Origin of the sequence: Mesorhizobium sp. B4-1-3 (assembly GCF_006439355.1) — a bacterium.
Taxonomy (GTDB): Bacteria; Pseudomonadota; Alphaproteobacteria; order Rhizobiales; family Rhizobiaceae; genus Mesorhizobium.
This window is the reverse complement of the sequence record NZ_VFTG01000003.1, coordinates 1-226,312: the sequence shown is the minus strand read 5'-3', so window position 1 is coordinate 226,312 and position 226,312 is coordinate 1. Positions and strand designations below refer to the sequence as shown.

At 63.9% G+C, this 226,312-nt stretch carries 212 protein-coding genes, 5 tRNA genes, 3 pseudogenes and 1 riboswitch (1 of these 221 cut by a window edge); of the genes and pseudogenes, 123 read left to right on the top strand and 97 right to left on the bottom strand.

All coding sequences use genetic code 11. The features are described 5' to 3' along the window. A protein-coding gene (locus tag FJW06_RS05930) for a hybrid sensor histidine kinase/response regulator (protein ID WP_140749856.1) crosses the window boundary here: on the bottom strand, window positions 1-1,120 show its 5' portion. The gene continues 215 nt to the left of window position 1, outside the view; the window shows 1,120 of its 1,335 coding nt (coding positions 1-1,120); it begins with the start codon at window positions 1,118-1,120; its stop codon lies beyond the left edge, outside the window. A 5-nt stretch (window positions 1,121-1,125) separates the two neighbouring features. Next, window positions 1,126-2,310, bottom strand: coding sequence for an FIST signal transduction protein (locus FJW06_RS05925; RefSeq protein WP_140749358.1), 1,185 nt, complete (start codon window positions 2,308-2,310; stop codon window positions 1,126-1,128). A 264-nt stretch (window positions 2,311-2,574) separates the two neighbouring features. On the opposite strand from FJW06_RS05925, the gene FJW06_RS05920 reads away from it, so the two are divergent. The 4 genes from FJW06_RS05920 (at window position 2,575) to FJW06_RS05905 (ending at window position 7,568) form a co-directional block, all read left to right on the top strand. Then, complete coding sequence (locus FJW06_RS05920) at window positions 2,575-3,075, top strand: (2Fe-2S)-binding protein (protein ID WP_140749355.1); 501 nt, start codon at window positions 2,575-2,577, stop codon at window positions 3,073-3,075. Window positions 3,076-3,184: 109 nt separating this feature from the next. After that, window positions 3,185-5,533: a xanthine dehydrogenase family protein molybdopterin-binding subunit gene (locus FJW06_RS05915; RefSeq protein ID WP_140749352.1), complete on the top strand. Its 2,349-nt coding sequence runs from the start codon at window positions 3,185-3,187 to the stop codon at window positions 5,531-5,533. Between the two features lie 12 nt (window positions 5,534-5,545). Next, entirely contained in the window at window positions 5,546-6,343 is a 798-nt protein-coding gene (locus FJW06_RS05910) for a xanthine dehydrogenase family protein subunit M (protein WP_140749349.1), read from the top strand. A 202-nt stretch (window positions 6,344-6,545) separates the two neighbouring features. Continuing rightward, window positions 6,546-7,568 carry an acyltransferase gene (locus tag FJW06_RS05905; protein WP_140749346.1) on the top strand — a complete coding sequence of 341 codons (1,023 nt, stop codon included), beginning with the start codon at window positions 6,546-6,548 and terminating at the stop codon, window positions 7,566-7,568. On the opposite strand, the gene FJW06_RS30450 is transcribed toward FJW06_RS05905, so the two are convergent. From FJW06_RS30450 to FJW06_RS05890, 4 genes are all read right to left on the bottom strand, one after another. After that, a complete protein-coding gene (locus tag FJW06_RS30450; RefSeq protein WP_246674538.1) occupies window positions 7,569-7,796 on the bottom strand; it encodes a hypothetical protein in 228 nt (75 codons plus the stop codon). Window positions 7,797-7,843: 47 nt separating this feature from the next. Beyond that, a complete protein-coding gene (locus FJW06_RS30770; RefSeq protein ID WP_281404877.1) occupies window positions 7,844-7,978 on the bottom strand; it encodes a hypothetical protein in 135 nt (44 codons plus the stop codon). 142 nt (window positions 7,979-8,120) lie between these two features. Then, a complete protein-coding gene (locus FJW06_RS05895; protein ID WP_140749343.1) occupies window positions 8,121-8,627 on the bottom strand; it encodes a GNAT family N-acetyltransferase in 507 nt (168 codons plus the stop codon). Next, on the bottom strand, window positions 8,627-9,379 hold the full coding sequence (locus FJW06_RS05890) for a copper homeostasis protein CutC (protein ID WP_246674537.1): 753 nt from the start codon (window positions 9,377-9,379) through the stop codon (window positions 8,627-8,629). Before FJW06_RS05890 ends, FJW06_RS05895 begins: the two co-directional genes overlap by 1 nt. A gap of 196 nt (window positions 9,380-9,575) precedes the next feature. On the opposite strand from FJW06_RS05890, the gene FJW06_RS05885 reads away from it, so the two are divergent. Continuing rightward, window positions 9,576-10,031, top strand: coding sequence for a carboxymuconolactone decarboxylase family protein (locus FJW06_RS05885; protein ID WP_140749337.1), 456 nt, complete (start codon window positions 9,576-9,578; stop codon window positions 10,029-10,031). 41 nt (window positions 10,032-10,072) lie between these two features. Here the strand turns inward: FJW06_RS05885 and FJW06_RS05880 are convergent, their stop codons facing one another. The 10 genes from FJW06_RS05880 to FJW06_RS05835 form a co-directional block, all read right to left on the bottom strand. Further along, on the bottom strand, window positions 10,073-10,504 hold the full coding sequence (locus FJW06_RS05880; protein ID WP_140749334.1) for a cupin domain-containing protein: 432 nt from the start codon (window positions 10,502-10,504) through the stop codon (window positions 10,073-10,075). A gap of 225 nt (window positions 10,505-10,729) precedes the next feature. Further along, window positions 10,730-11,011: a hypothetical protein gene (locus FJW06_RS05875; protein WP_140749331.1), complete on the bottom strand. Its 282-nt coding sequence runs from the start codon at window positions 11,009-11,011 to the stop codon at window positions 10,730-10,732. 148 nt (window positions 11,012-11,159) lie between these two features. Then, window positions 11,160-12,776, bottom strand: a complete 1,617-nt coding sequence (locus tag FJW06_RS05870; protein WP_140749328.1) for a DHA2 family efflux MFS transporter permease subunit — start codon at window positions 12,774-12,776, stop codon at window positions 11,160-11,162. Further along, window positions 12,773-13,867, bottom strand: coding sequence for an HlyD family secretion protein (locus tag FJW06_RS05865; protein WP_246674536.1), 1,095 nt, complete (start codon window positions 13,865-13,867; stop codon window positions 12,773-12,775). The genes FJW06_RS05870 and FJW06_RS05865 overlap by 4 nt, the downstream gene beginning before the upstream one ends. A gap of 213 nt (window positions 13,868-14,080) precedes the next feature. Then, entirely contained in the window at window positions 14,081-14,854 is a 774-nt protein-coding gene (locus FJW06_RS05860; protein ID WP_140749325.1) for a glucose 1-dehydrogenase, read from the bottom strand. A gap of 3 nt (window positions 14,855-14,857) precedes the next feature. Further along, window positions 14,858-16,192, bottom strand: coding sequence for a dihydroorotase family protein (locus FJW06_RS05855; protein ID WP_140749322.1), 1,335 nt, complete (start codon window positions 16,190-16,192; stop codon window positions 14,858-14,860). Window positions 16,193-16,195: 3 nt separating this feature from the next. Further along, entirely contained in the window at window positions 16,196-17,128 is a 933-nt protein-coding gene (locus FJW06_RS05850; RefSeq protein WP_140749319.1) for a polysaccharide deacetylase family protein, read from the bottom strand. Between the two features lie 31 nt (window positions 17,129-17,159). After that, window positions 17,160-18,182, bottom strand: coding sequence for an NAD(P)-dependent oxidoreductase (locus FJW06_RS05845; protein ID WP_140749316.1), 1,023 nt, complete (start codon window positions 18,180-18,182; stop codon window positions 17,160-17,162). Window positions 18,183-18,212: 30 nt separating this feature from the next. Beyond that, a complete protein-coding gene (locus FJW06_RS05840) occupies window positions 18,213-18,977 on the bottom strand; it encodes an SDR family oxidoreductase (protein ID WP_140749313.1) in 765 nt (254 codons plus the stop codon). Further along, entirely contained in the window at window positions 18,977-20,224 is a 1,248-nt protein-coding gene (locus tag FJW06_RS05835; protein WP_140749310.1) for an MFS transporter, read from the bottom strand. The genes FJW06_RS05840 and FJW06_RS05835 overlap by 1 nt, the downstream gene beginning before the upstream one ends. 234 nt (window positions 20,225-20,458) lie before the next feature. On the opposite strand from FJW06_RS05835, the gene FJW06_RS05830 reads away from it, so the two are divergent. The 7 genes from FJW06_RS05830 to FJW06_RS05800 are packed head-to-tail and all read left to right on the top strand — an operon-like array spanning window position 20,459 to window position 27,590. Continuing rightward, window positions 20,459-20,809, top strand: a complete 351-nt coding sequence (locus FJW06_RS05830; protein ID WP_041007422.1) for a RidA family protein — start codon at window positions 20,459-20,461, stop codon at window positions 20,807-20,809. Window positions 20,810-20,849: 40 nt separating this feature from the next. Then, window positions 20,850-22,280 carry a dihydropyrimidinase gene (hydA, locus tag FJW06_RS05825; RefSeq protein WP_140749307.1) on the top strand — a complete coding sequence of 477 codons (1,431 nt, stop codon included), beginning with the start codon at window positions 20,850-20,852 and terminating at the stop codon, window positions 22,278-22,280. Then, entirely contained in the window at window positions 22,265-23,179 is a 915-nt protein-coding gene (locus FJW06_RS05820) for a nitrilase-related carbon-nitrogen hydrolase (protein WP_140749304.1), read from the top strand. Before hydA ends, FJW06_RS05820 begins: the two co-directional genes overlap by 16 nt. Before the next feature lie 7 nt (window positions 23,180-23,186). After that, window positions 23,187-24,494: a Coenzyme F420 hydrogenase/dehydrogenase, beta subunit C-terminal domain gene (locus FJW06_RS05815; protein WP_140749301.1), complete on the top strand. Its 1,308-nt coding sequence runs from the start codon at window positions 23,187-23,189 to the stop codon at window positions 24,492-24,494. After that, a complete protein-coding gene (locus FJW06_RS05810) occupies window positions 24,491-25,651 on the top strand; it encodes an FAD-binding oxidoreductase (RefSeq protein WP_140749298.1) in 1,161 nt (386 codons plus the stop codon). Before FJW06_RS05815 ends, FJW06_RS05810 begins: the two co-directional genes overlap by 4 nt. Further along, window positions 25,648-26,928 (top strand): Zn-dependent hydrolase, encoded by a 1,281-nt coding sequence (locus tag FJW06_RS05805; protein ID WP_140749295.1) that lies wholly within the window; start codon window positions 25,648-25,650, stop codon window positions 26,926-26,928. Before FJW06_RS05810 ends, FJW06_RS05805 begins: the two co-directional genes overlap by 4 nt. Then, window positions 26,925-27,590 (top strand): isochorismatase family cysteine hydrolase, encoded by a 666-nt coding sequence (locus FJW06_RS05800; RefSeq protein ID WP_140749292.1) that lies wholly within the window; start codon window positions 26,925-26,927, stop codon window positions 27,588-27,590. Before FJW06_RS05805 ends, FJW06_RS05800 begins: the two co-directional genes overlap by 4 nt. Here the strand turns inward: FJW06_RS05800 and FJW06_RS05795 are convergent. The 9 genes from FJW06_RS05795 to FJW06_RS05755 all read right to left on the bottom strand — a co-directional run bounded on the left by FJW06_RS05795 (window position 27,575) and on the right by FJW06_RS05755 (window position 38,930). Further along, window positions 27,575-29,065, bottom strand: coding sequence for a D-aminoacylase (locus tag FJW06_RS05795; protein ID WP_140749289.1), 1,491 nt, complete (start codon window positions 29,063-29,065; stop codon window positions 27,575-27,577). The two genes, FJW06_RS05800 and FJW06_RS05795, sit on opposite strands and share 16 nt — an antisense overlap. Window positions 29,066-29,077: 12 nt before the next feature. Next, window positions 29,078-30,619, bottom strand: coding sequence for a trimethylamine methyltransferase family protein (locus FJW06_RS05790; RefSeq protein ID WP_140749286.1), 1,542 nt, complete (start codon window positions 30,617-30,619; stop codon window positions 29,078-29,080). Window positions 30,620-30,689: 70 nt separating this feature from the next. Next, a complete protein-coding gene (locus FJW06_RS05785) occupies window positions 30,690-31,658 on the bottom strand; it encodes a D-2-hydroxyacid dehydrogenase (protein WP_140749283.1) in 969 nt (322 codons plus the stop codon). 7 nt (window positions 31,659-31,665) lie between these two features. After that, complete coding sequence (locus FJW06_RS05780) at window positions 31,666-32,574, bottom strand: dihydrodipicolinate synthase family protein (RefSeq protein WP_140749280.1); 909 nt, start codon at window positions 32,572-32,574, stop codon at window positions 31,666-31,668. Beyond that, window positions 32,571-33,158, bottom strand: coding sequence for a hypothetical protein (locus FJW06_RS05775; protein ID WP_140749277.1), 588 nt, complete (start codon window positions 33,156-33,158; stop codon window positions 32,571-32,573). The genes FJW06_RS05780 and FJW06_RS05775 overlap by 4 nt, the downstream gene beginning before the upstream one ends. After that, on the bottom strand, window positions 33,159-36,017 hold the full coding sequence (locus tag FJW06_RS05770) for a 2Fe-2S iron-sulfur cluster-binding protein (protein WP_140749274.1): 2,859 nt from the start codon (window positions 36,015-36,017) through the stop codon (window positions 33,159-33,161). Then, window positions 36,014-36,280 carry a sarcosine oxidase subunit delta gene (locus FJW06_RS05765; RefSeq protein WP_140749271.1) on the bottom strand — a complete coding sequence of 89 codons (267 nt, stop codon included), beginning with the start codon at window positions 36,278-36,280 and terminating at the stop codon, window positions 36,014-36,016. Before FJW06_RS05765 ends, FJW06_RS05770 begins: the two co-directional genes overlap by 4 nt. A gap of 3 nt (window positions 36,281-36,283) precedes the next feature. Then, window positions 36,284-37,525, bottom strand: coding sequence for an FAD-dependent oxidoreductase (locus tag FJW06_RS05760; protein ID WP_140749268.1), 1,242 nt, complete (start codon window positions 37,523-37,525; stop codon window positions 36,284-36,286). A gap of 7 nt (window positions 37,526-37,532) precedes the next feature. Then, window positions 37,533-38,930, bottom strand: a complete 1,398-nt coding sequence (locus FJW06_RS05755; protein ID WP_246674535.1) for an MmgE/PrpD family protein — start codon at window positions 38,928-38,930, stop codon at window positions 37,533-37,535. A gap of 170 nt (window positions 38,931-39,100) precedes the next feature. Here FJW06_RS05755 and FJW06_RS05750 point away from each other — a divergent pair, with 170 nt between their 5' ends. The 4 genes from FJW06_RS05750 (at window position 39,101) to FJW06_RS05735 (ending at window position 45,369) form a co-directional block, all read left to right on the top strand. Continuing rightward, window positions 39,101-39,994 (top strand): LysR substrate-binding domain-containing protein, encoded by an 894-nt coding sequence (locus tag FJW06_RS05750; RefSeq protein ID WP_140749265.1) that lies wholly within the window; start codon window positions 39,101-39,103, stop codon window positions 39,992-39,994. Between the two features lie 177 nt (window positions 39,995-40,171). Continuing rightward, entirely contained in the window at window positions 40,172-41,827 is a 1,656-nt protein-coding gene (locus FJW06_RS05745) for an ABC transporter substrate-binding protein (RefSeq protein WP_140749262.1), read from the top strand. Window positions 41,828-41,972: 145 nt separating this feature from the next. Continuing rightward, complete coding sequence (locus tag FJW06_RS05740; protein ID WP_140749259.1) at window positions 41,973-44,390, top strand: FAD-dependent oxidoreductase; 2,418 nt, start codon at window positions 41,973-41,975, stop codon at window positions 44,388-44,390. A 76-nt stretch (window positions 44,391-44,466) separates the two neighbouring features. Beyond that, a complete protein-coding gene (locus FJW06_RS05735; RefSeq protein WP_181178157.1) occupies window positions 44,467-45,369 on the top strand; it encodes an SMP-30/gluconolactonase/LRE family protein in 903 nt (300 codons plus the stop codon). A gap of 58 nt (window positions 45,370-45,427) precedes the next feature. Here the strand turns inward: FJW06_RS05735 and FJW06_RS05730 are convergent, their stop codons facing one another. Together FJW06_RS05730 and FJW06_RS05725 are read right to left on the bottom strand one after the other, a co-directional pair. Further along, entirely contained in the window at window positions 45,428-46,345 is a 918-nt protein-coding gene (locus FJW06_RS05730; RefSeq protein WP_140749253.1) for an allantoinase PuuE, read from the bottom strand. 25 nt (window positions 46,346-46,370) lie between these two features. Further along, window positions 46,371-47,447: a histidinol-phosphate transaminase gene (locus FJW06_RS05725; RefSeq protein WP_246674534.1), complete on the bottom strand. Its 1,077-nt coding sequence runs from the start codon at window positions 47,445-47,447 to the stop codon at window positions 46,371-46,373. A gap of 1,282 nt (window positions 47,448-48,729) precedes the next feature. Here FJW06_RS05725 and FJW06_RS30040 point away from each other — a divergent pair. Continuing rightward, on the top strand, window positions 48,730-48,897 hold the full coding sequence (locus FJW06_RS30040) for a hypothetical protein (RefSeq protein WP_181178172.1): 168 nt from the start codon (window positions 48,730-48,732) through the stop codon (window positions 48,895-48,897). Window positions 48,898-49,129: 232 nt separating this feature from the next. On the opposite strand, the gene FJW06_RS05710 is transcribed toward FJW06_RS30040, so the two are convergent. Then, window positions 49,130-49,204: transfer RNA gene (locus FJW06_RS05710), tRNA-Asn, on the bottom strand. Window positions 49,205-49,411: 207 nt separating this feature from the next. On the opposite strand from FJW06_RS05710, the gene FJW06_RS05705 reads away from it, so the two are divergent. The 9 genes from FJW06_RS05705 to FJW06_RS05665 all read left to right on the top strand — a co-directional run bounded on the left by FJW06_RS05705 (window position 49,412) and on the right by FJW06_RS05665 (window position 60,791). Beyond that, the gene (locus FJW06_RS05705) at window positions 49,412-49,672 is read left to right on the top strand and encodes a hypothetical protein (RefSeq protein ID WP_140749844.1); all 261 of its coding nucleotides are present in this window, start codon (window positions 49,412-49,414) and stop codon (window positions 49,670-49,672) included. A 164-nt stretch (window positions 49,673-49,836) separates the two neighbouring features. Then, window positions 49,837-49,910, top strand: a tRNA-Cys gene (locus FJW06_RS05700). Between the two features lie 93 nt (window positions 49,911-50,003). Continuing rightward, on the top strand, window positions 50,004-50,678 hold the full coding sequence (locus FJW06_RS05695; protein ID WP_140749244.1) for a protein-L-isoaspartate O-methyltransferase: 675 nt from the start codon (window positions 50,004-50,006) through the stop codon (window positions 50,676-50,678). 184 nt (window positions 50,679-50,862) lie between these two features. Beyond that, on the top strand, window positions 50,863-52,242 hold the full coding sequence (locus FJW06_RS05690) for a TolC family outer membrane protein (RefSeq protein WP_140749241.1): 1,380 nt from the start codon (window positions 50,863-50,865) through the stop codon (window positions 52,240-52,242). 281 nt (window positions 52,243-52,523) lie between these two features. Further along, the gene (locus tag FJW06_RS05685; protein ID WP_140749238.1) at window positions 52,524-53,369 is read left to right on the top strand and encodes a PopZ family protein; all 846 of its coding nucleotides are present in this window, start codon (window positions 52,524-52,526) and stop codon (window positions 53,367-53,369) included. A 205-nt stretch (window positions 53,370-53,574) separates the two neighbouring features. Next, window positions 53,575-56,358, top strand: a complete 2,784-nt coding sequence (locus FJW06_RS05680) for a valine--tRNA ligase (RefSeq protein ID WP_140749235.1) — start codon at window positions 53,575-53,577, stop codon at window positions 56,356-56,358. A gap of 361 nt (window positions 56,359-56,719) precedes the next feature. Continuing rightward, the gene (locus tag FJW06_RS05675) at window positions 56,720-57,964 is read left to right on the top strand and encodes an OmpP1/FadL family transporter (protein WP_140749232.1); all 1,245 of its coding nucleotides are present in this window, start codon (window positions 56,720-56,722) and stop codon (window positions 57,962-57,964) included. 288 nt (window positions 57,965-58,252) lie between these two features. After that, a complete protein-coding gene (gene ilvD, locus FJW06_RS05670) occupies window positions 58,253-59,977 on the top strand; it encodes a dihydroxy-acid dehydratase (RefSeq protein WP_140749841.1) in 1,725 nt (574 codons plus the stop codon). Further along, window positions 59,964-60,791 carry a tetratricopeptide repeat protein gene (locus FJW06_RS05665; RefSeq protein WP_041004130.1) on the top strand — a complete coding sequence of 276 codons (828 nt, stop codon included), beginning with the start codon at window positions 59,964-59,966 and terminating at the stop codon, window positions 60,789-60,791. The genes ilvD and FJW06_RS05665 overlap by 14 nt, the downstream gene beginning before the upstream one ends. A gap of 143 nt (window positions 60,792-60,934) precedes the next feature. Here FJW06_RS05665 and FJW06_RS05660 read toward each other — a convergent pair whose 3' ends face one another. The 3 genes from FJW06_RS05660 to erpA all read right to left on the bottom strand — a co-directional run bounded on the left by FJW06_RS05660 (window position 60,935) and on the right by erpA (window position 62,582). After that, complete coding sequence (locus FJW06_RS05660; protein WP_140749229.1) at window positions 60,935-61,216, bottom strand: hypothetical protein; 282 nt, start codon at window positions 61,214-61,216, stop codon at window positions 60,935-60,937. A gap of 63 nt (window positions 61,217-61,279) precedes the next feature. After that, window positions 61,280-62,074, bottom strand: a complete 795-nt coding sequence (gene xth / locus FJW06_RS05655; protein ID WP_140749226.1) for an exodeoxyribonuclease III — start codon at window positions 62,072-62,074, stop codon at window positions 61,280-61,282. A 160-nt stretch (window positions 62,075-62,234) separates the two neighbouring features. After that, window positions 62,235-62,582: an iron-sulfur cluster insertion protein ErpA gene (gene erpA, locus FJW06_RS05650; RefSeq protein ID WP_140749223.1), complete on the bottom strand. Its 348-nt coding sequence runs from the start codon at window positions 62,580-62,582 to the stop codon at window positions 62,235-62,237. Between the two features lie 70 nt (window positions 62,583-62,652). Here erpA and FJW06_RS05645 point away from each other — a divergent pair, with 70 nt between their 5' ends. The 13 genes from FJW06_RS05645 (at window position 62,653) to FJW06_RS05585 (ending at window position 78,574) form a co-directional block, all read left to right on the top strand. Then, entirely contained in the window at window positions 62,653-63,882 is a 1,230-nt protein-coding gene (locus FJW06_RS05645; protein ID WP_140749220.1) for a deoxyguanosinetriphosphate triphosphohydrolase, read from the top strand. Window positions 63,883-63,943: 61 nt separating this feature from the next. Beyond that, on the top strand, window positions 63,944-65,701 hold the full coding sequence (gene argS / locus FJW06_RS05640) for an arginine--tRNA ligase (protein ID WP_140749218.1): 1,758 nt from the start codon (window positions 63,944-63,946) through the stop codon (window positions 65,699-65,701). A 103-nt stretch (window positions 65,702-65,804) separates the two neighbouring features. Further along, window positions 65,805-69,242 carry an SPOR domain-containing protein gene (locus tag FJW06_RS05635; RefSeq protein WP_140749216.1) on the top strand — a complete coding sequence of 1,146 codons (3,438 nt, stop codon included), beginning with the start codon at window positions 65,805-65,807 and terminating at the stop codon, window positions 69,240-69,242. A 135-nt stretch (window positions 69,243-69,377) separates the two neighbouring features. Then, complete coding sequence (nagZ, locus tag FJW06_RS05630; RefSeq protein WP_140749213.1) at window positions 69,378-70,397, top strand: beta-N-acetylhexosaminidase; 1,020 nt, start codon at window positions 69,378-69,380, stop codon at window positions 70,395-70,397. A 63-nt stretch (window positions 70,398-70,460) separates the two neighbouring features. Beyond that, a complete protein-coding gene (locus FJW06_RS05625; RefSeq protein ID WP_140749838.1) occupies window positions 70,461-71,261 on the top strand; it encodes a ScpA family protein in 801 nt (266 codons plus the stop codon). Next, the gene (gene scpB / locus FJW06_RS05620) at window positions 71,258-72,013 is read left to right on the top strand and encodes an SMC-Scp complex subunit ScpB (RefSeq protein WP_140749210.1); all 756 of its coding nucleotides are present in this window, start codon (window positions 71,258-71,260) and stop codon (window positions 72,011-72,013) included. The genes FJW06_RS05625 and scpB overlap by 4 nt, the downstream gene beginning before the upstream one ends. A 179-nt stretch (window positions 72,014-72,192) precedes the next feature. Then, the gene (locus tag FJW06_RS05615) at window positions 72,193-72,411 is read left to right on the top strand and encodes a twin-arginine translocase TatA/TatE family subunit (protein ID WP_040981649.1); all 219 of its coding nucleotides are present in this window, start codon (window positions 72,193-72,195) and stop codon (window positions 72,409-72,411) included. An 83-nt stretch (window positions 72,412-72,494) separates the two neighbouring features. After that, window positions 72,495-73,217, top strand: coding sequence for a Sec-independent protein translocase protein TatB (tatB, locus tag FJW06_RS05610; protein WP_140749207.1), 723 nt, complete (start codon window positions 72,495-72,497; stop codon window positions 73,215-73,217). Continuing rightward, complete coding sequence (tatC, locus tag FJW06_RS05605; protein WP_140749204.1) at window positions 73,214-74,074, top strand: twin-arginine translocase subunit TatC; 861 nt, start codon at window positions 73,214-73,216, stop codon at window positions 74,072-74,074. Before tatB ends, tatC begins: the two co-directional genes overlap by 4 nt. A 104-nt stretch (window positions 74,075-74,178) precedes the next feature. Beyond that, window positions 74,179-75,483, top strand: a complete 1,305-nt coding sequence (gene serS, locus FJW06_RS05600) for a serine--tRNA ligase (protein ID WP_140749201.1) — start codon at window positions 74,179-74,181, stop codon at window positions 75,481-75,483. Window positions 75,484-75,487: 4 nt separating this feature from the next. Beyond that, entirely contained in the window at window positions 75,488-76,246 is a 759-nt protein-coding gene (gene surE, locus FJW06_RS05595; protein ID WP_140749198.1) for a 5'/3'-nucleotidase SurE, read from the top strand. 12 nt (window positions 76,247-76,258) lie between these two features. Then, on the top strand, window positions 76,259-76,912 hold the full coding sequence (locus FJW06_RS05590; protein ID WP_140749195.1) for a protein-L-isoaspartate(D-aspartate) O-methyltransferase: 654 nt from the start codon (window positions 76,259-76,261) through the stop codon (window positions 76,910-76,912). Window positions 76,913-77,050: 138 nt separating this feature from the next. Beyond that, the gene (locus FJW06_RS05585) at window positions 77,051-78,574 is read left to right on the top strand and encodes a peptidoglycan DD-metalloendopeptidase family protein (RefSeq protein WP_140749192.1); all 1,524 of its coding nucleotides are present in this window, start codon (window positions 77,051-77,053) and stop codon (window positions 78,572-78,574) included. A 117-nt stretch (window positions 78,575-78,691) separates the two neighbouring features. Here the strand turns inward: FJW06_RS05585 and FJW06_RS05580 are convergent, their stop codons facing one another. Continuing rightward, window positions 78,692-79,582, bottom strand: coding sequence for an NAD-dependent epimerase/dehydratase family protein (locus FJW06_RS05580; RefSeq protein WP_140749835.1), 891 nt, complete (start codon window positions 79,580-79,582; stop codon window positions 78,692-78,694). A 40-nt stretch (window positions 79,583-79,622) separates the two neighbouring features. Between FJW06_RS05580 and FJW06_RS05575 the strand changes: the two genes are divergently transcribed. Then, on the top strand, window positions 79,623-80,453 hold the full coding sequence (locus tag FJW06_RS05575; protein ID WP_246674533.1) for an AraC family transcriptional regulator: 831 nt from the start codon (window positions 79,623-79,625) through the stop codon (window positions 80,451-80,453). Window positions 80,454-80,456: 3 nt separating this feature from the next. Here FJW06_RS05575 and FJW06_RS05570 read toward each other — a convergent pair whose 3' ends face one another. Next, complete coding sequence (locus FJW06_RS05570) at window positions 80,457-81,329, bottom strand: ATP-binding protein (RefSeq protein ID WP_140749189.1); 873 nt, start codon at window positions 81,327-81,329, stop codon at window positions 80,457-80,459. A gap of 266 nt (window positions 81,330-81,595) precedes the next feature. Here FJW06_RS05570 and yajC point away from each other — a divergent pair, with 266 nt between their 5' ends. The 6 genes from yajC to FJW06_RS05540 all read left to right on the top strand — a co-directional run bounded on the left by yajC (window position 81,596) and on the right by FJW06_RS05540 (window position 87,374). After that, window positions 81,596-81,934, top strand: coding sequence for a preprotein translocase subunit YajC (gene yajC, locus FJW06_RS05565; RefSeq protein ID WP_140749186.1), 339 nt, complete (start codon window positions 81,596-81,598; stop codon window positions 81,932-81,934). 54 nt (window positions 81,935-81,988) lie between these two features. Further along, complete coding sequence (gene secDF, locus FJW06_RS05560; protein ID WP_140749183.1) at window positions 81,989-84,538, top strand: protein translocase subunit SecDF; 2,550 nt, start codon at window positions 81,989-81,991, stop codon at window positions 84,536-84,538. A 125-nt stretch (window positions 84,539-84,663) separates the two neighbouring features. After that, window positions 84,664-85,053 carry an Mth938-like domain-containing protein gene (locus tag FJW06_RS05555; protein ID WP_140749180.1) on the top strand — a complete coding sequence of 130 codons (390 nt, stop codon included), beginning with the start codon at window positions 84,664-84,666 and terminating at the stop codon, window positions 85,051-85,053. After that, a complete protein-coding gene (locus FJW06_RS05550) occupies window positions 85,054-85,917 on the top strand; it encodes a phytoene/squalene synthase family protein (RefSeq protein WP_246674532.1) in 864 nt (287 codons plus the stop codon). It abuts the gene before it with no gap. Window positions 85,918-85,998: 81 nt separating this feature from the next. Beyond that, window positions 85,999-86,424: a hypothetical protein gene (locus tag FJW06_RS05545; protein ID WP_140749177.1), complete on the top strand. Its 426-nt coding sequence runs from the start codon at window positions 85,999-86,001 to the stop codon at window positions 86,422-86,424. Further along, on the top strand, window positions 86,424-87,374 hold the full coding sequence (locus FJW06_RS05540) for a sterol desaturase family protein (protein ID WP_181178156.1): 951 nt from the start codon (window positions 86,424-86,426) through the stop codon (window positions 87,372-87,374). Before FJW06_RS05545 ends, FJW06_RS05540 begins: the two co-directional genes overlap by 1 nt. Here FJW06_RS05540 and trmFO read toward each other — a convergent pair whose 3' ends face one another. The 3 genes from trmFO to FJW06_RS05525 form a co-directional block, all read right to left on the bottom strand. Further along, complete coding sequence (gene trmFO / locus FJW06_RS05535) at window positions 87,375-88,784, bottom strand: methylenetetrahydrofolate--tRNA-(uracil(54)-C(5))-methyltransferase (FADH(2)-oxidizing) TrmFO (protein WP_140749171.1); 1,410 nt, start codon at window positions 88,782-88,784, stop codon at window positions 87,375-87,377. It lies immediately after the preceding gene. A gap of 444 nt (window positions 88,785-89,228) precedes the next feature. After that, window positions 89,229-89,369 (bottom strand): DUF1127 domain-containing protein, encoded by a 141-nt coding sequence (locus tag FJW06_RS05530; RefSeq protein WP_140749168.1) that lies wholly within the window; start codon window positions 89,367-89,369, stop codon window positions 89,229-89,231. A gap of 49 nt (window positions 89,370-89,418) precedes the next feature. Further along, window positions 89,419-89,559, bottom strand: a complete 141-nt coding sequence (locus tag FJW06_RS05525; RefSeq protein WP_071031999.1) for a DUF1127 domain-containing protein — start codon at window positions 89,557-89,559, stop codon at window positions 89,419-89,421. Window positions 89,560-89,794: 235 nt separating this feature from the next. Here FJW06_RS05525 and FJW06_RS05520 point away from each other — a divergent pair, with 235 nt between their 5' ends. Both FJW06_RS05520 and FJW06_RS05515 read left to right on the top strand, forming a co-directional pair. Then, the gene (locus FJW06_RS05520) at window positions 89,795-90,913 is read left to right on the top strand and encodes a DUF2157 domain-containing protein (protein ID WP_140749165.1); all 1,119 of its coding nucleotides are present in this window, start codon (window positions 89,795-89,797) and stop codon (window positions 90,911-90,913) included. Then, window positions 90,910-91,491 (top strand): GDYXXLXY domain-containing protein, encoded by a 582-nt coding sequence (locus FJW06_RS05515; protein ID WP_140749162.1) that lies wholly within the window; start codon window positions 90,910-90,912, stop codon window positions 91,489-91,491. Before FJW06_RS05520 ends, FJW06_RS05515 begins: the two co-directional genes overlap by 4 nt. Window positions 91,492-91,534: 43 nt before the next feature. Here the strand turns inward: FJW06_RS05515 and FJW06_RS05510 are convergent. After that, a tRNA-Leu gene (locus tag FJW06_RS05510) sits at window positions 91,535-91,619 on the bottom strand. Between the two features lie 342 nt (window positions 91,620-91,961). On the opposite strand from FJW06_RS05510, the gene tig reads away from it, so the two are divergent. Together tig and FJW06_RS05500 are read left to right on the top strand one after the other, a co-directional pair. Further along, complete coding sequence (gene tig, locus FJW06_RS05505; protein ID WP_140749159.1) at window positions 91,962-93,458, top strand: trigger factor; 1,497 nt, start codon at window positions 91,962-91,964, stop codon at window positions 93,456-93,458. 296 nt (window positions 93,459-93,754) lie between these two features. Continuing rightward, window positions 93,755-94,267 (top strand): hypothetical protein, encoded by a 513-nt coding sequence (locus FJW06_RS05500; RefSeq protein ID WP_140749156.1) that lies wholly within the window; start codon window positions 93,755-93,757, stop codon window positions 94,265-94,267. Window positions 94,268-94,456: 189 nt separating this feature from the next. Here FJW06_RS05500 and radC read toward each other — a convergent pair whose 3' ends face one another. Further along, complete coding sequence (gene radC, locus FJW06_RS05495) at window positions 94,457-95,218, bottom strand: DNA repair protein RadC (RefSeq protein WP_140749153.1); 762 nt, start codon at window positions 95,216-95,218, stop codon at window positions 94,457-94,459. A 33-nt stretch (window positions 95,219-95,251) separates the two neighbouring features. Next, window positions 95,252-96,079, bottom strand: coding sequence for a type I methionyl aminopeptidase (map, locus tag FJW06_RS05490; protein WP_140749150.1), 828 nt, complete (start codon window positions 96,077-96,079; stop codon window positions 95,252-95,254). 198 nt (window positions 96,080-96,277) lie between these two features. Between map and FJW06_RS05485 the strand changes: the two genes are divergently transcribed. From FJW06_RS05485 to FJW06_RS05470, 4 genes are all read left to right on the top strand, one after another. After that, window positions 96,278-96,646, top strand: coding sequence for a hypothetical protein (locus FJW06_RS05485; RefSeq protein WP_140749147.1), 369 nt, complete (start codon window positions 96,278-96,280; stop codon window positions 96,644-96,646). A 108-nt stretch (window positions 96,647-96,754) separates the two neighbouring features. Then, complete coding sequence (locus tag FJW06_RS05480) at window positions 96,755-96,991, top strand: hypothetical protein (protein WP_140749144.1); 237 nt, start codon at window positions 96,755-96,757, stop codon at window positions 96,989-96,991. 145 nt (window positions 96,992-97,136) lie between these two features. Further along, window positions 97,137-98,111, top strand: coding sequence for an ABC transporter substrate-binding protein (locus tag FJW06_RS05475; RefSeq protein ID WP_140749141.1), 975 nt, complete (start codon window positions 97,137-97,139; stop codon window positions 98,109-98,111). A 159-nt stretch (window positions 98,112-98,270) separates the two neighbouring features. Beyond that, window positions 98,271-99,872, top strand: coding sequence for an iron ABC transporter permease (locus FJW06_RS05470; RefSeq protein WP_246674551.1), 1,602 nt, complete (start codon window positions 98,271-98,273; stop codon window positions 99,870-99,872). 57 nt (window positions 99,873-99,929) lie between these two features. Here the strand turns inward: FJW06_RS05470 and FJW06_RS05465 are convergent, their stop codons facing one another. Beyond that, window positions 99,930-100,973 (bottom strand): ABC transporter ATP-binding protein, encoded by a 1,044-nt coding sequence (locus FJW06_RS05465; RefSeq protein ID WP_140749135.1) that lies wholly within the window; start codon window positions 100,971-100,973, stop codon window positions 99,930-99,932. A 216-nt stretch (window positions 100,974-101,189) separates the two neighbouring features. On the opposite strand from FJW06_RS05465, the gene FJW06_RS05460 reads away from it, so the two are divergent. Then, window positions 101,190-101,495: a DUF982 domain-containing protein gene (locus FJW06_RS05460; RefSeq protein ID WP_140749132.1), complete on the top strand. Its 306-nt coding sequence runs from the start codon at window positions 101,190-101,192 to the stop codon at window positions 101,493-101,495. 16 nt (window positions 101,496-101,511) lie between these two features. Here FJW06_RS05460 and FJW06_RS05455 read toward each other — a convergent pair whose 3' ends face one another. The 4 genes from FJW06_RS05455 to FJW06_RS05440 all read right to left on the bottom strand — a co-directional run bounded on the left by FJW06_RS05455 (window position 101,512) and on the right by FJW06_RS05440 (window position 108,223). Beyond that, the gene (locus tag FJW06_RS05455; RefSeq protein ID WP_140749129.1) at window positions 101,512-102,198 is read right to left on the bottom strand and encodes an aspartyl/asparaginyl beta-hydroxylase domain-containing protein; all 687 of its coding nucleotides are present in this window, start codon (window positions 102,196-102,198) and stop codon (window positions 101,512-101,514) included. A 272-nt stretch (window positions 102,199-102,470) separates the two neighbouring features. Next, window positions 102,471-105,614 carry an efflux RND transporter permease subunit gene (locus FJW06_RS05450; RefSeq protein WP_140749126.1) on the bottom strand — a complete coding sequence of 1,048 codons (3,144 nt, stop codon included), beginning with the start codon at window positions 105,612-105,614 and terminating at the stop codon, window positions 102,471-102,473. 3 nt (window positions 105,615-105,617) lie between these two features. Beyond that, window positions 105,618-106,898, bottom strand: coding sequence for an efflux RND transporter periplasmic adaptor subunit (locus FJW06_RS05445; RefSeq protein WP_140749123.1), 1,281 nt, complete (start codon window positions 106,896-106,898; stop codon window positions 105,618-105,620). A 647-nt stretch (window positions 106,899-107,545) separates the two neighbouring features. Next, complete coding sequence (locus FJW06_RS05440; RefSeq protein ID WP_140749120.1) at window positions 107,546-108,223, bottom strand: hypothetical protein; 678 nt, start codon at window positions 108,221-108,223, stop codon at window positions 107,546-107,548. Window positions 108,224-108,435: 212 nt separating this feature from the next. Between FJW06_RS05440 and FJW06_RS05435 the strand changes: the two genes are divergently transcribed. The 5 genes from FJW06_RS05435 to FJW06_RS05415 all read left to right on the top strand — a co-directional run bounded on the left by FJW06_RS05435 (window position 108,436) and on the right by FJW06_RS05415 (window position 113,253). After that, on the top strand, window positions 108,436-109,161 hold the full coding sequence (locus tag FJW06_RS05435) for a response regulator (protein ID WP_140749117.1): 726 nt from the start codon (window positions 108,436-108,438) through the stop codon (window positions 109,159-109,161). Beyond that, window positions 109,158-110,402, top strand: coding sequence for an ATP-binding protein (locus FJW06_RS05430; RefSeq protein ID WP_140749114.1), 1,245 nt, complete (start codon window positions 109,158-109,160; stop codon window positions 110,400-110,402). The genes FJW06_RS05435 and FJW06_RS05430 overlap by 4 nt, the downstream gene beginning before the upstream one ends. Before the next feature lie 1,928 nt (window positions 110,403-112,330). Then, a complete protein-coding gene (locus tag FJW06_RS30445; RefSeq protein WP_246674552.1) occupies window positions 112,331-112,675 on the top strand; it encodes a hypothetical protein in 345 nt (114 codons plus the stop codon). Beyond that, complete coding sequence (locus FJW06_RS30440; RefSeq protein ID WP_246674550.1) at window positions 112,575-112,820, top strand: ATP-binding protein; 246 nt, start codon at window positions 112,575-112,577, stop codon at window positions 112,818-112,820. The genes FJW06_RS30445 and FJW06_RS30440 overlap by 101 nt, the downstream gene beginning before the upstream one ends. A 139-nt stretch (window positions 112,821-112,959) precedes the next feature. Next, the gene (locus FJW06_RS05415; RefSeq protein WP_140749111.1) at window positions 112,960-113,253 is read left to right on the top strand and encodes a hypothetical protein; all 294 of its coding nucleotides are present in this window, start codon (window positions 112,960-112,962) and stop codon (window positions 113,251-113,253) included. 104 nt (window positions 113,254-113,357) lie between these two features. On the opposite strand, the gene FJW06_RS05410 is transcribed toward FJW06_RS05415, so the two are convergent. Beyond that, window positions 113,358-113,603, bottom strand: a complete 246-nt coding sequence (locus FJW06_RS05410; protein ID WP_140749108.1) for a hypothetical protein — start codon at window positions 113,601-113,603, stop codon at window positions 113,358-113,360. A 205-nt stretch (window positions 113,604-113,808) separates the two neighbouring features. Here FJW06_RS05410 and FJW06_RS05405 point away from each other — a divergent pair, with 205 nt between their 5' ends. Continuing rightward, a complete protein-coding gene (locus FJW06_RS05405; protein ID WP_140749105.1) occupies window positions 113,809-114,288 on the top strand; it encodes a hypothetical protein in 480 nt (159 codons plus the stop codon). A gap of 200 nt (window positions 114,289-114,488) precedes the next feature. Here FJW06_RS05405 and FJW06_RS05400 read toward each other — a convergent pair whose 3' ends face one another. The 3 genes from FJW06_RS05400 to FJW06_RS05390 all read right to left on the bottom strand — a co-directional run bounded on the left by FJW06_RS05400 (window position 114,489) and on the right by FJW06_RS05390 (window position 115,798). Then, window positions 114,489-114,884, bottom strand: a complete 396-nt coding sequence (locus FJW06_RS05400) for a hypothetical protein (protein ID WP_140749102.1) — start codon at window positions 114,882-114,884, stop codon at window positions 114,489-114,491. A 10-nt stretch (window positions 114,885-114,894) separates the two neighbouring features. Further along, complete coding sequence (locus FJW06_RS05395; RefSeq protein WP_140749099.1) at window positions 114,895-115,449, bottom strand: Panacea domain-containing protein; 555 nt, start codon at window positions 115,447-115,449, stop codon at window positions 114,895-114,897. 94 nt (window positions 115,450-115,543) lie between these two features. Continuing rightward, the gene (locus tag FJW06_RS05390) at window positions 115,544-115,798 is read right to left on the bottom strand and encodes a helix-turn-helix domain-containing protein (RefSeq protein WP_140749096.1); all 255 of its coding nucleotides are present in this window, start codon (window positions 115,796-115,798) and stop codon (window positions 115,544-115,546) included. A 79-nt stretch (window positions 115,799-115,877) separates the two neighbouring features. Here FJW06_RS05390 and FJW06_RS05385 point away from each other — a divergent pair, with 79 nt between their 5' ends. From FJW06_RS05385 to FJW06_RS05375, 3 genes are read left to right on the top strand one after another with little or no spacing between them, the layout of a single operon-like run. Next, window positions 115,878-116,300: a hypothetical protein gene (locus tag FJW06_RS05385; protein ID WP_140749093.1), complete on the top strand. Its 423-nt coding sequence runs from the start codon at window positions 115,878-115,880 to the stop codon at window positions 116,298-116,300. Then, window positions 116,300-116,638, top strand: a complete 339-nt coding sequence (locus FJW06_RS05380) for a hypothetical protein (protein ID WP_140749090.1) — start codon at window positions 116,300-116,302, stop codon at window positions 116,636-116,638. Before FJW06_RS05385 ends, FJW06_RS05380 begins: the two co-directional genes overlap by 1 nt. Beyond that, a complete protein-coding gene (locus FJW06_RS05375; RefSeq protein WP_140749087.1) occupies window positions 116,635-116,832 on the top strand; it encodes a hypothetical protein in 198 nt (65 codons plus the stop codon). Before FJW06_RS05380 ends, FJW06_RS05375 begins: the two co-directional genes overlap by 4 nt. Before the next feature lie 35 nt (window positions 116,833-116,867). On the opposite strand, the gene FJW06_RS05370 is transcribed toward FJW06_RS05375, so the two are convergent. The 4 genes from FJW06_RS05370 to phaC all read right to left on the bottom strand — a co-directional run bounded on the left by FJW06_RS05370 (window position 116,868) and on the right by phaC (window position 121,654). Then, complete coding sequence (locus FJW06_RS05370; RefSeq protein WP_140749084.1) at window positions 116,868-117,695, bottom strand: hypothetical protein; 828 nt, start codon at window positions 117,693-117,695, stop codon at window positions 116,868-116,870. 99 nt (window positions 117,696-117,794) lie between these two features. Then, window positions 117,795-117,869: transfer RNA gene (locus tag FJW06_RS05365), tRNA-Glu, on the bottom strand. Between the two features lie 450 nt (window positions 117,870-118,319). Further along, the gene (locus FJW06_RS05360; RefSeq protein ID WP_246674549.1) at window positions 118,320-119,492 is read right to left on the bottom strand and encodes a YcbK family protein; all 1,173 of its coding nucleotides are present in this window, start codon (window positions 119,490-119,492) and stop codon (window positions 118,320-118,322) included. Between the two features lie 326 nt (window positions 119,493-119,818). After that, entirely contained in the window at window positions 119,819-121,654 is a 1,836-nt protein-coding gene (gene phaC / locus FJW06_RS05355; RefSeq protein ID WP_140749078.1) for a class I poly(R)-hydroxyalkanoic acid synthase, read from the bottom strand. Between the two features lie 97 nt (window positions 121,655-121,751). Between phaC and FJW06_RS05350 the strand changes: the two genes are divergently transcribed. From FJW06_RS05350 to recJ, 5 genes are all read left to right on the top strand, one after another. After that, a complete protein-coding gene (locus tag FJW06_RS05350) occupies window positions 121,752-122,159 on the top strand; it encodes a hypothetical protein (RefSeq protein ID WP_181178155.1) in 408 nt (135 codons plus the stop codon). Window positions 122,160-122,206: 47 nt separating this feature from the next. Next, on the top strand, window positions 122,207-123,424 hold the full coding sequence (locus FJW06_RS05345) for an LL-diaminopimelate aminotransferase (RefSeq protein WP_140749075.1): 1,218 nt from the start codon (window positions 122,207-122,209) through the stop codon (window positions 123,422-123,424). 41 nt (window positions 123,425-123,465) lie between these two features. Continuing rightward, the gene (locus FJW06_RS05340; protein WP_140749072.1) at window positions 123,466-124,779 is read left to right on the top strand and encodes a homoserine dehydrogenase; all 1,314 of its coding nucleotides are present in this window, start codon (window positions 123,466-123,468) and stop codon (window positions 124,777-124,779) included. Between the two features lie 185 nt (window positions 124,780-124,964). Next, complete coding sequence (gene glpX / locus FJW06_RS05335) at window positions 124,965-125,948, top strand: class II fructose-bisphosphatase (protein WP_140749069.1); 984 nt, start codon at window positions 124,965-124,967, stop codon at window positions 125,946-125,948. A 136-nt stretch (window positions 125,949-126,084) separates the two neighbouring features. After that, complete coding sequence (recJ, locus tag FJW06_RS05330) at window positions 126,085-127,869, top strand: single-stranded-DNA-specific exonuclease RecJ (RefSeq protein ID WP_140749066.1); 1,785 nt, start codon at window positions 126,085-126,087, stop codon at window positions 127,867-127,869. A gap of 162 nt (window positions 127,870-128,031) precedes the next feature. Here the strand turns inward: recJ and FJW06_RS05325 are convergent, their stop codons facing one another. The 3 genes from FJW06_RS05325 to folE form a co-directional block, all read right to left on the bottom strand. Further along, window positions 128,032-128,997 (bottom strand): patatin family protein, encoded by a 966-nt coding sequence (locus FJW06_RS05325; RefSeq protein WP_140749827.1) that lies wholly within the window; start codon window positions 128,995-128,997, stop codon window positions 128,032-128,034. Between the two features lie 84 nt (window positions 128,998-129,081). Beyond that, window positions 129,082-129,540, bottom strand: coding sequence for a phosphoribosyl-AMP cyclohydrolase (gene hisI / locus FJW06_RS05320; protein ID WP_140749824.1), 459 nt, complete (start codon window positions 129,538-129,540; stop codon window positions 129,082-129,084). A gap of 116 nt (window positions 129,541-129,656) precedes the next feature. Next, window positions 129,657-130,289 carry a GTP cyclohydrolase I FolE gene (gene folE / locus FJW06_RS05315; protein WP_112127589.1) on the bottom strand — a complete coding sequence of 211 codons (633 nt, stop codon included), beginning with the start codon at window positions 130,287-130,289 and terminating at the stop codon, window positions 129,657-129,659. Window positions 130,290-130,525: 236 nt separating this feature from the next. Between folE and FJW06_RS05310 the strand changes: the two genes are divergently transcribed. From FJW06_RS05310 to FJW06_RS05280, 6 genes are all read left to right on the top strand, one after another. Beyond that, window positions 130,526-130,972 carry an iron-sulfur cluster assembly scaffold protein gene (locus tag FJW06_RS05310; RefSeq protein WP_140749063.1) on the top strand — a complete coding sequence of 149 codons (447 nt, stop codon included), beginning with the start codon at window positions 130,526-130,528 and terminating at the stop codon, window positions 130,970-130,972. Between the two features lie 270 nt (window positions 130,973-131,242). Beyond that, complete coding sequence (yidD, locus tag FJW06_RS05300) at window positions 131,243-131,617, top strand: membrane protein insertion efficiency factor YidD (protein ID WP_140749060.1); 375 nt, start codon at window positions 131,243-131,245, stop codon at window positions 131,615-131,617. A 145-nt stretch (window positions 131,618-131,762) separates the two neighbouring features. Beyond that, entirely contained in the window at window positions 131,763-132,575 is an 813-nt protein-coding gene (gene blaOXA, locus FJW06_RS05295) for a class D beta-lactamase (RefSeq protein ID WP_140749057.1), read from the top strand. A 165-nt stretch (window positions 132,576-132,740) separates the two neighbouring features. Beyond that, a complete protein-coding gene (gene thrS, locus FJW06_RS05290) occupies window positions 132,741-134,717 on the top strand; it encodes a threonine--tRNA ligase (RefSeq protein WP_140749054.1) in 1,977 nt (658 codons plus the stop codon). 82 nt (window positions 134,718-134,799) lie between these two features. Then, window positions 134,800-135,741 (top strand): GNAT family N-acetyltransferase, encoded by a 942-nt coding sequence (locus tag FJW06_RS05285; RefSeq protein WP_140749051.1) that lies wholly within the window; start codon window positions 134,800-134,802, stop codon window positions 135,739-135,741. 92 nt (window positions 135,742-135,833) lie between these two features. Next, a protein-coding gene (locus tag FJW06_RS05280; protein WP_140749048.1) for an IS5 family transposase occupies window positions 135,834-136,594 on the top strand; the annotation gives its coding sequence in 2 pieces (ribosomal slippage) (window positions 135,834-136,161 and window positions 136,161-136,594; 762 coding nt in all). Window positions 136,595-136,715: 121 nt separating this feature from the next. On the opposite strand, the gene FJW06_RS05275 is transcribed toward FJW06_RS05280, so the two are convergent. Then, window positions 136,716-137,537: a transporter substrate-binding domain-containing protein gene (locus FJW06_RS05275; protein WP_140749821.1), complete on the bottom strand. Its 822-nt coding sequence runs from the start codon at window positions 137,535-137,537 to the stop codon at window positions 136,716-136,718. 279 nt (window positions 137,538-137,816) lie between these two features. Here FJW06_RS05275 and FJW06_RS05270 point away from each other — a divergent pair, with 279 nt between their 5' ends. The 3 genes from FJW06_RS05270 (at window position 137,817) to FJW06_RS05260 (ending at window position 140,045) form a co-directional block, all read left to right on the top strand. Continuing rightward, window positions 137,817-138,548 (top strand): LuxR family transcriptional regulator, encoded by a 732-nt coding sequence (locus FJW06_RS05270; protein WP_140749045.1) that lies wholly within the window; start codon window positions 137,817-137,819, stop codon window positions 138,546-138,548. A gap of 97 nt (window positions 138,549-138,645) precedes the next feature. Beyond that, complete coding sequence (locus FJW06_RS05265; RefSeq protein WP_140749042.1) at window positions 138,646-139,284, top strand: GNAT family N-acetyltransferase; 639 nt, start codon at window positions 138,646-138,648, stop codon at window positions 139,282-139,284. Window positions 139,285-139,295: 11 nt separating this feature from the next. After that, window positions 139,296-140,045, top strand: coding sequence for an enoyl-CoA hydratase-related protein (locus FJW06_RS05260; protein ID WP_140749040.1), 750 nt, complete (start codon window positions 139,296-139,298; stop codon window positions 140,043-140,045). A gap of 71 nt (window positions 140,046-140,116) precedes the next feature. On the opposite strand, the gene ppk2 is transcribed toward FJW06_RS05260, so the two are convergent. Next, window positions 140,117-141,022 carry a polyphosphate kinase 2 gene (ppk2, locus tag FJW06_RS05255; protein ID WP_140749037.1) on the bottom strand — a complete coding sequence of 302 codons (906 nt, stop codon included), beginning with the start codon at window positions 141,020-141,022 and terminating at the stop codon, window positions 140,117-140,119. Between the two features lie 198 nt (window positions 141,023-141,220). On the opposite strand from ppk2, the gene FJW06_RS05250 reads away from it, so the two are divergent. From FJW06_RS05250 to FJW06_RS05240, 3 genes are all read left to right on the top strand, one after another. Beyond that, window positions 141,221-142,486 carry an ATP-binding protein gene (locus FJW06_RS05250; RefSeq protein ID WP_140749034.1) on the top strand — a complete coding sequence of 422 codons (1,266 nt, stop codon included), beginning with the start codon at window positions 141,221-141,223 and terminating at the stop codon, window positions 142,484-142,486. A gap of 108 nt (window positions 142,487-142,594) precedes the next feature. Then, entirely contained in the window at window positions 142,595-143,317 is a 723-nt protein-coding gene (gene phoU, locus FJW06_RS05245) for a phosphate signaling complex protein PhoU (protein WP_140749031.1), read from the top strand. Between the two features lie 85 nt (window positions 143,318-143,402). Beyond that, a complete protein-coding gene (locus tag FJW06_RS05240) occupies window positions 143,403-144,407 on the top strand; it encodes a magnesium and cobalt transport protein CorA (RefSeq protein WP_140749028.1) in 1,005 nt (334 codons plus the stop codon). 109 nt (window positions 144,408-144,516) lie between these two features. On the opposite strand, the gene FJW06_RS05235 is transcribed toward FJW06_RS05240, so the two are convergent. After that, on the bottom strand, window positions 144,517-145,035 hold the full coding sequence (locus FJW06_RS05235; RefSeq protein WP_140749025.1) for a GcrA family cell cycle regulator: 519 nt from the start codon (window positions 145,033-145,035) through the stop codon (window positions 144,517-144,519). A gap of 358 nt (window positions 145,036-145,393) precedes the next feature. Here FJW06_RS05235 and FJW06_RS05230 point away from each other — a divergent pair, with 358 nt between their 5' ends. The 3 genes from FJW06_RS05230 to FJW06_RS05220 all read left to right on the top strand — a co-directional run bounded on the left by FJW06_RS05230 (window position 145,394) and on the right by FJW06_RS05220 (window position 148,676). Further along, the gene (locus FJW06_RS05230; protein ID WP_140749022.1) at window positions 145,394-146,593 is read left to right on the top strand and encodes an aspartate aminotransferase family protein; all 1,200 of its coding nucleotides are present in this window, start codon (window positions 145,394-145,396) and stop codon (window positions 146,591-146,593) included. A 16-nt stretch (window positions 146,594-146,609) separates the two neighbouring features. Then, window positions 146,610-147,521 (top strand): ornithine carbamoyltransferase, encoded by a 912-nt coding sequence (argF, locus tag FJW06_RS05225; protein WP_140749019.1) that lies wholly within the window; start codon window positions 146,610-146,612, stop codon window positions 147,519-147,521. Between the two features lie 123 nt (window positions 147,522-147,644). Then, a complete protein-coding gene (locus FJW06_RS05220) occupies window positions 147,645-148,676 on the top strand; it encodes an Hsp33 family molecular chaperone (protein WP_140749016.1) in 1,032 nt (343 codons plus the stop codon). A 189-nt stretch (window positions 148,677-148,865) separates the two neighbouring features. Here the strand turns inward: FJW06_RS05220 and apaG are convergent, their stop codons facing one another. Beyond that, the gene (apaG, locus tag FJW06_RS05215; RefSeq protein ID WP_140749013.1) at window positions 148,866-149,258 is read right to left on the bottom strand and encodes a Co2+/Mg2+ efflux protein ApaG; all 393 of its coding nucleotides are present in this window, start codon (window positions 149,256-149,258) and stop codon (window positions 148,866-148,868) included. Window positions 149,259-149,532: 274 nt separating this feature from the next. Between apaG and FJW06_RS05210 the strand changes: the two genes are divergently transcribed. Further along, window positions 149,533-150,675 carry a ceramide glucosyltransferase gene (locus tag FJW06_RS05210; protein WP_140749010.1) on the top strand — a complete coding sequence of 381 codons (1,143 nt, stop codon included), beginning with the start codon at window positions 149,533-149,535 and terminating at the stop codon, window positions 150,673-150,675. A gap of 26 nt (window positions 150,676-150,701) precedes the next feature. On the opposite strand, the gene FJW06_RS05205 is transcribed toward FJW06_RS05210, so the two are convergent. Next, window positions 150,702-151,892: an O-succinylhomoserine sulfhydrylase gene (locus tag FJW06_RS05205; protein WP_140749007.1), complete on the bottom strand. Its 1,191-nt coding sequence runs from the start codon at window positions 151,890-151,892 to the stop codon at window positions 150,702-150,704. A 56-nt stretch (window positions 151,893-151,948) separates the two neighbouring features. Further along, a riboswitch (SAM riboswitch) is annotated at window positions 151,949-152,026 on the bottom strand. Window positions 152,027-152,144: 118 nt separating this feature from the next. Here FJW06_RS05205 and FJW06_RS05200 point away from each other — a divergent pair. After that, window positions 152,145-153,239 carry a 2'-deoxycytidine 5'-triphosphate deaminase gene (locus FJW06_RS05200; protein WP_140749004.1) on the top strand — a complete coding sequence of 365 codons (1,095 nt, stop codon included), beginning with the start codon at window positions 152,145-152,147 and terminating at the stop codon, window positions 153,237-153,239. A gap of 251 nt (window positions 153,240-153,490) precedes the next feature. Here the strand turns inward: FJW06_RS05200 and araD1 are convergent, their stop codons facing one another. The 4 genes from araD1 to chvE form a co-directional block, all read right to left on the bottom strand. Beyond that, window positions 153,491-154,486, bottom strand: a complete 996-nt coding sequence (gene araD1 / locus FJW06_RS05195) for an AraD1 family protein (protein ID WP_140749001.1) — start codon at window positions 154,484-154,486, stop codon at window positions 153,491-153,493. Between the two features lie 260 nt (window positions 154,487-154,746). Next, window positions 154,747-156,039, bottom strand: a complete 1,293-nt coding sequence (gene mmsB, locus FJW06_RS05190) for a multiple monosaccharide ABC transporter permease (RefSeq protein ID WP_140748998.1) — start codon at window positions 156,037-156,039, stop codon at window positions 154,747-154,749. Then, window positions 156,036-157,571 (bottom strand): multiple monosaccharide ABC transporter ATP-binding protein, encoded by a 1,536-nt coding sequence (mmsA, locus tag FJW06_RS05185; protein WP_140748995.1) that lies wholly within the window; start codon window positions 157,569-157,571, stop codon window positions 156,036-156,038. The genes mmsB and mmsA overlap by 4 nt, the downstream gene beginning before the upstream one ends. Before the next feature lie 179 nt (window positions 157,572-157,750). Continuing rightward, a complete protein-coding gene (gene chvE / locus FJW06_RS05180) occupies window positions 157,751-158,821 on the bottom strand; it encodes a multiple monosaccharide ABC transporter substrate-binding protein (RefSeq protein WP_140748992.1) in 1,071 nt (356 codons plus the stop codon). A 293-nt stretch (window positions 158,822-159,114) separates the two neighbouring features. Between chvE and FJW06_RS05175 the strand changes: the two genes are divergently transcribed. The 5 genes from FJW06_RS05175 to FJW06_RS05155 all read left to right on the top strand — a co-directional run bounded on the left by FJW06_RS05175 (window position 159,115) and on the right by FJW06_RS05155 (window position 163,167). Next, window positions 159,115-160,104: a LysR family transcriptional regulator gene (locus tag FJW06_RS05175; protein ID WP_140748989.1), complete on the top strand. Its 990-nt coding sequence runs from the start codon at window positions 159,115-159,117 to the stop codon at window positions 160,102-160,104. A 105-nt stretch (window positions 160,105-160,209) separates the two neighbouring features. Then, a complete protein-coding gene (locus tag FJW06_RS05170; protein WP_140748986.1) occupies window positions 160,210-160,566 on the top strand; it encodes a protamine-2 (modular protein) in 357 nt (118 codons plus the stop codon). 342 nt (window positions 160,567-160,908) lie between these two features. Beyond that, complete coding sequence (locus tag FJW06_RS05165; protein WP_246674531.1) at window positions 160,909-161,748, top strand: quinoprotein relay system zinc metallohydrolase 2; 840 nt, start codon at window positions 160,909-160,911, stop codon at window positions 161,746-161,748. Between the two features lie 18 nt (window positions 161,749-161,766). Then, the gene (locus FJW06_RS05160; RefSeq protein ID WP_140748983.1) at window positions 161,767-162,582 is read left to right on the top strand and encodes a quinoprotein dehydrogenase-associated SoxYZ-like carrier; all 816 of its coding nucleotides are present in this window, start codon (window positions 161,767-161,769) and stop codon (window positions 162,580-162,582) included. A gap of 39 nt (window positions 162,583-162,621) precedes the next feature. After that, complete coding sequence (locus FJW06_RS05155; protein WP_246674548.1) at window positions 162,622-163,167, top strand: rhodanese-like domain-containing protein; 546 nt, start codon at window positions 162,622-162,624, stop codon at window positions 163,165-163,167. 25 nt (window positions 163,168-163,192) lie between these two features. Here FJW06_RS05155 and FJW06_RS05150 read toward each other — a convergent pair. After that, window positions 163,193-163,266, bottom strand: a tRNA-Gly gene (locus FJW06_RS05150). A 142-nt stretch (window positions 163,267-163,408) separates the two neighbouring features. Between FJW06_RS05150 and FJW06_RS05145 the strand changes: the two genes are divergently transcribed. Further along, window positions 163,409-163,672 carry a DUF6460 domain-containing protein gene (locus FJW06_RS05145; RefSeq protein ID WP_140748977.1) on the top strand — a complete coding sequence of 88 codons (264 nt, stop codon included), beginning with the start codon at window positions 163,409-163,411 and terminating at the stop codon, window positions 163,670-163,672. A 111-nt stretch (window positions 163,673-163,783) separates the two neighbouring features. Here FJW06_RS05145 and FJW06_RS05140 read toward each other — a convergent pair. After that, window positions 163,784-164,597, bottom strand: a pseudogene (locus FJW06_RS05140) (histone deacetylase). 84 nt (window positions 164,598-164,681) lie between these two features. Here FJW06_RS05140 and FJW06_RS05135 point away from each other — a divergent pair. Further along, entirely contained in the window at window positions 164,682-165,152 is a 471-nt protein-coding gene (locus FJW06_RS05135; RefSeq protein WP_140748974.1) for a hypothetical protein, read from the top strand. An 18-nt stretch (window positions 165,153-165,170) separates the two neighbouring features. Here the strand turns inward: FJW06_RS05135 and FJW06_RS05130 are convergent, their stop codons facing one another. Next, entirely contained in the window at window positions 165,171-165,389 is a 219-nt protein-coding gene (locus FJW06_RS05130) for a hypothetical protein (protein ID WP_140748971.1), read from the bottom strand. A 409-nt stretch (window positions 165,390-165,798) separates the two neighbouring features. Between FJW06_RS05130 and FJW06_RS05125 the strand changes: the two genes are divergently transcribed. Further along, window positions 165,799-166,599 (top strand): hypothetical protein, encoded by an 801-nt coding sequence (locus FJW06_RS05125; RefSeq protein ID WP_140748968.1) that lies wholly within the window; start codon window positions 165,799-165,801, stop codon window positions 166,597-166,599. Here the strand turns inward: FJW06_RS05125 and FJW06_RS05120 are convergent. Beyond that, entirely contained in the window at window positions 166,596-167,468 is an 873-nt protein-coding gene (locus tag FJW06_RS05120; RefSeq protein WP_140749815.1) for a transposase, read from the bottom strand. The two genes, FJW06_RS05125 and FJW06_RS05120, sit on opposite strands and share 4 nt — an antisense overlap. A 96-nt stretch (window positions 167,469-167,564) precedes the next feature. Here FJW06_RS05120 and FJW06_RS05115 point away from each other — a divergent pair, with 96 nt between their 5' ends. From FJW06_RS05115 to FJW06_RS05095, 5 genes are all read left to right on the top strand, one after another. Then, window positions 167,565-167,804, top strand: a complete 240-nt coding sequence (locus FJW06_RS05115; protein WP_246674530.1) for a DUF6471 domain-containing protein — start codon at window positions 167,565-167,567, stop codon at window positions 167,802-167,804. Next, a complete protein-coding gene (locus tag FJW06_RS05110; protein ID WP_140748965.1) occupies window positions 167,801-168,307 on the top strand; it encodes a DUF1643 domain-containing protein in 507 nt (168 codons plus the stop codon). Before FJW06_RS05115 ends, FJW06_RS05110 begins: the two co-directional genes overlap by 4 nt. 107 nt (window positions 168,308-168,414) lie before the next feature. Beyond that, entirely contained in the window at window positions 168,415-168,912 is a 498-nt protein-coding gene (locus FJW06_RS05105; RefSeq protein WP_140748962.1) for a hypothetical protein, read from the top strand. Continuing rightward, window positions 168,884-169,684, top strand: coding sequence for a deoxycytidine triphosphate deaminase (locus FJW06_RS05100; protein ID WP_181178154.1), 801 nt, complete (start codon window positions 168,884-168,886; stop codon window positions 169,682-169,684). The genes FJW06_RS05105 and FJW06_RS05100 overlap by 29 nt, the downstream gene beginning before the upstream one ends. A 259-nt stretch (window positions 169,685-169,943) precedes the next feature. Then, complete coding sequence (locus FJW06_RS05095) at window positions 169,944-171,278, top strand: MATE family efflux transporter (RefSeq protein WP_181178153.1); 1,335 nt, start codon at window positions 169,944-169,946, stop codon at window positions 171,276-171,278. On the opposite strand, the gene FJW06_RS05090 is transcribed toward FJW06_RS05095, so the two are convergent. Both FJW06_RS05090 and FJW06_RS05085 read right to left on the bottom strand, forming a co-directional pair. Further along, window positions 171,271-172,344 (bottom strand): quinone-dependent dihydroorotate dehydrogenase, encoded by a 1,074-nt coding sequence (locus tag FJW06_RS05090; RefSeq protein WP_140748956.1) that lies wholly within the window; start codon window positions 172,342-172,344, stop codon window positions 171,271-171,273. The two genes, FJW06_RS05095 and FJW06_RS05090, sit on opposite strands and share 8 nt — an antisense overlap. Continuing rightward, entirely contained in the window at window positions 172,341-172,688 is a 348-nt protein-coding gene (locus tag FJW06_RS05085; protein WP_181178152.1) for a DUF952 domain-containing protein, read from the bottom strand. Before FJW06_RS05085 ends, FJW06_RS05090 begins: the two co-directional genes overlap by 4 nt. A 101-nt stretch (window positions 172,689-172,789) precedes the next feature. On the opposite strand from FJW06_RS05085, the gene FJW06_RS05080 reads away from it, so the two are divergent. Both FJW06_RS05080 and FJW06_RS05075 read left to right on the top strand, forming a co-directional pair. Continuing rightward, complete coding sequence (locus FJW06_RS05080; RefSeq protein ID WP_140748950.1) at window positions 172,790-173,221, top strand: hypothetical protein; 432 nt, start codon at window positions 172,790-172,792, stop codon at window positions 173,219-173,221. A 187-nt stretch (window positions 173,222-173,408) separates the two neighbouring features. Continuing rightward, window positions 173,409-174,068: a response regulator transcription factor gene (locus tag FJW06_RS05075; RefSeq protein WP_140749806.1), complete on the top strand. Its 660-nt coding sequence runs from the start codon at window positions 173,409-173,411 to the stop codon at window positions 174,066-174,068. On the opposite strand, the gene FJW06_RS05070 is transcribed toward FJW06_RS05075, so the two are convergent. Continuing rightward, a complete protein-coding gene (locus FJW06_RS05070; protein WP_140748947.1) occupies window positions 174,069-177,554 on the bottom strand; it encodes a PAS-domain containing protein in 3,486 nt (1,161 codons plus the stop codon). Between the two features lie 305 nt (window positions 177,555-177,859). On the opposite strand from FJW06_RS05070, the gene mscL reads away from it, so the two are divergent. Then, entirely contained in the window at window positions 177,860-178,282 is a 423-nt protein-coding gene (gene mscL / locus FJW06_RS05065) for a large conductance mechanosensitive channel protein MscL (RefSeq protein ID WP_140749803.1), read from the top strand. 101 nt (window positions 178,283-178,383) lie between these two features. Beyond that, entirely contained in the window at window positions 178,384-179,550 is a 1,167-nt protein-coding gene (locus FJW06_RS05060) for a pyridoxal phosphate-dependent aminotransferase (RefSeq protein ID WP_140748944.1), read from the top strand. 69 nt (window positions 179,551-179,619) lie between these two features. Here the strand turns inward: FJW06_RS05060 and hemA are convergent, their stop codons facing one another. Beyond that, complete coding sequence (gene hemA / locus FJW06_RS05055) at window positions 179,620-180,897, bottom strand: 5-aminolevulinate synthase (RefSeq protein ID WP_140748941.1); 1,278 nt, start codon at window positions 180,895-180,897, stop codon at window positions 179,620-179,622. Window positions 180,898-181,228: 331 nt separating this feature from the next. On the opposite strand from hemA, the gene galE reads away from it, so the two are divergent. Continuing rightward, the gene (gene galE / locus FJW06_RS05050; RefSeq protein ID WP_140749800.1) at window positions 181,229-182,224 is read left to right on the top strand and encodes a UDP-glucose 4-epimerase GalE; all 996 of its coding nucleotides are present in this window, start codon (window positions 181,229-181,231) and stop codon (window positions 182,222-182,224) included. Between the two features lie 162 nt (window positions 182,225-182,386). Next, complete coding sequence (locus FJW06_RS05045) at window positions 182,387-183,643, top strand: D-amino acid dehydrogenase (RefSeq protein WP_140748938.1); 1,257 nt, start codon at window positions 182,387-182,389, stop codon at window positions 183,641-183,643. Window positions 183,644-183,678: 35 nt separating this feature from the next. On the opposite strand, the gene FJW06_RS05040 is transcribed toward FJW06_RS05045, so the two are convergent. The 7 genes from FJW06_RS05040 to FJW06_RS05010 all read right to left on the bottom strand — a co-directional run bounded on the left by FJW06_RS05040 (window position 183,679) and on the right by FJW06_RS05010 (window position 190,824). After that, complete coding sequence (locus FJW06_RS05040; RefSeq protein ID WP_140748935.1) at window positions 183,679-185,037, bottom strand: FGGY-family carbohydrate kinase; 1,359 nt, start codon at window positions 185,035-185,037, stop codon at window positions 183,679-183,681. Next, the gene (rhaM, locus tag FJW06_RS05035; protein ID WP_181178151.1) at window positions 185,034-185,348 is read right to left on the bottom strand and encodes an L-rhamnose mutarotase; all 315 of its coding nucleotides are present in this window, start codon (window positions 185,346-185,348) and stop codon (window positions 185,034-185,036) included. The genes FJW06_RS05040 and rhaM overlap by 4 nt, the downstream gene beginning before the upstream one ends. After that, on the bottom strand, window positions 185,348-186,349 hold the full coding sequence (locus FJW06_RS05030) for an ABC transporter permease (RefSeq protein WP_140748929.1): 1,002 nt from the start codon (window positions 186,347-186,349) through the stop codon (window positions 185,348-185,350). The genes rhaM and FJW06_RS05030 overlap by 1 nt, the downstream gene beginning before the upstream one ends. Beyond that, complete coding sequence (locus FJW06_RS05025; RefSeq protein WP_140748926.1) at window positions 186,346-187,323, bottom strand: ABC transporter permease; 978 nt, start codon at window positions 187,321-187,323, stop codon at window positions 186,346-186,348. The genes FJW06_RS05030 and FJW06_RS05025 overlap by 4 nt, the downstream gene beginning before the upstream one ends. Then, window positions 187,320-188,855, bottom strand: coding sequence for a sugar ABC transporter ATP-binding protein (locus FJW06_RS05020; RefSeq protein WP_181178165.1), 1,536 nt, complete (start codon window positions 188,853-188,855; stop codon window positions 187,320-187,322). Before FJW06_RS05020 ends, FJW06_RS05025 begins: the two co-directional genes overlap by 4 nt. A gap of 108 nt (window positions 188,856-188,963) precedes the next feature. Further along, window positions 188,964-189,959 (bottom strand): rhamnose ABC transporter substrate-binding protein, encoded by a 996-nt coding sequence (gene rhaS / locus FJW06_RS05015; protein ID WP_140748920.1) that lies wholly within the window; start codon window positions 189,957-189,959, stop codon window positions 188,964-188,966. Between the two features lie 55 nt (window positions 189,960-190,014). Continuing rightward, window positions 190,015-190,824, bottom strand: a complete 810-nt coding sequence (locus FJW06_RS05010) for a DeoR/GlpR family DNA-binding transcription regulator (RefSeq protein ID WP_128259638.1) — start codon at window positions 190,822-190,824, stop codon at window positions 190,015-190,017. A gap of 189 nt (window positions 190,825-191,013) precedes the next feature. On the opposite strand from FJW06_RS05010, the gene FJW06_RS05005 reads away from it, so the two are divergent. The 3 genes from FJW06_RS05005 (at window position 191,014) to ggt (ending at window position 196,341) form a co-directional block, all read left to right on the top strand. After that, window positions 191,014-193,116: a bifunctional rhamnulose-1-phosphate aldolase/short-chain dehydrogenase gene (locus tag FJW06_RS05005; protein WP_140748917.1), complete on the top strand. Its 2,103-nt coding sequence runs from the start codon at window positions 191,014-191,016 to the stop codon at window positions 193,114-193,116. A 93-nt stretch (window positions 193,117-193,209) separates the two neighbouring features. Continuing rightward, window positions 193,210-194,502 (top strand): L-rhamnose catabolism isomerase, encoded by a 1,293-nt coding sequence (gene rhaI, locus FJW06_RS05000; protein WP_140748914.1) that lies wholly within the window; start codon window positions 193,210-193,212, stop codon window positions 194,500-194,502. A gap of 99 nt (window positions 194,503-194,601) precedes the next feature. After that, window positions 194,602-196,341: a gamma-glutamyltransferase gene (ggt, locus tag FJW06_RS04995; protein WP_140748911.1), complete on the top strand. Its 1,740-nt coding sequence runs from the start codon at window positions 194,602-194,604 to the stop codon at window positions 196,339-196,341. Window positions 196,342-196,345: 4 nt separating this feature from the next. Here ggt and FJW06_RS04990 read toward each other — a convergent pair whose 3' ends face one another. Continuing rightward, window positions 196,346-196,693 carry a hypothetical protein gene (locus tag FJW06_RS04990; protein ID WP_224608676.1) on the bottom strand — a complete coding sequence of 116 codons (348 nt, stop codon included), beginning with the start codon at window positions 196,691-196,693 and terminating at the stop codon, window positions 196,346-196,348. Window positions 196,694-196,906: 213 nt separating this feature from the next. After that, window positions 196,907-197,196: pseudogene (locus FJW06_RS04985) on the bottom strand (Fis family transcriptional regulator); the annotation flags it as partial. On the opposite strand from FJW06_RS04985, the pseudogene FJW06_RS04980 reads away from it, so the two are divergent. Continuing rightward, window positions 197,195-197,803, top strand: a pseudogene (locus FJW06_RS04980) (cation:dicarboxylase symporter family transporter); the annotation flags it as partial. The pseudogenes FJW06_RS04985 and FJW06_RS04980 overlap by 2 nt on opposite strands. Window positions 197,804-197,942: 139 nt before the next feature. Then, complete coding sequence (locus FJW06_RS04975) at window positions 197,943-198,524, top strand: histidine phosphatase family protein (protein WP_140748908.1); 582 nt, start codon at window positions 197,943-197,945, stop codon at window positions 198,522-198,524. A gap of 163 nt (window positions 198,525-198,687) precedes the next feature. Here FJW06_RS04975 and FJW06_RS04970 read toward each other — a convergent pair whose 3' ends face one another. The 3 genes from FJW06_RS04970 to FJW06_RS04960 form a co-directional block, all read right to left on the bottom strand. Continuing rightward, window positions 198,688-199,431, bottom strand: coding sequence for a pseudouridine synthase (locus FJW06_RS04970; RefSeq protein WP_140748905.1), 744 nt, complete (start codon window positions 199,429-199,431; stop codon window positions 198,688-198,690). A 97-nt stretch (window positions 199,432-199,528) separates the two neighbouring features. Continuing rightward, window positions 199,529-200,011, bottom strand: a complete 483-nt coding sequence (locus FJW06_RS04965; RefSeq protein WP_181178150.1) for a hypothetical protein — start codon at window positions 200,009-200,011, stop codon at window positions 199,529-199,531. Between the two features lie 122 nt (window positions 200,012-200,133). Beyond that, window positions 200,134-200,574: a hypothetical protein gene (locus tag FJW06_RS04960; RefSeq protein WP_140749794.1), complete on the bottom strand. Its 441-nt coding sequence runs from the start codon at window positions 200,572-200,574 to the stop codon at window positions 200,134-200,136. Between the two features lie 224 nt (window positions 200,575-200,798). On the opposite strand from FJW06_RS04960, the gene FJW06_RS04955 reads away from it, so the two are divergent. Beyond that, entirely contained in the window at window positions 200,799-201,308 is a 510-nt protein-coding gene (locus FJW06_RS04955) for a hypothetical protein (protein ID WP_140748902.1), read from the top strand. Between the two features lie 233 nt (window positions 201,309-201,541). After that, window positions 201,542-202,561 (top strand): NAD-dependent epimerase, encoded by a 1,020-nt coding sequence (locus tag FJW06_RS04950; RefSeq protein WP_246674529.1) that lies wholly within the window; start codon window positions 201,542-201,544, stop codon window positions 202,559-202,561. Window positions 202,562-202,589: 28 nt separating this feature from the next. Here the strand turns inward: FJW06_RS04950 and FJW06_RS04945 are convergent, their stop codons facing one another. After that, window positions 202,590-203,900 (bottom strand): MFS transporter, encoded by a 1,311-nt coding sequence (locus tag FJW06_RS04945; protein ID WP_140748896.1) that lies wholly within the window; start codon window positions 203,898-203,900, stop codon window positions 202,590-202,592. 211 nt (window positions 203,901-204,111) lie between these two features. Between FJW06_RS04945 and cyoA the strand changes: the two genes are divergently transcribed. The 7 genes from cyoA to FJW06_RS04910 are packed head-to-tail and all read left to right on the top strand — an operon-like array spanning window position 204,112 to window position 210,997. Continuing rightward, a complete protein-coding gene (cyoA, locus tag FJW06_RS04940; protein ID WP_140748893.1) occupies window positions 204,112-205,293 on the top strand; it encodes a ubiquinol oxidase subunit II in 1,182 nt (393 codons plus the stop codon). Window positions 205,294-205,303: 10 nt separating this feature from the next. Beyond that, a complete protein-coding gene (gene cyoB, locus FJW06_RS04935; RefSeq protein WP_140748888.1) occupies window positions 205,304-207,310 on the top strand; it encodes a cytochrome o ubiquinol oxidase subunit I in 2,007 nt (668 codons plus the stop codon). A gap of 2 nt (window positions 207,311-207,312) precedes the next feature. Further along, entirely contained in the window at window positions 207,313-207,939 is a 627-nt protein-coding gene (gene cyoC / locus FJW06_RS04930; protein WP_140749791.1) for a cytochrome o ubiquinol oxidase subunit III, read from the top strand. Further along, entirely contained in the window at window positions 207,936-208,310 is a 375-nt protein-coding gene (cyoD, locus tag FJW06_RS04925) for a cytochrome o ubiquinol oxidase subunit IV (protein WP_140748885.1), read from the top strand. The genes cyoC and cyoD overlap by 4 nt, the downstream gene beginning before the upstream one ends. A 5-nt stretch (window positions 208,311-208,315) precedes the next feature. Beyond that, the gene (locus FJW06_RS04920) at window positions 208,316-209,125 is read left to right on the top strand and encodes an SURF1 family protein (RefSeq protein WP_246674547.1); all 810 of its coding nucleotides are present in this window, start codon (window positions 208,316-208,318) and stop codon (window positions 209,123-209,125) included. Then, on the top strand, window positions 209,122-210,474 hold the full coding sequence (locus FJW06_RS04915) for an ATP-binding protein (protein ID WP_140748879.1): 1,353 nt from the start codon (window positions 209,122-209,124) through the stop codon (window positions 210,472-210,474). The genes FJW06_RS04920 and FJW06_RS04915 overlap by 4 nt, the downstream gene beginning before the upstream one ends. Then, window positions 210,464-210,997, top strand: a complete 534-nt coding sequence (locus FJW06_RS04910) for a response regulator transcription factor (protein WP_181178149.1) — start codon at window positions 210,464-210,466, stop codon at window positions 210,995-210,997. Before FJW06_RS04915 ends, FJW06_RS04910 begins: the two co-directional genes overlap by 11 nt. 15 nt (window positions 210,998-211,012) lie before the next feature. Here the strand turns inward: FJW06_RS04910 and doeB are convergent, their stop codons facing one another. The 10 genes from doeB to FJW06_RS04860 form a co-directional block, all read right to left on the bottom strand. Continuing rightward, on the bottom strand, window positions 211,013-212,017 hold the full coding sequence (gene doeB, locus FJW06_RS04905; protein ID WP_140748873.1) for a N(2)-acetyl-L-2,4-diaminobutanoate deacetylase DoeB: 1,005 nt from the start codon (window positions 212,015-212,017) through the stop codon (window positions 211,013-211,015). Window positions 212,018-212,020: 3 nt separating this feature from the next. Next, window positions 212,021-213,199 carry an ectoine hydrolase DoeA gene (gene doeA / locus FJW06_RS04900; protein WP_140748870.1) on the bottom strand — a complete coding sequence of 393 codons (1,179 nt, stop codon included), beginning with the start codon at window positions 213,197-213,199 and terminating at the stop codon, window positions 212,021-212,023. Window positions 213,200-213,237: 38 nt separating this feature from the next. Beyond that, entirely contained in the window at window positions 213,238-214,230 is a 993-nt protein-coding gene (locus tag FJW06_RS04895) for a cyclodeaminase (RefSeq protein ID WP_140748867.1), read from the bottom strand. Next, entirely contained in the window at window positions 214,227-215,210 is a 984-nt protein-coding gene (gene eutB, locus FJW06_RS04890; RefSeq protein ID WP_140748864.1) for a hydroxyectoine utilization dehydratase EutB, read from the bottom strand. The genes FJW06_RS04895 and eutB overlap by 4 nt, the downstream gene beginning before the upstream one ends. A gap of 5 nt (window positions 215,211-215,215) precedes the next feature. Then, window positions 215,216-215,992, bottom strand: coding sequence for an ectoine utilization protein EutA (gene eutA / locus FJW06_RS04885; RefSeq protein WP_140749788.1), 777 nt, complete (start codon window positions 215,990-215,992; stop codon window positions 215,216-215,218). A 5-nt stretch (window positions 215,993-215,997) separates the two neighbouring features. Then, window positions 215,998-216,657: an ectoine/hydroxyectoine ABC transporter permease subunit EhuD gene (ehuD, locus tag FJW06_RS04880; protein ID WP_140748861.1), complete on the bottom strand. Its 660-nt coding sequence runs from the start codon at window positions 216,655-216,657 to the stop codon at window positions 215,998-216,000. Further along, entirely contained in the window at window positions 216,657-217,316 is a 660-nt protein-coding gene (gene ehuC, locus FJW06_RS04875) for an ectoine/hydroxyectoine ABC transporter permease subunit EhuC (RefSeq protein ID WP_140748858.1), read from the bottom strand. Before ehuC ends, ehuD begins: the two co-directional genes overlap by 1 nt. A gap of 187 nt (window positions 217,317-217,503) precedes the next feature. Then, on the bottom strand, window positions 217,504-218,304 hold the full coding sequence (gene ehuB / locus FJW06_RS04870) for an ectoine/hydroxyectoine ABC transporter substrate-binding protein EhuB (protein WP_246674546.1): 801 nt from the start codon (window positions 218,302-218,304) through the stop codon (window positions 217,504-217,506). Window positions 218,305-218,453: 149 nt separating this feature from the next. Continuing rightward, on the bottom strand, window positions 218,454-219,239 hold the full coding sequence (gene ehuA / locus FJW06_RS04865; RefSeq protein ID WP_140748852.1) for an ectoine/hydroxyectoine ABC transporter ATP-binding protein EhuA: 786 nt from the start codon (window positions 219,237-219,239) through the stop codon (window positions 218,454-218,456). Between the two features lie 136 nt (window positions 219,240-219,375). Beyond that, on the bottom strand, window positions 219,376-220,761 hold the full coding sequence (locus FJW06_RS04860) for a PLP-dependent aminotransferase family protein (RefSeq protein ID WP_140748849.1): 1,386 nt from the start codon (window positions 220,759-220,761) through the stop codon (window positions 219,376-219,378). Between the two features lie 83 nt (window positions 220,762-220,844). On the opposite strand from FJW06_RS04860, the gene FJW06_RS04855 reads away from it, so the two are divergent. The 4 genes from FJW06_RS04855 (at window position 220,845) to FJW06_RS04840 (ending at window position 225,482) form a co-directional block, all read left to right on the top strand. Further along, window positions 220,845-221,336, top strand: coding sequence for an Lrp/AsnC family transcriptional regulator (locus FJW06_RS04855; protein ID WP_140748846.1), 492 nt, complete (start codon window positions 220,845-220,847; stop codon window positions 221,334-221,336). Between the two features lie 130 nt (window positions 221,337-221,466). After that, window positions 221,467-222,960, top strand: coding sequence for an NAD-dependent succinate-semialdehyde dehydrogenase (locus FJW06_RS04850; protein ID WP_140748843.1), 1,494 nt, complete (start codon window positions 221,467-221,469; stop codon window positions 222,958-222,960). A 33-nt stretch (window positions 222,961-222,993) separates the two neighbouring features. Then, complete coding sequence (locus FJW06_RS04845; RefSeq protein WP_140748840.1) at window positions 222,994-224,373, top strand: aspartate aminotransferase family protein; 1,380 nt, start codon at window positions 222,994-222,996, stop codon at window positions 224,371-224,373. A gap of 8 nt (window positions 224,374-224,381) precedes the next feature. Beyond that, window positions 224,382-225,482, top strand: coding sequence for an alcohol dehydrogenase family protein (locus FJW06_RS04840; protein WP_140748837.1), 1,101 nt, complete (start codon window positions 224,382-224,384; stop codon window positions 225,480-225,482). Window positions 225,483-225,506: 24 nt separating this feature from the next. Here the strand turns inward: FJW06_RS04840 and FJW06_RS30035 are convergent, their stop codons facing one another. Together FJW06_RS30035 and FJW06_RS04835 are read right to left on the bottom strand one after the other, a co-directional pair. After that, a complete protein-coding gene (locus FJW06_RS30035; protein WP_181178148.1) occupies window positions 225,507-225,644 on the bottom strand; it encodes a hypothetical protein in 138 nt (45 codons plus the stop codon). A 103-nt stretch (window positions 225,645-225,747) separates the two neighbouring features. Beyond that, window positions 225,748-226,158, bottom strand: coding sequence for a thioesterase family protein (locus FJW06_RS04835; RefSeq protein WP_140748834.1), 411 nt, complete (start codon window positions 226,156-226,158; stop codon window positions 225,748-225,750). Window positions 226,159-226,312: the final 154 nt, after the last annotated feature.

The following is a 226,312-nucleotide window of genomic DNA, read 5'->3' as shown; positions in this document are numbered from 1 at the left end:
CGATGTCGGGCATCCAGGCAGTGTCGCCGAGCAGGTCGAGCGCATCGTCGGTCGAAGTGGCGGCGCGCACCTGGCATTGCCAGCGTTCCAGCAGCGAGGTCATGGCGGAGAGCACGTCGACGTCGTTCTCGACCAAAAGCACCTTGGTGCCGAACAGGCCGTAGCCGCGCGGGCGGTCCATGTCGGCGACGGCCGCCACCGGTTCGGCTGCCATGCCGACCGGCACGTCGATGTGGAAGATGGTGCCGCGCCCGACCTTCGAGGAAAAGGTGACGGGGTGGCCGAGCGCGGCGGCCATGCGGCGCACGATGGCGAGGCCGAGGCCAAGCCCGCCGGCGAGCCCGGCATCGGCAAGCGTCACGGTGCCGCGGTGGAATTCCTCGAACACTGCTTCGCGCTGATCCTCGGCAATACCGCAGCCTGTGTCGGCGACGTCGATGCGGATGGTATCGCCGCGATGCCTGGTGCCGACCAGCACGCCGCCGGAGCGGGTATAGCGCAAGGCGTTGGAGAGGATGTTCTGCAGGATGCGCCTCAGCAGCGTGCGGTCGGTCCGCACGACGACATTGACCGGGCGGAATTTCAGCGACAGGCCTTTCTTTTCCGCCTCGGGCAAGAAGTCCGAGCGCAGCGAGGAAAACAGCGTCTCCAGGCTGATGTCGACGATTTCCGGTTGCACCACGCCAGCGTCGAGCTTGGATATGTCGAGCAGGGTGCGCAAGAGGTCTTCCATCGTCTCCAGCGAGCGCTCGACCTGGCGCACCAGCTTGCGGCCTTCCTCGCTGGTCTGGACCTCGGCCAGTGCCGAGACCGAAAGGTGCGCGGCGTTGAGCGGCTGCAGCACGTCGTGGCTGGCGGCGGCGAGGAACCTGGTCTTGGAAAGGTTCGCCAACTCGGCCGTTTCCTTGGCGGCGACGAGGTCGATGTTCGATTGCTCAAGCCTGCGCAGCGTGGCGTGCAGTTCCTCGGTGCGGTTGCGCACCCGGTTTTCCAGCGAGATGGCTGTCTGGAACAGCGAGAAGGCGTTGCCCTGCTGGTCCATCGAACGCTCGACCCGGCTGAGAAGGGCCGCGTTGATCTTCTTCAGCCTATCGAGGTCGTTGATGTCGCGAAGCGGCATCTCGCTCACTCGGCTGCCCGGCGCTCGCCGAAGGCGATGCCGGTAAAGGTCTGGTTGAGGTGCATGGAGCGATACTGCTCGCCATAGGTGCCGAAGCCGATGACCTTGTTGGTCCGGTAGAGTTCCGAAATGTCACGGTAGACTTGGCGGTTGCGCGCATCGAGCCGGCGCAGCACGCAGTCGAAACCCAGGATCATGTCGATGCCGCCGACCTTGCGTTCGGCGTCCTCCAAGGCGGCGCGCGTCGCTTCCACCATGTTCTTCGGCTGGGCTATGGACAGGACGACGCCGTCGTCGATGGCGCAGAAGAACGATAGCGAGCCGTCGACATGCATGCGCTGGATGGAACGGCAGTAATATTCGCCGGCCACCTTCACCACGACCGGATGGGAAGCGAAGCTTAGCGGCGTCAGCGCCTGGGCCACAGTGCCGACGGAGGCCGCATATTCCTCCGCCGCGTTGGTGGCGTTGAATTCGTGCACGATGCGATGGTCCGGGTCGGACGCCGTCACCACCAGCTTCTCGTCGGTCGGAACGAAATTGTCGGTCTTGAAGACGTGGAAAGGGATCTCGGTCGCGACCAGCACGATGATGGCGCTGTCGGAAGTGACCTTGCCGTTCGAGATCAGGCTGGTCGTCTCGAATTTCAGGTCGTCGCCCGCCGAGCCGCCGATCAGCGGGATGTCGTCAAGCCCCCAGTGGATGGCCGAGGTCACCGCTTCCTCGGCATAGGAAAGCCCGTCGATGAAGCAGAGGGCAAAGACGCTCTTCGCCCGCTCCCGGCTGGCGCGGGATTGCAGCAGGCGCCGCAGCTCCACGACCTTGCCGGTTATCCCGTCCATCCCCGAGGAAGAGAGGTTCTCGACCGTGGTGCTGACGATCGAAAACGACGCCGACGGTAAAAGCAGGGCGAGGGCATGCCCTTCCTCCAGTCCCTGCGGCGTGATTTCGCCGGCGGTCGAGCAGCCGGCATAGGCGAGCGATGGCGCGTGAACCTTCAGTGCCTGCGCAAGCGCCGCTGCGTTGACCAAGCTTTGGGAGAAGAACAGAAGCGCGAAGCCGGCATCCACGATCGCCGCTTCCGCAGCGATGGCCCGGGCAAAGCAATCCGGGTCGGGCTCATCCGTGGTGAGCGCCGAAAGGCCGGATGCATAGCGTGTGCTCGAACTGGCCAGCTGCCTCCTCCGCAATTTCCTCCAACGCTGTTTTGTGCGTGTCTTTTCTTATGCCCGTCAGGCACGCTTCGCGTCGAAGGCATCTTTGCCTTCAATCCCGGTTTTGGCAATGGGGCGGGTTGCTGCGCTGCACATAGCTTTTGCCATGATCGAAAGTACAATGAAACCGGCGCTGGCAGCGCTGTTTTGCCCGTTGTACGGTGCGCGAATGACGTACTGCCGAAGCACAAGCGCGGCATCGGCAGGGTGAGGACCAAGGTAAATACCCAGGGAGGCTGTATGTCGGACGTGTCGTTGACTGTGAACGGGAAACGGGTCAGCGGGAGCGCCGAAGACCGAACGTTGCTGGTGCATTTCCTGCGGGAGCACCTGGGTCTCACCGGAACGCATGTCGGTTGCGATACGTCGCAATGCGGCGCCTGCGTGGTGCATGTCGACGGCAGGGCGGTGAAATCCTGCACGATGCTCGCCGCGCAGGCCTCGGGCTCGACCATCGTCACCATCGAGGGACTGGCCGACGGCGCGGAGCTGCATCCGGTGCAGGCCGCATTCAAGGAGCATCACGGACTGCAATGCGGCTTCTGCACGCCGGGTATGATCATGACGGCGACGGACATGATCGCGCGCCATCCGGAGGGCCTGGACGAGGCGACGGTGCGCGCCGAGCTCGAAGGCAACATCTGCCGCTGCACGGGCTACCACAACATCGTGAAGGCGATCCTCGCCGCATCGGAGACGATGGCGAAGGGCGCCAAGGGCAAGGCGAGACAGGCAGCTTAGGGGAATAAGGGAGCAGGGGAGTAAGGGAGTAGGTGAAGAAGACACCGATTTCCCTACTGCCTTACTCCCCTACTGCCCTACTCCCCTAAATTCCGGAGGAATTTCCGCAATGGGTATCGAAGGCGTCGGCGCCCGCGTGGCGCGCAAGGAAGACAAGAGGTTCATCACAGGCGGCGGCCGCTATGTCGACGACATGGTGGTGCCCGGCATGAAGCATGCCGTGTTCGTGCGCAGCCCGCACGCGCATGCGCAGATCAAGAAGATCGACGTGAAAAAGGCGCAAGCGATGCCGGGCGTCGTCGGCGTCCTGACGGGCAAGGAGCTCAAGGCCGACGGCATCGGCAATCTGATCTGCGGTTGGATGATCCACTCCAAGGACGGAACGCCGATGAAGATGGGCGCGTGGTCGCCTCTGGCCGTCGACAAGGTGCGCTATGTCGGCGACGCGGTCGTCATCGTGATCGCCGACACCAAGGGCCAGGCGCGCGACGCGGCGGAGGCGGTCGAGATCACCTACAAGGAATTGAAGGCCGTCGTCGACGCCACCAAGGCCATCCAACCCGGAGCGCCGCAGGTCCATGCCGAGGCCGAGAACAACCTGATCTTCGACTGGGAGCTCGGCGACGGCAAGGCGACCGACGCGGCGATCAGGTCGGCGGCCCATGTCACGCGCATGAAGATCGTCAACAACCGGCTGGTGCCGAATGCGATGGAGCCGCGCGCGGCTCTCGGGCACTACGACAAGGCGGAGGACCACTATACCTGCTGGACGACGTCGCAGAACCCGCATGTCGCGCGGCTGGTGATGAGCGCCTTCTACAATGTCGCGCCGGAAAACAAGCTGCGTGTGATCGCGCCCGATGTCGGCGGCGGCTTCGGCTCCAAGATCTACATCTATCCGGAAGAGATCGTCTGCCTGTGGGCATCGAAGAAGACCGGCGTTCCCGTCAAGTGGGTCGCCGACCGCACAGAAAGCTTCCTGTCGGACGCGCATGGCCGCGACCATGTCTCGACGGTGGAGATGGCCTTCGACACGGATAACCGAATCACCGGCCTCAAGGTCGACACAATCGCCAATCTCGGCGCCTACATGTCGCTGTTCTCGTCCTGCGTGCCGACCTATCTCTACGCGACGCTCCTGTCGGGCCAGTACAACATCCCGGCGATCCACGCCAATGTGCGCGCCGTCTACACCAACACCGCCCCCGTCGATGCCTATCGCGGTGCCGGGCGGCCGGAGGCCACCTACGTGCTCGAGCGGATGATGGAGACCGCGGCGCGCGAGCTTGGGGTGTCGCCGGCGGAGCTCAGGCGCCGGAACTTCATCACGTCCTTCCCGCATCAGACGCCGGTGATCATGGCCTATGACGCGGGCGATTATAACGCATCGCTCGATGCGGCGATGAAGGCCGCCGACTATGCCGGCTTCACCAAGCGCCGCGCCGACGCCGCCAAGCAGGGCAGGCTGCGCGGCATCGGCATGAGCTGCTACATCGAGGCCTGCGGGCTGGCGCCCTCATCGGCCGTCGGCTCGCTTGGCGCCGGCGTCGGGCTGTGGGAATCGGCGGAGGTGCGCGTCAATGCCGTGGGCACGATCGAGGTGCTGACCGGATCGCACAGCCACGGCCAGGGCCATGAGACGACTTTCGCGCAACTGGTCACCCAGCGCTTCGGCGTGCCGATCGACTCCGTCTCCATCGTGCATGGCGACACCGACAAGGTGCAGATGGGCATGGGCACTTACGGCTCGCGTTCGGGCGCCGTCGGCATGTCGGCCATCGTCAAGGCGCTCGACAAGGTGGAGGCCAAGGCCAAGAAGATCGCCGCGCATCTGCTGGAGGCGGACGAGGGCGACATCGTCATCGAGAATGGCGAGGTCAAGGTCGCGGGCACCGACAAGAGCCTGCCCTGGTTCCAGGTGGCGCTTGCCGCCTATACCGCCCATAATTTGCCGGCGGGCATGGAGCCCGGGCTGAAGGAGACGGCCTTCTACGATCCGTCCAATTTCACCTTTCCGGCCGGCTGCTACATCTGCGAGGTCGAGATCGATCCGGAAACCGGGCTGACGGAAATCATCCAGTTCGTCGCGGCCGATGATTTCGGCAACATCATCAATCCGATGATCGTCGAGGGCCAGGTGCATGGCGGCATTGCGCAAGGCGTCGGCCAGGCCTTGCTGGAAGGCGCGCATTACGACTCCAGCGGCCAGCTTCTGACGGCAAGCTACATGGATTACACCATGCCGCGCGCGGGCGACCTGCCGTCCTTCAAGGTCTCGACCTCGAACACGCCATGCCCGGGCAATCCGCTCGGCGTCAAGGGCTGCGGCGAGGCCGGCGCCATCGGTTCGCCGCCGGCGGTCATCAATGCCATCACCGATGCGCTCGGCGTCGTCGACATCCCCATGCCGGCGTCGCCCGCGACGGTGTGGGCAACCATCCGCGCGACGAAGCACTGAGGAGGAGCGATCATGTATTCCGTCAACTATCACCGTGCTTCCTCCGTCGCCGACGCCGCCAAGCTCTTGAAGAACGGCGATGCCAAGCTGCTCTCCGGCGGCATGACCTTGATCCCCGCCATGAAGACGCGGCTAGCGGCGCCCTCGGACCTAGTCGACGTCTCGCGGCTCAAGGACCTGCAGGGCGTCAAGGTGTCCGGCAAGACGATCACCATCGGCGCCGCGACGACGCATTACGACGTCTCCACCGACGAGAAGCTGAAGAAGGCCTGTCCGGCGCTCGCCCATATGGCATCGCTGATCGGCGACCCGGCCGTGCGCCACAAGGGCACGATCGGCGGCTCGATCGCCAACAACGATCCGGCGGCCGACTATCCGGCTGCGCTGCTGGCGCTGGGCGCGACGATCATCACCAACAAACGCGAGATCGGGGCGGACAAATTCTTCAAGGGCCTGTTCGAGACAGCGTTGAAGGAAGGCGAGATCATCACCGCGGTGAGCTTCACCGCGCCGACCAAGGCAGCCTACCAGAAGTTCCGCAACCCGGCTTCGCGCTACGCCATCGTCGGCGTGTTCGTGACCAAGGGCAAGGACGGGGTGAGGGTGGCGGTGACCGGCGCCGGCGAGGACGGCGTCTTCCGCTGCAAGGAGATCGAGGCGGCGCTGGCGAAGAATTTCGATGCCGCGGCGCTCGACGGCCTCAAAGTGCCGGCAAAGGAGCTGATGAGCGACATCCATGCCTCCGCCGACTATCGGGCCAATCTGATCGCAGTGATGGCCAAGCGCGCCGTGGCCGCGGCCAACGCCTGAGCGGCAATGCCGCGGATCAAGGAAGGGGCCGGCTCGGCCCCTTTTCGTCATAACGGAGGCTTGACCGGGAACGCCGGTCAAATTTCAGCTTCGCACTTGCACAAAATTATCCCGCACTGCAAAATAAATTCGGCGGGAACACCAGATGGTCCGGGATGCGGGCGAGGCTTCGCGTGCGGACCTCGAGTTGCGAAGGCACGGTATGACCGACATCTCCGCAGCGTCCGTCGTCCTGCCGCGGACCGCAGCCGACAGGGAAGCCAGGACAAGGCTGGCCTATCTCGACGGCTGGCGCGGCCTGTCGATCGCCCTGGTGCTGATCGGCCATTTCTTTCCGGTCCCGGGAATCAATCTCGGCGTCCTCGGCGTCGAGTTCTTCTTCGTACTGAGCGGCCGGCTGATGGGCGAGATCCTGTTCATCGAGCACTTTCCGCTGAAGAAATTCTTCAAGCGCCGTTTCTCACGCATCTATCCCGCGCTGCTGGTGTTCGTGATCGCCGCCATGATCGGTCTTGCCGGCACCTACATCGCGTTCAAGTGGAAGGCGGCACTGACGGCGCTGACCTTCACCTACAATTTTGCCGGCATCTTCATCGATCGCGCCGGCGCGCTCGACCATATCTGGTCGCTCTGCGTCGAGGAGCACTCCTATATCCTTTTGGCGCTGATCAGCGTGGTGGTTCCCGGAAGGGCGAATGTCGTGCGGCTGCTGGTCGTGCTGGCGCTGCTGGCCATGGCCAACGGCGCCATTTCCTACGGGGTGCTCGGCATGGGCTACGAGACCACCTATTGGCGCACCGACGTGCATATCGCCTCGATCCTGCTATCGGCTGCGATCTGCCTGCTCAAGGCCGATGGGCGCCTGCCGGCTTTCCTGAAGAGCCGCCATGTGGCTGTCGCGGCCGCGGCCTGCGGCGCTCTGCTGTTCAGCGACCGGGTACCGACGCCTCTGCATTACACTCTCGCCGTGCCGCTTCTGGCGCTGGCGGTCAACACGCTCGACTTCGCCGGCGGCACTCTGAAGGGGCCGTTGTCGTCGCGGCCGATGGTGATGCTCGGGCTGTGGTCCTATTCGCTCTATCTCTGGCAGCAGCCTTTCTACAAATTCGTCGATGAGCGCGGCAGCGCGCCGATCCCGATGCTGGCGGCCGTATTCGCCTGTGCGCTGGCGAGCTATTACATCGTCGAGAAACCCGCCCGCGGCTGGCTCAACCGCAACTGGTGATCAAGCAAGTTTCGTCGCTCGTTGCGCAGCGAGATAGCGGCGGAGCCCGGCTTCGCCGCGCGGCGTGGTCCAGCGACGGTTCCAGGCGAAGGCTGGTCTCAGAACCGCCGCCAGCAGCTTGGGGGTCGGCCTCTCGACCGTGACCTGCCAAACCAGATCGACATGCGTGCCGGTCCCGGACGGCGACAGCTCCGCCCGCCAGAGCCCGTCGAAATCGAAGGCCTTCACCGCCGGGCCGGGTATGAGCTCGGCAGCTTCGATGATGAAAGTTCAGCTCATAGGGCAGGGCGCCGCGCGCTCTTGCCCAGGCGCGGGGCGCCGACGACGCCCTTGCCCTTCTTGTCGAGCGGCTCGACCTCCTTATAGGCATCGCCCCACCAAAGCGGCAGAAGCTGAGCGTCCGACCGCACGTTTCACTTGCTGGGGTGTGCCTTCGGCGATGTCCCAGCTCTCGTCGAAGCGGAGGACATTGCTGGCCATGATGTCGCCCCACCAACAGCGGAGCAGCTATGTAGCTTCGGCTTGTTTTCCTAGCCAGCGTGGTGGCGGCGCTCAGGCGGCGATGGGTTTTGCCCAATAGCGCACCGATTTCTTGCCGCCATGGATCACCGCATCGCCGACCTCGGCGAAACCGAGCGCGGCATGAAAAGCATCCGAGGCGGGATTGGGCGGATCGGCGTTGACCTCACAGGTGACGATCGTGTGGCCGGCGCGCCGGGCCTGCTCGAACAGATCCTCGTAAAGCCGTCGGGCATGGCCGCGGCCACGGGCACCCGCAGCTACGACGACACGATCGACATAGACGAAGCGCAGGTAGCGCTGGCGAAACCAGAGGAAGTTCGGGCTGTCGTAGTCTGCATCCTGGTCGAAGGTCATGATGAAGGCTTCGAGCGCGCCGATGCGGCGCGTGTAGAAGGCTTGCCTGATGAGGAAGGACAACCGATCCGCCTCCAGCCAGGAAAGTTCCGCCGCATGCTCGTTGTTGAGCACGAGGATGGCGGCTTCGTCGCCGGGCGAGACGCGTTCGATCGGCAGCAGATATCTGGTCGTCTCAGCCATTAAGCCCTCGCGGCCCTGATCGTCGCCGCCACCTTGGCCTGGTCGGTTACCGTGTTGCGGTATTCGCGGTCGAGATCGGTGCCGCCCATGCCGACTTGCGGGTTGCGGTAGCGCATGGCGCTCGGAACATCGGCAAGGGCGGCAAAATGCATTTCGGTCAATCCGGTGCGCTTATGCACCTCGCCGATGGTGTCGGGCGCCAGGGCACCGCAGCCGAGGATGATGATGCGATCGCCGGCCTGGCGAACCAGCTCCGCCAGAAGCTCGATGCCTTCGAGCGCGGTGTCGCGCTGGCCGCTGGTCAGCACGCGGCCGACCTTGCAGCGAATCAGGGCTTCGAGCGCCTCGAACGGATCGCGCGTCATATCGAAAGCGCGGTGGCAGGTGACGTTGAGCGGGCCGGCAGCCTCGACAAATGCGCCCATACGCGCCTCGTCGACGGCGCCGTCGGCGGTGAGGCAGCCGACAACGACGCCGGCGACGCCCAGCTCGCGCAGCGCTTCGACGTCGGCAAGCATCGAGTGGTATTCGGCTTCGCTGTAGAGGAAGTCACCGCCGCGCGGGCGCACGATGACGTGGAAGGGAATGGTCGCGCTTTCGAGCGCGGCGCGCACCGTGCCCAGGCTCGGCGTGATGCCGCCTTCGATCAGGCTGGCGCAGAGCTCGACCCGGTCGGCGCCGGCCGCCTGCGCGGCGAGCAGCCCGTCAATGCCTTCGACGCAGATTTCGATCAGGGGTCTTTGCGTGTCCACCACCGGCTTCCATCCATGCTTTCGATGAGATGGGCAGCCGTAGCACCGGGCGCGCCGCCGCGAAAGCCGCAACCATCGGTCCAGCCATGGAAGCCGCTTGACAATGTATAACTGTAAAGTTATTGGTTATCCATAACTAGAAGGTTATTGATCGGTGTGTGCCCCTGCCGGCCGCAAGAACCCGAGGAAACCGACGATGGAAGCAAGATTGAAGAACCCGGTGATGCTCATTCCCGGCGCGCTGCAGGCGCTGCTGGCGCTCGACAAGTCGACAGAAGCCGGCGACGTGCCTTATGTGACGCGCAAGCTCATTCATCTGCGCGCCAGCCAGATCAATGCCTGCGCCGTGTGCGTCGACATGCATGCCCGCGAGTTGAAGAAGGCCGGCGAGAAGGACGAGCGGATCTTTGCCGTGTCGGCATGGCGGGAGACGCCGTACTTCAACGAAGCCGAACGCGCCGCGCTTGCGCTGACGGAAGCCGCGACGCGCCTAGCCGATCGTTCCGACGCGGTGCCGGACGACGTCTGGGACGAGGCCGCGCGCCATTATGACGACAAGGCGCTCGCCGCCCTGGTGATCCAGATCGCGCTGATCAATGCGTTCAACCGCCTGAATGCCACCACGCGGCAACCGGTGGGCGCCTGGGGTTGAATCGAGAAGAGGACGCGTGCTTCGAAGCGCGCGTCTTGCCGCTACTGCTTCAGGATCGTGTTCTTGGCGCCTTGTTCGACCTGGTCGATCACCAGAAGCTTCACAGGATCGGCGCCGATATTGGTGGCCTGGTGCCATTGGCCGATCATCTCGACGATGAAGTCACCTGATTTGTAGGTGTTGGCAGCGCCGGTCTCGACATTGGTGACCTTGAGCGTGCCTTGCTCGACATACGCATAGCGCGGGAAGGGGTGCTTGTGCACCGGCAGCGTCGCGCCCGGCGCGATCTGATAGGATGAGACCTGAACCTCGACGTTCTTCCGCGGCAGCGTGATCGGCTGGCCGGACGCGGTCGTCGTCTTCGACGCCAGCGGAGTCACGACGACCAGCGTGTTGCTGCTGTCCAAGGCGTTGGCCGCGGTCGCATAGACGGTGGCTACGGCGAGCAGCGCGGATATCGTGATGCTGCGCATGATCCCCTCCAAAGTTGCCGCACCATCGCCCGGCGGAAATTGACGCGCAAGCATCCTTTTGCACGTGTCGGATCTCGGGCGCTGCCATTTCTGGCGACCCCTGGAAGACGTGAAAGGCCCCGGACTTGCCGGGGCCTGAGCACTGTAAAATCACCTTAACCGGTCGGCCCGACGGTTTCCCTGTGCGATGAAAACAGCGGGGTGCCGCCACGGTGATCCGACGGATCAGCTCGGCGCCTTGCCGCCGTTCTTCTTGCAGGCCGAGCGGAACTTCTCGCGCTCCTTGCCGTGAAGACCTTTCTGATCCGCGAGCGCCGAGCATTGTTTCGAGATCGCGGTCTTTTCGGGCGTCATGGTCGATTTCGGCTTCTTCGTCGTCGGAGCCATGGTCGTTGTCGTGCTGGCAGCGGGCGCCGTCGTTGTCGCGGTCGACGTCGCCGCCATGGCTCCGGTGGCGACAAATCCCGCGAGAGCGAAAGAGGCAAGAAGACGAGCTGCTACTTTCATTGCGATCTCCATTGTTTCGAGTTCCCCCACGGCGAAAGCTAGCACCGGACTGGAGCTCCACCATGCCGGGCCGAAGCTTGCGCCGACACTTTATCGTTACCGGGAAAATGGCTCTGCAGCCGGGTGCGTCGATTGGATTGTCGTCCGGTCAGGCCGCAGGAGTGTCCTGCCGTTTGGCTGCTCCGGGCTTCGGCGATCGGAGCAACAGAGCGAGCGGCACCAGCAGCGCTGTGGCTATCGCGCAATAGAAGAATACATCGACATAGGCGAGCAGCGAGGCCTGGCGGCCGATCTCCTGTCCGATCCAGCCGACGGCCTGCTGCCTGGCTTCGACCAGCGGCGAACCCTCGGCGACGAAATGGTCCGTCACCTGGCGAAGCATATGTTGATAGGTGTCGCTCGACTGCGCGGTGTGGCCGACCAGCACCGACTGGTGGAACTGGGCGTTCTGGGCAATCACCGTGTTGGACAGCGACACGCCGATGCTGCCGCCGATGTTGCGGGCGACATTGATGAGCGAGGACGCCTGATCGGTCTTCTGAGGCGGCAGGCCGACATAGGCGGCGGTGGAGATCGGGATGAACAGGAACGGCAGGCCGATCATCATGTAGATGCGCGCATATGCGAAGAAACCGAAGCTGGCGTCGGGCGTCAGCGAGGTCATGTGCCAAAGCGCGACCGCGACCACCGACATGCCCATCATGATGAGATAGCGTGGCTGGACGACGCCGGCGGCAAAACCCGAGACCGGCATCAGCAGGAGCATGGCGATGCCGCCCGGCATCATCGACAGGCCGGAAAGGGTGGCGGTGTAGTCGAAGGTCGTCTGCTGCAGCTGCGGCAAAAGCTGCGTGGTGCTGAAGAGCGCGGCGCCCACCGCCAGCATGACGAGGAACGACATGCCGAACTGCCGGCTGAAAAGCAGGCGGATGTCGACGATCGGATCGCGCCTCGTCCACTCCCAGGGGACGAGCAGCAGGAACGACACGGCCGAGATCACTGCGAAGGTGGTGATGAAGGTCGAGGCGAACCAGTCGTTGCGTTGGCCTTCGTCGAGAAAGACTTCGAGGCAGCCGAGCGCCATCGCCACCAGGATGAAGCCGATCCAGTCGACCTTCAGCCCCTTGCTCAACCGTTCGCGGCGCTCGCGTTCGAGAATGTCGGGCTCGATCACCAGCCATTGCACGAGCGCCAGCGACATGATGCCGAACGGCACGTTGATGAAGAAGATCCAATGCCACGAAAAATTGTCGGTCAGCCAGCCCCCGATAGTTGGCCCGATCGTCGGCGCGACGATCACCGCAATGCCGTAGAGGGCAAAGCCCTGCGAACGCTTTTCGGGCGGAAAAGTATCGGCGAGGATCGACTGCTCGCTCGGCGCCATGCCGCCGCCGCCGAGCCCCTGCAGGATGCGGAAGGCAATCAATGTCGGCAGGTTGGGCGCCAGCCCGCACAGCAGCGAGGCCAGCGTGAAGGTCGCCACGCAGGTCATGTAGTAGCGCTTGCGCCCGATGACGCTGGTCAGCCAGCCGCTGACCGGGATGATGACGGAGTTGGCGACGAGATAGGTGGTGATCACCCATGTGCTCTCGTCCATGCCGGCGGCCAGGCTTCCGGCGATGTTGCGCAGCGCGACATTGGCGATCGAGGTGTCGAGCACCAGCATGAAGGTCGCGATCGAGACGACGATCGCGATGAGCCAGGGGTTGCGCCCGCCGGCGGCGGACCGGCTTTCGCTGCCCTGGGCTATTGCGGCATCGCTCATCGTACCTTGACCGTCGGAACCACCGACATGCCGGGACCGAGATAGACGCCGGGCGGCTGGTCGAAGACGATCTTGACCGGCACGCGCTGCACCACCTTGACGAAATTGCCCGTGGCGTTTTCGGCAGGCAGCAGGCTGAACGCCGTGCCGCTGCCCGCCTGGACGCTATCGACATGGCCATGGAAGGTCTTTTCCGGATAGGCGTCGATGGCGATATCGACAGGCTGACCCGGTCGCATCAGGTCGAGCTGCGTCTCCTTGAAATTGGCTTTCACCCAGACGTCGTTGGGCACGAACATCATCAGCACCTGACCGGGCTGCGCATAGGTGCCTTTCGCCACGGTGATGTTGGTGGCACGGCCGGCGACGGGCGCCGTGATGGTCGTGCGGGTAAGGGTAATCTTGGCCTGATTCTCGGTGGCCTCAGCCTGGTGCAGCTTGGCCTCGGCACTCTTACCTTGAGCCTGCAGAACAGCCACCTGGCTTTTTGCCGCCTCGACATTGGCGTTGGCGGTATCGAGTGCTGCCTGGTCCTGGCGCAGGGTCGAAGCGGCCTGCTGTGCCTGCTGTTGCGTCGCCGTGCCCTTGGCCAGGAGCTCACGGTTGCGCTGGTCCTCGGATTTGGCGAATTCGAGCGCCGCCTGCGCCTGCGCCACCTGTCTTTCGGCAGCATCGATCTTGGCGTTTTGCGCTTCGGTCTGGGCCTGCACATTGGCAATATCGGCCCGCGCCGCGACCACGCCGGCCTGCGCCTGTTTGAGCGAGGCCTGATAGTCGCTGTCGTCGATGCGCAGAAGCACGGCGCCGGCCTCGACCGGCTGGTTGTCGGTGACGGCGACATCGGTGATGCGTCCGGCAATTTCCGCGCCGATCGTCACCGTGCGTGCGTCGATGAAGGCGTCGTCGGTCCATTCATATTGGCGTGCGTTGATCCACCAGATGACCACGGCCGCGATGGCCAGCAGGATGAGGATCGCGACGATTGCCGCGATATAGGGATGGCGCCTTATGAGCCCCGGCCTGTTGTCGTCAGGCTCGCTGTCATTCGGCTGCCTGTCTTGCGCTCGCTCGTCGTCGCGCTCATTTTCCACGCGCTTTTCGTCGTCCGGCGGGCGTTGCGGCCGATCGGACCGGGGCTGAGTCCGCGCTTCCTCGGCGGGAGCGGTTTCGCGCTCTTTTCTGTCGGTTTTTGCGTCCAAGGCAACGGATCCCAGAATCGCTGACCCCCTCGCAGCAGGGTCAACGGACGGTTTCCGCAAAGGTTCCTGCCCTCGGGTGCCGGACCGTGGCCCGGCTGACAGCCGTCAGCCCGCCATCCAGCCGCCGTCCACCGTAAGATTGATGCCGGTGATATAGCTTGCCATGTCGCTGGCGAGAAACAGCGCCGCGCCAGTCACGTCATTCGGATGCCCGAGCCGTGGCCAGGGCGTGCGGCGGCGCGAATAGTCGAGCGCGTCAGGGTCATTGGCGACACCCGGTTTGCCGGTGATGATCTTGCCCGGAGCGATGGCGTTGCAGACGATGAGGTCGTTGGCGTGGTCGACGGCGATCTGGCGCGTCATCTGCACGATGCCGCCCTTGCTGACGGAGTAGGGAAAATCGCCGGGGCAGGCGACCATGCCGTGCTGCGAGGAGATGTTGATGATGCGGCCGCGCACCTCGTTGACCGGCGTCTGGGTGAGCATCTGCGTGACGGCGCGTTTGTTGCAGTAAAAGAAGCCCGTCAAATTGACGCCAATAACGCGGTTCCATTGTTCCGGCGTCGTCTCGATCAGGTTGGTACTGGTGTAGATCGCGGCATTGTTCACCATCACGTCCAGCCGGCCGAAGTGATCGAGGGTTGCGCCGGCAAGCGCGTCGACGGCATTCCAGTCGGAGATGTTCGTCTTGACGTAAATGGCGGTGCCGCCGGCCGAACGGATCATATCAGCGGTGGCTTGGCCGCCCTCGATCGGCTGCTCGACCGTATCGGCAATGACGACGTTGGCGCCTTCGGCGGCGAATTTGAGCGCGATCGCACGGCCGATGCCGGAGCTCGCTCCGGTGACGATGGCGGTCTTGTTGTCGAGCAGGGCCATGGTTCAGCTCTCCCGGGTGACGATCTTCCCTTGCGCCGTGCCGGCCAGCCGCCCGTCGCGCACGATCTCGTGGCCACGCAGGAAGACGCTGGTCAGCCGTGTTTTTACGGTCCAGCCGTCGAAAGGCGTGTAGCCGGCCAGCGACACCTGATCCGCGTTGGCGATGGTGCTGGATCGGCGGGGATCGAGGATCAGCAGATCGGCATCGTATCCGGCGGCGATGCATCCCTTGCGCCGGCCGAGGCCGAAGCGCTCGGCCGGGTTGCGAGAGCACATACGCACCAGGTCAGGAAGGGCGATGATCCTGTCGTCGACCAGCCTCAGCATGGTGGGAAGCAGCGTCTGCAATCCGGGCATGCCGCCCGGGATGTCGGCGAAAGCAGCATAAGCCGCGGCCTTTTCGGCCGGCGCGTGCGGGGCGTGATCGGTGGCGACGATGTCGATCAGCCCGGCGCTGAGCGCGGCGCGCAGCGCGTCGACGTCGTGTGCGAAGCGCAAGGGCGGCGAGGCCTTCAGGTTGGCGCCTTGCGCCTCGTAGTCCTTAGCCGTGAAGAACAGGTTCTGCGGCGTGGTCTCGATGCTGGCGTCGGCCATGCCGCGCAGCCGGCTCCAGGTCTCGACGCCGAGTTCGGAATTGATCTGCCTGACGTGGATCCTCGCTTCGGTTGAAGCCGCGGCGACCAGCGCGCGGGCGATGCCGCTGGCTTCTGCCAGCGGCGGCCGGCTGTCCAGGAAGGCGTCGATCGTACCCGAGCGATCGCGCTCGGAGCTGCCGGTCAGTATCGACTGGTCGCCGGGCGAGATGCCGATCAGCGTATCGGCGACGGCGAAAACTTTGAGCGCCTCGGCGACGCTGTCGAGCGTGGCAAAAAGGAAGGCGTCCGGGACGTCGGCGGTGAACAATTCGAACGACACCGGCGCGCGCTCGAGCAGGCGAGAGACAGCCGACATGTCGCGGCTGAGCACGGCCTGCAGGCCGACATCGACATGGATGCGGCCTTCGGCTATCGCCATCTTGTCGGCGAGCTGCTCGGCCGTCGCGGTCCAAGGCTCGTCGGTCGGCATGTCGAGCACCGTGGTCACGCCGCCCAGTGCGGCCGCATGGGTGCCGGAGGAAAAATCCTCCTTGTGGGTCAGGCCGGGGTCGCGCAGATGCGCATGTGCGTCGATGAGGCCGGGCAGGATGAAGCTGCCGGAGGCGTCGACGACCGTCCTGGCTTCGGCGGCTTCGCCGGGCGCGATGATTGCCTCGACCTTGCCCGCGACAATACCGATGTCGCCGTGGCCGAGGCTGTCGGCATTCACCAGCGTTCCACCGCGGATCAGCGTGTCGAACATCGCTCAGCCGCGCTGCTCGAAACGGGCATGGTTGGCATGCCAGAAGCGGGCGATGTCCTCGCGTCGCATGAAGGCGGCGCCATCGCTTTGCCGGACATGCTCGATCACTTCGCGGAGGCCCGATGCCCGGTTCGGCTGGCCGGTCCAGCGGGCGTGGATGCCGATGGTGAGCATGCGGCCGCCGGTCTCGTCGGCTTCGGAAAGCATATAGTCGATGGCCGAGCGGCAGTCCTCGGCGAAGTCGCGCGGATTGCCGTAGCCGGGCGCGACGAGGTAGCGGCTGTCGTTGAGCGTCTTGGAGTAGGGAACGACCAGGATCTCCGTGCCCCGATGGTCGAGGAAATAGGGCAGGTCGTCGTTGCAGGGATCGGAGTGGTAGAGGAAGCCGCCTTCCTCGACCAGGAGATCGCGCGTGTTGACGCTGGGCAGCGAACGGCAGTTCCAGCCCAAAGGCCGCTTGCCCAGCAGCTTCTCGTAGAGCGCGACCGCTTCGTGCAGCTGGCGCTCTTCCTCGCCGCGCTCCATGGTTGTGTAGTCGATCCAGCGCAGGCCGTGGCCCATCAGGTCATGCCTGCGCGCCTTTATCCACTCGACCAAGGGCGGGTTGCGTTCTAGCGCCACGGCGCAGGCGGAAAAGGTGACAGGAATGTCGTAGCGGTCGAACAACCTGGCCAGGCGCCAGACGCCGGCGCGGCTGCCATATTCGTAATGCGTCTCGGTGCCGAGGTCGCGCACCGGCATGCTGCCGGTCAGATTGTATTCGCCCCAATTGTCGTTGCGGCCGTCTTCCAGCCAGTTGTATTCCGAGCCTTCCTCGTAGTTGAGCACGAGATTGATGGCGAGTTTGATGCCGCCCGGCCAGGTGACGAAGGGCGGGTGCGGGCCGTAGCCGACAAAGTCGCGCGGCTGCTGTGCTTGCTGCGGATCGGTCGGCATCTCTCGTCATCCTCCTTCGGTTTGGTTTGGCTCAGCTTTCGTTGGCGGCAATCCAGTCCATGTAGGCGTGGAAGGCTTCCTTGCCGGAACGCGGCCGCCATGCGGTGTCGCGCATGATGCGGGCGATGTCATAGGCGCCCCACATGCCGCCTTTCAGCATCACATCCTGGACGATATTGGCGTCTTCGCCAGGCGTCACCTCGGCCTTCAGTCCCGGCACGCGTTCGGCTGCCCAGCCGATGATCTCGCCGATGGTCTGGGTCGATCCGGAGCCGATGTTGTAGTGGCGGTAATTGAGGTGCTGAGCATCGATCAGCGCGAGGATCGCGGCGGCAACATCGGTCGAGGCGACGTAGTCGCCCACCGGCTCCAGGCTGTTCGGCCTGATCGTCTCACCGGCCAACGCCATATGCGCGACGCGATTGGGAACATGGCGAAAATTGCGGCTCTCGGTGGCGCGGTCCATCGGGCCGTAGACCGAAGCGAGCCGAACCGAGACCGCTGAAAGGCCGAACAGGTCGGCATAGCGATTGGTGACCATCTCGGAAGCGAATTTCGAGATCCCATAGAGTGTCAGCGGCGCGACATAGCCGTCCTCCGGCAGCGGTTCGCCGCTCCAGTCGGGGCCATTGTGGCGGTAGACGGAGCCGGAACTAACATAGATGAAGCGTTTCAGGTCCGGATTCGTGCGGGCCCAGTCCAGCACGCGCACGGTGCCCATCAGATTGACGTCGACGATGCGGGCCGGGTCTTCGGCCTCCGGCTGGCGCTTTGCCTCCGATGCGCTGCCGCGGGCGATCGGCGTGATCGTCGCGCCATGAACGATCGCCGTGATGCCTTGCTTGTCGAGCGCGTCGGACCAGGCTTTCGGGTCGAGGATGTCGGCGGATATCACCGTGAGCCGGTCGCGCACCGGAGCGAAATGCTTTTCGGCGGCCGCGTCGAGGCCGGAGCGGTCGAGGATGACGGCGCGGGCCAGAGGGTCGCGGTGGAGCCATGCGCGCGCGACCACGCTCATGACAAAACCGGTGCCGCCGGTGACGAGGAGAGTCATGGGAACTCCTTCGGAAGTGAGGTTTCGGGCTCAGCGCGTCGCATAGCCGCCGTCCACGAGCATGTCGGATCCGGTGACGAAGGAAGCGTCGGAGGAAAGCAGGAAGGCTGCCGCCGCGGCGATCTCGTCGGGCTCGGCGATGCGGCCGAGCAGGTGGGCAGGGCCGAGGCCGGCATTGGCCGCCTCGAAATCGGCGAATCTGCGCAGCAGGCGCGTCGTCGCCACCGCGCCGGGCGACAGGCTGTTGACGCGAACCTTGTCGGGCGCGTGGTCGACGGCCATCGCTTTGGCAAGGTGGATCAGGCCGGCTTTGGCGGCGCAGTAGGCGATCGCACGAGCGGTGGCGACGCGGCCGAATTGCGAGCCGATGAAGACGACCGAGCCGCCGCCGCTCGCCGCGATCAGCGGCACGGCGAATTTGCTCATCAGGAAGGCGCCGGTCAGGCCGACATCGATCTCGTGCCGCCAGGCGCTTTCGTCGAGATCGACAACGGTGGCGCTGGTCGAGGGCGCGGCGGCATTGTGCACCAGCCCGTCGAGCCGGCCGAATTTCTTCCCGGCGAAGTCGACGGCCGATTTCGCGGAGTCGATGTTCGTCACGTCGCACTGGCAGGCGGCCGCGGAAGGCCCAAGCGCGTCAGCCAGTCTTGTAGCCGGCTCCAGATCGTAGTCTGCGCAGACGACTCTTGCGCGTTCGGCGACGCAGCGCCGGGCAATTGCCGCGCCGATGCCGCTGGCGGCGCCGGCGATCAGGATGACGCTGTCTTGCAGGCGGTTCTTGGCTGGATCCGTCATCAGACCCGCTCCTCGATCGCCTGCATGGTCGCCAGCGTGACTGGACGGCGCAGGAGGTTATAGCAGGCGGCCAGCGTCACCAGCACGGCGCCGCCGCCCAGAAGCACAAACATGGCCGGAGCGCCCATATGCTCCATCAGGCCGGCTGAAATGCCAGGCGTCGCGACATTGCCGACCGAATAGAGCAGGAGCAGAGTGCCGGACGCGCCGACCATGTGCCGGCTGTGCAATTGCGAGGCGCCGAAGGCCATCGCCACCGGATAGACAGTGAGCGCGGTGCAGCCATAGATGAAGAACAGAACGAAGAGCAGCGGCACCGAGGAATTGCCGACCCAGGCGATCGCGGCGCAGAGCGCGACCGACAGAATGCCCTGGACAAGCAATATGATGCGCCGTTCGAACCGGTCCGACAGCCAGCCGACCGGCGTCTGCGCCAGCATGCCGGCGATGCTGATGGTCGTGACAAGCCCGACCGTCGTTGCCGCCGAAAGGCCGATCTGGGTGCCGTAGATCGGCGTCAGCACGAAGATGTTCATATTGGTGATGCCGCCCTGGAAGATCGCCACGACCGTTACCGGCGCCAGCCGGAACAGCGCCAGCGGGCCGAGGCGCTTGACTGGCCTGGCCGAACTCGCGTGCTCCGGATCGGCGGCCGGCAGCGCCGGCCAGCGCCCACCGATGAATTTGGAGATCAAAGCCAAGAGCACCGTCGCCGCCGCGACCGGGAACAGATGCGGAGACTGCGGGCCGACCAGGCCCACAAGGAGTTGTCCAAGCAGCACTGCGATCGCCGTCGTCAGCATGTAGAGCGAAAACAGCGCGCCGCGATTGTGCTGCTCGGCGTAGAGGTTGATCCAGCTTTCGCAGACGACGAAGAGGGAGGCCATCGCCATGCCGCCTAGCAGGCGAAAGCAGATCCAGCTTGGCAGGAAATCGGTGAAGACGAAGTCGGACGCCGCCAGCAGCGCCAGCACTAGGATCGCCACGAAGGTTCGCTCGTGGCCGTACTGGGCGACCGCCGGACGCGTGACCAGGCATCCGACGAGGAAGCCCACGGGATAAGCGGTCAACACGATCTGCACGACCTGGGGAGAAATGCCGGGCTTGCCGAGATGCAGCGATACCGCAGTGGTCAGCATGGCGCTGCCGATACAAGCGAGGCAAATGCCGACCATGACCGGCAGCATGGCGCGGGAGCGCTCTGCATTGTGCCAAAGCCTCATCGCGGATTGAGCGATCGACCTCATGAATGCGGCTGCGGCGGCTCCCTGGCGGCACCGTTGACAGACGGCAGCCCGAGCAGAAGCTACACTTTGCAGTGATTGCCACAAACGAAGATTGACGCGGCTATGGCTTAAATTTTTTTGGCCATGCCGGCAAAGGAAAGCGGCGTCTCGGCGCGGCGCGGGCTTTACAGTGGTTTTGCACCCTCCTTACCATAGGCAAAAAACCAGATCTGGAAACCAGCGGAAGGGAACATCATGACGATTGAACGCCTCGAAAACGGCCAGCGCTTCTGCCGGGTACTCCGCTACAATGGCACCGTCTATGTGGCCGGCCTGACCGCGGATGATCTGTCCGGCGACACCACCAGCCAGACCAAGCAGATCCTGGCCAAGATCGATGCGCTTCTCGCCAAGGCTGGCAGCGACAAGTCGAAGCTGCTCAGCGCGCAGATTTGGCTCCGCGACATCGCCGATTTCGAGATGATGAACACCGCCTGGGACGCCTGGATCGACAGGAGCGCCATGCCGGTGCGCGCCACGGTGGAGGCGCGGCTTGCCGGCGACCAGTATCGCGTCGAGATCATGGTGACGGCGGCGGTCGGCTGAGCCGGCCGGCGAGGGCCAATTTGAACAGAAGAGCTGGCCAATGCATGAGCTGGTGATCAAAGGCGGGCGCGTGGCGCTCGACGACGGCTGGGCCGAGTATGACATCGGTATCGACGATGGCCGGATCACCGCCATAGGCAAAAGCCTGTCCGGTGAGAAGGTGGTCGATGCCAATGGCCGCTGGGTCATGCCCGGCGGCATCGACGCGCACTGCCATCTCGATCAGCCGGTCTGGGGTGGGGCGGGCAACGCAGACGATTTCGAATCCGGGACAATCTCGGCCGCCTTTGGCGGCACCACCTGCATTGTCCCGTTCGGCATGCCTGGACAGGACATGACGACGATCGGCGCTATCGACCGTGCGCTCGAGCGCGCGGCGGGTCGTTCCGTGATCGACTACGGGCTGCATGCCGTGGTCACCATGGGCACCGGCGCGGATGTCGAGGCTCAGCTCAACCAGCTTGCCGGCCGTGGCATCGCCTCGGTCAAGCTATTCATGACCTATCAGGGCTTCGCCGTCGACGACGACCTGTTCTTCAAGGTCCTCGATACGGCCAGACGACTGGGCTGGATCGTCATGGTTCATGCCGAGAACGATGCCGCGATCCGCCGCACACGCCAGCGGCTCATCGATCTCGGCCGCACCGATATCCGCTACCATGTCGTCGCCCACAGCGAGACGATGGAGCGCGAGGCGACGCATCGCGCGTTGGCCTTTGCCGAGATGACCGGCGCGCGCATGACCATCGTGCATGTCTCGTCCTGGCAATCGGCCGAGGAGGTGGCGCGGGCGAAGTCGCGCGGCGTCGACGCTATCGCGGAAACCTGTCCGCAATATCTTTTCCTGGGCGCTGCCGATCTCGACCGGCCGGCAATCGATGCCGCGCGCTTCGTCTTCTCGCCGCCGCCGCGCTCGCCGCGCAGCCATGAGCATCTGTGGCAAGAGCTTATTAGTGGCGGCATCGACCTCTGGTCGTCCGACCATTCACCATATTACTTCGCCGACAAGACCGGCCGTTCCGAGACGCCCGGTTTCACCACGACGCTGAGCGGCATTCCCGGCATCGAGACGCGCCTGCCGCTGCTGTTTTCCGAAGGGCTGCTCACCGGCCGGCTGACGCTCGACCGATACCTCGACCTCACCTCGCGCAATGCCGCCTCGATCTACGGCTTCGCCGACCGCAAGGGCCGCATCGCCGTCGGGCTCGACGCGGACCTGGCGCTGTGGGATCCGACGGCGCGCTGGGCGCTCGGGCACAAGGCGCTGCATTCGCGCGTCGATTTCACGCCCTATGAGGGCAAGGAGGTCACCGGCCGACCGACCACCGTGCTGGTGCGCGGCGTGCCGGTTGTCGCCGACGGCAAGCTGCAGGCCGAACCTGGCTTCGGGCAATTTGTGGCTCGAAGGGCAGCCGATCCCACACTTTCAGGAAAACCAGTCGAGGATTGGACGCCATGGCTCGATGCCTGACCATCGCCGTTTGCCAGACCGGGCCGATCCAGCGCAGCGCCACGTGCGCCGAGACTGTCGGGCGCCTGGTGCGCCTGCTCGAGAGAGCTGCCGCCTCCGGCGCCGAGATCGCGGTGTTTCCGGAAATGGCCCTCACCACTTTCTTCCCGCGCTGGCGCATCGACGACCAGGCCGAGATCGACGCCTTCTTCGAAGCTTCGATGCCGGGACCCGAGACGCAGCGGCTCTATGATGCCGCCGCGCGGCTAAAAGTCGGCTTTGCGCTGGGTTATTGCGAGCTAACGCAGGAAGACGGCCGCACACGTCATTTCAACACCATGGATCTGGTCGGGCCGGACGGTGCCTTCATCGGCCGCTATCGCAAGATGCATGTGCCGGGTTCGAGCGAGCCGGAGGCGGGCACAACCACGCACCTCGAACGGCGTTACTTCGAACCGGGCAATCTCGGCTTTCCGGTCTTCGATTATCGCGGCGTTCGCGTCGGCCTCGCCATCTGCAACGACCGCCGCTGGCCGGAGACTTACCGCATGCTCTGCCTCAACGGCGCCGAGGTGGCGCTGCTCGGCTACAACACGCCGCTGCTGCTCGACGAAGCGCCGGCGCTGGCGCATCTGAGGATGTTCCACAACCATCTGCCGATGCAGGCCGGCGCTTACCAGAACACGCTCTGGGTCGGCGCCGCCGCCAAGGCGGGACTTGAAGACGGGCAAGCGCTGATCGGCGGCTCTTGCATCATCGCGCCGACCGGCGAGATCGCCGCGCAGGCGATGTCACTCGACGACGAGGTCATTGTCCACCGCGCCGACCTCGATCTGATCGAGGTCTGCCGGAAGGTGAATTTCAACTTCGCGCTCTATCGCCGCCCCGACCAGTACCGGCGCATCTCGGAATCGGTCTGAGATCGCGATGGGCCTGATCGAAACCAGCCAAAGCCAAGGCACGCCGCCGCCCTCGACCGATCCGCTGACGCTCGGCGAGATCGTCGAGAACGGTCTTTGCATCGGTTGCGGCCTCTGCCGTTCGATCGCGGGTCCCGGCGATGTCGACATGGTGATGACGCCGGAAGGGCGCGAGCGGCCGGTCGCGTTGCGCGCATTGGACACGTCGACACTGACGAAGATCAACGCCGTCTGCCCAGGAACGCGCATCGCCGGTCCGCCACAGATGGATGAGGCCGCGTTGAAGGATACCGTCTGGGGACCGGTCGAACGGCTTGTGCTCGGCTCCGCTGGAAATCCGACTGTGCGCTTCATCGGCTCCGGCGGCGGCACGCTGACGGCGCTCGGGCAATTCCTACTCGACACCGGGCGGGTCAAGTTCGTGCTGCATGTCGCGGCCTCGCGTTCCATGCCGATGCGCACGGAGCGCAAGCTGAGCTTCGACGCCGCTTCGGTGCTTGAAGGCGCGGGCTCGCGCTATGGCCCGGCGGCGACGCTGGTGGATTTCAACGATATCCTCGATCGCGGCGAGCCGTTCGCGCTGATCGCCAAGCCTTGCGACATCACCGCCGTGCGCAATCTGGCGCGGATCGACCATCGCGTCGATGAGCAGATGCGCTATGCGCTCGCCTTCGTCTGCGGCGGCGCCTCGGACCTGACCAAGTCGGAACAGGTGCTGCAGCGTTTCGGTTTGAGCGAGGACGAACTGGCGCTCTTCCGCTACCGGGGCCACGGCAATCCCGGCCTCAACCGCATCGAAACCAAAGACGGCCGCGCCTTCGAGATCAGCTACCGGCAGCTCTGGGAAGACGAGGACAAATGGATGATCCAGCCGCGCTGCAAGATCTGCCCCGACGCGATCGGCCAGGTGGCGGATATGGCGGTGTCGGATTCCTGGCTGAATGGCGGCCCGGCGGTCGAGGATGAGGCGCTCAACGGCATCATCGTGCGCACGAAGCGCGGGCTGGAGCTGTTCGACGCGGCCGTTGAGGCTGGCGTGCTGCAGATCAAGCGCGAGACTGACATTGCAGAGATCAGCGAGCTGCAGTCGCATCAGGTGCGCAAACGCCGCGCCGTCTGGGCGCGGCTGACAGGCATGGCCATCGCCGGCAAGCCGGTGCCTTTTGTCAGCGACCTCGCTTTGCGGGATTGCGCCGCGCGGAATTCGCTAGCCGAGAACCTGGCCGAGGGGCGGGGCGCCCGCGATCGTGCGCGGCGCGGCCGTCTGGGCGAGCCGCCCGCGGTGCCGGGCGCAACAATTTTGAGGGATCCATGAGCGAGCAGACCGAAATCATCGTCATCGGCGGCGGCATGGCCGGCGCTGGCGCTGCCTTCGAGATTTCGCGCGACAGGAAGGTCGTGCTGCTCGAGCGCGAGAGCCATTGCGGCTATCACACCACGGGACGCTCGGCGGCAAGCTTCACCGAGAATTACGGCAACGGCATCATCCGCCGCATCGTGCTCGCAAGCCGCGCCTTCCTGACCGAGCCGCCGAGGGGTTTTTGCGACTATCCGCTGCTCAGCAAGCGCGGCATGATCACCGTGGCGCGCGCTGATCAGCTCGACCTGTTGCGCGAGGATCTGGCGGCGGCCCAGGCCCTGGTGCCCTCGATCGTTGCGATGACGCCGGCCGAGGCGATCGCGCGCGTGCCGGTGCTGCGTCGGGACTACCTCGCCGGCGCCTATATCGAGCCGCATTCCACGGACATCGACGTCAACGGCCTGCATCAGGGTTTTTTGCGCGGCGCGCGGGCGCGGGGCGCGCGCATCATCACCAAGGCCGGCGTGAGAGGCATCGGGCGGCAGGGCGGACAGTGGCGGGTCGAGACGGAAGCGGGTACATTTCTCGCGTCGGTGATCGTCAATGCGGCCGGCGCCTGGGGCGACGAGATCGCGCTGATGGCGGGCGTGCGTCCGGTCGGTCTTCAGCCGAAGCGCCGCACCGCCTTCAACATTCCCGCACCTGAAGGTGTCGACATCACCGACTGGCCGCTGGTCAACGATGTCGGCGCGGAATTCTATTTCAAGCCGGATGCCGGGCAGCTGTTCCTTTCGCCGGCCGATGCCAGGCCGTCGGAGCCGATGGACGCCTTTGCCGAAGACATCGATGTCGCGATCGGCGCCGAGCGTCTGGAACGAGCGACCACAATCGAAGTGCGGCGCGTGTCGCGTTCCTGGGCGGGCTTGAGGACGTTTGTCGCCGACGGATCGCCGGTGGTCGGGCCCGATGACGAATTTCCGGACTTCGTCTGGCTGGTCGGGCAGGGCGGCTACGGCATCAAGACCTCGCCGGCGCTGTCGCGCGTCTGCGCCAGCCTGATCACTGGCGGCGGCCTGCCGGACGATGTCGCGAGGCAAGGCGTGTCGCTGGACGACCTCACGCCGCACCGGCTGCGCGATGTCGCGCCTGAAGCCAGCAAGGTTGCTTCATGAACAGCGCCGTTTTGACGGCCGGGGGTGAACTGGCGGTGCGGATCCTGGATATGCTCGCCGAAGCTACGACGGACGCACCGGGGATCACCCGCGTCGCTTACGGGCCGGGCGAGCGCTTCGCCCATGATCTCGTGCGCAACGAGGGGGAAAAACTCGGCGCCGCCGCGCGCGTCGACGCTGCCGGCAATCTCTACCTGACGCTCAAAGGCAGTCGTCCGGAATTGCCTGCAATCGTCGTCGGCTCGCATCTCGACAGTGTGGCGCATGGCGGCAATTTCGACGGCGCCGCCGGCGTCGTGGCGGGCTTGGCAGTGATGGCCGAACTGGCCGCGCAAGGCATCCGGTTGCAGCGCGATCTCATCCTGCTGGCGACCCGAGCCGAGGAAGCGGTCTGGTTTCCGCTTTCCTATCCCGGCAGCCAGGCGGCGCTTGGCCTGCTCGATCCGCAGGCGCTCGAAGCCAGGCGAGCCGACAGCGGCCGCACGCTGGCCGATCACATGCGCGAGGAAGGCTTCGACCCTGATGCCGTACAGCGCGGGGTTCCGGGCATCGAAGCCGCGCGGATCGCCGCCTTTGGCGAAGTGCATATCGAGCAGGGACCGCGTCTGGTAGCCGCCGGCGCGCCGGTCGGTATCGTCACCGGGATCGCTGGCGGTTTCCGCTATGTCAACGCCAAATGTCTCGGCGCCTACGCCCATTCAGGCGCCGAGCCGCGCTCCGCCCGACATGATGCCGTGCTTGGCTTTGCCGATCTGGTCGCCGCGCTCGAAACCGAGTGGGATGCGCTCGAACGCGAAGGACATGAGGCCACCGTCACCTTCGGCCGGGTTCAATCCGATCCCACGCAGCATGGCGGCAGCCGGGTTCTGGGCGAACTCGGCTTCACGCTGGATGTGCGCAGCGCCGAAGCGGCCGTCCTGGAGCGGATTGAAACTCAGCTTCATGGCATTCTTGCCGAAGTCGGCACCAAACGCGGTGTCACCTTCGAGCTTGGGCCGCGCTTTACTTGGGAACCGGCGACCATGTCGCCAGCGCTGATCGCGAAGCTCAATCGCGCCGCGACCGAATTGCAGATGCGTGTGCCGCATGTGCCAAGCGGAGCCGGGCACGATGCGGCAACCTTCGCCGGCGCCGGCATTGCGACCGCGATGCTCTTCGTGCGCAACGAGAACGGCAGCCACAACCCGCATGAAGCGATGGAGATCGTCGATCTCGATCAGGCGATCCGGCTGCTCTTGCGTTTCGTCACGCGCTTCGACAACCCGGACCAGCCATGAACCTCGCCAAGACCGCGTTGCTCGCCATTGACCTGCAGAACGAATACCGTCCCGGCGCCGCATGGCCGGTCGTCGGTTACGACGCTGTGCTCGCCAACACCGCCGCGCTGATCGAATTCGCCCGCAAGGCGGACGTGCCCGTCATCCACGCGCAGGCCTGGGTGAAGCCAGAGGAACGCGACGGCTATGCGCGGCAGGAAGAGGTCCTGACGGAGGAGTTCCGCTCCGCGGTAGCCGGCAGCGAGGGCGCCGCGATCTGCGCCGAAGTGGCGGCGCTGCCGGGCGACATCGTCATCCACAAGCATTGGCCGAGCGCCTTTCGCCGCACCGATCTCTCGCAACGGCTCGCCGCGCTCGGGGTCGAAAACCTGATCGTCGCAGGCGTGCTGACCGACAGCTGCGTGACCGAAAGCGTGTTCGACGCGGTCTACCAGGGTTTTCGCGTCTGGCTGGTCAAGGAAGCCTGCGGCAGCATGACTGAGGCCATGCACCGCACCGGCATGCTCGACATGGCGAACCGGCTCTATGGCGGCGGCATATTGCGTCTGCCCGAGGCGCTGAACGCGCTTACCGGCCGGTCGTTCGACGGCTGGCGCTGCACGCGGCCGGTGGAATTCGCCTACACGCTGGAGAGCGTCGACCGGATTTACGAGGCGCTGTGATCGGCGCCGCAGTTGCAAGTGCCCCTGGCGATCGTCTTTGAAGTCGAGGGTTTGAGGACCGCGCCCGGCAGCGCTCCAGTGGCTCTGCCCTCGCGCCAAACGGATATGCCGTTGACGAAGACATGCTCGATGCCCGCGGCGGGCCGGCGCGGCTCCTCGTAAGTCGCGGTGTCGATGATCGTGTCGGGATCGAAGATGACGAGATCGGCGAAGTTCCCTTCGGCCAGCAGCCCGCGCTGGACGATGCCGAATTCTCGCGCGGGCAGGCCGGTCATGCGGAAAACCGCTTCTTCCAGGCTGAACAGGCCGACATCGCGGGCATAGTGCCCAAGCACGCGCGGAAACGTGCCCCAGAGCCGCGGATGCGGGTGGATGTCGTGCGGCAGGCCGTCCGAGCCGATCATGGTGCGCGGATGGGCGATGATGTTGCGCACGTCGTCCTCGTCGAGCTGGAAGTAGACCGCGCCCGCCGGCAGCAGGCGCTCGCCGGCTTCGCGCTCGGTGCAGTTCCATTCGCGGGCAATGTCGGCGATCTCGCGCCTTGCCATCTCCGGATGCGGATCGGACCAGGTGATGAGGATCTTCAGGCCGGTATCGCAGCGCTCCAGCCGCAGCACCGTCGAGCTCGCGGCATAGGGATAGACATCCATGCCGATGTCCATTGCCTCGCGCGCCCGGTCGATCCGTTCCAGCGAAGGCCGGCTCTTGCCGAAATTGGCGCGGCCGGTGCACTGGTGGTGCGAGATGAACAGCTTGCCGCCGGCGTGGTGGGCAATGTCGATCGCTTCCTCGATCGCCTCGTCCATCGTCTCGAAATAGTTGCGCGTGTGGGTGACATAGGGGCCGCCGAGCTGCGCCGCTGTGGCGGCCAATGCCTTGACCTCGTCGGTCGAGGAGTTCACTGCCGGCGGGTAGTCGAGCCCGGTGCTGAGGCCAAACGCGCCTTCCGCCATCGCTTCGGCCACAGCCTCCTGCATCGCCGCCGTTTCGGCGTTGTTGGCCGGACGGCCGATCACCGGCATGCAGCGCTGGCGTAGCGTGGTGTGGCCGACAAGCAGGGCCGCGTTGGTGGCGATGCCGCGACGCTTGAGCTCCGCGACATAATCGGCAAAGCGGCCGAACCGAAAATTCTCGCGGCCACCGACCAGCGTGAAGGGGGACGGCGGCGTCCTGTCGAGCAGCAGCGGCGCCAGGCTGACGCCGCAATTGCCGGCGATCACCGTCGTCACGCCCTGGCTGATCTTCGGGTCCATGCCGCGCGGCGCCAGCAGCGCACCGTCGTCATGGGTGTGCACGTCGATGAAGCCGGGCGCCACCACCTTGCCTAGAGCATTGATTTCCTCGATGCCGTGCTCTTCGTCCAGCCGGCCGATCGCCGCGATCCGGTCGCCGGTGACAGCGATGTCGGCTTCGAAGGGTTTCGAGCCGTCGCCGGCGATCAGCGTCGCGTGACGAATGATGAGATCGTAGGCCATCAGCAGGATTTCCTAAGCTTCCGGATTGGCCGCGATCTCCTCGCGGCGGCGCGCGACATAGGCGTCGAGCGCCTCGCGGATCGCGGGGTCCATCACCGGTTCCTCGTAGTCGTGCAGGGCCTGCTGCCAAAACTCGGTCGCGCGTTCGAGCGCGTCCTTGCCACCGGCTTCCTGCCAGGCGCCGTAATTCTGCCAGTTGGAGAGCATCGGCTGGTAGAAGGCGGTGGTGTAGCGCGACATGGTGTGCTCGGCGCCGAAGAAATGGCCGCCGGCCGGCACCGACTTGATCGCTTCGAAGCCGAGGTCGTCCTCCTGGAAGGACAGTGGGCGCAGGAACTCCATCATGTTCTGCAGGATCTCGACGTCCAGCACGAGCTTTTCGTAGGAAGCGGTGAGCCCGCCCTCCAGCCAGCCGGCGGCGTGGTAGATCAAATTAGCGCGGCCGAGCACCGCGCCCCAGGTCGCCATCTCGGTCTCGTAGGCGGCTTGCAGGTCGACGACGTTGGAGGCGTTGGCATTGGAGGTACGGTAGGGCAGGTTGTAGCGTCGCGCCAGCTGGCCGGCGATGATGTTGGCCTTGGCGTTCTCCGGCGTGCCGAAGGCCGGCGCGCCCGACTTCATGTCGACATTCGAGGTGAAGGCGCCATACATCACCGGCGTGCCGGGGTTGACGAGCTGCGTCAGCGCGATGCCGAACAGGGCTTCGGCATTCTGCTGGCAAAGAGCGGCGGCGAGCGTCACCGGCGTCATCGCTCCCATCAGTGTGAAGGGCGTCACCGTCACCGGCTGGCCGTGCTCGGCCATGGCGATCAGGCCTTCGGCCATGGCGTCGTCGAACAGGCGCGGCGAGTTGATCGAGATGATCGTCGTGACGCCCGGCGAGGCGCGCATCTCCTCGACGCTGATGCCACGCGAGATTGCCATCATGTTGATGCCGTCCATGGCTCTCGCCCGGCCGATCGCAGTGCAGTGGAAGGAGAGATCGCTCAGCGTCAGATTGGCATGGTAGGTGTCGAGATGGCGCGCATTGGCCGGCAGTTCCATCGGCGCCACCACCTGGTTGCCGATGATGTGGATGGCGTTGAAGTGGTGCGCCAGCCGGATGAAGTTCTGGTAGTCGGCAAGGTTGCCCTGGCGGCGGCCGTTGATGCGGTCATGCACATTGGGCGGACCGGCGACCAGCCCGAAGACCAGCGAATTGCCGCCGAAATGGACCTGCTTGTCCGGATTGCGGCTGGTCAGCGTGAAGGAGGAGGGCACGTTGCTCAGAGCTTCCGTCACGATGCTCTCGTCGATGCGGATGGTCCGCTCCTCGCGATCGACGATGGCGCCGGCCTTGGCGAACAGGTCCATAACCTTTTCGCTCATGACGCGGATCCCGAGCTCCGACAGGATGCGCATCGAGGTCTTGTGCAACTGCTCCATGCGCTCATCGTCAAGGAGCTGCATAGGCGGGTAGGGGTTCTTGACGCTTTGCCACGGCAGCTGCGTGATGCCGCCGCCACCGCGCCCGAGCCTCGATCTGCGGCCACCACCGCGCCTGTCCTGTGACATAGCATTCCCCTTCGATTCTTGTTCGCGCAATTCCGGACGGAAAACCGCAGCACTTTTCCTGGAATTGCTTTCAGTAGCCGCGCTCCGGATTGACCACATTCTCCAGCGGCTCGCCGCGGCGGTAGCGCGCCAGATTGTCGGCGAACATGCGCGCCGACTTGATGTCCCAGCCATCATAGACCGCGGCGCAATGCGGCGTGACGGCAACATTGTCGTAGCCCCAGAGCGGATGCTCGGCCGGGAGCGGTTCGGTCGCGAAGACATCGAGCGCCGCGCCCTTGATCCGCCCCGCATCAAGCGCGGCGAGAAGGGCCTTTTCCTCGATGACGCCGCCGCGCGAAATGTCGATGAGAACGACGGACGGCTTCATCGCGGCAAAAGCGGCCTCGCCAAGCAGGCCGCGCGTTGTGGGCAGCAGCGGCACGCAGCAGACGATGAAATCGGCGCGGGCAATCAGTGGCAGCAGCGCGTCGGGACCATGCACTTCGTCGAGCGAGGGCATCGGTTTCGGTCGCGCGCGAATGCCCAGCGTGCGCATGCCCATCGCCCGCGCACGGCGCGCGACGGCCTCGCCGGTCTTGCCGAGGCCGAGGATGAGAATGGTCTTGCCCTCGATCGGTTCGACACGGCCGCCGCCCCATTGGCGGGCCTGCTGCCGGCGCTCGAAGCCGCGCAGGTCGAGCGAGAAGGAGAGCATGGCGCCAAGCGCGTATTCGGCCAGCATACCGGCGGCGACGCCGGCCGAATTCGTCACCGTCACATGCGCGGGATCCCAGCGCCCGAGATGGTCGGTGCCGGAGCCGCCGATCGAAATCCATTTCACCGTCTGGCTCTCGACGAGGGCTTGGCGTGGGTAGCGCGGCGTGCCGTCGAAGCGGATCGAATAGACCACTTCCGCGGTGGTCCGCTCGATCAAAGCGGGGAGGCCGGCATAGGTGTCGCAGGCATGGACCTCGAGATCCGGGTGTGTATCGGCGAGCACGGCAAGCGCGCCGGCAGGCTTGTCGGTGTGCAGGATGACAATTGGGCGCGCCGACATTGCGACCTCAGCTATGGCCGATATGGTCGGCCGCGCTGCCAAGGGCGGCAAGCAGCGCCTGGCCGTTATCCAGCGTCGCGTTCTCATGCGGCGCGCGCAGGTTCAGCCAGCGTCTGTCGCCGGACTTGACCGCAAGCACGGCCTTCATCGCCGGGATCAACCCGGCATCCTGGATTACCTTGCGGAACGCCTTGATGGCGGCATCCGCCTCGGCGACATCCTCGCCCTTCTTGGCCGCGTCATAGAGACGGCGGATGGCGGCGGCGTTCAAATTGACCGTCGCCGAGATGCAGCCGGCCGCGCCGCTGGCAAGACCCTTGGTGAGCTGCGCCTCGGAGCTCGGGAAGACCGAAATACTGGGCGCGGCGGCGATGACGGCGGCCGTGTTGTTCCAGTCGCCGGCGCTGTCCTTGTAGGCGACGATGGTGTCCGGGAACGCTTCGCTCAGCCTAGCCGTGAGCGCAGGGCTGACCGGCACGCCGGAGTTCTGCGGGATGTGGTAGAGGATCACGCGCATCGAAGGTTTTGCCACCTTCTCGATCAGCTCGCCGTAATAGCGCGCCTGACCGTTGTCGCCGGCGCCGGTGTAGAAGAAGGACGGCAGCACCATGACCGCGGCGCAGCCGAGGCCGACGGCGTGGGCCGACAATTCGACCGTTTCGGGAAGCGCGGTGACACCAGTGCCGGGCATCAGCCGGTCCGGCGCGATACCGGCCTCGACCAACCATTCCAGCGCCTGCATGCGCTCGCGCAAGGACACCGACAGCGCTTCGCCCGTCGTGCCGAAGGGCGAGAGGAAATGCGCGCCTTGGCCGAGCACCCATTTGGCGTGAGAGATCCAGAGATCGCGCGCGATGCGGCCATCGTCTTCGAACGGCGTCAGGATCGGGGCGATGGTTCCTTGGGGGCGGGTCATGAATGTCCTCTGTGCTGATCTGTGTGGCCGGCTATCGCCGCGACGGCGCGGGCGAAGTAGGCCGAAGCGGTGATGTCGAAGAGTATGTCGAACCCGGCCGGCGAACGAAACGTCACGGCTTCGATATGGCCGACGCGCGTCTGGGCGATATCGTCGGCGCCGAATTTTTGGGGCCTGAGGTCCAGCGCGCAAAGCGCGCTCATGGCTTCGGCAAGGCAAGGACCGGAGAGGCGTATCCATGCCCAGCCTTCCTCGCGCCATGACGAATAGCCTTTTGGCGCCGCCGCGGCCTGCCAGGCGGTTTTGACTTGGGCGAGCGTCTCAGCCGCACTCTCCGCGAGAAGCAGGATGTCCTCGTTGCCGAGGCGCAGGACCCGCATGCCGCGGTGGTCGCCGATGCGGTTGACAGCCGGCACCGTACCGCCCTGCGCGGCGAGCCAGGCGGCACTGCCGCCGCCCTTCAAGCCAAAGCGCGGGCGGTCCGTGAGGTCGCTCAACACGATCGCGCCGGAAATCAGCTTCGTGCCATCGGCCGCGCCGCCAGGCATGAAAGGATAAATGCGAGTCGCTAGGCCGGCGGCCATCTAGATCTCCTGCCGCGCGTTGGTCGGATCGAAGAAGGCGTGGGCGACGACCGGCGCCTCGACCGGCTCGCCATTGCGGCACTTCACCGTCACGCGGCTGCCTTCCGCCTGGTCGTCGACATGGACATAGGCGAGCGCGATGTGGCGCCCAAGCGACGGCGAATATCCGACTGACGTGATCTGGCCGACAGGTGCGCCGTTGCGCAGCACCAGACAGCTTTCGCCGGGAATGTTCCTGGCGCCGGCGGGGTATTGCAGGCCGACCAGCTTGCGGGTCTGGCCGAGCCTTGCGCGCATCTCGATGGAGCGCTTGCCGACGAAGAACGGCTTCTTCTTCGAGACCGCCCAGCCGAAGCCCAATTCGTCGGGCGTGGTGATCGCATCCGTGTCCTGGCCGATCAGGATGTGGCCTTTTTCCAGACGAAGGATGCGCGAGGCTTCCAGGCCATATGGACGCAAGCCAAGCGGTTTGCCCGCGGCCATCACCGTATCCCAAAGCGCAGGCGCCATGCTGGAAGCGCAGTGCAGTTCATAGCTCAGCTCGCCGGTGAAGCCGATGCGCATCACGCGGACCGGCACCCCGGCGACGGTGCCTTCGCGGCCACTCAGATAGGGGAATGCGTCGCGGCTGAAGTCGATGTCGCTCTCCAGCGCTTCGAGCACCTGGCGCGCCTTGGGTCCGGTGACATTGAGGCCTGAGAACGCGCCGGTGAGGTTGAGGACGTCGACCTTCAGTCGCCACTCGGCATTCCAGAATAGCATGTCGGCATAGACGCGCGCGACGGCGCCGGTGGTCGCCGTCACATAGAACTGGTCCTCGGCCATCCTGTAGGCGACGCCATCGTCGATCACCGAGCCCATCTCGTTGAGCATCAGGCAGTAGCGGACGCGGCCTATCGGCTGGTTGGCATGCGCCATCGTGTAGAGCCGGTCGAGAAATTCGCCGGCGTCCGGTCCGCGGATCTCCAGCTTGCCGAGCGTCGAGACGTCGAGCAGGCCGATGCCTTCGCGCACGGCGAGGATTTCCTGGCGCACCGCTTCCCGCGCGCTGCTTGCGTCACCGTAGTAATAAGGCCGCCACCACGCGCCGACCGGCTTCATCGCGGCGTTCAGCGCGACGTGCCGCGCATGCAGCGCCGTGCGGCGCTCCAGCACCTCGTGATGGCCGGCGAGCACGCCGAGCGTTTCCGGCCCGACAGGAGGCCGCGCCGTGGTGATGCCGATTTCGCCGACCGTCCGGCCGGTCGCCTCGGCGACGATGCGGGCAGTCGCCAGGGCCGAATGGCGTCCCTGGCTCGGGCCCATGCCGACGGTGGTGAAACGCTTGACGAGCTCGATCTCGCGATAGCCGTCCTTGGTCGCGTTCTGCAGATCCTTGACCTGCAGGTCCTCGTCGAAGTCGACGAAGTCGCGTCCCTTGGGGTTGGCGGCGATCGGCTGCACATAGCGGGGACGAGCGGCCTTTGGACGGGCTACCGGAGGCTCATCGGCGACTGCATGGCCGAGTCGCGAAAGCGCGGCTGCCGCCGCGCGCTGGCCATTGGCGATGGCATCCTTCAACTCGTCCGCGCCGGCAACTGCGCCGGCGAGATGGACGGGACCTTTCGGCAACGTGATCGTCATCGTTTGCATGCCGGCGTCATAGCCGACCTTGCCGCCGGCCTGACACGGCAGTTGCCACGCCGGCGCCTGGCCGATCGAAACCGTCAGCAGGTCGCAGGCGATCCAGTTCCCGCCGACACGGACGCCGACAAGGTGGCGATTGCCGAGCGTGCCTTCGGCAGCCTCGACGCTTGCGCCTTTACGGATGGCGACGCCCTTGCTGCGCAGTTCAGCAGCCAACGGGCCAGCGTCACCGTCCGATCTCGGATCGACAAGCTCGACGACCGACACACCTGCATCGAGCAGGTCGAGCGCCGTCCGGTAGCCGTCGTCATTCGCGGCCAGAACCACCGCGCTCTGACCGGGCCGCACGCCATAGTGCCGGATCAGGCGCTGAGCGGCGCTGCCGAGCATGATCCCCGGCAGGTCGTTGTTGCGGAAGACGGCGGGCTGCTCGATGGCGCCGGTCGCCAGGACCACTTCGCGAGCGCGCGTGCGATGGAGGCGATCGCCCTGGATCAGCGGCAGCCAGTTGTCTTCGTACCAGCCATTGCAGACGGTGCCGGTCAGCACCTTGAGATTGGGCAGCGCCGCCAGCCGCGACGACAGACCGGAGAGAATGGCCGGATCGTAGCGGCCATAGCCCAGCGCGCCGCCGATCTCCGGATTCTCGTCGCACAGCACAACATCGGCGTCTGACTCGGCAGCGGCGATCGCCGCGCTCAATCCCGCTGGCCCGGCGCCGACGACGAGCACATCGCAATGCAGATGCGTCTTGTCGAAATGCCGGTGCGGAGCCTTGGTGTCGACGACGCCCAGGCCCGCCTTGCGGCGGATGATCGGTTCCCAGAATTTCAGCCAGCTGTCGCGGCGCGGACCCATGAAGGTGCGGTAGTAGAAGCCGACCGGCAGGAAGCGGCCGAGGCTGTCCATGACGGCATCGCGGTCGCGCTCGAGCGAGCCGTTGACGTTCTGGGCGCTGACCCGCAACCCTTCGCTGATCGGCGTACGCTCGGCGGCGGCGTTCGGTTCGGACGGAAGCTGCACCAGCGCGTTGGCGTCGGCCCCGGCCATCGACAGGATGCCGCGCGGGCGGTGATATTTGAACGAGCGCGACAGCACCCACTGACCCGATGCAGCAAGCGCGCTGGCGATGCTGTCGCCTTCATAGCCTTCGAAGGGTTTGCCCTCGAAGGTGAAGCGGACAGGGCGGCTTCGATCGATCCGGCTTCCGAAAGGGGGTGGCAGCCGGTTCATGCGCGGTCCCGCAGTTGGGATGCGTCGAAGGTGCGGATGATCTCATTGCTGACGAGATCGCGCTCGGCCAGGAAGAAATAATTGCTCGGCACGTGCCGCCACCACTCGACCACTATGCCTTTGCGGTTTTCGGCGCGGAACAGATGCCGCGACCATTCCCTGTCGGCGGTTCCGTCCGGATCGGGCCGCGCACGCACCGGGCCGAAGGACTGGAACTCGTCGATGTTGCGCGGGCCGTTCATGGGGCAGGTGAGCAGTTTCATGGATCAGTGGCTCGCAGCCGTTGCGCCCATTTCATTGAGCAGCCGGAAGGTTTCGAAGCGCTCCAACGCAAATGGCTTCAGGATGTCGGGCACGCGGCCCTCGGCGATCGTCTGCGCCATGCGCTTGCCCGCGACGGGCGTCGCCTTGAAGCCCCAGGTGCCCCAGCCGCAGTCGAGCCAGAGATTGGTAAGCGGGCTGGCGCCCATGATCGGGCTGTAGTCCGGCGTCATGTCGGTGATGCCGGCCCATTGCCTCAGCAGCCGCACGCCTTGCAGGAAAGGGAAGAGGTGGACGGCGCCTTCGGCGAGATGCTCCTTCATGTCGAGCGTCGAGCGCGTCGAATAGAGCTGGTAGGGATCGGAGCCGCCGCCGATGACGACCTCGCCGCGCGAGGACTGCACCAAATAGGTGTGCAGCGACACCGACGAGACCAGCGTGTGCAGCCATGGTTTCAGGGGCTGGGTCACCATCGCCTGAAGCGGATAGCAGCGGATCGGGAGCTCAACGCCGGCCATCAGTGCCACGTCGTAATTCATGCCGCCGGTGGCGATCAGCACCTGCCCGCAGGCGATGCGCCCCCTGTTCGTCTTGACGGCCTGGACGCGGTCGCCGACGGCCTCGAAGCCTTGCACCTCGGTGCGCTGGTGGATCTCGACGCCACGCCGCGACGCCTGGGCGGCGTAGCCCCAGGCGACGGCATCGTGGCGCGCCGTTCCGCCGTCGGCATGCCAGAGTCCGCCGATGATTTCGAGAGGACCGCCATAATCCATATTCAGCAGCGGACAGAGCTCCTCGACGCCTTTCTGGTCGACGACCTCGGTGCGCGTGCCCATGTGCTTGCCCATTTCGGCGCGCATGTGGAAGCTGCGCATCGTCGCCTCGCTATGCGCCAGCGTCAGCTGGCCGCGCTGCGAGAACATGACGTTGAAGTCGAGCTCTTGCGAGAGCCGCTCGAACAGCTCGACGCCTTCCTTGTAGAAGGCGATGCCTTCCGGTGTGATGTAGTTGGAGCGGATGGTGGTGGTGTTGCGCGCCGTGTTGCCACCGGCAAGATAGGCTTTCTCCAGCACCGCCACACTCTTTATGCCGTGGTACTTTGCAAGATGATGCGCGCAGGACAGTCCATGTCCGCCGCCGCCGATGATGACGACGTCGTAGGCCGGCTTCAGCTCGGGCGTGGCGGGGATGTCGCCGCTCACCGGATAGTCCCTGCTGAGACCGTATTTCAGGAGCCTGAAAGTCATTGCGGGATCAGCTCGAAACCTTGGGAGGATCGTAGAGCAGCGCAGACAAATCGGAGAAGCGGCTGTCGCGATCGTCGAGCGAAAGCACCGCGTCGCGGATCGCAGCGGCGCGGCCGGCTCCGACCACGGGGGCCGTGAATTCCATGTATTTGGCCTCGACGTCCTGCTTGGGCATCGGCGCTTCAGGGCCGCCGCGCGCATGCACGTCGCCCGATGCCAGCACGCGTTCATCGTTGGTCGTGATGACGACGTCGGCCCAGCGGCCAGCCGGGAAGCGGGCGCTGTGGCGCTCGGTTTCGGTTACCGTGATGCGGGTGAGCATGTCGGCGACCGCGGCGTCGGCGAGGCCGGCGCCGGAAATATGCTCGAGCCCGATACGCCGGTGAATGATGAAGGTCGCGACGGCGAAGCGCAGGCTGTACTGCGCCTTCGAGGTGGTGTCCGGCATGCCGTCGAACAGCGTCGCCGCATAGTGGAAGCTGTTGACCTGGACATGGGCGATGTCGGACGGGGCAAGGTTATGCGCCAGGCAAAGTCCGCGCACGGCATCGATCGCCGCATGCGCCCAGCGGCAGATCGGATAAGGCTTCACATATTGATGCAGTGACTGCCAGAAGACGCCGAGATCCTGCCAGTGCGCCGCGACATCCGGCGCCTCGACTGTGATCGCCGGCGCGCCGGTGAAGCCGCGTTCGGCAAGCACGGCAGCCGAAAGGCCGATGAGAGCGCCGAGGCCGGAGCCGTCATGCAGCATCGTCGGCGTGGCGATCTCGCGCATCATCTGGCTGCGCGGGCCGTGATACTCGGCAACGCCCAACGCCTCGCGCAATTGTGCTTCGTCGAGCCGTCGCAAGCGTGCCGCCACAGCCGCCACGCCCAGGGCGTTCCAGGCGCCGGAGGTATGATAATCGCTGACCGTCGCATGCAGGGCGATGCCGGCCCGGCCGGCGACTTCGTAGCCGACGACCAGGGACGCCAGCGCTTCGGGCCCGGTGAGATCGGGCCTCGCTTCGGCGAGCGCTGCCAGCGCCGGCACCACCGCCACGCCGATATGGCCCTTGGTGGGGCTGTAGCCGTCATGGCCATCGAGATTGTCTGTCTGCGTGGCAACGGCATAGGCCGCGCCGGCGATGCTGGCGCGGCGTCCGTCGAACAGCATGCGGGCCGAATAGTGCGGATCGCTCGAACTATAGAGCAGCACGGCGGCGTCGCGGGCGATGCGGCCTGCTTCCATCGGTCCGGCCGCGACGGCGATGCCCAGCGTGTCGAGCAGAAGATAGCGCGCCTGTTCGAGCACCGGTTGAGGGAAGACGGAAGCGGGGCGCCGCAGCACGAAATCGGCAAGGCGCGTGAATGTGTCGGAACTGACGACAGGCCCCTCACGCCGGTACGACGGCACAGCCACGCGCTTCTCTCCCCTGTCTCTTCACAACATCAATAAATTGGGTTCATCGCGCAGGCACGCGATTAGTTTGGCGGCTTTGGCCAAAAATATTGATGCCATGTCGCTGGTCTGCGATTGATTGGCCAATTGCCCATGCGATAGCTGTGGCGACTGTGGAACAGGAGACCGGGATGAAGCCGCCGCCCCCCTTGAACTATATCCGCTCGTTCGAGAGCTCGGCCCGCCATTTGAGCTTCACCACGGCGGCCAAGGAGCTCGGCTACACGCAGGCCGCGGTCAGCACGCATGTGCGCGCGCTCGAACATTATATCGGCCGGCAATTGTTCATCCGTTATCCGCGCAGCCTGAAGCTGACCGAGATGGGCGAGGCGTTCCTGCCGACGCTGCGCCAGGCGCTGGACCAGATCGACCAGGCGACCGAGGCGATTGTCGCATCCTCGCGCAATCGCACGGTGGTGGTCTCGTGTCCGATGAGCCTCGCTGAGAACTGGCTGGCTGGCTGCATGGCAGCGTTCCGCAAGAAGCATCCCGAGATCGAGATCGTGCTGCACGGCACGATCTGGGAGGACTTGAGCGAGCAGATCGCCGACATCACCATCTCGACGCGGCGTTTCGACGACCGGCCGCCTGCGGCGACCCCGCTCTGGAACGAAGAACTGGTGCTGCTTTGCGCCCCCTGCATGCTCGAAGGCGAGCATGCGCTGAAGACGCCGCAGGACATGCTCAAGGTGGACTGGATCTTCGTGCATGGCCGCCAGGAATACTGGCAGGTGGTGACCGAGGCGCTTGGCGTCGACTTGGAGGACCATGACAAGGGTCTGTCGACCAATGCCTCCAACATCGCGCTCGAGCTTGCCGCGATGGGGGCGGGCCTCGTCGCCACGCAGCGCTCACTCGCGCATGCCTATATGCGACGCGGGCTGCTCGTCGAGCCGTTTCCGGTACGGCCGCCAAGTCCCTGGAATTACTATCTGACCGAGAGCCAGCTTTCGAAAGGAAACATCGCCCGCACGGTCAGGGAATGGATCCTTTCCAGGGCCAGGGAAGACGCCGCGCGACCGTAGCGCCATCACGCCCCTTCAAAAATTGACGGGCCAATGGCATCGTTTTTTTAGGTCTCAAAGGCCGCGTTTCTGCGGTTTGTAACCGTTCGAGCCCTTCCGGGATTTTTGCATCGCCCCTAACATGCTGAGCCGCAAGGGGAATGTAACGGGCGGAAAGCCCTGAACCGGAGAACAACGATGACAATGTTCAAGAGCAACGGTGATCGCGTCCCGGCGGTCATCGAAAGCTACGCAGCCGAAGTCAAAGGCGGCCGGATGGACCGCCGCGAATTCCTGGCCATGGCGAGCGTGATGGGCGCTTCCACGGCGCTCGCCTATTCGATGGCAGGGATGGAGCCGGCCAAGGCCGCCGCGCCCTTGCCCGGCAAGAAGGGCGGCATCCTGAAGATGCAGATGATCATCAAGGACATGAAGGATCCGCGCGCCTGGGACTGGTCGGAAATCGCCAATGTCATGCGCCAGTGCAACGACTACATGATCCGCTATACTACCGACTTCACCTTCGAGGGCCATCTGGTCGAGAGCTGGGAGGTAAGCGACGACGCCACCGAATACACGCTGCATCTGCGCAAGGGCGTGAAGTGGTCGAACGGCGACGACTTCAACGCCGACGACATCGTCTACAATATCGCGCGCTGGTGCGATAAGGCGGCCGAGGGCAATTCGATGGCTGGCCGCATGGGCTCGCTGATCGATCCCGCCACCAAGAAGGCAGCCAAGGGCGCCATCGCCAAGGTCGACGACCATACGGTGAAGCTGAAATGCAGCCAGTCGGACGTGACCATCATCCCCGGCTTCTCCGATTATCCGGCGGTCATCGTCCATCGCGACTTCGACAAGAACGGCGCCCATATGCTGAAGACGCCCGGCACCGGGCCGTATGAGCTGATCTCCTACAAGGTCGGCGAGTCCGCCTCGGTGCGGCGGCGCAAGGACTTCACCTGGTTCGGCGGCGAGCCTTATCTCGACGGCGTCGACTGGGTCGACTACGGATCGGACGCCTCGAACCCGGCCATCGGCAGCGCCTTCGAGGCCGGCGAGATCGACTGCAACTACCAGACGGTCGGCGGCACGGTCGATCTCTATGACAGCATGGGCCTGGTCAAGGAGCAGGTGGTCACCGCCGGCACGATCGTGCTGCGCACCAACGTGACCAACAAGCCCTATGACGACAAGCGGGTGCGCAATGCCATCCAGCTCGCGGTCGACAACGAGACGGTGCTGAAGCTCGGCTACAGCGGCTTGGGCCAGGTCGCCGAGAACCACCATGTCTGCCCGATCCATCCGGAATATTACGAGCTGCCCAAGGTTCCGCGCGATCTCGCCAAGGCCAAGGCGCTGATGGCCGAGGCTGGCCAGACGGACCACGAGTTCGAGCTGATTTCCTACGATGCCGATTATGTGAAGGACCCGGCCGATGTCGTTGCGGCGCAGATGCGCGACGCCGGATTCAAGGTCAAGCGCACCATCATCCCGGGCTCGTCGTTCTGGAACGACTGGACGAAGTATCCGTGGTCGACCACCGACTGGGGCATGCGGCCGCTGGGCGTGCAGGTGCTGGCGATCGCCTATCGCAGCGGCGAGGCGTGGAACGAGTCCGGCTATGCCAACCCGGAGTTCGACAAGAAGCTCAACGAGGCGATGGCCATCGCCGACCCGGCCAAGCGCAAGGAGCTGATGAAGGACGTGGAGTTCATCCTGCAAGACTCCGGCATTCTCGTCCAGGCATTCTGGCGCTCGCTCTACCGCCACCATGCCGCCTATGTGAAGAACCTCGGCATGCACCAGACGTTCGAACTGCAGCTCGACAAGGTCTGGCTGGACAAGGCCTAGACCGGTAAATCAAACATCAATTCAGGGGCGCGGTTTGCGCCCATGAATTCGCCGGCGATTGCGATCGGTCAGTCAGCTAAATGAAATCCCAAAGCGCTGCCGAAGAGCGCGAAACAGTCGCCGAACAAGGGAAGAAAGCTCAAATATGCGTACTCATGCACAAGCCGTTGTCATTGGCGGTGGTCTGATCGGCTGCTCGATCCTCTATCATCTCGCCAAGTTCGGCTGGACGGACGTCGTGCTTCTGGAACGCAACGAACTGACCTCCGGTTCGACATGGCACGCGGCCGCCAACATCCACGGCCTGCATGATTCCACCAATATCAGCCGGCTGCAGCACTATACGATGGCGCTCTACAAGGAATTGGAGGCCGAGACCGGCCAGGGCTGCGGCATCTTCCAGCCGGGCTCGCTCTATCTTGCCCAGACGGAGGCACGCGAGCATCAGCTCAGGCTCCAGGAAGCCAAGGCGCGGCGCTACAAGATGAATTTCTACGAGGTCGGCCGGGACGAAGCCGAGCGGCTGCATCCGCTGGTCGATTTCGACGGCATTCGCTGCATCATGTATGAGCCGGAGGGCGGCAATGTCGATCCGTCGGGCGTGACAGCCGCCTATGCCGCGGGCGCGCGCCAGCGCGGCGCCGAGATCCACCGCTTCACCCCGGTCACGGCGACGGAGGCGCAAGCGGACGGCAGCTGGATCGTGCGTACGCCGAAGGGCGACATCCGCACGCAATGGGTGGTCAACGCCGCCGGCCTGTGGGGCAGGGAGGTCGCCGCCATGGCCGGCCTGCAACTGCCGCTGATCCCGACCGAGCATCAGTATTTCGTCACCGAGACCATCCCGGAAATCGCTTCCATGGGCCGGCGCCTACCGTCTGTCGCGGATCGCGACGGGGAATACTATCTGCGCCAGGAAGGCCTCGGCCTGCTCATCGGCGCTTATGAGCGCAACATGAAATTCTGGGCCGAGGACGGCACGCCGATGGATTTCGGCCATGAGCTGTTCCCGGACGACCTCGACCGCATCGAGGAGAACATGATGCGCGCCATTGCGCGTGTTCCGGCGGTTGGGGCGGCGGGCGTGAAGCGCGTCATCAACGGGCCGATGATCTGGTCGCCGGACAGCGCTGTGCTGTTCGGCCCGGTGCCTGAACTCAGGAATTATTTCTGCTGCAACGGCATCATTCCCGGCTTCTCGCAGTCGGGCGGCATGGGCAAGCTCGCGGCTGAATGGATGATCGAGGGCGAGCCTACCCTCGACATGTTCGGCTGGGACATGGCGCGCTTCGGCCATTGGGCCGGCAAGGCCTTCACCAAGGCGCGCGTGCAGGACCAATACAGCCACCGTTTCAAGATCCACTTCCCGAACGAGGAGCGCGCCGCCGGTCGCCCGGTGCGGACCCGGCCAGTCTATGAAATGCAGAAGGAAATGGGCGCCGTGTTCGGGCTCAATTTCGGCTGGGAGCACCCGCTGTGGTTCGCCGCCGAGGGCGAGCCGCGCGAGGAGACGGTCGGCTTCACCCGGCAGAACTGGTGGAGGCCGGTCGGCCGGGAAGCGCGCATGTTGCGCGAACATGCCGGCATCATCGACATCTCCAATTTCGCCAAATACGAAGTAAAGGGTCCGGATGCGGAAGCCTGGCTGAACGCGGTCTTCGCAAACCGCATGCCGACCAAGGTCGGCAATTCTTGTCTCACGCCGCTGATCGGCAAGCGCGGCGGCATTGCCGGCGACTTCACCGTGACCAGGCTGGCGGAGGACGAGTTCATGGTGATCGGCTCGGGCATGGCCGAACGCTTCCACCAGCGCTTCTTCAAATCCGTGCCGCTGCCGGCAGGCACGACCTTCCGCTCGCGCACGGAGGAGCTTGGGGGCTTCAATGTCGCCGGACCGAAATCGCGCGAGCTCCTGCAGCGGCTCACCAATGACGATCTGTCGAACGAGGCCTTCCCGTTCATGCGCTCGCGCCAGATCACCGTCGCCGGCGTCGACGTGGTTGCGCTCAGGGTTTCGTTCACCGGCGATCTCGGTTGGGAGTTGCACTGCAAGGCAGCCGACCAGGTCGAGCTCTACCGCGCGCTGCTCAAGGCCGGCGCGGAAGTCGGCGCCGGGCCGGTCGGCTCGCGGGCGCTTATGTCGCTGCGCGTCGAGAAGGGCTACGGCAGCTGGAGCCGCGAATACTCGCCGGAGTACTGGCCGCAGGAGGTCAAGCTCGACAGGCTGATCAAGACGGACAAGGACTTCCTCAACCGCGACGCTTATCTCGCCGTAGCCGAGAAGCCGGCGCGGGATGAACTGATCATGCTTTCCGTGTCGGCCCAGGATGCGGACGCCACCGGCGGCGAGCCGATCTTCCTGCCGGACGGCACGCCGATCGGCCAGGTGTCGTCGGGCGCCTACGGCTATTTCGTCGAGCAGTCGCTGGCGATGGGCTACGTCAAGGCGGGAACCGCCAAGGCCGGCGACAAGGTGACCGTCGCCATTCTGGGCAGGCCGCATGAGGCGGTGCTGCTCGCGCAGCCGCCCTTCGATCCGGAAGGCAAGCGGCTGCGGTCGTAGCCGCATTGGCCATCCAGCGGCGGACATTCGGATTCAAAGAAGGGCCTCAACCAACCAAAACAAAAAGGGGAATCGCATGATCAAACGGCATTTGCTGGGCACGATGCTTGCCCTGGTTCTGACGTCCGCCGCGCAGGCGGCCGACGTCAAGGTGGTCAATGACGACGCGTGGTTCGCCGAAGGTCCGATCTGGTATCAGGACAAGCTCTTCTACGTCGAATATGGCCGCGGCACGGTGACCGTCTGGGACGGCAAGAAGAACGACATTTTCTGGAAGATGGACGGCTGCGGTCCCTCGGCCGTTCTGCCGACGACGCGTGGTGAGTTCCTCGTAACCTGCTACGACAACAACACGATCGGCCGCATCTCGGTCGACGGCAAGACACTGCCGGCCTATGACAAGGATACGGACGGCAGGCCGTTCAGCGGACCGAACGATTTCGCGCCCGACAAGGACGGCGGCGTCTATTTCACCGGCTCGGGCAAGGGCGGCCCGCTGATCGACGCCTCGGCCTATTACATCGGCGAGAACGGCAGCGTGAAGAAGGTGGCCGGCGACCTGCACAACGCCAACGGCCTCGTCCTGTCGAATGACGGCAAGATCCTCTATCTGGTCGAGACAGAGGACAACAGGATCATCGAATTCGACGTTTCGTCCGACCACAGCCTGAGCAATCGCCGCGTGTTCCTGCGGCTCGACGATCTCTTCCCGAACCAGCCGCATATCTGGCCCGACGGCATCAAGATGGACAAGGAAGGCGAGATGTATATCGGCCAGAGCCCGCGCTCGCTCGATGCGCCGGGCAAGATCATCGTCGTCGACAAAGACGCCAAGCTCTTGCGCACGCTCTCGGTGCCGTCGCCGTCCATGCCGAACTTCGCCTTCGGGCCGGACGAGAAGATGCTCTACGTGATGGCGCTCGACCAGATCGATGCAGCACCTTGGCACGGCAAGGTCTATGAGGTGCCGAACAAGTAGGATTCGGCCGGCGGGCGGCGGAGGCTGCTCGCCTGCTAACCAACCGCCGATGGCTGGCTCAGCCGCCGAACCGGTCCAGCCAATGGCGGGCGATGTCGGAGCGGCGGCAGACCCAGATGCCGGGATGGGACGTCACCTTGTCGAGGAATCGCTCCAGCCCGATCATCCGCCCCGGCCGGGCCGCCAGCCGGCAATGCAGCGACACCGTCATCATGCGCGGGGTCTTCCGGCCTTCCGTCAGCAGCCAGTCGACACCGTCGCTGACATAGTCGAAGAACTGACCGCCTGTCTCCAAGCCCGAACCGCGCGAAAAGCGGCTGTCGTTGTTGTCGAAGCTGTGCGGCACGACGAGGTGCCGCTTGGCGCCGACATCGACGAAATAGGGCAGGTCGTCATTGTAGTCGTCGCAGTCGAACAGGAAGCCGCCATGCTCGACCACCAGCCTCCTCGTGTTGAGGCTTGGCCGGCCGGTGTACCACCCGAGGGGATCGATGCCGGTGATGCTCCGCACCGTGTCCACCGTCATGGCGATGTGCTGGCGCTCTTCCTCCTCGTTGAGCGGCGCGTAGTCAATCCAGCGCCAGCCGTGGCAGACGATATCGCTGCCAAGTGCCGCGATCGCCTTGCCGGCGGCCGGGTTGAGCTCCAGCGCGCGCCCGACGACGTAGAACGTCGGGATCACGCCCTTGTCCCGGAACAGCGAGAGCAGCCGCCAGACGCCGACGCGCGAGCCGTATTCGTAAAGCGATTCCATGTTGCGGTTGCGCAGGCCCGGCACGGCTGGCGCCACGGCAAGGTCGGACAGGATCGTTTCGGAAACGCCGTCGCCTTCGCCGATCGAGTATTCGGCACCTTCCTCGTAGTTGACGACGACGTTGAGCGCCAGCTTGGCGCCGCCGGGCCACTCAGCCGCCGGCGGCCGCTCGCCATAGCCGATGAAATCGCGGGCGGGCAGATACGGTGCGTCTGACGTCATGAAATCCCCTCGGATGGATGAAGCCTTACCAGCATTGCCGGCCGCGCAGGGCGGTCAGAATACGCAGCGCGCGGTCCATGACATCCTGCGGCCCGACCGTGATGCGCAGGCAATCGGTCAGGCCGTAACCGGAGAGGCCGCGCACGATGATGTCGGCGCCGCGCATGGCGCTGTCGGCGGCCGCCGCTGCCGCCGTGCCGGCAAAGCGGACCAGGACGAAATTCGTCCGGCTTTCCGGAATCTCGTATCCAGCCGCCCGCAAACCTTGCGCGAAGCGGTCGCGAATGTCGGCGGTGCGCGTCACGATCGCGCGCGTATAGGCCTGGTCCTCGACGGCCGCGACGGCCATGGCGAGGCTGACCGTCGAGACCTGGTTGGAATTCTGCATCTTTCGCACTTCGGCGGCGATCTGGGGCGCGAACAAGCCCCAGCCGATGCGCGCGCCGGCCAGCCCGTAGGCCTTGGACAGACTGCGCAGGACGACGGTGTCGCCGCGTCCGGCCAGCGCGAAGACCGTTTGCGGATCCTGGTCGTCGAATTCGCCATAGGCCTGATCGATCATCAGGAGAACGTCGCGGGGCAACGCCGCCCGCAGTCGCAGCAACTCCGCGTTCTTGATGCGGGTGCCGGTCGGGTTGCCCGGATTGCAGACGAACACGATACGGGTCGCCGGTGTGACCGCAGCCAGGACGGCGTCGATCGAGACCTCAAAGCCGCGCTCCTGCGCCTTGACATAGGTCGCCCCGACGCGCGCGGCCGCCGAGGCGGCAAAATTATAGGCATAGTCCGTGCCCAGCACGTCCGCGCCGGGACCGGCAAAGGCCGCGATGGTGCAGGCGATCAGCTCCATCGACCCCGCGCCGCACAGGATAAGCTCCCCCTCGACTCCATAGGTCCTGGCGATCGCCTCGCGCAGCAAGGTCCAGTCCGGGTCCGGATAAAGATGGCTGTGCGCTACGGCATCGCGCCCGGCCTCGATTACCTTGGGGCTGGGCGGGAAGGCGCTTTCGTTCTGCGCCAGCGTCGGCCGGTCGTAGCCACCGAAATTCGCCAGCGCGAAAGCGGACATGGCCTCGATATGGGCGGCGGCTTTCAGAGGCACGGCATAATGGGTCCGTCTATAGGCTTGTCGGCGATGTTTTCCGCAGCGAGGCTAAGGCAGGGCAGGCGGGCCGCAAAGCAAAATTCGCCGGTGCAATGACCATGGGAATTTGGCCCATGTGGGTGGGCAGATATCCGGACCGCCTTGTTCATCGCACCGAGCCAAAGACTACGCTCGAACAATGCCCATAATCGTGCAGACTGGAACGGCCACCGTGATGTGCCCCTGGACAGGAAAGCGGAGCGGGCCGCAAACCGCTATATGTCGTATCGGGGGACTAGCTTCGGCGACCGCAGTTCCTGGGCCATCTTTGCCGCCTGGAAGATTGTCATAAGAATGTAGGTCGTTTCACCTTCGGTCGAGTTTATGGCCAAGACCACGCGACCAATCTCGTCGCTCATGGCGCACGACCAGTCTTTGACAGCAATCGCCCGTTTTCCCGCCATATGCCCCTGCCTTTCACTTCGCGAGGTTATTTGGCGTCGTGGAGACCGGCAATTTGGACTGAATGCCCATTCCGTTGGGCCTAACGTCGTTCTCTCATTGTTGCCTTCAACTCATGAGCAAGCGAAATGCCAGTCGCCTGATTGGCGAATTGCTTATGGGAATTTGGCCCTGCGCGTGGAATGGGCCCCGCGCCGATGAGGCGAGCGGCCCGGCAAGCCAGCTCAGGAGGCCGCCGGGCCGGTCGGCGGGCGTTGGACTCAAAACATATGCCCGCACTGGCAACACTGGATTTATATCAATGTGCGCTAAAGCAGTCCGTCATCCGAATGCAGGACGCCTTCCTTACCGGTTCGTAGGGTATCTGTGAGTGCTGCCCGGCATTGGCCTGTAAATGGATGATGATCGTCGTAGGGCGGCCTATAGGGTCGTTGGGTTACGATTGAAAACCCGCGGAGGGGCTGCTCATGCAGTTTCTGATGGAAAAGAACAAAAACCCCACTCGATCATTGGCGGGCGAGGAACGTCGGGCGAGGCTCCAAAAAATGAGAAGGCTGCGATGCCTGCGATCTTACGGCTCCTGCCTTCGGTTTGACCCAAGCGCCCAATTTCACGATGTGATCGATTGTACTGCGTTGCTGGAATCGCCGAATGAAGGTGGCGGGGAACAGTGGAAGCTGCCGTTCCCCGGCCACATCGCTACCGAGCCTCGCGCCAGCGCCACCAGCCGTTAAACCTGGCAAGCCGCGGTGAACGCTTGCGATCAGAGCCATTCCACAACTGGAACATTCGGGCCTAGTTATCGTTGGAAGTTCTGTTTGGCCGTAGGGATAGCTCAATGGAACCTAAATCATCGCGCGATCTGCCCGGTCCCAAGCCCCGCAAGGACAAGCAACGCGAAACCCAAAACGCTGCTGCCAAATCCCCCGACAAGACCAACGACTGGGACCGGAACAAGGTTCATGGAGACGGGGACAGCGTTGGGATTGAAAAGGACGAGGCCTAGCCGGCGACGACAGGGGCGTCATCTTGAAGGCAGGCGGCCCGGTAAGGCTGTCAGTCACGCCGGGCCTGACCAGCAAGGCTCGCAACGCTCCGGCTGAGATCGACCCTATCAGCCTGATCAAGGGTTCTCGCCATACAACGGAGGACGCTCGGATCTGTCGGTCGTGAGCCAAGACCGGTCTTGCCAATAAATCGCGACGGCTGTTCGTGAAAATCTATAGCTTTGGAAAACTTGGCTCCCCGGGCCGGATTCGAACCAGCGACCAACCGGTTAACAGCCGGTTGCTCTACCACTGAGCTACCGGGGAACGGAGGCTCTGACGTGAGTGGCGCAGCCTATAGCAAACACCTTTCGCCTTTGCAAAGAAGCAATTCGCAATTTTTCTGCACTTTTTGATGCGGCTATTTGTGCCATTGGTCGGCGTGCCCACATATCAAGGGCTTCACACCGGCACGAACAAGCGGCCGGTTATCGCCTTGGGTTTGGTAAGGCAGCAGGACGGGATTTGGTTCGGATGACCGCAGCGGACGATGACATTGCCCCGGCACGGAAGATTTCGGTCTTCGGCCGCGAGTTCACCATGCCGCGCTCGCGCGGCTGGCGAATCGCCATCGGCATGCTGCTTACTATTGGCGGACTTCTGGGCTTTCTGCCGATTCTCGGCTTCTGGATGATTCCGCTCGGTCTCCTGGTTCTGTCCTATGAATTCGCCATGATCCGGCGCCAACGGCGGCGTTTCATCGTCTGGTGGGAGCGCCGGCGCCGGCCCGACTGAGAGGCAGGGACGGTTGCGCCACCGCGATGCCGGAGCCGCGACAACCGATTGGCAATCACCACTTTGGCCGCTCCATGCGAAAGCGTCGGGAATGACGCGCGAGCGCTTGACGACCTTTGAGCGCCAACATAATGAGTTCGCTCGGAACGCCGGGAGCATTGCGAGGCCTCGTGGCGGAGTGGTTACGCAGAGGACTGCAAATCCTTGCACCCCGGTTCGATTCCGGGCGAGGCCTCCAGATGCTTGCGGGCTCCAGCGCAATCGCGCCGGAGCGGGGTTCCAGTCGAAGTTTTAGCCGCGTGCTTGGCGCAGGGAGCGGATTGTTGGAAACATGAGCGTCGATTTCTCCGAACGCCGCGTGAAGATGGTCGACGGCCAGATCCGCACCACCGACGTGACCAGCGCGCCGCTTATCGAGGCCATGCTGACCGTTCCGCGCGAGGCCTTCGTCGGCGCCGGACAGCAGGATCTGGCCTATATCGACGAAGACATCCGCATTTCCGATGGCGCCAATGGCGGCGGCGCGCGCTACCTGATGGAGCCGTCGCCGCTCGCCAAGCTTTTGCAGTTGGCCGAGATCGACGCGAGCGATTCGGTGCTCGATGTCGGTTGCGGCACCGGCTATTCCGCCGCGTTGCTGTCCAGGCTGGCGCGGTCCGTCGTGGCGCTGGAAAGCGATCCCGCGCTGTCGGAGGCCGCCAAATCCACGCTTTCAAGCCTCGGCTGCCAGAATGTCACGATGGTCACCGGGCCGCTGCCGCAGGGGCATGCCGCTAAAGCGCCCTACAACGTCATCTTCGTCGGTGGCAGCGTCGAGGAAGTGCCCCAGGCGCTGCTTGACCAGCTTGCGGAAGATGGACGCCTGGTTGCGGTGGAAGGACAAGGCAACTCTGGCGTGGCCCGGCTGTTTTTCAAAACAGGAGGGGTTGTAACCGGAAGGCGGGCCTTTAATGCGGCAATTAAGCCACTACCGGGCTTCGAACGTGCTCACGCGTTTGAATTCTGAGCGTTTTTGCCTTGCAGCGAAGGCGTTGTCATGATCGCTTGCGCCTAACAATCGTTGCTGATCGGTTAACCGGGCGTTTCGGGAGGCCATCAGCGGGGGAACGATAAACGACGCGGCGCTGGCCGATCCGCAAGGGTGGGCCGACGCGGCGTGGTTCCCATGCAAAACGAATGAGGGAAATAACGTGCCGCCTCTACGCAAGAGAGTTTTAGTAGCTATCCTTGTTTCGGCCACGGCGCTTTCGCCGCTGGCCGCCTCCGCCGAGACGATTACCGGCGCCCTCGCCAAAGCCTACCAGTACAATTCGCAGCTCAACGCCGCCCGCGCCGGCGTGCGCGTCACCGATGAGGGCGTTGCCATCGCCAAGTCGGGCTGGCGTCCAACCGTCACCGGTTCGAGCAGCATCGACTATACCAGTACCCACGGGCAAGGCATCACCCGGAACATAACGACTGGCAGTTTCGGCGTGCAGATCAACCAGACGCTGTTCGACGGGTTTCAGACCAAGAACAATGTGGCCGCCGCCGAATCGCAGGTGAAGGCTTCGGTCGAAAGCCTGCGCAACACCGAAGAGAACATCCTGTTCAACGCGGCAAGCGCCTATATGGATGTGATTCGCGATCGGCAGATCGCGGCGCTGACCGAACAGAACCTGCAGTTCCTGACCGAGCAGGCGCGCGCCGCCCGCTCGCGCTTCGAGGTCGGCGAGGGCACTCGCACCGACGTCGCCCAGGCCGACGCCTCGCGCGCCACGGCCGTGGCACAGCTCAGCGCCGCCCGCGCGACGGCGCTGGCTAGCGCCGCCACCTACCATCAGATCGTCGGCGACGAGCCGGGCAAGCTCAAGGCGGCCTCGCCGCTGGGCAAGCTGTTGCCGGGCAACCTCGATTCGGCCTTGGCCGTCGCTTCCGCCGAGCATCCGGCCATCCTTGCCACCCAGCATCTCGTCGACGCGGCGGCGTTCTCGGTGAAATCCTCGGAGGGGGCGCTGCTGCCGCAGGTGACGGCTTCCGCGGGCATTTCTGACAATTACAGTCACTCCGCTCCCGATCTCACCGGAACCAACGGCACCTCGACATCGGCCAATATCGGCGCAACGCTGACCATTCCGATCTATTCGGGCGGGCGGACCTCGGCGCTGGTGCGGCAAAACAAGGAATCGCTCAGCGAGGCGCGCATCCAGGTCGATGTCAGTCGCGACCAGGTACGCCAGGCCGTGGTTTCGGCGTGGACGCAATATGTCGCCGCGCGCGAAAGCGTGGATGCCAACAGGCAGGTGATCGATGCCGCACAACTGGCGCTCAACGGCGTCATCGAGGAGCGCAATGTCGGCCAGCGCACGACGCTGGACGTGTTGAACGCGCAGAACGCGGTCATCACCGCCAAGATCAACCAGGCAAGCTCCGAGCGCGACGTGGTCGTGGCGAGTTACGCCATCCTGTCGGCGATGGGCCGGCTGTCGGTCGATCGCCTTGGTCTGGCGGTCACCAAATACAGGCCGGAAGAGCATTACAACGCCGTCAAGGACAAGTGGTACGGATTGCGCACGCCTGACGGGCGCTGATTCCGACCCAAGCTTCGACAAACGCCGCGCGTCCCATGGATGCGCGGCGTTTGTCATTGTGGACGGCCGGTCGGATCGCGCATCGCCTAATCTGTTGAAATTCCCTAATCTGTTGAAATCCAAAGAGTCCCCAGATTGGGGATTCTCGGATGACGATCGGTCGGTTACGCTGTCTCCATTGATTCGAATTCCGGTCCGGGCAGGAACGGAATCCTTGAACGGGTCAAGTTCTCGGACAGGCCTGGTTCTTTGGACAAGTCACTAGGGCGGCGGATGTGACGATGGCAACGGCAAGCAGCGCGCAGCGCGAACCTTCCATGGAAGAGATATTGGCTTCCATCCGGAGGATAATCGAAGACAGCGACACCGGGCGCAAGCAGCCGGCCGAGGCCGGCGAACTGCGCCAGGACCTGGAGCCGGCCGCCATTGCCGTGCCCCCCGCGGCCGCGCCGAATGTCGAGGTTGACGCCTTTCGCTCCGAATTGCACGCCGATGCCCGCAAGCCGGTGACTCTGGCGGAGATCCAAGCCCAGCTTGCCGCGACCGATCCCGCGCCGGCGCGTGCCGAGACTCGCCATGAGCCGGTCAGGGCGACGCCCACGCCGACGACCTTGTCGGAGGTCGGGGCCCGCAGCGCTGCTCAGCCGAGCGTGTCGCCGGCCGCCAGCAAGCCCGTCGCGGCAAACGCGCCGCAGACCGCGGAGACCATTGTCACCGATTGGCGGCGGGAAATCGCGGCGGCGGGCGGCAGCACGGTCACCGCGAAGCCGACCGCCCGGGCGCCGGAAGCCGCGCCGCGGGTCGAGATCGAGAAGGTCGAGGCCGAAAAGGAAGAGGTTCGGCCGGCGGCGGAAGCTTCCGCGCAAACCGGCGGCCCCCGCGGATCCGAACCGGAGGCGCAGCCGGCCCGGCCCGCGATCGTTTCCGAGCATACGGGCCGGCAGGTCGCCGCGGCCTTCGGCGAGCTTTCCGACGCTTTTGCCAGCCGCGGCAAGAAGAGCTTCGACGAGATGGCCGAGGAGATGCTGCGGCCAATGCTGCAGGATTGGCTCGACAACAATCTGCCGACGCTGGTCGAAAGACTGGTGCGCGAGGAGATCGAGCGCGTGGCGCGCGGGGCGCAGTAAGTCGCCGGAACACGCAGGCTTGAAGCGTCGCCCCTTGGGGCGGCGCTTTCGTTTGAGGCTACCCGCGTGCATGTGCCGTTGTTCCGGTATTGCCGCTGGCCGCGGCAGGCCTATCTCAGAGAGCGATCGCAGTTCTCGCGGTTGACTCGGCCAAGACCTTCCGATTTACACCGGACGCTTGTTCCCGACAGTTCGGACTTCCTCCATGCTTGAAAAGACCTACGACGCGAAAACCGTCGAGCCGAAGATCGCCAAAATCTGGGAAGAGGCCGACGCCTTCCGGGCGGGCGCCGGCGCGGAGGAAGGGGCGGAAGCCTTCACCATCGTCATTCCGCCGCCGAACGTCACCGGCTCGCTGCATATGGGCCATGCGCTCAACAACACGCTGCAGGACATTCTCGTGCGCTTCGAGCGCATGCGCGGCAAGAATGTGCTTTGGCAGCCCGGCATGGATCACGCCGGCATCGCCACGCAGATGGTGGTCGAGCGCCAGCTCATGGAAAAGCAGATTCACCGCCGCGATCTGACGCGTGAAGAGTTCATCGAGAAAGTCTGGGAGTGGAAGGCCGAATCCGGCGGCGCGATCTTCAACCAATTGAGGCGCCTCGGCGCCTCGGCCGACTGGTCGCGCGAACGCTTTACGATGGACGAGGGCCTGTCCGAGGCCGTGCTGGAGGTCTTCGTCACGCTCTACAAGGAAGGCCTCATCTACAAGGACAAGCGCCTTGTGAACTGGGACCCGAAGCTGCTCACAGCCATTTCCGACCTTGAGGTCGAGCAGCACGAGGTGAACGGCAATCTCTGGCACTTCCGCTATCCGATCGAAGGCGAGGCGTTCGACCCGGAGAACCCGAAGACCTTCATCACGGTCGCCACGACGCGTCCCGAGACGATGCTCGGCGACACGGCGGTGGCTGTGCACCCGGATGACGAGCGCTTCGCCGACCTGGTCGGCCGCAACGTCGTGCTGCCGATCGTGGGCCGCAAAATCCCCATTGTCGCGGATGAATATTCCGATCCGGAGAAGGGCTCCGGCGCGGTCAAGATCACGCCGGCGCACGACTTCAACGACTTCGAGGTCGGCAAGCGCCATAAATTACCGGCGATCAACATCCTGACCGTCGAAGCGGCCATCAAGCTGAAGGACAATGAGGACTTCCTCGCCGGCCTTGATGTCACGCCGGAGCGCCAGGCCGTCTGGGACGAGCTCGACGGGCTCGATCGCTTCGCTGCCCGCAAGAAGATCGTCGAGTTGATGGAAGCAGGCGGCTTTCTGGAGAAGGTCGATCCGCATCGCCACACCGTGCCGCATGGCGACCGCGGCGGCGTGCCGATCGAGCCGTTCCTGACCGACCAGTGGTATGTCAACGCCGCCGAGCTCGCCAAGCCGGCGATCGCCTCGGTGCGCGAGGGGCGCACCAACTTCGTGCCAAAGAACTGGGAAAAGACCTATTTCGACTGGATGGAGAACATCCAGCCCTGGTGCATCTCGCGCCAGCTGTGGTGGGGTCACCAGATCCCGGCCTGGTACGGGCCGGACGGGCATGTCTTCGTCGAGAAAACAGAGGAAGAGGCGCTAGCCGCGGCGGTCGAATACTACCTTGCGCTGGAAGGGCCGTGGAAGGCCTGGGTCGAGGACAAGCTCGAGAACTTCCAGCCCGGCGAGATACTGACCCGCGACGAGGACGTGCTCGACACCTGGTTCTCGTCTGCGTTGTGGCCCTTCTCGACGCTTGGTTGGCCTGACCAGACGCCGGAGCTCAAGACCTATTACCAGACCGACGTGCTGGTGACCGGCTTCGACATCATCTTCTTCTGGGTCGCCCGCATGATGATGATGGGCCTGCACTTCATGGACGAGGAGCCGTTCCACACCGTCTATGTGCATGCGCTGGTGCGCGACAAGAACGGCGCCAAGATGTCGAAGTCGAAAGGCAACGTCATCGATCCGCTCGACCTGATCGACGAGTACGGCGCCGACGCGCTGCGTTTCACGCTGACCGTGATGGCGGCTCAAGGGCGCGACGTGAAGCTCGATCCGGCGCGCATCGCCGGCTACCGCAATTTCGGCACCAAGCTGTGGAACGCGACGCGCTTCGCCGAGATGAACGAAGTCGCGCGCGCCGACGATTTCTGGCTGAACGACGCCAAACTGCCGGTTAATCGCTGGATCCTGACGGAGCTGACGCGGGCGGCGCGCGCGGTCACCGAAGGCATCACCAGCTACCGGTTCAATGAGGCGGCGACTGCTGCCTATCGCTTCGTCTGGAACCTGTTCTGCGATTGGTACCTGGAACTGTTGAAGCCGGTGTTCATGGGCACGGACGAAGCTGCCACGGCCGAGAGCCGGGCCTGCGTCGCCTTCGTGCTGGACGAGATCTACAAGCTGCTCCATCCGATGATGCCGTTCATGACCGAGGAGCTGTGGGCGCAGACCGCGGGCGAGGGCAAGCAGCGCTCCTCGCTGCTTTGCCACGCCGCCTGGCCGTCGCCCGACTTCGAGGACGAGGAGGCCGCCGCCGACATCAACTGGCTGGTCGATCTCGTCTCGGGCATCAGGTCGGTGCGTTCGGAAATGAACGTGCCGCCGGCGGCGATCGCGCCGCTGATGGTGATCGGCGCCAACACGCTGACGCAGGAGCGGCTAGAGCGCCACGCCCAGGCGATCAAGCGGCTGGCGCGCGTCGGCGATATCGCGCTCGCCGACGCGCCGCCGAAAGGCTCGGCCCAGATCGTGCTCAACGAGGCGACGGTAAGCCTGCCGCTCGGCAGCCTGATTGACCTCCGGGCCGAGGCCGCGCGGCTGCAGAAGGAACTGGCCAAGGTGACCGAGGAGATCGCGCGCCTGCACAAGAAGCTCTCGAACGAGAAGTTCGTTGCCAACGCCCCGGAAGAGGTGGTCGAGGCCGAGCGCGAGAAACTCGCCGAATATCGCGAGGCGCAGGAGAAACTTTCGGTGGCTTTGGCGAGGGTCCGCGACGCCGGTTGATAGCCTAGATTCGGCATCGCTCCGGAGGTGCTCTCCGGCACGTTAGCTGCCTCGAAAATGGGCGTTCCGCTACGTTAATTTTGACGTAAACGGAAAGTTTGCGCCCCATTGTTGCCATAATGTAACAATGGGGATCGAAAGCCGTGAAATTGGCTGTTTTTGCCCTGTTTTGGGTCGGTTTCGCGGATTTATGAAACCTTAGGCGCCTGTCGGCGCGATTTCAGCGCCGATTGCGGCGCCAGTCACCATGGCAAAAATACGTGCTGTCAAGACGTACGTGTACAGCTCTTGAAAACGTTGTTGCGTCGTTAACCCGAATTGGTTCTAGCTTGAGCCACTTGTATTTCGGGGAGGGATTTCCATGAACATTTTGCGGCTCAAAGCTCTGGCGGGGGCAGGCTGCTTTTCGATCATCCTGATCGGCGCCGCGCTGCATCCCGCGCATGCCGGCGGCCTGGAGCGCGGCGGCTACGACATCGATCTGCTTTTCGACCCTGCGCCGGTCGCGACGGAAGCCGAAGCGACCTATGTGATGCCGGATCGCAAGTATAAGAATGCGCGTGGTCCGGGAGGCGCCGACCTCAGTCCTCTCGGCTTCAGCACCTCGGCCGATGGCGCGGAGCCTTATTGGGTGCCGCGCATCGGCGTCAAGGCCCAGGTTGTCCAAGGCGTCGACTGCATGTTCGACTATTCTCAGCCTTGGGGCGCACATACCGCGCCGGGTAGCACGTGGAGCGGAGCATTTTCCAACATAGAAACCGATATCAAGAGCGATAACTATGCCGCTACCTGCTCCTATAAGTTTGATGCCGGCAAGGGTCAGCTCCGCTTTATCGGTGGCGTGTTCTATCAGGATATCTCGGGCTTCAAGGAGAGCCTGGTTAATCTCCTCCCGGCCTTGACGGGCCGTGTCGACCTGGAGGCTAGTGGCTGGGGTTGGCGCGCGGGCGTTGCCTACGAAATCCCTGAGATCGCCCTCCGCGCGAGCTTGGTCTACAATTCACAGGTTAAGCTCGACAACATCTCCGGCACGCTCACGCTGCCGGCCATACTTGGAGGTGCTAATCCGATCTACGGTGCTACGCAGCACATGCCGGACTCGGTCGAGTTGAAATTGCAATCGGGCATTGCGCCTGGTTGGCTGGCCTTCGGTTCGATCAAATGGGTCAACTGGAGTGTCTTGCAGAGCGTTCCGATCTGCTATGTCGGAACTGCTACTTCGGACTGTTTTACTGGTGGTCCGCTTTCTGGCTCGCAACAGGTGACCTCGCTTGACCTGATGTACCGAGACGGTTGGACCGTGTCAGGTGGTATTGGACATAAATTCAATGACCAGTGGAGCGCCGCCACCCAGCTCACCTGGGATCGTGGCACTTCGCATGGCTACGGGGCACAGACTGACACCTGGACCCTTGGCGGCGGGGTTGCCTACACGCCGCAGCCGAATATCGAGGTTCGCCTTGCTGGGGCAATCGGCGTGATGACCAGTGGCCATTCAGGGATAGTGAATGGCCCGGACGGCTTCCAGGCCGGCACCGATGCCAGCTATGACTTCGGCAACGATCTGGTCACGGCGATTTCTGGCGGCCTCAAGATCAAGTTCTAAGTTTCTAAAAATTCAACAAAAAGGCCGGGCATTGCCCGGCCTTTTTGTTGTCCGATTGGCTGCAGAACTTGTTCGCCCCCCGCCTGTTGCAGATTCGCCGCGCAACCGTTGTCCCATCCGATTGTGACGTTTCGGCAACACTTTCTGAACAACCCCTGCTGTAGAAGTCGGACAGAGGGAACTGCCCATTTCCCGCCATAAACCCGGAGCACCCGAGATAGGTCTCGGGATGCGTGCCAGGTTGGCCCGGCGATGGGACCGGCCGCGGGGTGTGCGGCAAGGACGATGATGGACGCCAAGGCAATCTCCAAGGCCAAGCTGCCCAGCCGCTACGTGACCGAAGGTCCGGCGCGGGCGCCGCATCGTTCGTATCTCTATGCCATGGGCCTGTCGGCGGCAGAGATCGCGCAGCCTTTGGTCGGCGTCGCCAGCTGCTGGAACGAGGCGGCGCCGTGCAACATCTCGCTGATGCGCCAGGCGCAGGTGGTGAAGAAGGGCGTGGCGGCCGCCAACGGGACGCCGCGCGAGTTCTGCACCATCACCGTGACCGACGGCATCGCCATGGGCCATCAGGGCATGAAGTCGTCGCTCGTGTCGCGCGAGGTGATCGCCGATTCGGTCGAGCTCACCATGCGCGGCCATTGCTACGATGCCCTTGTCGGGCTCGCCGGCTGCGACAAGTCGCTGCCCGGCATGATGATGGCGATGGTGCGCCTCAACGTGCCGTCGATCTTCATCTATGGCGGCTCGATCCTGCCCGGCAGCTACCGCGGCCGGCAGATCACCGTGCAGGACGTGTTCGAGGCTGTCGGCCAGCACTCGGTCGGCACGATCAGCGATGCCGAGCTGCTCGAGATCGAGCAGGCGGCCTGTCCTTCCGCCGGTTCCTGCGGCGCCCAGTTCACCGCCAACACCATGGCCACAGTCGCCGAGGCGATCGGCCTGGCGCTGCCCTATTCCTGCGGCGCGCCGGCGCCCTACGAAATGCGCGACCGCTTCAATTTCGCCTCGGGCGAAAAGGTCATGGAACTGATCGCCAAGAACATCCGGCCGCGCGACATCATCACGCGCAAGGCGCTGGAGAACGCGGCGACCGTGGTGTCGGCCACCGGCGGCTCGACCAATGCGGCGCTGCATTTGCCGGCGATCGCGCATGAGGCCGGCATCAAGTTCGATCTTTTCGACGTGGCGGCGATCTTCGAGAAGACGCCTTATATCGCCGACCTCAAGCCCGGCGGCAAATATGTCGCCAAGGACATGTTCGAGGCCGGCGGCATTCCGCTCCTGATGAAGACGCTGCTTGACCATGGCTATCTGCATGGCGACTGCATGACGGTCACCGGCCGCACTTTGGCCGAAAATATGGAGCACGTTTCCTGGAATGAGAGCCAGGATGTTGTGCGTCCCGCCAATCGGCCAATCACCAAGACAGGCGGCGTTGTGGGCTTGAAGGGCAACCTTGCTCCGGAAGGCGCGATCGTGAAGGTCGCGGGCATGTCGGAACTGAAATTCTCAGGTCCGGCGCGCTGCTTCGATTCGGAAGAGGAGTGCTTCGAAGCGGTCACGCAGCGCAACTACCGGGAAGGCGAGGTTCTCGTCATCCGCTATGAGGGGCCGCGCGGCGGTCCAGGCATGCGCGAGATGCTGTCGACGACGGCGGCGCTCTACGGCCAGGGCATGGGCGGCAAGGTGGCGCTGATCACCGACGGGCGCTTCTCCGGCGCCACGCGCGGCTTCTGCGTCGGCCATGTCGGGCCGGAAGCGGCGGTCGGCGGACCGATCGGGCTGATCAAGGACGGCGACGTGATCTCGATCGACGCCGTGAATGGCACGATCGAAGTGGCCCTGTCGGATGCGGAGCTGGCAGCCCGAGCAAAGAAATGGAAGGCGCGTAAGACCGACTATCAGTCCGGCGCGATCTGGAAATATGCGCAAACGGTAGGGTCGGCCCGCGACGGCGCGGTGACCCATCCGGGTGCAGCAGAAGAAACGCACTGCTATGCGGACATCTGAGGTGTTGAGGTCGTCTGTCTTTTCGGCACTGGTCGCGCTAGCGACCTTGGGCGCCGTCGGGCAGGCCATGGCCTTCGATGACAAGGTGTTCGACGACAAGACCGGCGTGAAGCCGCAGTCGAGCCCGTGGGCGGTGTTCCAGTTCGGCTTCTCCGCCTACAAGAGCGGCCACAAGGACCAGGCGGTCGAGGCCTATAAATATGCCGCCGAAAACGGCCAGATCGGCGCCACCTGGAAGCTTGCGCGCATGTATGCCGAGGGCGACGGCGTGACGCGCGACGACTATGCCGCCTTCAAGTTCTTCTCGGAAATCGTCGATCAGGATGTCGAGCCCGGCTCGCCGGAAGAAAGCTATGTGTCGGACGCGCTGGTGGCGCTCGGCGACTATCTGCGCAAGGGCATTCCCGGCACGCCGGTCGAGGAGAACGACGTCGCGGCTCAGGAATACTACATGCGCGCCGCCGCCAACTACCGCAATCCGAACGCCCAGTTCGAGATCGGTCGCATGTTCCTCAAGGGCGAGGGCGGCGTGAAGGCCAGCGTCAAGCAGGCTGGCCGCTGGCTGCAACTGGCGGCCGAGAAGGGCCATGCCGGCGCGCAGGCGACGCTCGGCAATCTCCTGTTCCAGAGCGGCAAGATCGTACGCGGCCTGGCGATGATGACGGCCGCGCTCGAGCGGGCTCCGGCGGCCGACCAGCCCTGGATCCGCAGCATGCAGGAAGAGGCTTTCGCAGCGGCCGGCGAGGCCGACCGGCGGACGGCGATCTCGCTCGCCGACGATATCCTGACCAAGGGCAACAATGGCGACCAGTAAGCGTCGCGCAGTGTAATCTCGCCCCCTTTGAGGGCAGGGCAATCCCACATGGGTTTATAGGCGAGGGCCAACACAAGGCCGAGGACGACGCCAAGACATGCCGGGTTGTCCGAACTCCCTGCAAGGGGGAGATCGACGGCGCCTCAGTTGTCGGTCGGCTCCGTCGGCGCCGGGGTCGAGATCGATGTCGGGTGCGGTTTTGGCGCGTCTCCCGGACATTCATCCTTGATCTTCGTCCAAGACGTGTTGTTGAGAACCATCTCGCAGCGGGCGAGGTGGCTTTCGCCATCCAGCGTCAGGCACGCCGTCTGGCCGACGTTGAAGGACTTGCCGTTGGCCAAGCAGGCCGGCGCTGCCAGCGACGGCGTCGGCGCGGCAAGCGCCAAAGCAAGGCCGACCGGCCGGAAAAGAAATCGGATCGCCATTCAACCCCCACAGCAATCCGTATCAAAAACCGGATTTGTGGCGATATCTGGTCCAGAACCGTCTCAGGCCGGCTTCAGGCTGAGCTCGATGGCGACCGGCACGTGGTCGGAAGGCTTCTCCCAGGCGCGCACGTGCTTTTCCACCGAGGCCGACGAGAAGCGGTTGGCGGCTTCCGGCGACAGCAGCAGGTGGTCGATGCGGATGCCGTTGTTCTTCTGCCAGGCGCCGGCTTGATAATCCCAAAAGGTGTAGACGCCGGCCGAGTCGGTCACGGAGCGCACCGCCTCGGTGAAGCCGAGATTCTTCAACCGGCGGAAGGCCTGCCTCGTCTGCGGCTGGAACAGCGCGTCGCGCAGCCAGTTTTCGGGAAAGCGGGCATCGGCGGGTTCGGGAATGACGTTGTAGTCGCCGGCCAGCACCAGCGCCTCCTCGAGACGCAGGCGCTCTTCCGCCCAGCGCTCCAGCCGCTCCATCCAGGCGAGCTTGTAGGAAAACTTCCGTTCGTCGTCGACCGGATTGCCGTTGGGCAGATAGAGCGAGGCGACGCGCAGGGCGCCCTGGTCGGTGGAAAACACGCCTTCGATGAAGCGGGCATGGTCATCCGCATCGTCGCCCGGCAGGCCGCGATTGATCTCGTCGAAAGGAAGCTTCGACAGGATCGCAACGCCGTTGAAGCTCTTCTGGCCGTTGGTCTCGACATTATAGCCCAGCGCCTCGATCTCGGCGCGCGGGAACTGCTCGTCAACAGTCTTGATCTCCTGCAGGCAGACGATGTCCGGCGCGCTTTCGGTCAGCCAGTGGGTGAGGTTGCCGATGCGGGCGCGAACGCCGTTGATGTTCCAGGTGACGATCTTCATGCAGGCCTCGATGCGGTTCGGACGGAAGGCGTTCGACGAAGCGGATCGTATTGCCTGCGCTGACCTTTAGAAAGGCCGTCCATTCGCATTCCTGCCAATGGCCGGGGACAGCCACGCGCTACCCGTTCGCATCGGTCACAGGCTTGCGACGTTCGGTCGATCAGATGGAGAAGCTGGTGCCGCAGCCGCAGGAGGCGACCGCGTTCGGGTTCCTGATCTGGAAGGACTGGCCCATCAAATCGTCAACGAAGTCGATCACCGAGCCACCCATATAGACCAGGGACAGGTCGTCAATCAGGATGGTCGCGCCGTCCTTCTCGATGGCGACATCGTCATCGTTGCGGTCGCCGACGAGGTCGAACTTGTAGGAAAAGCCGGAACAGCCGCCGCCTTCGACGGAGACGCGCAGAGCAGTCTTGCCCGGATCTCCTGCGACGATCCTGGCGATCCGCTTTGCCGCGGCGTCGGTCATTTCGACCTTCATGGCAGTCTTGGCATCCGCGCCCATTGGCGTCACCTTGCTTTCGGTTTCAGATGATAGGTATGAAGCGGGCGGGCCTGAGTCAACTGGTGGGTCAATGGACGAGCGGCAGGGCAAGGATGCTCTCGGCGAGATCGGGTTCGGCTATCGGCCGCGCGCGGCCTATGCGAGCGATCCGGCGCGCTCGCGCGGCCGCCTGTTCCGGGAGGCCGAGAGCCCGACCCGCACGGCGTTCCAGCGCGACCGCGACCGCATCATCCACTCCACCGCCTTTCGCCGGCTGAAGCACAAGACCCAGGTTTTCGTCGCGCATGAGGGCGATCACTACCGCACCCGGCTGACGCATTCGATCGAGGTGGCACAGATCGCCCGCGCGCTGGCGCGGGCATTGCGCGGCGACGAGGACCTCGCCGAGGCCGTGGCTCTTGTCCACGATTTCGGCCACACGCCCTTCGGCCATACAGGCGAGGACGCGCTCAACGAGAAGATGGCCGCCTGGGGCGGTTTCGATCACAACGCTCAGTCGCTGCGCGTGGTGACAAGGCTTGAGCGGCGCTATGCCGAATTCGACGGGCTGAACCTCACCTGGGAAACGCTGGAGGGGCTGGTCAAGCACAACGGCCCCCTGACCGACGCGGGCGGGAAGGGGCTCAAGGGTCCGGTGCCGCAAGCGATCCGCGACTATTCCGAGCTGCACGACCTCGAGCTCGATTGCTTCGCCGGCATCGAGGCGCAATGCGCGGCGATCGCCGACGACATCGCCTACAACACCCACGACATAGACGACGGTCTGCGCGCCGGCCTGCTGACGCTGGAGATGTTGGGAGAGATCGGCCTGCCGGGCTCGATCCTGAAGGGCGTGCGCGCCAGATATCCTCAGCTCGACGATGTCCGCACCGGCCACGAGCTGATGCGCCGCCAGATCACCTTGATGGTCGAGGATGTCATCGCGTCGACCACCGCCAATATCGAGCGCCTCAAGCCGGACAGCGCCGATGCGGTGCGCGCGGCGGGCGAGACGCTGGTGACGTTTACGGCAGGCATGGCCGCGGCCGAGAAGGAATTGAAGGCCTTCCTCTACAAGCATCTTTACCGTCACCCGGAAGTGATGCGGGTGCGGGCCGATGCCGAGCGCATCGTGCGGGAGCTGTTCGACGTCTATTTCGCCGATCCGCGCGCCATGCCGGATGGCTGGCGCGAAGGGCTCGACCGGGCCGAGGATCGCATCAAGGCACGCAGCGTCGCCGACTTCCTGGCCGGCATGACCGACACCTATGCCTTGAAGGAACATCGGCGTCTGTTTGACCATACGCCCGATTTGGGCTAGGGCGAGCCTCGATTTTGCCGGCCGTTGGGCCGGTCGCCTCTTAAAGCCCAGAGCACTTCCAATGAATATCTTCGCCGATTTCAACGCGCGGATCGTAAAGGCCGTCGAAGCCCTTGACCTCAAGGACAAGGAGGGGGCCGCGCTGGACCTGTCGCGTATCGCGGTCGAGCCTCCGCGCGACGCCAGCCATGGCGACCTCGCCACCAACGCGGCGATGGTGCTGGCCAAGCCCACCGGCCAGAACCCGCGCGCGCTTGCCGAGAAGCTCGCCGAAGCGCTGCGGAGCGATGCCGATATCGCCTCGGCCGAGATCGCCGGGCCTGGCTTCGTCAATCTCCGGCTCAAGGACGCATTCTGGCACGCGCATCTGGCGACGCTGCTTGGCGAGGGGCGCAATTACGGGCGCTCGACCATCGGCGGCGGCCGCAAAGCCAATGTCGAGTATGTCTCGGCCAACCCGACCGGCCCCATGCATGTCGGCCATTGCCGCGGCGCCGTGGTCGGCGACACGCTTGCCAATCTGATGGCCTTCGCCGGCTACGACGTGACCAAGGAATATGTCATCAACGACGCTGGCTCGCAGATCGACGTGCTCGGCCGCTCGGCGTTCCTGCGCTATCGCGAGGCGCTTGGCGAAGCCATCGGCGAGATCCCGCCCGGGCTTTATCCGGGCGACTATCTGGTCCCCGTCGGCAAGGCACTGGCCGAGGAGTTCGGCCTCGGCCTGCTGGAGATGCCGGAAGACGAGGCGCTGGCGATCGTCAAGGATCGCACCGTCGACGCGATGATGGCGATGATCCGCGAGGATCTGGCGCTGCTCAACGTGCATCACGATGTGTTCTTCTCCGAGCGCACGCTGCATGCCGACAATGCCAAGAGGATCCGCGCGGCGATCGCCGACCTGACGATCAAGGGGCACATCTACAAGGGCAAGCTGCCGCCGCCGAAAGGCGAGAAGCCGGACGACTGGGAAGACCGCGAGCAGACGCTGTTCCGGTCGACCGCGGTCGGCGACGACATGGACCGGGCGCTGGTCAAGTCCGACGGCTCGTTCACCTATTTCGCCGCCGACGTCGCCTATCTCAAGGACAAGGTCGAGCGCGACTTCGTCGACCTTATCTATGTGCTCGGCGCCGACCATGGCGGCTATGTGAAGCGGCTCGAGGCGCTGGCCCGGGCGGTTGCCGGCGATAAGGTCAAGCTCACCGTGCTGCTTTGCCAGCTCGTAAAACTGTTCCGCGACGGCGAGCCGGTCCGGATGTCGAAGCGGTCCGGCGATTTCATCACTCTGCGCGAGGTCGTGGAAGAGGTCGGTCGCGACCCGATCCGCTTCATGATGCTTTACCGCAAGAATGACGCACAGCTCGATTTCGACTTCGCCAAGGTCACGGAGCAGTCGAAGGACAATCCGGTGTTCTATGTGCAGTATGCATCGGCGCGCTGCCATTCCGTCTTCAGGCAGGCGAGCGAGCAGCTCGGCGAGGCGAACTTCGATCGCAACCGGCTCGCAGCCTCGGTGGCTGCGCTGGCCGACGAAGGCGAAATCGCGCTGATCCGGAAGCTGGCTGAATATCCGCGGCTGATTGAGTCCGCGGCGCTTTCGCTGGAGCCGCACCGGCTCGCATTCTACCTCTATGATCTCGCTTCCGGGTTCCATGCGCAGTGGAATCGCGGCAACGATAATCCGGACTTACGTTTTGTTAAGGTTAACGACCGAGAATCAACCTATGCCAGACTAGGGCTGGTGCAGGCTGTTTCGGATGTCTTGACCTCCGGCCTGACGCTTATCGGGGCAGACGCGCCCATCGAAATGCGTTAGGTTTAACTAAAAAACCTGTCACCTTTTGCCCACATTGCGCTGGTAAGGGCCAACCCTGCGCGACGTCCATGGCGTCCGACTGTGTGCGAGTTCGGGAACAATAATGGCAGACAGAACCCCGCTGAAAGTAGCCGACCACAACGACATCGCCGACGATGATCCGTTCGCGGAACTGACCCGGATCATGGGTTTCGACCCGCGCCAGCCAGTGCGGCAGCCGGCCCCCGCGGTCGAGAAGGCCATGCCGGCCAATCAGGCCTTGGAGGCTGACGATTTCGACATCGACCTCGAGAAGGAGTTGATGGGCGAGTTCGATTCCGTCGAGGAAAGCGCGCCGGTCACCCAGCAGGCCGCAGTGCATCGGATCGGCAATGAGCCGGCCTTCGAGGCTGCAAGTGCAGCCGCGAATGATGACGAACTCACCGCTTCCTTCGAGCAGGATTTCGTGTTCGACGACGCGGCGGATCATGCCGACTTCGCCGTGGCTCGCGCGCCGGAGCCGGATTTTGCGCCGGAGCTGCATCTGGTGTCGGAGCCGGAAGTCGCGTCAGAGGCGCATTTCGCATCAGAGCCGAATTTCGCGACGAAACCGCAAGAAGCTGCCGAGCCGGAAGTCGCTTTCGACGATGATTTCGACAAGGCGGTCGCCAGTTCGCTCGATGTCTCGCCGCTCGAAGACGAGCTTCCGATCGATCAGGAAATGGCGGCTTCGCTGGACCAGGATTTCCAACTCGACGATCACAGGCCGGCCGACCTCGATCGTCACCAGCCGGCCGACGCCCGTCACGACGCCGTCGAAACCATTCAGGCGGCGAGCGAAGGGGCGTTCGAGGCCGATTTCGACAATGCGGTCCAGATGTCGCTCGAAGACGAGCTGTCGTTTGAGAGCCGTGAGCCGGAGCAGCCCGCGCAGGCCATCGAGCCGGTCGAAGCTCATGCAGCCTCCCCGCTTATTTCCGAAGATGATTTTGTCGGTCATTTCGATCAGGCGATGACCGATTCCGATATGGACCCCGGCCACGATCAGAAGATTCAGGAGCCGGAGCTGTCGCTTGACGACGAGCCGGCGCCAATGGTCGAGGCGCAAGTCGAGACGACCAACTTTGCCGCCGAGCCGGAGTTCGCCGCACCCGAACCTACCGCCGCGCTGACCCTCGAGGACGATTTCGAACTCAGCTTCCGCGATGCGCTGAACGAGGAGCCGCAAGCTCCGGCTGTCGAGCCCGTTGCCGCGGTGCAGCCGGCTGCGGTCGAGCCGGCTCCCGTCATCGCTGCCGCGGTACCGCCGGTCGCCGCCGTCGAGCCGGCGAAGCCGGCCGCGAGCGAGCGCAGCCTGGAAGACGAGCTCAACGCGTTGCTCGGCGCCATGACCGCGCGGCCGATGCTTACGCTCAAGGAGCCTGCTCCCGCCCCACGCCTGGTTGCGGAACCCGAGAGCCACGCGAGCGGGAAGTCGGCAGCCGACGATCTCGACTGGGATATCGACGAGCACCGGCCGGCGCAGAACGGGCACGGCGCTCAGCCGGTCGAGAGCGACCTGGATGACCTGCTGGCCAGCGAGCTCGATCGCCAGGATTTTGCCGCTCCGGCCAAGGCCGAGGCTGGCGATTTCGACGACGATTTTGGCGCTGCCTTCGTCCGGAGCATCGAGGCCGAGCAGGAGGCCGCCGCTACGACGAGATCTCCGGCAGATTTTTCCGATCGGATGCATTCGACGCCTGCGGAACCAGCCAGGTCGTGGAGCCGTTCGACCCCGACCTCAGCTCCCCCGGTGCAGGCTTCGTTTGCCGCTCAGGCGACGCCAGCGCAGCCGGCGCCCTCGGCGCTGGCGCAAGCAGCGCCTTCGGCGCCTGTTCAGATGCCGGCGCCTGCCTACCGCAGCGAACCGGCACCGGACTATTCCGGCTACGCCAAGCCGACGCCTTCGCCGCAGGCTCGCCGGCATGAGGACGTGCCGGATGTGGAGACCGTCGATGTTCCGGAGCGCGTGGTCGCGCTCGCAGATGACCTCGACATTCCGGAGCTCAGCTTCGAGGAGGACCAGCCAGCGGCCCCCGCTTACGACGATCTCGATGCGGAATTCGCCAGCCTACTTACCGATATGAACGCGACGGAGATCGCGTCGGCGCCCGTGCCGAACCGCGGCTATGACGACGAATCCTACAATGCCGGCTTCAACGGCTATGACCGTCGCGACTTGCGCGCCGAGACTCCGGCGGCTCCGCCGGCCCAGGCTTCGTTCGCCGTCGCCAACGATTACGACGCCGACGACCTGCCCGGCAGCCGGCCGGTTTCGCAGCAGGACGACTTCGCCAGCGAAGATCTCGATTACGACCCTGAGCTCGAGGAAGCGATGGCAATCCCCGGGCTTGCCGAACGCGAGGCGGCGCAGCCGCGTCGGCGCGGCATGATGGTCGCGGCGCTCGTCGGCGCGGTCGTGGTCTTCGGCGGCCTTGGCGCTCTGGCCTTCTCCTTCGGCGGCAAGGGCGGCAGCGAGGCTCCGGTGATCGTCAAGGCCGACAATTCGCCGATCAAGGTGAAGCCGGAAAATCCGGGCGGCATGGTGGTGCCGAACCAGGATAACAAGGTTTATGACGCGGTGACCAAGGGCGGCGGCGCGGCCAAGCCCGCCGAGCCGGTGCAGCAGAAGCTGGTGAACACCACCGAGCAGCCCGTGGACCTGGCCTCGAAGGAGCCGCCGCAGAGCCGCGTGGTCGATCTTTCGCCCAACGGCGACGCGGCCGGCGCTGATACCGCCGAAAATTCAAGCTCGGCGTTGCCCGGCGTCGCACAAGCCGCTGTGCCCGAAAGCACGCAACCTGCCGCACCGGCAAGCGCGCAGCTGGCCGCGCCGGCGCCGAAGTCGGAAGATCGTATCGCCCAGGTGCTGCAGCAGGATGTCGAAAACACTGCCAACAACAACGATGTCGTGGCCGTAGCACCGCGCAAGGTGAAGACCATGATGGTCAAGCCTGACGGCTCGCTGGTGCCGCGCGAGGATCCGGCCCCGCCGAAGGTCGCGGCGGCCGAGCCGAGCGATCCGGCGCCGCAGCATGTCGCGCCGGCTTCCGACGGCCAGCAGACGGGAACCGTGGCCTCCGAGGCGGACCAGGCGGGTGCGCCTGCCGTCAAGCCGGTGAAGCCCGCGAAGAAGGCTGAAGCCAAGGCGCAGTCGAGCAATACGCCGGCGACGGTGCCGGTGGCGCCGGCCCGCCCGTCCGACCAGCCGGTCGATATCGTCGGCGAGGTCAAGCCGGACCAGGTCGCCTCCGTCGATCCGGCGGCGGCCGCCGGCGGCGGCTCGTGGTCGATGCAGATCGCCTCGCAGCCGACGGTCGAGAGCGCGCAGTCGACCTATCAGGACCTGCAGCGCCGTTATGGCAGCGTGCTCTCCGGCCGCACCGCCAACATCGTCAAGGCCGAGGTCGCAGGCAAGGGCACCTTCTACCGCGTCCGCGTCCCGGCGCAGTCGCGCAACGATGCGATCAACCTTTGCACCAGCTACAAGGCGGCGGGCGGCAACTGCTTCGTATCGCGCTAACGGGAATATTGATCTCTCAGAGCCGGCGCCGCCGTGAGGCCGCGCCGGCTTTTCGTTGTGGACGGTTGTGGGCTTTGGCCGGCCGAAGGGCAGGGGTGATTCCCTTTGCCCGCTCAAAGCCTTAAGCTTCCGTCTATGAGCGAATCAAAATCCATGATCCTTGGCTGCGCCGGCAAATCCCTCACTGAAGACGAAGTCCGTTTCTATCGGGACGAACGTCCCTGGGGCTTCATCCTGTTTGCACGCAACATCGGCGAAGCCGGGCAGATCCGCGACCTCGTCGCCTCGATGCGCGACTGCGTCGGCCGCCCGCACGCTCCGGTCTTCATCGATCAGGAAGGCGGCAGGGTGCAGCGCCTGCGGCCGCCGCTGGCGCCGAACTATCCGGCCGGCGGCGCGCTCGGCGCGCTGTGGCGCGATGATCGCGAGGCTGGCCGCCGCGCTGCCTGGCTGATGGCGCGGCTGCATGCCTTCGATCTCTCCCGCCTGGGTATAACGGCGGACTGCCTGCCGGTGCTCGACGTTCCAGTCGAGGGTGCGAGCGACGTCATCGGCGCGCGCGCCTATGGCAAGGAGCCCAATGCGGTGATCGAGCTTGGCCGGGCTTCGGCCGAGGGTCTGATGTCGGGCGGCGTGCTGCCGGTGATGAAGCATATTCCCGGCCACGGCCGCGCCTCTGCCGACACGCATTTCGCGCTGCCGACCGTCGATACGCCGCTCGAGGAGCTCAGCCGGCACGATTTCGCCCCGTTCAAGGCGTTGAACGGGCTGCCGATGGCGATGACCGCGCATGTCGTCTACAGCGCCGTCGATCCCGATAATCCGGCGACCACGTCCGCGAAGGTCGTCAACCAAGTGATCCGCGGCGAGATCGGCTTCGACGGGCTGCTGATGAGCGACGACACCTCGATGAAGGCACTTTCTGGGGATTTCCCGACAAAGGCGGCCTCGATCCTTGCGGCCGGCTGCGATCTCGTCCTTCACTGCAATGGCGTTTTCGAGGAGATGTCGGGGATCGCCTCGCGCACGACGGCGCTGTCGGGCAAGTCCTTGCAACGCGCGGGGCGGGCGCTGACCTATATAAAGGAGCGCGATGTCGCCGACGAAACGGCGATACGCGCGGAATTTGCTACCTATTTCGAAGCGGTGGCCTGAACCGGAAGGGACGAAAGGCAAGTGGCGGAGACATTGGAAGGCAAGGCCGCGAAGGCCGCACCGATGGACCGTCTGTGGGCCGAGAACGACGATTCACGTCTGACGGGCGATCCGTCGCTGGTCGTCGACGTGGCCGGTTTCGAAGGCCCGCTCGATCTTCTGCTGCATCTTGCCCGCAACCAGAAGGTCGATCTGGCGCGTATTTCGATCCTGGCTTTGGCCGAGCAATATCTCGCCTTCATCGAGAAGGTGCGGGCCCTGAGGCTGGAGCTGGCCGCCGACTATCTGGTGATGGCGGCGTGGCTCGCCTTCCTGAAGTCGAAGCTCTTGATCCCGAAACAGCCGGGCGAGGAGGGCGAAAGCGGCGAGGAACTGGCGGCGGTGCTGCAATTCCGGCTGAAGCGGCTGGAAGCCATGCGCGACGCCGCGGCGCGGCTGGTCAACCGCAACCGGCTTGGCCGCGACGTATTTGCGCGCGGCATGCCGGAAATGGTCATCATCGAGAAGCGCAACAGCTTTTCGGCTTCGCTCTTTGATCTGCTCACCGCCTACGCGCAGCAGCGCCAGCGGCAGGCGATCAACAATGTGACGATCGCCAGGCGCGCCGTGTGGTCGCTGAAGGACGCGCGCGAGGTGCTGGGGCGGCTGATCGGCTCGGTCGGCGACTGGACGACGCTCGACAGCTTCCTGATCGAATATCTGGCGGCGCCGGAAGAGAAGCGCACGGCGATGGCGAGCTCGTTCGCCGCGACGCTGGAGATGGTGCGCGAAGGCAAATTGGAAGTGCGGCAGGACCAGGTGTTCGCGCCGATCTATCTGCGCGGCCGCGCGCAAGGGGTTAGGGCAGTCGAGGTGGTATCATGAGCGAACGCGCCAACGCTTCGGTCATCCCGTTCAAGGTCGAGGACGAGCCGGAAGACGAGATGGCCGAGCAGGGTTCCATCGAAAACCCCGCTGAGCGGCTGCAATTGTCGGAAGCCGTGCGCATGGCCGAGGCGATCGTTTTCGCCAGCGCCGAGCCCGTCAGCGAAAAGCAGCTTGCCGCGCGCCTGCCGGAAGGCGTGAACATCGCCGCTGCAATGGCGGACCTGCAGGAAATCTATGCCAAGCGCGGCGTCAACCTGGTGCGGGTCGGCGACGCCTGGGCGTTCCGCACCGCGGGCGATCTGGCTTTCCTGATGAGCCGGGACTCCGTCCAGCAGAGGAAGCTTTCGCGTGCGGCGCTCGAAGTACTGGCGATCATCGCCTACCATCAGCCGGTCACGCGGGCCGAAATCGAAGACATCAGAGGCGTCGAAACGTCGAAAGGCACGCTCGACACGCTGCTCGAAACGGAATGGGTCAGGATGCGCGGCCGCCGCCGCACGCCCGGACGGCCGGTGACCTATGGCACCACCGACGCTTTCCTCGATCATTTTGCGCTGGAAGAGATCCGCGATCTGCCCGGCATGGAAGAGCTGAAGGGCGCCGGCCTGCTTTCGACGCGCATGCCGGCCAACTTCTCGATGCCGGTGCCGCCGGCCGACCCGGACGCGCTCGCCGAGGACGAGGACGCGCTGACCGATATCGACCTCGAGGAGCTCGGGCTGCTGACGCCGCGCGTCACCGACGAGTGACCATCAAATCGCCGCGAATGGTCTATTAGCAGAGGCTGCGCGGATTCGTAGCAAGCCGCTCACGCCGAAAGTGCGTGACATCCGCTAGCCATTTTATCAACTTCGAAGCGGTTATGTTTGAATCCCCGAGCGAAAACGCATAGATCATCGCCAGGGAAAACATTCGAGAGAGAGTAGCAATGGGTTCGTTTTCGATTTGGCACTGGATGATCGTGCTGGTCATCGTGCTTCTGGTGTTCGGCCGCGGCAAGATCCCCGAGCTGATGGGCGACATGGCCAAGGGCATCAAGAGTTTCAAGAAGGGCATGGCCGACGACGACGTTGACGACAAGCGTACCGTCGAGCATCGCGCTGACGAGACTGTTTCGCCGGCCAAGGAAAAGGTCAGCAAGAGCTGATCTCGGTTGTTGCTTTGAGCATGCCGTTGTCCCAAAACCGCATCGTAAATGCGGGCGGCATGCACACGTCGGAATAGATTGTCATGTTCGAAGTCGGTTGGAGCGAACTGCTGGTGATTGCGGTCGTCATGATCGTGGTCGTCGGGCCTAAGGATTTGCCCAACATGCTTCGCACCTTCGGCCGCACCGCGGCGAAATTGCGCGCCATGGCCGGCGACTTCCAGAAGCAGTTCAACGAGGCGCTGAAGGAAGCCGAGCTCGACGACGTGAAGAGCTCGATCGATAGCTTGCGCGGCCTCAACCCGATGAACGAGGTGCGCAAGCAGCTCAATCCGTTCGAGCAGGCCGCGGCCGATGTGCGGGCCGGCGTCGATACGATGATGAAGCCCAAACCGGCCGCCGATCCGGCGGCGCCGGCAGCAGAGACGCCGCAGGCCGCCGAACCGCTCAAGAACGGCGTGACGGACATGCCCGTCGTCAACGGAGCCGAGGCTGCCTCGGCCGCCCCGATCTTTCCAACCATGACGGACGCGTCCGTCACCGTACCGGTTTCGGAGACCGCCGTTCCGGCCAAGCCGGCGAAAAAGGCGGCGGCCGCCAAGGCAAGGGCCGCCGGCACGGCGGTCAAGACGACATCGAAGGCATCCGCCGCGAAGGCGCCGGCCAAGGCCGCGCCGGCTGCGGTTAAGGCCGCCGCGCCCGCCAGGAAAGCCGCGCCCAAGGCTGAGGCGGAGCCTGCCTCGGCGAAGAAGCCGGCCGCGAAGAAGGCAACCGACGGCAAGAAGATGACGGGCGGCACCAAGTGAGCGTTTCGGACAAGGAAAAGGAAGAAATCGAGAAATCGTCCGCGCCGCTGATCGAGCATCTCATCGAGCTGCGTCGCCGCCTGATCTGGTCGCTGGGCGGATTTTTCGTCGCCTTTCTCGTCTGCTTCTTCTTTGCCAAGCGGCTGTTCAACCTTCTGGTCGTCCCGTTCAAATGGGCGACCCAATGGGCGGGCCTCGACCCGCACAAGGTCGAGCTGATCTATACAGCGCCACAGGAGTTCTTCTTCACCCAGGTGAAGCTCGCCATGTTCGGCGGCATGGTGATCGCCTTCCCGCTGATCGCCACGCAGATCTACAAGTTCATCGCGCCGGGCCTCTACAAGAACGAGCGCAGCGCATTCCTGCCGTTCCTGATCGCGTCGCCCATCCTGTTCCTGATGGGCGCCTCGCTGGTCTATTTCTTCTTCACCCCGATGGTGATGTGGTTCTTCCTGGCCATGCAGCAGGTCGGCACCAACGACCAGGTGCAGATTTCGCTGCTGCCGAAGGTTTCGGAATATCTCAGCCTGATCATGACGCTGATCTTCTCCTTCGGCCTGGTGTTCCAGCTGCCGGTGGTGACCAGCCTTTTGACGCGCGTCGGGCTTCTGTCGTCGCAGGCGCTGGCCGAGAAGCGCAAATGGGCGATCGTGCTTTCCTTCGTCGTTGCCGCCGTGCTGACGCCGCCCGATCCGATGAGCCAGTGCGGCCTCGCCATCCCGACGATCATCCTCTACGAGGTCGCCATCTGGTCCTCGCGCATGATCGAGCGCGCCCAGGCGCGCGACCGCCTGGCGCGCGAGCAGGCGGAGGCGGGGAACTCGGTCGCGAGCGACCCGGACGCCTCGTCCACCTAAACGGGGCTTCCCGGTCGGGAAATAGCAGCGGCGCGCTTATCCGCCGTCTTGCATCGATGGCAGATGCGGTTTACGCCCTCGATCCTTACTTTTGAGGATCGACCATGCTTGACATCAAATGGATTCGCGACAACCCAAAGGCCCTTGTCGAGGCGCTGGTGAAGCGCTCGTGGTCCGCTGGCGAGGCGCAGTCCACGGTCGACGATCTGATCGCCAAGGACGAGGCGCGGCGTTCGCATCTGAGCGAGTTGCAGATCAAGCAGGAGCGCCGCAATGCCGCCTCGAAGGAGATCGGCAATGCCATGCGTTCGGGTGATGCAGCGCTTGCGGAGAAGCTCAAGGGCGAAGTCAGCGACATCAAGGCGTTCATCCAGAATGGCGAGGCGCGCGAGCGTGAGCTCGACAAGGCGCTGAACGACGCGCTGGCGGTGCTGCCCAACGTGCCGCTGGCGGACGTGCCCGTCGGCAAGGACGAGCACGACAATGTCGTCAAGCGCATCGTCGGCGAGGTGCCGACGCGCCCGAACTGGGTGAAGGAGCATTTCGAGATTGGCGAAGCACTCGGCATGATGGATTTCGAGCGGGCGGCGAAGCTGTCCGGCTCGCGCTTCACGGTGCTGAAGAGCCAGCTGGCGCGCATGGAGCGGGCGCTCGGCCAGTTCATGCTCGACCTGCACACCACCGAGCACGGCTATGAAGAGGTCATCCCGCCGCTGATGGTGCGCGACGAGGTGCTGTTCGGCACCAACCAGCTGCCGAAATTCGAGGACGACCTGTTCTTCACGCCGCATGGCGATGGCCGCCTCGGCCTGATCCCGACTGCCGAGGTGCCGCTAACCAATCTCGTGCGCGAGGAAATCACGCCTCATGAAAAATTGCCGTTGCGCTACACGGCGCTGACGCCGTGCTTCCGTTCGGAAGCGGGCTCGGCCGGCCGCGATACGCGCGGCATGCTGCGCCAGCACCAGTTCTACAAGGTCGAGCTGGTCTCGATCACCGACCAGGAGAGCTCGATCGCCGAGCATGAGCGCATGACGGAATGCGCCGAGGAAGTGCTGAAGCGGCTCGGCCTGCCGTTCCGCACGGTGACGCTCTGCACCGGCGACATGGGTTTCGGCGCGCGCAAGACCTACGACATCGAGGTCTGGCTGCCGGGACAGAACGCCTATCGCGAAATCTCGTCCTGCTCGGTCTGCGGCGATTTCCAGGCCAGGCGCATGGATGCCCGCTACAAGGACAAGGACGGCAAGGGCAACCGCTTCGTTCACACGCTGAACGGCTCGGGCACGGCGGTCGGCCGCGCTCTTATTGCCGTCATCGAAAACTACCAGAATGAGGATGGCAGCGTAACCATTCCTGAAGTGCTGCGGCCTTATATGGGTGGTCTCGCCAAGATCGAAGCGAAGTGACTTGATGCGTATTCTTCTGACCAACGACGACGGCATCCACGCCGAGGGGCTGGCGTCGCTCGAACGCATCGCCCGCACACTGTCGGACGATGTCTGGGTGGTGGCGCCGGAGCAGGACCAGTCCGGTTACGCGCATTCGCTTTCGATCTCGGAGCCGCTCAGGTTACGCAAGATCGGCGAGAGGCATTATGCCGTGCGCGGCACGCCGACCGACTGCGTCATCATGGGCACGAAGAAGATCCTGCCCGGACCGCCGGACCTGATCCTGTCCGGCGTCAATTCCGGCGCCAACATCGCCGACGATGTGACCTATTCCGGCACCGTGGCGGGCGCCATGGAAGGCGCGCTGCTGGGCGTGCGCTCGATCGCGGTCAGCCAGGCCTATTCCTATGTCGGCGAGGACCGCGTCGTCCCCTACGAGACGACCGAGGCGCTGGCGCCGGCGCTGCTGAAGCGGCTGGTGGAAACGCCGCTGCCGGACGGCGTGCTGCTCAACGTCAATTTTCCGAACTGCGCGCCCGACGAGGTGGAGGGCACCGTCGTCACCTCGCAAGGCAAGCTGGTGCATAGCCTCTGGGTCGACGAGCGGCGCGACGGGCGCGGCCTGCCTTATTACTGGCTGCGCTTCGGCCGCGAGCCGGTCGAGGGCAAGAAGGGCACGGACCTTTACGCGATGCGCAACCGGCTGGTGTCGGTGACGCCGCTGCAGCTCGACCTCACCGCCCATGAACTGCGCGATCAACTGACCAAGGCGCTGTCATAAATAAGGTTTGGCATGAACACGGGCATCGACGACCGCGAAGGTTTCGCCGCTTTCCTGCTCAGGCTGCGGGGCAGGGGCACCGCGCCGAAGGCGCTCGTCGCCGCCTTCGAGGCGACGCCGCGGCGCGGTTTCCTGTCGGCCCAGTTCCACGCGCTCGCCTGGTCGGACGGCATGCTGCCGATCGAATGCGGCGAGGCGATCGAGGGCGCCGATCTGCAGGCCGCCGTGATCGCGGCCCTTCATATCGAGCCGGGCAACCGCGTGCTCGAGATCGGCACCGGCTCGGGGTACACGGCCGCGGTCATGTCGAGGCTGGCGGCGCGCGTCATCACCATCGACCGCTACAAGACCCTGACCGAGCAGGCAAAGCAGCGCTTCGAGGCGCTGGGCATCAGCAATGTCATCGTCCGCCAAGCCGATGGCTCGAATGGCCTGCCCAATGAAGGGCCGTTCGACCGCATCGTCGCCTGGGCGGCCTTTGACAGCCTGCCGCGCTTCCTGCTCGACCAGCTGTCGAGCGGCGGCGTGGTCATCGCGCCGATCGGCCCGGAGGAGGGCGAGCAGGTGCTGGCCAAGCTCACCAAGGTCGGCAGCCGCTTCGAGCGCGAGGACATCGGCATGGTCAGGCTGCAGCCGATCCTGCGCAGCGTCGCCGCGGTGATCTAGCGGGCTTTGGCGCCTTCGCCAAAATTTCCGCCAATGTTTTAAGAAAATTTTCGCCGGATTCTAACGGGTTAACCGGCCAGTAACATTAACGCGCTTTAATCATGCGCAGTTTGTACCGGGTCTGTGCGGGTTAGTGCGATGCAATTCAATCACTTGAAGGCAAACAGACGCAATCTGGCGCGCGGTTGCGCTGTCCTGATGATTGCCGGCGCGGCGGCCGGGTGCAGTTCCCAGTCGATGCGCTTCAACGGTGTCGATGATGTCTTCACATCATCCACCAACAATCAGCGCGCCATCATCAACAAGCAGAATGTCGACCAGCCCTATCCGGGCGACACGGTGACGCCGGCGCCGGTCGACGGCACGCACACCCAGTCGGTGAGCCGTTCGAGCCTCGAGCCGGTCACGGCGCAGCAGCTGCCGCCTCCGTCGGCGCCGGCAAAGCCGATGCGTACGGCTTCCGCTCCTGCCCTTGCGCCGGCTCCCGCGCTTGCTCCTGCACCGCATCTCGACAGGACGGCCACCGGCACGGTCGCCCAGGCCAAGCCGTTCAAGACCGCTGAGCCCGATGCCGTTCGCAATGCAAGCGCTGCGCCGCACGCGACCGAAATCGTGGTGCGGGACGGCGAGACGCTTTCGGGCCTGGCGGCGCACTACCATGTGCCGGCCGATGCCATCGCCAAGGTCAACGGGATCGACCCGAAGAAGGGTATCAGGACGGGCCAGAAGATCGTCATCCCCGCTTATGCCTATTCGAGCAAGGCTGAGCCGAAGGTCGCCGAAGGCAAGCCGACGAACACGCCGAAGCAGCCCGCTCCGGAGAAGGTCGCGGTGCTGCCGCAGCAGCCGAAGGTCAAGGACGGCAAATCGGCCGCCCAGGTCGATGCGTCGGCCGCGGCCGCTGGTTCCAAGATCCCGAAGCCCGCCCAGCAGATGGCTGAGGCCAAGCCGGCCGGCGCCGGCGGTTCCTACACCGTGCAACAGGGCGACTCGCTGTCCTCGATCGCCAGAAAGACTCATGTCAGCGTCACGGCGCTGAAGCAGGCCAACGGCATGCAGGACGGCTTGCTCAAGATCGGCCAGACGCTCAAGGTCCCAGCCGGCGGTACGGTCGTGGCGGCCGTCAAGCCCGCCGCTGCTGCCGCCAAGCCCGCCGTCGATCCGGTTACGACGGCGACGACGCCGCCGCCGGTCAAGACCACGCCGTCGCAGACGCTTGCCTCCTACACGCCGCCGAAGAAGGACGCCAAGGTCATCCAGCAGGCCGAGGACGACGATGCGGTGGCGCCCGACGCGACCGGCATCGGTAAGATGCGCTGGCCGGTACGCGGCCGCGTGATCTCCAGCTTCGGCTCCGGTAAGGACGGCGTCGACATCGCGGTGCCGGAAGGAACGCCGATCAAGGCGGCCGAGAACGGCGTGGTCATCTATGCCGGTGACGGTCTCAAGGAATTCGGCAACACCGTGCTGGTGCGGCACGAGAACGGCCTGGTCACCGTTTACGGCCATGCGAGCTCGATCGAGGTGCAGCGCGGCCAGAAAGTCAAGCGCGGCCAGGAGATCGCGCTCTCCGGCATGAGCGGCACCACCGACTCGCCCAAGCTGCACTTCGAAGTGCGCAAGAACTCGGCCCCGGTCGATCCGTCAGGCTATCTCGAATAGAACAAGAACAATCGCGGGCCGCCTGACCTCCAGTCCGGCCCCGCCGTCCTCAGCCCGCCCTGTAAGGGGCGGGCTTTTTCAGTTGCGGAAGATTGCCGAAGCTCGGGCCTTAAAGGCTTAAAGATGATCCTGGAGCGTGTCGGCGATCATCTCCTCGAGGCTGCTGGCCTTAACGCCCAGAAGCGTCTCCGCGTCGGACGATTCAACGAGCAAGGGGGTCTCGAAGAGATATCTCATCTCGATCAGTTCATGCATGCCCAGCGCCTCCATCTCGGGGACGGAGTAGGAGTGCGTCTCCGCAATATCCCGGCCGAGCATCGCTGCGGTTTTGCGGATAAGCTCGTTAGGCGAAGCGTGTTGCGAGGGGACATGAAACGCCCGTCCCCATTCGCCGGCGTAGCGGGAGGCCGCGACGAGCGTCTTGGCGACGTCCTTGGTGAAGCTCCAGGCATGGGTGGCGTCGAGGTCGCCAATGAAGGCGACGGGCTTGTCCTCGATAATGGAGGGCAGGGCGATCAGCGAGAAGTAGCTGATCGCGCCGTGCCCGAGATAGTCGCTGGACCGTATTTCGATCGCCGGCACGCAGGCGCGGGCCGCCCGCTGCCACATGATGGTCCTGGCGGTTCCCTTCTTCGAATTCGGGTCCAGTGGCATGTCGGAGCGCAGCGGGTTGTCGCCATTCTTGCCGTAACCATAGAGGTTTCCAAGCACGATGAGCTTGGCGCCCACTGCTTCCGCGGCGCGCACGGTGCCGTCGATTATGGGGAAAAAGTCGGTTGCCCAGCGATGATATGTGGCCATGGCACACATGAAAACGGCATCGGCGCCGCGGCAGACACGCGACAGCGCCGAGGCGTCCGTGGCATCAGCCTGTATCGACCGCACATTCCGCAACGATTTCGAACCGACGCTTCGGCTGGTCAGGATGACATCATGGCCTTCTTCGCCAAGAAGCCGGGCGGTCTCAAGTCCAACCGGGCCAGCGCCGACAACAACATACGAACTCATGGCAACCTCTCTTCCATGTTTGAAGGAGAGGCGGGAGTCCATGAATCGAGAGAGCATGCTTTCGCAATTCGCTCCGGTCCCGTCCGACGTCATGATGGTTAGCCGGCATGTCGAGGCAGGCGTGCATCGGCTGCCCCGCGCGCCACATCATCGCATTATGATGCATGCAAGCGCGGCGACGCGCTCCTACTGCAACCAGGTCGGGCGATATTTCGTCAGGCGCGCCGGCGATATCGACCTGGTGCCGGCTGGGGAGGAGGGCGGCTTCGACGCCGAAACCCCGTTCGAGACGATTGAGATCGTCTTGCAGCCCGCCTTGATGGAAAGGGTCGCCGCGGAACTTGGCGGCAGGGCGCGAGCGTCGCGGCTCGACACGCGCCATTTGCTTCGTGACCAGCGCATCGAACATCTCGCCCGAGCGCTGCAGAGCGATCTCAATGCCGGCGCGCCGAGCGGCCCTTTGTTTGACGACAGCATCGGTGCGGCCCTTGCGGTAAGGCTGCTCGGTCTCGATGGGCCGGACATTGTTCAAACGAACCGGTTGTCGGATGCGCAGCTCAAGCGGGTTCTGGAACACATAGAGACCGCTCTCCACGAGCCGCTTTCGATTGACCGGCTGAGCCGGGTTGCCGGCGCGAGCAGCTCGCACTTACGGACATGGTTCAAGGTGGCGACGGGCGTCACCCTGCATCGCTACGTGCTGCGACGCCGTGTGGAAAGGGCGCGCGTTCTGCTCAAGCAAGGCGGTCTCAGCACGAGCGAGGTTGCAGCCTTGACGGGCTTCGCGCACCAGTCACATCTGGCGCATTGGATGCGCCGCGAGATCGGCCAGACGCCGCGCGACTTGCGACGGGCGCAGCCGCGCAAGTGACATTCAATCCTTCAGCGGCTTGCCGAGCCGGCCGGCGAGGTCCTGCGTGAACTGCCAGGCGACGCGGCCGGAACGGCTGCCGCGCGTCGTTGCCCATTCCAGCGCTTCGGCGCGCAATTGCTCGGGGTCGATCGTCAGGCCGTGGTAGCGGACATAGCCGTCGATCATGTCGAGATATTCGTCCTGCGAGCATTTGTGAAAGCCGAGCCAGAGACCGAAACGGTCGGATAGCGAGACTTTTTCCTCGACCGCTTCCGACGGATTGATCGCGGTCGAGCGCTCATTGTCGATCATGTCGCGCGGCAAAAGATGCCGCCGGTTGGAGGTGGCGTAGAAGATGACATTGGCGGGCCGGCCCTCGACGCCGCCTTCGAGCGCCGCCTTCAGCGACTTGTAGGAGGTGTCGTCATGGTCGAAGGAGAGGTCGTCGCAAAACAGGATGAACCGATAGGGCGCCGCCTTCAGGAGACCCATCAGCTTGGGCAGCGTGTCGATGTCCTCGCGGTGGATCTCGATCAGCTTCAGCGGCCGGTCGAGCTTGTCAGAGGCGTTGACGGTGGCATGCACGGCCTTGACCAGCGACGACTTGCCCATGCCGCGCGCGCCCCACAAGAGCACGTTGTTGGCCGCGTAGCCGGATGCGAAGCGCTCTGTGTTGTCGAGCAGGATGTCGCGCACGCGGTCGACGCCGCGGATCAGGCCGATGTCGACGCGGTTGACCTTGCGCACCGGTTCCAGAAAGCCTGGGTCCGCCTGCCACACGAAACAGTCGGCGACGCCGAGATCTGTCTGCGGTACACGCGGCGGGGCTAGGCGGGAAACTGCCTCGATCAGGAGGTCGAGTTTCTTGTTCAAGGCGTCCAGGCTGTCGGTCATGTTGGGTCTTTTTGTTGTGGTCTTTCAGCGCGCGGGAGCAGCTTCCATGGCATCGCTGCAAGAACCAGGTCCAAGCTTTTGTTGGAGCATGATCTTTCGGTGGCCTCGAAGCGGCTTCCGCTGCGACGCTCTAGCACGCCGCAAACGGCTGGAAAAGCAACGGATTGGGCCGGCAGCGCAGTTGCATTGGCAAGTTTACCGACTATATTCCGGCCAAATTTTCGCGGGGCGGCCGCGGCGGAATTTCACCATCCAGGAGTTTCTTGATGTTCGTTACACCGGCATACGCCCAGGGCGTCGGCGCTTCGCCAGACATGTTCATCTCGATTTTGCCGTTTGTCCTGATTTTCGTGATCATGTATTTTCTGATCATCCGGCCGCAGCGCGCGCAGCTGAAGAAGCGCCAGGAGATGCTCTCGGCGGTGCGCCGTGGCGATACGGTGGTGACTGGCGGCGGCTTCGTCGGCAAGGTGACCAAGGTGATCGACGACAATGAACTGGAGATCGACCTTGGCGGCGGAACCAAGGTGACGGCGCTGCGCTCGACGATCTCGGAGGTGCGCGTCAAGGGCGAGCCGGTGACAAACCAGAACGCCAAGAAGTAATCCCAACCTCGATGGCGGAACGCAGCCGCTTGTACGCCTGAACGGATAAAACGAATGCTCTATTTCTCGCGCCTGAAGATGATCCTGATCTGGCTCGCCGTGGCCATCACAGTGATCCTCGCCGCGCCCAATCTCTTCCCCGCAAGCATGCTGGCGCAATTGCCGAGCTGGGTGCCGAAGCGGCAGATGACGCTCGGCCTCGATCTTCAGGGCGGCTCGCACATCCTGCTCCAGATGGACCAGAACGATCTGATCAAAGATCAACTGGAGACGACACGCGACGAGATCAGGACGCTGCTGCGCGATGCCAAGATCCAATATACGGGACTTGGTGGAACGGGCCGCACCGTGCAGGTGCGTATCAACGATCCGAGCCAGGTCGAAGCCGCAAAGACGGCGTTGAAGCCGATAACCAATCCGGTCGCGGCCGGCCTCTTTGCCGGCGGTTCCGTCCAGTCGATGGCGCTGGACGATTCCGAACCCGGATTGTTGAAGTTCACCGTCACGGATGCAGGCATCAAGTACCGCACCTCGACGGCGTTGTCGCAGGCGATCGAGGTGGTGGAGCGACGCGTCAATGCGCTCGGCACGACGGAACCTATCGTGCAGCGGCAGGGTGACGATCGCATTCTGGTTCAGGTGCCCGGACTGCAAAATCCGCAAAGGCTCAAGGACATCATCGGCCAAACCGCCAAGCTGACGTTCCAGATGGTCGATACGTCGGTGCCGGTCCAGGACGCGATCAAGAATCGCCCGCCGCCTGGCGATTCAGTCCTCGATTCGCAGGACGATCCTCCCGTTCCTTATCTGGTCGAAAACCGCGTCATCGTGTCGGGCGAAGACCTGTCGAATGCGACGCCGACTTATAATTCGCAGACCAATGAGCCGGTGGTTTCGTTCACCTTCAATTCCCGCGGAGCGACTAGGTTCGGCCAGGCGACCCAACAGAATGTCGGCAAGCCGTTCGCCATCGTGCTCGACAATCAGGTGATTTCGGCGCCGGTGATCCGCGAGCCTATCCTTGGCGGCAGCGGTCAGATCTCCGGCAATTTCACGGCCGAAAGTGCCAACGACCTCGCCGTCTTGCTGCGCGCCGGCGCCCTGCCGGCTAAATTGACCATCATCGAAGAGCGTACCGTCGGCCCGGGCCTTGGTCAGGACTCCATCCACGCCGGCAAGGTGGCTGGCGTGATCGGCTCAATCCTCGTCGTTGCCTTTATGTTCGTCGCCTATGGCTTTCTCGGGTTCCTCGCCAACATCGCTTTGGCGGTCCACGTTGCGATGATCGTCGGTGCGCTGTCGCTGCTGGGCGCAACGCTGACCCTGCCCGGCATCGCCGGTATCGTGCTCACCATCGGCATGGCGGTGGACTCCAACGTTCTGATCTACGAGCGCATCCGCGAGGAGCGGCGAGCCGGCCGCTCGGTGATCCAGGCGATCGACACCGGCTTCTCGAAGGCGCTGGCGACGATCGTCGACTCCAACGTCACCTCGCTGATCGCCACCGTGGTGCTGTTCTGGCTGGGCACCGGCCCGGTCAAGGGCTTTGCCATCACCTACGCGATCGGTATTCTGACCACCGTCTTCACCGCCTTCACCTTCACCCGCATGCTGGTGTCCATTTGGCTGCGCCGCGCCCGGCCGAAGGAATTGCCGCGCGCGCCGGTCACCTTCGTTCCGCCAGGCACGAAGATCCCGTTCATGGGCATCCGCCGCTGGACCTTCGCTCTCTCCAGCACGTTGTCGATCCTATCGGTCGTCGGGTTCCTGACACTTGGCATCAACTACGGCATCGACTTCAAAGGCGGCTCAATAATCGAGGTGCAGTCCAAGAAGGGCGATGCCGATCTCGGCGACATCCGCAACAGGCTGTCGGAGCTCAATATCGGCGAGATCCAGGTGCAGCAGTTCGGCGCGCCGAACGACGTGCTGATCCGTGTCGGCACGCAGGAGGCCGGCGAGAATGCCGAGCAGACCGTCATCGACAAGGTGCGGGGCGAGCTGCAGGACCAATATGATTTCCGCCGCGTCGAAGTGGTGGGACCGACGGTCTCAGGCGAGCTGGCCAAGCAGGGCACGATCGCCATGCTGATCGCGCTGGCGGGCATCCTGCTCTATGTCTGGTTCCGCTTCGAATGGCAGTTCGCCGTCGGCGCCATCGTGGCCACGGTGCACGATGTGGTGATGACGATCGGCTTCTTCGTCCTGACGGGGCTGGAGTTCAACCAGTCGTCGCTGGCGGCCATCCTGACTATCATCGGCTACTCGCTGAATGATACCATCGTGGTCTATGACCGCGTCCGCGAGGATCTTCGAAGATACAAGAAGATGCCGCTGCCGCAGCTCTTAAACAACGCCATCAACGAGACGCTGTCCAGAACTACGCTGACTTCTGTCACCACCTCTCTGGCGCTGTTGGCACTGGTGCTGTTTGGCGGTGAGGTGATCCGTTCCTTTACGCTGGCGATGCTGTTCGGCGTGGTGTTCGGCACCTATTCTTCGATCTTCATCGCGGCGCCGCTGCTGATCCTGTTCCGCTTGCGGCCGCAGTCCGCGACCGAAGAGGAAAAGAAGCCGGTGAACGGCAAGGCCGTGACGACCTGACGCCATCAACGCCGGTATGATTCCAGGTCGAGTCGACCTGGAATCATCCGGCCCTAAATCAAAGAGATAGAGCATGATGTCGTCCGAAAACCGCTCCACATTTTTCGGCATCATGCTCTAGACCCATGGCCAAAGGCATCATCATCCGCGAGGCGCATTTCCCAGGCAAGGCGCCGATCGAAGCCTATGGCAATGGCGGCTTCCGCTTTGCCGACATGTCGCATCGCGGATCGCTGCTCGTCCTGCCGTCGGGCATTCATGGCTGGGAACCCGCCGATCCGCTGGCGCTGAGAGCTGCCGATTTCGACAAGCTGTTCGCAGAGGCCGGCAACGTCGAGATCCTGCTGATCGGCATGGGCAAGGACTTGCGACCGCTGCCGGCGGCGCTGCGCGCCGCGTTCAAGGAGGCCGGCATCTCCGCCGACCCGATGTCGACGGGAGCGGCGGTGCGGACCTACAATGTGTTGCTCGCCGAAGACCGCGCCGTCGCCGCCGCGCTGATCGCCGTCGATTGAATGGCCGCCGCTTCCAACATCGTGACGGGCGACATCGTCATGGATGCCGTGCGGGCCGCCGACCATGACCGCTATTTGTCGGCGCTCTACGCGCCGGCCGACAAGCGCGACGCGCTGCTCGCGCTCTACGCCTTCAACGCCGAAGTCGCGAGCGTGCGCGATCGCATCCACGAGCCGCTGCCGGGCGAGGTCAGGCTGCAATGGTGGCGCGACGTCATTTCGGCCGAGGGCGATGCCGAAACAGGCCATCCGAGCGCCGATGCGCTGCGCGCGACGATTGCCGCCAACCATCTGCCGAAAACGGCTTTCGAGAACATGCTCGAGGCGCGCATCTTCGATCTCTATGACGATCCGATGCCATCGCGGACCGACCTCGAAGGCTATTGCGGCGAAACGGCCTCGGCGCTGATCCAGCTTGCGGCCATGGTGCTCGATCCGGTCGCGGCGCCCGCCTTTGCCGAGCTGGCGGGCCGGGCCGGCTGTGCCCAGGCCATCACCGGCCTGCTGCTTCTGTTGCCGTTGCATCGTCGGCGCGGGCAGTGCTTTGTTCCGTCCGATATCCTGGCGGCGGCCGGCACGACGTCGGAAGCGTTCGTCAACGGAGAGGACGGGGCAGTCGCGGAGCGCGCAGTGGCGGCGATGATCGCGCTGGCGCGGGAGCATCTCAACGCCTTCGAGAAGGGTGCGCCGGCGCTTCCGGTTTCGCTGCGCCCTGCATTCCTGCCGCTGGCGCTGACGCGCGCCTATCTCGACAAGATGGAAAAGGCGGGCAGTTCGGCGCTCGGCAGGACGGTGGCGCTCTCCACCTTGCGCCGGCACTGGTTGCTCCTGCGTCACGCAATGCGGGGCTGGGCGCCCCTTTGACGTAAACGTCAATCATGCTAGGGATTCCGTTGCGTGGACTCGCGTCGAAGAAATGCTGGCCGCCGGAGGAGCCGCCTTTCCATGAGCCTGCCAGTCCTGGTCGGTCTTGTCGTGTTCGGTATCGCGTTGTCGGTCGCGGCCGTGCATTTCACCGGCGGCACGACAACCGCGGCGCTTGCCGGCGCGGATCAGGCGCTCGCACGCTTTGCCGAGGATTTTCCTGACGAAAGGCCGGGCGCCGTGCGGCTGACAGCCGACAACCATGCCGCCTTTCTCGATCTCGGCCCGCAGCGCTGCGGCATCGTCCAAAGCATAGGCGACTGTTTTTTGACTCGCATCGTCACGCCGCACGACATTCTGGCGCTGGCCAGGGAAGGCAATGTGGTTTCGCTGCGGCTCAATGATTTCACCTGGAAAGGTGGCCGGTTTGCTTTTGCCGAAGAAGCCGGCGCGCTGGCCGTCGCGGCGGCATTGCAAGGCCGTGAGCGGATGCGAGAGGCGGCGTGATGGACCAGTATAACTTCCCCCAGGTGACGCAGCTTGCGATCCCCTTCTTCGTCGCGGCGATCCTGATCGAGCTTTGGTTGGTGCGCACCGGCCGCGCCAAGGGATCGTTCGAAACGCATGACACGCTGACCAGTCTGATGATGGGAACGGGCAATGTCGTTGCAGGCCTGCTGCTCGGCGTCGTGTCCTACTGGGCGCTGCTCTGGCTCTGGCAGTTCCGCCTCTTCAATCTCGGCCTGTCGATCTGGGTGTTTGTCGCCGCCTTCCTGCTCGATGATCTGCGCTACTATGTCTATCACCGCGTCGCGCACCGGGTGCGCTGGGTGTGGGCCGAGCACGTCAACCATCATTCCAGCCAGCATTACAATCTCTCGACGGCGCTGAGACAGAGCTGGACTGGTCTCTTTACCTTCACCTTTGTCTTGCAGGCGCCGCTGGTGCTGCTCGGCTTCCATCCGGCGGTGATCGCCTTCGTCTTCGGCTTCAACCTAGTCTGGCAGTTCTGGATCCACACCGAGACGCTCGGCAAGATGTGGGGCTGGTTCGAGTTCATCTTCAACACGCCCTCGCACCATCGCGTCCACCACGCTACCAATCCGCGCTATCTTGACGCCAACTATGCCGGCACGCTGATCGTCTGGGACCGCATGTTCGGTACCTTCGTCGAGGAGTTGGAGGAGGACCGGCCGCGCTACGGCATCGTCAAGAACATCGGCACCTTCAACCCGTTGAAGGTGGCATTCCACGAGTGGATCGGCATGTTCAAGGACGCGCTGGCGCCGGGACTGACGTTTGGTCAGCGGCTAAACTATCTCATCCAGCCGCCAGGCTGGAGCCATGACGGCTCGCGCGATACGTCCGAGACGTTGAAGGCGGCTTATGTCAGGCGAAATCCGTCGGAGGCGGGCAAGCCGGGATTGCCAAGCGCGGCTGCCGAGCCGGCGGAGTAGCTACTCCGCCGCTTCCGCCCGCGCCGGCAGCCCCAGCCATTGCCGGCAATCGGCCAGCGCGCGCGATGTGATCGCATGGCGTTTGGCGAGGGTCTTGTCCTTGCCGCGCAGGCGCTTGCCCTCGGTCTTGGGTGCTTCCACGGGCGGGAACAGGCCGAAATTGACGTTCATCGGCTGGAAGGAGCGTTTGCCCGGCTCGTCGTCGCAGACAATATGGCCGCCGGTGATGTGGTTGAGCAGCGCTCCGAAGGCCGTGGTCGAAGGCGGCAGCGCCGGCGCCTGTCCAAGCCGTTCTGCGGCGGCGAAGCGGCCGGCAAGCAGGCCGATGGCGGCGCTTTCGACATAGCCTTCGCAACCGGTGATCTGGCCGGCAAAGCGCAGGCCGGGGCGCCACTTCAGCTGCAGCGAAGGATCGAGCAGCGTCGGCGAGTTGATATAGGTGTTTCGGTGCAGGCCGCCGAGCCGCGCGAAGTCCGCGTTTTCGAGACCCGGAATGGTGCGGAAGATGCGCACCTGCTCGGCATGCTTCAGCTTGGTCTGGAAACCGACCATGTTGTAAAGCGTGCCGAGCGCATTGTCCTGGCGAAGCTGCACCACCGCATAGGCCTTGACCGAGGGATTGTGAGCGTTGGTCAGGCCCATCGGCTTCATCGGGCCGTAGCGCAGCGTCTCGACGCCGCGCTCGGCCATCACCTCGATCGGTAGGCAGCCGTCGAAATAGGGCGTGCCTTCCCACTCTTTGAACTCGGTTTTCTGTCCCTCCAGCAGCGCTGCCACGAAGGCGAGATACTGCTCCTTGTCCATCGGGCAGTTGATGTAGTCCTTGCCAGTGCCGCCGGGACCGACCTTGTCGTAGCGCGACTGGAACCAGGCCGTGTTCATGTCGATCGTGTCGAAATGCACGATCGGCGCGATGGCGTCGAAAAAGGCAAGCGCATCGGCGCCGGTGGCTTCCGCGATCGACTGCGCCAGTGAAGGCGCGGTCAGCGGGCCGGTGGCGATGATCGCCTGGTCCCACTCCTCGGGCGGCAGTCCGGCCACTTCCTCTCGCTGGATGGTGATCAGCGGATGCGCTTCGATCTTTGCGGTGACCGCGTCGGAAAAGCCGTCGCGGTCGACCGCCAGCGCGCCGCCGGCTGGCACCTGGTTGGCGTCGCCGGCGCTCATGATCAGCGAGCCGGCAAGCCGCATTTCGGCATGCAGCAAGCCGACGGCGTTGTTCTCGGCATCGTCGGAACGGAAGGAGTTGGAGCAGACCAACTCGGCCAAGCCGTCGGTCTTATGCGCGTCGGTGCCGCGCACAGGGCGCATTTCATGCAGCACGACCGGAACGCCGGCTTGCGCGATCTGCCATGCGGCTTCGGAGCCGGCGAGGCCGCCGCCGATGACGTGTACGGGATTTTTGCTCATAAGCGTCGGAATAATCGCTTGGGGACGCGTTTGCAATTGCCGGCCAAATGACCGGCCGGGCGACGAGCCCTAAAAACAACAACACCCGCCGGGGGAAGAGGTCCGGCGGGTGTCGTTTTGGGGGTCGATCCTCGGGAGGAGGTGAAGATCGACCGTATTCGTCATCGCCGGGGAGGAGGTCGGCTTTGACGAAATCTCTTTCGCCATTTGAGGGCGAGAATTCTTTTCGCCTTTGAGAAGGGCGAAACCTTCGAAGACGAACTAGGTTCCCTTGGAAGACGAACTAGGTTCGCTTCTGAACAACCTAGGTTCGCTTCTGAACAACGCCCGCCGGGGGAGGAGGTCCGGCGGGCGCCGTTTCGGTGGTCAACCCTTGGGAGGAGGTAAGGGTTGGCCGTATCCGTCAGGGTCGGGGAGGAGGTCGACCCTGGCGAAATTCCTTGCTTAGATCGCCTTGCGGGCGACCATCTTGATCTCGTCGCGAACGATGCCGAGATCATGGAGCTGGCGGTTCGAAAGCCGACCCAGCTCAGCAACGGTGTCGCGGTAGACGCGCCAGTTACAATAGCTGCGGATCAGGTTCATTGTCTTGCTCTTTCAAAACTGGTTCGGACCAATTGCGGTCCGAAGCGGATTAGACCGCCTTGCGGGCGACGTAGTGGATGTCGCTGCGGCTGATGCCAAGATCGGTCAGTTCACGGTTCGACAGGCGGCTCAGCTCGGAAACGGTCTCCCGGTAGCGGCGCCAGTTGCGGTAGTTGCGGATCAGGTTCATGGTAGTTCTCGTTTCGTCTTTAGTTCGGATCATTCCGTTTGTGTACGAACGGAAAATAGGTGGGATCGTATCGGTTTAAAAGTGCCGTTGGCGCATGGCAGCAATGCAAATTGTGCAATGCAACATTAACGGCCATTCACGCCTGCGTCACAAAGAAGGCCGAATCGGAAAACTGCCGCTGCGTCAACGGTTTGGCTGTTCCGGCTAAGGGCATGACCGGGCTCCGGGGGAAAGCATGGCGAGCTATTCGGCACGGGTAAGGGTGGATATCGCGCGCTGGCGGGAGGCTGGGCTGATCGATCCAGCCACGGCGGAGGCATTGACGCGTGACGTCGCGGCCAACGAACGCGCATCGCTGAGTTTCGGCTCCATCCTGGCGATGATGGCAGCGCTTCTGTTCGGCGCTGCGATCCTGATCTTCGTCGCGGCGAATTGGGAGACCATCCCGCGTCTCGTTCGCGTGGCGGCGCTGTTTGCGGTCATCCTTGCCGGCTATGTCGGCGGCGCGGTGCTGAAGATGCGCGATCATGCCGCGATCGGCGAGGCGCTGTGGATCGTTGCCGCCGCCGCTTTCGGCGGCTCGATCGCACTGATCGGCCAGATGTATCACCTCTCGGGCGACGAAGCCTCGGCGCTGCTCGCCTGGTGCGCCGGCACGGCGCTGGCGGCGGCGGCGCTGCGTTCCAACCCGCTGACGGTGGCGGCGGTCGGCATCGCGGACGCCTGGCTGGCCCTCAAGGGGTTCGGCTTCTACTGGCGCGCGGAAATTCCGCATCTCTTCATCGTCATGGCGATAATCCTGTTCGCCATCTCGTTCTGGACGCGCAGCCGGGCCGCGCGCCACCTTATCATTCTGTCGGTCATCCTCTATCTGGTTCTGTTGGCGACGGATCACGACACGCTGCCGGTGGCGGTGTCGCTGGCTGTCGCCTCGGCGCTGCTCTTTGCTGTTTCGGTCTTTGCCGGCGACCCGGTCGACAGGATCCTTGAGCTGGGTGGCCGGCTGCCCTTGCACGCCTTGCTCGGCTTCCTCACCGGCATGGCGATCATCCAGTTCGAACTGGCGGATGAAAGCACCTACAACAGCGGCTTCGCCGTCGCCTCGGTCGTGACCCTTGCCGGCATCGTCGCGGCGATCATGCTGGCAGGCCGCGAGAGCAGAGGGCTGCGCTGGCTGGCCTATGCCGGCTTCGCCTTCGAACTCGCCATCATCTATGGCGTCACCCTGCAGTCGATGCTGGATACGGCCGGCTTCTTCCTCGCCGCGGCCGTGCTGCTCGGCATGCTGGCGCTGGTCATCATCCGCATCGAGAAGCGCATGAGAGCGCCCGCCGAGACAGGAGCCGCGGCATGACCGGCAAGAAACTCATCATCTCGGCGCTGGTGCTGGCACTCGTCCAGATCGGCTTCCTCAGTTGGATCATTGCCGGCCGGGCTGCGATCCTGCGCAACGGCAAGGAAGTGCTCTTGAAAGTCGAGCCCGTCGATCCGCGCGATCTCCTGCGTGGCGACTACATCTCGCTCAACAACAACATTTCGCGCATTCCAGTGAAGCTGATCGCCAATGTTCCGCAAGGCAAGTCCACCAGCGGCGACACGTCGATCGTGGTCCGGTTGAAGAAAGGCCCCGACGGCTACTGGCAGCCGACGACCGCCTGGTTCGGCCAGGCGCCGGCGCCGGCCGGCCCAGACGAGGCCGACATAGCCGGACGAATCGCCGACGGTTGGGGTCTGCGTGACGTGGATGCGACGATTGCTCCGGACTACGGGATCGACCGCTTCTATCTGCCGGAAGGCCAAGGCGTGGCGATCCAGGACGACATGCGGGTACGGCCGTTCGGCATCAAGCTCGCGCTCGCGTCCGACGGCACGGCACAGATCAAGGCGCTGATGGACGGCGACAAGACGCTGTTCGAGGAGCCGCTTTATTAGGGACCATCAGGCGCCGTCCTCTTTCGCCAACGGCTTCGGAGGGTGGTGCGGATGAAGGGACTCGAACCCCCACGCCTTTCGGCACTGGAACCTAAATCCAGGGCGTCTACCAATTCCGCCACATCCGCTTTCCCCGGCAATCCCATGTAGCCATCATTCTGTCAATGTCGGGGCTCAAATGGCCATTATTCGCCTGATCGCGAAGATGGTTGAAAATTAGCCGAGCCTGTGACAAAAGGCGTGTCGAATGTGACGGGACGCGACTATCCGCTTCTGCAGAATGTAAGAAGAAGTAGGAAAAACAAAGACTTCTTCACATTTTGGGAAGTGCAGTTCAGGAGAGTTTGAGCCGCTGAGCGGTCAAATCACCGGGTTCCGTACAGAAAGCCATTTCCGGCAAGATTATACCGGCAGGCTGTGAACGGCTAAAACCGTTTGGCAGCCTCATTGGTGAAGACAAAGGTTTTAGGATGCAGGTCACCGAAACACTCAACTCCGGTCTCAAGCGCGAGATCAAGATCACCGTGCCGGCCGGTGACATGGAAGCCAAGCTGATGGCGCGGCTGAACGATGCCCGCGACAAGGTGCGCATCAACGGCTTCCGCCCCGGCAAGGTGCCGGTGCAGCATCTGCGCAAGATTTACGGCAAGTCGTTCATGGCCGAGGTCGTCAACGAGATCCTCAACGACTCGACCCGGTCGATCATATCGGGGCGCGGCGAAAAGGCCGCCATGCAGCCTGAAGTGATCATGACCGAGGACGAGAAGGAAGCCGAGAAGATCCTGGCCGGCGGCGCCGACTTCGAATTCAGCCTCAACTACGAGGTCATCCCGGCGATCGAGGTCAAGGATTTCTCTGACATCAAGGTGACGCGTCAGGTCTATGACGTGCCGGAGCAGGAAGTCGACGATCAGGTCAAGCGCGTTGCCGAATCGGCGCGCAGCTACGAGCCGAAGACCGGCAAGGCCGCCGAGGGCGACCGTGTGACCATCGACTATGTCGGGAAAATCGGCGGCGAGGCTTTCGCCGGCGGGGCCGGCACCGACCAGCCGCTGGTGCTCGGCTCCAAGGAGTTCATTCCCGGCTTCGAGGACCAACTGATCGGCACGAAGGCCGGCGACCAGAAGCAAATCACCGTCACCTTCCCCGAAAACTACCAGGCGGCGCATCTGGCCGGCAAGGAAGCCACGTTCGACGTCACCGTCAAGGAGATTTCGGCGCCTGGCGCACTCGAAGTCAATGACGAGACGGCCAAGAATCTCGGTCTGGAATCGCTCGAGCGGCTGCGCGAGATCGTGCGCGGCCAGCTCGAGAACCAGTTCGGCTCGATGACCCGTCAGAAGGTGAAGCGCCAACTGCTTGACCAGCTCGATGCATCCTACTCCTTCGAGGCGCCGTCGAAGCTCGTCGAGGCCGAGTTCAACAACATCTGGGCTCAGGTCAACCGCGATCTCGAAGCCGCCGGCCGCACTTTCGCCGACGAAGAGACGACGGAAGAAGAGGCGCGTGCAGAATATATGCGCCTTGCCGAGCGCCGTGTGCGGCTTGGCCTGGTGCTCGCCGAGATCGGCGAGAAGGCCGGCGTCACCGTGTCGGATGAGGAACTGCAGCGCGGCCTGTTCGAGCAGGTGCGCCGTTTCCCGGCCAATCAGCAGCAGGAAGCCTTCGAGTTCTATCGCAGCAATCCGGAAGCCATCAACGCGCTGCGGGCGCCGATGTTCGAGGAGAAGGTCGTCGACTATCTGCTCGGCCAGATTACGGTCAATGACGTCAAGGTCAGCAAGGACGAGCTGATGGCCGACGACGAAGAGGCCGAAACCGCGACCAAGACCAAGGCGAAGCCGGCCAAGAAGGCTTCCTCCAAGAAGACCGAAGCCAAGGCAGAGGCAGACGAAGCCGCCGCCGAGACCGAGGAGCCGAAGAAGAAGGCTGCGCCGAAGAAGAAGGCTGCCAAGGAAGCCGAGTAACAGGCTTCAATACCGCGATTAAGAAAAGGCCGCCCCGGGCGGCCTTTTTCATTAAGGCGCGTCACACTGAACCGGATTCGGGCGACCGCTTTAGGTCTTTGTTTTGATGCATGTCGTTGTCCCAGAACCGCTGCACACTTTGGGGCGACATTGCATTAGGAGTTGCTTCATTGTGGCGGCCCGGCAACACAGGCAACTTGTCTTGATGGCCCGCCGCTGGCGATACCAACCGTTGAACATTATCTGCGTCTCATCGCATTCGCGGGTATTTGGAGACATTGGTGAGGCTGGGGTTGATGATGAGAGACGTGGTCGCCGCCGCGGCGCTCTTGTTTGCCGCAGCTACCGGCGTCGCGCTGGCCGAGCCGGGCCTCGGCAATTGGAGCGTCGGCGCCGGCGACGACGGCCAGATTACGGCATCGCTGCATGCCAGCAACAAGCTGATCACCGGCGGCGGGGCGCTGGGCTACAGCCCGGTGCTCACCTTGGCTTGCCGGCCCGACGGCGAACCGCGGTGGAGCGAATGGCTTCAGCTCAACGATGCCGTCTCCGCCAGCCGCAAGATCACCATCTCCATCATCGTCGATGGCGGCGGCAAAACCGATGAAAGCTGGTCAGTCGGCCCGCGCGGCAGAAGACTGTTCAGGGAAGGAGACGACGGCATCAGGCGTCTGGCTTCGGCGAACCGGCTGACACTGTCGTGGCGCTTTGGCCTGCTCTCTGGGCGTGGCGAGGCCGATTTCGAGCTCGCCGGTCTCTCCGAGGCGATCGGCCAGATCGCTGCGAGCTGCAAAACCGATCCGCCCTGACGCCATCTGCGCGGCACAGGTCGATCACCTGCCGCATGGCCGGGATGCGATGCCGGGCCATCGCCACTTCCATCACCGCGCCTTAGTCGACGAAGTCGCTTTGCACGTCGATGACCAGCAGGGCGGCGCGCGCCCTGTCGAATGGCTACGGTTCCTTGCCGTGTTGTCGCATGTCGGTTCTTGCCATTTTCAGATCAGCAGCAGGCCCTTCATCGAGACATTGCCCTTGCGGCCGATGATGATGTGGTCGTGCACGGCAATGCCGAGCGGCTTGGCCGTATCGATGATCTGCTTGGTCATCTCGATGTCCGCACGCGATGGCGTCGGATCGCCCGAAGGGTGGTTGTGCACTAGGATGACGGCGCTGGCGGAGAGTTCGAGCGCGCGCTTCACCACCTCGCGCGGATAGACCGGCGTGTGGTCGACCGTGCCGGTCTGCTGCACCTCGTCGGCGATCAGCCCGTTTTTCTTGTCGAGGAACAACACGCGAAATTGCTCGCGGTTCTCGAAAGCCATGGCCGAACGGCAATAGTCGAGCAGTTGCGTCCAGTTGGACAGGACTTCGCGGCCGCGCACCTCGCCGCGCGCCATCCGCTGGGCCGTCGCAGCGATGACCTTGAGATCGGTCGCGACCGTCGGACCGATGCCTTTGATTTCCTCGAGCAGGGATGCCGGCGCGCCGAGCACCTCGGCCAGCGAGCCGAACCGGGCTATCAGCGCCTTGGCGATCGGCTTGGTGTCGACGCGCGGGATCAGCCGGAACAGAAGCAGCTCGAGCAGCTCATAGTCGGGCAGGGCGTCCGGGCCGCCGGCGACGAAACGTTCGCGCAGGCGGTCGCGATGGCCGTAATAGTGGGGCTTTACCGCTGCCGCGGCCTTTTTCAGCGCCGTCTCGGGCGGTTCGATCCAGCCTTCGGAAAAGAACGCCCGCTCGTCCTCGACTTTGCCCATATTCGCCCGCTCCCCTCAGGCTTAGTCGAAGTTCTAGGACGGCAGGCCAGGGCGGTCGAGCTTTTTCGGCGACAGCGTGAAGATCTCGCAGCCGCTGTCGGTGACGCCGATCGTGTGCTCGTACTGCGCCGACAGCGAGCGGTCGCGGGTCACCGCCGTCCAGCCGTCCGACAGAACCTTCACATGCGGACGGCCGAGATTGATCATCGGCTCGACGGTGAAGATCATGCCGGGCCGCATCTCGACGCCTTCATTGACGGTGCCGTAATGCAGGATGTTCGGCGCGTCGTGAAAAAGCTGGCCGACACCGTGGCCGCAAAAATCGCGCACCACCGAGCAGCGCTCGGCCTCGGCATAGGTCTGGATCGCGGCGCCGATGGCACCGGTGCGGGCACCGGGCTTGATCGCGGCGATGCCGCGCATCAGGCACTCGTAAGTCACCTCAAGCAGTCGCTCGGCGGCGCGCTTGATCGTGCCGACCGGATACATGCGGGAGGAATCACCATGCCAGCCGTCGAGGATATAGGTGACGTCGATGTTGACGATGTCGCCTTCCTTCAGCGGCTTGTTGTCGGGAACACCGTGGCAGACGACGTGGTTGATCGAAGTGCAGGAGGACTTTGTGTAGCCGCGATAATTGAGCGTCGCCGGCAGCGCGCCATGGTCCATGCCGAACTCGAAGACGAAGCGGTCGATCGCTTCCGTCGTCACGCCGGGTTTCACCATCGGCACGAGCTCGTCGAGGCAGCGCGCGGTGAGGTCGCAGGCCTTGCGCATGCCGGCAAAGCCCTCCTCGCCGTACAGGCGGATCTGGCCGGTGTTTCGAAGGGGCGCGGTGGAGGCGTCGAGATAGGTAACCATTATTGTCCGTTTGCCGGCGTGGGCTCCAACGGAGCCGAATGCGAGAAATCTGCTCCAGATTTGGCACCGGAAGCCGCAAGGTTCAAGGACGAAGTGCGATTGCGGCCTCCATTGCGGCTTTCCTTCGGCCAGTCCATGGGTTACGGCGGGTTGTGGTATCCGGAGATAGCCTTGACGGCGCCTGAACGCGAAAGATCGATGCTGCTGCCGGTCAGGACCGCTTTCGCGGGCCTGATGGCGCTGCTGGTGCTCGCGCTGCTGAGCTTTGCTCAAGCTGGACTCTCAGCGTCAGCGGCCATGCTCCAGGGCGGTTCCAGCATCAGCGCCGCCCGCCAGGGCGACACGATCGCGCTGCTCAGGACGAACGGCAAGGCACAGGCAGTCGAAGTCCGCGTCGGGCGACCGTTGCCGATAAAGCTTCACAGCGGCATTCCCGGCGTGGTTGTGCCCGCCGGCGATCTTCTGGTTATCGCACAGGCGTTGCCAGCCGAGATGGACGTTACGTCCGAGGCGGGAACCGCGACGCCTTCGCGCACCAACCAGCCCCGCGCGCCGCCCGCCGCATAAGGCTCGGCCGCCAACGCGGCATTAAGATCAAGACATTTCCTCGCGTCGCGATCCGGCGACGGCCGCTGGCCGTCCGCCGGTCGCGTGCGTCAATTCGGATTCCATTCAATGCAACGCATCAAGACGTTCAAGACACTCACCCGCGCGGCTGCCGCGGCCTCCTTCCTGGCGGTACAGGCGGTAATCTGCATCGGCACCGTCTACTGGGCCGTTGCCGCCGCCCTTCGCATGGAGGGAATGGCGGCGATCGTGCTCGCCGCCATCTTCGCGCTGCCGTCCGCCTATCTGCTGATGGTGGTTATCCGCACGGCCTATGACGCCGAGACTGACCCGGCCAACCAGTAGCGTCGGCGATATGGAACAGGAGCAAGGGCAGGACGGCGTGGGTTGCGTCGCCCTGTCACATAATGGTTATCCTGCGGCCTTACTCAGATTTCCAGCCCCGGCGCTCGCCGGAGTTTCCTCAGCTGTGATCAAGACAGGTATTTTCATGCGCCAGATCGTTCTCGCCGCCCTCTTGCTGGCATCCACCGTGGCCGGTGCCACCGCCGCCGACGGCACGCTGGTGCTCTATACCAGCCAGCCGAACACCGACGCCCAGCAGACGGTCGACGCCTTCATGGCCAAGAACCCGGGCATCAAGGTCGACTGGGTGCGCGACGGCACGCCGAAGATCCTGGCGAAGCTGCGTGCCGAGATCGAGGCAGGCCAGCCGCAGGCCGACGTGCTTCTGATCGCCGATGTCGTGACCATGGAAGGCCTGAAGAAGGAAGGCCGGCTGCTCGCCTATCCGGAAGCCAAGGTCAACGGCCTCGACGCCGCGCTCTACGACAAGGACAAGACCTATTTCTCGACCAAGCTGATCACCACAGGCATCGTCTACAACACCAAGGCACCTTTCGTGCCGACGAGTTGGGAAGACCTGAAGAAACCCGAGGCCAAGGGCCTGATCGCGATGCCGAGCCCGCTGACCTCGGGCGCGGCGATGATCCATACGGTGACGCTGACCGGCAACCTGCCGGAGGGCTGGGACTACTACGGCGCGCTCGCCAAGAACGGCGCCCAGGCCAGCGGCGGCAACGGCGACGTGCTCAAGGCCGTCAGCGGCGGCGACAAGCTGTTCGGCATGATCGTCGACTACATGCCGATCCGCGAGAAGGCCAAGGGCGCGCCTGTCGAGTTCGTGTTCCCGAAGGAAGGCGTGTCAGCCGTCACCGAGCCGGTCGCCATCCTCTCCACCGCCAAGAACAAGGACGCCGCCAAGGCCTTCGTCGATTTCCTCTTGTCGAAGGATGGGCAGGAAGTGGCGGCCAAGATGGGCTACATCCCGGCGCGCGCCGATGTCGCGCTGCCGGCCGGTTATCCGGACCGCGCCTCGATCAAGGTGCTGGACTATGATGCGGCGGCCGCGCTCGCCAACGATGCGCAGAACAAGGAAAAGTTCAGCGCGGTGATGAGCCAGTAAGCGGCCCGGAAGGCAAGTTTGGCCTCCGCGGAACATCGCGTCGACGGGGCGAGCCCGGCGTTACCGTCAGGTGGCTTCGCCCCGTCGACCCCGATATCCGGTCAGCGTCTGTCGGCGCTGGCCGTGCTCTCGGTCATCGCGGTGCTCAGCCTGCTGCCAATGGCGCGCCTCGTGCTGGCGGCGATCGCGCCAGGGGGAGAAGTCGATTTCGCCGCCTTCGCCGGGCGGCTTGCCAGCCCTGCCGCGCTCAGAGCGACGTGGCACACGCTGGACACGGCTTTCTTCGGCGCGCTGCTGGCGCTTTGCCTCGGCATTCCGTTCGCCGTCGCGGTGACGATGACCGATCTGCCGGGACGAAAGATCCTCGGTTTCCTCCTGCTTCTGCCGTTGATGATCGCGCCCCAGGTGACGGCACTCGCCTGGCTGCATCTCTTCGGCCCGTCGAGCACGCTGCTCGGCATGCTCGGGCTGGCGCCTGCGCCTGGCAGCGGCAATCCGATGCTTGGCCGTGGCGGCATCATCCTTCTCTATGGCGTCCAGCATGCGCCGATCGTCTTCATCACCATGCGGGCTGGGCTGTCGCGCGTGCCGCGCGATGTGGTCGAGGCGGCGCGATCCTGCGGCGCGCGGCCGCTCGGCGTGCTGCGGACCATCGTGTTGCCGGTCGTGCGGCCCTATGTGGTGGCTGCCACCGCGCTTGCCTTCGTCTCAGGGGTCGGGAATTTCGGCATACCCGCGCTGCTCGGCATGCCGGTCAATTATCTCACCCTGCCGACCTTGATCTACCAGGACCTGTCGAGCTTCGGGCCGAGCGTCTTGCCGCAGATTGCGGCGCTGTCGGTGCTGGTCGGCGCCCTGGCGCTGGTCGGCATGGTGTTCCAATCGCTGGCGTTGCGCGGCGCCGGGCATCGCATCGTTGCCGGCACGCCGGCACGGTTCGAACTCGGGCGCTTCCGGCTGCCCCTCGCTTGCGCCGGTTGGCTGGTCGTCGGCCTGATCCTGATCCTTCCGGCCTGCGCGCTGCTGGCGACGTCGCTGGTGCCGTCCTTCGGTGTGCCGCTCGGTCCTCGCACGGCTACGATTGCCAATTACGCGGAAGTGCTGGTCCGGCAAGCGTCCACCGTGCGCGCCTTCCGCAATTCACTGCTCTTTGCCGGGGGCGCGGCGCTGATGCTTGCCCTGGGCGTCATCCCGATGGCAGCAACGCTCGAGCGCTTCGACAAAAGCTGGCGGCGCGTGCTCGGCGGCATCGTCGACCTGCCTTACACGATCCCCGGCGTGGTGCTGGCCATCGCCTGCATTCTGCTTTTCCTGCGGCCGCTGCCGCTGATCGGCAGCCTCTATGCGACAGCCTCGATCATCCTGATCGCCTACGCGATGCGCTTCCTGACGCTGGCGATGAAGCCGGTGGCGACGGCCGTCGGGCAGATTCCACGCGATCTGGACGAGGCCGCGGCGGTGTCCGGCGCCGGTCCGTTCCGGCGGCTCGTGACGATCACCGCGCCGCTTGCGGCCCCCGCCGCCGTGGCGGGCGGGCTGCTGGTGTTCATGAGCGCCTTCAACGAGTTGACCGTCTCGGCGCTGCTGTGGTCGAGCGGCAAGGAGACGCTCGGCGTCGTGCTGTTCAGCCTGGAAGAGGCGGGGCTCGGCACGCAGGCGGCGGCAATCGCGGTATCGACGATCGCCGTCGTGATCCTGCTGCTTCTGGTACTCGATCGGCTCGGGCGCCGCTTGCCGGCAGGGGTGCTGCCCTGGCGATGACCTTTGTTTTCCGCAATTCCGGACGGAAAACCGCTACGCACTTTTGCTGGAATGCTCTTAGGCGCCCGGCACCACCCAGGCATCGGACACCGCGACATGCACGTGCTGCCCCGCCGCCAGCGCCTCGGTGCTGTCGACCAGCAGTTGTTGTCCGGGCCCGGCGAGCGCCAGCCGCACTTCGTGCACGGGGCCGCGATAGACGCTGTCCAGGACAGTGGCCGGCAGGCCCTCGGCCGCGATGCGCAGGGCTTCAGGCCGCAGCAGGATCTTGACCGGACCGGCCGGCTTGTCGTGGCTGCGCGCCGCAAGCCGGTGGCCGGCGACATCGATGATCGAGGTCCGATCCGAATGGCCGACGGCGTTGCCCGAGATGAGGCTGCCGCGCCCGACGAAACCAGCAACAGCGACGTCGGCGGGAGAACGATAGATCTCTTGCGGGGGTGCGGCCTGCAGCACTCTGCCTTTGCTCATCACGGCGACGCGATCCGCCAGCGCCAGCGCCTCGGCCTGATCATGCGTGACATAGACGATGGTCGCGCCGGTGCGGCGATGGACATCGCGGAAGGCGTCGACCATCGAGGCGCGCAGATGCATGTCGAGATTGGCGAGCGGCTCGTCGAACAGGATGATGCCGGTTTCGGCAACGAGACAGCGGGCTAGCGCCACGCGCTGCCTCTGGCCGCCCGACAATTCGTCGATGCGACGCCTGGCGTAGCCGCCGAGCCCGACGATATCGAGCACCTGCGCGACGCGAGCGGGGATGCCGGCGGAAGGCACGTGCCTCGCTTTCAGCGGATAAGCGACGTTTTCCGCGACATCCATATGTGGCCAGAGCGCATAGGATTGGAAAACGACGCCGATATTGCGCGCCTCCGGCGGCACCTGCCGCTTCGGGTCGGCGATAAGCGCGTCGCCGAGGAACACGAAGCCTTCGCTCGGCGCCTCGAAGCCCGCGATCAACCGCAGCATCGTCGTCTTGCCGCAGCCGGAAGGGCCGAGCAGCGCCGTGAACGATCCCTCCGGAAAAGCCAGCGAAACTCCGTCCAGTGCGGTGGTGTCGCCATAGCGCTTGACAAGGGACTCGACCCGGATCTCGCTCATATTTTTCGTCCATGGCAGCTGTGATGGCCGGCAATACGGTGGAAATCCGGCATTGGCAATGCGGCCGGCATCGATGCAGACCGACGCCGATCCGCCGCGCCCGCGAACCCATTGTTTCATCGCACTGAGGTCACATTTGCGAGTCAGAAGGCCGCCAAAAGCAACTTTTCAAAACGAGCGGCGTTGCTGGAGCTACGCCAGTTCGGGAGACAGGGAATGGACAGACTGCAATTCGAGGTGCCGGTGCGCATCACGCCCGCGCCCGGCCTGCCGGTCGAGGAAATCTACAGCGTCGAGCAGGCGCTCGATTTCCTGCAGGACTGGCCGAAGCGCCGCCAGGGCAAGGTCTACGAAGCCGCGTTCAACGCCTGCTTCGGCGCGACGGTCGATGTGGCCAGCGCCGAGGAAGCCTGCCGCGCCTTCGCGGCCTTCTGTCGTGTCAGCGGATTGCTGGCGAAGGATGCGATGTTCCCCGGCAAGCTTGGCAGCAGGGCAGGAGCATATCGCGACGCGCGGGCTTAGGCCCACAACGCAGCTTTCAGCCACCGAACGACACGCCGCGATAGCGCATCCCCACCTGCACGCCGCGCACGATCACACGCGACAGGATTTCCATGTCGAGCGGCATTTGCGGGCGCCATACGTCGAGCAGGAGAGCGACGCGAGGCTGATCCGAGTTGTTCATGACTTCATGTTCGAACGTGTCGTCCCAGAGCATGCACTCGCCGTCGGCGATGCGCCTTTCCTCGTGATTGATCATCATGATCGTTGCCGGGCGGCCATCCGCCTGTTTTGGGATGACCAGGCCGAGATGGAACCGCATGATGCCGCGAAAAGGTCCCCGGTGCGGCGGGATGTGCTTGCGCGGGGCGAGGAACGAGACGGCCGCCGATTTGACCTCCGGGCACTCCGAAAGCAGCCGGGTCAGCACCGGCATCCTTGCCAGGTTCTCCGGGACCGTCATGTCGTAGGCCTTGAGCACCAACATGCGCCAGTCGAGACCGTCATTGGCCGAGATATCGGCCTGCTCCGGCATGATGTCGTGGAAGCGCGGCGCGTTGTTCAGCTTCGCCGCCAAGGCCTCGTCGCGGATGTCTTGCCAGGCGGCGGTGAACTTCGCGGCATTCGGAAAATGCGTGCCGGCATCAAGAATGGCCGGTGTATCTATGCGCTTTTCATAGATACGGCGGACCAGGTTGGTTCCGAGATCGTAGGCGCCTGACATCTCAATACCTCAGCGACGCTGTTATATAGTGGGATATTGCTTGCGGCCATCGCTCACGGAGATTTGTACGGGCGCCAGCAGGCGGATAGACATCATGCGGCCCGGTCCCGACAGGTCTTCGTCGCACAGGGTCTTCGACGCCGGGCGCGGCCCAGTGCCGACGTCGGTGATTTCGGGGGCTTCTGGTAATCCGAACCGACGACGCATCCCGAGAGCAGCGGTAACGCGGGCAAAAAAGCCCCTTCGCGGTAGCGAGACCGCGTCAAAAACCGTTATTCCGGAGTGGCTGCGGCTTGTGTCCCGCTCGTATCCTGCCTGGCTGCCCTGCTTTTGAAGATGCGGCGCACTGTGACGAACAACAGCGGCACCAAGAAGACGCCAATCACCGTCGCCGCGATCATGCCGCCCATCACGCCGATGCCGACCGAGTTCTGCGCGCCGGAGCCCGCGCCGCTGGCAATCGCAAGCGGCGTGACGCCAAGGATGAAGGCAAGCGACGTCATCAAGATCGGTCGCAGGCGTTGCCGCGCCGCTTCCAGCGTCGCTTCGACCAGCCCCATTCCCGCCGACTGCCGCTCGATGGCGAACTCGACGATAAGGATGGCGTTCTTGGCAGCAAGACCGATCGTGGTCAGCAGTCCGACCTTGAAATAGACGTCGTTGGTCTGGCCGAAGAGAGTGGCCGCCGCCAGCGCGCCGAAGATGCCGATCGGGACCGACAGCATGACGGCGAACGGGATCGACCAGCTCTCATAGAGTGCCGCAAGGCAGAGGAACACGACCAGCGCCGAAATCGCGTAGAGCGACATGGCTTGGTTGCCGGAAAGCCGTTCCTGGTGCGACAGCCCGGTCCATTCATGCGAATATCCGGCGGGCAGTTGCGCGACCAGCCGGTCGATCTCGTCCATCGCCGCGCCGGAGCTTTGACCCGCGGCCGCGGCACCCTGGATCTCGACCGCCGCCGAGCCGTTGTAGCGTTCGAGGCGGGGCGAGCCGTAGGTCCAGTGGCTGGAGGCGAAGGCCGAGAACGGCACCATGGCGCCGCCGGAGTTGCGGACCTGCCATTTGTCGATATCTTCCGGCTGCATGCGGAAGTCCGGATCCGATTGCAGATAGACCGGCTTAACCCGTCCCCGATCGATGAAATCGTTGACATAGTCGCTGCCCCAGGCGGTCGACAGCGTGTTGTTGATGTCGGCGAGGCTGATGCCCAGCGCGCTCGCCTTCTCCTGGTCGATGTCGACCGAGAATTGCGGCTGGTCCTCCTGACCGTTGGGGCGGGTGTTGGCGAGCAGCGGGCTCTTCGCGGCAAGGCCGAGCAGTTGGTTGCGCGTCTGGATCAGTGCCTCATGGCCGGCGCCATTGACGTCCTGCAGGTAGAAATCGAAGCCGTTGGTGTTGCCGAAACCCTGGATGGCGGGCGGGGCAAGGGCGAAGACCTGCGCGTCCCTGATCCTGGAGAAGGCGCCCATGGCGCGGCCGGCCACCGCTCGTGCTGCCAGGGCCGGCGTCTTGCGCTGGTCGAAATCCTTCAGCCGCACGAAGGCGATGCCGACATTCTGTCCGGCGCCGCCGAAGCCGAAGCCGGAAGCGGTGAACACGCCTTCGACCGCGTCCTTCTCTTCGTTGAGGTAATGGTCCGTCACCTTGGCGAGCACGCGCTCGGTGCGGTCCTGCGTCGCGCCGACCGGCAGCGAGGCGCTGGTGATCAGGATGCCCTGATCCTCGTCGGGCAGAAACGAGCTCGGCAAACGGGCGAACATCCAGCCCATGGCGATGACGATCGCCAGGAACACGGCAAGGAAGCGCCACGACCGGTTGATGATGCCGTGCGAGCTGTCGCGATAAGCAATCGTGCCGCGGTCGAAGACGCGGTTGAACCAGCCGAACGGGCCCCTTTGCGTCGCATGGTCCTTTGGGGCGCGCAGGATGGTGGCGCAGAGCGCCGGCGTCAGAACAAGTGCCACCAGCACCGAGAGCACCATGGCCGAGACGATGGTGACCGAGAATTGCCGGTAGATGATGCCGGTGGAGCCGCCGAAGAAGGCCATCGGCACGAACACGGCCGACAGCACGGTGGCGATGCCGATCAGCGCGCCGGTGATCTCGTTCATCGATTTGCGCGTCGCTTCTTTCGGCGGCAGACCCTCCTCATGCATGACGCGCTCGACATTCTCGACCACGACGATAGCGTCGTCGACGAGCAGGCCGATGGCCAGAACCATGGCGAACATGGTGAGCGTGTTGATGGAATAGCCGAAGAAGGAGAGCACCCCGAATGTGCCGAGCAGCACCACCGGCACGGCGATCGTCGGGATGATGGTGGCGCGCAGGTTCTGCAGGAAAAGCAGCATCACCAAAAACACCAGCACAATCGCTTCGGCGAGCGTCTTCACCACTTCCTCGATCGACAGGCGCACGAAGGGTGAGGTGTCGTACGGATAGACGACCTCGACGCCCTGCGGGAAGGTCGAGCTCAAGCGGTTGATGGTCGCGCGCACCGCCTCGGCGGTGCTGATGGCGTTGGCGCCGGTCGCCAGGTTGACGGCGACACCGGCGGCCGGCTTGCCGTTGTAATGGGCTTGCGTGGTGTAGCTTTCGGCGCCGATCTCGACCTTAGCGACATCGTTGAGGCGCACCAGCGAGCCGTCGGTGTTGCTCTTGAGGATGATGTTGCGGAACTGCTCGGCGGTCTGCAGCCGGCTCTTGGCCGTCACCGTGGCGTTGAGCTGCTGGCCCTTGCGCGCCGGCAGGCCGCCGAGCTGGCCGGCCGAAACCTGCGTATTCTGCGCCTGGATCGCGGCGGCGACATCGCTCGGCATCAGCGCGTATTGCGCTAATTTGTCAGGGTCGAGCCAGATGCGCATGGCATAGCCGGAGCCGAAAAGCTGCGTGGAACCCACGCCTTCGACGCGCTTCAGCGTGTCGTTGACGGTTGCGTCGACATAGTCGGCGAGATCGGTCGAGTTCATCTTGCCGTCGGCGGAGACGAAGCCGATGACCATCAGGAAGCCTGTCGAGGATTTGGAGACGGTGATGCCGTTGCTCTGGACTACCTGCGGCAGCTGCGACTGAACCAATTGCAGCTTGTTCTGCGTCTGCACCTGCGCGGTGTCGGGATTGGCGGCGCTGGTGAAGGTCAGCGTGATCGAGGCTTGGCCGGTCGAGGTCGAGGTCGCGGTCATGTAATCGAGATTGTCGATGCCGGTCATGCCCTGCTCGATAACCTTGGTGACCGAGTTCTCGACGGTCTGCGCATCGGCGCCGGGATAGGTGGCGTTGATGTTGACCGTGGTGGGGGCGATCTGCGGATATTGCGAGATCGGCAGCGTTTGCAGCGCCAGCAGCCCGCCCAGCATGATTACGATGGCGATCACCCAGGCGAAGATCGGCCGATTGATGAAGAAGGCCGACATCGCTCAGTTCCCGGTTGCGCCAGAGGCAGGCTGCTTTGCGGCGCCGGCGGCATTGCCGCCGGCCGGTGCTGCCGAGGCTGAGCTCTGCTCGCGGTCCTTGATCTCGCCGGTCGTTTCGTCGATCGTCACCTCGACCGGTGTCGCGTCGCCTCCGGCGCGCACCAGCTGCAGGCCCTCGACGATGACGCGGTCGCCATCGTTAATGCCGGAATCGACCAGCCAGCTGTTGCCGACGCTGTTGCGCACGCTCAGCGTACGCTGCTCGACCTTGCCCTGGGCATTGACCACCATAGCCGTCGCCTGGCCCTTGGGGTCGCGGGTGACGCCGCGCTGCGGCACCAGGAAGCTGTTTTGCGCAACGCCTTCCTCGACGATGGCGCGCACATACATGCCGGGCAGGAGCAGGCGGTCAGGATTGGGAAACTGGGCTCTGAGCGCGAAGGTGCCGGTCGACTGGTCGACATTGGCGCCGGCGAATTCCAGCTTGCCGTTCTGAGCATAGATGGTGCCGTTGTCGAGCTTCAGCTTGACGCTGACATTGGGTCCGCTGAATTTCAGCCGGCCTTCGTTGATCGCCTGGCGTAGATTGAGCAGGTTGGTGCTGGACTGCGTGACGTCGACATTGATCGGGTCGAGCGAGCGAATGGTGGTCAGCACCGTTTCCTGGTTGGCCGTGACCAGCGCGCCTGGCGTCAACGTCGATTTGTCGATCCGGCCGGCGATCGGTGCGGTGATCGAGGTGCGGTCGAGGCTGATCTTCGCGGTCTCGACGCTGGCCTTGGCCGACGCGACATCGGCTTGGGCCTGCGCAAGCGTCGCGGCGGCATCGTCGTAATCCTGCTTCGAGACCACATTCTGCTTCAGCAGCCCGGAATAGCGGTCGAACTTCGCCTGCGCGGTCGGCACCGCGGCTTCCGCCTTCTGCTGCGCGGCGACGGCGCTGTCATAGGCGGCCTGATAGCTCGCCGGATCGATGAGGTAAAGCGGCTGTCCCGCCACCACCTCGGCGCCCTCCTGGAACAGGCGCTGCTGGATGATGCCGTCGACCTGCGGGCGCACCTCGGCGACGAGCGAGGCGGCGGTGCGGCCCGGCAGCTCGGCGGTGATTGCAACCGATTGCGGGTGCAGCGTGACGACGCCGACCTCGGGCCGCCCGACGCCGCCCATGCCGGGCGGAACCTGGCTCTTTTCCTGCGAGCAGGCCGCCAGGAGCAGGGCAGCGCACAACGCGAAGACCGCCTTACGGCGCGTCGGCAAGGAAGGCTGGCTGAACAGAATGCGCATGGCCCGGATCATCTTTCGCTCGAGTTGCTGTGGCAGCCGGATGGCTGATGCAGGCGCACTGCGGAGCCATCTGGCGCCGGGCACCTGCACGAAAAGCCTGGGGCGACGGAGTGCCGCGCCTCGGCCACTCTGTGCCGCGCTTGGGAGTTTAGCAACGTGCCGAAGCGGTTCATGTCACGCTCCTTTTCCGCGGCCGGAATCGTTCGACGAAAGGGGTCAAATGTGCGGCCGCGACGCCCACCGACGTCAGTATGCCGATCCTCGGGAATAAACCAAGTGCCCCTTGCCGACCGCAGGTGCGCGCCTTCCAGGCCGTCGACTAGATAGATGGCCATGAAGAACCCGGTTATGCGATTTTCTGTGCACGTTTTTCAAAGTTCGGCGGGGATGGGTAGCGAGAGGCGATACCCGTCGAAGCTCAGCCGGATCGCGCTCTGAGCGTGCGCGCCACGAGGGCCGATTGCGGATCACGACGCCCGGCTGTGAAGCTCGGGGCTGCGGATGCAATCAGGCGCAGCATCATCAGAGCTTCCCACATAGTGCTCTCCATTCGCCTCGCGAAGCCGCCAACCACGTGAGGCGTTGCGCTGATTGGAACCCGGCCGGCCCTTGAACGGGTAGGTCAGGGGGCCGGCCGGCGCAGCCGGTCAGAGTTGCTCGCCACTCCGGGGTAGGGGTGGAGGGAGCTGTCCGCCGTGATCGGGCAGACCTCCGGGGCCGGCTGCGTCCGGCGGACCACCCCATGGACCGGGGGGCGGGCCGTGCGGCCGATCCGCCGAAGCGAGTATTTCGAGCTGCTCGGGGGTCAGCTTGGCCCGCAACACGGTGATGGCATCCTTGAGCTTGGCGGCCGAGGCGGCGCGCCTGGTCACCTCGTCGGCCAGCTTTTCCTGGAAGGCGAAGGGGTCGCGCTTGGCCTGATCCGGCTTGCCGCCGGCGGCATCGTCCGGACCGCGGCCGGCCTGGCCGAAATCCGGCCGCGGCGGCGCCAGCACAGCCTGCAGCGCGCTGGTGTAGTCGCGCCAGGCGTCGAGCTGCTCCGAGCGGATGCCGATCCGGGTTTCGAGCGCGGCGAGCCGGGCGGCAAGGAATTCCGGCGGCGGACCCAGGCGGCGCGGACCGAAGTCTTCGGGGCCGTGCCGCATCGCCCAACGCTGGCCGTGCCACGGCATCGGCCCGGGGCCGGAGTCGGGGCTTGCGTCGTCTTGCCGCCCGATTGCCGGCGGTTCGTCCCCGCGGGCTGCGCCGGGCTCCGGCTCCGCGGCGAGCACGGGGTGGATGGCCGCGACCGAGAAGAGGCCAAGCGCCAGAAGTCTGCTTCGCATGACATGATCCTTTCTGCATGCGTTCGGATGCCGGGAGGATAGGAAGCCTCTTTTGCCGCATTGCTTCGGCGCATTGCCGAAGGTTTCCGGAAAAGGGAGATTTGTTTCCGAATGTTTCCAGCGGCTTCGCGGAAACGTTCCGTTGCAATTTTCCATGCCGCCTGGTGGCGTCGCTCCCTATAATCGCGAACAAACAGGCAAGCAGGCTAAGAATGCAGGCACAATCCCACATCCTTGTCGTCGACGACGACCGCGAGATCAGGACGCTGCTCGGGCGCTATCTCGACGGGCAGGGGTTTCGCGTGTCGGTGGCGGCCGACCGGCGTGAATGCGAGCAGAAGCTCGGCTCGGGCCAGTTCGACCTTGTCGTGCTCGACGTCATGCCGCCGGACGGCTCCGGTCTCGACATCTGCCGGAGCCTGCGGGACCGCAAGCCGCACATCCCCGTCATCCTGCTGACCGCGCTGAAGGAGGATGTCGACCGCATCATCGGGCTGGAGCTCGGCGCCGACGACTATCTCGGCAAACCGTTCAATCCGCGCGAGCTTTCGGCCCGCATCCGGGCGGTGCTCAGGCGTTCGGCACCGGACGAAGCCGCGCCGCCCAAGGTTCGCGTCTATCATTTCGCCGGTTACCGGCTGGAGCCCGATACGCGCAAGGTGATGGATGCCGACGGCGCGCTGATCGACCTTACCGGCGCCGAGTTCGACCTGCTGCAGGTCTTTCTCGATCGGCCAGGTCGGCTTTTGTCGCGCGACCAACTCCTCGATCTGACGCAAGGGCGTGAGCGCGAACCGCTCGACCGGTCCGTCGACGTGCTGATGAGCCGGCTGCGGCGTAAATTCGCCGAAGCGGGCGAGGAGAACCTGTTCAAGACCGTGCGCAATGGCGGCTACCAACTGACCGCGCGCGTCGAGACGACGGAGACCGGGACGTGACCTCGCTGCGCCGGCGGCTGATCATCCTTCTGGTCGTGTCGATCCTCGGCGTCGTCGGGCTCGCCACCTTCGTCGCGGTCAAGGTGCTCGGCGGGCCGTCGCCGGAACTCATCATGGGGCCGCTCGCCCACCAGATCCAATGCATGGTGCAACTGGTTCCCGGCCATGCGCCGAATTCAGGCGATGCACCCGTCATCGTAAAGGATCGCCCGGCAGACGGCTTCGAGGACCGCAAGCACACAAAAGTACTGAACGAGATCCTGCACCACAACGGGCTGGATCTTTCGGCCGTGGTCAGCCGCAATGCCGGCAAGCCGGGAATGGTTGCTTCCGTGGAGCTGCCCGACCATCGCTGGATGATCGTCGACGTGCCCGATTTCGGCCCGCCGCGCGATGTCTGGTACGGGCTGGTGGGTTGGATGGTGCTGATCGTGCTCGGTGCCACACCTGTATCGATCTATTTCACCGGCGTGCTGGTGCGGCCGCTCGAAATGCTCGAAGCCGCCGTCAGCAAGATCGGATCGGACGGGGTGCTGGCGACCTTGCCGGAAAAAGGCTCGGCCGAGGTGAGGGCTACCGCCCATGCGCTCAACGAGCTGTCGGCAAGATTGAGGGCGGCGATGGAAAGCCGCATGCGGCTGGTGGCCGCCGCCGGCCACGATCTCAGGACCCCGATGACCAGGATGCGGCTCCGTGCCGAGTTCCTAGATGAGGATCGCGAGAAATGGCTGAGGGACCTCGACGAACTCGACCGCATCGCCGACAGCGCTATCCGCCTGGTGCGCGAGGAGGTCAACCAGGACGCGGTCGAGCCGTTGGAACTGGACAGGCTGGTCCGCGATATCGAGGTCGAGATGGTCTCGCTTGGTCATGCGGTGACGATCGACCATCTCGACCGCGTGTCGGTCAAAGCCGGCGCGCTCGGCTTGCGCCGGGCGCTGCGCAACCTGATCGTCAACGCTGCCACGCATGGCAAGAGCTGCACCGTCGCGCTTGCGGGGCGGGACGGCCAGGCGGCCCTCACCATCGCCGACAGCGGCCCCGGCATCCCGCCGGACCTGCTGAACAAGGCCTTCGAGCCCTTCTTCCGGGTTGATCCGGCGCGCACGCAATTCATTCCGGGGGCGGGGCTGGGGCTGGCGATCGCGAAGGAGATCATCGAACGCTACGGCGGGGCGATCACACTGGAGAACAGGCCGGGAGGAGGGCTGCTGCAGACGGTGGTGTTTGCAACGGCCTGACGTCGGACATTCCAGGGTTTGGCGCGGGCTTTCAACTGCTTTCAAGGCTTTGCTCGCTGCATCGTGACCGCGCCGCCGTTGCGGAGCGGCGCCGGCGCCCCCACACTGTGGCCGGCAGCTATAGCGCTTCAGTCGGGACTGCGTTGGAAAACCTTGTGCGGGGTTCCTGGGTTCGGGCGGACCATCCGGGAAAGGGCGCACAAAGCAGCTAAGGGAAGATGGCCGTCGGCTTCGATCGGTGGGTTTTTCTTTTCAGGTAGCCTCATCGATCACCGCCGTCTTGCGCTTTCGGCGCTACGTGCCTCGTGACGAGCCGCACGGCATGTAGTTTGACCCTGATCCCGAGGTCCTTGCCGCCGACCGTGACGGTGTTATCACCGACGTGCAGGACTTGGCCCGTTAGCTCGTCTTCTGCCCACTGCTGATGTTCGGCGATCTGTCCAGGATTGAATGCGGCTGGCGGTAGAAAAGGATCAATACGCTGACCCGATCCTCTGTGACGCGCTTGCGGATCGTTGCGGTGATCGCAACCCTATCGCCGACGATTATACTGCCCTTCGCCATAGGCTGAGTCTGGCTCGCGCTCAGCCTTCGTCAAGCATTTGCTCAACGTATGAGGTTGTGGTCGCGCCTGTGGCTCGCCAGGTTAGGGATGTCCTATTTCTACCCAGGAGTGGACACCGGTCTGCGGTTGAGTGTCACGGCAAGATCGCAGCCCGAGCGGAACATTACCGAGCCGCGCCCGTTGGAGAGCGCGGCGCATTCGTAGGACTGGAACACTGCTAAAGTGCCGCCGTTGGGGATGACCTGACTGCCCGTCCGGGATCGTCTCGGGCGGGCTAGCCTACAGCGAACCCGCGCCAAACCAACGAATGAACTCTGCATCCTTCCTGGTGAATTCCTTCACCGCCTTAAACAGCTTCGTGAAGATAGCCCATGGGCCGGTAATGGTTGCGTTGCGTCGATATCAGGGGGGCGCAAGATGGCGGCATGCAGTGCCGCTGCGGCTTCCATGAAGCGCGGCACCTCCAGTTCGGACAGTTGCTTGCCTTGTTCGCTGAACCGTTGCGACCTCGTACGAGCTGTCCCCCGTCTGCGGACATAACTCCTAGGCGGTGGCGTGGGGTCATAGACCGCCGCCCCTCTGCGGCCCGACAGTTCCGCGTTGGGGTTGCGTTGGGTTGAACCGCCGGGCCTAACCGACTCGGTAGGGGAGAGTCGGCTAAGGCGGAAGCTAAATTAGCATTCCTGCATTGATATAGGTTTTTATGTCTTTCCACCGGTTTCGTTGGCAGCCTGGCGGGCTCGTCAAGGCTAAGCAAGAGCAGCGTTTAGGAACGCCGCTCTCGCGCGGGTGCGGGAATGCGCGGGAATGCATATCGGGCGTGTCAGCCTGGTACATCCTGCTCGGCATCGATCTTGCCTCGCCACCTCCGCGACGGAGGCGAGGCGATGATCCTTTCACGAGATCTGTACGATTCTGATATTACCTTTCACTGCCCGGAGTGCGGAACAGCGGTGGTCCGAAAGGGATCGTGGTTCAAAAGCTCCAAGGTCTTCATATGCGACACCTGCAACGCGCAAACCCGCCTGACATACGGGCTCAAGCTCGCGATCTTCGATGCATATCTCCATCCGCCTGCCGCACCAAATCTGCCGGCCTATGTGAGGAGAAAAGAGCAATAGCGAATGGCACCGCTACCAGGCTGGGCACCTTGGACCCCTTGCGATCAGTTCATTCCGGTAAAGTAGATGGATAGCCGGCACCGATCGAAGCAAGGCCGATGACAAAGATCATGAAGGCTTCGAAACCAGTGCCGCCGTTGCCGATTCTATCCATCGAACTCCCCGTCCTTCGTGATGCCGGGTTCAAACGCGCTTCGCGTCAGAAGGTTGCGGGAACCGCGACCCTTGATGGGGTCTGCCGATTGGCGTCGATCAGCGGCGCCATCCGCCTGGTGCGCGAGGAGGTCAACCAGGACGCGGTCGAGCCGTTGGAACTGGACAGGCTGGTCCGCGATATCGAGGTCGAGATGGTCTCGCTTGGTCATGCGGTGACGATCGACCATCTCGACCGCGTGTCGGTCAAAGCCGGCGCGCTCGGCTTGCGCCGGGCGCTGCGCAACCTGATCGTCAACGCTGCCACGCATGGCAAGAGCTGCACCGTCGCGCTTGCGGGCGGGACGGCCAGGCGGTCCTCACCATCGCCGACCGCGGCCCGGCATCCCGCCGGACCTGCTGAACAAGGCCTTCGAGCCCTTCTTCCGGGTTGATCCGGCGCGCACGCAATTCATTCCGGGGGCGGGGCTGGGGCTGGCGATCGCGAAGGAGATCATCGAACGCTACGGCGGGGCGATCACACTGGAGAACAGGCCGGGAGGAGGGCTGCTGCAGAGGGTGGTGTTCGCAACGGCCTGACGTCGGACATTCCAGGGTTTGGCGCGGGCTTTCAACTGCTTTTCAAGGTTTTGCTCGCTGCATCGTGACCGCGCCGCCGTTGCGGAGCGGCCTCGTAAGATGCGAATCTGGCGATACGATGCTTTGCGAGGATGCCACCATGCCCATGAGTAAGATTGCGTTTTGCGCGGCAGCGATGATCGTTGCCGCCACAAATTTCGCCGATGCACGGCCCGACACACGCAAGATGACCTGCGCGCAGACCCAGGCGCTGATCCAGAGCCGGCATGCGGTGGTGCTGACCACGGGGGCGAACACGTATGAGCGCTATGTCCGCCAGTTCGGCAACGAGTGCGATGCTCCCTACGTGCCGATGGTCGACTATGTCCCGACCAATGACGGGCAGTGTATGGTCTATCGGTGCGAAGAGCCGGCGCCGATGGTTCCGGATTGATCGGAGCTTGCCGCTTCGCGCTGCTGGGCGCCTGCTTTTCTGAGTGTCGACGCGATCTGGCGAGGACGGCGGCCTTCTGTTCCCCCCACAGCGCGCGCAGCCTCTCACTTGACCTTCTTAATCTCCGGGCCTGCCGGCTGGTCGGTCGCCGGAGCCGGCGTGCAATCCTGCCCCTTGCACTCCAGGGCGGGATCGTCCTTCGGCGGCAGGCAATTCTGTCCCTGGCAGTGAACGGGCGGCTGCGCCGCGTCGCCATTCGGCTGGGCAGGCTGATCATCGGCGAAGGCGGGCTGCAGCCCGGCCAGGCCGGTCATTGCCGCGCACAAGAGAACTGTCCGAAGCAGGTTCATCCGCGCCTCCAAGGCGAGGCAGAACTCTACACCGTCTGATCACTGCCACGATGCGTCACCCAACAACGCCGTTAATAACGCGTTTCGGCCGCTAGAGCGCGAGGGGCCGGCTTGCCAAGGCCATGCCGGGGTCGACGGCGCACAACACGATCGGGCTGCTCTATCCGATGCTGGCGGGCACCGCCATGTTCGAGAAGGCGGCCGCATGACCGTGGATACTCGTGTCGCAGCGCTCTGCCAGGAATTCGACGTCAAGATCGTCGGCCGGCACCAATATCGGGGGCCTGGCGAGACCCGCGCAATGGCCTCGATCCGTCGGATCATCGTGCAGCACGGCATCGAGCACGCGAGGCTCGTGCTGTGCATCCTGGCCGAAGGGCGAGGAAATCATGCCCTGATCGACGAAACGTCGTTGCGGGCTGTCTCTGACCTGCTGCGGGCCTGTCCCGACCTGGTAGAGCTCCACACATCCGCGCTGCTCGAGATGTTCGACAGGATGCCTCTCGGCCCGCTTATGGCGACCGCCAACGAGCTCCGCGGCGTCATCCACCAAGGCCATGCGCTCGCGGGCATGCTGTACCTCTATGCAAGGCAGATCAGCCCGGCGCCGATCAAGGGCAAGATCGCCAGCCCCGACAAGGCGCGCAGATCAAAAGTCAGCGAAGGCGAGAAGCGGGCCGCATAGCGCGCCAGCGCGCCACCGGGACGCACCAACAGGCGATCAGCGCCTTGGCGGTGTAGGATATCGGCGGCGGGAAACCGCGCGTCCTGGGGGCGGCAGAAACCGGGACAAGCTGTCCCAGTTTCGAGGGAGGTCGGCTCCAAAATTATCACCGTGATAAGTTTAGAACCGTATGCCTCGGCCACCGCCTCGCCCCTTTTGCGCTATCGATGGCGATTTGCAGCGAAATAGTCGAGAACGATTTTCGACGTGAAATCTGATTCAGTCAGACCCGCACAGAGGCGCTCAACGAGTTCCTCTGAGGCTGGCGGCTTCGGCGTGAAATACCAGCCGTCGACGCATTTCACGATCTGCTCGCACCGCAGTGTCCGGGACATGTGATATTCGACATAGCTCGGCTTCGTTATGAACTCGTGCTCGCCCACGTCAACTCGGCACGCCGGATCGAAAAATCGCCCGTCCCTTATTGAAGTGAGCGTGACCAGCAAGCACCGCTCTGCTTCGCAGGGCGCGGTGACGATAACATAGAGATGCTTGCCATCTTCACCCGGCCCGGACGGTATGAGCAGGGCGCTCTTCTTCGCGACGACGTAGGCCATCCGGGGATTTTCAGGTATTGAAAATTGAATCGAGGGTGCGCTCGCGTATCACTTTCTTTTCAAGCTCTTCGGGGTCTGGCTTCCCGAGAAATTTGAAGACGCGGCTGTAGGGAATCGGCTGCGATGAAAAATCTGGATCTTCCCATTCAGGGCAATTGTCGTGCGTGTAGTCGCGGATTTGCCATTGATCCATATGGCCGAATTCTGCCCAGGTATTCTCGAGGGTTCGCAACTCCGCCCGGCTCAACTCATCAAGATGCGCAATTGATAAATCCGACGAGCGGACGGAAAAACAATGGTCTTCCCGATCTGTAACAAATTCTTTCCAACTGGCTTGATCATCTGTCAAGCCATTGATCTGGTTGAGGGTAATCGAGTTGACAGGCCCATGCTCCATCGACACCAGTTGGTCGCGAAGCATCGAGGAGTCGAAGTCGCTCATGAAGCGGCGCTCCGACAGATAAATCAATTTCACGGCCTTCAGCACAGGTATGCGGCCGCCTTCGCGAATCGCGAAAAAGGCTGCGATCTGCGCGGCTTTTCTGGAATTGTACCAAGGCTGCATCGGTTCCCCCTGCGACGCGATTGCGTTTAAAATATATCACGGGGCTCAAGATAACGGAACTGCCTGGGGAAAAGTTGCCAATCTGGCAAGTTTGCTAGGCCTTTCTAAGCCTCACACCAGGGCCGCCGCCGTTTTCCGGGATGAACTCGACACCGGCAATCTCCAATGCCCGGCGCACTGCGGCGACGTTGTTTGTCAGCCCGGCGGCAGGTTCTGATTGGCTTGCTTCCATCCTGCGAAGGGTTGCGACCGATATCGACGCAGCCGCCGCAAGGTCGCTTTGTGCCAAGCCTAGTAGCGCTCTCGCCGCCGATATCTGCCCGCCGGTAGTTTGATTGCTTTCGCTCATTTTGCGCTAATCCGTTGACAATCGCTCGATTTGAGCGAAAACTATCACGGTCAGCAAAACCGCTCAAGGAGCAAATATCATGTCTACCAACATCATCGGACGCTTTTCACGCCGGCACATCCTGGCCGGCATCGCCGCCGTTCCAGTTGCTGCGATCCCGGCGGCGCCGCGCGCGCTGGCCGCCGCTGCCGAGCCCCACGATCCGCTTATCGATGCAATAGCAGACCTTAACGCCGGCAATGCCGCATACCCACGGCATCCGCTAGTACACGGCACCCAAGAGGAAAATGAGATCGCAATCGCCGAAACCTATGGTCCGCCTGATGATCGACTGAAAGCATGGAACGCGCCGGCAATCTCGCTCGAGGGAGCGGTTGCGGCCCTTCGCCATGCTCTCTACGAGTGCGAGATGTTCGGCGTCTCTTCCGACATCCTGCCGAACATGATCGCTGCCGCTCTCGGCTACATTGAGAGGGGGCGCGGTAGGCAGGAGGTGACGTAATGGGCAAGAAGAGCAAGTCCGACAGGAAGCTCCTGCGTCTCGAGGCGAAGCTGAACGCCGCCAGCCGGCGCTGGAACAAGGCCACGACGCGCACAGCCGCGGCTGAGAAAGAAGAGGAGCGGGCCACGGCCCGCCGAGAGAAGGCGGAGGAGAAGGAAGTCGAAACGGCCGCAGCCTTCGCCCGTGCGCGCGATCGCCTGATGAACACGCGGGCGAAGAGCCTCAAGGGATTGCTCGTGAAGGTCAGGGCCAGAGAGGTCGACTATTCTGACGACGAGGCCCTCGAAGTCGAGATCCTCAAAAGCCTCGTTGCCGACTTGAAGGCCATGAGACCATGAACCGCCAGGCCACTATGGCAAAGCTCCAGGCGATCGCGACGTCGCCGCAATCACCAACTCTCGCCTCAGCGGCGAGACTTCAGCGCGACGCCGATTCGATCGCTGTATCGATGACGGCGCTACACGGCGGGAAATGGGTCGTGAAGATCAACCACGGCTGTCACTTCGTGCTTGTGAAGCGCGAGATCGACTGACCCGATCGATCGCGCGGGAACGACAAGCCCGGCTGCTAGGTGGCCGGGCTTTTCGCTTCTTCCTTGGGCGGCCCGAATACCGGAATGGTGTCGTCGCCAAGGTATTTTCGCATTGCTGGCCCTACGCCGAACGTGACCCGTTCTCCGATTTGTTTCAGGTCGATCAACATCGCTCTGATCTGCTTGATAATGCTCTCCAGCTCGACTCCAACCGGCAGAAGGGCCGACATCTGATCTTGCGTCAACCCAGATGTGATCACGCCTTCGGCCTCATTGAAATGGGTCATAACGATCGCCTTCACCTTGTCGCGCTTTTCTCCATATAGCTTGACAGCCTCGACGAGGTTGCGGTGCTGCATGAACAGCGTCACCGAAGCCTGCATCAAGTCATTGTCCTTGGCGGCAATCAAGGGAGACAATTCGGATGGGTCGATGTCGAAGGTCTGATAGCTGCCAACAATCGGTAGGACGCGCTGCCAAAGCGGCTGACCGGTCAGCTTCCGATCGTTTGCCTCAGAGAGAGATTGGTCGATCGTTTTCTGGATAGCAACTACATCGCTTAGGACGACCGACGCTTTCACTGTCAGGCGAAGCACGTACGCCTTTTGCTCTGCACGTCTGGCCTCTTTATCTCGACTGAGGGTTTCACCTGATGCTTGCTTTGCCAGGATAAAAGAAACCACAGCGCTCAAACATGAGCCGAGCACCGCGCCGCCGAAACCAGCCAACAGCGTGGCATGGTCGGAAGTTGCGGAGAACTTTTCAACAAGGAACAGCGTAAGCAGGCACCCGACAAAGGCTCCGAAGATCCCGACAGTGATCAACTCGACCACGGAATTCTTGACTGAATCGGTATTTGCCACCTGTCGCCCCCCCGCGATCTGTTCGCCTGCGTCCGTGGTCGTATATTCGATGCGTATTCGACGCATCGGTCTCAAAGTCTCATAAGTCATTGAAAAGACTGGTACGCCCAAGGGGAATCGAACCCCTGTTACCGCCGTGAAAGGGCGGTGTCCTAACCGCTAGACGATGGGCGCGCTCAGACGAAGCGGCTTATAATTGCGTTGTTGCCAGCCGGCAACCCATCCGCAGCCAGATGCGACAACTTTTTTCGAAGGCGGGAAAAGCACTCTTTTCGGGGGCAGGCATGGTTTGCGGTGTCGCTTGGTGGCGCACCCTTGGAGATTAGCAGAGACATCCCGCGCGATCTTCATTCTATGGCGGAGCAAGGAGCGAAGCGACGCAGCGCAGATCCATTCCGTTACCTGTGAGCGTTGCATCGGTGCAGAATCTGCGCCGCTGCACTCTACGGTCGAGGTGACGGAATGGATCCTCGGGTCTGCGCGTCCGCTTCGCTCCCGCTCCGCCCGTGGATGACGAAGTTCGGAAGGCTTTGGCTAATGGCGAACGTCCTGCCGGCCTGAAGCAACGTGACGCTGATCGCCGTTCATCTGGTCAAATCGGCTATGGCTAGGCCGAAACGGAAATCAGCCGTCCTCGCCACCGCCGCTGCGGCGCCGGCAGCGCCAGTTCCAGTCGCGCTCGGGGCCGACGTCGATGTGGACGGAATCGGTGTGGCAGTAGGTGCCGACGCCGCCGCGGCCCGGCATCGTGCGGACATAATTCGCCAGCTCCCACTTCGACACGCCGGGCACCTGGATATCGGCGGCGGCGCAGTACATGTGCAGCGAGTTCTTGGCGCCGTTGGCTCGGCGGTTGCGCGAGGGATCGCGGTAGCCGGAGGTGACGATCATCTTGCGGCCGAAATGGCCCTCGATCGTCTTCAGCACCCGCACCAGCGACGGTTTCAGGCAGGCGACGTCGACGCTTTCGTTCTGCTTCAAAAGACCGTTGGGCGCGAGCCTGGCCATGCCGGCGGCCGAGGCCACCTGATAGGAGCCGCCGCCCTCGTCCTCGTTGAGGTCGACGTCGCTCTCGTCGTCGATGCCGGACTTGCGCTTGATCTCGAAGAGCGCGGTCTGGCGTACGCCGGGAAGGGCATCGGCGCCGGTGATGTGATAGCTCGGGTCGTCCAGCGAGGCGAGCTGCACTGGCTTTGCGGCAGGCGTCGCGGAGGCCAGCTCAACGATCGGCTTGGCGGGAGCCGGCGCGGCGGTCGCGGTCTTGGCCTGTGCCGCGATCTGGTCGCCGGAGCGCGCATTGTTGATCAGGGGGGCGGTTGCTGCAGAGGCCGGCGTGGTGCTGAACAGCGAGGCGAACAGGCTCTTCTTCGGGGCGGCGATCTGCGGCTGCGCAGGCTCGCCCGCGGTTACATAGACGCCGTTGCTCATGGCCTGCGTGGTTGCCTGCGCCTTCGAGGCAATGGCGGCGGCATCACCGGCGGCGACCTGCTCGGCGACGGTTTGCGTCAGTTCCGCCTTTTGCGCCTGCTGAACCAGCGGTTGCGGCGTGCTGCCGGCGATCGCGGCGGAGCCCGCCGGCACGGCAACGGCAGGGAAGGCAGCGGCTTGCGGCCGTGTCTCCGGCACATAGGCAACCTTCTCGGGCAAAGGCGTATCGCCCTCGCTCATCACAGTCGATCCGGCTTCAGCGGGCGTCGCAGCCTGCAACGACGAATCGGCCGCGGTCGCGGTCTTGGCGCCGGATCTCGCGCTCATTTCGGTCGCGGTTGAATTGTAGGCAGGCGAAACGACCGACATCGTCGGGTCGTCGGTCGAGGTGCAGGAGGCCAGAAGCACGGAGAAAAGCGCTGCCGCGATGCTGCGGCTTTCCCCTCGTGCGAGACGCCAACCTGCTGATTTCAAAATAAATTCCCCCTCGGCATCCGGTTGGTTCGTCATCGCCGCGCCACTCCAGCACCGCGCCGCGATAACCCTCCTGTTCCCAACCGGAAACGGGATATGTGTCGAATCTGCAAGCCTCGGAATTAATCTGCGTAGGAAGGTGATTTGAGGCCGCCGAACGATTGACGCCACCATTTCGCCCTGTTTTGGTGGCCCGTCAACTCACCAGACATTACAGTCCGTTACACACGCACCTTGACATAGGTGCCCGGCGCATCTCCCAAGGTTTTCATACGCTTGCCGGGTTTGCGCGCGGGCACGCGGACGTTGTCCTGGTTCTCGATCCAGTGCTGCCAGTGCGTCCACCAGGAGCCTTGATGCTCCTGCGCGGCCGCAAGCCACGCGTTGAAGTCGCCCACCGGCTTGCCGCCGGTCCAGTACTGGTACTTCTTGGCGGCGGGCGGGTTGACGACGCCGGCGATGTGGCCGGAACCCGCCATCACATACTCGACATCGCCGCCGAAATACCGCGATCCCAGGAACACCGAAAGCGCCGGCGCGATGTGGTCCTCTTTCGTGGCGAGGTTGTAGACGGGGATCGTGATGTCGGCCAGCGACACCGTGCGGCCGGCAAGCTCCATCACGCCGCGCGAGAGATTGTTCTCGAGATAGCAGTTGCGCAGGTAGAAGGAGTGGTTGGCGGCCGCCATGCGCGTGGAATCGGAATTCCAGTAGAGCAGGTCGAAGGGCAGGGGTTCCTTACCGCGCATGTAGTTGTTGATGACATAGGGCCAGATCAGGTCGCCCGAGCGCAGCATGTTGAAGGCGGTCGCCATCTTGGTGCCTTCGAGATAGCCCTTCTCGCTCATCGAGCGCTCGACGGCGGCGACCTGGTCCTCGTCGACGAAGACCTTTAGGTCGCCGGCATAGGTAAAATCGACCTGGGTGGTGAAGAAGGTGGCCGATTTGATGCGGTGATCGCCTTCCTGTGCCAGCAGCGCCAGCGCGGCAGCCAGGAGCGTGCCGCCGACGCAATAGCCGATGGCGTTGACTTCCCTCTCGCCGGTGGCCTTTTCCACCATGTCGAGGCCGTATTGCAGGCCTTCGCGGATATAGGCCTCCCAGCCCTTGGCGCCGTGGCGCTCGTCCGGATTGATCCAGGAGATGACGAAGACCGTGTGGCCCTGTTCGATTGCCCAGCGGATGAAGGATTTCTGCGGGTTGAGGTCTAGGATATAGAATTTGTTGATCCATGGCGGGCAGATCAGCAACGGCCGCTTCAGCACCGTTTCGGTCACCGGATCGTATTGGATGATTTCGGCGACATCGCTGCGACCGATGACCCTGCCGGGCGTGGTGGCAATGTTCTTGCCGATTTCGAAGGGCGTGTAGTCGGCCTGGCGCAGCTTCAGATCGCCACGGCCGGCGGCGATGTCCTCGGCCAGCATCTTCATGCCGCGCACCAGGTTCTCGCCGTTCGAGGCGACCGTTTCGCGGAACAGCTCCGGATTGGTCAGGATGAAGTTCGACGGCGCGATCGCGTTCGACACCTGCTTGACGTAGAAGCTCGCCTTGTGGCGGGTGTGCTCGTCCAGGCCCTCGGCGTGCTCGACGAGCTCGTTCGCCCAGCGCGAGGTGACGAGATAGGCCTGCTTCAGGAAATCGAAGAAGGCGTTGCGGCCCCATTCCGGATCTTGGAAGCGCTTGTCGCCGCGCTCGGGCTGAACTGCGTCCTGCGGCGCCTCGGCGTTGGGATTGACCTTCTGGATGGCGTTCGCCCAGACCGTCATATAGCCGGCGAAGAGTCGCGTCTGCGCTTCGAGGGCGCGCTGCGGATCGCCCAACCAGTATTCCGAGAGCTTGGAGAAGGTCTTGACCATGTCGACCACGGGTTCGGCGACATGATCGCGTACCTCACCCTTCTCGCGCGGTTCGGTCCAGGCGGAAGCCGCCTTGCCGGCCTGCTCGATCATGCGGGCCATGTTCAAGGCAAAACGCTCGGGATCCTTCACCAGATATTGCTCGATGGCCGAAGGTCCGCCATTTTCCGCTTTGTCCGAATCGGGAGCTTTGGACATGGTGCGCGGGGTTCCTCCCGGAGCGTTTTCTTGACATATTACCATGGGACATCTGACCGGGTCCAATTCGCTGTAACCCGGCTGCCAGGAAAACAATATGACGATTAATGTTGGCGGGACTTTTTTTCTCAGGCCGGGTTCGATTTGCCGCATGGCCGCCATGGCGGGGCTGATCGGTGTGCTGTTGCCCGCCGGCGGCTGCACCAGCACCAGCCCAAACAATGCGGCGCCGACGGCCCTCACCGAAGGTCCTAAGGACACCGGGTCCTATCCCAACCTCAACATCCCGCCGCCGGTGGCCGCCAAGCAGTTCACCAAGGAGGAGACCGCGGCGAACCTCGCCCGGCTCAAGGCCGAGCAGCAGGCGCAGCTTGCCAAGGGCGGCAGCGTCAAGGCGCCGACGAATTCCGCGGCGCTGAAGACGCTCGCCAAGACGCATGGCGACGATACGCTGAAGCAGATCGAGGGCAAATGCGACCCGACCCTCGACCCTAACTGCAATTAGGTTTATATCGCGCGCCCAACGCGCCCCATCGATCGTCTGGAACTGAAATGGAAGAATTTCACAAGGTCCGCCGGCTTCCGCCTTACGTGTTCGAGCAGGTCAACCGGCTGAAGGCCAGCGCCCGTTCGCACGGCGCCGACATCATCGACCTTGGCATGGGCAATCCGGACCTGCCGACACCGAAGGCCATCGTCGACAAATTGTGCGAAGTGGTGCGCGATCCGCGCACGCATCGTTATTCCTCCTCGCGCGGCATTCCGGGCCTACGCCGCGCCCAGGCTGCCTATTATCAGCGCCGCTTCGGCGTGAAGCTCAACCCCGACACGCAAGTGGTGGCCACACTCGGCTCGAAGGAGGGCTTCGCCAACATGGCGCAGGCGATCACCGCGCCGGGCGACGTCATCCTTTGCCCGAACCCGACCTATCCGATCCATGCCTTCGGCTTCATCATGTCGGGCGGCGTCATACGATCGCTGCAGGTCGAGCCCGATGACGGCTTCATCCCGGCGGTCGAGCGCGGCATCCGCCACTCGATCCCGAAACCGCTGGCGCTGATCCTCAATTACCCGTCGAACCCGACGGCACTGGTCGCCTCGCTCGACTTCTACAAGGACGTGGTCGCCTTCGCGAAGAAGAACGACATCATCATTCTGTCCGATCTTGCCTATTCGGAGATCTATTTCGACGGCAACCCGCCACCCTCGGTGCTGCAGGTGCCGGGCGCGATGGATGTGTGCGTCGAGTTCACCTCGATGTCGAAGACCTTCTCCATGCCCGGATGGCGCATGGGCTTCGCGGTGGGCAACGAGCGGCTGATTTCGGCGCTGACGCGGGTGAAGTCCTACCTCGACTATGGCGCCTTCACGCCGATCCAGGTGGCGGCGGCGCATGCGCTGAACGGCGACGGCGCCGAGATCGAGGAGGTGCGCGAGGTCTACCACAAGCGGCGCGACGTGATGGTCGATTCCTTCAGTCGCGCTGGCTGGACCATTCCCGCGCCCGCCGCCTCGATGTTCGCCTGGGCGCCCATCCCCGAGCAGTTCCGCCAGCTTGGCTCACTCGAATTCTCTAAGCTGCTCATCGAGCATGCGGATGTCGCGGTGGCGCCGGGCATAGGCTTCGGCGAGCATGGCGACGACTATGTGCGCGTCGCCCTGGTCGAGAACGAGCACCGCATCCGCCAGGCGGCGCGCAACATCAAGAAATTCCTGGCGACCACCGCCAAGCAGCCCAACAATGTGGTGCCGCTCGCCGCGCGCCGCTGAACTAGCCGGACATTTGTTGAATTTGAGGGGCGTCGCCGGACATGGCTGAAGCGTTGCGTGTTGGAATTGCCGGCCTCGGCACGGTCGGCGCCTCGGTGGCGCGCGTGCTGCGCGACAAGGCGGCCGAACTCACCCGCCAGTGTGGCCGCGACATCGTCGTGACGGCTGTTTCTGCGCGCGACCCGAAGCGCGACCGCGGCATCGATCTGAGCGCCGCGAAGTGGTTCGACGATCCCGTCAAGCTGGCTGAAAAAGCGGACATCGATGTCTTCGTCGAACTGATCGGCGGCGACGAGGGGCCGGCGCGGCTCTCGGTGAAGGCGGCGCTCGAGGCCGGGCGCCACGTCGTCACCGCCAACAAGGCACTGCTTGCCAAGCATGGCGTGGCGCTTGCCGAGATCGCCGAGAAGAAGGGCGTGCTGCTCAATTACGAGGCGGCGGTGGCCGGCGGCATCCCGGTCATCAAGACCATGCGCGAGGCGATGGCAGGCAACGCGGTGACGCGTGTCTTCGGCATCCTCAACGGCACCTGCAACTACATCCTAACCCGGATGGAGGCGGAGGGCATTTCCTTCGACGCGTGCCTGAAGGACGCGCAGCGGCTGGGCTACGCCGAGGCCGATCCGACCTTCGACATCGAAGGTCACGACACGGCGCACAAATTGTCGATCCTGACCAGCCTTGCGTTTGGGACGAAGATCGCCGCCAACGACATCTATATGGAAGGCATCTCCAACATCACCCAGGCCGATATCCGGGCGGCGGCCGATCTCGGCTACCGCATCAAGCTGCTCGGCGTCGCCCAGCGCACCGACAGCGGCATCGAGCAGCGCGTGCACCCGACCATGGTTCCGACGGCTTCGGTCATCGCGCAGGTGCATGGCGTGACCAATGCGGTGGCGATCGAGACCGACATCCTGGGCGAGCTTCTGCTTTCCGGCCCCGGCGCCGGCGGCAACGCCACGGCGTCGGCTGTGATCGGCGACATCGCCGATATCGCCAAGAGCCGGCCCGGGTTCCAGCACGCTCCGGTGTTCGGCTGGCCGGCGAAGGAGCTGAAACCCTATAAGAAGGCGCGGATGCGCAGCCATGCTGGCGGCTATTTCATCCGGCTGACCGTGCATGACCGAACCGGCGTCTTCGCGGCCATCGCCAAGCGCATGGCCGACAACGACATCTCGCTGGAATCGATCGTCCAGCAGGCGGCCAGCGCGGAAGCCCAGGCGCAGAAGACGGTGATCCTCGTCACGCACGAGACGACGGAAGCTGCGGTGCGGAAAGCTGTCGAAGGCATCACCAAGGATGGCCATCTGACCGACAAACCGCAGGTGATCCGCATCGAGCGGGCGGAATAAGCCAGGTTCGATTTCGTCTTCAATCGATTGATTTTGCTGTCATTTCGAAAAATGACGGGCCAAGTCTTGCCGTTGTCATGGAGCTTTGCCAGAAGAAGTCCGCCTCTGGCGGGAGGCGGAGCAATTCCGGCGCTCGACCGTTCTGGGATTGCTCGACGCAAACAGACAACGAGGAATGCCCATCCATGAACATCGCCCAGAACATCGCCGCTGGTCTCGACCGGATCCTTACGATGGAAGTCGTGCGCGTGACCGAGCGGGCCGCCGTCGCGGCCGCCAGGCTGCGCGGGCGGGGCGACGAGAAGGCCGCCGATCAGGTGGCGGTCGATGCCATGCGTCAGGAGCTCAATCGCCTCGCCATCAAGGGCACGGTGGTGATCGGCGAGGGCGAGCGCGACGAGGCGCCGATGCTCTATATCGGCGAGGAGGTCGGCACCGGCAAAGGCCCGGCCGTCGACATCGCGCTCGATCCGCTCGAGGGCACGACGATCTGCGCCAAGAACCTGCCCAACGCACTTGCCGTCATCGCGATCGCGGAAAAGGGCAGCCTGCTCTTCGCGCCCGACGTCTATATGGACAAGATCGCCATCGGCCCCGGCTATGCGGAAGGCCTGATCGACATCGACGCCTCGCCGGCGGAAAACCTCGCCAATCTGGCTGGGGCCAAGGGCGTGGCGGTTTCCGACATCACCGCATGCATCCTCGACCGGCCGCGTCACGCCAAGCTGATCGACGCCGTGCGCGCCACGGGCGCCGCGATCCGGCTGATCGGCGACGGCGATGTCGCGGGCGTCATCCACACCACCGATCCGGACGAGACCGGCATCGACATCTATCTCGGCACCGGCGGCGCGCCGGAGGGGGTGCTGGCAGCGGCCGCACTGCGCTGCACCGGCGGGCAGATGCAGGGCCGGCTGATCCTCGACACGCCGGAAAAGCAGGCGCGGGCCGAGAAGATGGGTATTTCCGATCCGAAGCGGGTCTACCGCGCGCAGGACATGGCGCGTGGCGACGTGCTGTTCGCGGCGACCGGCGTCACCGACGGCAATCTGCTCGACGGTGTCAAGTTCGGCCACACCTTCATCACCACCCACACCATCGTGCTGCGCTCGTCCTCGCGCACGGTGCGCGAGATCAAGGCGCGCCACCAGGACTTGGACAAGTTTTGACCTCGTCTTGAGCGTCACGACGGCGTTCCGGGGAAAGCCCATCCACACTTTTCCCCGGATTGCTCGCCTGCGCCGAATTGCCCTCGACGTCGCATGTTGATATCTGCGCAGCAATGATGTGCAGACGGCGCGTCGCATGACGGGCGAAAAACGGTTCTTCCTTGATGTCAGGCAGTCGGCGACGGGTGTTTCCTGGGAGCACCGGCTGACCGAGCGGCAGGACATGGCCGCATTGGCCATCGCGCAAGGCCACGGTGTGCCGGACATCGTGGCGCGGGTGCTCGCCGGGCGCGGCGTCAGCGTCGAACAGACCGGGCGCTTCCTCGATCCGACCATCCGAGAGCTTCTGCCGAATCCCGCATCGCTGACCGACATGGAGAAAGCGGCGGCGCGGCTGGCCGACGCGATCGTCGCGCGCGAGAAGGTGGCGATCTTCGGCGACTATGACGTCGACGGCGCCGCCTCATCGGCACTCCTGAAACGCTTCCTCACGCATTTTTGCGTACCGGCCGAAATCTATATCCCGGATCGCATCTTCGAAGGCTATGGGCCCAATCCGGAAGCGATGCGGGAGCTGATCTCGCGCGGCGCGAAGCTGATCGTCACCGTCGATTGTGGCACCAACAGCGCGACCTCGATCGAGGCCGCTACGGAGGCCGGCGCCGATGTCGTGGTGCTCGATCATCACCAGGTCGGCGGTCCGCTGCCGCCGGCGGCGGCCGTGGTCAATCCCAATCGCGAGGACGACCTGTCGGGGCAGGGACATCTGTGCGCCGCCGGCGTCGTTTTCCTGTGCCTTGTCCAGACGGCCAAGGTGCTGCGCGAAAGGCTGCCGAACGCTGCGCCGGTCGACCTGCTTTCGCTGCTCGACCTCGTCGCCCTGGCGACGGTCTGCGACGTGGTCCCGCTCACCGGCGTCAACCGCGCCTTCGTCGTCAAGGGATTGCAGGTGTTGCGCCAGCAGAAGAATGAGGGGCTGGCGGCGTTGGCGCGGGTCTCGCGCATCGGCGAGCCGATCAACACCTTCCATCTCTCCTTCCTGATCGGGCCGCGCATCAATGCCGGCGGCCGCATCGGCGATGCCGCGCTCGGCAGCCGGCTCTTGGCCACCGATGATCCCGTCGAGGCGGCAAGCATCGCCGAGACGCTCGACCGGCTGAACCAGGAACGGCAGCAGATGGAGCAGGAGATGCTGGCGCAGGCGCGCGCCGAGGCCGATGCCGAGCTTGCCGGTGGTAACGGTCCGGCCGTCATCGTTACGGCCAGCGGCAGCTGGCATCCGGGCATTGTCGGGCTGATCGCCTCGCGGCTCAAGGACTACGCGCGCCGGCCGGCCTTCGCCATCGCCTTCAATTCGACCGGCATCGGCACGGGCTCCGGCCGTTCGGTGACCGGCTTCGATCTCGGCCGGCTGGTGCGCGAGGCGGCCGCCGCCGGGCTGATCGTCAAGGGCGGCGGCCACGCGATGGCCGCCGGCATCACCGTCGAGCGCGCCAAGCTCGGCGCGTTGCGCGCCTTCTTCGAGGAGCGCGCCGCGGCCGACGTGTTCAGGCTGCAGAACGAGGAAAGCCTGGCGATCGACGGCGCCCTGGCCGCCGAGGGCGCCACGATCGCGCTGCTCGACGCGCTTGAGAAAGCCGGGCCGTTCGGGGCCGGGCACATCGCGCCGGTGTTCGTGCTGCCGCGCCACCGGCTGGCCGACGCGCGCGCGATCGGCACCAACCACATCCGGGTGGACCTGCAGTCGCAAAGCGGCGGCAACATCCAAGCCATAGCGTTCCGTGCCGTCGACACAGTGCTCGGCGAATTCCTGTTCAAAAACAGGGGCAGGACCGTGCATATCGCCGGTTCGTTGTCGGGCAATTACTGGAATGGCAACCGCACGGTGCAGTTCCGCATCAGCGATGCGGCACTGGCTTAAGGTGTGTTGAGATTCAGGTCAGGCCGGTCTGCAAATGGCGGCTTCCTGCGCTTCCGGTGCTTACGTACGAAAAGTACGCTCCGCTCCGGTTCTCGGCACCCGCCATTTGCAGACCGGCCTGACCTGAATATCAACACACCTTAGAGTGGTGCCCAACCGGGATCACACCAGAACGGACTGCAGCCGGGTCAGTTCGCTGATCTGCGCCTTCGTCGTCTGGTACCCGATGCTGATCGCCTCGTCGGCGCGGTGGAATTCGGTCAGGCCGATATGGCTGAGTTTCGGCTGCAGCGACATGTCCGGCGGGTCGCCGGCCAGCCTGGCGCGCGAAATCCGGTCCTGGATGATGTTGAACGCCTCGACCATCACGCCGGTGATGCCAAGACGGGTATGATGGGCCTGATGCTCGGCCTGGCCGAGTCTCGGCGCGTCATTCTCCACGACCAGCTCACCGGCGCTGTGCTTTATCACGGCGGCGCGGCCGAACAGGTCATAGTGCAGGTTGACCGCGACGACGAGCGGCTGCTCATAGGCGCGGCAGACCGACACAGGCACCGGATTGACCAGCGCGCCGTCGACCAGGATGCGGCCGTTGCAGTTCACCGGCTCGAAGACGCCCGGCAGCGCGTATGAGGCGCGCATGGCGGTGATCAGGGAGCCATTCGACAGCCAAATCTCATGGCCGGTGCGAATTTCTGAAGTGACGGCGACAAAGGGCTTTGACAAGTTCTCGAAGCGGACGCTGGCCAGATGCTCGCGCAGCCGCGCGTCGAGCTTCATGCCGCCGAACAGACCGCTGCCGCGCAGATTGAGATCAAGAAGGCCGAAGATGCGCCGCTTGGTCAGGCTTCGGGCAAACTCCTCCAACTCGTCCAGCTTGCCGGCAAGGTAGCAGCCGCCGACCAACGCGCCGATCGAGGTGCCGGCGATCATCGATACTTCGATGCCGGCCTCGTCGAGCGCGCGCAGCACACCGATATGGGCCCAGCCCCTGGCACAACCGCCGCCGAGCGCCAGCGAAATGCCGATTGTCTTCTGAGACTTCGGGTCAGATGCGCCGCCGGACGATGCCGGGCCATTGGCCTCCCGAACGTCAGGTCTGCTGCGCAATGACGCCCATTCGAGCATCATGATCTCCCTTGTCCCATATCCCTTCTACCAAAAGGATATTTGAGAATAGTGAATCTGAGTGGTTTGTGAATATCGAATGGTTCACACCAGCTTCAGATACGTCTGGTTCGCATCGAACAGCGGCCTGCTGCCGTCGCCGGCAAGCATCGCCTTGCCGTCGCTGAGCCCCACCGTCCGATAAAAACAAGAACGCCGTCCGGTGTGGCAGGTTGCGTCGTGGCCCAACACTTTGACGCGCAACCATATCGCGTCCTGGTCACAATCCGTGCGCATCTCGACGACGTGCTGGAAATTGCCGGAGGTCTCGCCCTTCTTCCACAGCGCGTTGCGTGAGCGCGACCAGTAGTGGGCGATGCCGGTCTCCAACGTAAGCGCCAGCGCCTCGGCATTCATGTGCGCGACCATCAAAAGCATTCCGTCGGCCGCATCGGTGACGACGACGGTGACCAGGCCCGCAGGGTCGAAGCGCGGAGAAAGGACGGAGCCTTCCTCCAGCGCTTTCTTGTCAGACGGAGCTTTTGGGAATTGCAGTGCCGACATCGCCGATCCATCTTTCTGTTTGACCATGATCTTATCCGAAAACCGGTCTCCACTTTTCGCTGACGCGGTCCTTCGGTTCGGGATCATGGTCTGATGGGTCGGCGAAGGCCGGCAAATCAGCCGCCCGCGCGCACCATGGTGACGAAGCGGACCTGCTCCTCGGGCGTGTCCTTGAAGACACCCGTGAAGGTCGAGGTCAGCGTGGTCGAGCCCTGCTTGCGGATGCCGCGCATGGCCATGCACATATGCTCGGCCTCGAGCATGACGGCGACGCCGCGGGGGTTGAGCACGTCCTGGATGACCCCGGCGATCTGCGCGGTCATCGCTTCCTGCGTCTGCAGGCGATGCGCGAAGATGTCGACGACACGCGCGATCTTCGACAGGCCGACGACCTTGCCGTCCGGCAGATAGCCGACATGCGCCTTGCCGATGATCGGCACCATGTGGTGCTCGCAATGCGAATGGAATTTTATGTCCTTGACGATGACGAGGTCGTCATACCCGGCCACTTCCTCGAAGGTGCGGCCGAGCTCGTCGGCCGGGCACATGTCGTAACCGTTGAACATTTCGCGGAAGGCCTTGGTGACACGCTTCGGCGTATCGACCAGGCCTTCGCGATCCGGATTGTCGCCGGTCCAGCGCAACAGCGTGCGCACGGCCGCTTCGACCTCGGCCTCGCTCGGACGATCGGTGACAGGCTTGTCCAGATATTCGGACGGAGGCATGATTTTCTTGATGACGGCATCCATAAAGGCGTCTCCCGTAGTCCCACTCAGAGGTGGGACGAGTTGAACGGACCACGACCTTTTGGGTGAAAATCGCCCATTTCCATCCCGCAAGCGGCGTGAACAGATGGGCAAGGACAATGGTTTTTCATCGCCTTGTCGATGCCCGACTGCGACCATTATATATGGTTACGGCAAAGCGAAAGGAAGACGCGAGAGCGGCAAAGCCTGTTCGCTGGGCGGCGACGGATTGGAAAAATATGATCGACGACGTCTACAATGCGAAAATTCTCGGCTTCGCCGGAAACATCGGGCGTATCGGCCGTCTCGATCATCCCGACGCGACCGCCAGGGCGCACTCCAAATTGTGCGGCTCGACCGTCACCGTCGACCTCAAGATGGAGGGCGACGTGGTGACAGATTTCGCCCATGACGTGAAGGCCTGCGCGCTCGGCCAGGCTTCATCCTCGATCATGGCCCGGCATGTGGTCGGCGCCAGCGCCGACGAATTGCGCGCCGTGCGCGAAACCATGCTGAAGATGCTGAAGGAGAACGGCGCGCCGCCGGAAGGCCGGTTCGCCGACCTCAAATATCTGGAGCCGGTACGCGACTATAAGGCGCGCCATGCCTCCACCATGCTGACCTTCGACGCGGTGGTCGATGCGATCGGCCAGATCGAGAAGAAGCGCGCCGGACGGGCGGCTTGAAGCAGCGGCTTAGTGCGTTTCGCCGTTCACGGAAAACGGCGAGACGCAGTATCTCTTTGTTTTACCGCAATTCCGGACGGAAAACCGCTCACACTTTTTCTGAATTGCTCTAGGCCGATCCCCTGGTCACGGCGAATTCGCTTTGGATCCAGTTGGCGAACGCCCTGGCAGGCTCCGTCAGATCCCTAAGGCTCCTGGCCACCAGCCAAAAGCATTGCGTTTCAGCGCCGAAGCCCACATCTATCGCGCAGTGAAACAGGTTGCGGAACGATGGGCGACCATTCCGGGCATACGCACGGCACCCGGCCGATCCAACACGGGCGCAACTGGCCGGGACCTTGGCGCAAGACGCCCGGGCGCGTCCTGGGCACGTCGCTCGTGCGCCTCTATCAACTGACGCTCTCAGGTTTCGTCGGCAACAGCTGCCGGCACCTACCAACCTGCTCCGAATATGCCCATGAGGCGATTGCCCGCCATGGCCTGTGGGCGGGCGGCTGGATGGGACTGTTCCGGGTGTTGCGCTGCGGGCCATTCGGAACGCATGGCATCGACCGCGTGCCGGAGACGCTTGCGGAGCGCTATGTCTGGTTCATGCCCTGGCGCTACTGGCGGATCGGCAAAAGGCACAGCGAACCCGAAATCTGATTGCTTCATCGTCCCGCGCGAGGCGGATTTTAACGGTCCGGTAGGGTTAACGCGAAGCTGCACAAACACTGCGAATTTGAGACAAAATCGAGACAAGTCGCCTCGCTAAGCCGCTCCCGTAATCTTATACCGGAGTGACTTCGCCATGCGCCAGATGGATCGCTATCCCTTCATTTTCGCCATCGTCCTTTTCCTTCTGGCCTGGATGCTGGGCTTGCCGGTGCGGGCGCAATCGGCGCCGCTCAACGAGATCCACTGCACGCTGATCCAGGATGCGCAAAGCGGTGCAACACTTTACCAGGACGGCGTCTGCGACCAGCGCGTCAGCCCGGCCTCGACCTTCAAGGTGCCCTTGGCGCTGATCGGCTACGATGCCGGCATCCTGAGCGATCAGCACACGCCGAGCTGGGACTACAAGCCGGAGTTCAAGGCGGCGAAGCGCGACCGGAAGACCGTCGATCCGACGATCTGGGAGCGCGATTCCATCGTCTGGTACTCGCGCGAGATCACGCGACGTCTCGGCGCCGAGACGTTCGCCGGCTACGTGTCGAAATTCGGCTATGGCAACAAGGACGTCTCGGGCGATGCCGGCAAAGACAATGGGCTGACGCAATCCTGGATCAATTCCTCGCTCGAAATATCACCGGTCGAGCAGACGGCGTTCCTGCGCCAGCTGCTCGCCGGCAAGATGCCGGCGTCGGCGAAGGCGCATGAGATGACCAGGGCGATCCTGCCGACCTTTGCGACCGGAGACTGGACGGTGCAGGGCAAGACAGGCAGCACTAGGCTTGGCCAGGACGGCAAGCGCTCGCTCGGCTGGTTCGTCGGCTGGGCCGAGAAGGACGGCCGCCGCATCGTCTTTGCAAGGCTGGTCGTCGATGCCAAGGGTACCGGCGAGCCGAAAGGCCTCGCGACGCGGGCGGCGTTCCTGAAGGATTTGTCCGGCCTCATCAAGTAGATCGGCCTATCAAATAGATGGCTGGCGGCTTTACGGCGGCGGAAACTCCTCATAAAAGACTGCCGCTGCCGGACGCCTCCGGCTAACCTCCGCGAGCCGCAACGCATCCTGCGGCAAGCGTTTCACCACCCGCGCTCGTTTGCGGGACTGGATAGGAGAACCCTGATGCCGAATTCCGTTTCCCTGACATTTCCCGATGGTTCCGTCCGCGACTACGACGCGGCGATGACCGGTGCTGCCCTTGCCGAGTCGATCTCCAAGTCGCTGGCGAAGAAGGCCGTGGCCTACAGCCTCGACGGCACCGTGCGCGATCTTTCCGATCCGCTCGGCACGTCCGGCAAGGTCGAGATCATCACCCGCGAAGATCCGCGCGCGCTGGAGCTCATCCGCCACGATACGGCGCATGTGTTGGCCGAGGCCGTGCAGGAATTGTGGCCGGGAACCCAGGTGACGATCGGGCCGGTGATCGAGAACGGGTTCTATTACGACTTCGCGCGCAACGAGCCGTTCACGCCGGACGATTTCCCGGTGATCGAGAAGAAGATGCGCGAGATCATCGCCCGCAACAAGCCGTTCACCAAGCAAGTGTGGTCGCGTGAAAAAGCGAAGAAGGTCTTCGCCGAGAAGGGCGAGCGCTACAAGGTCGAGCTGATCGACGCCATCCCTGAGGATCAGGACATCAAGATCTATGCGCAGGGAGACTGGTTCGATCTCTGCCGCGGTCCGCACATGGCCTCGACCGGGCAGGTCGGCAACGCCTTCAAGCTGATGAAGGTCGCCGGCGCCTATTGGCGTGGTGACTCGAACAATCCGATGCTGACGCGCATCTACGGCACGGCCTTTGCCGACCAGGCGCAGCTCGACGCCTACCAGACGCTGCTGGAGGAGGCCGAGAAGCGCGACCACCGCAAGCTCGGCCGCGAGATGGACCTGTTCCATTTCCAGGAAGAGGGGCCGGGTGTCGTCTTCTGGCACGCCAAGGGCTGGAAGATGGTGCAGAACCTGATCAACTACATGCGCCGTCGCCTCGACGAGCACGGCTATCAGGAAGTCAACGCGCCGCAGGTGCTGGACAAGAGCCTGTGGGAGACGTCGGGACACTGGGGCTGGTACCGCGATGCGATGTTCAAGGTCACCGTCGCCGGCGACGATACCGACGACGACCGCGTCTTCGCGCTGAAGCCGATGAACTGTCCCGGCCATGTTCAGATCTTCAAGCACGGGTTGAAGTCCTACCGCGAACTGCCCGTCAAGCTTGCGGAGTTCGGCAATGTGCATCGCTACGAGCCGTCGGGCGCGCTGCACGGGCTGATGCGCGTTCGCGGCTTCACGCAGGATGACGCGCATATCTTCTGCACCGAGGAGCAACTGGCGGCCGAGTGCCTGCGCATCAACGACCTGATCCTGTCGACCTATGCCGATTTCGGCTTCGAGGAGGTCAGCGTGAAGCTGTCGACGAGGCCGGACAAGCGCGTCGGCACCGACGAGGCCTGGGACCATGCCGAGGCGATCATGAGCAACGTGCTGGAGACGATCCGCACGCGCTCCGGCAACCGCATCAAGACCTCGATCAATCCGGGTGAGGGCGCCTTCTACGGGCCGAAATTCGAATATGTGCTGAAGGACGCCATAGGCCGCGAATGGCAATGCGGCACCACGCAGGTCGACTTCAACCTGCCCGAACGTTTCGGCGCCTTCTACATCGGCTCGGATTCGGAGAAGAAGCAGCCGGTGATGGTGCATCGCGCCGTCTGCGGCTCGATGGAGCGGTTCCTCGGCATCCTGATCGAGAATTATTCCGGCCATTTCCCGCTGTGGTTCGCGCCGTTGCAGGTGGTGGTGGCGACGATCACCTCGGATGCGGACGAATACGCCTTGAAAGTCGTCGAGCGGCTGAAGGCTGCGGGGCTGCTCGCCGAAGCGGACCTGCGCAATGAGAAGATCAATTACAAGGTGCGCGAGCATTCGCTCGCCAAGGTGCCGGTCATCCTCGTCTGCGGCAAGCGCGAGGCGGAGGAGGAAACCGTCAATGTCCGCCGCCTGGGCTCCCGCGACCAGGAATCGCTGAAGCTCGAGGATGCGGTGAAGGCTCTCGCCGAGGAGGCGGTTTCGCCCGACCGCAAACGCAGGGCAGCAGCCTGACATACCAGCACTTTCTAAATGGCGGTGGCCGGTCCACCGCCATTTTCATATGCCTGTCACGCCAGCCCTGTAACGAGCCGCCATGCTCAAATTGAAACCGCGGGAAAGACGTTTTCCCGAGCTCTCCTATGCCAACCCGCATCAGCCGGTGCTGACGCGCTGGTTCATCCATTCCGTCGAGGGCCTGTCGGGGCGCGACCGCTTCGCCGTGCTTTACGATTTCTGGCGGCGCCAGGTGGTGCCTACCGGCGACCGCGTGTTCAGCCGCATGCTGGAGTTGATCGACGTCAAGGTCCGCAACGCGGTGCAGTGGCCGCCGGCGGCGCTGCCCAAGACCCCGCTGGTCATTGTCGCGAACCATCCCTTCGGCATCGGCGACGGCATTGCGGTGCTGTCGCTCGTCGAGCAACTCGGCCGTCCGTTCCGGGTCATGATCCATAAGGATCTGCTCAGGATCCGCGAGATGGAACCCTATTCGCTACCCATCGATTTTTCGGAGACCAAGGAAGCGCTAAAGAACAATATGGCGGTGCGCCATGAGGCGGTGCGTCTGCTGAAGGAAGGCGTCACCATCGTCGTCTTCCCGGCCGGCGGCGTCGCCACGGCGCCGAAGGGTTTTGGCCGCGCCATCGACCTGCCGTGGAAGATGTTCCCGGCCAAGCTCGTCCAGGATGCCAAGGCCTCGGTCATCCCGATGCATTTCTCCGGCCAGAACGGCCGCCTGTTCCATCTGGTCAGCGGCCCGATGAACATGGCCGAGCGCGACAACCGCGTGGCGAAGTTCATCGGCAAGGCATCGCTGACGCTGCGCACCTCGTTGCTGATCCGCGAGTTCGCCCGCCTGTCCGGCAAGGCGATCGAGGTGCGCATCGGTCACGTGCTGACATGGAGCGACCTCGAGCCGCTGCGCGACCGCAAGGCGCTGCTCGACCGCCTCTACCGCTCGGTCTTCGACCTGGCGACGCCTTCCGTGCAGCGCGGCCGCGTGCCGTTCCTGCCGAAGCGGATGCGTAAGGCGGCCTGAATAAAAGCGACTAGGCTGCAGTGACAATTTAACGGTTTGGGATTCCCATCGCGAGGCAAATCAGATTCAAGGCTGACTTTTGGAGGTCAGCTTTGGAAGGTGAAGTTCTACGCGACGATCAGTGGGAGCAGATTGAGCGGTTTGTGCCGGGCGGCCGCAAGGGCAAGCGCGGTCCCCGTAGCGATGGCCGTCGCTTTTTCGACGCGCTTTTATGGATCGCTCGCTCCGGTGCACGCTGGCGCGACCTGCCGGAGCGGTTTGGCCCGTATCAGAGGGCAAAGCGCCGTTACTACCGCTGGATCGAAGCGGGGGTGTTCGATCGTTTGTTCGAGGCGGTCAGCAGTGATCCAGATCTGGAATGGGCGATGATCGACGCCACTGTTATGCGCGCTCAGGCCCAAGCTGCCGGTGCCCGGCGCAAAAGGGGGGATATGAAGCCCAGGCTCTCGGTCGCTCGCGAGGCGGCTTCGGCACCAAACTCCATGCCGTCGTAGATGCACTCGGCCTGCCGGTCCGCTTCGAGATCGGCCCTGGCCAGCAAAACGACATGGCGCCTGCCTGCCCTCTGGTCGAGGGGCTGGCTGCCGGCCAGGTGATCGCCGACCGCGCTTATGATGCCGATCGACTGCATGATGTGATCCTCGACCAAGGCGGTGAACTGGTCATCCCGCCGCGGCGCCATCGCAAATACCAACACAGCTACGACAAGATCGCCTACAAAAACCGCTGGGGCATCGAGGCCTTCTTCGCCAAGCTCAAGCAGTGGCGGCGCATCGCAACGCGCTACGACAAAATCGCTGCCAACTTCCTCGGCTTCGTCAAGCTTGCTGCCATCATGCTCTGGCTCAAATGATTAAATTGTCACTACAGCCTAATGCATGTCGCCCAAAAGTGCGCAGCGGTTTTGGAAGAACGACATGCCTCAAACAAAGACTTAAAGCGCGTCGCCTGAATCCCTTTCGGCGCGACGCGCTTTAAAAAAAGCTCACCGGGAAATAGCGCAGGTAAAACTCGGCGAAGGTGCCTTTGATCGAGATTTCGTGCAGCGCGTAGTCGAAGGCGGCGGCAAGCGCGGTATCGCCCTTGCGGGTGGCGATCGCCATGCCCGAGCCCAGATATTCCGGCGCCAGATATGGACCGCCGGCGAAGCGGCAGCAGCCTGCGGCGTCGGAGCCGCCCAGCCAGAACGCAAAGCGCATGCCGTCGCCGAAGGCGGCGTCTATCTTGCCGGCCTTGAGGTCGGCATAGAGGTTTTCCGGTGTATCGAAGGTCACCACCTGCACGGTGTTGAAGTAATCGCGCAGCATCTTCTCGTGCGCCGAGCCGCCGATGACGCCGACCCGCTTGCTGCGCAGCTTGTCGAGGATCGGCTCCGCGAGGGCCTTCGCCTTCGGCATGATGAAGCGGGCCGGGAATTGCATGTAGGAGCGCGAGAAGGCGTATTTCTCGCGGCTCTCTGGCGTTGGGGCGATGCCGGCGATGATAGCCTCGCCTTCGCCTTTCTGGAGGGCATTCTCCAATTCGTTCCAAGGCAACGCCTGGACTTGGCATTTCTCGACAATGCCCAGCTCCGCGCAAATCGCTCGCGCCAGATCGATGTGGAAACCCGACAGCCGGCCTGAGCCGTCGAGGAAGTTGAAGGGCGGAAAATCGGTGGTGGTGAGGAATCTGAGCCGCGGCAGCGCGGAGAGATCGGGTTTCGGCAACCGCTCCTTGGCGTCCCAGAGCACCGGCACCTGCGGCTCCGCCGCCTGAGTCGCACTGGAAAAGGGCAGCATCCCGCCCAGCGCCGACATCAGGGCCAGAAATGTCCACCGCAAGATCACGATATGGCTCCGCGCCTGTCCCCGTTCCTTGGCTTTTGGTATGAAAACGGGGCAGGCACAACGGTTTTTGATTTCACGCGGCCAAATTAAGCGTATGCTTTGGCGCGTTTGCAACTGACCGTACCTGCCGGAAGGGGGAAACTGCCGGCTTTGCTGAGGAGATTGCGACGCGGGGGTTGATGGCGAAGGGGTGTTCGGGCATCTACCGTCGGTAACTAAAAGCAGAAGCAACATGGGGTAGATGTTGCGATGGGCCTGTTCGACAGAACTCTGGAATACATAGACCAGTTGCAGCATGCCGGCACCGCGGCCGCGGTTTGCGAGAGGCTGCTCGGCGTCACCTCGAATTTCGGCCTGACCGCGCTGATGGCGGGAACGGTGCCGCAACCCGGCACGCCGCGCGGTCAGCAGAAGCAGCACGTGCTGCTTTGCGATTGGCCAGGCAATTGGCTGGAACGCTATCTGGCGCGCAACTATGTCGACCACGATCCGGTCGTCAGTCACATGAAGCAGCTTCGGGCGCCGTTCCAATGGCGGGATGCTTCCAAAAGCACCGTGGTCGACAAAAGCAGCGACGAAGTCATGGGCGACGCGCGCGAGTTCAAACTGCGCGACGGTCTGGCGCTTCCGCTGGTCACGCTTGACGGCCAGATCGTCATGGTCTCGCTGGGCGGCGAATCCGTCGAACTCTCGGATCAGGAATTCGGGATGGTCTCGCTGGCGTCGACCTACGCGATCGGTCGCGCGATGCAGTTGCACACCAAGGCCGACAGCGTCATCGATCACATAGAATTGACGGCGCGTGAGCGGGAATGCCTGCAGTGGGCCGCCGTCGGCAAGTCCGAATGGGAGATCTCGCAAATCCTCGGCATCTCGGAACACACTTCCGAGAAACACCTTCTTAACGCCAAGAGCAAACTGGGCGCAGCCAACCGCGTGCAGGCAGTCGCGGAGGCGATTAGGCGCGGCTATATTAGCTAGGTCGGCCGTGCCGACCTGGAAATTCTTGCCTGCGCAGTCGCGCAATATTTAAGGGACATCACGGCCGTATCTTCCTCTTAAGCCTAGGAGACGGCTAATGCTTTTCGCCCTTACCACTCAGGAACTGATGGAACGTCCCGATCTTTGGGAGGCGGTTCATCGCCTGCGCTACAAGATCTTCGTCGAGGAGATGGGATGGACCGATCTCGATCGCCCGGACCAGCTGGAGATCGATCAGTTCGATCATGACGAGGCCGAACACCACCTCGTCATCCGCAACGGTGAACTGGCAGGTTACCAGCGTATGCTGCCGACCACACGGCCGCATCTTCTGACGGATGTGCTGTCGGATCTCTGCGAGGGACCCTCCCCCTCGGGACCGAATGTCTGGGAACTTACCCGCTATGCTGTGGCTCCGGGTTTTCGCGACGGCAAACGCGGCGTCTCGACGGTCGGGACCGAACTGATCGCCGGCTTCGTCGAATGGGGCCTGAAGCGCAACGTCAACCAGGTCATCATCGAGTTCGAGCCGATGTGGGTGCTCAGAGCGCTGCAACTGCATTTCCTGGCAAAGCCGCTCGGCTACCAGCGCACCTATGGCAACCAGCAGGTCGTGGCGACGCTGCTCACCTTCACCGAGCATACGCTCGAGGTCGTTCGGGCCCGCCGCAATCACTTCCTGCCGGTGCTGAACTGGGGCTATCCCGGTCAGCTCGGCTTGAAGCAGGCGTCGTGATGGAGGCGGTCATGAGTTTCCATCCCGAACCGGAACTGCGTGGCCATACGCTGGTCGTCACCGTGTCCTCGCACGATGGCCGACCAGTGCTCGACAGGTACGCCTATGCAAGCCTCGCCAGGACCTTGCACGAGGCGGCGGTCAATGACCAGGTCCGCGTTGTCATGCTGCGCGGCCTTGCCGGATGCTTCTGCCTCGGCGGCGACTTCTCGGAGTTCCTCGACGCCACCAAGCACCGAGAGCTGATCGCTGCCGTCACCGACATGTTCCGCATGTTGGCGACCTTCCCCAAGCCGGTCCTTGCCTGTGTCGACGGCGATGCCGTCGGGGTCGGCTGCACCATCCTGTTCCACTGCGACATGGTGATCGCTTCCAGGGGCAGCACCTTCAGGGTGCCGTTCGTCGATTTCGGCCTTGTGCCGGACGCGGCGACCAGCATCCTGGCGCCCCAGAAGCTCGGCTATGCCGGCGCCTTCCGCTTCTTCTGCCTGGGCGACACGCTGAGCGCCGAAGACGCCAAGGCGCTCGGCCTGGTCGGCGAGGTCGTGACGCAAGGCAGCGCGGAGGAAGCAACGCTGGCGAGAGCCAAGCATCTTGCCAAGAAGCCGGTCGCTGCCTTGCTGCAGACCCGCAGCCTGCTCAAGGGCGATACGGACGTGCTGTGCGACCGCATCGACCATGAGATCACGCTGTTCCAGCAGGCGCTTCAGGATGACACCACGCTGAAGCGGCTGCAGCGAATCGCCCGCCTGGCCGCTTGATCGGCCGGCATGAAAAGTCTCAGCGCCGCGCGAGCCGAAAGCCGCGCGGCGCTGTAACTCATGGAATTGATTTAGTCTTTCAGGAACTCCGGCCCCTCGCCGATGATCTTCTTGTCGAGCCTGCCGACGGCGTCGAGGTCCTTCCCATGGTAGGGCAGGGAAAGCAGGATACGTTGCATCACAGCGAGCCGGGCGCGGCGCTTGTCGTTGGCCCGCACGACGATCCAGGGCGAGAACTCCTTATGCGTGCGCTCGATCATCTGGTCGCGCGCCTTGGTGTAGTCGTCCCATTTGGTGACGCCGGCGATATCGATCGGCGAGAACTTCCAGTTCTTCAACGGCGACCAGCGACGGTCATGAAACCGTTCGAGCTGCGTTTCGCGGCCGATATTCAGCCAGAATTTGAAGAAATGGATGCCTTCATTGCTGATCATCCGCTCGAAATGCGGCGTCTCGTCGAGGAATTTCTCGTGCTGCTCGGGCGTGCAGAACCCCATGACCGGCTCGACGCCGGCGCGGTTGTACCAGGAGCGGTCGAAGGTGACGAATTCGCCCGAAGTCGGGAAGTGGTCGACATAGCGCTGGTAATACCATTGCCCAGCCTCGGTCGGCGTCGGCTTGGGCAGCGCGACGTTGCGTGCCGTGCGCGGGTTCATATATTGCCGCAGCACGAAAATCGTGCCGCCCTTGCCGGCGGCGTCCCTGCCCTCGAACAGCGCCATCACGCGCTTGCCGGTCGCCTGCAGCCAGGCTTGCGCCTTGACCAGTTCGATCTGTAGCCCTTCGAGTTCCTTTTCGTAGTCCTCGCCCTTCATCTTCTTGTCGTAGGGATAGCCGCCGGCGGTGAGCTTGTTGTCCTCGATCCAGTCAGGCAGCACCGGATTGTCGATGTCGAACTCGCGCTCCTTGCCGCCGATCTTGATCTTGATCGGTGCCGTGGCTGGCGCCGCTTCAGCCGTTTCCTTGGCCTTTTTCATCCGGACGAACCTTTCCAGTTTGCGGACTCATGCTATGGAGCCTGTGCAGCGCAGCGCGCATTCGTGCGCAAAGACGCTGTAGCGTTTTGATTTTGCGCATGAACCTTCGCGAAAATCGATCCGGATTTTCACGGCCATGCGCCAGGCTGGTCCAGCGAACCGCTGACCGGTCGACGGGATGCGGGGTGGCGCGGGCCTATGGCAGAGACGGGCGCGGACCAGGATGGCAAGGGACAAGCCCTGGCGGCGCGGCTTCGGCGCAACCGCTGGCAGCTTGGCGCGGGCGTTCTCGCGGTCCTTGCCGTTTATTTTTTCGCCGGCGCGTCCGTTTACGTGCCGGTCCTGGCCCTGGTGGTGCTGGCGGCGGCCGCAATGCTGCCCACGGATGCCAGGCGCCAGCCGGCCGACACGGGAGCAGCGATCGAGGCAAGCGGGCTGCAGAGGCTCTCCGGCGAGTACCTGGCGGCCGCGGTCGCCGATCCGCTGATCATCTTCGACCATTCCGCCACCATCGTTCACGCCAACGCCGCCGCCTTCGCCGCTTTCGGCGGGCTGGCGCCAGGCATGTCGCTGTCGTTGAAGTTCCGCGCGCCGGAAATGCAGGCGTTGCTGGATGGCATCCTGTCGGGACAGGTCGCCGCCGACGCGGTCGACTATACCGAAAAGCTGCCAGTGGAACGGACATACCGGGTCAGCGCGTCCACGGTCGGCCATGCCACCGGCCTCTACGTGCTGGTCTTCAAGGATCAGAGCGAGACGCGCCGCATCGATCGCATGCGGGCCGACTTCATCGCCAATGCCAGCCACGAGCTGCGCACGCCGCTCGCCTCGATTGCCGGTTTCATCGAGACGCTGCGCGGGCCGGCCCGCAACGATCCGGCGGCGCGCGACCAGTTCCTGCAGATCATGCAGAACCAGACCGGCCGCATGGCCCGCCTGATCGACGATCTGCTCTCGCTGTCACGACTGGAGATGAAACCATATTTGAGACCGGGCACCGAGGTCGATCTTCGCCAGACGATCGACAGCGTCATCGATTCGCTCGGGCCGCTGGCCAGCGAGAACAGCGTCGTCGTCGAGCGGGAGTTCGCCGATGGGCCGCTCGTCGTTTCCGGCGATCGCGACGAACTGTTCCAGGTTTTCGAGAATCTCCTCGAGAACGCTTGCAAATACGGCCAGTCGGGCGGGCGCGTAACCGTATCGATCGCCGGCGGCGAGGAGGGCCAACAGCCGGGCTTCGACGTCACTATAAGGGACTACGGTCCGGGCATCGCCGAAGAACACATCCCGCGCATCACCGAGCGTTTCTACCGCGTCGATGTCGAAAACAGCCGCACCCAGAAAGGCACGGGCCTTGGCCTCTCGATCGTCAAGCATATATTGACCCGTCATAACGCAAGACTGTCCATCAAGTCGGAAGTCGGCAAGGGCGCGGCGTTCACGGTTCATTTGCCGGCTCGCTGATGGTGTATCGGTTGCGCACCGGGATTTTCTTCATTCTGTCATGCGGTTCACGTATCAGCGATGGGATGAGGGAAAGCACCAGCCGGCACAAACCGGGAAGGCATATCCATGCAATCCGTCCATATCGTCAGCGCCTATGACGAAGAACTGAAGTACCTGTCGAAGCGCATCGCCGCGATGGGCGGGCATGCGGAACGCATGGTCGAACAGGCGGTAGCGGCTCTCGTAAACGTCGATCACGGCCTTGCCCAGAAGGTCATCCAGGACGATCTCGTCCTCGACGAGGGGCAGCGCGAGATCGACGACAAGGCCATCATCATCATCGCTAGGCGCCAGCCGATGGCGACGGACCTTCGCGAGATCGTCGGCGCCATCCGCATCTCGGCCGACATCGAGCGAGTCGGCGATCTCGGCAAGAATGTCGCCAAGCGGGTCGCCTCGGTCGACGGCCGCCAGCCGAACAGCCTTTTCCGCGGTATCGAGGCGCTTGCCAACCTGGCGCTAACGCAGCTCAAGGAAGTGCTCGACGTCTATGCCTCGCGCTCGGTCGAAAGGATCGGCTTCGTGCGCGACAGGGACGACCAGATCGACGCCATGTACACCTCGCTGTTCCGCGAGCTTTTGACCTACATGATGGAAGATCCGCGCAACATCACGCCCTGCACGCATCTTCTGTTCTGCGCCAAGAATATCGAGCGCATCGGCGACCATGCCACCAACATCGCCGAGACCATCTACTACATCGTCACCGGCGACCAGATGCCCACCGACCGGCCGAAGGGCGACAAGACCGACAAGGTCGTGCTTCCCGGCACGATGCCGGCTAAGTGAACAGCGCCTCTCGAACGGTTTCCTAATCTAGGCTAAGCTCCTCCAGGGACAGCGATTTGTCAGTCGCAGTCTCGGGAGGTTTGCGATGGAACAAGTTCGGAACCTGACCCCAGCCCCAACGTCGGGCATCATTGCGTCCAGCGCCTATCTGGGCGGCAAGCGGGTTGCCGACATCGCCATCGAACAGGCCGGCGAATGGGCGGCAAAACCCGGCCATGTCGTCTGGATCGGGCTGCTCGAGCCCGATCGCAACCTTCTGCTCAGGGTGCAGGCGCAATTTCACCTGCATGATCTGGCGATCGAGGATGCCGAGCATCCGCATCAGCGCCCGAAGATCGAGCAATATGGCGACGCCCTCTTCATCGTCGCCCGCACCGCGCAATTGATCGACGGCCGCGTCACGTTCGGCGAGACGCATTTGTTCGTCGGCACCGGCTATATCGTCAGCGTCCGGCACGGCCCCTCGACCTCATATGCGGCTGTGCGCCAGCACTGGGAAAGCTGCCCGCATTCCCTGGCCAAGGGAGAGGACTTCGTTCTCTACGCCATCCTTGATTTCATCGTCGACAATTACATGCCCGTGCTGGAGCAGATCGAGGACGAGGTCGAGGCGATCGAGGACAACGTGCTTTTGAAGCCGATGACCGGCGCCGACATCGAACGTCTGTACATGCTGCGCCGCGATCTCTTGCGGCTGCGCAACGCGGCCCTTCCGCTGGTCGAGGTCTGCCGCAGGCTGACCAGCGCCGATCTGCCGCAGATCCATGCCGCCATGCATCCGCTGTTTCGCGACGTGACCGACCACATCGGCACCGTGCAGGAAAAGATCGACAGCCTGCGCGAGGTTCTGGCCTTCGCTTTCGAAGCGAGCCTTCTCGTCGGACAGAGCCAGGAAACTGCCATCTCCAAGAAGCTCGCCTCATGGGCCGCCATCCTGGCGGTGCCGACAGCCTTCGCCGGCATCTACGGCATGAACTTCGCCGACATGCCGGAACTGAAGATGGAATATGGCTATCCGACCGTGCTTGCGGTGATCGCGCTGATCTGCGCGTTCCTGTACTGGCGGTTCAAGAAGAATGGCTGGCTGTGAAGCGAGCGATTAGGGAATAGCGAGTAGGCAACAACGAAAAACGGCTTGCTCCCTGTCACAAAGCCAAGCCGTTCTATTCGCTATTCGCTATTCGCTATTCGCTATTCGCTCAGCGCGCTCTGCGCCGTTCCGCTGCCGGCTGGAACGCAACCCGCGAATGATACTTGCAGTAGGGCCCCGTTTCGGCGGCGTCGTTGCCGCAGAAGCTGAAGTCTTCCGAGAGCGGGTCGCCGTTCGGCCATTTGCAGGTGCGTTCGGTCAGTTCGACGAGCTGCAGGTTGCGCGAGATCGGCACCACGACGTTCTCAACCGGGCGGATATAGTGGCGCGCGACCGGCTCGGCGTCGAACTGCACCTGCAGCGCCGTGGCGCCGATGGTGGCCGTCACATGACGTGTGGTGCTTGCGGCTCGGGTCACCGATTTCTGCATCGAGGCGCCTTGCGTTGCCTTCTTCTGGCGCGCCGGGGCGGCCGTCGCGCGGCCGCGGCCCGACAGCTTCAGGCGATGTACCTTGCCGATGACGGCGTTGCGGCTCACCCCGCCAAGCTGTGCGGCAATCTGGCTGGCGCTCAGACCCTCCGACCACAATTTCCTGAGAAGTTCTACCCGCTCGTCAGTCCAGTTCATGAGACCGCGCTCCTGCTAAAGCGTGCGGCAGCCAGAATCCTTTCCCGAGCCGGCTCTCGCCGGGCAAACGACACCACATGTACCGGGTGATTTAGGTCCGCCGCACGAAATATAGTTATTTCTCGACTACAAATACCTTATGCGCTGACTCGGTGACAAGAGTCCCAAAGGCAACACCGATTCGGTTTTTACGGTTTTCCCCAACTTGCCTGACCACTGATGAGCTGGCGTGGCGTTAGGGGCTTGCCACGCGCTTCTGCGTGACGTTTTCGTTGACTTCATGGCCGAAAAACATGATAAGCCGCAAAGGCCGCCGCATTGGCGGCTTTTTTGATTTCCGGTTCCGGAGACGCATATAATGACCGGTTCGGCGCTTTACGAGACCTTTGCTCGCGCACCCCTGGCTTTCGATCACGGGGAGGGGACCTGGCTGGTCACCGACAAGGGCGAGCGATATCTCGACTTCGCGGGCGGCATCGCAGTGAATTCGCTGGGCCACAGCCATCCGCATCTGGTCGCAGCACTGACCGAACAGGCCGCCAAGCTCTGGCACGTCTCCAATCTCTACGAGATCCCGGAACAGCGCCGGCTGGGCGAGCGGCTGGTCGAGGCCACCTTCGCCGACAAGGTGTTCTTCACCAACTCCGGCGCCGAGGCGCTGGAATGCGCGATCAAGACGGCGCGGCGCTACCAGTTCGTCAAGGGCCATCCCGAGCGTTTCCGCATCATCACTTTCGAGGGCGCCTTCCACGGCCGCACGCTGGCGACGATCGCCGCCGGCGGACAGTACAAATATCTGGAAGGCTTCGGCCCGAAGGTCGAGGGTTTCGACCAGGTCGCATTCGACGACATCGACGCGGCCGAAAAGGCGATCACGGCGGAGACAGCGGCAATTCTGATCGAGCCGGTGCAGGGCGAGGGCGGCATTCGCCCGGTGCCGACGCAGTCCTTGAAGCGGCTGCGCCAGCTCTGCGATCAGCACGGCCTGCTTTTGATCTTCGACGAGGTCCAGTGCGGCATCGGCCGCACCGGCAAGCTGTTCGCGCATGAGTGGGCCGGCGTCACGCCCGACCTGATGGCGATTGCCAAGGGCATCGGCGGCGGCTTCCCGATGGGCGCCTGCCTTGCCACGGACGAGGCCGCGACCGGCATGACCGCCGGCGTGCACGGCACCACCTTCGGTGGCAATCCGCTGGCGATGGCAGTCGGCAACGCCGTGCTCGACGTGGTGCTGGCCGACGGTTTCCTCGAGGACGTGCAGCGCAAGGCGCTGCTGTTGAAACAAGGCCTGGCCTCGGTCGCGGACGAATTTCCCGAGGTCATCGAGGGCATCAGGGGAACCGGTCTGATGCTCGGCCTGAAATGCGCCATGCCCAATACCAAGGTGAATATGGCGCTGCGCGATCAGTGCCTGCTTGCCGTGCCGGCGGGCGACAATGTCATCCGCCTCCTGCCGCCGCTCACCGTCACCGACGAGGAGATCGGCGAGGCGCTGGAGCGCATTCGCGCCGGCGCCAAGGGCCTGACCGAGGCGATTGTGGCCGAAGCCGCGAAATAAGTTCTGGAACCTGCCGATGAATGTTCGCCACTTCACCGATCTATCCGCCGTTTCCGCGGGCGACCTGCGCATCATGCTGGACGACGCGGTGGCGCGAAAGACCAGGCTCAAGGCGGGCGAGCGCTCAAAACCGCTCGACGGCAAGGTGCTGGCCATGATCTTCGACAAGCCGTCGACCCGCACGCGCGTGTCCTTCGATGTCGGCATGCGCCAGCTTGGCGGCGAAACCATCATGCTGACCGGCACCGAGATGCAGCTCGGCCGATCGGAGACCATCGCCGACACTGCGAAAGTGCTGTCGCGCTATGTCGACGCCATCATGATCCGCACCACTTCGCACGACCGGCTGATCGAGCTCACCGAGAACGCCACCGTTCCGGTCATCAACGGGCTGACCGACGACACGCATCCGTGCCAGCTCATGGCCGACATCATGACCTACGAGGAGCATCGCGGTCCGGTGGTCGGCAAGACCTTCGCCTGGACCGGCGACGGCAACAATGTGCTGCATTCGCTTCTGGAGGCTTCGGCGCAGTTCCGCTTCAACCTCAATATCGCGGTGCCGGAGGGCAGCGAGCCTTTCGAGAAATATGTCGACTGGTCGAAAGCCAATGGCGGCAAGGTCCGGTTTGCCAGGTCCGCGGAGGAAGCCGTCGACCAGGCCGACTGCGTCGTCACCGACAGCTGGGTGTCGATGGGCCAGGAGCACCGCGCGCGCGGCCACAACGTCTTCCTGCCCTATCAGGTCAATGCCGCGCTGATGGCAAAAGCCAAGCCCGATGCGTTGTTCATGCACTGCCTGCCGGCGCATCGCGGCGAAGAGGTCACCGACGAGGTGATCGACGGGCCGCATTCGGTGGTCTTCGACGAGGCCGAGAACCGGCTGCACGCCCAGAAGGCGGTGCTGGCCTGGTGCCTGGGCGCTTGAGAAGGGCGGACCCGACCGCTCCCGGTCCGATCGGGGTCAACTTGATCTGGGGATATGTGATGCCTATTTGCGGGCGATCACGTAAATTGAACGCGCTTCGACGCATGCGGCTCATCGGGCGGCATGGCCGCGCCCCGGAGTTTTGTCATGTTGGAAACCCATACCTTGGCTGAGCATAAACCCCAACTCGGTGAATTCGGCTTCGCCGGCGACGATCACGTCGTGCCCTACGAGGTCGCGCCGCTCGATGTGCGCGGCCGCACCGTGCAGCTCGGGCCGATGCTCGACGCTATCTTGAGCCGCCACAATTATCCCGAGCCCGTCGCCCGCCTGCTGGCGGAAGCCTGCGTGCTCACCGTGCTGCTTGGCACTTCGCTGAAGTTCGAAGGCAAGTTCATCCTGCAGACCCGCACCGACGGACCGGTCGACATGCTGGTGGCTGATTTCACCACGCCGCATGCGCTGCGCGCCTATGCGCGCTTCGATGCCGACAGGCTGCGGGCGCTGACCGACGCCGGCGAGACCTCGCAGCAGGCGCTGCTTGGCAACGGTGTCCTGGCTTTGACCATCGACCAGGGCGCGCATATGCAGCGCTACCAGGGCATTGTCCAGCTCGACGGCACCTCGCTGGAGGACGCCGCGCGCACCTATTTCCGCCAATCGGAGCAGATCCCGACCGATATCAAAATGTCGGTCGCCAAGTTGGTCACGCCCGGCCCGGCCGGCGCGCGCGAGCAGTGGCGCGCCGGCGGCATCTTGGCGCAGTTCCTGCCCCAGGCGCCGGAGCGCATGCGCATTCCCGATATTTCGGGCGGAGACGGCGACGATCGCGAGGTGACGGACCATCCGACCGACAATTCCTGGCAGGAATTGCTGGCGCTTCTGGGCACCATCGAGCCGACCGAACTGATCGACCCGACAGTGGGTGCCGAACGGCTGCTCTACCGGCTGTTCCACGAGCACGGCGTGCGGGTTTTCAGCAGTGTGCCGGTCGCCGACCAATGCTCCTGTTCGCGCGACAAGATCCGCGGCATCCTGGAAGGCTTTTCGGCGCAGGAGATCAAGGATTCGACCGAGGACGGCGGCATCCACGTCGCCTGCGAGTTCTGCTCGACGCAATACGACTTCGACCCGGCCGAGTTCGCTGAGGAGTGAGGCTCCCACCTTCTCCCCGTTCCACGGGGAGAAGGTGCCCGAAGGGCGGATGAGGGGCGGCGCCAACGTGGGCGATCATAGCGCGCGCCAACGCTGCTGCCTCCTCAACGGCAATTTCAGAAAGCCCGGCGCGGCCCCTCATTGCCCTGCTGGGCATTTCTCCCCGCAAACGGGAGAAAGGCCAATCGCCTAATTCACCGTCCGCTTCGTCCCCGGCATGTCGAGCGAGAAAGCCGGAATGGCGATATCGAACGTCTCGCCGCGGCCGTTGCGCATCGTGTAATGGCCGACCATGATGCCCGACGGCGTCGAGAGCGGGCAGCCTGAAGTGTATTGATAGCTGTCGCCAGGATTGAGTTCCGGCTGATCGCCGACGACGCCGGCGCCGCGGACCTCCTCGACCCGGCCCTGGCCGTCCGTGATGTGCCAATAGCGCGAAACAAGCTGCACGAATTCGTCGGAGCGGTTGTCGATCGTCACTTGGTAGCCCCAGACATAGCGGTTCTCGGACGGATCGGATCGGTCCTCGAGATAGAAGGGTCTGACCAGCACTTCGATGTTGCGCGTCACTGCGCGATACATGAGCCACTCCGGTTGCCGCTGAGGACATTCGTCGCGCTTCGCTGTTAAAGGCGTAGCGCCGACCATCCTGCCAGCCTTGTAGCGCACGTGCCGAAAAACAATGTCATTTAAGTGACACATGACAATGTTGGTGTGCACAAACCGTGCCGGGCGACTCGGGCGCTCTGTAACTGATGAAATGGCTGGCTGCGGCCGAGCGCAATTCCAGGAAAAGTGTGAGCGGTTTTCCGTACGGAACTGCGTGAAAACAAAGAGATAGAGTGACCAGATCTCGATGGAACTGACTATCGCAGCCGGCCTCGCTTCGTCAGCCCTTCTTCTGTCCAATCTCGCCAGCATCTCGCTCGCATCGTCGCGGCTGAAACGGCGCCATGTCATTGCGCCGCCCACTGGCGCGAAGCCGGTCTCGATCATCGTTCCGTCGCGCGGCGTGGAGACGTTCACGCAGGAGACCCTCCAGCGCGCCTTCTCGCTCGACTGGCCCTGTTATGAGCTGATCTTCTGCGTCGCGCATGGCGAGGACCCGGTGGTCAGGCTGATCGATGCGGCGATCGCGCGCCACCCCAACGTTCCGGCGCGGCTCCTGATCGGCGACGACCGCATCAGCGCCAACCCCAAGCTCAACAACTGCGTCAAGGGCTGGCAGTCGGCCAAGCACGATTGGGTGATCCTTGCCGATTCCAACGTGCTGATGCCGAAGGACTACATCCAGCATCTGATGGCGGCATGGCGCCCGGACACCGGCCTTGTCTGCTCGACGCCGATCGGCTCGCGGCCCGACGGGTTCTGGGCCGATGTCGAATGCGCCTTCCTCAACACGCTGCAGGCGCGCTGGCAATATGCCGGCGAAGCGCTCGGCCTCGGCTTCGCCCAAGGCAAGAGCATGCTGTGGAACAAGCCGATGCTGGACGCCAATGGTGGCATCCAGGCTTTGGCCGCAGAGATCGCCGAGGACGCGGCGGCCACCAAGCTGGTCAACGGCCTGAGCCTCAACGTCAACCTCGTCGCCTCGCCCTTCGAGCAGCCGCTTGGGCAGCGCAGCTTCGCCGAGATCTGGTCGCGCCAGACGCGCTGGGCGCGGCTGCGTCGGGTCACATTCCCGCTCTTCTTCGCGCCCGAGATCCTGACAGGCGCCGCGGTGCCGCTGCTGCTGGCCCTGATTGCCGCGGCGAGCGCAGGCGTCAGCCTGCCCACAACGGCTTTTTGCGTCTTAGCGCTCGCCTATCTGCCGGAGTGCCTGCTTGCTTGGGCCAAGGGCTGGTACCTGTCGCCGCACAGCGTCACCGCGATGGTCGTGCGCGATGCGATGCTGCCTGCGATCTGGGCACGCGCCTGGTTCGCCGGCGCCGTCGAATGGCGCGGCAACGCCATGACCATCCGCACGCGCGAGTTGACGGAACTCGAGGAGATCGCCTGAGGCGATCGCCCGCGGTATTTTTAAGCTTATTTTGCCGCCTTCAGTGCCTGTTCGATATCCTCCAGCAGATCGTCGGTGTCCTCCAGACCGACCGAGAGCCTGAGCGTACCCGGTCCTATGCCGAGCTCGGCCCGCGCGCCGTCGCTGAGGTTCTTGTGCGTCGTGGTCGCCGGATGGGTGATCAGGCTCTTGGCGTCCCCGAGATTGTTCGAGATCAGCACGATGTCGAGCGCGTTCTGGAAGGCGAAGGCCGCCTGCTTGCCGCCCTTGACGTCGAGGCAGATCAGCGTCGAGCCGCCAGACATCTGCTTCTTGACGACATCGGCCTGCGGATGATCGGCGCGGCCCGGATAGATGACGCGGGCGATCTCCGGCCGGCCGGCGAGGAAATCGGCGATCTTGCCGGCGCTTTCGGTCTGCTGGCGCACGCGCAGCGGCAGCGTCTCGAGTCCCTTGAGCAGCGTCCAGGCGTTGAAGGGCGACAGGCTCGGGCCGGTGTGACGGAAATAGTCGTGCAGGTTCTCGTCGATCCATTTCTTGTCCGACAGGATGACGCCGCCGAGGCAGCGGCCCTGGCCGTCGATGTGCTTGGTCGCCGAATAGACGACGATATGAGCGCCGAGCAGCAAGGGCTTCTGCTGCAGCGGCGTGGCGAAGACATTGTCGACGATGACGCGCGCGCCGATCGAATTGGCGAGCTTGGCGACCGCGGCGATGTCGACCACCTCCAGTGTCGGATTGGTCGGGCTTTCCAGGAAGAACAGCTTGGTGTTCGGCCGTACTGCCTTTTCCCAATTGGCGATGTCGGTGCCGTCGATGAGCGTCGCCTGGATGCCGTAGCGCGGCGCCAGTGTCTCGACCACCCAGCGACAGGAACCGAACAGCGCGCGCGCCGCCACGATATGGTCGCCGGCTTTCACGCTGCAGAGCAGGGCGGCGGAAACGGCGGCCATGCCGGAGGCGGTGGCCCGCGCGTCCTCGGCGCCTTCCAGCGCGCACATGCGCTTCTCGAACATATCGACGGTCGGGTTGGCGTAGCGCGAATAGATGAAGCCCGGCTCCTCGCCCTTGAAGCGGGCTTCCGCCGCCTGGGCCGTCTCGTAGACATAGCCCTGCGTGAGATACATCGCCTCCGACGTTTCCCCGAAACCGGAACGCAGCGTTCCACCATGCACGAGTGCCGTCTGAGATTTCCAGTTGCGCTTCTTGGTGCTCATAGCCCTGCTTCCAGACACAAAAAAACCGGCCGCGAAGTCGCAACCGGTCCATATAGCCTTGCGGCTCGACGGTCCTTTAGCGACTTGTTTAACGTGGCTGCAAGCCGACCGGCCAAATCACCACGGGATAACGACCCTTTAGACCCCCGCCGCGCTTGCGTCAATTGCCGGCTTCATTAAAGACGTTTGTACCAGCCGGGGCGGCAAGAGCCTGCTTAGGTCCTCGCCCGGCCTTGTGAACGGAGCCCGCCTTTGCGGCAGACAGGCATTCTTCCGGATCAGGATATAGCGGCGCTGTTCGAAGCCGACGCGCTGAAGTCGCCGCGCGCGCTGGACGCCGACCAGATCCAGCCGGCCAGCCTCGATCTCAGGCTCGGCGACAAGGCCTATCGCGTGCGCGCCTCTTTCTTGCCCGGGCCCGATCATCTGGTCGCCGACAAGCTCGAGCGGCTGAAGCTGCACGAGATCGACCTCACCCGGGGCGCGGTGCTGGAAACCGGCTGCGTCTACATCGTGCCTTTGCTGGAAAGTCTGGCATTGCCGGCCGAGGTTTCGGCCTCGGCCAATCCCAAGAGCTCGACCGGCCGGCTCGACATTTTCACGCGGGTAATGACCGATCGCGGCCACGAGTTCGACAAGATCGCCGCCGGCTATCACGGCCCGCTCTATCTCGAAGTCAGCCCGCGTACCTTCCCGATCGTCGTGCGCGCCGGCTCGCGGCTGTCGCAGATCCGTTTCCGCACCGGCAACGCGGTGCTCTCGGAGAACGAACTGCGCGAGCTTCACCGCGCCGAGATGCTGGTCGCCACCGAGCCGCCCAACATTTCCGGCGGCGGCATCGCGCTCTCCATCGACCTCGACGGCGACAAGGACGGCCTTGTCGGGTATCGCGGCAAGCACCACACCGGCCTGGTCGACGTCGACAAACGCGCCGCGCAGGATGTCGTCGATTTCTGGGAGCCGATCTACAAGAGCGGCGCCGGCGAGCTGGTGCTGGATCCGGACGAATTCTACATCCTTGTCAGCCGCGAGGCGGTGCATGTGCCGCCGCTCTACGCCGCCGAGATGACACCCTTCGATCCGCTCGTCGGCGAGTTCCGCGTCCACTATGCCGGCTTCTTCGATCCGGGCTTCGGCCACTCCGCCGCCGGCGGCAGCGGCAGCCGCGCCGTGCTCGAAGTGCGCAGCCATGAGGTGCCTTTCATCCTCGACCACGGCCAGATCGTCGGCCGTCTCGTCTATGAGCACATGCTGAAGCGGCCGCAGGCGCTTTACGGCGCCGATCTCGGATCGAACTACCAGGCGCAGGGCCTGAAGCTCTCGAAGCATTTCAGGGCTGCGCGGTGAGGCTGCCAATCTCCCCCGTCGTGGGGGAGATGCCCGGCACGGCAGAGCGGGATGAGAAATGCCGACCTATGCTTCGTCATTATAGGGTCTGCGCGCGCTTCGCTCCGCCCTAGAGCAATTCCCGGAAAAGTGGTGAGCGGTTTTCCCTCCGGAATTGCGTAAAAACAAAGAGATAGAGCGTTTCGCCGTTTCCGTGAAACGCTCTAGAATGACGAACGGAAGACGGTTGCGAAACTCCCCTTTGTCCCTTCCTACAGCGCCTTGACCGCCACCTTCACCGGCTTTTCGATCTCCAGCGGATTGCGCAGCGGCAGGCCGAAATCCGGTGCTTCGATCTCGAACGTGTCGCCGGCCTCGGTCCGGACGCCGTCGGCGAAGGAAAGCGTCGCGGTACCGAACATATGCACATGCACGTCGCCCGGCTGGCGGAAGGCCGAATATTTGAAGTGGTGGTGCTCGAGATTGGCGATGGTATGCGACATGTTCGCTTCGCCCGACAGGAACGACTTTTCCCAGAGCAGCTTGCCGTCGCGCCAGATGCGCGATGCGCCGCGGATATCGGCCGGCAGGTCGCCGATCAGGATCTCGGGGCCGAATGAGGCATTGCGCAGCTTGGAATGGGCAAGGAACAGATAGTTCACCCGCTCCGTCACGTGGTCGGAAAACTCGTTCGACAGCGTGAACCCGACCCGGAACGGCGCGCCGTCGTCGCCGATGACATAGATGCCGGCGATCTCGGGCTCCTCGCCGCCGTCCTGCGCGAAGGCCGGCGACATCAGCGGCGCGCCGGGCGCCACCGCCATCGTGCCGTTGCCCTTGTAGAACCATTCCGGCTGGACGCCGACCTGGCCCTTGGCCGGCTTCCCGCCTTCGAGGCCCATGCGGAACATCTTCATGGAATCGGTGAGTTCCTCCTCGCCGCCTTCGCTGAGCTTCTTGTGCATGGAATCGCGCGTTGCCGCGGAGCCGAGATGCGTGAGCCCGGTGCCGGTAAGGTGCAGATGCGCCGGGTCCGGATGGTTGATCGGCGAGACCAGCCGGCCTCTCTTATAGGCGGCATCAAGATCGATCGTCTCGCCATAACCTTTGCGTTCGATCAGGGCTTCGAGCCCTGTGCCGGTGCGCGCGGCCTCCATCGCCAGCGAATAGACGCTGCGCGCGCCGTTGATGACCCTGGTCTTGCCGCCGCCGTTGCGGGCGACAACGCGGATCGTCTCGGCGTCGTCGAGGATCTGGGAGATCAGCATGTTCAATCCTCTCTCATTTTATCGGCTGCCTGCGGGCAAGCCTTACCCGGCGCGGCGCGGAGAATCCCTCGCCGCGGTTGAAATTTTCCGTCCGGATTGCGCTCGCGAGCCTGGTCCTGTCGGGACTTCTTGACGCCGACGGGTTGCCGGCAGCTTCGCGATCTGAAACCCGTATGCCTCCTGAACCTGGTTCCGGTCTTAGCCCTTGTTTTGATGCATGTCGTTTCCCCAAACCGCTAGGCACTTTTGGGCGACATGCACTAAGCCTTGTTCTTGTTGTAGACGTCGAAGATGACGGCGCCGAGCAGCACCAGGCCCTTGACCACCTGCTGCCAGTCGACATTGACGCCCATGATCGACATGCCGTTGTTCATCACGCCCATGATGAAGCCGCCGACCACGGCGCCGATCACCTGCCCGACGCCGCCCATGGCCGAGGCACCGCCGATGAAGACGGCCGCAATGACGTCGAGTTCTGAGCCGAGGCCCGCCGCCGGCACGGCCTGGCCGAGCCGCGCGGCGATGATGAGGCCGCCCAGCGCCGACAGCACGCCCATGTTGATGAAGACGAGCAACGTCAGCCTTTCGGTGTTGATGCCCGAGAGCTGCGCGGCCTTGGCATTGCCGCCCATGGCATAGATGCGGCGGCCGATGGTCATGCGCTTGGTGACGAAGACGAACAGCGAGATCAGCACGCCCATCACCAGAAGCACGACCGGCAAGCCCCGGTAGCTGGCGAACTGGAAGACCAGGAACAGGGCCAACGCGCTGCCGACCAGCGTTTTGATCACGAACAGCGGGAAGGGCTCCGCCTCATAGCCATGACGCTCGCGCTTGCGCCGCGTCCTGAAGCCGAAATAAGCATAGGCGAGCACCGCGATCAGGCCGAGCACAACCGTCGTCATGTGCAGCGTCAAGCCGCTGCCGACGATCGTCTTGCCGGCGGCATTCACCGTCGGCGGGATCAGCGTCAGCGGGCCGATGACGTCCGGGATGAAGCCCGAGCTCAGCGCCTTGAAGCTGTCCGGCAGCGGGCCGACCGAAGAGCCGCCGCCGAGCAGCGCCTGGCAGATGCCGCGGAAGATCAGCATGCCGGCAAGCGTCACGATGAAGCTCGGTATCTTGTGATAGGCGATCCAGTAGCCTTGCGCGGCACCGATGAGCGCGCCGACGATCAGGCAGACGACCGAGACCACCAGCGGATTCGAGAATATGCCGAGCGGCCAGATGACCATCATCATCGCCGCAAGCGCGCCGATGAAGCCTGCCACCGATCCAACGCTGAGGTCGATGTAGCCGGCGACGATCACCAGCAGCATTCCGAGCGCCATCACGATGATGAACGAGTTCTGCTGCACCAGATTGCTGAGGTTGACCGGTTTGAACAGCGTTCCCGACGTCGTGTACTGGAAGAACAGCATGATGACGATCAGCGCGATGATCAGGCCGTATTCGCGCAGGTTCGTCGTCAGCGCGGAGACGGCGACGCGCTGTCCCTGCTTGACGTCCTCGGCGACGCCGCTCTGCGGCGCGGGAGCGCTTTCTGTGCTCATGATGCTTTTTTTCCTTCTCCCCGAACGATGGCGCGCATGATTTTTTCCTGGCTGGCGTCGCTTGCCGCCATCTCGCCGACGATACGCCCTTCGTTCATCACATAGATGCGGTCGCTGATGCCGAGCAGCTCAGGCATTTCCGACGAGATGACGATGATCGCTTTGCCCTCGGCGGCGAGGCGCGCGATGATCGTGTAGATTTCGTACTTGGCGCCGACGTCAATGCCGCGCGTCGGCTCGTCGAGGATCAAGACCTCCGGATCGGCGAACAGCCATTTCGACAGCACCACCTTCTGCTGGTTGCCGCCCGAGAGATTGCCGGTCAGCTGATAGACGCTGGAGGCACGGATGTTGGTCTTCTTGCGGTAGTCGTTGGCGACGCTCATCTCGCGCATGTCGTCGATGACGCCGCGGCTGGAAACGCCGGAAAGGTTGGCCAAAGTCACATTGTGCTTGATGTGGTCGATGAGGTTAAGCCCATAGGTCTTGCGGTCCTCGGTGACGTAGGCGATCCGGTTCTCCACCGCCTTGCTCACCGATGAGAGGTCGAGCGGCTTGCCCCTGAGCAGAACCTCGCCGGTGATGTGCCGGCCATAGGAGCGGCCGAACAGGCTCATCGCGAATTCGGTGCGGCCCGCGCCCATCAGCCCGGCAATGCCCACCACCTCGCCCTTGCGCACATTGAGGCTGACGTTCTTGATCACCTGCCGCTCGGCATGGATCGGATGGTAGACCGACCAGTTCTTCACCTCGAAGATGACCTCGCCGATCTGCGGCTCGCGCGGCGGGTAGCGATCGTCGAGGGAGCGGCCGACCATCGAGGTGATGATGCGGTCTTCGGAGATGTCCTTCCTCGGCAAGGTCTCGATGGTGCGCCCGTCGCGGATCACCGTGACCTTGTCGGCGACACGGTTCACCTCGTTGAGCTTGTGCGAGATCAGGATCGAGGTCATGCCCTGGCGCTTGAACTCGAGCAGAAGGTCGAGCAGCGCCTGGCTGTCCTTTTCGCTGAGCGACGCCGTCGGCTCGTCCAGGATCAGGAGCTTCACTTCCTTGCTCAGCGCCTTGGCGATCTCGACCAACTGCTGCTTGCCGACGCCGATATTGGTGATCAGCGTCTTGGGGTCCTCGTTGAGCCCGACTTTCTTGAGCAGGGCGGCCGTGCGCGCCTCGTTGGCGTCCCAGTCGATGACGCCGTAGCTGGCGTGCTCGTTGCCGAGGAAGATGTTTTCCGCGATCGACAGCATCGGCACCAGGGCAAGCTCCTGGTGGATAATGACGATGCCGATATGCTCGCTGTCGTGAATGCCCTTGAAGTTGCATTCCTGGGCGCGAAAGATGATCTGGCCATCATAGGTGCCGGAAGGATAGACGCCCGACAGCACCTTCATCAGCGTCGACTTGCCGGCGCCGTTCTCGCCGACGATGGCGTGGATCTCACCTTCCTCGACGCTGAGGTTGACGTTCGACAACGCCTTCACGCCGGGGAACGTCTTGGTGATGTCGCGCATCTCCAAAATCGTCGAGGCCATCAGGATCTGCTCCCTGGGGCGCATAGCTCCGAACCGGCTCCGGTTCCCGAAGGGCTCATGCGCGAAATCAACATACTGCGGCGTGTGATGCCACAGAAGCCGGCAAAAACAATACCGGGGTAGTTTCTGAACGAAAAGGGGTCCTGCGGCCGCGCAGGACCCCTTCCTGTAAGACTGGATTACTTCAGCTCTTCGGCCTTGATGTAGCCGGAGTCGACGACCAGCTTCTGATAGTTCGACTTGTCGACCTCGACCGGCGTCAGGAGGATCGAGGGAACGACCTTGACGTCGTTGTTGTAGGTCTTGGTGTCGAGGCCCTCAGGCTTGCCGCCGGAGAGCACCTTGTCGACCAGTTCCACGGTCGACTTGGCCAGCTCGCGGGTATCCTTGAACACCGTCGAATACTGCTCGCCCGAGATGATCAGCTTGACCGAGGCGGTCTCGGCATCCTGGCCGGTCACGATCGGCCAGGGCTGTGCCGCCGTGCCGTAGCCGACGGCGCGCAGCGAGGCGGTGATGCCGCGCGAAAGGCCGTCATAGGGCGACAGGACGCCATCGACGCGGCTGCCGTCCGAGTAGTTGGCCGAAAGCAAATTGTCCATGCGGGCCTGCGCGGTGGCGGCGAGCCAGCGCAGCGTGCCGACCTTGTCCATGCCCATCTGGCCGGACTTGATCTTGATCGTGCCGTTGTCGATCAGCGGCTGCAGGACCGACATCGCACCGTTGTAGAAGAAGAAGGCGTTGTTGTCGTCCGGCGAGCCGCCGAACAGCTCGACATTCCAAGGCTTGGTGTTCGGGAAGCGCTCCTTGAGGCCCTTGACCAGCGAGTTCGCCTGGATCACGCCGACGCCGAAATTGTCGAAGGTGGTGTAGTAGTCGACATTCGGGGTCTTCTTGATCAGGCGGTCATAGGCGACGACGACGACGCCCGCGTCGTTGGCCTTCTGCAGCGCATCGGCCATGGTGGTGCCGTCGATTGACGCGATGATCAGCGCCTTCGGGCCCTTGGTGATTTCGTTTTCCAGCTGGCTGAGCTGGTTCGGGATATCGTCCTGCGCATATTGCAGGTCGACCGTGTAGCCGAGCTTCTCGAGCTGGGACTTGACGGCGTCGCCGTCATTGATCCAGCGCTGCGAGGTCTTGGTCGGCATCAGCACGCCGATGAGGCCCTTGTCGGCGGCGTGCGCCGAATAGCTCATGGCGGCAATGCCAAGGGCCGCCACGGCGGCCAGCGTCTTGATGATCTTCACGATTACTCTCCCTGGTTGATGGACGCGACACCTCGGGGCTTCGCGGGCCGCGCAGTCGAACAGGTGCGCTGGCGCGCCACTGTCGGCTTTATCGATCTCCGGTATCCTCCCAATCGGCCCCGAAACGCAGTTTCAATCGATACGAATTTGCTCGTTGCCGACCCCTGCGCCTCGGAACGCACGAAGGGTGGGTCCCTTTGATATAACTGTCAAATGCGATCTTTGCTGGTTGCTATATCGAAACTGATATGGCTTAGAGGACAAATAGAAACCCGGCGGAGAGGCTTCGAGCCATGGCGGCATTGCATGATCCTGATGCGATTTCAGCAAGTTACGAGAAATTGCGTGGAGACGGCGAGACGCTGCTGCGCAGCGGCCTCAGCCTTCGCCACATGCGCATGATCGCGGCGCTCGACGATCACGGACGAGTGAGCGCCGCCGCCCAGGTCATGAACATCTCCCAGCCGGCCGCCTCGCGCATGATCGCCGAGATGGAGGCGGTGCTCGACGTTAAGTTGTGCGAGCGGCTGCCGCGCGGCGTGACGCTGACCCCTTACGGCTTGGCGCTCGCTCGCCGCGCGCGCTCGATCCTGCTCGAGATGCGCGAGGCCGATCGCGAGATTTCCGAGCTCAAGGCCGGCAAGGGCGGCTCGGTGTTCCTCGGCGCGGTGACGGCGCCAGCGATCGAATTGGCCGTGCCGGCGATCCGCGAGATCCGCCGCATCTACCCACGCATCGAGATCACCATGCAGGTCGAGACTTCGAACGTGCTTGCCCGCGAGCTGATCGCCTCGCGCCACGATTTCATCATCGCCCGCATCCCCGACGACCTCAATCCGCGGCTCTTCGAATCGCGCGTCATCGGCGTCGAGAAGGCCTGCCTCATCGTGCGCCGCGGCCATCCCCTGGCGAGCGGCAAGATGGTGAGGCTGGAGGAGACCTCGGGCTATGACTGGGTGTTCCAGTCCGGCGGCTCGCCGCTTCGCCAGGCGATGGAGAGCAACTTTTTGAACCGCGACATTCCGCTGCCTGACCGCATCCTCAACACCTCCTCGCTGTTGCTCACCTTGGTAATGGTGGCGCAGTCCGACGCCATCGCGCCGGTCTCGATCCAGGTCGCCAAGTTCATTCAAGGCGGCGACGGGCTGGCCGGCGCCATCGACGTCGTCCAAACCGAGTTCGACATCGAAGTCCGGCCCTACAGCCTGATCACGGTCAAGAACCGCGTGCTCTCGCCCGCCGCGAAAATGTTGCACGACTTCATCTTGCGCGAAGTGGGGTGATGGAACGACAATGCTACTTGTACGTTCAAACCGATCGGCCGCTCGCTGGAGCCCGTTGCGGGTGAGGGAAAGAGCTGCCGATGCTCGACAGCTCGGGAGGTTTTGATGGAACGTCGATTGTTTCTGACTGGAATGCTTGGCGTTGCGGGGGCGGCGGCACTGGCAAGCCTGGCCGGACCCGGCAAGGCCGTTGCCGGTATTCCCGCCGGCAACGGAATTCTGGACGAGATCGACAAGCCGGACAATGCGGTCTTCGAAGGCGACGATCCGGCCGAAGTGGAGCTGGTCTCGCACCATCGTCATCATCGTCGACACGGGCACGGAGGCGGACATTGGCGCTGGCGCCACCGTCGTCGTGGTCGCCGGCGCGGCTGGAGGCACGTCTGCCGCCGCTTCTGGCATCGTGGCCGTTGGCGCCGCCGCTGCCGGCGCGAGCGCGTGTGGATCGGCTTCTGGCTGTAAAGACGTTACTCGCGGAGGAATGTTGAGCTCGGATATTGCGCGTTGCGCAATATCCGAGCTTCCTTGATGTAAACTGTCATCACCCCTGCCGGCTCCGGCATCCGGCAATCTGCTTGTTGTCGGTCGCCTCGCTCGCGCCTGTCTCGTCCGTTGGCATTTTGGCCAATATGCCGGCTTTGAGCCGGTATGCTATACGCGCATATGCATGTTTCGTCCTTTTGGAAGGATGTGTCGGGCCAACCCTGCGTCGGGACTGGGTCAGTTCTTCCAATCTCACGACGCGCGGCGCTGATCGGCGGACTCTGCCTGTGCTGCCTGCCGGGCAGCTTGGCCGCCGCGACCATGACAGAGGTGGGGCCAGGCATTTTTATTCGCGCAGCCCCGCACGAGGATGCTGCGGCCGCGAACCATGGAGGCATCGCCAATGTCGGCTTCATCGTCGGACGCGATAGCGTGCTGGTCACCGATTCTGGCGGCAGCCTCACGGATGGCGAGTGGCTGAGGGCCGAGATCAGGAAGCGGACGGACAAGCCAATCCGCCATGTGCTGATCACCCACGTTCACCCCGATCATTCCTTCGGCGCGGCGGCCTTCGCCCAGGACCGGCCGGCCTTTGTCGGACACCACGCGCTGCGGTTGGCGTTGGAGGCGCGCGGCGATTTCTACCGGAAGCGGCTTGCGGAGATCCTCGGCGCGGAGAGCGTTGGCAGCATCGTCTATCCTACCCAGGAGGTGAGGGACGGCGCCGAAATCGACCTGGGAGGCCGCATTGTCCGGCTGAGCGCGCACGCGACGGCCCATACCGATTGCGATCTGTCGATGCTGGATGTCGAGACCGGCTTGCTCTTCCCGGCCGACCTGCTTTTCGTAAACCGTGTTCCTTCGCTTGACGGCAGCCTGCCCGGCTGGCTTGCCGAACTCGACAAGCTCAAAGCGCTCGGCGCGTCTCGGGCTGTGCCTGGCCATGGCCCGCCGATCGTGGATGTCGCTCCCGCCATGGCTGATTTGACGCGTTACTTGTCCGCCTTGAGCGACGGCACTCGCAAGGCGATAGCCTCGGGCGTTTCGATCGAGGATGCCGCCCGCTCCGTCGCTCAATCGGAGCGGAACCGCTGGGTGCTGTTCGACGACTACAACGAGCGCAATGTCATCCAGGCCTACAAGGAACTGGAGTGGGAGTAGCCCGACGAGGAGGAGATCATGAAGATTCTGCCGCTTGCCCTATGCCTCGCTGTCTTTGCCGCGGTGCCGGGCAGTAAAGGCCTGGCCTCGGAACCGGCCAACATGGAGCCTGAGCGTCAGGAGCGCTGGAACCAGATCGCCCAGTATCTGTTCGGCGACCGTAAGGTCGAGCCCACCGAAACCCTGATCCAGCTCGATGCGCCCAAGCGCGCGCAGGATGCCGCCCTCGTGCCGATCACGCTGACGATGCCCGAAAACAACGAGATCAAGTCGGTCTATCTGGTCATCGATGACAACCCGGCGCCTTTCGCGGCCAAATTCACCTTTGGCCCCGCGGCCGACGCCGGATCGGTGCAGCTACGCGTGCGGGTCGATACCTACACGAATGTTCACGCCGTGGCGGAGACCAAGGACGGCAAGCTCTTCGAGACCGCCGCCTTCGTGAAGGCCTCTGGCGGCTGCTCGGCGCCGGTTGCCGCGAGCGACGAAAAGGCCATGGCGGGCATGGGCCAGATGCGGATGAAATTCGCCGAGGGCGCCGCGGCAGGCAAGCCGATAGAGGCGACGCTGATGATCCGTCATCCCAACTTCAATGGAATGCAGAAGAACCCGATAACGCAATACTTCACGCCGCCGCGCTACATCAACAAGATGTCCGTGTCCTCCGGTAATGCCAAGGTGTTCGACCTCGAAGCCGATATCTCGCTCTCCACCAATCCGGTCATCACTTTCTCCTTCGTCCAGAACGGGAGAGAGCCGCTGAAGGTCGTCGCTTCCGACACCAAGGATGGCCATTGGGAGCAGGGCTTCGACATTCCGGCTGCGATGAACTGATTGGATCCGGCGATGCGTTCCGTTGTTGAAATTGCCAGGATGGCCTCCATCGTTGCCGTGGTGGCGCTCCTTCCGAATATGGCGAGTGCCAATCCGGTCGCCGAGCCTAGCGGCTTGTGGAGCGGGCCGATGCACGGCGAGACGCCGGCGACGCTCTCAGGCGCAAGGGTGCTCGACCTCGCCGCCCTCGAGGCGCTGATGGCCAAGAAGCCGATCCTGCTCGACGTGGGTCCGGCCGACAGGAAGCCGGACGATTTCCCCAAGGACGGGCTCTGGCTTCCCACCCATCGTTCAATGCCCGGAGCGGTGTGGATGCCGGGCGCCGGAGCGGCTCCCCTGCAGGATGCTCAAGAGAAGATGTTCTATCGCCGCATCGAGGCTCTGACGCAGAAGGACAAGACCAAGCCGATCGTGACCTTCTGCCGCCCGCAATGCTGGGGCAGTTGGAACGCCGGCAAGCGGCTGGTGATGAAAGGCTATACCAATGTCGGCTGGTTCCCCGCCGGCATAGACGGCTGGCAGGAGAAGCACGAGACCACGGTGGTCAAGCCGGAGGCCGGTTGGAGCGCAGCCGCGCCCAAATAGGAGGCGCAAATCCTGTCTGGCAAGCTGGAGCGGGTAGCGGGAATCGAACCCGCGCGTTCAGCTTGGGAAGCTGACAGGCTACCATTACATCATACCCGCGCAGCAGCCTCGTTACCATGAGGGAAGGGCCTCAAGCAATCGGCAAACAGAGCCAGCGACTCCATTGCTTGATGCCTTTCGGCGGAATGCGTATCTCTGATATCGCGCTGCCGAATCGGGCGGCTCGAACCGGAGAGTGGCCTTGTCCGCACTGACGCGCTTTCTTGGCGACACGCCGCTCAGGGTGTTCCTGAAGCTGCTCGTGGTCTCCTTCCTCGTCGGCCTCGTCATGCATGCCTTCGGCTGGTCGCCGATGGACGTCCTCTATGGCATCCGCCAGTTCTTCGCCGATTTGTGGAATCTCGGGTTCCACGCCATAGACCGCTTCCTGGACTATATCCTGCTCGGCGCGGCGATCGTCGTGCCGGTGTTCATCCTGCTCCGGGTCGCCAGCTACAGGAAATAGCTAGGATAGAGCAATTCCAGGAAAAGTGTGAGCGGGTTCCGTCCGGAACTGCTTAAAAACAAAGAGATAGGGCGGTTCGCCGTTTCCGTGAAACGGTGAAACGCTCTAGAATTACGCATATCGCGACGCCACCTCGAACAGGATGGCGTGGCGCGCGGCCAGCGTCGGCACGTCGGTCGAATAGCCGCCGCCGTGACGCCGCACAGCGGCACGCCCTGCTTTCGGAAATGGCCGATGACCATGTCCTCGCGGGCGCTGAGGCCGCCGTCGCTCAGCGCCAGCCGCCCCAGCCTGTCCTCGGCATGCACATCCACGCCGGCATTGTAAAAGACGATATCCCAATGCCTCTGCCCGGACAGTTGCGGCAGGACGGGGGCGAGCCGCTCGAGATAGGCATCGTCACCGGTGCCGTCCGGCAAGGCGATGTCGAGGTCGGAAGCGATCTTGCGCACCGGGTAGTTGCGCTCGCCATGCATGGAAAAGGTGAAGGCATGCGGCTCGTCCTTCAGAATGTCGGCCGTGCCATCGCCCTGATGCACGTCGAGGTCGACGATCAGCACATTTTCGGCGGCGCCTTCGGCCAGCAGCGCCAGCGAGGCGACGGCTACATCGTTGAAGGTGCAGAAGCCGGCGCCTTGCGCGCGCCTGGCGTGATGGCTGCCGCCGGCGGCGTTGCAGGCAATGCCGTGTTCGAGCGCCAGCCTGGCGGCAAGCACGGTGCCGCCGGTGGCGAGCTGCGCCCTGAGCGACACGCGCGGGCCGACCGGAAGCCGATCTCGCGCTCTATCTTCTCCGGCACCTGGCAGGCGATCACCTGGTCGACATAGTCGGCCGCGTGCGCGAGCTTCAGCCGTGCAGCCGGTGTCGGCTGAGGCAGTGAAAGTGCGCCGGGTACGGTCAGCCCGCGCATGCGCAAGGCCTCCATCAGAAGTGGATATTTGCGGCATTATGGAGCAAACTCACCAAATATAATGTTTACATCATCGTTTTAGAGGTATAAGCATCATGCATGATGAAGATTGCCGACTATGACAGACCGAACACGGTTGCCGGCCTTGTTGCCAAGCGCGCCGAGCTAACGGCTCTGCGGGAGCAATACCGCGCTGAGATCAAAAAGCTGACCATCGACATAGACCATCTGGACGCCGCGATAAGGCTGTTCGATCCGCATGCCGACACATCCGCGCTCAAAGAGTACGTGACCAAGCACCGCGCCGAGAAAGGCACCGTGAAGCGCTTCGTTCTCAACACCATGCGGGAAGCTACCGCGCCGCTTACGTCGCGCCAGATTTCCGAGCTATGGCTTGCTGATCGCGGCCTGAATGCAGATGAGGCGACCGTCACCGCCATAAGGAAGCGCATCGGCGCCTGCATAAAGGTCTGTGTGACGCAGGGGCTTATCGAGGAATGCGGCTGGACGGAAGACCACGATGCATTCGGCCCGTACAAGCTTTGGCAACTAAGAAGGGGCGACCGATAGGCCGCCCCAGTATTGCTTTTATGCCGCCGCCGCCGGACGTGGGAAGTCGGGCGGGAAGTCGGGCGGCAATTCCAGCGCCGGCGGGATTTCGGGGAACAAGCGCCCCGCCATCACATCGGCAATCCGACCAAAGTTGAGGCCGGGGTAGTAACCCGTGATCCACGAGTACGGAATGTCCAAGTGGCGGGCGAGCTTTATAACCGGCACCATGTCCGGTGTGACCTTGAGATCTTCCATAAGGTCGCGTCTCCAAACATTCCCCTTGAAGCGGGAGCCAGGAAATGCGAATCTACCAGTCGTCACAGGCTGTTAGCTTCGCACTCCCGGTCTCCCGCCCAGCGGGTTGGGTTTGCCCACTGACACCACGGGCCACATTGCATTTCGGTTTCGGACCCGAACTGTTTTGTGGCCCTTTCTGTTACTGCCGACCGGCACGGTGCTCTTGGTGCCGCTCAGCTACCACTATCAATGGTCGCCTCCAATCTGCGCTCGCGCAGGAATCGCCTCACGCAATCGCCAATATCCTCTGGCGCCGATAACCGGTCAAGCTGAATTTGCGGTATAGCTGGCGATATCTATTCCTTTTTCGGCCTTGCGGGTATATATCTCCAGCGAAGAGTATAAAACAGGCGATGGAGATTGCCCCATGGATGCACGCCAGAGAAGCCCCAGCTACCCCAGTACGCCATTAGACGAAGCTATTGATCTTGTAAGGAAAATACACCTGATTGAACGCACCAATTCGGTAGAGCGCGGGGTAGCGGCTAAGGCGATGGGCTATAGCGGCATTTCCGGGCGCTCTGCCACGGTACTCTCGAATTTGGCTCAGTATGGCCTTTTGGAGAAGACCGGCAAAAATGAGGTCCGCGTTACGCGGCGCGCAGTTGATATCCTATATCCGGATTCTGACGAATCAAAGGCTTTGGCGCTTCACGAGGCGGCCAACGAACCCGACCTTTTCAGCGCTATTTCAGAGAGATTCCCAGATGGCCGCCCCTCTGAAGCGGCCATCGAATCCTATCTCATCAGACAGGGGTATACACACGCCGCCGTGCGTCCAGCAACGCGGGCCTATTTAGAAACTTTTCTCTTTCTGGAGAATGCGACAGGAAGCGAAAGTTATTCACAACCGCGCCAACCGCGCCCTGTTGTGGCTGAATCTCAAACAAATCAAAATGTTGAGAGAGGCCAGGCGATGGCTGCACCAGTGTATTCTCCTATCCGGTCGGATGCCTCTCCGCTTACGCCTGCTAAACTGCCGGTGCCGTTCGGTGTGCAGATCAAGGAAGACATGATCTGGCTTGAGGGTGTCATCCGCAATCGAGCCGAAGCTGAGCGGGTGATTAAGGCGATCAATGGTTTGAAGGAAATGCTGCCTGAGCCAGATGCCGTCCCGGCAACAGCGATTGCTCCGGCAGAAAGCAGCAAAGACGACTGGGATACTTAAGCGCGCCGTTGCCAGTAGCCGCAAAGCTTTTCCGACTTCGGCGCGGCGGCGACGGCGCTTACAACCACGGCATATTGGTTGCCGTTGGCTTCCCGGCGGCAATCTTCGCGCCAAGCCATTTCGACGGCATAGGCGTCCAGATACTGGCCCGCAATGCGGTGATGAATGCCGATCTCGGCGCGGCGCAGGCGGGAAAAGAAGCTTTCGGCGGCGTTCGTGCAAGCGCCGTCCTTCGAATAGGCTTCGGCATGATTGATCCTCTTTATCGGGAAGTAGGCCGCCAGCTTATCCCAATGCGAAGCTTCGTCGGCGTGGACGGTCGAGCCGTGCTTGACGTTGGCGGCAACGAAGGCAACGCCAGCGGCTTCGGTCGAGGCAACGTGGGTGATGGTGCGACCGTTGGTTTCGCGGGCAACGATAACCGATTGGCGCTTGCCCGACCATCTACCGGCAAGCGCGCCTTCGTCGCGGGCAAGCTTTATTGCTTCGCGGACCTTGTGCAGCATCACAAAGGCGGTCTTGTAGTCAACGGAGAGGTCGCGGGAGAGATGGAGGGCGCTGTAACCCTTAGCACCGTTTATGAAGACGGCGATAGCCGCGAGAATGTCGCGAACGGCCAGTTTGCGGCTGGCGAAGATCGTGCCGGAAGTGATGCTAAATTGCTTGTGGCAAGCCTTGCACTTGTAAACCTGGCGCGTCTTGAGGTTATAGGCATCGAGGCCGCCGCACTCAGGGCAAACCGGCTCACCATCGGTTTCCGTCCAGCGTATCTTACGGAACGCGGCGCGGGCTTCCTCATCAGACATGCGCATAACCTTGACCAGCGAGAGGGTCTTGGCCGCCGGGGAAAGGAGGAAATGCTGGGACATATCAAATCCGATGATGTTGTACATCGGATATAGGACATTGTTTCAGCACAAGCAAGGGTATAAATCATCGTTTATGAGGTCTTTTCCGGAGAAACGATGATGACGGCCAATTCCCCCACAGCGCACTACGAGGAACAGGCGAAAAACATATTGAAAGGCGAGCTGAAGCGCCGTGGCATGACATACGCGGCCCTAGCTGAGAAGCTGAAGGAACGCGGCTCACATGATACGGAACGCAATCTCGCCAACAAGATAAGTCGCGGCAGCTTCACCGCTGCGTTTTTCATGATGTGCTTGGATGCGATCGGCGTTCGCCAAGTCAGTCTAGAGGCATGAGCGCGATCTTTTCAGAATGCGGTGGCTATCGCTATCGACTTGACCGCCACATTGGCGACGGGCCGCCCATCGGCTTCATGCTCCATAATCCTAGCACGGCCGGCGCTACCGACGACGACGCAACGTCCAGACGTGGCATCGGGTTCGCCAGAGATCTTGGTTATGGGCGGCTGATTTTCATTAATCCTTGGGCGCGGGTAGCGACCAAGCCCCGCGATCTGTGGAGCGCCGAAGACCCTATTGGGCCTGAAAACGATACCTACATTCGGTCTGCCGTCGCGGAAGTTTCAAGCTCGGGAGGTATTATCGTTGCCGCGTGGGGGCGTGTGAGCCCGCCGGCAGCGCTTCGGCGAGCCGCCAGAGCCAGGATCGAATCTTTGGTGCAAATGATCGAACGCGAAGGCGGTCAACTTTACGCGCTTGGGGTGAATCTTGATGGATCACCCAAGCATCCGCTCTATGTGAAGGGTGACACCGTCCCATCAATATGGACAATTTCTTAGGATTCCCATGCCCTTTAATTTGTGGAAAACCTCGCGTACACGGCTAAGCGGTGATTCGCGGCGCTATACAGGTCGTGGCGGGGACGGCCAAGGGGAGCTTTGCTGAGATGTTTTCAGACGCAGACATGCTGCGCCTTCAGCAGGATCAATACCGGCACGATGCGCGCAACCATACCGATATCCTCCATCTTTCCAAAAATGATCGCCTGAAACACTACGGGCTGCATTTTGCGAAGTATGTTGGACGGCTCGCGCGCGGTTCGGCCGAGCCGATCTCCTACGACCGGACCATTATTGATACCGTTCTCGTGTCGCTTAGCGCAGCCAACACGATGCATCAGCATTTGGAAGCGCCGGCTCCCATGACGAAGGAAGCGCGACAGATCGATCCGTTGCGCACCTACGCCGACGCGGCCGGCCGCTTTGCGGATGCCTGTGAGAAGATCGACCATATGGAGGCATTCATCCCGATCGCTCACAAGGCGAATGCGGACATAATGTCTTGGGCCATCCATCAGGCAGATGAGCGCCAGATCGATCTCGAAGGACAGCTACGGCAGCGGCGGGGGGAGCTACGTGGCCGACAATTCTACATCGCCGAGTAGCTATGAGCCCGCCAGCGGCTTTTGGAGCGACGGCACATGGAAAGCCCTGAAGAGTGAGGACGCGCCGGTCAAGCCTTTCAAGCTGGACGGCGTTGACCGAGATGGAGCGAACTACAACCTCGCAATAGGCGAGGAAGTATATGTCTCCAGTTTAGGCTCCGGGAAGACAGTTCAAAAGCTTTCAGAGGGCGAGGCGTTCTCAATTGCGCCGGGTCAATTTGCTTTCATCTTGACAGAAGAGGAGGTTGCACTCCCTTTTGATAAGATCGGATTCATCTCAATCCGCGCATCGACCAAGTTCTTGGGGCTAGTTAACATCTCTGGGTTTCACGTTGATCCTGGTTATAAGGGCAAACTTATCTTCGCGGTATATAATGCCGGTCCCACCATAATTCATTTGAGGCGAGGCGATCGAATATTTCCTTTGTGGATCACAAACCTAGACAAGAAAATGCAACGGACGGCATGGAAAGTGGGGCACGACAAAATCCCTGCGAGCATGATAACTGCAATATCGGGTGAATTCACCACAGCGTATCAGTTGGCGGAGAAGCTGAAGGTGGCGCAAGAAGATATCGTTCAGCTTAAAAGCTTCAAAGTGTACTTGACCGCTATTCTGGCCGTTCTTTTCATCCTTATCACCCCATTCCTAAAAGACGCCGCGTCGAATGTGGTCAACACGTTTTGGCCGTCCATCAAATGCGCGATAGTCAACTGCGTCGCAACCGCGCCACCGGCTCCCGCGCCGGCGCCACCGCCAGCAAATCCGTAACACCACCATCAATGGGCAAACATCATCGTTTATGGTGAGTTTGCTCCATAATGCCGGATATTTGCTCATCGGAAAGCGATGGGTGACGGCGAAGCCGGCGTCATAGTCGGGGTGATGGACGATCTGCAGCGGCATGGATCGGGGGCTGCGCCAGGTTTGGAATTCGGCTGGCAGTCCGGCGGATTTGGTTGCGTGACGCCGGCAAACTGGGGCACATCGGGTTCTCGATCAAGCCGCAATCGAACAGGCAGCAAGCCCCTTGGACGCGACTCAAGCCAACGCCAGGTCGTTCGCCGTCACCAACCGCTCGGTGCTGGCGATCGCCGTGCCGATGACGCTTGCCTATCTGACGACGCCGCTGCTCGGCATCGTCGACACCGCGGTTGTCGGCCAGTTCGGCGACGCAGCGCTGCTTGGCGGCCTGGCGACGGGATCGCTGGTCTTCGACGTTGTCTTCACCACCTTCAACTTCCTGCGTTCGGGCACCACCGGTCTCGTCGCCCAGGCCTTCGGACGCGGCGATGCGCTGGAGGAACAGGCGGTGCTCTGGCGCGCCGTGCTGATCGCGGTCGCCGTGGGCGTCATCCTTGCGGCACTTGCCCCGCTCTTTGCCGTCGCCGGTCAATGGTTCATGGGCGCCGAGCCGCGCGTCAGCGCGGCCATGTCGGTCTATATCCGCATCAGGCTGCTGGCGGCGCCCTTCTCGCTGATCAACTACGCCGTACTGGGCTACGTGTTGGGACGCGGTGAAGGTGGGCTCGGGCTGATGCTGCAGGCGGTGCTCAACGGCATCAACATCGCGCTCTGCTTCCTGCTCGGCCTCGAGCTCGGCTGGGGCGTCGCCGGCGTCGCCTGGGCGACGGTCACCGGCGAGTTCCTGGCCATGCTGCTCGGCCTTGCCATCGTGCTCAGCCGCTTCCGCAAGCTGGAGCGGCCGTCGCGCCGGCGTATCCTGGATTTGCCGGCCTACCGGCGCATGCTGTCGCTCAACCGCGACATCATGATCCGCTCCTTCTCGCTGCTCGCTGCCTTCGCGCTGTTCACCAGGCAGGGCGCGCAGTTCGGCACGGTGACGCTCGCCGCCAACGCGGTCTTGATGAATTTCTTCCTCATCGCCGGCTATTTCCTCGACGGCTTCGCTACCGCCGCCGAGCAGTTGGCCGGCCGCGCCATCGGCGCGCATGCGCCTGCCCCGTTTCGGCAGGCGGTCAGGCTGACGCTGATCTGGGGGTTTGGTCTCGCCAGTATCGCCACGCTTGTCCTGCTGACCGCCGGCACCGGTCTGGTGGCGCTGGTGACGACGTCGCCGGAGGTCCGCGCGGTCGCGGACATTTATCTTCCGTGGGCCGCCTTCACGGCGCTGAGCGGCGTGCTCGCCTTCCAGATGGACGGCGTCTTCATCGGCGCCACCTGGTCGCGCGACATGCGCAACATGATGCTATTGTCGTTCCTCATCTTCAGCGCCGCGCTCATCACACTGGCGCCGGCATTCGGCAACAGCGGCCTGTGGGCATCGCTGCATGTTTTCCTGCTAGTGCGCGGCTTGAGCCTGCTGACGGTGCTCAGGCTCAGGGTGAGGACAGCCTTCAGCTGATCGGCTTTGAAGCCCAGCGCTCGCAAGCCGAGTCGCGCAGCTCCCTGATCGAGCCAAGCCGCTCGCGTTCCATGAACCGCGCCATGCCGGCGACGATGCGCCCGGGCAGCGCCGGTCCGGCATAGATCATGCCGGTGTAGAGTTGGACCAGATCCGCCCCGGCGCGGATCTTCTCCAGCGCCGTCTCGGCGGAATCGACCCCGCCGACACCGATGAGGGCAATGCTTGGGCCGAGCAGCTTGCGCATGCGGGCGAGCACGGCGGTAGAACGCTCGAACAGCGGCTTGCCCGAAAGGCCGCCGGCTTCGCCTGCCACGGTCGTGCTCCGCAATCGGGTCCGCGCCAGCGTCGTGTTGGAGACGATGACGCCGTCGATCTTCTTCTCGGCGACCTCGGCGGCGATGTCTTCCAGCTCTGCTTCGACGAGATCCGGCGCGATCTTGAGGAAGACAGGCGGCCGGGCAGAGGCGCGCGCCGCCATCACCCGTGACAGCAATTCGCCAAGCTGCTCGCGCGCCTGCATGTTGCGCAGGCCCGGCGTGTTGGGCGAGGAGATGTTGACGGTCAGATAGCTCGCATAGCGCGCGAAGCGGGCGACGCCGCGCTCATAGTCGGCGATGCGATCGGCGCTGTCCTTGTTGGCGCCGACGTTGACGCCGACGATCCCCGGCCGCCCCTTGCGCGCGGCAAGTCGTTTTTCAGCCGCCGCATGACCGTCATTGTTGAAGCCCAGCCGGTTGATCACCGCCTCGTCCGCCGTCAGGCGGAAGATGCGCGGCTTCGGATTGCCGAACTGCGGCAGCGGCGTGATGGTGCCGACCTCGGCAAAGCCGAAGCCGAGACCGAGCAGCGCGTCCGGCACTTCGGCGTTCTTGTCGTAGCCGGCGGCCATGCCGAGCGGGTTCGGGAAGTCGAGGCCGCAGAGATTGATCTTGAGCCGCGCGTCGCGCGGCCCCGTCGCGCCGACCGGCAGCCCGCAGCGCAACGCCGCGATCGACAGGCCATGGGCGGTTTCCGGATCGAAGGAGAAAAGCAGCTTCTGGCCGATCCGGTCGAGCACGCTCATTCGCCCTCCAATGCCGGGAATTCGTGGCCGCCGGCACTGAGCGGCAGCGGCTTGACCCAGAGGACGGCATCGAGGGTCAGCGGAGCATAGAGATGCGGGAACAGGGCGCCGCCGCGCGACACCTCGTATTTCAGCGCATCGCCCAGTTGCGCCGCATCGACAGCAACCAGCAACAGGTCCGTTTGCCCCGCGAAATGCTTTGCCGCTGTTTCGCGCACCTGGGCGGCGGTGGAGAAATGGATGAAGCCGTCGACGATATCGATCGGCGCGCCGCTGAAGCGGCCGTTCCGCTCGGCTTCGCGCCACAAGGCTTCGGCGAGGATCTTGTAGATAATCTGAGACATTGTTGCGCTATAATCCGAACAGAAGATGCGGGGAAGCGAAGTCTTCCCCATTTCCGGCGCAAACCTCTGATAGGTGCGATGACCGGCTCATGGAGGACGATATGCGTCTGCAGCACATCCTTATCCCGGCGGCGCTCTGCTCGCTGGTTGCGGCTTCCGCCTATTCCGAAGAGACCGACCACTACCGGCTGGAGAAGTCGGCCAACGGCTATGTCCGCATGGACACAAGGACCGGCGCCATGTCGATCTGCGAGGAGCGCACCGGTCAGCTCGTCTGCAAGATGGCCGCCGACGAGCGTGCCGCCTACCAGGACGAGATCGACCGCCTGGACAATTCGGTCAAGGCGCTCGACGCGCGCGTCGCCAAGCTCGAGAACTCGCTCTCCGCGCGGTTGGAATCGCAATTGCCCAGCCAAGAGGATTTCAACAAGACCATGGGCTACATGCAGCAGTTCTTCCGGACCTTCAAGGACATCGTCAAGGACATGGACAAGGAAGACGGTGACGGCGGCAAGCTGAACCAGAAGACCTGAACCGGCGCGCTGTTCCAGGAACAGTGCGCAGCGGTTTTCCGTCTGGAATTGCGCAGAACGAGAGCTGAACCGCTGGGGAAAACTCCACGCGCGGCCTTTGCCGCTTGAAAACGCACCGCGCCGCCGCATAATCATTCTGGTCCCAGCAAGAAGCACGAAAATGATGATGGGATTGGGGGAGGACTATTTGCCGTCGGGCCACACCTTCGTCATTGCCGACGACCATCCGCTTTTTCGCGGCGCGCTGAAAGAGGCGCTGGCCGGCATCGGCAACGTCGCCGCCATCCATGAGGCCGGGGATTTCGAAAGCGCCAAGGCGCTGGTGCTCGCCAATGAGGACGTCGACATGGTGTTGCTCGACCTGTCGATGCCGGGCGCCAGCGGCCTCTCTGGCCTGATTGCGCTGCGCGGCATCCATCCGGCGGTGCCGCTGGTGGTGGTGTCGGCGCATGACGATCCGGTCACCATCCGCCGCGCGCTCGATCTCGGCGCTTCCGGCTTCATCTCCAAATCGGCCAGCATGGAAGAAATCCGCGCCGCCGTGCAGGCAGTGCTTGCCGGCGATATCGCTGCGCCGGCCGGCATCGAGCTCGGCATCGAGCGCGATCCGGAAATCTCCGACCTGATCAAGCGCTTGCAGGCTCTGACGCCGCAGCAGACGCGTGTGCTCGGCATGCTGGCGGAGGGCCTGCTCAACAAGCAGATCGCCTATGAGCTCGGCGTTTCCGAGGCCACCATCAAGGCACATGTCTCGGCCATCCTGCAGAAGCTCGGCGTCGACAGCCGCACCCAGGCGGTCATCCAGCTGTCGAAGATCGGTGGCGATCCGCTGCAGCCGGTCGGCTGATCACTCCGCCGCTGGCGCCAGCGGTCTGACGCGCGCCATCATCGAGCGCAGCACGGCCGGCTTCAGCGGCTTGTTGATAACCGGAATGTCGAGCCGGCCGGCGGCCGCGAGCACCTCGCTGGAGCGGTCGGCGGTGACGAGCACGCAGGCAAGGTCCTGCCCGTAGGCGGCGCGCAGCGTGGCGATGGCGTCGAGCCCGGTGCCGCCGTCGAGATGGTAGTCGGCCAGCACGAGGTCCGGCTTCGGCGCGCCGGGCTTGAGGAGATCGCCTGGCCCCGACGCCGTCTCGACATGGCAGCCCCAGCCTTCGAGCAGCAGCCGCATGCCGTCTAGGATGCGCGCATCATTGTCGATGCAAAGCACATTGAGCCCGGCAAGCGTCGAGGCGGAGCGGGCCGGCGCCTTGCCGATCTCACGCGGCGGCGCCGCGACCTCCGCGACCGGCAGGATGACGGAAAAGCGCGTGCCCTTGCCGGGGTCGGAGAAGATGCGGATTTCGAGCCTCAGCACCCGGGCGATGCGGTCGACGATGGAGAGCCCCAGGCCAAGCCCTTCGGCCTCGCGCACGCCCTCCTCGAGACGCGTGAACTCGTGGAAGACGGTGTTGAGCTTGTCACCGGCAATGCCGATGCCGGTGTCGATCACCTGGATCTCCGCCAGCTCGCCGCGCCGCCGCACGCCGACCAGGATGCGGCCCTCGCGCGTGTATTTGATGGCGTTCGACACCAGGTTCTGGATCAGCCGGCGCAACAAATTGCGGTCGGTCATGACGCCAAGCGAGGACGGGATGATTTTCAGATCAAGCTTCTTTTCGGCGGCGAGTGGTCGGAAATCGTTGCCGATCTGGCCGAGCAGCCCGCCGAGGCTGAAAGCGGTGTTTTCGGGCTTCATGGCGCCGGCGTCGAGCCGCGATATATCGAGCACGGCACCGAGGATGGTCTCGACCGATTCCAGCGAGGACTCGATGTTCGTCGCGGCCTTGCCGGCCGGTCCCTTGCCTGCCTTCTCGATCAGCGACGAGCAATAAAGCCGGGCGGCGTTCAGCGGTTGCAGGATGTCGTGGCCGGCGGCGGCGAGGAAGCGCGTTTTGCCGAGATTGGCTTCCTCGGCCAGCATCTGCGCCTGCGCCAGCTCCTCGTTCACGCGGGTGAGCTCGATGGTGCGGGTCTTGACCCGCTGCTCCAGCGATTCATTGGCCCGCTTCAGTGCCAAATCCTGTTCGACGCGGCCGGAAATATCGGCATAGGTGGCGACGATGCCGCCGTCGGGCATCGGGTTGGAGCGCAGTTCCAGGATGCGGCTGCTGGTCTTCAGCTCCATCTGCCACGGGCCGGCGAAACTGGTCAGCCGGTTGAGCATCGCCACGCGCTGGTCGGCGGGAATGTCACCGCGCTCGGTCAGATGATGAAGGATCCTGTCGAGCGAGACGCCGACCTGGCCCATCTCGTCCGGCAGATCGAACAGCAGCCGGTATTGCCGGTTCCAGCAGATCAGGCGGAAATCGCGGTCGAAGACGGTGATGCCTTGCTCCATCTGGTCGAGCGCGATCTGTAAGAGGTCGCGATTGTGCTGCAGCGCCTCGGTGGCGTCGTCGAGCAGCTTGAAGGCATCCTTGGAATCGCGGTCGTTGCGGCGGAAGAGCAGCGACAGGATCAGCCGCGCCGAGGACGAGCCGACGGCGCTCGCCAGCAGTTGCTCCGAGAAGCGGATGACATCCATGCTGGCCTGTTCGGTACCGTGCAGCGAGACTTTCGCGTCCCTCTCGAAGGATTGGAACGAACGCTCCGTGCGCTCGACGCCGAGATAGCGCGAAATCGTATCCTTCAGGTCGTTGACGGTGACGGCGGTGCGGAAGCGGCGCAGGCTGGGCATCGGGCCGGCCTCGCGCGGCACGAAGATCGCCGCCTGGATGCGCTCCAGCGGCACGGACGCGCGGGAGAGAGAGCCCAGCACGAAGAACAGCGCGTTGACCGAGAGGCTCCACAGCACGCCGTGATTCAGCGGCTCGCCTACGGTGCCGAACAGCGCCTGCGGCTTCAGCGCCTCGAAGCCGAACAGGCCGTGGACGACGATGTCGGTAGAGGGGCCGACGAGTGAAGGGAGCAACAGCGTGTAGCCCCAGACGGCGATGCCGGCGACCATGCCCAGCGCGGCCCCCCGGCCATTGGCGCGGCGCCAGATCAGCCCGCCGATCAGCGCTGGCGCGAATTGCGCGATCGCGGCGAACGACATCAGGCCGATCGAGGACAGGCGCGCGCTATTTGTGCTCTCGCGGTAATAGAGGAAGGCGATGAACAGCATGACGAAGATCGAGGCGCGGCGCACATTGAGGATCAGCGTCGACCAGTCCTCGTTCTCCGAGGAACTGGTCTTGAGCACGCGGCGTACGAACAGCGGGATGACGAGATCGTTGGAGATCATGATCGACAGCGCGACGCTCTCGACGATCACCATGGCGGTCGCCGCCGACAGGCCGCCGACGAAGGCGGCCATCGCCAGCAGGTCATGCCCGCTGAGCAGCGGCAGCGACAAAACATAGAGGTCGCTGCTGGTCTTGGCGCCGACCAGCGACAGACCGGCAAAGGCGATCGGCAGCACGAAGAGGTTGATCGCCACGAGGTAGAGCGGGAACACCCAGGTCGCCGTGCGCAACTCCGCCTCGCTGCGGTTCTCGACGATGGTGACGTAGAACTGACGCGGCAGCATCAGCACGGCAAAGCCGCTCAAGGTCGTCAGCACCAGCCATGTGGCTAGAGAGGTATTGTAGCCCATCGCCTTGCGCACCTGGCCGTTGCCAGAGAGCGCCGTCATCATGTCGCCTGGGCCGCCGAAGATGAGAAAAGTCACCATCAGGCCGATGGCGATGAATGCGGCGAGCTTGACCACGGTCTCGACCGCCACCGCCAGAACCAGCCCGTCCTGGTGTTCCGTGGCGTCGGCATGGCGGGTGCCGAACAGCACCGCGAACAGCGCCAGCAACATCGCCACCACCAGCGAGATATCGCTGACGAACGGATCGAAAGAGGGCGGCGAGCCGGTATAGTGCTCGACCATCAGGCTGACGGAGCCCGAGATCGCCTTGAGCTGCAGCGCGATATAAGGCACGGCGCCGATGGTTGCGATCAGCGTCGCGATAGCCGCGACGGTGAAGCTCTTGCCGTAACGGGCGCCGAGGAAGTCGGCGATCGAGGTGATCTTCTCGCTTTTCGCCAGCCGGATCATGCGGTTGAGCAGCGGGAAGCCGAACACGAAGACCAGCACCGGGCCGGTATAGATGCCGAGGAATTCGAGGCCACGCTCGGAGGACAGGCCGACCGAGCCGAAGAAGGTCCAGGAGGTGCAGTAGATGGCGAGGCTGAGCGCATAGATGAAGGGCCGCGCTCGTCCGAGCCCGGCTGCCACCGAGCGCCGGTCGCCGACGCTGGCGATGGCGAAAAGCAGCGTCACGTAGGCGATCGCGATGATGACCACGAACCAACCCTGCACGGTCCGCTCTTCCTCCCTGGAGCATGATGCCGAAAAGTGTGAAGCGGTTTTCGGACGACATCATGCTCTATTTTTGTTTTAGAGCCGGTCTCCGACCCAGCTCAGCAAGACGCAATCACAGCTTGGGACCTAAGTCCATCGCGGCTTTCGGTGCATATGTGCTTGATGAGTTTATGGAAACACAAACCGGTGCTTTCGCCTTTTTTCCGGTTTTGCAACTGGGGGTTTTTGTTATGGTGGACGCGGGCCGGCGCCGAAGGACACTGGTGAGGCGGCAGTACGGTCCGTCATGCAAGGAGGGTCGAATGCTGAAAGAATTCCAGGAATTCATCTCCAAAGGCAATGTCATGGATTTGGCCGTCGGTGTCATCATCGGCGCTGCCTTCGGCAAGATCGTCGATTCGTTGGTCAACGACATCATCATGCCGATCGTCGGCGCAATTTTCGGCGGACTGGACTTCAACAATTACTTCTTAGGGCTGTCCCCGAACGTCCATTCGGCCACGCTGGCCGATGCCAAGAAAGAAGGCGCCGTCTTCGCCTATGGCTCCTTCATCACCGTGGTGCTGAACTTCCTGATCCTGGCCTTCATCATCTTCCTGATGGTCAAGGCGGTGAACAATCTGCGCAAGCGACTGGAACGGGAAAAGCCTGCCGCTCCCGCGGCCCCGCCGCCGGCCGACGTGCAACTCCTGACGGAAATCCGCGACCTGCTCGCCAGGAGATGACGCAGAGGGGTGCTCTGGACCAAAACCCCGGCCGCCTGCGGCCGGGGTTTTCCGTTTGGCGATCTGATAAGAGCGCTCACGACAGGAATACGGATTTTGCCATGACCCTCATCGAGACCTTGCGCGCGGAAGCCCGCGCTGCGCCCGAAAGCGGCATCGTCGCCGTCATCAATCATGGCCGCCTGCGCGAAAGCCTGATCCCGCTCTGGGCCGGCGAGGGCGACCTGCCGACGCCTTCCTTCATCAGCGATGCCGCCGCCAAGGGGCTGGCCGACGGCGAGACGTTCTACACCTGGCAGAAGGGCATTCCCGCGCTCAGGCAGGCGCTCGCCCGCTACTACGCCAGGCATTTCGGCGCGACCTTCGCCGAGGAGGAGTTCATCGTGACCGGATCCGGCATGCATGCCATCCAGCTGGCCATCGACGCGATCGCCGGCAGCGGCGACGAGGTGATCTACCTCTCGCCCGCTTGGCCGAACTTCGCCGCGGCCGCCGGTGTGGCGGGCGCCGTGCCGGTGCCGATCACCCTCGACCAATCCGGCAATGGCTGGTCCTGCGACGTCGACAAGATCGCTTCGGCGATCACGCCGCGCACGAAGCTGCTGTTCATCAACACGCCGTCCAACCCGACCGGCTGGACGGCCGACAAGGAGACGCTCCAGGCGATCCTCGATCTCGCCCGCCAGAAGGGCCTGTGGATCGTCGCCGACGAGATCTATTCGCTGTTCCACTACGGCCATGGCCGTGCGCCGTCCTTCCTCGACGTCGCCACGCCGGAGGACCGCATCCTTTTCGTCAACAGCTTCTCCAAGAACTGGGCGATGACCGGCTGGCGCGTCGGCTGGATCAAGACCCATCCCGCCTTGCAGCAGGTGTTCGAGAACCTGATCCAGTACTCGACCTCCGGCGTCGCGCAGTTCATGCAGCGCGGCGCGGTCGCCGCCCTCGACGAGGGGGACGGCTTCATCGCCGAACAGGTGGAGCGCGCGCATGCCGCCCGCGACCTCGTCTGCGGCATCCTCGGCGAAACCGGCAAGGCGCGGTTCACCGTGCCGCAGGGGGCATTCTACCTGTTCTTCAGGGTCGACGGCCTCACCGATGCCCGAAAAGCCGCCTTCGACATCGTCGACAACGCCAATGTCGGCCTCGCGCCCGGCACCGCCTTCGGTCCCGGCGGCGAAGCCTTCCTCAGACTATGCTTCCACCGCCGCCTCGATCAGCTCGAGGAAGCGGCGCATCGTTTGGCGAAATGGATGAAGACGGTGTGAGACCGCAATCGGGCGGGAAGTGTTCGTTTCCGAACGTTTCCGCCGCTACGTTCTTAGGCAGACGTAACGTCAGCCGCCCGACTTCGGCACCAGCAGCGGAATGATCCGGTCTGTCTTGGCGACGGCGGGGCGGCCGGAGCTGGCATAAGGAATGCCCAGCGCATCCCAGGTCTCGACCAGCGCGTCCTGCAATTCAGCGATCAGCGCGTCCGAATGGAACGGCGTGGGCGTGATGCGCAGCCGCTCGGTGCCGCGCGGCACCGTCGGGTAGTTGATCGGCTGGATGTAGATGCCGTGCACGCCGAGCAGCCGGTCGCTCGCCATCTTGCAGAGCTCAGGATCGCCGACCAGCACCGGCACGATATGGGTTGCCGATTCCATCACCGGCAGCCCGGCCGCGGCAAGAACCTGCTTGGTCCTGGCTGCCTGGCGCTGCTGCGCGTCGCGCTCGGCCTGCGAGCGCTTGAGATGGCGGATGGAGACGGTGGTGGCGGCGGCGATCGCCGGCGGCAGCGCGGTGGTGAAGATGAAGCCCGGCGCATAGGAGCGTACCGCGTCGATTACGGCGCTTGTTCCGGTGATGTAGCCGCCCAGCGTGCCGAAGGCCTTGGCCAGCGTGCCCTGGATGATGTCGATGCGGTCGGCCAGGCCTTCGCGCTCGGTGATGCCGCCGCCGCGCGGCCCGTACATGCCCACCGCATGGACCTCATCGATATAGGTCATGGCGTTGTAGCGTTCGGCGAGCTCGACGATCTCTTTGATCGGCGCGATGTCGCCATCCATCGAATAGACGCTTTCGAAGACGATCAGCTTGGCACGCTCACGGCCGGCCGCCTGCAAGAGGCTTTCCAGATGCGCGACGTCGTTGTGGCGGAAGATCTTCTTCTCCGCGCCCGAACGCCGCACGCCTTCGATCATCGAGGCATGGTTGAGCTCGTCCGAGATGATCAGGCAGTTGGGCAAAAGCCTGGCAATGGTCGAGATCGAGGCTTCGTTGGAGACGAAGCCGGAGGTGAAGACAAGGGCTGCTTCCTTGTCATGCAGGCCGGCGAGCTCATGCTCAAGCTCGACCAGCGGGTTGGACGTGCCGGAAATGTTGCGGGTGCCGCCGGCGCCCGAGCCCATCTTGCCGGCTGCTGCCTGGAAGGCGGCAATCACATCCTCGTTCTGGCCCATGCCGAGATAGTCGTTGGAGCACCATACAGTGATTTCCTGGGCGCGGCCGTTGGAACGCCAGATGGCGCGCGGGAACTTGCCCACCATGCGCTCGAGGTCGGCGAAGACGCGGTAGCGACGCTCGGCGTGGAGCTGGTCGATCGCATCTTCGAAGAACCGCTGGTAATTCATCTCGACTTCCCAATTTTGCGGTGGATCATAGTCACTGCCCCATGCCGCGTCCACCGCGCCCAACCGGTCAAAATGCCACGCCCTTGCCCTGTTCCTAACGACGCCGGATCGTGGCCTATTCCCGGCTGTTTGAAGCAGTTTTGTTTCAGTACGATGCCTCGGGCGGGAGCAACTGTTACGGACTTAACATTATAGGGAGGCCAATGCATATCGCCCAAAAGTGCACAGCGGTTTGGGCGAACGACATACGTATTAACGGGCTTGCGGCGGGGTTTCCAGCACGGTGGCTGTTGAGACAGTTTCCGATAGATCTTGATCAGCGAGGTAGATGATGACGGTTTTGGTGACGGGCGGTGCCGGTTATATCGGCAGCCACATGGTCTGGGAGCTGCTCGACGCCGGCGAGACCGTCGTGGTGCTCGACAGGCTCTCCACCGGCTTCGAATGGGCGGTGGCGCCCGAGGCGAAGCTCGTCCTCGGCGACGTCGCCGACCGTGATCTGGTCGGCCGGATCATCCGCGACAACAATGTCGACGCCATCATCCACTTCGCCGGTTCGATCGTGGTGCCGGAATCGGTCGCCGATCCGCTCGGCTATTATGAGAACAACACCTGCAAGACCCGCACGCTGATCGAAACCGCTGTGCGTGAAGGCGTGCCGCATTTCATCTTCTCCTCCACCGCCGCCGTCTATGGCGGCGCGGGGCTGGAACCGGTACGCGAGGATGCCCGCCTTGCGCCGGAATCGCCTTACGGCCTCTCCAAGCTGATGAGTGAATGGATGCTGCGCGACGCGGGCTTGGCGCACGACATCCGCTATACGGCGCTGCGCTATTTCAACGTCGCCGGCGCCGACCCCAAGGGCCGCACCGGACAGTCGACGCCCGGCGCCACGCATCTGATCAAGGTGGCCTGCGAGACCGCGCTCGGCAAGCGCCCCTTCATGCAGGTCTTCGGCACCGATTATCCGACACCGGACGGCACCTGCATGCGCGATTATATCCATGTCAGCGATCTCGCCGCCGCGCACCGGCTGGCGCTGCAGCGGCTGCGCGCCGGGGGAAAGAGCCTCGTCGCCAATTGCGGCTACAGCCATGGCTATTCCGTGCTCGAGGTGATCGACAGCGTACGCCGCGCCTTCGGCCATGATTTCGATGTGCGCATGGGGGATCGCCGGCCGGGCGACGCCGCCGCCGTGGTCGCCAATTCCGAGCTTGCGCGCATGGAACTCGGCTGGACGCCGCAACGCGACGACCTCGACCTGATCGTCAACGATGCGCTGGCCTGGGAGCGCATTCTGACGACCAAGAATTCCGTTCGAAACTGAGCAATTCCAGGAAAAGTGTGTAGCGGTTTTTCGTCCGGAATTGCGTCAAGACAAAAAGCCCACTCGTTGGGCCAAGGGCTCGTCCGGCGTGCCGAGACGCGCTATGGCATCGTTGAGGGCGTTGTCCAAGCACGATGCCCTGTTGGATCCTGAGGGGATGGCATGAAGGTCCTGGTTCTCGGCGCCGGCGTGGTTGGCACGGCGGCCGCCTATTATTTGGCAAGGGACGGTCACGAGGTGACGGTGATCGAGCGCCATGAAGCGGCCGCGCGCAGCACCAGCCAGTCGAATGCCGGCCTGGTGTCGCCTGGCGACGCCACCGCCTGGGCCTCGCCCGCTGCGCTCAAGACCTTCCTGCGCGCGCTCTGGAACCATGACCTCGGCATCAAGGTCAGATTGCGGCTCGATCCCTATTTCTATGCCTGGAGCCTGCGCTTCCTGCGCGAATGCACGGTGACCCGGCTGCGCGCCAACACCGCCATCAAGCTCAGGCTCGCGCTCCATTCCCGCGCGTGCATCAATCAGCTGTCGGAGGAAACCGGCATCCATTACGACGAGCGCAAAAAGGGCATCCTCTACTTCTTCCGGTCGCAAAAGAGCCTCGACACCGGCGCCGACAATTATCGCTATCTCGGCGAGCACGGCCTGCCGATCGAGATCGTTGGCCGCGAACGCCTGGTCGAGCTGGAGCCAGGGCTTGCCGGCGTGAAGGAAAAGATCGCGGGCGGTATCTATTCGCCAATCGACCAGACCGGCGATTCCAAGCAGTTCACCGACAATCTCGCCGCCTATGCCGCCGAGAAGCTCGGCGTCAAATTCCTGTTCGGCACGACGGTCCAGGGCCTCGACATCGAGGGCGATCGGGTGCGCGCGGCGATGACCTCGGCCGGGCCGGTCACCGGCGATGCCGTCGTCATTTCCATGGGGCCGGAGAGCGGTCTGCTCGGCCGCCGCTACGGCGTCGACCTGCCGGTCTATCCGGTGAAGGGTTACACAGCGACGATTCCCTTGGAGGACGAAAGCAAGGGGCCGACCATGGGCGGCGCCGACGAGGACCGGCTGATCGGCTATTCGAGGCTCGGCAATCGCCTGCGCATGTCCTCGACGGCTGAATTCACCGGCTTTGACCGCAGCTTCAAGCCCAGCGATTTCAGGACCATCCTGGAAACCGGCAAGGATCTTTTCCCGGGAGCCTTCGACGAGAAGAAGGCCGTGCTCTGGGCAGGTCTGCGGCCGATGATGCCGAGTTCGGTGCCTGTCTTCGGTCAGGCGAAATACCGCAATCTCTATCTCGACACCGGCCACGGCCATCTTGGCTGGACCATGGCCTGCGGATCGGGGCAGTTCCTGTCGGACGTCGTCGCCGGCAGAAAGCCGCAGATCGATCCCAAAGGATTGCTGTACGAGACGGCGCGCTGAATGGCTCTGATGCCGATCTGTCAACTAGTGATCGGTCACGTCTGAACAGCCAGCCGCCACGCCCTTGCATAGTCGCCCCAGACCGGATCGGCTGGCGGTCTGCTGTGCTCGCCTCTGCTCACAACGGCCGCGCCGTCGAACGCCAGCAGCGCGGCGCCGATGCTGGTGCCCGTCGAGGTCTCCGACGCAACCACCGGCCTCTCCGTCGCTGCCGCCAGCATGCGGATGAAAAGCGGGTTGCGCGCGAACGGTCCCTCGACCGTCGTCGGCCCGTTGCCGCCGATCAGCTCGAGGCAGGTCGCAGCCATCAACGCCAGATAGAACGAGAGGACGGCGAAGCGCTGGCCGGAGGTTAGGTCGCCAGCGTTCACCCATTGTGCATCGCGATACGGAAATGGTCCGGAGCCCTGTTGGGTGGAAGGCAGCAGCAAGACCTGGCGGGCCAGTACGGTGGCGACATCGGCCTCGCCCCATTCTTGCGGCTGGCCGTCGGTCAGCAGCGAAAATTCGCGTCCCCCCATGAAGCGCGCCGACGGTACCGGATCGCCGAGCGCGTTGACATTGACCAGCGTGTCGCGCGCCGGGTCGAGCTCCATCTTCCTGCCGCCGACGGCCATCGACACCACCCATGTGCCGGTCGAGACGACGGAGAAGGGCGGCCGATCGGACAGCAGATGCGGCAGCAGCGAGGCGTTGGAATCGTGCAGGCCGCAGAACACCGGCGTTTGCGGGTCCAGCCCTGTCCGCCGCGCCAGCTCCGGCAGGATTGGGCCAAGCCGGTCCCTGGCCGGCCGCATCGGCGCCATCAACCGGCGCCAACCCATTCTGTCGACCAGCGAGGAGTAATCGGACATCCAGGGGTTCCACAGGTCGGTGTGGCAGCCGAGCGATGTCACTTCATTGGCGGCAATACCGGTCAGCCGCAGCGCCCAATATTGCGGGTACATCAGCATTGCGGCTGCCTTGGCGAATTCCTCCGGAAAACGCTTCTGCTGCCAGAAGAACTGCGAGCCGAGATTGAGGCCGATCGGCAGCCGCGGCGTGCCGGTTTCGGCGAAGGGCGGACGCACGGCATCGTAGTCGGCCGCAAGCAGGTCGGGTCCATCGAATTCGTAATCGAGCACCGGCAGCACCAGTTCGCCGGCGACATCGACCAAGGCGCCGGTCGCGCCATGCGTGGTGATCGAGATCGCATCGACGCGTCGTTCGCGGTTGAGATCGGCGAGGCTGTCGAGGATGAACGTCCATAGCGCCTCGACGTCGTGATGCGGGTAGGGCGCCTGCCGCACCGGCGCGTTGGCGATACGGCGCAGCGCGATCTCGCTCAGTGTCGCGAGATCGACCAGCGCCACCTTGGCGTTGGTCTTGCCGATATCGATGACGGCGACGATCATGCCATATGGAACATTGTTTCCAGCGGCACCGCCACCGGCTCGTTGTCGGGTTTGGTCTCCATGAGGTCGCCCATATGCGCCCACCAGCGCTGCATCACCGGATGCTGGGGCAGGTCGGCCATGCCGTGATCGCTGCTTCGCCACAGCACGCCGAACAGGATGTTGGTCTCCTCGTCGAGATGGATCGAATAGTCGGAGACGCCGGCCTCTCTCAGAAGCGCGACCAACTCCGGCCAGATCTCGTCATGGCGGCGCTTGTATTCGGCCTTCACGCCGGGATTGAGCTTCATCTTGAAGGCGTATTTCTCCATCAGGCAAAGCGTCCTTCGCGCAGCCGGCGCCAGACGATCGGCAGCGCAATGACGATGATCAGCAGCAGGCCGATGAAGATCGACATGACGATGCCGGGCACGTTGAGCAGACCGAGGCCGAAGGTCACCAGTCCCATGATGAAGGCGGCGAGCACGACGCCGAGGATGCTGCCCGCACCGCCGAGGATCGAGACACCCCCAAGCACGACCATGGTGATGGCTTCGAGCTCATAGCCCTGCGCGATCGAGGGCCGCGTCGAGCCGAGCCGCGAGGTGATCAGCACCGAGGCGATGCCCGACATCAGCCCGGTCAGGCAGAACAGGATGAATTTTATGCGATTGACGCGCACGCCGGAGAACTGGCAGGCGACCGGATTGTTGCCGATGGCGAAGACCTGGCGGCCGAAGCTCGTACGGTGCAGCACGAACCAGTAGATCAAAGCCGCGACGAGGAACAGCGCCAGCTCGAACGAGAAAACCCACCAGACATAACCCTGGCCGAAGAACGCGAAACTCTCCGGATAGCCTTTGTAGGCCTGATCGCCGAGAATGATGAAGGCGATGCCGCGGAATAGGCTCATCGTGCCGATGGTGACGACGATGGACGGCAGACCGAGCCGCGTGACGAGCAGCCCATTGAAAGCGCCGCAGCCAAGCCCGACCACGACGCCGATCGCAACCAGCACCGGCGTTCCGGCGCCGGCCTGCACGGCCATGCCCATCATCGTCGAGGCCAAAGCCACGATCGCCGCGACCGACAGGTCGATCTCGCCCGAAATGATCAGCAGCGCCATCGCAAGCGCGATCAGCCCTTTTTCGGTGAAGTTGAAGGTCAGGTCCGACAGCGACCAAGGATCGAGGAAATAGGGCGAAGCAAAACTGTTCACCGCGAAGATGACGACCGCGATGACGACCAGCAGCGCCTCCCAGGAGAAGATCGCCGAGGAAAGCGGCTTGTCGAGCCGGTCGGGGATGTGGCGCGGGGCAGGGGTGTCGTTCATGCCGCTTCCGCCTTTCTCAGGATGATGCGGCCCTGCCGGCGCTCGCCGCGCGCGTTGAGCACCACGGCCAGGATGATGGCGCTGCCCGAGATCGCCATCTGCCAGAAGGGGGAGATGTTGATGACCGGCAGGGCGTTGGAGATGATGCCGAGGAACAGCGCGCCCAGCACCGCGCCGCCGACGGAGCCGATGCCGCCGGCGATCGAGATACCGCCGATGACGCAGGCGGCGATGATGTTGAGCTCATAGCCATTGGCGACCTCGACCGAGGCGATCACATAGCGCGAGATCCACAGATAGCCGGCGAGCCCGCCGATCATGCCGGAAATGCAAAAGACGATGAATTTTGTGCGGCCGACATCGATGCCGGCATAGACCGAAGCGGTCGGGTTAACGCCGATGGCGTAGATCGAGCGGCCGATCGCGGTCCGCGTCATTACCAGAAAGAACAGCGCGATCACGATGATCGCGATCCAGGACAGCACCGGGATGCCGAGAAAGGCGGCGCGCTGGAAATTGATGAAGTCCGGGCTCATCTGGTCGGCATTGACCCAGGCGCCGCCGGAAACGACGAAGGTGGCGCCGCGATAGATGGTGAGCGTGCCGAGCGTCACCACGATCGAGGGGATGTTCAGCCGCCACACCAGAAAGCCGTTGATGGCGCCCAGCACCAGCCCGACGGCAAGAGCGATGACGATCAGAACCGGAATCGGGATCGCCGGATGCGCGGCGTTGAGCATCGCCACCACCATGCCGGTGAAGCAGAGATTGGATGCCATCGAGAGATCGATCGAGCGCGTCAGGATCACCGCCATCTGTCCCAGCGCCAGGATCATCAGGATCGACGTGTCGTTGAACACCTGCCGCAGATTCGCCGGATCGGCGAAGCCGGGGAAGCGCGTCGAGATCAGTCCGATCAGCACGACGATGCCGGCGAGCAGCCAGATCTCGCGGTATTTGAGGAAGTTCTTCATGCCGCGATCCCCGCTGCCGTCCGAACCAGCGTCTCGGCATCCAAGCCCTTGTTGTCGTAGGTGGCCGCGACGCGGCCTTCGCGCATGACCACCACGCGGTCGGACATGCCGAGGATCTCGGGCAGTTCCGACGACACCATGATCACCGAAAGCCCCTGCGCGACCAGCTCGGCCATGAAGCCATGCACGGCGGCCTTGGAGCCGATGTCGATGCCTTTGGTCGGCTCATCGAGGATGATCACCTTCGGTGTCGTCGCCAGCCACTTGGCGATGACCACCTTCTGCTGGTTGCCGCCGGACAGCGTGCCGACGTCCTGGCTGAGCGATGAGGCCCGCAGGTCAAGCCGCTCGGTATAGGAGCGGGCGAGCGAGAATTCTTCCGCCAGCCTCAGCACGCCTGATTTCGAGGTGCGCTTGAGCGATGGCAGCGACACGTTCTGGAAGATCGGCAGGCCGATCACCACGCCCTGATTGCCACGCTCTTCCGGCACATAGACGATGCCGGCTTCGATCGAATCCGCCGCCGATTTCGGCGCGATGGTCCGGCCGTCCAGCGAAATCGCGCCTCGACCGATGCGGGTGATTCCGGCGATCGCCTGCATCACCTCGCTGCGACCGGCGCCGACCAAGCCGTAGAAGCCGAGAATCTCGCCCTTGCGCAATTCGAAGCCGATGTCGTCGAATTCGGTCGGATGCGACAGGCCGGAGACCGACAGCACCGGCGCGCCGATCTTCGGCTCGCGCTGCGGGAAGATATGGTCGACGTTGCGGCCGACCATCATGCGCACGATCTCGTTCTGGCCGGTGTCCTTGAGCAGGCCTTCGCCGACCATCTCGCCGTCGCGGAAGACGGTGTAGCGGTCGGCGATGCGGTAGATCTCGTCGAACTTGTGGCTGATGAAGAGCACCGCCTTGCCTTCGCTCTTCAGGAATTCGATCAGCAGGAAAAGCTCCTCGATCTCCTTCATCGACAGTGCCGCGGTCGGCTCGTCCATGATGACGATGCGCGCATCGATCGACATGGCTCGGGCGACGGCGACGAGATGCTTGTTGGCGATGCCAAGGTCCTTCAGCCGCGCGTCGGCGTCGATATGGCCGGCGCGCATCGTCTCCAGCACCTCGCGCGCGTTCCTGCGCATCGTGCGCCAGTCGATGGTGCCGAAGCGGGTGCGCGGCGCATGGCCGAGGAAGATGTTTTCGGCGACCGAGAGGTCGTCGAACAGCACGGTTTCCTGATGGATGGCGGTGATGCCGTGGCCGAAGGCGGCGTGCGCGCTGGGCAGCGTCGTCGCCTGGCCGTCGATGCCGATTTCGCCGGAATCGGGCTGGTAGATGCCGGTCATGATCTTGACCAGCGTCGACTTGCCGGCGCCGTTCTCGCCGATCAGCGCCGTCACCTGCCCGGAGTAGAGCGACAGGCTGACATTGTGCAGGGCGCGCACGCCCGGGAAACTTTTGGAAATGCCGGAGAGCGTCAGTCGAGGGGCGGCGCTTTGGGACGGGCCTGAAGGCTCGGGCCGCTCCGTCTCCATTTTGCGCTGGGCTGTCGTGTCCATATCCGTATCAGGCCCTGAAAGAAGGTCCGCTTGAAGATGCGGCGGGACAAATGTCCCGCCGCACGAGCTTTGAGTCGGCCAGGATCAATAGATCTTCGAGAACTTCTCGATGTTGGTCTTGTCGAACTGGAAGGGCGGAGCCATCGCGGCCGAGTTGGTGTCGTCGAGCGTCACCTTGCCGACGCGGCCAATCGACAGCGTGGCGCCGGGCTTGGCCTCTTCCTTCTTCACGGCCAGGTCATGGGCGAGGTAGATCGCCGAATAGCCAAGGTCGATCGGGTTCCAGAGAGCAACAGCTTGCGACGCGCCGTTGTCGATGAACCTCTTGAACTCCGACGGCAGCGCGAGACCGGTGACATTGACCTTGCCGATCAGGTTCTCGTCGGTGACGACCTGCGCAGCCGCTACAACACCAACTGTGGTCGGCGCGATGATCGCCTTGAGGTTCGGATAGGACTTCAACAGGCCCTTGGCTTCGTTGGTGCTCTTGGCCGAGTCGTCATCGCCATAGACGGTGGCGACCAGCTTGATCTTCGGGAACTTCTCCGGCAGCACCTTCTTGGCCGCTTCGATCCAGGCGTTCTGGTTGGTCGCGGTCGAGGAGGCCGAGAGGATCGCGACATCGCCGCCTTCCGGCAGGTAGTCGGCGGCGAGCTTGATGATGGTCTCGCCGATCAGGTTGGTGTCGGACGGGTTGAGGTGGAGCTGACGGCCTTCCTTGGCGACGCCGGAGTCCCACGAGATCACGGTAATGCCGCGCTCCATCGCCTTCTTCAGCACCGGCACCAGCGCGTCGGCGTCATTGGCCGACACGGCAATGGCGTTGACCTTCTGCGCGATCAGCGAGTTGATCACTTCGATCTGCGCCTCGGCGGTAGCCTTGGTCGGGCCGGTGTAGATGACGTCGACATCGCCCAATTCCTTGGCCGCTTCCTCGGCGCCCTTGTTGGCGGCGTCGAAGAAGCCGTTGCCGAGCGACTTCACCACCAGCGCGATCTTGACGTTCTCGGCATAGGCGGCATTCACGAACATGGCGGCGGAAAAGGCCGCCGTAACCAGCAGTTTCTTCAAAAAGCTCATCGAATATCCTCCCTTGAGCGTTGCATTCCATCGCCGCTGCGGGCGCGAGTTCCCCTCAGGCCTGCAGTGAAGATTCTTCCTTGTCGCTTGACTGTCTGCGGGCGACGATCAGCGCCACGCCCGCTGTTTCCAGCATCTTGGCCTCGCGGTCCTCGATGCCGTCATCGGTGATCACGGTCGCGATGCGCGACAGCCCGCACAGGATCAGGCTGGAGCGCATGCGGAATTTCGAGGAATCGACCAGCACCACCAGCTCGTCGGCCTGGTCGATCAATTTCTGCTCCGCCTGGATCAAGAGCGGGTCGCCTTCCATCAGCCCGAGCGGCCCCAGCCCTTGCGCGCCCATGAACATGCGCCGCGCATAGAAATTGCGCGTCACGTCATTGTCGAAGGGCGACAGGATGATGTTCTGCTCGCGGTAGATCGTGCCGCCCGATAGCATCACCGTGTTCTTCGAGTGCTTGAGCAGGTGCTCGGCGATCGGGAAGGAATTGGTGAAGATCGGCATGCGGCGGCCGGTCAGGAAATGCACCATCTGGAAGGTGGTGGTGCCGCCATTGATGATGATCGGCTCGCCGTCTGTGCACAGGTTGACCGCTTCCCGCGCGATCGCCCGCTTCTGCGCGGCGTTCAGCGTCTCGTTGACGGAAAAGGGGCGGCCTGCAAGGCCGATGAATTGCGGTGGCGAGATCGCTTCGGCGCCGCCGCGCACCCGGCGCAGGCGCTTCTGGACGTGCAGCGCCGCGATGTCGCGCCGGATCGTCGCCTCGGACGAGTCCGTCAGCTCGACCATCTCCTGCACCGTCACCACAGGCTTTTCCTGGACGGCGGACAGAATGATCCTGTGGCGCTCTTTTTCGTGCATGGTTCCTCCCAGCTCGAGCATCAGGCACTAGAAGACGCGCAGTGTCAATCATTTCCGATCATATATTTTCATTGTGCAATGCAATATGATCGATATTGATCGTTTCTGATTGACAAGTGGAGCGCTTGCGTAGACATTCGCGGCGAGAAAAGAGGAGCGCGGCGTTCGCGCTCCGAGGGAGGATTACCTATGCTCGACAAGCGCTCCGGCTCGCGCCTCGCCAACCTTTGGGACGATGCAAAAGCCGAAGGGATGAGCGGCCCCGAGCTCCTGGTCTATCGCTCGAACACGTTGGGTTCCGACAAGCGCGTCACCAATTACGGCGGCGGCAACACCTCGTCCAAGGTCTGGCAGAAAGACCCGCTGACCGGCGAGGAGGTTGAAGTCCTGTGGGTCAAGGGCTCGGGCGGCGACAGCGCCTCGATCAAGTTGGACGGTTTCGCCACCCTCTATATGGACAAGCTGCGCGCCCTGAAGGGTCTCTATCGCGGGGTCGAGCACGAGGATGAGATGGTGGGCTACCTGCCCCACTGCACCTTCAACCTCAATCCGCGCGCGGCCTCGATCGACACGCCGCTGCACGCTTTCGTGCCGAAGCCTCATGTCGACCACATGCATCCCGACGCCATCATCGCCATTGCCGCGGCCAAGGACTCCAAGGCGATCACCAAGGAAATCTACGGCGACGCCATCGGCTGGCTGCCGTGGAAGCGGCCGGGCTTCGAGTTCGGCCTGTGGCTGGAGAAATTTTGCCTCGAAAACCCCGAGGCCAAGGGCGTCGTGCTCGAAAGCCATGGCCTGTTCACCTGGGGCGACACGCCGAAGGAGTGCTACGAGACGACGATCTCGGTGATCAACCAGGCGATCGACTGGTTCGAGCGCAAGTCGCAAGGCAAGGCGATCTTCGGCGGCGAGGCGGTGAAGGCGCTCGACGCACCGGCGCGCCGCGCCATCGCCGCCAAGCTGATGCCGCGCATCCGCGGCCTGATATCCGAGAAAAGCCACAAGCTCGGCCATTTCGACGACCAGCCGGCTGTGCTCGAATTCGTCAATTCGAAGGACCTGCGCCCGCTGGCCGCACTTGGCACCTCCTGTCCCGATCATTTCCTGCGCACCAAGATCCGGCCGCTGGTCATCGAGTTCGATCCGGCAAAGCCGGATGTCGACGCCGTCATCGCGCGGCTGGCCGACGACGTCGCCGAATACCGCGTCGGCTACCAGGCTTACTACGATGCCTGCAAGCATGCGGACTCGCCCGCCATCCGCGATCCCAATGCGGTCGTCTATCTGATGCCCGGCGTCGGCATGTTCACCTTCGCCGGTGACAAGGCGACAGCGCGCATCTCGGGCGAGTTCTATGTTAACGCCATCAACGTCATGCGCGGCGCCTCGACGGTCTCGTCCTATGTCGGCCTGCCCGCACAGGAAGCCTTCGACATTGAGTACTGGCAACTCGAGGAGGCCAAGCTCCAGCGCCTGCCGAAGCCGAAGGCTCTAGCCGGCCAGATCGCCTTGGTCACCGGCGGCGCCGGCGGCATCGGCCGCGCCACCGCCAACCGGCTGCTGCGCGAAGGCGCTTGCGTGGTGCTTGCCGATATAGACGATGCGGCTTTGGCCAGCGCCAATGAAGAGCTGTCGAGGGCGTTCGGCAAAGACTTTGTCCGTCCGGTGCGGATCGATGTTACCTCCGAGAACCAAGTGCTTTCGGGCTTCGCCGAAACGGCGGTCGAGTTCGGCGGCATCGACATTCTTGTGTCGAATGCCGGCCTCGCCTCCTCGGCGCCGATCGAGGAGACGACGCTGGCGTTGTGGAACAAGAACATGGACATCCTGTCCACCGGCTATTTCCTGGTCTCGCGCGAGGCCTTCCGCCTGTTCCGCGCCCAGAAGATCGGCGGCAACGTCGTCTTCGTCGCTTCCAAGAACGGGCTCGCCGCCTCGCCGAACGCGTCCGCCTATTGCACGGCCAAGGCCGCCGAGATTCATCTTGCCCGCTGCCTGGCGCTGGAGGGCGCGGAAGCGCAGATCAGGGTCAACGTCGTCAATCCGGACGCCGTCCTGCGCGGTTCCAAGATCTGGACCGGCGAGTGGAAGGAACAGCGCGCCGCGGCCTACAAGATGTCGACCGACGACCTAGAGGAGCATTACCGCTCGCGCTCGATGCTGAAGCGCTCGGTTTTCCCGGAAGACATCGCCGAAGCGATCTACTTCTTCGCCTCCGACATGTCGGCCAAATCGACCGGCAACATCGTCAACGTCGACGCCGGCAACGCGCAAAGCTTTACGCGCTAGCTGCGCTTTCCCTTCTCCCCGTTTACGGGGAGAAGGTGCCCGAAGGGCGGATGAGGGGCGGCGCCAGCCAAATGAGTACTGGGAGGAATTGCAGTGTCCGAATCGATCATCTCGGCTGACGTCATCGAAAAGAGCAACGCCGCGCGCAAACCCGACCTTGAGCGCGACTACGCCTCGCTCGGTGAACGCCTCGACCGCCGCGGCATTGCCATCGACGCGATCCGCGACAAGGTCGAGAAATTCGGCGTCGCGATTCCATCCTGGGGCGTCGGCACCGGCGGCACGCGCTTCGCCCGCTTTCCGGGCGCCGGCGAGCCGCGCGACATCTTCGACAAGATCGAGGACTGCGCCGTCATTGCCCAGTTGACGCAGGCGACGCCGACCGTCTCGCTGCACATCCCGTGGGACAAGGCCGATCCGAACCGGCTGAAGCAGGCGGCGTCCCGCTTCGGCCTCGGCTTCGATGCCATGAATTCGAACACCTTCTCCGACGCAAGGGACCAGAAGCTGTCCTACAAATTCGGCTCGCTGTCGCATGCCGACGCCGGCACGCGCCGGCAGGCGGTCGAGCACAATCTCGAATGCATCGAGATCGGCAACACTCTCGGCTCCAAGGCGCTGACGGTGTGGATCGGCGACGGCTCGAACTTCCCCGGCCAGGTCAATTTCGCAAAGGCCTTCGAGCGCTATCTCGACGCTATGCGCGAAATCTATGCCGGCCTGCCGGACGACTGGCGGCTGTTCACCGAGCACAAGATGTATGAGCCGGCCTTCTATTCCACCGTCGTCCAGGACTGGGGCACGAATTACATCATCGCCAGGGAACTCGGCGACAAGGCCTTCTGTCTAGTCGACCTCGGCCACCACGCGCCCAACGTCAACATCGAGATGATCGTGTCGCGGCTGATCCAGTTCGGCAAGCTGGGTGGCTTCCACTTCAACGATTCCAGATATGGCGACGACGACCTCGATGCAGGCTCCATCGATCCCTACAGGCTGTTCCTCGTCTTCAACGAACTGGTCGATGCCGAGCTTTCAGGCGCCAAAGGCTTCAATCCCGCGCATATGCTCGACCAGAGCCACAACGTCACCGATCCGATCGAAAGCCTGATGCTATCGGCGGTCGAGGTGCAGCGCGCCTATGCGCAGGCGCTGCTGGTCGACCGCAAGGCGCTGGAAGCTTTTCAGGAAGCCAATGACGCGCTGATGGCGACGCAGACGCTGAAAACCGCCTACCGCATCGATGTCGAGCCGATCCTGGCGATGGCGCGGCTGGGGACCGGCGGCGCCATCGATCCGGTCGCGGCCTATCGCGAGGCCGGCTATCGCGCGAAGGTCGCTGCGGAGCGCCCGGCCGTTGCGAGTGGTGGCGGCGGCATCGTCTGACAGGCGGATATCTGATTTGATCTGGTCCAGCGCCGTTGGCGATGGACAGGCTTGTCGACACGGTCTTTCCTAGGTGTCCCCAACGCCAGGAGCACCGCCATGCCCTTGACCCGTCGGACGCTGATCCGCGTTACCCTTTCGCTTGCACTTAGCATCACGCCGCCGACCATCGCTTTCGCCGCGTCGCCCGCTCCGGCCAAGGGCGAGCACGGCATGGTGGTGACGGCCCAGCACCTTGCCACGGAAGTCGGCGTCGACGTGCTGAAGAAAGGCGGCAACGCGGTCGATGCCGCGGTTGCCGTCGGCTATGCGCTTGCCGTGGTCTACCCCACTGCCGGCAATATCGGCGGCGGCGGTTTCATGACCGTGCGCATGAAGGACGGCCGCACGGCCTTCCTCGATTTCCGCGAGCGCGCGCCGCTTGCAGCCACAAAAACCATGTATCTCGACAAGGACGGCAATCCGGTGAAGGGCGCCAGCCTTGACGGCTATCTCGCGGTCGGTGTGCCTGGCTCGGTCGCCGGCTTCGAGATGGCGCGCGAGAAATACGGCACGCTCTCGAGACAGGACCTGATGGCGCCGGCGATTGCCTATGCCAGGGACGGCTTCGTCCTCAACCAGGGCGACGCCGCATCGTTGGCCGACAGCGCCGACCGGCTGGCGAAGGACCCGGCGGCGGCCGCCATCTTCCTGAAAAACGACGGCAAGCCCTACGTCATCGGCGAGACGCTGGTTCAGCCTGACCTCGCCGCCTCGCTGTCTGCGATCTCGGAAAAGGGGCCGGATGCCTTCTACAAGGGGGCGATTGCCGATGCCATCGTCAAGGCAAGCGCCGCCAAGGGCGGCATCCTCGCCAAGGGCGATTTCGAGCAATACGCGGTGCGCGAATTGAAGCCGGTGACCTGTTCCTATCGCGGCTACGAGATCATCTCCTCGCCGCCGCCGAGTTCGGGCGGCGTCATCATCTGCGAAATCCTCAACGTGCTCGAAGGCTATCCGCTGTCCTATCTCGGCGCCGGATCGGCCGAGACGGTCCATGTCATGGTCGAGGCCATGCGCCATGCCTATGTCGACCGCAATTCGGCGCTGGGCGATCCGGATTTCGTCGACAACCCCGTCTCGAAGCTGCTCGACAAGGGCTATGCCAAGGAGATCCGCGACAAGATCGACCCGTTCCGCGCCGGCATATCGAAGGACCTGATGCCGAAAGGCTTCGGCGAGTCCAAGGAAACCACGCATTACTCGATCATCGACAAGGACGGCAACGCGGTGGCGGTCACCTATACGCTCAACGGCTCCTTCGGCGCCGGCGTCGTCGCCGACGGCACCGGCATCCTGCTCAACAACGAGATGGACGATTTCACCCAGAAGCCCGGCGTGCCGAACCTCTACGGCCTGGTCCAGGGCGAGGCCAACGCCATCCAGCCGAGGAAGACACCCTTGTCCTCGATGAGCCCGACGATCGTGACGAGGGACGGCAAGCCGTTCATGGTCATCGGCAGTCCGGGCGGCTCGCGCATCATCACCATCACGCTGGAGGCAATCGTCAACGTCATCGATCACGGCATGGATATCCAACAAGCGATCGACGCGCCGCGGATCCACCATCAATGGCTGCCGGACACGATCTATGTCGAGCCTTTCGGGCTGTCGCCGGACACGGAGCGGCTGCTTGCCGGCATGGGCTACCACCTCGACTTGAGCGACCAGACCTGGGGGCAGGCAGCGGGCATCCTTGTCGGCGGCAAGAGCCTCAGCGAGATCGAGAAGGGCGGCGGCGCCCGCTACAATGGCGCCATAGACAGCCGCGCGGCTGTCGGCGAGGCGTTGGGATATTAATTGATCAGGTCACCAGCGTGATGGTCGAGGCGATCAGCATGACGGCGGCGATGGCGACGAACAGGGCATAGATGCGCGGCCGGTCGAGCAACAGCGCATTGCCGGAAATCCAGGCCGCCGTGGCGCCTCCGAGCGCGAACAGGAAGCCGTTGCGATGGCCGAAGGACATCGAGGCGGCCATCAGGCCGCCGATGATCAGCGCGCCGAAGACGATGATGACGGCGACTGCGTATTTTTCGAAGTCGTTGCCGCCGCCCATCGCCGGTCCCATCGCATTGAGATTGGGCAGGTCGTCCGGGTCGAAGGGGCTGGTCGAGCCGTATTCGTCTTGACCGAGGGATTCGCGCATCATTGGTTCTCCGCTGGGCGGCAACAAACCATCAACGCCAGCCGAGCGCAACCCGGCAAAGCCGCCCCTGCGATGCATTCGCCGCCCGGCTGATGCCCGCGTGCCACGGTTTTCCGGTCAGCTTCAACGGCGGTAGCGGCGTTGCGGTTCCCACAGCATGATGCCGAAAGGTGTGAAGCGTTTGCGGACGGCATCATGCTCATCTCCGGCCTTGATCTACCTGGAAAAATCGCTGCGCACGATGCCGTGCCGCTTGAGCTTGTCGTAGAAGGTCTTGCGGGGATGCCGAGCGCCTCGATGGTGCGGCGCACGTCGCCGTCGTTGCGACCAAGTGTCTCGCGGATGATCTTGGCCTCGTAGCGATCGAGCCGTTCGGGCAACGGCATCGCGGCATCGCTTTCCATTGCCGCAGGGGAGGGCGTTTCGCCGACATTGTCGAGCCCGCGCACGAAGCGTTCGGCGAAATGGGCGAGCTCGCGCACAATGCCCGGCCAGTCATGCTCCTTCGTGCTCGTCGTGCTCGGCGCCGTCGCATGGTACAACGGCTTCTCCATCCTGGCGCTGATCCGCTACACCAACGAAGAGCTGCTCCTGGTGCTCGGCACCTCGTCGTCGGAAGTCGCACTTCCAGGCCTGATGGCCAAGATGGAGCGCGCCAGCTGCAACCGCTCGGTCGTCGGTCTTGTGATCCCGACAGGCTATTCCTTCAATCTCGACGGCACCAATATCTACATGACGTTGGCCGCGCTGTTCATCGCCCAGGCGACCGACACGCCGCTCACCTTCGGCGACCAGATCCTGCTTTTGCTCGTCGCCATGCTGAGCTCCAAGGGCGCCGCAGGCATCACCGGCGCCGGCTTCATCACCCTGGCCGCCACGCTCTCGGTGGTGCCCTCGGTGCCGGTCGCCGGCATGGCGTTGATCCTCGGCGTCGACCGCTTCATGTCGGAATGCCGTGCGCTCACCAACTTCGTCGGCAACGCGGTCGCGACCATCGTCGTGGCGCGCTGGGAAGGCGAGCTCGACCAGAAGCAGTTCGCCGCCGCCCTGGCCGGCCAGTTGCCGGAGGAGGCCGATCTCGCCCTGTCTGGCGGGCTGCAGCCGGCGGAGTGACGGGCAGCACCGGGGACCCGCCCAAGCCTGCGCTGGCCGAACAGGTCGCGGCTCCGTCGCGGCCTGTTCTTTTTGCCGGCCGCCGCATAGGCTGCGCTGGCCGGATTCCCGGCGAAACACTCAGCCGAGAGGGCGGTCGATGAGCAGCGCGTATCCCGAAATCTATCTTGTCCGTCACGGCGAGACCGAATGGAGCGCCTCGGGCAGGCACACCGGCCGCACCGATATCCCGCTGACGGCGAAGGGCGAGGAGGCTGCGCGTGGTGTCGCCGATCGTCTCAAGGGCCTGACCTTCCAGGCGGTCTGGTCGAGCCCCTCGCAGCGCGCCTTCGACACCTGCCGGCTCGCCGGCTTCGGCGAGCGCGCGCTCAAGAAGCCGGACCTGCAGGAATGGGATTACGGCGCCTATGAAGGCGTGACGACCAAGGAGATACTGTCGAAGCGCCCCGGCTGGCAATTGTTTCGCGACGGCTGTCCTGACGGCGAGACGGCGGCCGATGTCGGCGCCCGCGCCGACGCGATCATAGCTGCTCTGCGCGCGGTTGCCGGCAATGTGCTCATTTTCTCCAGCTCGCATTTCCTGCGCGTGTTCGCGGCGCGCTGGGTCGGCCTGCCGCCGGAAGGCGGCGAGCATTTTGTCCTCGACACGGCGAGCCTGAGCGTTCTCGGCTACGAACACGATCTGACCGAGCCGGTTATCCGGAGATGGAACCAGAAGTAGCGAGCGCGGGCTCCCCCTCATCCAGCCGCTTCGCGGCCACCTTCTCGCCGGCCGGGAGAAGAGGAAGGTCCGCGCCAACCGTCTCCTCTCCCCTCGGGGAGAGGTCGGATTGCCCCGAATTGCCCTTCGCAATTCGGCTGGCAATCCGGGTGAGGGGGACGCCTTACGCCGCAAGCATCGCCAGCTCTTCGCTCGTCAGATGCCGCGCCTTGCCTTTGGCGAGCTCGCCGAGCTGCAATCCGCCGATCGCCACCCTGATCAGCCGCAGCACCTCGATGTCGAAAGCGTTGAGCAGTCTGCGGATCTGCCGGTTGCGCCCTTCGTCGAGCAGGATCTCCAGCCAGGCTGTCCGCCCGCCGCTGCGCAACAGCGCGATCGAGCTTGCCCTGAGCAACTCGCCATCGACGACGGCGCCCTGACGAAAGCGCTCCAGCATCGCCTCGTCGGCCGCGGCCGCGATCTGCACGTGATACGTCTTGGCGACATGCGAGGCGGGGTCGAGCAGTCCGTTCGCCCAGCGCGTATCGTTGCTAAGCAAAAGCAGCCCTTCGCTCGCCTTGTCGAGGCGGCCGACCGGCGACACGAAGGGCAGGTCGAGCCCTTCCAGGCAGCCGTAGACCGTGCCGCGGCCTTCCGGGTCGTCGCGGGTGGTGACCAGCCCGCGCGGTTTGTTGAGCATCAGATAGACCTTGCGCTCGGCAACCACGCGCTTGCCGTCGACACTGATGCTGTCGCGGTCGGGATCGATGCGCAGCAAGGCATCGCGCACCGTCTTGCCGTTTACTTGCACCCGCCCCTCGACGACGAGATGCTCGGCCTGCGTGCGCGAGCAGAAGCCAAGCTTGGAGAGTGCCCGTGCGAGGCTGACCTTTGGGGTTGCGGTTCGTTGGTCGGGTTGGCGTGCCACTGTCTTTGTCTTCGGACTTACTCAGAACGCCGCAATCGATGCCACGCCCGGCGAGATCCGCGCAAGCGGCTCCGTTACCCCGTTTCGGGTGGCCAATTCACTCCCGCGGCGCGCTCAGCCGCCGGTAGGAGACGCCGTCGAATGTTGCCGTCACGAAGTTTTTGGCCGACATCTTGCGCTTGCGCCCGTCGCTGCAGACATAGAGCGGCCAGCCGGCTTCGCTGCATTCGCTGGCCATGCAGATGCGGGTCACGCAGTTGCCTGTGGTCAGCCGGAAACCGCCCTTGCCGACGAAACCTTGCAGCAGGCTGCCGTCCGCCGAACGCCATGACCGTTGCTGGAATTCAGGCCGCAGCAGGCGAGGCTCGAGCGGCGCGGCCAGACCGGCCTGGGCCGCTAGGCCCGCATGTTGAAGCCGGTAGCGTGCCATGCCGGTCGCATAGGCGGTGATGAGATCGGCTTGGCCGGAATAGGCCGCTGCGAGGTCGGGTCGGTCGAAAAGATGGGACGCGCGCGACTCCGCCTCCGAAGGTCTCGTCAGGGCAGCGATGGCGACAAAGGCCAAGCAGACGCGCAGCATCCCGATTTCCAGCAGCCATCCCGGTCCGGCGTGCCGGCTCGCCCGGCTGCCTGCGCCTACAATCTTTCCAATCGGATTTTCGCGCAAGCGCCCGTTTTTGGGCTGTCGTAAGCTCGCTTTCGTCAGCTATTGGCAGCCGGCGGCAGCTCGAACAGGTGGGCGCCGTTCTCCCGCCCTCGGTCGACATAGCCGATCACGCGAAACCATTTCGCGACGTCGGGTCTGTCCAGCCAACTGCGCGAATGGATAGGAAGGTTGCCGGCGAGCGCCTGGACGTGGCGGATGTGCCGCTTGCAGAAGCGGACCGTCGCGGCGTTGAAGAAATCCTCCTGCGCTGCAAACAGCGTATCGGCGGCGTCCGCGTGCTCGTGCCAGGCAATGATCGCCACCGTCCTGTCGTCCTGCCCGAGCGCATGCGCCCGGCCTTCTTTCAGATTCATCATCAGATTGTCATAGGCGCTTTTGCTGTCCTTGCCGGCCGCCACATACTCGTCCGACATTCGCTTGGATAGATCTCGGAAAACACGTTCCAGGTCTCCGACCGTCGCCGCGCGTGCTCTCATTTCTCCTCCTGACAGCCCGCTAGCAGTTTGCCCCAAGGAAGGGGGATCACCAAGAAAACCAAATCCCTGATCGGGGCGATGCGCGCAATCTCATTTCGCACGGAAGGGTTCGATCGCTGACCACGCTCGCATATCAGCATTGGCTTGAGGTCACATTTCCGTTGTTGGATACTGGCGGTCTTCCGGGCCTATCCGCCCGCATCGTTGTCTCCGCACCGTTCTCCATGGCGGCCATGATCGACCTGATGGAAACAATGTACGAGGCGGCCTTCGTTCCGGAGCGATGGAGCGCGGTGCTCCAGAAAGCGAGCGGCCTGTCGAACGCGGCCAGCGCTCAGGTCTTCTTCTTCAGCGACGACGGCCCGCCGCGCGGAACGACGCTCGACAATCTGCGGCCGCTGTTCGACGAGTTCATCAAGGGCGATTTCTGGAAGTTCTGCGACAGCGTGCAGAAGATGTGCGACCTGCAGCCGGCGAGCTTCGTGCGTGTCGACGACTTTTTGAGCCCCGATGAGATCGAGCGCGATCCGGCCCGCATCATGCTGAGGGAATTCGGCATGGGCGCATCTGTGCACCGCGATCCCGATGCCGACGGGATAGCTGGCGACCTTCGTTTTCCAGAAATGGATCAGGGATGGCGGCTTCGCGCAGGCGGAAATCCGCCCGCACTCATCTCGAGCGCGTCTTCCAGAAGACCGGCACCCACCAGCAGAGCCAGTTGGTCGCCATGTTGAAGACGCTGCAGCCGCCGGCCTCACTGCCGCCGCAATAACAAGGAGGCTGGCGCCCCGAGACAGGTACGTTGAATTCGGCGGCCGCCTGCCATAAAAGGCGCAAGTTCTCGATCGGCTGGGATATCCAGGCGTGCCCGAACCCTGCAGCCATGATAGGTTTGGGTTGCGTTGGCCGGCGGGCCGTCGGCAAGCAGTCGGTCCGTGAAGGGCGGCTAAAGCATTTGGGGCATGTATTGACGTCGAGCAGGCCTATCCTGATCACCGGCGCGGCCGGCTTCATAGGTTTTCACCTTTGCCGCAGGCTGCTTGCCGAAGGCCGGCAGGTTGTCGGCCTCGATTCCATGAACGAGTATTACGACATCGCTCTGAAGCGGGCGCGGCTTGAGCGGCTGAAAGGGTTCGCGAATTTTCGGTTCGAGCATGTCGATCTCGCCGACCGCGATGGCATCTCGGCGGTCTTTGCCTCGGTCGCGCCGGAGATCGTCGTCAATCTCGCCGCGCAGGCGGGCGTACGCTATTCGCTGATCAATCCGCACGTCTATGCGCAAAGCAATCTCAACGGCTTCCTCAACATCCTGGAAGGGTGCCGGCAGACCTCGATCAGCCACCTCGTCTATGCGTCGTCGAGCTCGATCTATGGCGGCAGCACGCGCATGCCTTTCTCCGTCCACGATTCCGCCGACCATCCTCTCAGCCTCTATGCCGCCAGCAAGAAGGCGAACGAACTGATGGCCCACACCTACAGCCATCTGTTCGGACTGCCGACGACGGGCTTGCGTTTCTTCACCGTCTACGGTCCGTGGGGACGGCCGGACATGGCCTTGTTCATCTTCACCAAGGCCATCCTCGCTGGCCAGCCGATCGACGTCTTCAACCATGGCAACATGCAGCGCGACTTCACCTATATCGACGACATCGTCGAGGGGGTTGTCCGCGTCATGCGGCTTCCCGCGACGCCCAATCCCGATTGGACAAGTGCTGCGCCGGATCCCGCGACAAGCAATGCGCCGTTCAGGATCCACAACATCGGCGACAGCTCGCCCATCGAGCTGAGCCGGCTGATCGACGTGCTGGAAGAAGCGCTTGGGAAGAAGGCAGTCCGCAACATGGTGCCGCTGCAGCCGGGCGACGTGCCGGCAACTTTCGCCGACGTGACCTCGCTCGAAGAGGTGACCGGCTTCAAGCCCGCGATCCCGATCGAGATCGGCGTTCCCCGCTTCGTGGAATGGTATCGGGATTTCTACCAGGTCTGATCGCAGGCAAACCGGGCTCGCTGATCGTTCAGTCGGCCTGGCGTGCCTGCCTGTCGATCCAGAGCGCGATCAGCGTGCAGGCGGCGCCCGAAAGCAGGTAGGCACCGGCAGCGATGAGGCCGAAAGTGCCGGCCAGCAGCAGCGCGGCAAGCGGCGCGAAGCCGGCGCCGAACATCCAGGCGAGGTCCGACGTCACCGCCGAGCCGGTATAGCGATGCCGGCGCGAGAAGCTCGACGCCACGACGCCTGAGGATTGTCCGAAGCTTAGGCCCAGCAGGATGAAGCCCAGCACCATGAACACCGTCTCGCCGACGGTGCCGCCATTGAGAAGCTGCGGGGCAAAGCCGCTGAACGCGGCGATGGCCACGGCGCCGCCGCCGAGCAGGGCGCGGCGCCCGACACGGTCGGCCAGCGGACCCGATGCGACGATCGCCGCGATGCCGAACAGCGCGCTCACCGCCTCGATCAGCAGGAAGCGCTCGGGACCCTCATTGGTGAACAGGAACACCCAGGACAGCGGGAACACCGTCACCATGTGGAACAGGGCGAAGCTCGCCAGCGGCGCGAAGGCACCGACGACGACGTTGCGGCCTTCGGTGCCGATCATGTCCCTGATGCGGGTCGGCTGCAGGTCGCCGCTTTCGTAGAGTTTCGAGAACTCGGGCGTCACCACGATGCGCAGCCTGGCAAACAGCGCCACGACGTTGATGGCGAAGGCGACGAAGAACGGATAGCGCCAGCCCCAGGCGAAGAAGTCTTCGGCCGAGAGGTTGGCGACGAAGAAGGCAAACAGCGAGCTTGCCACGATGAGCCCGATCGGCGCGCCGAGCTGCGGGATCATGGCATAGATGCCGCGCCGGTTCTGCGGCGCGTTCAGCGCCAAAAGCGAGGGCAGTCCGTCCCAGGTCCCGCCAAGCGCAAGGCCCTGCAGGAACCGGGTCAGCGCCAGCAGCCAGGCGGCGACCGCGCCGACATCTTCATAGGGCGGCAGGAACGCCATGGCGACGGTCGAGGTGCCGAGCAGGAACAGCGCGATCGTCAGCTTGGCGCTGCGGCCATAGGCGCGGTCGATCGCCATGAACAGCACGGTGCCGAACGGACGCGCGATGAAGGCCAGCGCGAAAATGGCGAAAGAGTAAAGCGTCCCGACCAGCGGATCGTGCGTTGGAAATACAAGCTTGGGGAACACGATCACGGAAGCGATCGCATAGACGAAGAAATCGAAGAATTCCGACGTCCTGCCGATGATTACGCCGACCGCGATATCGCCGGCGCTGACCTGGCCGTGATGCGAGCCGATCAGCCTGCTGTCAGTTCCGGCAGTCGAAGTTTCAGCCATCTTGTCCGTTGCCAACGAGTTCGGTGCGGGCGCGCCCGGTCCGAGATGCGATTGTCATCCCATGGTGCGTGGCCAGTTTCGTCAAAGCTGCTCCGACTGGGCATTGGACAAATTGTCCAATGTCGTTGCGCAGCCGGCGGCAGTAGCCGTTGGTCCATATCGCATCGCAACCTGCAAAGACCTGCTGCAGGCCCATCGAGGGCAGCGTTTGATGAAACGATCCGGAGCCTTGCTTCTTTTTCCGCTGGCCGTGCTGCTGAGCGGCTGCGACTTCGTCGTGCTGTCGCCCGCGGGCGACGTGGCGGCACAGCAGCGCGACCTGCTCGTCGTATCGACCCTTTTGATGCTGCTCATCATCGTGCCCGTCATGGCGCTGACCGTGTTCTTTGCCTGGCGTTACCGGCAATCGAGCACGACGGCGACCTACACGCCCGACTGGGACCATTCGACCAAGCTGGAGCTGGTGATCTGGGCAGCACCGCTGCTCGTCATCATCTGCCTGGGCGCGCTCACCTGGCTGGGCACCCATCTGCTCGATCCCTACCGGCGCATCGACCGGATCGAGGCTGGACGGCCGGTCACACAGAACCACAGGCCGCTCAAGGTCGAGGTCGTCGCGCTCGACTGGAAGTGGCTCTTCATCTATCCGGACTACGGCATCGCCTCCGTCAACGAGCTGGCCGCGCCGGTCAACCAGCCGATCGACTTCCGCATCACCTCGTCCACGGTGATGAATTCCTTCTACATTCCCGCCCTTGCCGGGCAGATCTACGCCATGCCTGCCATGGAGACGAAGCTGCACGCGGTCATCAACCGTCCGGGCACCTATACCGGCTTCTCGGCCAATTACAGCGGCGCGGGCTTCTCCGGCATGCGCTTTGCGTTCCACGGCCTCACCGACCAGGCCTTCGCTGACTGGGTGGCCCAGGCCAAGAGCGCGCAGGCCACGCTCAGCCGCGAGACCTATCTCGCGCTCGAACGTCCGAGCGAGAACGAGCCGGTCCGCCACTATGCCTCCATCGATCCCGACCTCTATGGCGCGATCCTCAATCTGTGCGTCGAGCGCGGCAAGATGTGCATGAACGAGATGATGTCGATCGACGCCAGGGGCGGCCTTGGCCTTGCCGGCGTGCGCAACACCCTGCCGCTGCAATATGACAAGCTTGCCCGGCGTGGGGCGGTGTTCGGCAACGACCCGTCCTATGTCGCAAGCATCTGCACGGCGGAGGAGGCGGCCGCCGCTTCCCGCGCGGCGCGGGATGCCGATGACAAGGCTTGGCCGCTCAGGGACCTGTCCCCGCTGCGCGGCGTCGGCCTGCTGGCACCCGGCGCAGGCAGCCGCCGCGCCGACGCCGAGACGCCGTCGCTCGGCCTGCTGCGCTTCGAATTGTGAGGGATGGCGGATGCCTGACACGCTGACCAAATTCATCTTCGGCCGCCTCACCCTGGAGTCGCTGCCGCTGCACGAGCCGATCGTCGTCGGCACCTTCGTCGTTGTGGCGCTCGGCGGTTTGGCTCTTCTCGGCGCGGTCACCTATTTCAAGCTCTGGGGTTATCTGTGGCGCGAGTGGTTCACCAGCGTCGACCACAAGAAGATCGGCATCATGTATATGGTGCTCGGCCTCGTCATGCTTTTGCGCGGCTTCTCCGATGCCATCATGATGCGCCTGCAGCAGGCCATCGCCTTCAACGGCTCCGAGGGCTATCTCAACGCTCATCACTACGACCAGATCTTCACCGCCCATGGCGTGATCATGATCTTCTTCGTGGCGATGCCCTTCGTCACCGGGCTGATGAACTTCGTCGTGCCGCTGCAGATCGGCGCGCGCGACGTCTCCTTCCCCTTCCTCAACAATTTCAGCTTCTGGATGACGGTCGGCGGCGCCATCCTGGTCATGGCCTCGCTGTTCGTCGGCGAGTTCGCCCGCACCGGCTGGCTGGCCTATCCGCCGCTCTCCGGCATCAACTACAGTCCCGATGTCGGCGTCGATTATTACATATGGGCGCTGCAGGTGGCGGGCGTCGGCACGACCTTATCGGGCATCAACCTGATCTGCACCATCATCAAGATGCGCGCCCCCGGCATGACGATGATGCGCATGCCCGTCTTCACGTGGACCTCGCTCTGCACCAACGTGCTGATCGTCGCATCCTTCCCTGTGCTGACGGCGGTGCTGACGCTTTTGGCGCTCGACCGCTATGTCGGCACCAACTTCTTCACCAACGACTTCGGCGGCAACCCGATGATGTATGTGAACCTCATCTGGATATGGGGTCACCCGGAAGTCTACATCCTCATCCTGCCGCTGTTCGGCGTCTTCTCCGAGGTCACCTCGACCTTCTCCGGCAAGCGGCTGTTCGGCTACACCTCGATGGTCTACGCCACGGTGGTCATCACCATCCTGTCCTATCTGGTCTGGCTGCACCACTTCTTCACCATGGGCTCCGGCGCCAGCGTCAACTCCTTCTTCGGCATCACCACGATGATCATCTCGATCCCAACGGGCGCGAAGATGTTCAATTGGCTTTTCACCATGTATCGCGGCCGCATCCGCTTCGAACTGCCGATGATGTGGACGCTGGCTTTCATGCTCACCTTCGTCGTCGGCGGCATGACCGGCGTGCTGCTTGCCGTGCCGCCGGCCGACTTCGTGCTGCACAACAGCCTGTTCCTGATCGCGCATTTCCACAACGTCATCATCGGCGGCGTGCTGTTCGGCCTGTTCGCCGGCATCGCCTACTGGTGGCCCAAGGCCTTCGGCTTCAGGCTCGATCCGTTCTGGGGCAAGGTCTCGTTCTGGTGCTGGGTGCTCGGCTTCTGGCTTGCCTTCATGCCGCTTTACATCCTTGGCCTTATGGGCGTGACGCGCCGCATGCGCGTGTTCGATGATCCCTCACTGCAGATATGGTTCGTGATCGCCGCCTTCGGCGCGGTGCTGATCGCCTGCGGCATCGCCGCCTTCCTGGTCCAGATCTTCGTCTCCATCCGCAAGCGGGCCGAACTGGTCGATGTCACCGGCGATCCTTGGGACGGCCGCACGCTCGAATGGTCGACCTCCTCGCCGCCGCCGGCCTACAATTTCGCCTTCACCCCCATCATCCGCGACAACGACGCCTGGTGGGACATGAAGAAGGCCGGCTACCGGCGCCCGCTCTCCGGCTTCAGGCCGATCCATATGCCGAGCAACACCGGAACCGGCGTGGTCCTCGCCGCCTTTAGCGTCGCGCTCGGCTTCGGCCTGATCTGGTACATGTGGTGGCTGGCGGCGCTGAGCTTCGTCTGCCTGATCGCAACCGCGATCGGCCACACCTTCAACTACCACCGCGACTTCGACATTCCGGCGGCAGAGATCGCACAAACGGAAGAGGTGAGGACCACGCTCCTCGCCGCTGAGGGGGCTAGGGCTTGAGCATGGCATCCACGGCGATCACGGCCGGCGCCGAGCCGGTCTTCCACCTGGAAGAAGAGCACGCGCACGCCGAAGGCGGCAGCACCATGCTCGGCTTCTGGCTTTATCTGATGAGCGACTGCCTGATCTTCGCCATGCTGTTCGCAGCCTTTGGCGTGCTCGGCGGCAATTACGCTGCGGGTCCCGCACCGAAGGACCTGTTCGACCTCGGCCTGGTGGCGGTCAATACCACCATGCTGCTCCTGTCCTCGATCACCTATGGCTTTGCCATGCTGACCATGGACAAGGGCCGCGTCGGCGCGACGCAAGCCTGGCTCGCGGTGACCATGCTGTTTGGCCTGGCGTTCCTCTCCATCGAGCTCTACGAGTTCGCGCATATGATCGACGAGGGCGCGACGCCGCAGCGCAGCGCCTTCCTGTCGTCCTTCTTCACGCTGGTGGGCACCCACGGCCTGCACGTCACCTTCGGCATTGTCTGGATGCTGACGCTGATGGTGCAGGTCGCGCGATACGGCCTCATCGAGGCCAACCGCCGCCGGCTCATGTGTCTCTCGATGTTCTGGCACTTCCTGGACATCGTCTGGATCGGCGTCTTCACCTTCGTCTATCTGATGGGGATGCTCAGATGAGCGCTCATGATCATGCCGATCACGACCACACCCATGGCGGCGCCGCGCACGGGACGCTGAGGGGTTATCTGATCGGCTTCGTCCTGTCGGTGATCCTCACCGCCATCCCGTTCTGGATGGTCATGACCGGCACCCTCGACAACAAGCAGGCCACGGCTATCGTTATCATGGCGTTCGCGGTGGTGCAGATCGTGGTGCATATGGTCTTCTTCCTGCATATGAACCCCGCCTCGGAAGGCGGGTGGTCGATGCTGGCGCTCATTTTCACGGTCATCCTCGTCGTTATCGTTCTGAGCGGGTCGCTGTGGGTGATGTACCACCTCAACGCCAACATGATGCCCGGGCTCCACGAGATGCGGGAGATGCCATGAACCCCATTTCGGGCGTGTCGGGCGCGGGGAGGGCTAGCGTAGAGGCAAAGGACATGACCAGCCGGGCAGGTATCGGCTCTCATGCGGCCTCGAAGGGTTCCGCGTCGCGATTCTTGCTTGCGTTGGCGGGGCTTCTCGGCGTCCTGGTGTTTCTCGGGCTCGGCATCTGGCAGCTGGAAAGACGGGCCTGGAAGCTCGACCTGATCGCCCGCGTCGACCAGCGCATCCATGCTCCGGTCGTCGATGCGCCCGGCCCGCAGGACTGGAACGGGTTGAGCGCGCCGGATTACGAATATCGCCATGTGCGCCTGGTAGGGCATTTCTTCGAGGGCGCCAACACGCTGGTGCAGGCGGTGACCGAGCTTGGCGGCGGCTATTGGGTGCTGGCGCCGATGCGTGATGACCGCGGTTTCACGGTCCTCGTCAACCGCGGCTTCATCCCGCAGGAGCGCAAGGCGGAGTTCGAGCGGGAAAATGCCGCGCTCACCTCGCCGGCATTGGTTGACGGGCTGTTGCGCATCAGCGAACCCGGCGGCGGTTTCCTGCGCAGCAACGATCCTACTGCCGATCGCTGGTATTCGCGCGACGTCGCGGCAATCGCCAAGGCGCGCGGTCTGACCGATATCGCGCCCTATTTCATCGATGCCGAGGCCTCCGGCGCTGCTGGTTGGCCGCGCGGCGGTCTCACCGTCGTCACCTTTCGGAACAGCCATCTGGTCTATGCTTTGACCTGGTTTGCCCTGGCAGGGATGCTGGCGATGGCGCTTGCCAGGCAGGTCTTCGCCGGCCGCCCCCAGTGGGAAGCGCCGAGATGAGCATCTCGATCGCCAGGCCCCATCACGACAAGCGGTTCCTGACGGTTCCTCCAACCGGGCAGGGAGGCGCCGCCTCGAACGCCGACGTCACGAACAGGAAGAACCTGCTCCTGCTCATCCAACTGCGCTGGCTGGCGGTGGCGGGGCAGGTGCTGACCATCCTGGTGACGCGATACTGGTTCGCCATCCCGCTGCCGCTCACCGAGATGGCGGGCGTGGTGCTGTTCCTCGTCGGGCTCAACATCTTCAGCCTGCTAGCCCTGCGCGGCAATCGCCGCATCTCCAACGCACAGCTCTTCGTGGCGCTGATATTCGACATGGCGGCGCTGACGACGCAGCTTTACCTGAGCGGCGGCGCCTCGAATCCGTTCGTTTCGCTCTATCTGCTGCAGATCACGCTCGGCGCTGCGCTGCTGGCCCCATGGTCGACCTGGCTCCTGGTGGTGGCGGCCTCCGCCTGCTTCGTCTTCCTCATCTTCGTCTTCCAGCCGATCGCTATCCCGCATCACGGCGGCAGCGATCTTCTGGCGCTGCATCTGCGCGGCATGTTCATCTGCTTCGTGCTCGCGGCCGGGCTGATCGTGATCTTCATGACGCGCATCAACCGCAATCTGCGCGAGCGTGACGCCTATCTCGCCGACCTGCGCCAGCGCTCAGCCGAGGAAGACCACATCGTGCGCATGGGCCTGCTTGCCTCAGGTGCCGCGCATGAGCTCGGCACGCCGCTCTCTACCATATCGGTCATCCTGTCCGATTGGCGGCAGATGCGCGGCGTCAAGCGCAACCGCGAGCTTTCCGAGGACGTGGTCGAGATGCAGGCGCAGGTCGAGCGCTGCAAGAGCATCGTCACCGGCATCCTCATGTCCTCCGGCCAGGCGCGGGGCGAGGGCACCATCCGCACCACGATCCGCCGGTTCCTCGACGATCTGGTCCAGGAATGGCGCGTCAGCCGCCAGCCCTTGAAGCTGGACTATGGCAACGGTTTCGAGCCGGACGAGCAGATCGTGTCCGACACCGCACTGATGCAAGTGATCTTCAACGTGCTCGACAATGCGCAGGAAGCATCGCACCATTGGGTAGGCATCACTGCCGAGCGGCTGGACGAGAAGCTGGTGCTCTCCGTCGAGGATCGCGGACCGGGTTTCGACAAGGATATTCTGGCCGCGCTCGGCCAGCCCTATATGTCGAGCAAGGGGCGGCCTGGCGGTGGCCTGGGCCTGTTCCTGGTGTTCAATGTCGTGCGCAAGCTCGGCGGCGACGTTTCGGCGCGCAACATGGCGAAGGGCGCTTGCGTTACCCTTTCGCTGCCGCTGGCGGCGCTGACCGATGGAGGCGATCGTGAAACCTGATCGATCCTTGTTCATTGTCGAGGACGACGCGACTTTCGCGCGCACGCTCAAGCGCTCCTTTGAGAAGCGCGACTACGAGGTCGTGGTCTGCCACGATCGGGAGGCGCTGCTGGTCGCGCTGGAGACGGCCGTCCCGGCCTGTGCAGTCGTCGATCTCAAGCTCGGAGCCGGGTCCGGACTCGAATGCGTCAAGCTGCTCAGCGCCCGCAACCCGTCGATGCGGATCGTCGTGTTGACGGGGTTTGCCAGCATCGCCACGGCGGTCGAGGCGATCAAGCTCGGCGCCTGCCACTATCTGGCCAAGCCCGCCAACACCGACGACATCGAAGCCGCCTTCGGCCGCGCCTGGGGCGACGTTTCGGTGCCGCTCACCAGCCGCCCCACCTCGATCAAGAACCTCGAATGGGAGCGCATCCACGAAACGCTGGTCGAGACCGGCTTCAACATCTCCGAGACCGCGCGCCGGCTCGGCCTGCACCGGCGCACGCTCGCCCGCAAGCTTGAGAAGCGCGTGGTGCAGTAGGGCGCCGCGCCGGGATTATTCCCGAACGGCCACGCCCAGCACCGAGACGCAGTCGCCGGCCTTGACCAGGCCGGGGAAGTGACGCGCGGCGAGCAGCCCCGGCATCCTGGCCCTGATCTCCTGCGGTGCCTGTCCGGTGCGGCCGACCGGATGGATGCGCGCGACCACCTGGCCCTCGTCCACGGGGTCGCCGAGATCGACCGTGGTCTCGATCATGCCGTCATCCTCGGCGAAGGCGAAGCAATCCCCCGACGGCATATCCAGCCATTTTGTTCGAGTCTTCTCGACCGCACCATCGACGATACCCGTATGACGCAGCACGTTGAGGATGCCGCGCCGGGCAATCCGCACCGTCTCGGCCCGCGAGGTCCCGCCGCCGCCGAGCTCGGTGGTGACGAAGACCTTGCCCATCTCCTCGGCGGCCGTGTCATACATGCCGACCGCGTCGATCTCGGTCATGCGCATCGAGAACGGCGCCGAGAAGGCCTCGACGGCGGCGAAGGCCTTTTTCTCCTGCGCCTTGTCCGGCAGCGTATGTGCGGCGCAGAAGGGTACGAAGTCCAGCGTCTTGCCGCCGGAATGGAAGTCGAAGACGATGTCCGCGCGCGGCAGCAATTCACGCTGGAAATAGTCGGCGATCTTCTCCGTCACCGTGCCGTCGGGACGGCCGGGGAAAGAGCGGTTCATGTTGCCCTTGTCGATCGGCGAGGTACGCGTGCCGGCCCGGAAGGCGGGGTAGTTCATCGCCGGCACGATGATGACCGTGCCGGAGACATTTTTCGGATCGAGCGTGCGGGCGAGCTCGTAGAGCGCCAATGGTCCCTCATATTCGTCGCCGTGATTGCCGCCGGTCAGCAACGCCGTCGAGCCCTTGCCGTTGCGCACCACACAGACCGGGATCATCACCGAGCCCCAAGCGGAATCGTCGCGGCTGTAGGGCAGGCGCAGGAACCCATGCTGGACGCCGTCGCGCTCGAAATCGACGGTCGGCGTGATCGGCGACGGACGCAAAGCGGACATTGCTCAGTCCTTCACGAACAGCTTGCGCGGCACGTTGGCCAGGCATTCGACGCCGGTGTCGGTAATGAGGATGGACTCGGTGATCTCCAGCCCCATGGTCTCCAGCCAGAGACCGGTCATGAAGTGGAAGGTCATGCCGGGCTTGAGCTCGGTACGGTCGCCGGGGCGCAGGCTCATGGTGCGCTCGCCCCAGTCCGGCGGATAGGACAGACCGATCGAGTAGCCGGTACGGTTGTCCTTGACGATGCCGTACTTCTTAAGCACCGCGAAGAAGGCGTTGGCGATGTCCTCGCAGGCATTCCCGGGCTTGGCGGCGGCCAGTCCCGCCTCCATGCCTTCCAGCGTCGCTTTCTCGGCATCGAGGAAGGCTTGCGTCGGTTTGCCGAGGAACACGGTGCGCGACAGCGGGCAGTGGTAGCGATTGTAGCAGCCGGCGATCTCGAAGAACGTGCCTTCGTTCACCTTCATCGGCTTGTCGTCCCAGGTGAGATGCGGGGCAGAAGCATCGGCGCCTGACGGCAGCAGCGGCACGATCGCCGGATAGTCGCCGCCGATGCCGGCGACGCCGCGCGTGCCGGCATCGTAGATCTCGGCGACGAGATCGCACTTGCGCATGCCGACTTCTATTTTGTCGACGATGCGCTGGTGCATCGCCTCGACGATGCGGGCGGCGTTGCGCATGTACTCGATCTCGGTCGGGCTCTTCACCGCGCGCTGCCAGTTCACAAGCGCGGTGGCGTCGGCGAAGCGGGCATTGGGCAGATGTTTCTGCAGCGCCGCGAAGGCAGCGGCGGAGAACCAGTAATTGTCCATCTCGACCCCGATGGAGAGCTTATCCCAGCCGCGCTCGGCAAGCACGCTGGCGAGGTAATCCATGGGATGCCGCACGGTCGACTGCACATAGTGGTCGGCGTAGCCGACGATGTTGTCATGCGCGAGATAAGCGGTGCGCTTGGCGCCGTTGGCGTCCTGGCCGCGTCCATACCAGACCGGCTCGCCCGTGGGCGGCACGATGACCGCCTGATGCACGTAGAAGGACCAGCCGTCATAACCCGTCAGCCAGGCCATGTTGGAGGGGTCGCTGACGATCAGCAGATCGACCCCTTTGGCCTCCATTGCTTTCCGCGTCTTGGCGAGGCGATCGGCAAATTCGCTCCGCGAGAATTTCAAATTTGGCTGCATCGTTCTTGGTCCTCGTTTGTTGGGCCTTGCGGCCGGTACTAGCTCTCGAAAATCGTTCCGGCGTTCGCCGCCTGCGCGCGGTCACGGGCCAAAGTGGCGATCGCGGTGTCCTGCACGCCGGTGCCGGTGAGATCGGCGATGGTGATATCGCTCGCCGAGCGCCGGCCGGGCTTGCTGCCGGCGATGATCTCGCCGAGCTCCGTCACCTCGGCGTCGGCGGCAAAAACCGCGGCCTCGATGGCATGATGGAGCTCGCCGAGGCGCCGCGTCTGCTTGGCGCTGTCGGCGGCATAGAGGTCCGCCATGCGCAGGATCGCCGGCGCGATCTCGTTCTTGTGCTCGGCATCCGAGCCCATGGCGGTGATGTGCTGGCCGGCGGAAACGAAGCCGGGCTTGATCAGCGGCTCGGTCGACGGCGTGGTGGTGACGATGACGTCGGCGCCCGCTGCCGCGTTCGCCGCATCCGGCTCGGCACGCACCGCGATGTCCAGTCTCTCGCGCAACCTGGCGGCAGTTGCCTCGGCCTTGGCGGCGTCGCGGGCCCAGATGCGCGCTTCCTCGATCGGCCGCACGAGGCGTAGCGCTTCGAGCTGCAGCCCGGCCTGCACGCCGGCGCCGAAGATCGCCGCTACCTTGGAGTCTTCGCGCGACAGATGCTTGGCAGCGACCGCGCCGGCGGCGGCCGTGCGAATGTCGGTCAGATAGCCGTTGTCGAGCAGCAGCGCCTCGATCAGGCCCGTCTTCGCCGACAGCAGCACCATCATGCCGTTGACGCTGGGCAGGCCAAGCTTCGGATTATCGAAGAAGCCGGGGCTGATCTTGATCGCGAAACCGTCGATGCCGGGCACATAGGCGGTCTTCACGTCGACCTCGCCACGATGCTCGGGTATGTCGAGCCTCAAGATTGGCGGCATCGCCACTGGCAGCGTGGCCAAGGCGCGAAAGGCGTTTTCGACGCAGGCGACCGCTTCCAGATCGAGCGTCACGATCTTGCGTAGCTCCGCCTCGGTGAGGATGGTCATCCGGCTCATGCTGCACGCTCCGCGATTGCCTCGCCGCAGACGATGCGGCGGTGCAGGCCCATATCGATGTTGCGGCCGGAGAGGATGAGGACATTAGGGCCGCTCACTTCGACCTTGCCGGCCAGCAGCGCGCCGATGCAGACGGCGCCGGCGCCCTCGACGATCTCGCGCTCCTGTTCATAGGCATGGCGGATGCCGGCGGCGATCTCGTCTTCGGAAAGCAGGATGACATCGTCGAGCAGGCCGCGGCACATGGCGAAGGTCAGCCGGTTGTCGAGGCCGATGCCACCGCCGAGCGAGTCCGCCAATGTCGGCAGTTCCTCGACCTGCACCGGACGGCCGGCGTCGAGGCTTGCCTTCATCGCGGCACCGCGCGCCATCGAGATGCCGATGATTTTCGTATGCGGGCTGACGCTTTTGACCGCCCCAGCGACGCCAGCCGCCAGCCCACCGCCGGAGAGCGGCACCAGCACGGCTGTGGCATCCGGAACTTGCTCCATGATCTCCAGCCCGAGCGTGCCTTGCCCGGCGACGATATCGGGATGGTCGAAGGGCGGCAGCATGACCAGTCCTTCCTCCGCCACCAGCCTGTCGACTTCCTGCTGCGCGTCGTCCTGGCTGTTGCCGATGATGCGGACATCCGCGCCGAGGCGGCGGATCGCGTCGAGCTTGTTTTCCGGCACCAGCTTCGACATGCAGATCACCGCGCGAATGCCTTCGAGCTTAGCCGCATGCGCGAGCGCACGGCCGTGATTGCCGGTCGAGGCGGCGACAACGCCGCGCGACTTCTCCTGCGGGTTCAACGCTGCGATGGCATTGGAGGCGCCGCGCAGCTTGAAGGCGCCGGTGGTCTGGTGATGCTCAAGCTTCAGATGAACAGGATGGCCCGCGCGCTCCGACAGGCTTTGCGACGGCACGCAGGGTGTCCGCTCGACCTTGCCGGCAATGCGTTCGCGCGCGGCGCGAATATGCTGAAGCGTAACTAGCATTTCGTTCACTGCGCCAGCGGCTTCGTCCACAGCCGGCCGAACTCGGGTCGCGGCATGTCGTCGCCGCAAAGCCGCAGGCAGTTCCAGGCACTGGCTTGGTTGCTGGTGACGACCGGACGCCCGATCGCTTGCTCCATGCCAGGAACCGCGAGCGCGGCGCGCAGCGCGGTGCACGACACGAACAGCGCATCGGCCTGCGGATGCGTGACCTTGCGCGCCAGCTCGACGAGGGACGCCGGCGTGATGCGCGCCATCTCGCGGTCGTCCTCGAAACCGAGGCAGGAGAAGCTCTGGATGTCGAAGCCATGCGCCGCGAAATAGGTGGCCATCGGCCGGCTGGTCTCGACGGTGTAGGGGGTCAGGATGCTGATGCGCTTCACGCCGAATGCGTTCAGGCCGCGCACACCGGCCATCGGCGGCGTGACCACGGGGACATCGGGCTTGGCTGCATGGATCGCCTGCTCGATCTCGGCGTCGCCGATCACCACGGAGGCAGAGGTGCAGGAATAGCAGACCGCATCGAGCGTCTCGTCCGGCAGGATAAGCGCCGCGCCCGCCGAAAGCGACGGCTGCATCTTGCGCAAATTCTCCGGCGTCGTCGGATTGGCATAGGGGATGCGCGCGACATAGACGCCGATGCGCTCGCTCGCCACCATGCGGCGGAAGTCCACCTCGCTGGTGTGATCGGTCGCAAGCGCAATCAGACCGATGCGCTTTTCCAGCGGACGCGCATCCAGCTTAGGTCGCGCCGTTTCGAGGCGGATGTCGGGCAATGCTTTCATGACTTTCATCTTTCTATCCTGCCATAGCGATGCTCCAGCCAGCGCAACAGCACGACGGAGCAGAGGCTGATGACGAGGAAGAAGGCGCCGACCAGCGTCATCGGCTCGATGTAGCGGTAGTAGGTGTTGGCGACGCTCTTGGCCTGGTTCATCAGCTCGAGCACGGTGATCGCCGAAAGCAGCGGCGTCTCCTTGAACATGGCGATGAAATAATTGGCCAGGGCCGGGATCATCGGCGGGATCGCCTGCGGCAGGATGATGTGCGTCCAGGTGTGGCGGCCGTTGAGATTGCAGGCCTTGGCCGCTTCCCACTGGCCGCGCGGCACATTGTCGATGCCGGCGCGATAGACCTCGGCCGTGTAGGTGCCGTAGTGCAGGCCAAGCCCGATGACGCCCGCCACCAGCGGCGGCAGCAGGATGCCGATATCGGGCAGCACGTAGAAGATGAAATAGAGCTGCACCAGGAGCGGCGTGCCGCGGATGAACTCGGCGAACCAGCCGACGCTGCGCGCGACGATCCGGTTCTCCGAGCGCCGCGCCAGCGCGATCGCGAGCCCCACGATCGCCGCCAGAATGGAACCCAGGATGGTCGCCAGGATGGTGATCTTCACGCCCTGGATCAGGGTCGGCATGATCTCCCAGACGAAGTTCCAATCCCAGTCCATCAGACGCGCACTCCATCGAGACCGCGCGCCATGCGGCGCTCCAGCGTGCGAACGCCCCAGGAGATGATCAGCGCCAGCGCGAAATAGATGATGAGGACCGACAGGAACGGCATCAGCGTGCTGCCGGTCTGCGAGCGCACCACTTGCGCCTGGAAGGTCAGGTCGGCGAGCGAGATCAGCGAGACGACTGAGGTCGCCTTGAGCAGCTCGATCGCGTTGTTGCCGAAGGTCGGCAGCATGACCAGCAGCGCCTGCGGCAGGATCACATGGCGCATGCCTTGCCAGCGGGCGAGATTGAGCGCCGTGCAGGCCTCGTATTGCTCGCGGCCGACCGACAGGATGGCGCCGCGCACCACCTCCGCCGCATAGGCGCCGACATTCAGGCCCAGCGCCAGCACGCCGGCCTGCAAGGGCGTCAGCGACAGGCCGGCGAAAGGCAGCACGAAATAGGCCCAGAACAGCTGCACGAAGATCGAGGTGCCGCGGAAGAATTCGATATAGGCCGTGGCGATCGCACGCAGGATGAAGAAGCGCGACACGCGCCCCATGCCGGCCAGGAAGGCCATGATCAGCGCAAGCACCGACCCCATCAGCGTGAGCTCGATGGTGACAAGCGCTCCCTGCAATATCAGGCCGAGATAGCCGGACCACTGGGTCATGAAGATCGAAGTTTCCTTACGTTTGCCGCAATGCGAGGCGGCCGCGACAGCCCCTTCTCCCCGTTCTCGGGGAGAAGATGCCGGCAGGCAGATGAGGGGCAACGCTAACCTTGAAATGCTGGCGCCGCCCCTCATCCAGCCCTTCGGGCCACCTTCTCCCCGCAAGCGGGGAGAAGGCAAAGGAGCACTACTTCGCCGAGCAGAGCTTCTCGCGCGTCGTCGACATCGCGGCCGCGGCCGAGAAGCCGTAGGGCTCGATGATCTTGGCGAACTCGCCGGACTTCTTCATCTTGGCGAGCTCGACGTCATAGGCGTCGCGCAGCGCCTCATCGCCCTTCTTGAAGGCGGCGCCGTCGCAATAGACCGGCGCGCCCTGCACCGGCGCGATCACTTCGAGGTTCGGATCATTGGCCTTCTTGACCAGATCGTTGATCGACAGAACGGGGAGCGAATAGGCGTCGATGCGGCCGTCCTGCACCATCTTCAGGCCGCTCTGGCCGTCCGGCACGACGACGACGCGATCGCGCGGCACGCCGGCGTTGAGCGCCAGCTTCTCCTCGGTGCCGCCGCCCGGCGCGCCGATGGTCGCCGAGGTGTCCTTGGCGATGTCCGCATAGCTCTTGAAGCCCTTCGGATTGCCCTTCTTCACCAGCAGCGCCTCGGCGTCGCAAAGCACCGGCTCGGAATAGGCGACCGCCGCGCAGCGCTCCGGCTTCATGAACAGGCCGGCGGTCACGACGTCGAAGCGGCCAGCCTGCAGACCGGGGATCATAGCGCCATATTCGGAGATCGAAGCGACGATGTCGTTGACTCCGAGGCGCTTGAAGATCTCGCGCGCCACGTCGGGCGCCGCGCCTGACACCTTGCCATCGGCGGCAACCGCCGTATAGGGCGGCTCGTTGGCGATGGCGACGCGGGCGAAGCCCTGCTGCTTGAGCTGCTCGAGCTTTGCGTCGTCCGCCGAATGTGCACCGGAGGCGAGCAGCATCGTGCTGACCGCGAGGCCGGCGACGCCAGCCAGAATGCCAAGTTTCTTCATCGTTCCCAACTCCTTGTTCTCTTCTTGGTTTGCTCGGTTCGGTGCGGCCTTCCCGCCGCTGGTCTTCGGGGCGGCTTGGCCGCCCTTGGGCATTGCGGTCAGACGCGATGTCCGGCCGCGATGATCTTCTTCAGGAAGCTCTGCGTTCTTTCCTGCTTGGGATGGCGGAAAATCTCATCGGGCTTGCCTTCCTCGACGATCCGGCCGCGGTCGAAGAACAGCACGCGGTCGGCGAAGTCGTGGGCGAAGCCCATCTCGTGGGTGACCAGCAGCATCGTCATGTCGGTCTCGGCGGCGAGCTTGCGCATGACATTGAGCACCTCTTCGACCAGTTCCGGATCGAGCGCCGAGGTGACCTCGTCGAACAGCATGATCTTGGGCGACAGCGCCAGCGCCCGGGCGATCGCCACACGCTGCTTCTGGCCGCCGGAGAGCTGCGCCGGCATCGCCTTCGCCTTGTCCGCGAGGCCCACCATGTCGAGCAGTTCCATTGCCCGCTTCTCAGCGGCGGCGCGCGCGACGCCTTTGGTCAGCATCGGCGCCAGGGTCACATTGTCCATGACGCATTTGTGCGGGAAGAGATTGAAGAGCTGGAAGACCATGCCGATCTTTTGGCGCATTCTGGCCAGATGCCGTTCGTCGGCCGCCAACAGCTGGCCGTTGCGCTCCATGTGGTAGAGCTGCTCGCCGTCGACCTGGATGTGGCCGCCGTCGATCTTTTCCAGCGTCATCAGGATACGCAGGATCGTCGTCTTGCCGGAGCCGGACGGGCCGATCAGCGCCAACTTCTCGCCCGGCATCACCTGCATCGACAGGCCGTCCAGCACCTTGAAGGCGCCGAAGCTCTTCGAAATCGCATCGACCTTGATGATGGGCGCGGGCAATCCATTTCCCCGTTCTGGAGGAGCCTATGCCTTTAACGATGCGAAACGTGCCAAATCATGTCAATCGGTAAAATAATATCATGACAATATTTCCGGCGCGGCGCAATTTCAGGGCAATCTGCGCTCCACTTGTGCATCAGATGGCGAGCAGGAGATGCTCCGGATCGCCGAGCAGCAGCTTGGCGACAACGCTCAGGCCCGCCCGCAGTTCCCCCTCCGTGGTCGATCCGAGCGAGATGCGCACGGCCGGACACCAGGGCGTATCGGCGATGCGGAACGAGGTTCCTGGCGCGATCGCCACCCCGCGCAGGCGCGCCTGCGCGACAAAACTTTCTTCGGCCCGGTCGCCCGGCAACTCGAGCCACAGATGCAGCCCATCGCGGTGGTCGCGGTAATCGACGCCAGCCAGCATTTCGGCGGCAATTTCCTGGCGCCGCTTCAGCGCGCCGCGCTGCCAGTTGACCAGCTCCATCGCCGTGCCGTCATTCACCCATCGGGTGGCGATTTCTGCCACCATCGGCGTCGCCATCCAGTTCGAGACGAGGTGGCGGTTGGCGACGGCCGCGACATAGCGGTCCGGCACCGCCAGATAGCCGATGCGCAGGCCTGGCACGGTGATCTTGGTGAAGGAGGTGACGTAGAGCGTCCGCTCCGGCGCGAAGGCGGCAATCGCCGGCGGGCGGCCTTCAACCAGCGGCCCGAGCACGTCGTTCTCGATGATGGCGATATCGTGCTTGCGCGCCACCGCCGCGATTTGCTCGCGGCGGGCGGCGTCCATCAGCGTGGCCGTCGGGTTGATCACCGATGGCTGGACGAACACGGCGCGGATGTCCGACAGACGGCAAGCCTCGTCGAGCGCTTCGGGGATCAGCCCGTTGTCGTCGATCGGCAGGCCTTCGAGGTTGAAGCCGAGATAGCGCGCAAGCGGGATCAGCGTGTGGTGGCCGATCGCCTCGGTGGCGACCGTCGAGCCGGGCGGCGCCACGCTCATCAGCGCCACCGTCATGCCGGCGGTGGCGCCATTGGTCAGGCTGATATTCTGCGGCGACGCCTCCAGCCCGCAAAGCTTCAGCCATTCGACCGCGACCGCGCGGTGGCGCGGGAATACCATGTTCGGCCGAAACGACAGCGCCGAGCTCGACGGCAGGTTCTCGGCAAGCCAGCCCAGCGCCTGCTTCAGCTTTTCCAGATGCATCGGCTCGCAGACCGGCTTCAGGATCGAGAGGTCGATAACCTCGCCCAGCCGCTCCGGAAGGTAGGGCGGCTCGGGCTCGCGATGCTGCGTCTGCACGAAGCTGCCGCGGCCGACCTCGCCGGAGATCAGGCCGCGGCGGATCAATTCCTCATAGGCGCGGCTGACGGTCTGCACCGAAAGCTTCAGGTCGTCCGCCAGCCGGCGGTGCGTCGGCAGCCGCGTGCCGTTTGCCAGCCGCCCGTCATGGATGGCGCGCGCGAACTGGTCGGCCAGCGAGAGATAAGCCGGCCGGCGGATGAGAGCAGGATCAGGCTGCCATAATGTCATGACTTATTAGAGATCGAAATCAGTGCAATTGACAATCGAAATAATGCATCGTCATGGTGTCCGCAACGAAAGGCGAATCCCGCATGGCGGCAGCGAAGCTCGACCCGATCGACCTCAGGATTCTCGACGCCATCCAGCGCGATGGGCGCATCACCAAGCTGGCGCTGGCGGAGAAGGTCGGCCTGTCGCCGACGCCGTGCTGGATGCGGCTGCGCAAGCTTGAAAAAGCCGGCATCGTCTCCGGCTATCACGCCGCGATCGCCATGCGTGCCGTCGCGCCGGTGGCGACGGTGCTGATGGAGGTGACGCTCTCCAACCACCGCCAGGCGGATTTCGACCGCTTCGAGCGGGTGGTGCGCGATGTTCCGGAGATCGTCGCCTGCTGGTCGGTAGGCGGCGGCGTCGACTATGTGCTGAAGGTGATGGCGCGCGACATCGATGCCTATCAGCGGCTGGTCGACGGCTTGCTTGAGCGCGAGATCGGCATCGACCGCTACTTCACCTACATCGTCACCAAGACGGTCAAGGACGAGACGGTGCTGCCGGTGGCCGATCTGCTGCCGGAGCAACCCTGAGGTAGAGAGATTGTCTGCGGCAGTCGGCCAACAGAGACAATCTCTCTCTGTCAGCTTGCCGAAACAGCCTCTTTGTTTCGATCGCGCGACTAGTCTCTCCCTATCGCCTCGGCACCGGGAGACTCGACTGATGTCCGCGCATTTTGCCCGCACCAACCACCATGAAGCGCTCGACCGCCTCGCCGATCGCCGGCTATTGCGCGCGCTCGCCTATGTCGATGGCCACTGGACGGCAAGCGATGCGGCGGCAGGTTTTGAAGTCACCGATCCGGCGACCGGAGCCACCGTAGCCTTTGTGGCTGCGCTCGATGCGGAGCAGACGACGAAAGCAATTGACGCTGCATCCCGCGCCTTGCCGGCCTGGCGCTCAGCGCTGCCGCAGGAACGCTCGAGGATCCTGCGGAAATGGTTCGATCTGGTCATCGCCGCAAAGGACGACCTGGCGCTCCTGATGACGCTCGAGCAGGGCAAGCCGATGAAGGAATCGCTGGGCGAGATCGACTACGCTGCTTCCTTCGTCGAATGGTATGCCGAGGAAGCGAAACGCCTCAACGCCGAGAGCGTCACCAGCCATCTGCCGAATGCCGAGATGTCGGTGCGCCGCGAACCGCTCGGCGTGGTCGGCGTCGTAACACCATGGAATTTTCCGTCGGCCATGCTTACCCGCAAGGCCGCGGCCGCGCTTGCCGCCGGCTGCACGGTGGTGGCGCATCCGTCCTCGGAAACGCCGCTCTCGGCCTTGGCGCTGGCCGAGCTTGGCGAGCGAGCCGGGCTGCCGGCAGGCGTCTTCAACATCGTCACCGGCGATGCGCGCACCATCGTCGGCGCGATGTGCGCCGATGCTCGCGTGCGTGCCATGAGCTTCACCGGCTCGACCGAAATCGGCCGGCTGATCGCTGCGCAGAGCGCCCCGACGATGAAACGGCTGGTGATGGAGCTCGGCGGCCACGCGCCATTGATCGTCTTCGACGATGCCGACATCGATAAGGCGGTGACGATCGCGCTCGATGCCAAATTCGCCACCTCCGGCCAGGATTGCCTCGCCGCCAACCGCATCTATGTGCAGCGGCCGATCTATGATCGCTTCTGCGCCGCTTTCGCGCGCCGCATCGGTCAGCTCCGCACCGGCAGCGGCCTATCCGCAGACGCCGATATCGGGCCGCTGATGCATGAGCGTGCGGTCAAGAAAGTCGAGGAGCAAGTCGCCGATGCGCTCACCCGCGGCGCGCGCTGCCTGACCGGCGGCAAGCGCCATGCGGCCGGCCCGCTGTTCTACCAGCCGACGCTGCTCGTTGATGTGCCGGACGAAGCACTGATCATGCGCGAAGAGACATTCGGCCCGGTCGCCGCGGTGACGCCATTCGACGACGAGGCGGAAGTCGTCGCCCGCGCCAACGCCACGGAGTACGGCCTGGTCGCCTATGTCGTCACCGAGAACGGCGCCCGGCAGGCACGCATGGGCCGTGCCTTGGAATACGGCATGGTGGCGATCAACCGGGTCAAGATCACCGGCGCGCCGATCCCGTTCGGCGGCGTCAAGCAATCCGGGATCGGCCGCGAAGGCTCGCGCCACGGGCTCGAAGCTTTTACAGACCTCAAATACCTTTGCCTCGACGTAGCCTAAGCTACGCAGGCCTCATTCTCGTAGGAGACAAAAATGCTCGAACAATCCAATGAACTCTCGGCCTGGGATCGCGACCACTTCTTCCATCCCTCGACGCATATGGGCACGCACGCGCGCGGCGAGTCGCCGGCCCGCATCATGGCCGGCGGCGAAGGCGTCACCGTCTGGGACAACACCGGCAAGAAGAGCATCGATGCCTTTGCCGGCCTTTATTGCGTCAATGTCGGCTACGGCCGCCAAAAGATCGCCGATGCCATTGCCGAGCAGGCGAAGAATCTCGCCTATTATCACGCCTATGTCGGGCACGGCACCGAGGCCTCGATCACCTTGGCCAAGATGATCATCGACCGCGCGCCGAAAGGCATGTCGCGGGTTTATTTCGGCCTCTCCGGCTCCGATGCCAACGAGACCAACATCAAGCTGATCTGGTACTACAACAACGTCCTCGGACGGCCGGAGAAGAAGAAGATCATCTCGCGCTGGCGCGGCTATCACGGCTCGGGCGTGATGACCGGGTCGCTGACCGGGCTCGAATTGTTCCACAACGCCTTCGACCTGCCGCGCGCGCCGATCCTGCACACCGAGGCGCCCTATTATTTCCGCCGCGCCGACCGCTCGATGAGCGAGGAGCAGTTCTCGCAATATTGCGCCGACAAGCTGGAAGAGATGATCCTTGCCGAGGGCCCTGACACGGTCGCGGCCTTCATCGGCGAGCCGATCCTCGGTACTGGCGGCATCGTGCCGCCACCGGCCGGCTACTGGCAGAAGATCCAGGCTGTGCTCAACAAATATGACGTGCTGCTCGTCGCCGACGAGGTGGTGACCGGCTTTGGTCGTCTCGGCACCATGTTCGGCTCCGACCATTACGGCATCAAGCCGGACCTGATCACCATCGCCAAGGGTCTGACCTCGGCCTATGCGCCCCTATCGGGTGTCATCGTCTCCGACAAGGTCTGGCAGGTGCTGGTCAAGGGCTCCGACAAGCTTGGCTCGCTTGGCCATGGCTGGACCTATTCGGCGCACCCGATCTGCGTTGCCGCCGGTGTCGCCAATCTCGAGCTGATCGACGAGATGGACCTGGTGCGGAATGCCGGCGAGACCGGCGCTTACTTCCGCGCAGAGTTAGCCAAGGCCGTTGGCAGCCATAAGCACGTCGGCGAGGTGCGCGGCGACGGCATGTTGGCCGCGATCGAATTCGTCAAGGACCGCGACGATCGCGTCTTCTTCGATCCGGCGCTTAAAGTGGGGCCGCAGATCGCCACGGCGCTGGCCGCGAGCGGCGTCATCGGCCGCGCCATGCCGCAGGGCGACATTCTCGGCTTCGCGCCGCCGCTCTGCCTGACGCGCGAGGAGGCCGACACCGTGGTGTCGAAGACCGCCGACGCCGTGAACAGCGTCCTCGCCAATATCTGAGAAACGACATGAATGCCATGACCAGAACCGTTCCCGCCACCATGGCCGCCGTGCAGCTCACCGGCCATGGCGGCCTGGAGAAGCTCGTCTACCGCACCGATGTAAAAGTGCCGGCACCCGTTGCCGGCGAAGTGCTGGTCAAGGTCAGCGCCTGCGGCATGAACAACACCGATGTCTGGGTGCGGCAGGGCGCCTATGGTACCGAGGAAGACGCAGCCGCCGTCTCGACCTGGCGCCGCCAGGGCAACACGCTGACCTTTCCGCGCATCCAGGGCACGGACACGGTGGGCACCATCGTCGCCGTCGGAGACGGCGTGCCAGCGAACCGCATCGGTGAGCGCGTCATGGTAGACTTCTCGATCTACAACCGCGACGACGATTCGTTGGCCGACATCGACTATATGGGGCATGGCCGCGATGGCGGTTATGCCGAATACCAGGCGCTGCCGGCCGAGAACGCGCATGTCGTCGACACCGAGCTGAGCGATGTCGAGCTCGCCACCTTCTGCTGCGCCTACCTCACCGGCGAGCAGATGCTGGAACGTGCTGCGCTGAAGGCCGGCGAGCGTGTGCTGGTCACCGGCGCCTCCGGCGGCGTCGGTTCCGGCATCGTGCAACTGGCAAGGGCGCGCGGCGCCATTCCCTATGCCGTCGTCGGCAAGGGCAAGGAAAAGGCCGTGCTCGACATCGGCGCCGAGAAGGTGATCACACGCGGCGTGGCCGACCTGCTCGCCGCCGTCAACGAAGCGACCGGCGGCGAGCCCATCGACGTGGTCGCCGACCTCGTCGGTGGCGCCATCTTCAACGACCTTTTGCGCATCCTGCGCCCCGAGGGGCGCTACACCACGGCGGGCGCCATTGCGGGTCCGGTCGTGCAGCTCGATCTGCGCACCATGTATCTGAAGCAGCTCCAGCTCCACGGTTCCAGCCAGGGCACGCGGGCCGACTTCCGCCGCATCGTGCGTTACATCGAGGAAGGAAAGATCAAGCCGCTGGTCGGCGGCGTCTACAAACTGTCGGATTTCCACCGCGCCCAGACCGATTTCATGGGCAAGGACTTCGTTGGCAAGCTGGTGGTGGTCCCGGACGCGATGTGGAGCGGCGCCTGACCCGGGAAAGCGCGCCCGGCGCGGTCAGCCATTGATCGCGCCGCCATCGACCCGGTCGTAACCTTCAGCGGTGGACGCTTCCGTGAGGCTGATGAGCTCAGCCACGTCGACGACCTTCAACCGGCCCGCCACGCCGAGTGCATCGGTGGCGGCGGTGTACATGACCTTGTCCTTGGGGCAGGCGACGACAAAGATCCCGACGCACGGCAAACGCGGTCGCGCCTGCGACGGGGCAAAAGCTCGCATGACCGGGACATCGCCGTGATCAAGTCCCCCAGGACTTCAGACGCTCGAGCATAGGCTCCGTCAGCGGCGTGGATTTTCGCTCGGCAAGGTTGAAGAAGACCGTCTTGGCAGCGAGCTTCGCCGCGAGCCCGCCGCCATGGAGCCTGCGCATCTCGTAGTCCGTCTGGATGGATGTGCGCCCGACAGTGCGGACCGTGCCGTAGATTTCCACGATGACCCCGGAGGCCACCTCTCCGACGAAATCGATCTCATGCCGGACGTCCGCCCATCCCCTGTCGGCCCATTCGGGCGCCGTCGGCGCCCAGCCGGTCGCCTGTCCGAGCAGAATGTTGATGGCGTCGTCGAAGAAGGCGACGTAGAACCGCGTCGTCATGTGGCCCATCATGTCGCAATTCCAGGGCTGAACCACAGCTCTCGTCAGTAAGATCATTTTTGCTCCCGATAGCTCATCCGATGCGATCTACATCTAGACTAGACCAGCGGGGATTGGTTGTCTCGGTGGAGAGCCTAGGCTGAATCGACATTCAACGCATCCAGAGCAAAGCTGCGGCGAGTTGTAGGAAGCCGAGGAAGTGGACGGCTCG

Bases quoted from the DNA above. Each gene is read 5' to 3' on its own strand.
- FJW06_RS05920 (WP_140749355.1), top strand. From the start codon at position 2,575: ATGTCGGACGTGTCGTTGACTGTGAACGGGAAACGGGTCAGCGGGAGC.
- FJW06_RS05915 (WP_140749352.1), top strand. From the start codon at position 3,185: ATGGGTATCGAAGGCGTCGGCGCCCGCGTGGCGCGCAAGGAAGACAAG.
- FJW06_RS05910 (WP_140749349.1), top strand. From the start codon at position 5,546: ATGTATTCCGTCAACTATCACCGTGCTTCCTCCGTCGCCGACGCCGCC.
- FJW06_RS05905 (WP_140749346.1), top strand. From the start codon at position 6,546: ATGACCGACATCTCCGCAGCGTCCGTCGTCCTGCCGCGGACCGCAGCC.
- FJW06_RS05895 (WP_140749343.1), bottom strand. From the start codon at position 8,627: ATGGCTGAGACGACCAGATATCTGCTGCCGATCGAACGCGTCTCGCCC.
- FJW06_RS05885 (WP_140749337.1), top strand. From the start codon at position 9,576: ATGGAAGCAAGATTGAAGAACCCGGTGATGCTCATTCCCGGCGCGCTG.
- FJW06_RS05880 (WP_140749334.1), bottom strand. From the start codon at position 10,504: ATGCGCAGCATCACGATATCCGCGCTGCTCGCCGTAGCCACCGTCTAT.
- FJW06_RS05875 (WP_140749331.1), bottom strand. From the start codon at position 11,011: ATGAAAGTAGCAGCTCGTCTTCTTGCCTCTTTCGCTCTCGCGGGATTT.
- FJW06_RS05870 (WP_140749328.1), bottom strand. From the start codon at position 12,776: ATGAGCGATGCCGCAATAGCCCAGGGCAGCGAAAGCCGGTCCGCCGCC.
- FJW06_RS05860 (WP_140749325.1), bottom strand. From the start codon at position 14,854: ATGGCCCTGCTCGACAACAAGACCGCCATCGTCACCGGAGCGAGCTCC.
- FJW06_RS05855 (WP_140749322.1), bottom strand. From the start codon at position 16,192: ATGTTCGACACGCTGATCCGCGGTGGAACGCTGGTGAATGCCGACAGC.
- FJW06_RS05850 (WP_140749319.1), bottom strand. From the start codon at position 17,128: ATGCCGACCGATCCGCAGCAAGCACAGCAGCCGCGCGACTTTGTCGGC.
- FJW06_RS05845 (WP_140749316.1), bottom strand. From the start codon at position 18,182: ATGACTCTCCTCGTCACCGGCGGCACCGGTTTTGTCATGAGCGTGGTC.
- FJW06_RS05840 (WP_140749313.1), bottom strand. From the start codon at position 18,977: ATGACGGATCCAGCCAAGAACCGCCTGCAAGACAGCGTCATCCTGATC.
- FJW06_RS05835 (WP_140749310.1), bottom strand. From the start codon at position 20,224: ATGAGGTCGATCGCTCAATCCGCGATGAGGCTTTGGCACAATGCAGAG.
- FJW06_RS05830 (WP_041007422.1), top strand. From the start codon at position 20,459: ATGACGATTGAACGCCTCGAAAACGGCCAGCGCTTCTGCCGGGTACTC.
- hydA (WP_140749307.1), top strand. From the start codon at position 20,850: ATGCATGAGCTGGTGATCAAAGGCGGGCGCGTGGCGCTCGACGACGGC.
- FJW06_RS05820 (WP_140749304.1), top strand. From the start codon at position 22,265: ATGGCTCGATGCCTGACCATCGCCGTTTGCCAGACCGGGCCGATCCAG.
- FJW06_RS05815 (WP_140749301.1), top strand. From the start codon at position 23,187: ATGGGCCTGATCGAAACCAGCCAAAGCCAAGGCACGCCGCCGCCCTCG.
- FJW06_RS05810 (WP_140749298.1), top strand. From the start codon at position 24,491: ATGAGCGAGCAGACCGAAATCATCGTCATCGGCGGCGGCATGGCCGGC.
- FJW06_RS05805 (WP_140749295.1), top strand. From the start codon at position 25,648: ATGAACAGCGCCGTTTTGACGGCCGGGGGTGAACTGGCGGTGCGGATC.
- FJW06_RS05800 (WP_140749292.1), top strand. From the start codon at position 26,925: ATGAACCTCGCCAAGACCGCGTTGCTCGCCATTGACCTGCAGAACGAA.
- FJW06_RS05795 (WP_140749289.1), bottom strand. From the start codon at position 29,065: ATGGCCTACGATCTCATCATTCGTCACGCGACGCTGATCGCCGGCGAC.
- FJW06_RS05790 (WP_140749286.1), bottom strand. From the start codon at position 30,619: ATGTCACAGGACAGGCGCGGTGGTGGCCGCAGATCGAGGCTCGGGCGC.
- FJW06_RS05785 (WP_140749283.1), bottom strand. From the start codon at position 31,658: ATGTCGGCGCGCCCAATTGTCATCCTGCACACCGACAAGCCTGCCGGC.
- FJW06_RS05780 (WP_140749280.1), bottom strand. From the start codon at position 32,574: ATGACCCGCCCCCAAGGAACCATCGCCCCGATCCTGACGCCGTTCGAA.
- FJW06_RS05775 (WP_140749277.1), bottom strand. From the start codon at position 33,158: ATGGCCGCCGGCCTAGCGACTCGCATTTATCCTTTCATGCCTGGCGGC.
- FJW06_RS05770 (WP_140749274.1), bottom strand. From the start codon at position 36,017: ATGAACCGGCTGCCACCCCCTTTCGGAAGCCGGATCGATCGAAGCCGC.
- FJW06_RS05765 (WP_140749271.1), bottom strand. From the start codon at position 36,280: ATGAAACTGCTCACCTGCCCCATGAACGGCCCGCGCAACATCGACGAG.
- FJW06_RS05760 (WP_140749268.1), bottom strand. From the start codon at position 37,525: ATGACTTTCAGGCTCCTGAAATACGGTCTCAGCAGGGACTATCCGGTG.
- FJW06_RS05750 (WP_140749265.1), top strand. From the start codon at position 39,101: ATGAAGCCGCCGCCCCCCTTGAACTATATCCGCTCGTTCGAGAGCTCG.
- FJW06_RS05745 (WP_140749262.1), top strand. From the start codon at position 40,172: ATGACAATGTTCAAGAGCAACGGTGATCGCGTCCCGGCGGTCATCGAA.
- FJW06_RS05740 (WP_140749259.1), top strand. From the start codon at position 41,973: ATGCGTACTCATGCACAAGCCGTTGTCATTGGCGGTGGTCTGATCGGC.
- FJW06_RS05735 (WP_181178157.1), top strand. From the start codon at position 44,467: ATGATCAAACGGCATTTGCTGGGCACGATGCTTGCCCTGGTTCTGACG.
- FJW06_RS05730 (WP_140749253.1), bottom strand. From the start codon at position 46,345: ATGACGTCAGACGCACCGTATCTGCCCGCCCGCGATTTCATCGGCTAT.
- FJW06_RS30040 (WP_181178172.1), top strand. From the start codon at position 48,730: ATGGAACCTAAATCATCGCGCGATCTGCCCGGTCCCAAGCCCCGCAAG.
- FJW06_RS05705 (WP_140749844.1), top strand. From the start codon at position 49,412: ATGACCGCAGCGGACGATGACATTGCCCCGGCACGGAAGATTTCGGTC.
- FJW06_RS05695 (WP_140749244.1), top strand. From the start codon at position 50,004: ATGAGCGTCGATTTCTCCGAACGCCGCGTGAAGATGGTCGACGGCCAG.
- FJW06_RS05685 (WP_140749238.1), top strand. From the start codon at position 52,524: ATGGCAACGGCAAGCAGCGCGCAGCGCGAACCTTCCATGGAAGAGATA.
- FJW06_RS05680 (WP_140749235.1), top strand. From the start codon at position 53,575: ATGCTTGAAAAGACCTACGACGCGAAAACCGTCGAGCCGAAGATCGCC.
- FJW06_RS05675 (WP_140749232.1), top strand. From the start codon at position 56,720: ATGAACATTTTGCGGCTCAAAGCTCTGGCGGGGGCAGGCTGCTTTTCG.
- ilvD (WP_140749841.1), top strand. From the start codon at position 58,253: ATGGACGCCAAGGCAATCTCCAAGGCCAAGCTGCCCAGCCGCTACGTG.
- FJW06_RS05665 (WP_041004130.1), top strand. From the start codon at position 59,964: ATGCGGACATCTGAGGTGTTGAGGTCGTCTGTCTTTTCGGCACTGGTC.
- FJW06_RS05660 (WP_140749229.1), bottom strand. From the start codon at position 61,216: ATGGCGATCCGATTTCTTTTCCGGCCGGTCGGCCTTGCTTTGGCGCTT.
- xth (WP_140749226.1), bottom strand. From the start codon at position 62,074: ATGAAGATCGTCACCTGGAACATCAACGGCGTTCGCGCCCGCATCGGC.
- erpA (WP_140749223.1), bottom strand. From the start codon at position 62,582: ATGGGCGCGGATGCCAAGACTGCCATGAAGGTCGAAATGACCGACGCC.
- FJW06_RS05645 (WP_140749220.1), top strand. From the start codon at position 62,653: ATGGACGAGCGGCAGGGCAAGGATGCTCTCGGCGAGATCGGGTTCGGC.
- argS (WP_140749218.1), top strand. From the start codon at position 63,944: ATGAATATCTTCGCCGATTTCAACGCGCGGATCGTAAAGGCCGTCGAA.
- FJW06_RS05635 (WP_140749216.1), top strand. From the start codon at position 65,805: ATGGCAGACAGAACCCCGCTGAAAGTAGCCGACCACAACGACATCGCC.
- nagZ (WP_140749213.1), top strand. From the start codon at position 69,378: ATGAGCGAATCAAAATCCATGATCCTTGGCTGCGCCGGCAAATCCCTC.
- FJW06_RS05625 (WP_140749838.1), top strand. From the start codon at position 70,461: ATGGACCGTCTGTGGGCCGAGAACGACGATTCACGTCTGACGGGCGAT.
- scpB (WP_140749210.1), top strand. From the start codon at position 71,258: ATGAGCGAACGCGCCAACGCTTCGGTCATCCCGTTCAAGGTCGAGGAC.
- FJW06_RS05615 (WP_040981649.1), top strand. From the start codon at position 72,193: ATGGGTTCGTTTTCGATTTGGCACTGGATGATCGTGCTGGTCATCGTG.
- tatB (WP_140749207.1), top strand. From the start codon at position 72,495: ATGTTCGAAGTCGGTTGGAGCGAACTGCTGGTGATTGCGGTCGTCATG.
- serS (WP_140749201.1), top strand. From the start codon at position 74,179: ATGCTTGACATCAAATGGATTCGCGACAACCCAAAGGCCCTTGTCGAG.
- surE (WP_140749198.1), top strand. From the start codon at position 75,488: ATGCGTATTCTTCTGACCAACGACGACGGCATCCACGCCGAGGGGCTG.
- FJW06_RS05590 (WP_140749195.1), top strand. From the start codon at position 76,259: ATGAACACGGGCATCGACGACCGCGAAGGTTTCGCCGCTTTCCTGCTC.
- FJW06_RS05585 (WP_140749192.1), top strand. From the start codon at position 77,051: ATGCAATTCAATCACTTGAAGGCAAACAGACGCAATCTGGCGCGCGGT.
- FJW06_RS05580 (WP_140749835.1), bottom strand. From the start codon at position 79,582: ATGAGTTCGTATGTTGTTGTCGGCGCTGGCCCGGTTGGACTTGAGACC.
- FJW06_RS05575 (WP_246674533.1), top strand. From the start codon at position 79,623: ATGAATCGAGAGAGCATGCTTTCGCAATTCGCTCCGGTCCCGTCCGAC.
- FJW06_RS05570 (WP_140749189.1), bottom strand. From the start codon at position 81,329: ATGACCGACAGCCTGGACGCCTTGAACAAGAAACTCGACCTCCTGATC.
- yajC (WP_140749186.1), top strand. From the start codon at position 81,596: ATGTTCGTTACACCGGCATACGCCCAGGGCGTCGGCGCTTCGCCAGAC.
- secDF (WP_140749183.1), top strand. From the start codon at position 81,989: ATGCTCTATTTCTCGCGCCTGAAGATGATCCTGATCTGGCTCGCCGTG.
- FJW06_RS05555 (WP_140749180.1), top strand. From the start codon at position 84,664: ATGGCCAAAGGCATCATCATCCGCGAGGCGCATTTCCCAGGCAAGGCG.
- FJW06_RS05550 (WP_246674532.1), top strand. From the start codon at position 85,054: ATGGCCGCCGCTTCCAACATCGTGACGGGCGACATCGTCATGGATGCC.
- FJW06_RS05545 (WP_140749177.1), top strand. From the start codon at position 85,999: ATGAGCCTGCCAGTCCTGGTCGGTCTTGTCGTGTTCGGTATCGCGTTG.
- FJW06_RS05540 (WP_181178156.1), top strand. From the start codon at position 86,424: ATGGACCAGTATAACTTCCCCCAGGTGACGCAGCTTGCGATCCCCTTC.
- trmFO (WP_140749171.1), bottom strand. From the start codon at position 88,784: ATGAGCAAAAATCCCGTACACGTCATCGGCGGCGGCCTCGCCGGCTCC.
- FJW06_RS05530 (WP_140749168.1), bottom strand. From the start codon at position 89,369: ATGAACCTGATCCGCAGCTATTGTAACTGGCGCGTCTACCGCGACACC.
- FJW06_RS05525 (WP_071031999.1), bottom strand. From the start codon at position 89,559: ATGAACCTGATCCGCAACTACCGCAACTGGCGCCGCTACCGGGAGACC.
- FJW06_RS05520 (WP_140749165.1), top strand. From the start codon at position 89,795: ATGGCGAGCTATTCGGCACGGGTAAGGGTGGATATCGCGCGCTGGCGG.
- FJW06_RS05515 (WP_140749162.1), top strand. From the start codon at position 90,910: ATGACCGGCAAGAAACTCATCATCTCGGCGCTGGTGCTGGCACTCGTC.
- tig (WP_140749159.1), top strand. From the start codon at position 91,962: ATGCAGGTCACCGAAACACTCAACTCCGGTCTCAAGCGCGAGATCAAG.
- FJW06_RS05500 (WP_140749156.1), top strand. From the start codon at position 93,755: ATGATGAGAGACGTGGTCGCCGCCGCGGCGCTCTTGTTTGCCGCAGCT.
- radC (WP_140749153.1), bottom strand. From the start codon at position 95,218: ATGGGCAAAGTCGAGGACGAGCGGGCGTTCTTTTCCGAAGGCTGGATC.
- map (WP_140749150.1), bottom strand. From the start codon at position 96,079: ATGGTTACCTATCTCGACGCCTCCACCGCGCCCCTTCGAAACACCGGC.
- FJW06_RS05485 (WP_140749147.1), top strand. From the start codon at position 96,278: ATGCTGCTGCCGGTCAGGACCGCTTTCGCGGGCCTGATGGCGCTGCTG.
- FJW06_RS05480 (WP_140749144.1), top strand. From the start codon at position 96,755: ATGCAACGCATCAAGACGTTCAAGACACTCACCCGCGCGGCTGCCGCG.
- FJW06_RS05475 (WP_140749141.1), top strand. From the start codon at position 97,137: ATGCGCCAGATCGTTCTCGCCGCCCTCTTGCTGGCATCCACCGTGGCC.
- FJW06_RS05470 (WP_246674551.1), top strand. From the start codon at position 98,271: ATGGCGCGCCTCGTGCTGGCGGCGATCGCGCCAGGGGGAGAAGTCGAT.
- FJW06_RS05465 (WP_140749135.1), bottom strand. From the start codon at position 100,973: ATGAGCGAGATCCGGGTCGAGTCCCTTGTCAAGCGCTATGGCGACACC.
- FJW06_RS05460 (WP_140749132.1), top strand. From the start codon at position 101,190: ATGGACAGACTGCAATTCGAGGTGCCGGTGCGCATCACGCCCGCGCCC.
- FJW06_RS05455 (WP_140749129.1), bottom strand. From the start codon at position 102,198: ATGTCAGGCGCCTACGATCTCGGAACCAACCTGGTCCGCCGTATCTAT.
- FJW06_RS05450 (WP_140749126.1), bottom strand. From the start codon at position 105,614: ATGTCGGCCTTCTTCATCAATCGGCCGATCTTCGCCTGGGTGATCGCC.
- FJW06_RS05445 (WP_140749123.1), bottom strand. From the start codon at position 106,898: ATGCGCATTCTGTTCAGCCAGCCTTCCTTGCCGACGCGCCGTAAGGCG.
- FJW06_RS05440 (WP_140749120.1), bottom strand. From the start codon at position 108,223: ATGCGAAGCAGACTTCTGGCGCTTGGCCTCTTCTCGGTCGCGGCCATC.
- FJW06_RS05435 (WP_140749117.1), top strand. From the start codon at position 108,436: ATGCAGGCACAATCCCACATCCTTGTCGTCGACGACGACCGCGAGATC.
- FJW06_RS05415 (WP_140749111.1), top strand. From the start codon at position 112,960: ATGCCCATGAGTAAGATTGCGTTTTGCGCGGCAGCGATGATCGTTGCC.
- FJW06_RS05410 (WP_140749108.1), bottom strand. From the start codon at position 113,603: ATGAACCTGCTTCGGACAGTTCTCTTGTGCGCGGCAATGACCGGCCTG.
- FJW06_RS05405 (WP_140749105.1), top strand. From the start codon at position 113,809: ATGACCGTGGATACTCGTGTCGCAGCGCTCTGCCAGGAATTCGACGTC.
- FJW06_RS05400 (WP_140749102.1), bottom strand. From the start codon at position 114,884: ATGGCCTACGTCGTCGCGAAGAAGAGCGCCCTGCTCATACCGTCCGGG.
- FJW06_RS05395 (WP_140749099.1), bottom strand. From the start codon at position 115,449: ATGCAGCCTTGGTACAATTCCAGAAAAGCCGCGCAGATCGCAGCCTTT.
- FJW06_RS05390 (WP_140749096.1), bottom strand. From the start codon at position 115,798: ATGAGCGAAAGCAATCAAACTACCGGCGGGCAGATATCGGCGGCGAGA.
- FJW06_RS05385 (WP_140749093.1), top strand. From the start codon at position 115,878: ATGTCTACCAACATCATCGGACGCTTTTCACGCCGGCACATCCTGGCC.
- FJW06_RS05380 (WP_140749090.1), top strand. From the start codon at position 116,300: ATGGGCAAGAAGAGCAAGTCCGACAGGAAGCTCCTGCGTCTCGAGGCG.
- FJW06_RS05375 (WP_140749087.1), top strand. From the start codon at position 116,635: ATGAACCGCCAGGCCACTATGGCAAAGCTCCAGGCGATCGCGACGTCG.
- FJW06_RS05360 (WP_246674549.1), bottom strand. From the start codon at position 119,492: ATGTCGGTCGTTTCGCCTGCCTACAATTCAACCGCGACCGAAATGAGC.
- phaC (WP_140749078.1), bottom strand. From the start codon at position 121,654: ATGTCCAAAGCTCCCGATTCGGACAAAGCGGAAAATGGCGGACCTTCG.
- FJW06_RS05350 (WP_181178155.1), top strand. From the start codon at position 121,752: ATGACGATTAATGTTGGCGGGACTTTTTTTCTCAGGCCGGGTTCGATT.
- FJW06_RS05345 (WP_140749075.1), top strand. From the start codon at position 122,207: ATGGAAGAATTTCACAAGGTCCGCCGGCTTCCGCCTTACGTGTTCGAG.
- FJW06_RS05340 (WP_140749072.1), top strand. From the start codon at position 123,466: ATGGCTGAAGCGTTGCGTGTTGGAATTGCCGGCCTCGGCACGGTCGGC.
- glpX (WP_140749069.1), top strand. From the start codon at position 124,965: ATGAACATCGCCCAGAACATCGCCGCTGGTCTCGACCGGATCCTTACG.
- recJ (WP_140749066.1), top strand. From the start codon at position 126,085: ATGACGGGCGAAAAACGGTTCTTCCTTGATGTCAGGCAGTCGGCGACG.
- FJW06_RS05325 (WP_140749827.1), bottom strand. From the start codon at position 128,997: ATGCTCGAATGGGCGTCATTGCGCAGCAGACCTGACGTTCGGGAGGCC.
- hisI (WP_140749824.1), bottom strand. From the start codon at position 129,540: ATGTCGGCACTGCAATTCCCAAAAGCTCCGTCTGACAAGAAAGCGCTG.
- folE (WP_112127589.1), bottom strand. From the start codon at position 130,289: ATGGATGCCGTCATCAAGAAAATCATGCCTCCGTCCGAATATCTGGAC.
- FJW06_RS05310 (WP_140749063.1), top strand. From the start codon at position 130,526: ATGATCGACGACGTCTACAATGCGAAAATTCTCGGCTTCGCCGGAAAC.
- yidD (WP_140749060.1), top strand. From the start codon at position 131,243: ATGGGCGACCATTCCGGGCATACGCACGGCACCCGGCCGATCCAACAC.
- blaOXA (WP_140749057.1), top strand. From the start codon at position 131,763: ATGCGCCAGATGGATCGCTATCCCTTCATTTTCGCCATCGTCCTTTTC.
- thrS (WP_140749054.1), top strand. From the start codon at position 132,741: ATGCCGAATTCCGTTTCCCTGACATTTCCCGATGGTTCCGTCCGCGAC.
- FJW06_RS05285 (WP_140749051.1), top strand. From the start codon at position 134,800: ATGCTCAAATTGAAACCGCGGGAAAGACGTTTTCCCGAGCTCTCCTAT.
- FJW06_RS05275 (WP_140749821.1), bottom strand. From the start codon at position 137,537: ATGTCGGCGCTGGGCGGGATGCTGCCCTTTTCCAGTGCGACTCAGGCG.
- FJW06_RS05270 (WP_140749045.1), top strand. From the start codon at position 137,817: ATGGGCCTGTTCGACAGAACTCTGGAATACATAGACCAGTTGCAGCAT.
- FJW06_RS05265 (WP_140749042.1), top strand. From the start codon at position 138,646: ATGCTTTTCGCCCTTACCACTCAGGAACTGATGGAACGTCCCGATCTT.
- FJW06_RS05260 (WP_140749040.1), top strand. From the start codon at position 139,296: ATGAGTTTCCATCCCGAACCGGAACTGCGTGGCCATACGCTGGTCGTC.
- ppk2 (WP_140749037.1), bottom strand. From the start codon at position 141,022: ATGAAAAAGGCCAAGGAAACGGCTGAAGCGGCGCCAGCCACGGCACCG.
- FJW06_RS05250 (WP_140749034.1), top strand. From the start codon at position 141,221: ATGGCAGAGACGGGCGCGGACCAGGATGGCAAGGGACAAGCCCTGGCG.
- phoU (WP_140749031.1), top strand. From the start codon at position 142,595: ATGCAATCCGTCCATATCGTCAGCGCCTATGACGAAGAACTGAAGTAC.
- FJW06_RS05240 (WP_140749028.1), top strand. From the start codon at position 143,403: ATGGAACAAGTTCGGAACCTGACCCCAGCCCCAACGTCGGGCATCATT.
- FJW06_RS05235 (WP_140749025.1), bottom strand. From the start codon at position 145,035: ATGAACTGGACTGACGAGCGGGTAGAACTTCTCAGGAAATTGTGGTCG.
- FJW06_RS05230 (WP_140749022.1), top strand. From the start codon at position 145,394: ATGACCGGTTCGGCGCTTTACGAGACCTTTGCTCGCGCACCCCTGGCT.
- argF (WP_140749019.1), top strand. From the start codon at position 146,610: ATGAATGTTCGCCACTTCACCGATCTATCCGCCGTTTCCGCGGGCGAC.
- FJW06_RS05220 (WP_140749016.1), top strand. From the start codon at position 147,645: ATGGCCGCGCCCCGGAGTTTTGTCATGTTGGAAACCCATACCTTGGCT.
- apaG (WP_140749013.1), bottom strand. From the start codon at position 149,258: ATGTATCGCGCAGTGACGCGCAACATCGAAGTGCTGGTCAGACCCTTC.
- FJW06_RS05210 (WP_140749010.1), top strand. From the start codon at position 149,533: ATGGAACTGACTATCGCAGCCGGCCTCGCTTCGTCAGCCCTTCTTCTG.
- FJW06_RS05205 (WP_140749007.1), bottom strand. From the start codon at position 151,892: ATGAGCACCAAGAAGCGCAACTGGAAATCTCAGACGGCACTCGTGCAT.
- araD1 (WP_140749001.1), bottom strand. From the start codon at position 154,486: ATGCTGATCTCCCAGATCCTCGACGACGCCGAGACGATCCGCGTTGTC.
- mmsB (WP_140748998.1), bottom strand. From the start codon at position 156,039: ATGAGCACAGAAAGCGCTCCCGCGCCGCAGAGCGGCGTCGCCGAGGAC.
- mmsA (WP_140748995.1), bottom strand. From the start codon at position 157,571: ATGGCCTCGACGATTTTGGAGATGCGCGACATCACCAAGACGTTCCCC.
- FJW06_RS05175 (WP_140748989.1), top strand. From the start codon at position 159,115: ATGGCGGCATTGCATGATCCTGATGCGATTTCAGCAAGTTACGAGAAA.
- FJW06_RS05170 (WP_140748986.1), top strand. From the start codon at position 160,210: ATGGAACGTCGATTGTTTCTGACTGGAATGCTTGGCGTTGCGGGGGCG.
- FJW06_RS05165 (WP_246674531.1), top strand. From the start codon at position 160,909: ATGACAGAGGTGGGGCCAGGCATTTTTATTCGCGCAGCCCCGCACGAG.
- FJW06_RS05160 (WP_140748983.1), top strand. From the start codon at position 161,767: ATGAAGATTCTGCCGCTTGCCCTATGCCTCGCTGTCTTTGCCGCGGTG.
- FJW06_RS05155 (WP_246674548.1), top strand. From the start codon at position 162,622: ATGGCCTCCATCGTTGCCGTGGTGGCGCTCCTTCCGAATATGGCGAGT.
- FJW06_RS05135 (WP_140748974.1), top strand. From the start codon at position 164,682: ATGATGAAGATTGCCGACTATGACAGACCGAACACGGTTGCCGGCCTT.
- FJW06_RS05130 (WP_140748971.1), bottom strand. From the start codon at position 165,389: ATGGAAGATCTCAAGGTCACACCGGACATGGTGCCGGTTATAAAGCTC.
- FJW06_RS05125 (WP_140748968.1), top strand. From the start codon at position 165,799: ATGGATGCACGCCAGAGAAGCCCCAGCTACCCCAGTACGCCATTAGAC.
- FJW06_RS05120 (WP_140749815.1), bottom strand. From the start codon at position 167,468: ATGTCCCAGCATTTCCTCCTTTCCCCGGCGGCCAAGACCCTCTCGCTG.
- FJW06_RS05115 (WP_246674530.1), top strand. From the start codon at position 167,565: ATGATGACGGCCAATTCCCCCACAGCGCACTACGAGGAACAGGCGAAA.
- FJW06_RS05110 (WP_140748965.1), top strand. From the start codon at position 167,801: ATGAGCGCGATCTTTTCAGAATGCGGTGGCTATCGCTATCGACTTGAC.
- FJW06_RS05105 (WP_140748962.1), top strand. From the start codon at position 168,415: ATGTTTTCAGACGCAGACATGCTGCGCCTTCAGCAGGATCAATACCGG.
- FJW06_RS05090 (WP_140748956.1), bottom strand. From the start codon at position 172,344: ATGAGCGTGCTCGACCGGATCGGCCAGAAGCTGCTTTTCTCCTTCGAT.
- FJW06_RS05085 (WP_181178152.1), bottom strand. From the start codon at position 172,688: ATGTCTCAGATTATCTACAAGATCCTCGCCGAAGCCTTGTGGCGCGAA.
- FJW06_RS05080 (WP_140748950.1), top strand. From the start codon at position 172,790: ATGCGTCTGCAGCACATCCTTATCCCGGCGGCGCTCTGCTCGCTGGTT.
- mscL (WP_140749803.1), top strand. From the start codon at position 177,860: ATGCTGAAAGAATTCCAGGAATTCATCTCCAAAGGCAATGTCATGGAT.
- FJW06_RS05060 (WP_140748944.1), top strand. From the start codon at position 178,384: ATGACCCTCATCGAGACCTTGCGCGCGGAAGCCCGCGCTGCGCCCGAA.
- hemA (WP_140748941.1), bottom strand. From the start codon at position 180,897: ATGAATTACCAGCGGTTCTTCGAAGATGCGATCGACCAGCTCCACGCC.
- galE (WP_140749800.1), top strand. From the start codon at position 181,229: ATGACGGTTTTGGTGACGGGCGGTGCCGGTTATATCGGCAGCCACATG.
- FJW06_RS05045 (WP_140748938.1), top strand. From the start codon at position 182,387: ATGAAGGTCCTGGTTCTCGGCGCCGGCGTGGTTGGCACGGCGGCCGCC.
- FJW06_RS05040 (WP_140748935.1), bottom strand. From the start codon at position 185,037: ATGATCGTCGCCGTCATCGATATCGGCAAGACCAACGCCAAGGTGGCG.
- rhaM (WP_181178151.1), bottom strand. From the start codon at position 185,348: ATGGAGAAATACGCCTTCAAGATGAAGCTCAATCCCGGCGTGAAGGCC.
- FJW06_RS05030 (WP_140748929.1), bottom strand. From the start codon at position 186,349: ATGAACGACACCCCTGCCCCGCGCCACATCCCCGACCGGCTCGACAAG.
- FJW06_RS05025 (WP_140748926.1), bottom strand. From the start codon at position 187,323: ATGAAGAACTTCCTCAAATACCGCGAGATCTGGCTGCTCGCCGGCATC.
- FJW06_RS05020 (WP_181178165.1), bottom strand. From the start codon at position 188,855: ATGGAGACGGAGCGGCCCGAGCCTTCAGGCCCGTCCCAAAGCGCCGCC.
- rhaS (WP_140748920.1), bottom strand. From the start codon at position 189,959: ATGAGCTTTTTGAAGAAACTGCTGGTTACGGCGGCCTTTTCCGCCGCC.
- FJW06_RS05010 (WP_128259638.1), bottom strand. From the start codon at position 190,824: ATGCACGAAAAAGAGCGCCACAGGATCATTCTGTCCGCCGTCCAGGAA.
- FJW06_RS05005 (WP_140748917.1), top strand. From the start codon at position 191,014: ATGCTCGACAAGCGCTCCGGCTCGCGCCTCGCCAACCTTTGGGACGAT.
- ggt (WP_140748911.1), top strand. From the start codon at position 194,602: ATGCCCTTGACCCGTCGGACGCTGATCCGCGTTACCCTTTCGCTTGCA.
- FJW06_RS04990 (WP_224608676.1), bottom strand. From the start codon at position 196,693: ATGATGCGCGAATCCCTCGGTCAAGACGAATACGGCTCGACCAGCCCC.
- FJW06_RS04975 (WP_140748908.1), top strand. From the start codon at position 197,943: ATGAGCAGCGCGTATCCCGAAATCTATCTTGTCCGTCACGGCGAGACC.
- FJW06_RS04965 (WP_181178150.1), bottom strand. From the start codon at position 200,011: ATGCTGCGCGTCTGCTTGGCCTTTGTCGCCATCGCTGCCCTGACGAGA.
- FJW06_RS04960 (WP_140749794.1), bottom strand. From the start codon at position 200,574: ATGAGAGCACGCGCGGCGACGGTCGGAGACCTGGAACGTGTTTTCCGA.
- FJW06_RS04955 (WP_140748902.1), top strand. From the start codon at position 200,799: ATGGCGGCCATGATCGACCTGATGGAAACAATGTACGAGGCGGCCTTC.
- FJW06_RS04945 (WP_140748896.1), bottom strand. From the start codon at position 203,900: ATGGCTGAAACTTCGACTGCCGGAACTGACAGCAGGCTGATCGGCTCG.
- cyoA (WP_140748893.1), top strand. From the start codon at position 204,112: ATGAAACGATCCGGAGCCTTGCTTCTTTTTCCGCTGGCCGTGCTGCTG.
- cyoB (WP_140748888.1), top strand. From the start codon at position 205,304: ATGCCTGACACGCTGACCAAATTCATCTTCGGCCGCCTCACCCTGGAG.
- cyoC (WP_140749791.1), top strand. From the start codon at position 207,313: ATGGCATCCACGGCGATCACGGCCGGCGCCGAGCCGGTCTTCCACCTG.
- cyoD (WP_140748885.1), top strand. From the start codon at position 207,936: ATGAGCGCTCATGATCATGCCGATCACGACCACACCCATGGCGGCGCC.
- FJW06_RS04915 (WP_140748879.1), top strand. From the start codon at position 209,122: ATGAGCATCTCGATCGCCAGGCCCCATCACGACAAGCGGTTCCTGACG.
- doeB (WP_140748873.1), bottom strand. From the start codon at position 212,017: ATGTCCGCTTTGCGTCCGTCGCCGATCACGCCGACCGTCGATTTCGAG.
- doeA (WP_140748870.1), bottom strand. From the start codon at position 213,199: ATGCAGCCAAATTTGAAATTCTCGCGGAGCGAATTTGCCGATCGCCTC.
- FJW06_RS04895 (WP_140748867.1), bottom strand. From the start codon at position 214,230: ATGAGCCGGATGACCATCCTCACCGAGGCGGAGCTACGCAAGATCGTG.
- eutB (WP_140748864.1), bottom strand. From the start codon at position 215,210: ATGCTAGTTACGCTTCAGCATATTCGCGCCGCGCGCGAACGCATTGCC.
- eutA (WP_140749788.1), bottom strand. From the start codon at position 215,992: ATGAAAGCATTGCCCGACATCCGCCTCGAAACGGCGCGACCTAAGCTG.
- ehuD (WP_140748861.1), bottom strand. From the start codon at position 216,657: ATGGACTGGGATTGGAACTTCGTCTGGGAGATCATGCCGACCCTGATC.
- ehuC (WP_140748858.1), bottom strand. From the start codon at position 217,316: ATGACCCAGTGGTCCGGCTATCTCGGCCTGATATTGCAGGGAGCGCTT.
- ehuB (WP_246674546.1), bottom strand. From the start codon at position 218,304: ATGCTGCTCGCCTCCGGTGCACATTCGGCGGACGACGCAAAGCTCGAG.
- FJW06_RS04860 (WP_140748849.1), bottom strand. From the start codon at position 220,761: ATGACATTATGGCAGCCTGATCCTGCTCTCATCCGCCGGCCGGCTTAT.
- FJW06_RS04855 (WP_140748846.1), top strand. From the start codon at position 220,845: ATGGCGGCAGCGAAGCTCGACCCGATCGACCTCAGGATTCTCGACGCC.
- FJW06_RS04850 (WP_140748843.1), top strand. From the start codon at position 221,467: ATGTCCGCGCATTTTGCCCGCACCAACCACCATGAAGCGCTCGACCGC.
- FJW06_RS04845 (WP_140748840.1), top strand. From the start codon at position 222,994: ATGCTCGAACAATCCAATGAACTCTCGGCCTGGGATCGCGACCACTTC.
- FJW06_RS04840 (WP_140748837.1), top strand. From the start codon at position 224,382: ATGAATGCCATGACCAGAACCGTTCCCGCCACCATGGCCGCCGTGCAG.
- FJW06_RS30035 (WP_181178148.1), bottom strand. From the start codon at position 225,644: ATGTACACCGCCGCCACCGATGCACTCGGCGTGGCGGGCCGGTTGAAG.
- FJW06_RS04835 (WP_140748834.1), bottom strand. From the start codon at position 226,158: ATGATCTTACTGACGAGAGCTGTGGTTCAGCCCTGGAATTGCGACATG.